Origin of the sequence: Arthrobacter sp. B6 (assembly GCF_001663775.1) — a bacterium.
In the GTDB taxonomy this organism is placed as follows: Bacteria; Actinomycetota; Actinomycetes; order Actinomycetales; family Micrococcaceae; genus Arthrobacter.
The window spans coordinates 635,206-865,891 of record NZ_KV467169.1 but is presented as its reverse complement, the minus strand read 5'-3'; the positions used below and the strand labels follow the sequence as shown (position 1 = coordinate 865,891).

Genomic DNA, 230,686 nt, shown 5'->3' with positions numbered 1-230,686 from the left:
CCGGGATGCCCTGCCCGGCCCGCGACCGTGCACGGAAGGCCGGCGTGAACGTGGCCAGGTCGACGCCGGGCGGGGCCACGTCGATCCGGTCGTACTCGGCGCCGTAGTGCGACACCAGTTCTTCAGCCTCGGCGCTGGTGTTGGCAATCAGGCGGGCGGCGCCGTCGACAATCCGGTGCTCGCCCACCTCCCGGCGCCGCGGCTCCGGCTGTTCACCTGATTCGAGCAGCAGGTTCTTGACCTTGGCCATGGTGTGCATGGTGTGGACCAGCGGCACGCCCCACAGTTCCGAGAGCTCCAGCCCGGCGATGCCCGACACCCAGTAATGCGAGTGGATGACGTCGTACCGGCCGTGCGGCTGGCGCTGGCGGATCTGTTCGATCTCGGCAACCATGCTGTGCAGCAGGCCGGGCAGCTCCTCCTTGGGCACCTTGTGCGGCGGGCCGGCCAGGACGTTGTGGACGCAGACGCCGGGGTCCGGATGCTCGACGGCGGGCTGGCTGGCGGAGGTGGACCGGGTGAAGATTTCCACTTCCACGCCGGCCTCGGCCAGGGCGGAGGCGAGCTCGCGGATGTAAACGTTCATCCCGCCGGCGTCCCCGGAGCCCGGCTGCTCCATGGGCGAGGTGTGGAGGGAGAGCAGGGCGACCCTGCGGATCAGTGCCACGGCAACTCCTTCCAGCACCGGCGCCGCGTGCGCGCCTCAATTGTGCATCGGATAAAACACTACTCCTGACGTTAACGTGCGGCCTCCCGGCAGGTGCCCGGCGGGTGACGTGGCGCGCGTGAGTGCCGCCACGGCGGGCCTTCAGCGCCAGAGCTGCAGCAGCGCCGGGAACGCCCGTTCATAGCCTGCGAGCAATGCCCCCGCCAAGTCCGGTGAGTCCACGAGTGGATGCCTGGCGAAGGCGTCGAGGGCGGCGGCCCGGTCACCGTGGGTGGCTGCCCCGACGGTGAGCTGCTCCACCTCCTTGACCCGGCGCAGCAGGACGAGCTGGTCCCGGCCGGGAGCGGACTGGGGGAGCGGCACCGCGCCGTCGGCCGTCACCGTGCAGGGGACCTCGACGACGGCGTCCGCCGGAAGTCCCGGAATGGCCGGTTTCGGCTGGGTATCCCCGCCAGGACCGGCGGGCAGGGTGTTGCGCGTGTTCAGGATCAGCTGTGTGTCACTCGTGCCGCCCGCCAAGGCGCGCATGACCGTCAGTGCCACGCGTTCGTACCCGCCGCCGGCAAGGTCATCCTCGTCACGCTGCTCACCCTGCGTCCGGGCCTCGGCCAGGTAGCCCTCCTCGCGTGAGCGGCGGGCCGCGTCCCACAGCCGGTAGGCGCGGGCGCCGGCCGTGGCGAGCCGCGGGTAGAGTTCGGCCTGCTGCGTGTGGATGGACTCGCCGCGGGTCTGCGGCATGGTCCGCATGGCCGCCTCGGCGCTGTGCCGCCGGTAGTAGTAATAGAGGTATTCGTTGGGCAGGGCGCCGAGCTCGGCGAGGAACGGCTGCGGAAACAGCCTGCCCTCCTCGAAGGTGTGGAGGGCCGCCGGGTCCGACAGGAGGCCGGGAAGCAGGTCCCGTCCGCCGGACTCCAGCCGGTACAGCCAGCCGAGGTGGTTGAGCCCGTAGTACCCCACGCCGTCGAGCCTTCCGTCCTGCAACGGAATCCCGACGGCCCGCGCGGCCCGGTGCACCAGCCCGCCGGCGGAATCGCAAATGCCGATAGCCTTCGGACCGAGGACCGGGAGCAGGGCCTCGATGACCATCCCGGCGGGGTTGGTGAAGTTGATGAGCCAGGCGTCGGGGCAGTGCTCCCGCATCTGCGCGGCGAGTTCCAGCATCCTCGGAATGGTGCGCAGGGCGTACGAAATCCCGCCCGCTCCCGTGGTTTCCTGCCCCAGCAGGCCCAGGTCCTGGGCAACCCGTTCGTCCGCGATGCGTCCGGCCGTCCCGCCGGGGCGGATCGCGGCGAACACCATGTCTGTGCCCCTGAGCGCGTCCGGCAGCGAGGTGGTGGTGCTGATGGGGAGGGGCCGGCCACGCGCCCCGGCCGGGGAAGGCATGGACGCCAGCACGGCCGCCACGGCACTGAGGCGGGCAGGGTCGACGTCATACAGCACCAGTTCCGTGGCCAGCCCCGCGAAGCCGCCTGAACGCAGCGCCCGGAACACAAGGGGAACCCGGAAGCCGCCGCCGCCGGCAATCATGAGCCGCATAACCAGCAGTCTAGGCCCGACGGCGGGCCGCCCCTATCGCTGGCGGGCGCCAGGGCGTATCGTGCCGGACATGGACGCCATCCCCGCCCGCCGCTTCGACCCGCTCTCTGCCGTCCGCGCGCCGTCGGACGGCGAGTTCGACCTGATACTTGCCGGCACGGTGTTCCAGGACATCATCTTCACCGGGCTGCCCCACGCGCCGGAGCCGGGAACGGAAATCTGGAGCGAGGGCATGGGAAGCTGTCCCGGCGGCGTGGCGAACCAGGCCATCGCAGCTGCCCGGCTAGGCCTGAAAACAGGGCTGGCGGCGGCCTTCGGTGACGACGGCTACGGCGATTACAACTGGAAAATCCTGGCCGGGCAGGAACATGTGGACCTCAGCCTGTCCCGCCGCATCCCCGGGTGGCACTCGCCGGTCACGGTGTCCCTGAGCGTCCAGAAGGACCGCTCGCTGGTGACGCACGGGCACCCGGCCCCGGTGACGTCGTCGGAGCTGATCGGTCCGCCGCCCCCCGCGCTCGCCGGGATCGCCGAACTGGACCTCGAAATTGAACCCTGGGCGGTGGCCGCGCACCAGTCCGGAGTCAAACTGTTCGGGGACGTGGGCTGGGACCCCAGCGGGAAGTGGTCGCCGGTCCGGCTTGAGAACCTGCAGTACTTCCATGCGTTCCTGCCCAACCAGCGCGAGGCCATGGCCTTCACCGGCAAGGATGACCCCTGGGCCGCGCTCTACGCCCTCGCGGACCGCGTGCCCGTGGCCGTGGTGACGCTCGGCGCGCAGGGGGCGATGGCCGTGGACTCGGAGACGGGCGAGGAGGAATGGGTTCCGTCATTGCCGGTTTCGGCGTTCGACCCCACCGGCGCCGGCGACTGCTTCGACGCCGCGTTCATCGTTGGCAGCCTCGCGGGGTGGCCGCTGGGCAACAGGCTGCGTTTCGCCAACCTGTGCGCGTCGCTGGCGGTCCAGGAAGTGGGCGGTTCCCTGGCCGCTCCGGGCTGGGGCGACATCGCCGACTGGTGGCAGCGGGCCAACGCCCGGCGTGAACGCCAGAGCAGCCAGTGGCTCCGCCGCTACGGCTTCCTCGAGGAAATTGTCCGGGACGTTCCGCTGGCCGCCCAGCGCAGGGCGACAGCCACGATCGCCCACCTCTCCGACGCCTGAGGGCGCCCGCCCGGACCTGCGATTTTGCGGCTGTGATTTGCGGCTGCGCCGCCCGCACTAGAATCACTAAGGTGACTTACCCCGTAGCAACAGGTGACTTCAGCGCGGCCCCAGGAGCGGATCCGCTCTACGAACGCTCCGCCGTCATCGACCTCGACGCCATCCGCCACAATGTCCGCAGGCTGGCAGCAGCGGCGTCTCCGGCGAAGATCATGGCGGTCGTGAAAGCCGATGCTTACGGGCACGGCGCGGTTCCAGTGGCCCGGGCCGCCCTTGAAGCGGGGGCCTCCTGGCTGGGCGTCGCCCACATCTCCGAAGCCCTCGCCCTCCGGACTGCGGGCATCGAGGCACCCATGCTGGCCTGGCTTCACACCACTGAGTCCAACTTCGGCGCCGCCGTGGCTGCCGGCATCGACATCGGATGCTCCGGCTGGGAGCTGGACAGGATTGTGGCCGCCGCCCGGGAACAGGAACGCCCCGCAAGGGTCCACCTCAAAGTGGACACGGGCCTGGGCCGGAACGGCGTCACCCTTGCAGGCTGGGACAACCTGGTGGGGGAGGCGCTCGAATACCAGGACCAGGGCCTCCTTCGCGTGGTGGGCATCTTTTCCCACCTGTCCGTTGCCGACGAGCCCGAACGGCCCGAAACCGACCACCAGCTGGCCGCCTTCCGTGAGGTGCTGGCCGTGGCCGAGGATGCGGGCGTCGACCCCGAGGTCCGGCACCTTGCGAACACCCCGGCCACGCTGTCCCGGCCCGACACCCACTTCGACCTCGTCCGCGTGGGACTGGGCATCTACGGCCTTTCCCCGTTCGACGGCCAGACATCCGCCGAACTCGGACTCCGCCCGGCCATGAGCCTGCGGACAATCGTGTCGCAGTGCAAGCAGGTCCCGGAGGGGCAGGGCGTTTCCTACGGCCTCCGCTACCACACCACCAGCCCCAGCACCCTGGCCCTGATCCCCGTGGGCTACGCGGACGGCGTTCCCCGCGTGGCCACGGGCGGCCCCGTCCGGGTGGCCGGCCACACTTATCCCGTCGTGGGACGGATCGCCATGGACCAGATGGTGATCGATCTCGGCGGGACGGGCCCGGCCGGTGCGGGGCTGCTGGGTGCGGAGGCGGAAGTTTTCGGCAGCGGGGCCGACGGCGGACCCACCGCTGACGACTGGGCACGCGCCGCCGGAACCAACAACTACGAGATCGTGAGTCGGATCAGTCCGCGGGTTCCGCGCCAATTCATCAACGAGGCCGCCGCTGTGCCCGGATCCGGGAAGCAGTCCGCATCATGAGCCTTCCGGATACTGACGCCGCTGCAGGAGCCGGCCCCCGGGCCAACTGGGAGCTGACGCTTAAGGTGTCGACGGCGGACCAGACCCATGAGCTCGCCGCAGCTCTGGCGCCCATGCTGGATGCCGGTGACCTGCTGGTGCTGACCGGCGAACTGGGTGCCGGAAAGACCACGTTCACCCAGGGCCTCGGGGAAGGCCTGGGGGTGCGGTCGGGCGTTATCTCTCCCACATTCGTGCTGGTCCGCATCCACCCCAACCTGCCCGACGGTCCCCGCCCCGGCGGCCCCGACCTGGTGCACGTGGACGCCTACCGGCTTGGATCGGCGTCGGAGATTGACGATATCGACCTGGAGAACACCATGGACTCAGCCGTGACGGTGGTGGAATGGGGCCGCGGCCGCGTGGAACACCTGAGCGAGAGCCGGCTCGAAATTGACTTGCACCGCTCCATCGGCCTGCCGGCAACAGAACCGCGCTCCAAGGCCGAAGCCGGCGAGGGCGAACCCGAGGTCCTGGACTTTGATACGGACGACAACGACGACGAACCGCGAACCATCGTGATGCGCGGCTTCGGTCCGCGCTGGGCGTCCCGGCCTGCCCTCGGCGGAAACATCGAAGGGACAGCCTGATGCTCATTCTTGCCATCGATACTTCCGCCGTGGCCAGCGCCGCACTGGTGTCCGATGACGCACTGGAAGGCGTGGTGGCCAGCTTCGCCACCGAAGACACCCGCAGCCACGCCGAGGTGCTGGCCCCGGGCATCGAGGACCTCCTCGCCTCGGCAGGGGTCGCGGGCCGCGACATCGACGCCATCGTCGCCGGCGTCGGCCCGGGTCCGTTCACCGGTCTGAGGTCCGGAATCGCCACGGCCCGGACATTGGCCTTCGTCTGGAACAAACCCCTCTACGGCATGATGAGCCTGGACGCCGTCGCACTGGAAGTCGCCGAATCCACTGACGCCGTGCGCGAATTCCTGGTGGTCACCGACGCACGCCGCAAAGAGGTCTACTGGGCCCGGTACAGCCTCGCGGAGGGGCAGCTGCCGCTCCTGGAAGACGGCCCGCACGTGGGCTTCGCCGCAGACCTCCCGGACCTGCCCGCCTACGGCGCCGGCGCAGGCTTGTACTCCGACGTCTTGAAAGCCAACCCCGCGTTCAGCGCCGAACAGCCCGACGCCCTGTTCCTGGGCCAGTTCGCGCTGGCCCGGCTTGCCGGCGGCGGGCAACTGCCTGACACAACGCCCCTGTACCTGCGCGAATCCGACGCCCAGGTCCCCGGACCGCGAAAGCGGGCGCTGTGAGCACCCCGGCCGTGCCCGGCGCTGACGGGGTGGTCCTGCGCGACATGACCCTGGAGGATGTGCCCACGGTCAACGCCCTGGAACAGCGGCTCTTCCCCGCCGATGCCTGGCCCCTCCACATGTTCCTCGACGAACTGTCGCAGACCGACACCCGCCGGTACCTCGTGGCCGAAGCAGCGTCCGGGATCGTGGGCTACGCCGGCCTGATGTGCATCGAGCCCATCGCGGATGTGCAAACCATCGCCGTCGTTCCCGAATTCGAAGGCCGGGGGATCGGCTCTGCCCTGCTCACCCAGCTCATCGGGGAGGCCGGACGGCGCGGTGCCCAGGACGTGCTGCTTGAGGTCCGCGCGGACAATCCGCGGGCGCAGCAGCTGTACTCACGGTTCGGGTTTGTGCAGATCCACGTCCGCCGCCGGTATTACCGCGACGGCGTGGACGCCCTGATTATGCGGCTTCAGCTCGCACCCGACGACAACCCCACGACGGAAGCAGACCAGCCATGAACCGCTCGCAGCCCCTGGTGCTGGGCATCGAATCGTCCTGCGACGAGACCGGCGTCGGAATAGTCCGCGGCACCACGCTCCTGACCAACACTGTTTCCTCGTCCATGGATGAACACGTGCGTTTCGGCGGCGTGATCCCCGAGATCGCGTCCCGGGCGCACCTGGATGCCTTTGTCCCCACGCTGCGGCAGGCCCTTGACGACGCCGGGGCGGAGCTGGCGGACGTCGACGCCATCGCCGTCACGTCGGGGCCCGGCCTCGCCGGTGCCCTGATGGTGGGCGTCTGCGCGGCGAAAGCCCTGGCCGTGGCCACTGGCAAGCCCCTGTACGCGATCAACCACCTGGTGGCCCATGTGGGCGTGGGGCTCCTCGATGGCCAGGCGGGCAGTGCCCCGCGGCTGCCGGACAACCTCGGAGCCCTGCTGGTGTCCGGCGGGCACACCGAGATCCTCAAGATCAACAGCATCACCGACGACGTCGGGCTGCTGGGCTCCACGATCGACGACGCCGCCGGCGAAGCGTACGACAAAGTGGCCCGCATCCTGGGCCTCGGCTATCCGGGCGGTCCCGTCATCGACCGGCTGGCCAAGACCGGAAACGCCAAGGCCATCCGCTTTCCCCGCGGCCTCACCCAGCCCAAATACATGGGGACCGCCGAAGAACCTGGCCCGCACCGCTATGACTGGTCATTCAGCGGCCTGAAAACCGCGGTGGCCCGGTGCGTTGAGCAGTTCGAGGCCCGCGGCGAGGACGTGCCGGTGGCAGACATCGCTGCCGGCTTCCAGGAAGCCGCTGTGGATGTCATCACCTCGAAGGCCGTGCTGGCCTGCCGTGAGAATGGAATCAAGGACCTCCTGCTGGGCGGAGGCGTGGCGGCCAATTCCAGGTTGCGGGAGCTGACCGGCCAGCGCTGCGCGTCAGCCGGCATCACCCTCCACGTTCCGCCGCTGGACCTCTGCACGGACAACGGTGCGATGGTGGCAGCCCTGGGTGCCCGGCTGGTCATGGCCGGAGTGGCGCCCAGCGGTATCCGCTTCGCGCCGGACTCCTCCATGCCGGTCACGTCGGTCTCGCTCCCCGCCTGATCCCCCCGTTGCTCTTAACTTGTGGTCCCCAACAGGATGTTTGGGGACCACGTCCTTTAGAGCAACCAGCTATGCGGTGGGGCCGTTGCGCATCTGCTTGACGAGGTCCAACACCACTGCCTGCAGGTTCCCGCCGTGCTCGGCGGCCACGCGGCGCTGGCGCTGGTAGCCGGCCCCGCGGCTGATGATCTTTTCGACGTCGGCGAGCTCGTCCGGGCAGCCAAGCTTCGCCGCCACGGGTTCCAGCCGGTTCAGGGTCTCCAGGAGGTGGTCCGTGACCAGCTGCTCCCTGCCTTTGGCGTCGAGGATGATGATGGCCTCCATACCGTAGCGGGCGGCACGCCATTTGTTCTCCTGGACGTGCCACGGCGGCATGGTGGGGATGGTCTCGCCGTTGTCCAGCGTGGTGGAGAACTCGTCCACGAGACACTGGGTGAGGGCGGCGATGGCGCCCACTTCCTCCAGCGTGGCCAGGCCGTCGCAAATGCGCATCTCGATGGTGCCCAGGTTGGGAACCGGGCGGATGTCCCAGCGGATTTCGGAGAGGGTGTCGATCACGCCGGTGGTGAACATGTCCTGAACGTAGGACTCGTATTCCTCCCAGGACGGGAACTGGAACGGCAGGCCGGCCGTGGGCAGCTGCTGGAACATCAGGGCCCGCTGCGACGCGTAGCCGGTGTCCTCCCCGCCCCAGAAAGGGCTCGACGCCGAGAGCGCCTGGAAGTGCGGGAAATAGTTGACCAGGCCGTCCAGCACGGGAAGGGCCTTTTCGCGCCGGTCCAGGCCCACATGGACGTGCACGCCGTAGATGACCATCTGCCGGCCCCACCACTGCGTGCGGTCGATCAGCTTGGCGTAACGGGCCTTGTCCGTGACGGGCTGCAGCTGGGGCGGGCTGAACGGGTGGCTCCCGGCGCAGAAGGCTTCCACGCCCATGGGGTCCGTGACTTCGCGGACGGCGGCGAGGGACCTGCTGAGGTCTTCCTTGGCTTCGGCGGCGGTCTGGCAGATGCCGGTGACAAGTTCCACGGTGTTCAGCAGGAGTTCCTGCTTGATGTGGGGGTGTTCGTCGTCCTCGTTCAGTTCAGGGTGCTTGGCGGCGACGCCCCGGAGGACCTCGTTGGCCACGGAGGCGAGCTCCCCGGTTTGGCCGTCCACGAGCGCCAGCTCCCACTCCACACCAAGAGTTGATTGCCTCGATGAAGCGAAATCAATCTTCATGCGTTCCCCTAACTGTTCCGTTGTCCCTGGCGCGCCGCTCCCGGCAGGCTGCCCTGGCAGGCGGCGGCCGGCAGGCGAACGGGTGGTTCAAGTCTAGTGCAGGGGGAGCATCGTATTGATGGCCATGTTCCCGCGGACCCGTGACAGTTTTCACAAAACCACCCTCGCTTTGGCAGCGGCGGCTACCCTCGCCGCCTGCACTGGAGTCCCGGCTCCGGCGCCCACGCCGTCCGCCCGGACCTCCACTCCCAGCACGCAGCCGTCCGCATCCGAACGGACGACGCCGGCACCGCCGTCGCCCTCTGCCTCACCGGACCACGGGGCCAGGCCGCTTGGCTGGGGACCCCAGCAGCGCGACAGGGACGCGGCCGTGGCAGCGGTGGCCGCCATGACACCGGAGCAGAAAGCCGGCCAGGTCCTGATGCCCTTCTTCACCGGCCCCGACGCTGAGGCGCACGCCGCCACCATCGAGCGCCTCCACCTGGCGGGCTCGATCATCATGGGGGACAACGTTCCCGTGGACGCCGGGAAGCGGGTGGATCCCGCGGCCATGGCAGCCACCACCGCACGCCTTGCCCAGGCAGCCCGCGCGGACGGCCGGACGTGGCCCGGCCTCATCGGCGTGGACCAGGAGGGCGGCATGGTGTCCCGGCTGGGTGCCCCCCTGACTGAATGGCCTGCGCCCATGAGCTACGGCGCCTCGGGCAACGCGGCGCTCACGAAGGACGCCGGCCGTGCCGTGGCCTCCGAGCTCGCGCCGCTGGGCTTCAACGTGGACTTCGCACCGGACACGGACGTCACCATCGGCCCTGCGGATCCCACCATCGGCGCCCGCTCCATGTCCGGAGACCCCGACACGGCAGGATCGCTGGGCGTGGCTTTCTCCCAAGGGATGCAGGAGGCAGGCGTCCTGCCGGCCGTAAAGCACTTCCCTGGGCACGGCTCGGTCACCGTGGACTCCCACCAGGACCTGCCGGTGCAGCCCGCGGGAGTCGCCGAACTTGAGGCCCGCGACTGGAAGCCCTTCCGGGCTGCCATCGCCGCCGGCGTCCCCATGGTCATGACCGGGCACATCGCCGTACCGGCGCTGGAACCCGGCGTGCCGGCGTCGCTGTCCGCACCCACCTACGCTGCGCTGCGGGGCATGGGCTTCAACGGGGTAGCCGTGACGGACGCCCTGAACATGGGTGCGGTCCAGAAGCAGTATCCGGACGGCTCAGCTGCCGTTGCGGCGCTCGCCGCCGGAGCGGACCTGCTGCTGATGCCCACGGACGTGAGGCAGGCCCACGCGGCCATCGTCAGTGCCGTGGCCGGCGGACGCCTGCCGGCCGCACGCCTGGACGAGGCCGCCCAGCGGGTCGCCACGATGATGATCTGGCGCGGCAGGACTCCTGCGCCCCCTGGAGCGGCTCCCGGAAGCGGCGGGGACATCTCGGCCAGGGTCTCAGCTGCCGCGGTCACTGTGCTGTCCGGACCATGCAACGGGACGCTCGTCTCCGGCAGCGTCCAGGTGGCCGGCGGCTCCCCGGAGGACAGGGCGCGGTTCGAGGCTGCCGCCGCAAAGGCCGGGCTGGCTACCGGCGCAGGGCCGGTGGTCAACCTCATCGGCTACGGTGGCGCTCCGGCAGCAGGGGACATCGCTGTGTCGCTTGACGCGCCCTGGCCGCTGCGGGACTCCGCTGCGCCGGTCAGGGTGGCGTTGTACGGGCGGAGCCAGGGCGCCTTCGACGCGCTTGCAGCCGTGCTGGCTGGCCAGGCGACGGCCCCTGGGAAGCTGCCCGCCGCCGTCGGAAGCTTCCCCGCGGGCACCGGCTGCCCGTAACCCCAACCAGGTAGCAGCAGATGTCGTTATGAACGCCCATAACAGCATCTGCTGCGACCTAGTTGGGCGGGAGCGCGTTTAATGGACCGGTGCCCATTCTTAATAAAGACATGACCCTCTGCATCTCGCTGTCGGCGCGGCCCAGCAACAACGGGACCCGCTTCCACAACTACCTCTACGACCAGCTGGGCCTGAACTGGATCTACAAGGCCTTCGCCCCCACCGACCTTGCCCAGGCCATTGCCGGCGTCCGGGGCCTGGGAATCCGCGGCTGCGCGGTGTCCATGCCGTACAAGGAGGACGTGATCGCGCTCGTGGACGAGATGGACTCCTCGGCCAAGGCCATCGACTCCGTCAACACGATCGTCAATACGGACGGCCACCTCAAGGCCTACAACACGGACTACACGGCCATTGAACAGCTGCTCAAAAGCAACGCGGTGCCCGTGGGATATTCGGTCGTGGTGCAGGGTGCCGGCGGGATGGCGAAAGCCACCGTTGCCGCCCTCCGCGACGCCGGCTTCACGGACGTCACCGTCATTGCGCGCAACGAGGATGCCGGACGGTCCCTCGCGGACCAGTACGGGTTCGGTTGGCGGTCAGCGCTCGACGGCGGCACGGCCGACCTGATCGTCAACGTCACCCCGATCGGTATGCAGGGCGGTCCGGAGGCCGATTCCCTGGCCTTCCCGGAAGAGGCCATTGCCGCAGCCAAAACGGTGTTCGACGTTGTGGCACTGCCCGCCGAGACGCCGCTGATCAAGGCGGCACGCGTTGCCGGGAAGCCTGTGATCACGGGCGCCGAAGTGGCCACCATCCAGGCACTGGAGCAGTTTGTGCTGTATACGGGGGTCCGTCCCAGCGACGAGCAGATCAGGGCCGCGGAGGAATTTACGCGAGCCCAGTAGCGTCAGACCGGTTCCACCACGATGGCCACCCGATCCTCCCCGATGCGGGTGAGGACCAGGGTGGCTGTTTTGTTTCCGGCCTTCCTGCCGGCTTTGCCCCCGGCAAGAAGCTGCTTCCGCAGTTCTTCCGGGGTGACGGACGTGCCGCGCTTTTTGATGTCCAGCACGCCGATTCCGTTGTCCTTGACCCAGGCCTTGAGTGCCTTGACGTTGTACGGCATGACGTCCAGGACCCTGTAGGCCCTGGCGTAGGGCGTGTCCACGAGTTCGGGCGCGCAGATGTAGGCGATGTGCTCGTCCACCAGGTGCCCGCCCAGTTGAAGGGCGACGTCGGCCACCAGTCCCGCGCGGATTACGGCGCCGTCAGGTTCGTACAGGTAGCCCTCTGCCGCGCCCACCGGCGCGGCCGGACCGCCGTCGAAATCCTCAGCGCTGGTGATTTCGGCGGCCCCCTGCGGGCCCAGGAGCAGTGCTGCCCTGCGGATCCCTGGCCTGCGCACCGCGTTGAACCACAGCGTCACTTCGGTGACGTCGCCGCCCACGGAGACCCACTGCGCCTCACAGTCCGCCGGCACCGATTCATGTGGCATGCCCGGGCCCATTTTGACGCCTACTGCACGGCCGGACGCCGCAAGCGACTCCACGAAGGACAGGGGCGGCGAGAAGGCTTCAGGATCCCAGATCCGCTTCGTCCCGGAAGTCGAGGTGACGCGGCGTGCCGGATCCAGCCAGACGCCGTCGATTCCGTCCAGGGGGACTGACATCGCATCGGAGTGCACCACGGTGGCGTTGGGAAACGGGATGAGGTTCACCGTGGCGCAGGCGGCGGTGGTCTCGTCCATCTCCACCGCCGTGACCGTGATGTCCATCGAGGCAAGTGCCAGGGAATCCGCGGCCAGCCCGCAGCCCAGGTCGGCAACGTGGCTGATGCCGGCCTGCGCAAAACGTTCGGCGTGCCGGGCGGCAACGTTCAGGCGGGTGGCCTGCTCCAGCCCGGCCTGCGTGAAGAGCATGCTCCGGGCAAATTCGCCGAACTTCAGTTCGGCCTTGGTCCGGAGCCGGGACTGGGTGAGGACCGCGGACACCAGGGCGGGGGAGTGGCCGGCCTTGCGGAGCGTTGAATTCAGTTCGAACGAGGTGTCCTCGCGGTAGGGGCCAAGGGACGCCAGCAGGTCCCAGCCTTCGCTCGTGAGCAATGGGGCGATCTGGTCCTGCGGTGCTTGAGCCATGGGTTCAAGCGTAGTGGAGGAGCGCCACGGCGGGATGCCGATAGGGTTGATGGCATGGAAGACAGCGCAGGCCTACAGCCGTCCGAACAGCCACATCCAAGCGACCCGGGCCTGGTGAAATTCGCCCGCCCCGCTCTGATAGCGGGAGTTGCTGTGGCGGTGGTCTGCACCGCGCTGCTGGTGATCATCTTCTTCCTGGATACCTTCAACGCGACGGTGTACTCAGTGGGCGGCAACGACATCCAGGACGCCACCGACGAGGCACGCGAGATCAGGGACCTCTATTCCGGTGCCAGGCTTGGCGGCGTTATCCTCCTGGTGATCTCCCTGCTGGCCGCAGTAGCCGGCGCCGTCGTCCTGTACCTTCGGCGGGGCAACGGCGGCGATGCGGGCAATGAGGGCGACGAAGACGTCGATTTCGACGACCTCGCCGGGCGCTGAGCCTGTTCACCCGAGGCAAAATTCTGGCACTCGCCTTGACCGAGTGCTAACCCCTTACATAGAGTCATCATTAGCACTCTCCCTAGGAGGGTGCTAATACATGAAGAGCTGCCAGCCAGGCTGCTGCCGGCACCGCGACGACGGTTTGCCAGCCACGGCGAAGCAGCTCTCCAGTCCATGAATTTGCTGACGTAGAAGGAGAGGTCCGAGTGTCGGTCTCTATTAAGCCTCTTGAGGATCGTATTGTTGTCCGCCCGCTCGAAGCCGAGCAGACCACGGCTTCCGGCCTGGTTATCCCGGACTCCGCGCAGGAGAAGCCGCAGGAAGGCGAAGTTGTCGCAGTAGGCCCCGGCCGCTTTGACGACAACGGCAACCGCGTTCCCCTGGACGTTACTGAAGGCGATGTCGTTATCTACTCGAAGTACGGCGGAACCGAAGTCAAGCACAGCGGCACCGAGTACCTCGTGCTGTCCGCCCGCGACGTCCTGGCGATCGTCGTAAAGTAACTCTTTGGATCCCCGTGCCGCTGATCATGCATTCCGCTGGTCAGCTGCGCGGGGTTCTGTCTTGAAAGGACACAACCATGGCAAAGCAGCTTGCGTTTAACGACGCTGCGCGCCGGTCTCTTGAAGCCGGCATCGACAAGCTCGCCAACACTGTCAAGGTGACGCTCGGCCCCCGCGGCCGCAACGTTGTCCTCGACAAAAAGTGGGGAGCACCCACCATCACCAACGACGGCGTCACCATTGCCCGCGAAGTTGAGCTGGATGACCCGTACGAGAACCTTGGCGCCCAACTGGCCAAGGAAGTAGCCACCAAGACCAACGATGTTGCCGGCGACGGCACCACCACCGCCACGGTGCTGGCACAGGCCCTGGTCAAGGAGGGCCTGCGCAACGTTGCTGCCGGCGCTGCTCCCGGCCAGATCAAGCGTGGCATCGAAGTTTCCGTCGAAGCCGTTGCAGCCCGCCTGCTGGAGAACGCCCGCCCCGTTGAAGGCACCCAGGTTGCCAGCGTTGCAGCCATCTCGGCGCAGAGCGATGAGATCGGCGAGCTCCTGGCCGAGGCCTTCGGCAAGGTCGGCAAGGATGGTGTCATCACCATCGAAGAATCCTCCACCACCCAGACCGAGCTGGTCCTCACCGAGGGCATGCAGTTCGACAAGGGCTACCTGTCCCCGTACTTCGTCACCGACGCAGAACGCCAGGAAGCCGTCCTCGAAGACGCCCTCATCCTGATCAACCAGGGCAAGATTTCCTCGGTCCAGGACTTCCTGCCGCTGCTGGAAAAGGCGCTGCAGAGCTCCAAGCCGCTGTTCATCATTGCTGAAGACGTTGAAGGCGAAGCACTCTCCACGCTGATCGTCAACCGTATCCGCGGCACCCTGAACGTGGTTGCCGTCAAGGCCCCGGGTTTCGGCGACCGCCGCAAGGCCATGCTGCAGGACATCGCCACCCTCACCGGTGCGCAGGTTGTTTCCCCGGAGCTGGGCCTCAGCCTGGACACCGTTGGCCTTGAGGTGCTGGGCACTGCCCGCCGCATCACGGTCACCAAGGACAACACCACCATCGTTGACGGCGCCGGTTCCGCAGAAGACGTCGCAGCCCGGGTTTCCCAGCTGCGCGCCGAGCTGACCCGCACTGACTCCGACTGGGACAAGGAAAAGCTCCAGGAGCGCCTGGCCAAGCTGGCCGGCGGCATCGGCGTGATCAAGGTTGGCGCAGCCACCGAGGTTGAGCTGAAGGAAAAGAAGCACCGCATCGAGGACGCAGTGTCCTCCACCCGCGCCGCCCTCGAAGAAGGCATCGTGGCCGGTGGCGGTTCCGCGCTGATCCACGCCCTGAAGGCACTCGACGAGGACCCCGCAGTCAAGGCCCTCGACGGCGACGCCGCAGCCGCGGTGGGCATCGTCCGGCGCGCCCTGGTCCAGCCGCTGCGCTGGATCGCCCAGAACGCGGGCTTCGACGGTTACGTTGTCACGGCCAAGGTTGCAGAGCTCGAAACCAACAACGGTTTCAACGCCAAGTCAGGCGTGTACGAGGACCTGATCGGCGCCGGTGTCATCGACCCCGTCAAGGTCACCCGTGCAGCACTGCGCAACGCAGCGTCCATCGCCGCGCTGGTCCTCACCACCGAGACCCTCGTGGTGGAGAAGCCCGCTGAAGAGGACGAGCACGCAGGGCACAGCCACTAGCCTGCAAGTCACCGCACAAAAACCGGCCCAGCATCCGCTGGGCCGGTTTTTTGTACTTCCTTGGACGAGGCGGACGGGCCGGTTCTTGCCCTACGTCGTCATCTCCTGCGTCTCGACATCGCCCGCACGCTCGTAGACCAGCGACACCGCTCCCTTCGGAAACGTTCGCGCCGGCTCGGCGAGCCGGAAGGAAACGGGGACAGTCCCGGCGTCGAAGAGGCGCTTGCCCTGCCCGAGGGTGATCGGATAGAGCCAGAAGTGGAGGCGGTCGATCACATCTGCCGCCAGCAGTGAACGGATCAGGACGCCGCTGCCGAACATGTGGACCTGGTCGTACTCTTCCCGGAGCCGGCCCGCGGCCGCGGCATCCGGCAGCACCGTGGTGCCTTCCCAGCTCGGCGCAGTCAAGGTGCTGGAAACGACGAACTTGGGCACGCGGTTGAGCCTGCCACCGATGTCGTCAGACTGGTGGGGCCAGTAAGCGGCGAAGATGTCGTAGGTTTTCCGGCCGAGGAGCAGGGCGTCGATGCGTTCGATCTCGGCGCCGATGGCCGCGCCGGCCTCGTCATCGGACACTGGCGCCTGCCAGCCACCGTAAGCGAATCCGCCCTCGGGGTCCTCCTCGCGGCCGCCCGGCGCCTGATAGACGCCATCAAGGGTAAGGAAAAGGTTCGCGACGATGATTCCCATGCGTACAGTCTGGAACTGCGTTCCGGTGCTGTCCAGAGCCCGCATGGCAGACTGGTGCCATGCTGCTCGACGAGCTCGTGAGGACCTCGGATGCCGTCGCGTCGACCCGTTCACGGCTCGCGAAGGTCGATGCCCTGGCAGACCTGCTGCGCAGGCTCGAGCCTGCGGAGATTGCGACGGCGGTGGGCCTTCTCATCGCCAAGCCGCGGCAGGGCCGGGTAGGGATCGGCTGGCGCGGCATGTCAGCGGCCATGGGCGAGCCGGCCGCCGAGCCGAGCCTTACCGTCGCCGACCTCGATGCTGCGCTGGACCGGCTGCTCGTCACGGCAGGGGCTGGATCGGCCGCCCAACGCGGGGCAACACTCCGGACGCTCACGGCGGCAGCCACCGAGCACGAACAGGCGTTTATCGCAGGCGTGCTGCTCGGTGAACTGCGCACCGGTGCCCTTGAGGGGGTACTGACGGACGCGGTCGCCCGCGCAGCCGATCGGCCCGTCGATGCCGTACGCCGCGCGGCGATGCTTTCCGGTGACCTCGGCGGGACCGCGCTGCTGGCCATCACAGGTACGGCAGCCGAGCTTGACGCCGTCGGCCTCGTCGTCGGCCGTCCCGTGCAGCCGATGCTCGCCGCCACCGCCGCCAGCGCTGCCGCGGCGCTGGAAGTCACGGGGGAGGCCTCCGTGGAATACAAGCTCGACGGCGCGCGCATCCAGGTGCACCGCGCCGGCGGCGAGGTGCGCATCTATACACGCAATCTCGCCGAAGTGACCCACCGGTTGCCCGAGGTGGTGGACGTGGTGCGCGGACTGCCGGTGCACGATGTGATCCTCGACGGCGAAACCCTCGCCCTCGACGAGGACGGCGGCCCGCGGCCGTTCCAGCAGACCATGTCGCGCTTCGGAGCGGACGCCGCGCGCAGCACGGTGCTGCATCCGTGGTTTTTCGACGTGCTGCACATCGACGGACGCGACCTGCTCGAGGAGCCGCTGTCCACGCGCATCGCGGTGCTTGAGAGAATCGCGCCGGGCTACCGGATCCCGGGGGAAGTCACGGCAGATGCTGCTGTTGCTGAGAGAGTGTCCCGTGAAGCGCTCGCTGCGGGCCATGAGGGCGTGGTGGTAAAGGCCGTCGGATCCGCCTATGCGGCCGGCCGGCGCGGTTCAAACTGGATCAAGGTGAAGCCTGTGCTCACTTACGACCTGGTGGTCCTCGCCTGCGAATGGGGTTCGGGACGGCGCACCGGGCTGCTCTCGAACCTGCACCTCGGAGCCCTGGACACCACCGGCGAGTTCGGCGAACCCGGCGGCTACGTGATGGTGGGAAAGACATTCAAAGGCCTTACTGACGAGCTGCTGCGCTGGCAGACCGAAAGGTTCCAGGAGCTGGAGGTGCGGCGCACGGCGGGTACCGTATGGGTGGAGCCCGTGACCGTCGTCGAAATCGCCATCGACGGCGTGCAGCAGTCCTCGCGTTATCCGGGCGGAATCGCGCTGCGGTTCGCACGGGTCAAGCGCTACCGCAACGACAAGACGGCTTTGGAAGCCGATACCATCCAGACGCTGCGTACGCTGCTGCGTTCCTAGCACCTTCGGCCCGCTTGTGCCGGTTCTCCAGCGGGCGTACCGTGGCGCTTAACTGCCGCCGGGCCCAGCATGCGGCGGACAGGCAGGGTGGGGGTTGGTATCCGAACGGAGGCCAGATGACAGCTGAGACGGGAATTGACCAAGGCCGGTCGGCGTTCCGCGAGCACCGCTGGACCGATGCCTTCGAGAGCTTCCGTGATGCCGACCAGAAGGGCGGACTGCCGGCGCCGGACCTTGACCGGCTCGCCATCGCCGAAATCCTGACCGGCAACACGACGGCCGGCCTGGACACCCTCACCCGCGCCCACGAGGAGTACCTGGTTGTAGGCGACGTCGCCGGCGCCGCCCGGTGTGCCGGCTGGATGGGGATGCAGCTGATGAACCTGGGCGAGGCGGCACGGGCAGGGGGGTGGTTCGCCCGCGGCCAGAGGCTGGTGGATGAATTGGCCGAGCCTGACGCAGTGCAAGGCCTGCTGCTCCTCCCCACCGGCCTGGGCAAGCTCTACGGCGGTGATCCGGCAGGGGCCCTGCAGGTCTTCTCCCGGGCTGCGGAGTTCGGCCGAAGATTCCAGGACAAAGACGTGTCCGCCCTGGCCCTCCTCGGCACGGGCCAGGCGACCCTGATGCTCGGGCACCCCGACGAGGGACTGCGGATGTTCGACGAGGTCATGGTGGCCGTGACGGCGGGAGAACTATCCCCGATCCCTTCTGGAATCATCTACTGCGCAGTTATTGGCAACTGCCACTTGGCCTTTGACCTGGAGCGCGCGCTGCAATGGACGACGGCACTGGACCGTTGGTGCAACGCCCGCCCTGACATGGTGGCCTTCAGCGGGCAGTGCCAGTCACACCGCGCCGAGATCTTCCGGCTGCACGGAGCCTGGGCCGAAGCGATGGAGGCTGCGGCCGCGGCGCAAGGACGTACCACCCGGGGCGACCCCCAGGCGCTGTATGGCGGCTACTACCAGCAGGGCGAAGTGCAGCGGCTCACCGGAAAGCTCGATGCCGCCGAAGCTTCCTACCGTCAGGCAGCACGCAGCGGGTATGAGCCACAGCCCGGACTTGCCCTCCTCCTGTTGGCACGCGGAGACGGGCAGCAGGCGCAGTCAATGATCCGCAGGGCCGCCGGAGTAGCGGACGTCGCTACCCGCCGGAATCTTTTGCCGGCACTCGTGGAGATCGAACTTGCAGTGTCTGACCTGGCGGCGGCGCGGCAGGGCGCCGACGAGCTGGAGGCCTTTGCCCGCGAATGCCCCATGCCCATGGTCCGTGCGGTTGCCGGGCAGGCCGACGGCGCGGTCCGGCTCGCTGAGGGAGACCCGGCGGGTGCCTCCCAAGCCGTGCGGCAGGCCTGCAACCTGTGGCTGGAACTAGGTGTGCCCTACGAGGCCGCGCGCTGCCGGGTCCTGATCGGGCGGGCGTGCCGCGCCCTGGGCGATGAACCTTCGGCGCTGATGGACTTCGAGGCCGCACAGGCGGAGTTCCTGGAACTGGGCGCAGCGCCGGCCGCCGCCTGGGCGGCGTCGCTCATGCGGGAAGGCTCCGACGACGGTGCCAAGGGTCCGCTGTCCCCACGGGAAACGGAAGTGCTTCGGCTCGTTGCCTCCGGAAAGGGCAACCGGGCGATAGCCGCTGAGCTCTATCTCAGTGAAAAAACGGTTGCCCGGCACATCAGCAACATCTTCCTGAAGCTTGGCCTTTCCTCCCGCGCGGCAGCCACGAGGTATGCGTTCGAGCACGGGCTCGCAGGATAAGGGTCGGACTGCACAAAACTACCCATACCGCCCCTGGGCAGAGTTGCATGTTTTGGCCGACGCGGACCGGTTGGCCCCGACCGTAGCCTCAAAGCATGAACCTTCCAGTCCTTGCCGGCACCCTCTCCACGGTGCTGTTTGCCTTGGGAATGCTGCCGATGCTCGTGAAAGCGGCACGCACGCGGGACCTGGCCTCCTACAGCCTGGGGAACCTGGTGCTGAGCAACGTGGCCAATGCCGTTCACTCCATCTACGTCTTCAACCTGCCTGCAGGCCCCATCTGGGCGCTTCACCTGGCCTACGTCCTGGCGTCCGCCCTGATGCTGGCCTGGTGGCTGCGGTACAGGGAAACGGGACGGGAAATGACTGGCGGCAGTGTGGCAGGCCGGCCGGAAGGATCAGCCATGGGTATTTCCGTAAGCGAAAAGGGAGAACAGTCATGAACAACAACGACGTGACCGGCACGCTGGACACGATGATCATCGGCGGCGGGCAAGCCGGCCTTGCCCTGGGCTATTACCTGAAAGAACAAAACCGGAAGTTCCTGATCCTGGATGAGAACCCCAGGACGGGCGACGCCTGGCGGCAGCGCTGGGATTCGCTCCGGGTATTTACCCCCGCCAAATATGACGGACTGCCAGGCGCACCCTTCCCGGCAGATCCGCTGGCCTTTCCTACCAAGGACGACGTGGCCGGATACCTGGAAGGCTACGCCGCACGGTTCGGCCTGCCCGTCCTCCACGGTGCCCGCATCGAACGTTTGTGGCGGGATGGCGACCACTTCGTCGCCACCGCCAACGGCCGCCGCTGGGAGGCGCGCAGCGCCGTCGTCGCCACCGGATGCAGCCAGGCACCCAAGGTGCCAGGCTTTGCCACGGACCTGGCGCCTTCCATTGTCCAGCTCCATTCCAGTGACTACCGGAACCCCGGGCAGCTGCAGGAAGGTCCGGTCCTGGTGGTCGGGCTGGGGAACTCGGGCGCGGAGATCGGCTTCGAGGTGTGCCGGACACATCCCACGATCGTGGCGGGCAAGCCCGGAGGGGAGATCCCGGTGAAGCATGGCCGGACCGCGGCACGCTACTTCCTGCCCATAGTGCGGTTCGTTGGCCTGCACGTCCTTACGCTGAACACACCGATCGGACGCAAAGCGGCGCCGACCTTCAAAGCGCACGCCGCCCCGCTCATCCGGACAAAGTCCAAGGACCTTGCCGCAGCAGGCGTCCGCCTCGTGCCTCGTGTCGCCGGCGTGGAGAACGGGCTGCCTGTCCTCGCGGACGGGACCCGGCTGGAGGTGTCGAACGTGATCTGGTGCACCGGCTTCAAGGATGACTTCGGCTGGATCGATCCGGACCTCCTCGACGACGGCGGGCTGCCCCGGCAGGAACGCGGAGTTGCACTTGATTCGCCCGGACTGTTCTTCCTGGGGCAGGAATTTATGTTCGCGGCAGCATCGGCCACGCTGCCGGGTGCCAGCCGCGATGCCCGCTACCTTGCCCGGCGCATCCCCGTTTCCGTCAGCCGCGAATCCGCCGCATCTTCGACCTGAGCCGCAGGGACAGGCCGCGGGCAGCAGCGGGAATCCCGCCGCCGGCAACGGCGGCGGACCCGCCCTGATTCGTCATCGAAACTGCGGATCGGTAAGATTGACGCTTTGGTTGCCCGCTGCGAGAGGTCTTTTGTGTCGATTGCGAGTACCGCGCCCGCTCCCGGTGGTGCCGGCGAACCCGCACCTCAGGGTCGGACTGCAACCTTCCGGCCCGAAGTCCAGGGTCTTCGGGCGCTCGCAGTCCTCATGGTGGTGACCTACCACGTCTGGCTGGGCCGGGTCTCCGGTGGAGTGGATATCTTCCTGCTGATCTCCGCATTCCTGCTGACGCTCTCCTTCGTGCGCAAGGTCGAAGCGGGTAAGCCGCTGAACCTCATCCGGCACTGGCTGCACCTCTTCAAGCGGCTGCTGCCCGCCGCCGTCGTGGTTCTTCTCGGCATCCTGGCCTGCACCTGGCTCATCCTGCCGCAAAGCCGCTGGCCCGACGTCCTCGACCAGGCCTGGGCCAGCCTGCTCTACCGGCAGAACTGGCTCCTGGCCGATACCGCCGTCGACTACTACGCCCAGGACCACGCCGGTGCCAGCCCGCTGCAGCACTTCTGGTCGCTGTCCATCCAGGGCCAGGTCTTCATCCTCTGGCCGCTGGTGTTCGCCGGCTCCGCACTGGTGTGGCAGTGGCTTCGGCGCCGGGGCAAGGCCAGTTACCGCCTTGTCCTGATGGCAGCTTTCTCCGCGATTTTCCTGGCATCACTGGCCTTCTCGATCGAGCAGACAGCCACCAACCAGGCCTACGCCTACTTCGACACCCGGACCCGGCTGTGGGAATTTGCCCTGGGGTCGCTCCTGGCACTGGTGTTGCCGTACGTGAAGCCCGGCAAAGCGCTTCGCCTTGTGCTGGGCTGGGCCGGCCTTACCGCGATGGTGTCCTGCGGCCTGGTGCTCACCGTGGACCGTTCGTTCCCGGGCTTCATCGCCCTGTGGCCGACCCTCGCCGCAGCAGCCATCGTCATTGCGGGCCAGAGCGGAAGCCGGTTCGGCGTGGACCGGCTCCTGAGCTGGAAACCGCTCGTTGCCCTGGGCGATAATTCCTATGCCCTGTACCTGTGGCACTGGCCGGTGCTGGTCCTGGCGCTGGCTGCCACCGGGATCGAGGCGCCCGGGCTCGGCCAGGGCCTCGCCGTTGTGGCGGCGTCCACCATCCTTGCCGTGCTGACCACCCGTTTTGTGGAGAAGCCGCTGCGCGAGTGGCACTGGCCGCAGAAACGGTCCTGGCGCACCGCCGTCGTCATTGCCGCCTGCTGCGGGGTGCTCGCAGGACCTGTCGCCGTGTGGCAGACCACGCTCACGGCGGAAGAGGCCGCCGCGGCCGCGCAGCCGCGGGAACTGACGCCGGGAGCCGCCTCGCTCGCGCCGGAGAACGCAGGCAAGCCCACACCGGAAGCCCGGATCATCCCGGCACCGGCTGCGATGAAGGACGAGTGGGCGGACATCGACGGCCTCTGCACCGATGCCAACGTGCCCTCTGACCCCCTGCTGGCCGGATGCCTCCAGAACACGAAGCCGGAGACGGTGACCAAGCGGATCGTGGTGCTGGGCGATTCCCATGCGCAGCAGTACATGGCTGCACTGGGCCCGATCGCCAAGGAGCACGGCTGGGAAGTCGTGACGCTGCTCAAGGGCAGCTGCCGCTTCGGCGCTGAATCGCCCGACCGGAACGCGGAATGCAACGCGTTCAACAAGGCCAGCGCAGCCTACGTTATGGAGCACCGGCCGGACGCGGTGTTCACCGTCGCCTCGCTGACGCACGCAGAGGCACCGTTCGAAACCGAAGTACCCGGCTACCTCGACGGCATCCGTCCCTTCACGGAGGCGGGGATGGACGTGGTGGGGGTCCGGGACAACCCGCGGTTCAGCATCAACATGCCGGAGTGCGTCCAGAAACACGGCCCGGACGCTCCGGAATGCAACGCGCCGCTCAACGAGTCCCTCGCCGAGTCGTCGCCGCTGGACAGCTACCGCGGCCAGGTGGACGGGCTCCACCTGATGGACCTGAGCGATTTTATCTGCGCCGGCGGCACCTGCCCGGCCGTGGTGGGGAACATCTATGTCTACAAAGACGACAACCACCTCACCAAAACCTACGTTCAGAGCATGATCCCCATGTTTGAGGAACGGCTCCTGGCGGCCACCGGCTGGACCTGACAATTCCTCCGGCCCAGCGCGGATGCCGGGTGCCTTTGCTCACATTGCCGTCCCGGAATAGGGGGATCGGCGCCGAGGTTCTAATATTTAGTCAACACTTTCTGCACTGAACCCGTGTACCAAGTACCCCGCACCGCAACCCATGCACGGACCAGTCCCGTAATGACGGGCTGGTCATCAGCTGCAACCCCTACCCGTGAACCCCGCAACCAAGGTAAGAGGCGCACTCATGACCCAGCCCGCACACGATCCCTTCGGCTTTGTCGGCCTGACCTACGACGACGTCCTGCTGCTCCCCGGGCACACCGACGTCATCCCGTCCGACGCTGACACGTCCTCCCGGATCTCCAAGCGGATCACCGTGCAGACCCCGCTGCTGTCCGCCGCGATGGACACGGTGACCGAGTCCCGGATGGCCATCGCGATGGCACGCCAGGGCGGCCTGGGCGTCATCCACCGCAACCTGTCCATCCAGGACCAGGCAGACCAGGTGGACCGCGTCAAGCGCAGCGAATCCGGCATGATCACCAATCCGCTCACCATCCGGCCCGAGGCCACCCTGCAGGAACTCGACGAGCTTTGCGCCCAGTACCGGGTCTCCGGGCTTCCCGTCGTGGACGAAGGCAACCGCCTCCTCGGCATCGTCACCAACCGCGACACCCGCTTTGTGCCTGAATCCGACTTCCCGCTCCGCCTGGTCAGCGACGTCATGACCAAGATGCCGCTGGTCACCGGCCACGTGGGCATCAGCCGTGAAGAAGCCTCCCACAAGCTGGCGACCAACAAGATCGAAAAGCTCCCGCTCGTGGATGAGCAGGGCCGCCTCAAGGGCCTGATCACCACCAAGGACTTCACCAAGGCCGAGCAGTACCCCCTCGCCACGAAGGACGAAGAAGGCCGCCTCCGCGTCGGTGCGGCCATCGGCTTCTTCGGCGACGGCTGGGAGCGCGCCATGGCACTTGTGGACGCCGGTGTGGACGCCCTCTTTGTGGACACCGCCAATGGCCATTCCCAGGGCGTCCTGGACATGATCCGCCGCCTGAAGTCCGATCCCGTTGCCGGGCACGTGGACATCATCGGCGGCCAAGCCGCCACCCGGGAAGGTGCGCAGGCACTGATCGACGCCGGCGCCGACGGCATCAAGGTGGGTGTGGGCCCGGGCTCCATCTGCACCACCCGCGTGGTGGCCGGTGTGGGTGTCCCGCAGATCACCGCCATCTACGAATCCTCGAAGGCAGCCATCCCGGCCGGCGTTCCCCTGATCGCCGACGGCGGCCTGCAGTACTCCGGCGACATCGGCAAGGCGCTGGTTGCCGGCGCCGACACCGTGATGCTCGGTTCCCTGCTGGCCGGGTGCGACGAGTCACCGGGCGAGCTCATCTTCGTCAACGGCAAGCAGTTCAAGAGCTACCGCGGCATGGGCTCGCTGGGTGCCATGCAGTCCCGCGGCAAGAACACGTCCTACTCGAAGGACCGCTACTTCCAGGCCGACGTCTCCGGTGACGACAAGCTGATCCCTGAGGGCATCGAGGGCCGCGTCGCGTACCGCGGGCCGCTGGCATCGGTGGCTTACCAGCTGGTGGGCGGCCTGCGCCAGACCATGTTCTACGTCGGTTCCCCGAGCATTCCGGAACTGAAGGCACGAGGCAAGTTTGTCCGCATCACCTCGGCAGGTCTCAAGGAATCACACCCGCACGACATCCAGATGACCGTGGAGGCACCGAACTACGGTTCGCGCTGATTCAGCGCCCCGGCCTGGCCTCGCTTCGCTGCGGCCAGGGAACCCCGGCCGCGGGCCCGCCGCACGCTTAATCAATGAGGCCACGTGGATCCGTCCACGTGGCTTCATTGTGTCTGTGCCTGGTGTACCCGGACGGAATTAGGCTGTTGTCATGCCCGAAACCCGCCATCCCGCCGAGCTGAACCCCAAGCGGGATCCCAAACGGAAGCTCGCCGTCCGGCCGTATGCCCGGGCGGTGGCCCAGGTACTGCGCGTCAGCTTTCGTGCCTCACCCGCCGCCGTGATCATGAAGGTGGTCGGATCGCTGGTCTCGGCACTGCTTCCGCTGGTCACCACGTATTTCGCGGCGCTGACCACCACGGCCCTGGCGGCTGCCTACTCCGGAGACCCGGCCGCCGGCCGGCAGGCGATCGTGTACGTCATCATTACCGCGGCACTGGGCCTTTTCTGGGGTGCCTTCAGCAGCGTGGACCGCTACATCCAGCAGCTCATGAGCTTCAAGGTCGGCGCCATCGTGGGGGACCTTATGTACGAGCGGTTCCTGGCGCTCGAGTTCTGGCGGTACGACGACAAAGAGACCGTGGACCTCTATGACCGTGCCAAGAGGTTTTCGGATTCCTACGCCCGCGTCCTGGACCGCATCGCCGCGATCTTCACCCAGCTCGCGTCGGTGATTCTCGCGGTCGGCGCCCTGCTGCTGGTGAGCTGGTGGATCGCCGTCATCGTCCTGGTCGCGATCGTCCCGAGTGTCTACCTGCAGTTCAAACTTTCCCGTGAGCAGATCGCCCACTGGAACACCCAAGTGGACTCACGCCGCCAACGCCGGATGATCGAGACCAACCTGCTCCGCCCGCAGCACATCGCCGAAATGCGGCTGTACGGGATCGTGGGCTACCTGATGGACTTCCGGTCCCGGCTGCGGGACGCGGACGAGCGGCGGCGCCTTGACTTCCAGAAGCGTTACATCCCGAAGCAGCTGGCCGCCGACGCCCTGCAGTACGGCGCCGAAGTGGTGTCGCTGATCTGGGTGGTTGGGCAGATCATCGCCCGCGCCCAGCCGGTGGGCCAATTCCTGTATGTCCAGCAGATCGTCAGCCGCGCCCTGTCCACCGCCAACAGCTTGGTGTCGTCCCTGAGCTCCATCGATGAGGACCTCGCGAACCTCAAGGACTACGAACTGTTCATGGCGATGCCCGTCCACTCCCGGCATGCGCCGCCGCTGCTTCAGGCTCCCAAGACGGTGGAGCTCCGGGACATCCACTTCACGTACACGGGCAGCGACATCGAGGTGATCCGCGGCATCAGCATGACCATCCGGGAAGGCCAGCACATCGCCATTGTGGGGGAGAACGGGGCCGGAAAGTCCACCCTGATCAGGATCCTGGCCGGGCTCTACGCCCCGGACTCCGGGCAGGTCATGCTCGACGGCGTTGACCTCGCCGCCGTCGATGTCACCTCCTGGCACCGCCACCTTGCGGTGCTGAGCCAGGAATTCCTGAAATATGAGTTCGCCACCGCGGCGGAGAACATCTATTTCGGCGACGTCGCTTCAGCCAAGGACGACGGCCGGATCCGGCGATCGGCGGAGGACGCTGAAGCACTGGAGTTCATCAATAAACTTCCCAACGGCCTGGACAACCACGTCAGCAACTGGATGGAGGATCCGCGCGGCAGGAAGGGCAGCGGGCTATCCGGAGGGCAGTGGCAGCGGCTCGCCATGGCCCGGAACTTCTACCGCGACGCCTCCTTTATGGTGATGGACGAGCCCACCTCGGCCATTGACGCGCTGGCGGAGCACCGCATCTTCCCCCGCCTGTTCGCGGACCGCAGCAGCACGATCATCGCCATCAGCCACCGACTGGCCACCATCGAGAAGGCGGACATTGTCTACATGCTCGAAGACGGCCGCATCGTGGAGCAAGGCACCCACAAGGAACTGGTGGCGCTGCGGGGCCGCTACTTCCGGATGTTCGAATCCCAGCTCAGCCTCGATGTTTAGAGCGGGCCATAACCGGCGTTGCCGTAAGGGTCGCGCCACGTGGCCAGATCGGCTTCCACCGCCGTGCGGAGAACAGGGTCCGCCTGGACCCTTCGCCGGAAGGACTGCCGGGCCCGGCCCATCACCACCGACGGGACGAGGATGCAGGCCACCAGGAACAGCACTGTGAGGAGGTAGGCGCCGATCATCGCGACGACCGTAGCGGCTCCCCTGGAGGCAGTCTCGGGCAAGGCCGTGGCCAGGATCCCGGCCAGGATGGTGGCCAGTAGGGACACCATCATGATGCCGCCACGGGCCGAGCCGGGGCCACGGATGATGAGGAGGCGGTCCGTGTTCGGCAGCGTGGCACGGACCCGCTTCCAGGAAACTACGCCCAGCACGGCGAGCGCGGCGCCCATCATGCCGAGGACCAGCGCCCCGGCAGGGTTGCCTGACATGACTGAGACGAACCCGCCAACGAGGATCAGGACAGGTCCGCAGCCGATCGCGCTGCTCCAGGCCGCCGCCAACGCGCCTTGGGCGTCGGCCAATTGCCGCAAACGCGAAGGGGCACTGGGTGGACTGATCCGGGCCAGTTCCGGGGAGAGCCAGTAGTCGAGAGGGTGCGTGGACTCGTCGGCGGGGAAGGGAATTGGAATTGTCATGCCGGCCTGGCCACGCGGGCATAGAAAGCCCCCGATGGGGTCTGAAAGCCCGGCTGGGAAACGTTCAGCGCCGTTCCAGCCAGGCGGAGTACAGCCGGTCCCGGTTCAGGTGAAGGTGCCTGGAGTAGAGCATCCCGGCGCCGACGGGGACCGGAAAAGCAGCCAGGAACGCCATGATTGGCAGGACGTCCGGGGATGTTCCCCGAGGGGTTACGGCCATAAAAATCACGACGATCGCCAGCATGGCGGCCACCACACCAATGAACACGCCAGGGGCCAACCGGACGTAGCGTGCCGTGCGGGCGACGTCGTCTGCGGGGCTTGGAACCGTGCGGGTAAACCTTGGTGCTATGGCTGCCAGCCAGCCGACCGCGGACATCACCAGCCCAAGTCCTGTCAGCACCAGGCCATCCTCAGGGCTCTGATCCGTCGCCGCCAAGGTGGCTGCCTGGGCCGCCCCGGGGATGGCGAAGATCATGCCCATCCACCAGAACCAGAAAACACGTGCCCTGCGATGTGCGTGGCCCAGGGCAAGGCGGGGGAAACCAGCGGAGCTGTGTCCCTTCTCAGCCGTCACGATGCGGCAGCCAACACGGTACGGACTATCAGGCCCGGTTGCTCAGCGGCCGCCAGGTCGCGCACACCCAGTTGTCCGTCATCATCCAACGGGGCGGACGCAAGCTGCAGGGAGCCGGCGTCAAGGACCTTGATGTTGGCGACCACAGGCTTGTCCGCCTCGACACGGTAGCGCCGGGAGCTGACAATCCCCCCGCCTTCGGTGCCCAGGGCCGCCACCGCCTCATCCACGGTGAGCTGTACAAAATCGAGCAGGTCCACGTCATCCCGGAGTGGGAGGCATACATATTCGCTCAGGGGCCTGAGGAAGATCGCAGCCCGTCCGGCGGGGGAGTCCACCAAATAGCTGGGTGAGACGGCCTCGGCGCCAATCCGGGTGATGTCGTACCACTCCGAAGAGGTGCTGAAAATGCGGGCGAGTATCCTCGCCTGGGCCAACAGGGTTACTTCTTCGCCGTTGATTTCCACAGTGTCACGAATGTTCAATGTGCCGACGCCGGCCCGCACCAGATCGTGGTCGTCCGGGAGTTCAGCGAGACCCAGCACTCGGCGCGTCAGGGCGGTTCCGGCCCCCGGCTGGAACGCCAGCAGTGCCAGGATCTCGTGGCTCGTCATCCGGTAGGCCGCGGCAGGCATGGCTGCGTCGTGTTCATTGCCGGCCGGAGTGGTGGCTTCAGTCATCGTTTCCTTCAGTAATTCAGTAGCATTCATCGGGCGCCGCACGTCGGTCCTCAGCCGAATCCGAGCTTACCGCCCACCCAGTCCAAGGCATCTCCGGCACCGTCTGCAAGATCCCTGACGCCGCCCACAACACCTGCCCCGAAGTCCCAGATTCTCTTCGTGACGGGGACGTCACCTGACATCATGCCCAGCAGTCCCCAGCCGAGGGCAAGCCCACCCAGTACGACGCCGGCAGGCGCTCCTACGATGGTTCCTGTGGCTAACACTGCTGCCAGGGACAGGCCGCCGCCAATGACGCCGTCGGCCATTCTGAAGGGGTCCTTGTTATCAATTCCTGAGAGCACATCCAGGACGCCGATGGCGCCTCCCAGCACGCCAAGGACCTTGCCGGCATGATCCATAAAACCAAAGAACTTGCTGACGCCGGCCTCTACCTGGGCGAGTTCGAGGTTCCAGCTGAATTTGTCGGCTACGAACTTGAGCGCATTGGCGATGCTTGATGCCCCGCTGCCATCGGTGACACCGGCCTTCTCAAGGAGCCACTCAATGCCGCCAGGCGCGTGCTGGTAGTCCGGATCAGTAAAGGAATCTCCCCATCCCCGCCCAGGGTCGGAGCCGCCGCCGGAACCGCCACTGCCTGACGGCGCAGGGGAGGAGTTGGTGCCGTCGCCTGAGGTGCTCGCCTTTTCCTGCTCGTCCGCGTGCTTCAACAGGGATTTGGACTGATTCTGGAGAGACTCCGAGGTCCTGTTCAGCATCGGGCGCAGTGCCGAGGTCCATTCATCGCGGAACCTGTTCCCGTCCTCGCCCTTCCAGACCGCCGACTGCACCAGCGAATTCACGGTGGTTTCCACGCTCTTAAGACGTGATCCGGACCTTCCAAGTGATTGAGACAGCGTCCGGAGCTGTTCAATGTCAGCACCGTAAATGCCTGGCGCCATGATGTCCCCCAATAGATATGTCCGGCTGTGGCATTTTTGCCGTTCCGCTTTGGTACCAAACTATTTCGTTCCGTGGTCCGTCGCGATGGGGACATGTCCCCGTCGGCTGTCCCGCGCCCGCGTGAACTGCGGTCCCTGGCGGGGTGCCCGGCTGGGATAACCTAGAGCAGTGACTTACGAGATTGAGATCGGCCGTGGCAAGCGTGGGCGTCGTGCCTACTCCCTGGATGATATTGCGATTATCCCTAACCGTCGTACCCGCGATCCCAAGGACGTTTCTGTCGCGTGGCAGATCGATGCCTACAAGTTCGACATGCCCGTCATTGCCGCCCCGATGGATTCGGCAATGTCCCCCCAGACAGCCATTGCCCTCGGACGCCTGGGCGGCCTGGGCGTGCTGGACCTCGAAGGTCTGTGGACGCGTTATGAGGACCCGCAGTCCATCCTGGATGAGATCGGTGCCCTGGAGGATGAGACCAACAGTCCTGCAGTGACCGGACGGATGCAGGAGCTGTACCGCGCCCCCATCCAGCCCGAGCTGATCACCTCGCGCCTGGCGGAGATCCGCGCTGCAGGCGTCACAGTGGCCGGATCGCTGACTCCGCAGCGCACCCAGGAACACTACAAGACCGTGGTGGCCGCCGGCGTCGATATCTTCGTCATCCGCGGTACCACCGTCTCCGCCGAGCACGTCTCCAAGGACCACGAGCCGCTGAACCTCAAGCAGTTCATCTACGAGCTGGACGTTCCCGTGATCGTGGGCGGCGCCGCCGGCTACACGCCCGCCCTGCACCTCATGCGCACCGGAGCCGCAGGGGTGCTGGTGGGCTTTGGCGGGGGAGCGACCACCACCACCCGGCGCGCGCTGGGCATCCACTCGCCGATGGCCTCCGCGATTTCCGACGTCGCCGCGGCCCGCCGGGACTACATGGACGAGTCCGGCGGGCGGTATGTCCATGTGATTGCCGACGGCGGGATGGGCAATTCCGGCGCCATTATCAAGGCAATCGCGATGGGCGCCGACGCTGTGATGCTCGGCAGCGCACTCGCCCGCGCGGAAGAGGCACCGGGTAAGGGCTGGCACTGGGGCCAGGAGGCCCACCACCTGGAACTTCCCCGCGGGGACCGGGCAAACGTTGGGACTGTCGGACCCCTGGAGGAAGTTCTCTTTGGCCCGGGCCACCACACCAACGGCACCTCCAACCTGGTCGGCGCGCTGCGCCGCTCCATGGCCACCACCGGCTACTCGGACCTCAAGGAGTTCCAGCGGGTCGACGTCGTCGTCTCGCCTTACGCCGGAAACTGACCCTGCGCGGGCCAGCCGCCGGCGCCCCGGCCCCGCCTGCCCAACCGTACGGCTAGCAAGTAGTGTGGTTTATTACCTGCACAAGCGGCAACGGAGGCGTTCCATGAAGAGTGTTCCAAACACCAGCGGCACCCTGGGCCCGGCAGCCCGCGAAGAATCAATCGCGCGGCTCCGGGCCACCTCGGAACCCGGCAAGGAACTGGACATCCTGATTGTCGGGGGCGGCATCGTGGGTACGGGAGCGGCCCTGGACGCGGTAACCCGCGGACTCAGCGTGGGCATCGTGGAGGCCAGTGACTGGGCGGCGGGAACATCGTCCCGGTCCTCCAAGCTGATCCACGGCGGCCTGCGATATCTGGAGATGCTGGACTTCGGCCTCGTCAAGGAGGCCCTGCACGAGCGCGGCCTGATCCTGTCCGTGCTCGCGCCGCACCTCGCCCGGCCCGTGCCGTTCCTCTACCCGCTGACAAAACCGTTCCTGGAACGGCCCTATGTCGGCGCAGGCATTGCGCTTTACGACGCCATGTCCATCACCGGCGGGCATAGCCGAGGCGTCCCTTTCCACAAGCACCTGACCCGGCGCGGAACCCTGCGCGCCGCGCCCAGCCTGAAGGACAACGCCTTCGTCGGCTCCATCCGGTACTACGACGGCCAGGTGGATGACGCCAAATACGCTGCCAACCTGGTCCGCACGGCCGCCCACTACGGTGCCCACGCCGTCAACCAGATGGCAGTGGTGGACTTCCTGCGCGAGGGCGAGCGCGTCGTCGGGGCCAAGGTGGTCAACCATGAGGACGGCACGGAATTCAGGATCCGCGCCAAGCAGGTCATCAACGCCACCGGTGTATGGACGGACGAGACCCAGGCCATGGTGACCGACCGGGGCCAGCTGAAGGTCCGCGTTTCCAAGGGAATCCACCTGGTGGTGCCACGGGACCGGTTCCAGTCCACCGTGGGCCTGATCCTGCGTACGGAGAAGTCGGTGCTGTTCGTCATCCCGTGGGGGCGGCACTGGATCATTGGCACCACAGATACCGCCTGGAACCTGGACAAAGCCCACCCGGCAGCCTCGAGCAAGGACATCGACTACATCCTGGACCACGTCAACGAAGTCCTCAAGCGGCCGCTGACGAGGGAGGACGTGGAGGGGGTGTACGCCGGGCTGCGGCCCCTTCTGGCCGGCGAAAACGACTCCACTGCCAAGTTGTCACGGGAACACGTTGTGGCGCACCCGGTGCCTGGCCTCGTGGTGGTGGCCGGCGGAAAATGGACCACGTACCGCATCATGGCCAAGGACGCCGTTGACGAAGCCACCCGCACCATGGATGAACGCGTGCCGCCCAGCTGCACGGAGACCATTCCGCTGCTCGGTGCCAGCGGGTTCAAGGCAGCCTGGAACCGGAGGAACCGGACTGCTGAGGAATCAGGCGTCCACGTGGCTCGCGTGGAACACCTGCTCAACCGCTACGGGTCCATGACGCCGGAAGTGCTCGCCCTGATCCAGGAGCGGCCCGAGCTGGCGGAGCCGCTGCCCGGCGCCGACGACTACCTTCAGGCAGAGGCCGTCTACGCTGCTACGCACGAGGGCGCCCGGCACGTCCACGATGTCCTGACCCGCAGGACCCGGATCTCCATCGAGGCGTGGGACCGTGGTGTCTCCGCCGTTCCAGTGGTCGCTAAACTGATGGGTGAAGTCCTTGGCTGGAGCGATGTGCAGCGTGAAAGCGAAATCAAGCACTACATTGCACGCGTAGAAGCCGAGCGACTGAGCCAGCAGCAACCTGATGATGAGTCCGCCGATGCCGCACGAATGGGTGTCGACGACATCGTTCCCTTGCGCTGAGGGGCTCCACCCACCAGCTTTCTCGCCTCACTGAAGGGACACGCCTTGGCGGAACCACTTGACCGGTACGATGCCGAACTCACCACCCCCGAAATGGTGATCCTGGAGCTTGAGGCGTCGGACAAGGTGGACGCGGCATCTCAGCTCGCGGAGCGTCTTTTCGCCGCCGGCAGGGTCACGGACCTGCCGGGCTTCCTTGAGCACGTCCATGCCCGTGAGCACCAGTTGGCCACTGGCCTGCCGGGCGGCATCGGCCTGCCGCACGCCCGCAGCGAATTCGTCTCCCGGACCTCCATCGCCGTCGGCATCACCAAGTACGGCCATGCCCTGGACTTCGGCGCCACGGACGGTCCCGCGACGGTCATTCTGCTGATCGCCACGCCGGCGAGTTCTTTCTCGGATCATCTGGAAGTCCTCGCAACCCTGGCCCGCTCACTGTCCAAGGAATCGTTCCGCGAGTCGCTGCGGCGTGCCTACGACCCCGAAGTGATCGCCGAACTCATCAATTCCAGCCTGGTCTTCTTCGACCACTAAGCGGTCCGGGACCCGGCTGACCCACTCTCCGTTTAGTTGTTCTACGCCGGAACGAAGTACGGTTAAGGGGTGTGGAAAACAGCCCTCAAGCCCCGCTGGATCGCAGGCCTGGTGTTTGCGATTGCAGTCTCCGGGGTCTTCGTCCTGCTCAGCCAATGGCAGTTCGGCAGGTCCACACAACCCGAGATCCCTGCCAACCCCGCCACCGAGACCGCACAGTCGCTGACCAGCACGCTCCAGCCCGGCGACTTTTTCCACGGTTCAGTGGCTGACCAGATGGTCACGGCTGTGGGCACGTACGACGCCGGCAAGCAGGTCCTGATACCCGGGCGGCTGAACAACGGAGAGTCCGGCTACTGGGTGGTCACGGCCTTTGCCGTCGACGGAGCCCCCGTCCTCAGCGGGGTCGGAGCGTCGCCTGACACGTGGATTCCCGTGGCCCGGGGCTGGGTGGCCGATCCCTCCCAAGCCCCCGAACCGCCGTCGGGCACGGTTGAACTGACGGGACGGCTCCTGCCGTCCGAGGCCCCGGTACCCGAAACGGCACCCGGGCCGGGACGCGCGACGGCCGTCTCGGTGGCAGAACTCATCAACTACTGGGACGTCAGCAGCTATCCCGGCTTCATCACCGCCACAGCCGAAGTCTCCGCAGGAACGGACGTCAGCGCCGAGGCCATCGAAAGCGACCTCAAGCCGCTGCGGATCGGACCCCAGCCGCCGGCCCAGCAGATCAACTGGCTCAACCTCTTCTACTCCCTGGAATGGGTGGTCTTCGCCGGCTTTGCCCTGTTTATCTGGTGGCGGCTGGTCAAGGACGACTACCGCCGGGACCTCGAGGACCGGTTCGACGGCGGCGAGGGCACCGACGGCGACCACCATCACCTTCCAGCCCATACACCTTCTGGACAGACACAACAAAAGGTACAGCCATGATTGAACCCAAACCGGCCATGCAGGCACAGCCGTCCGATGAAAGCGGCCAGCCCGGCGGAGCCACCAGCGCAGGCGCCAAGAAGGGCAAGAAGCGCCGTTTCGGTGGCACCGAGCCGCAGATCCGCTCAGCCCTGAAGTTCTACAAGGTGCTGGCTTACCTTACCGGCGCCATGTTGCTGCTGCTTTGCGCCGAACTCATCGCGCGTTATGCCTTCGGCCAGTACCTGTTCGCCGGCGGAACCAACGCTGTCACGGGAGAGCCGTTCGGCCTTGGGTTCGCCGACGCCGAACCCAAAGGCGTGCTGGGCGGCGTGAACATTTCGGTCACGGTGCTGATCGTCCACGGCTGGATGTACGTCGTATACCTGATGTCCAATTTCCGCCTCTGGGCACTGATGCGCTGGCCGTTCGCCAAACTCATCCTGCTGGCCCTCGGCGGCGTGATTCCCTTCCTGTCCTTCATCGTGGAGAAGAAGTTCCACGCCGAGGTCGAAGCGGAGCTCGCCGACAACCCGCAGGCACCCCAGCGGTACTAGGCGCGTCCGGAGCGGCCGTCCCGCCGTCGGACGTTCACTCCGTCACACCGGCGGCCCTGAATGTGCGGCGGGGCAACCGCGCAAAGTAGGCTAGTACGGTGACTACTCCCACTGCATCCCAGACTTCCCAGAAGCCGGTGCTGGTTGTTGACTACGGTGCCCAGTACGCGCAGCTGATTGCCCGCCGCGTCCGGGAAGCGAATGTGTATTCGGAAGTGGTTCCGCATACCTACAGCACCGAGCAGCTCCTGGCCAGGAACCCCGCCGCCATCATCCTCTCCGGCGGCCCGTCCAGCGTTTATGCCGACGGTGCACCGTCGGTCGGTTCGGACCTCTTTGAAGCCGGAATCCCGGTCTTCGGCATCTGCTACGGCTTCCAGGCCATGGCCAATGCCCTGGGCGGCAAAGTCGACAAGACCGGCCTGCGTGAGTACGGCTCCACCCAGACCACCATCCTCGGCGAAGGCCGGTCAGTGCTGGAGGGGATGCCGCAGCACCAGAACACCTGGATGAGCCACGGCGACTCCGTGCACGAGGCGCCGGAAGGCTTCGAAGTGCTGGCCACCACCGCCGGCGCTGAAGTGGCAGCCTTCGCCAATGAAGAGAAGTGCCTGTACGGCGTGCAGTGGCACCCGGAGGTGAAGCATTCGGCCTACGGCCAGCAGGTGCTGGAGAACTTCCTGTTCAAGGGCGCCAAGCTGGAACCCAACTGGACCACCGGCAACATCCTCGAGGAACAGGTGGAGCGCATCCGCCAGCAGATCGGCGACGCGAAGGTCATCTGCGGCCTGTCCGGCGGCGTTGATTCCGCGGTGGCGGCCGCCCTCGTCCAGCGCGCCGTTGGCGACCAGCTGACGTGTGTGTTCGTGGATCACGGGCTGCTGCGTGAAGGGGAAGCCGAGCAGGTGGAACGCGACTTCGTCGCCGCCACCGGCGTCAAGCTCTACGTCGCCAACGAGCAGGAACGGTTCCAGGCCGCCCTGGCCGGCGTCAGCGATCCGGAAACGAAGCGCAAGATTATCGGCCGCGAGTTCATCCGCGCGTTCGAAGAAGCCGAGCTGGCCATCATCGCCGAGGCAGCCGCGCACGGCGAGAAAATCAAGTTCCTGGTCCAGGGCACGCTGTACCCCGACGTCGTTGAATCCGGCGGCGGCGAAGGTGCAGCCAACATCAAGAGCCACCACAACGTGGGCGGTCTTCCCGAGGACCTGCAGTTTGAGCTCGTGGAACCGTTGCGCGCACTCTTCAAGGACGAAGTCCGTGCCGTGGGCGCCCAGCTGGGGCTGCCGCAGGAAATCGTCGGACGCCAGCCCTTCCCCGGGCCCGGACTCGGAATCCGCATTGTCGGTGAGGTCACCAAGGAACGCCTGGACCTGCTGCGCAAGGCGGACGCCATTGCCCGCGCCGAACTGACCGCCGCCGGGCTGGACAACGACGTGTGGCAGATGCCGGTTGTCCTGCTCGCCGACGTCCGCAGCGTTGGCGTCATGGGCGACGGCCGCACTTACGGCCACCCGATCGTCCTCCGTCCGGTCTCCTCCGAGGACGCCATGACCGCGGACTGGTCACGGCTGCCCTACGATCTCCTGGCCCGGATCTCCAACCGGATCACCAACGAGGTGGAAGGCGTTAACCGTGTGGTGCTGGATGTGACCAGCAAGCCGCCGGGAACCATTGAATGGGAATAGTGGCATAACAGTGGCCGGTCTCCGTATGCGGGGCCGGCCACTGGTCGCTTTTGCGTGAATTACTCCGCAATTTGGCATCATCAGTGTTGCGGTCTCTCACTACGGCATCTTTCCGGCTACGCTCGAAACTATGCCGGTATGGTCCAGGGCGTCCCGTGAAAACGCAGAAAAGAAGGCAGTAGTGTCAGTTGGTCAAGGCCACCCGGAGGGCTCCGAGGAGTTCAGGAAATGGCTGTCCGGTCTCAAGCCCGTCACCGGGGCAGACACCATGCTGCGTTTCACCAAGACCCCTGAAGGTTCCATCGACCTCACGCACGCGCACCCGTCAGGCCTTGCCCAGCTGATGGCGGGCCGCCGCACGCGGCTTTCCACCCTGATCCGGGACCACCAGCAGTATGTCGTCGCGGCCAGGGCATCACGGAACATCCGTTCAAAAATCTTCGAACTGGGCAACGACCGCGGCATTGACGCCGGCTACCTGTCCGCCGGCACGGTGGTCTGGACTTCCGCCGTCGGGGGCAAACCGCAGCGGATTTCCGCCCCGGTAATGCTCACCGCGATTGCCCTGACGGTGCGCCCCGGGGAAGATGACTACGAACTGCAGCTCACCGAACAGGCGCACATCAATCCGGCCCTGGTCCGTCACCTGAAAAACATTCATGGCATCGTCTTCGACGTCAACGCTGTGACCCGCCTGGCGTACAGCACCGCGCGCTTTGATCCGCAGCCGGTGCTGGACCGGCTGGCTACTCTGATCAGGCCAATTCACGGCGCGGAGGCGCAGCACAACCTGCTGGTCTCCACTTTCGCTGACCTGTCCGGAAACCTCGATGACCCCTGGATCAACGAAGGAAACCCGCTGGTGGCCGCCCTGGCCACCGCAGCCAGCGGTGTAGTGCTGGATGTGGACGAACCGGACCCCTCCCGTTTCCCGGGTGTGGACGAGCGGCACCCCCAGGACGAGCTGCTCCTGCTCGACGCCGACGCCGACCAGCAGTACGTGCTGGACGCGGCCAGGGCAGGGGATTCCCTGGTGGTCAGCAGCCCGCCCGGGACGGGCCAGACGCAGACCGCCATCAACACCATCGGCGCGCTGGTGGACGCCGGGAAGACGGTGCTCGTTGTCGGCGACCGCCGTGCCAGCCTCAACGAAGTATCGGCCCAGCTGGAGACCCTCGGCCTTGAATCCATCCTGTTCCAGCTCTCCGGCACGGCCACTCCGCAGCAGCTCAAGGCGCAGCTGGTCCGCGCCATCGTGCGGAACGAAAAATCGCTCCAGCCCCAGCTGGGGAACCTGCACAAGACCCTCACCGAACACCGGCATGCCCTGACGGACCACGTGGCGTCCCTGCACAACGTACGGCAGCGCTGGGGGTGCTCGCCTTACCAGGCCATGCAGTCACTTGCGGAGCTGACCTCCATCCACCCTGCTCCGGCCACCACCGTCCGGCTCAAGCGCAGCGTCCTGGACAACATCCGGGACCGCGACGAGCTCGCCGGCCGGCTCCGCCGTGCCGCTGAACTGGGCAGTTTCAGCCGGGCGTCCACCACCAGCCCCTGGCACGGTGCACGGCTGCTGACCCGCAAGGAAACGGAAGAGGCCCAGCAGCTGGCCCGCTCCGTGGCGGAAAACCTGCCGGTCCTGCGGGACCGGATGAACGCGGTGGCGGAGCACGCTGAAATCCGCCTGGGCCTTTCGTTTGCCGAATGGGGCGAGCAGCTTGAGCTCCTGATGGCAGTGCGGGAAAGCCTGGACAAGTTCACCCCGGACATCTTCGACCGGCCCGTCCATGACCTGATCTCGGCTACGGCGTCCTCCGCCTGGCGACGGGAGCGGAACATCGACATGGCGTCCATGCAGCGATCCCGGCTGCGCCGCGTTGCGAAGGAGTACGTCCGTCCCGGCGTGCACATCGCGGACCTGCACAGCTCCCTGGTGCTGGTGCAGGAACAGCGCGCCCTGTGGTCGGGCTACGCCACAACGCAGCGCCACCCCGCCGTGCCGTCAGGCCTCGCGGAAATGAACATGCTGTACCGTTCGCTGGACCGGGAGCTCACGGAGCTGGGGGAGGCCCTGCGTCATACGGAGGCCGGCGGCTCCCTGGCAACCACGCCGTACCCGGAACTGATGGAACGCCTTGAGCGGCTCGTCGCGGACACGGAGACGCTCAAGACTCTGCCGGAGCGCACGCTGCTGGTGGAGAACATGCGTGAACACGGGCTGGGGGAGCTGCTCACGGACCTCGCCGAGCGGGAAGTCCCGGCCGGATCCGTGGCGGCGGAGCTTGAACTCGCCTGGTGGCAGTCCGCCCTGGAAGCCATGATCAGCGGCGACGATTACCTCGCCATGTCCGACGGTGACGCCCTGCGCCAGCTGGAGGCTGAATACCGGCTCGCCGACAACGCGCATGTTGCCAGCGGCGCTGCCCGGCTCCGGTGGGACCTGTCCGAGCGGTGGCGGGCAGCCATCGCCGAACACCCGCGCCAGGCCGCCCTGCTGCGGAGCCTGCTCAAGGACGGCAGGGTGACTCTTTCCGCCCTGACCGCCCAGGCTCCGGCGCTGGTGCCGATGCTGGTGCCTGTCTGGTCCGTGAGTCCGTACCTGATGACAGGCCTTCTTCCGGCTGAGCAGCGCTTTGACGCCGTGGTTGTCCTGGACGCTGAAGCTACGTCCCTGCAGGCAGTCCTGCCGTCCATTGCCCGGGCCAAGCAGGTCATTGCCTTCGGTGACTCCCGGATTGCCAGCCCGCGCACGTTCACCGTTGGAGTGGAAAGACTCGCAGTCGGCGAAACGGCCCACCAGCGCGTGGAGAGCGCCTTTTCCGCGCTTTCGGCGGTGCTCCCCGTCTGGCGGCTGAACTTTGTGTACCGCGCCGTGGACGAGGACCTGGTCCTCCAGCTCAGCAAAAACTTCTACGACGGCGGCCTCCGCAGGCTGCCGGAGGGCCAGTCCGCCACGGGCTTGGACAGGGCCCTGCTGGTTGAGTACCTCCCGGACGGTACCGGGCTGCCCAGCGCTGACCACGAAGGGGTTGAATCCGTCGTGGCAGAGGTCAACCGCGTGGTGCACCTTGTTTTTGAACACGCACGGCTCCGCCCGCGTACATCACTGGCAGTGGTGACTGCCAGCCTCCGGCACGCCGCCCGGATCGGCGAGTCCATCCGGCTGCAGTTGCCCAACCATCCCGGCCTCGCCGGGTTCTTCGGAGCAGGTCCCGAGTCCTTCCGCGTCGTGGACCTGGAGCGCGCGCAGGGCCTGGTCAGGGACCACGTGATCTTTTCGCCTGGCTTCGGACGCACACCACACGGCCGGGCCCTGCACAACTTCGGTCCCTTGTCCGCCGAGGGCGGCCGGGAAAAGTTCGCACTGGCAATGACCCGGGCCCGTAGGTCCCTGCACGTGTTGACCTGCTTCCGGCCGGAGGACCTGGACCACACCCGGCTGGCGCACGGCGCCGTTGACCTCTACGAGCTGCTGGACCGCGAGATCGCCGGCAACACCAACCTTGGCACCCCGGCGTCCCGGGCCGCCGCCAGTGAGCAGGCCCTCGGAGCGGATCCGCTGGTGGCCGATCTCGGTGACCGCCTGCGCGCCCGCGGCGCCCGTGTGTGGCACCAGTACGACGGCGTCATTGATGTGGTGGCGGCCGCTGACCCGCTCAGCACCATGGGCCAGGAGGACCCCGAGACCCCGTGGCCGGTGGCCATCGAGTCAGACGGCACCGAGCAGTACCGGACCATGAGCGTCCGTGAGCGGAGCAGGCTCAGGCCCCAGCTGCTGGAGCGCCTGGGGTGGCGGTACATGCCATTGTGGACCATCGAGGTCTTCACCGACCCGTCGGCCTGCGCTGACCGCATTGCGGGCTACCTCGGCCTGGAGAAAGTAGTCCTGCCCGGCAGGACCACTGCTTCGGCCAATTTCTTCGACGACGATGTTGACCCGCTCTCACTCGAGGCCTATGGGAATGTTGGCCACGAGCCTGACCGTCCCACCCGGGCTGACCGCAGGCAACAGGCGCAGCGTGGTGAGCTGGACTACGAACAGGACCGGGCCGCGCGCCCGAATGAGGAGGAGGCTGTCCAGGTGACGCCAACACATACTGCCGGCCCCGTTGGCGGCATGGCTGCTGACGGCGAGCAGCCCGGCGGGGGCACCGCGCAGGGGAACGCAGCCGAGGAAAGCACTGACCAGGAAAACACTGACCGGGAAAACACTGACCAGGAGGGCGGCATGTCGGCACCTGCGTCACGCCAGGCTGCCACCGGAACTGAGGGCGTTCTCCCCAACAAGGCCGCGGAGGACGACCCCCGGCGCTGGGGAGACGGACCGGATGACGATCACGACGCATGGCTGCGGGAGCAGAAACCGCCCCACTGGGGATAATACCCTGCACTGGGGAAACTGACCCCCGGCTGTGTCACCGCCTCGCCCGGGCCTGGCTTCCGCAGCTGGCTCAGGCCGCCGGCGGCCCCACGAGGACGAAAAACAGTTTGCCCTGTGTGGAGGCGCCCGCCAGCCGGGCAGCCTGTGCGGGGTCGGCCGCCACGACCATGAGTCCGTCCGTCTCGCCTGTTCCGAGCCATTCTCCGGTCTTCCCGCCCTGGCCCGAGGTCCACAGCACCGGCACTGCCGTCGCCAGGACTTGTGAAGGGGCCTGCTGGTCATAGCCGTTGGCCCCGGTCAGCACCACGTTGACCAACTGGCCCGGTGACACAAGCTGTATGGAGGACGGATCCGCCATCCGCAGCGGTACGGCTGCTGATCCCGGGGGAGTCCCGGCGAGCAGGCCGGGGCCCAGCAGCTGGGCGTCGGTCAGAAGCTGCCCCTTGCGGAGCGGGGCAGCCAGCTGCTTTCCCTCCGCGTCGGCATTGCTTCTAAGGGATCCGGCAGCGATCATGCCCGGCGGCACCTGTACTTGAGCCAAGTCTGAGGGGGCCAGCGAGGAACCGGCCGGGAGATCCCGGGAGGCGGCGAGTGCCGTCACGGAATCGGCAGGTGCCGGAGTGAGCTGGTGGACTGCGACGGCGGCCGCGATACACAGGAGGAGTGCTATGGCCAGACGGCGGTTCCGGGCCAGCCACGGGCCAAGCCTTCGGCCGGGCGGACGACCGGCCAACAGTGGACGGGTACCGCGGGATGGACGCCGGGACGCTGTGGCTTTTCGGCTGGGACGGGTTCTTCGGTGGGGGCGGAAGAGTGTGACGGACATGGACCCACGCTAGTTCCGGGCTGCAAACGAAGGCAGTCTGGTTGAAGGCTATGTGGACAACCGGAACACAGGGTGGCCCAGTCGCTCTTTGGAAGGCGCGTTGAAGGCCAGTCAGTCAGCAGGTTAAGGCAGCGCAGACTGGAACAGTCACTGCACGCGTAGTGCGGCGCAGCCTTTCAGCTGGCGGCAGCGGCAGCGGCAGCGGCGGGTGCAGGTGCAGGCGCCGGAGCGGCGGCGGCTGCCGGGGCAGCCGATACGGTGCTTCCCTTGGCATCCCGTGAGTCCGTGCGGTAGAAACCGGAGCCCTTGAAGACTACGCCCACGCTGTTGAACTTCTTGCGTAAGGTCCCCTGGCATTCGGGGCAGGACGTCAGTGTGCTGTCCGTGAACGACTGGACGATGTCGAAGGCATGGCTGCAATCCTTGCAGGCGTACGCATACGTTGGCACTGGTGCTCCTCCTCTTGGACAAACGAGAGGTCCCGTGCTGCCGGGACGATCATCGCCGTCCATTAGCAGTCGCAGGGCCTGAGTGCCAATTCTATCATCCCTGCCGGAGAGGCCAACCGCTGCCGGCCGGCTGTTCTCAAACTGCGCTCAGCTGGACGAGGCCGGAGGGAGTCAGGGCGGCCGGTACCTTCCTGTCGAATTCCTCGGCGGGGATGCTGCCGGCAGGCAGTACCTCCTGGTCATACACGATTGCCGCTGAGGGAAGCCCGGGCCGGAGGCCGTCCAGCGCATTGAGGAAGACGTCGTAATAGCCCCCGCCCTGTCCGATCCGGTTACCGTCGCGGTCCACGGCAGTGGCGGGCATAAAGAGCGCCGAGACGCCGGCCATCACTTCGGGCCCGTGGCGTGTCCCGGCCGGTTCGAGGATCGGGGCATACCGGCTGCGGACCAGCTCCCCGCCGGGTGCCCAGTAGACCCAGCTGAGCTGGCGCCCGGGTTCACAGACCGGCAGCAGGACCTTATGCCCCTGGCTGTGGAGGGCGCTGATGAGCGGGCTGGTGGGTGGCTCGACGCCGACGCCCAGGTAGACGCAAAAGGTGGACGGCGTTCCGTTTGACATCTGTCTGGCCCAGTCGAGTCCGTGGTGCGCAATGCCGGCACCGGCCGCTTCGCGGAGGGCGGCATCCATGGCGGCGCGGGCAGACCGGTGCAGCGCCCGGATGTGTTCCTTGGCCGAGCTGCTTCCAACACGCATAGTGGCTGCTCCTCAGGTTGTCCGGGCCGGATTTCGCCGGCCCGGTAATTATTGTCTGTTTGCTCCCTCCGCTAGATTAGTCCAGTGACTACCACCAACCAGACAGTACGCAAGGCCGTGATTCCCGCTGCGGGACTCGGCACCAGGTTTCTGCCTGCCACCAAGGCCATGCCGAAGGAAATGCTTCCGGTAGTCGACAAACCTGCCATCCAATATGTCGTCGAAGAAGCCGTCAAAGTAGGACTCAACGACATCCTGATGATCACCGGCCGCAACAAGCGGGCCCTTGAAGACCACTTCGACAGGGTGCCGGCGCTTGAGGCCACCTTGGCGGACAAGGGCGAGACCGCAAAGCTTTCCTCCGTCCAGGCCGCGAGCAACCTCGGAGACATCCACTACGTCCGCCAAGGCGACCCCAGTGGCCTGGGCCACGCCGTGCTTCGTGCAAAGCAGCACGTTGGTACCGAACCGTTCGCCGTCCTGCTGGGCGATGACCTGATCGACGCCCGCGACGAACTGCTGAGCACCATGATCGAGGTCCAGGCAAGAACCGGCGGATCGGTCGTTGCCCTGATCGAGGTGGAGCCGTCCCAGATCAGTGCCTACGGCTGCGCGGACATCCAGGACATCGACGGCGAAAGCTACGTCCGGATCAACGAGTTAGTGGAAAAGCCAAGTGTGGATGAGGCACCGTCCAATCTCGCCGTGATCGGCCGCTATGTCCTTCACCCGGCGGTTTTTGAGGTGCTGGAACGCACGGGGCCGGGGCGTGGCGGCGAGATTCAGCTCACCGATGCCCTGCAGGAGCTGGCCGCTGGTGACGGTGAGGGCCACGGCGTCTACGGCGTGGTCTTCCGGGGGCGCCGTTACGACACGGGTGACAAGCTCAGCTACCTCAAGGCCTGCGTACAGCTGGCCATCGACAGCGATGACCTGGGACCCGGTCTGCGCGAGTGGCTTCCCGGCTTCACCGCCGGCCTTTCCAAGTAACGCACGATGCACGCAGGCCCCATCTGGCCCGTCACGCTGGAGTGCGGCGACCTGGTGCTGCGTCCCATCCGGTACCGGGACAAGAAGGAATGGACCGAGGTCCGCGGCCGGAACAACGAATGGCTCGCGCCATGGGAAGCATCCAACCCGGCGCCAGGAGGCCGCCTGCCTGACTACCGGCAGATGGTGCGGTCCCTCAAGATCCAGGCCGCGCAGTCCACCGCGCTGCCGTTCCTCATCACCGAACGGCGTCCCGGCAAGGCCACGCCGGCAATCGTTGGCCAGCTGACGGTGTCATCCATTGTGTGGGGTTCGGCCCTGATGGCAACGCTGGGGTACTGGGTGGATCAGGCGAGGGCCGGACACGGCATTGCGCCGACGGCTGTGGCCATGGCCACGGACCACTGTTTCCAGGTTCTCGGTCTGCACCGCATGGAGATCAACATCCGTCCGGAGAACGGCCCAAGCCTGCGCGTCGTTGAAAAGCTCGGCTTCCGCGATGAAGGCTATAGACCCCGCTTCCTGCACATCAACGGCGAGTGGGCTGACCACCGGTCCTTCGCCCTGACCTCGGAAGAAGTCCCGGATGGACTGCTTCCACGGTGGCTGGCATCCCGCCCCTCCTAGGTCAGGCGCTGTCATAAATCCATTGATTTGCCACCTTGCCGGCGACACACCGTGGCTAATGCCGCTGGGCGTGACGTAATGCTCATACGGTTTTGATTGTGGACTTCCCCCTTAGCAGCTCAGTGATCCTTGTGGTTGCCGTTGTGCTCTGGATCGTCTGGGTTGCCCCGTATGTCCTCCGAAACCGCCGGCACCAGTTTCAGGCCGCAGGCGAGATCGCGGCGGATGCACCAGCTACTGAATCATCGGACCCGAGAGCCGGGACGGTCATGAACATCACCGCCCAGCAGGAGAAAGCCATGGACATCAGGAAGAGCCCCGGAGCCGCCCAGGACACCGCACCAACGGAGCCCGGCACCAGGGCGGCGTCCGGCGGATTCCGGATCCGGTACGGTCGCACGGCAATCGCCCTCGTGGCATTGATCGCGCTCCTGACAGCCTTCCTTGCCGCCGTCCTTCTTCCGTTCGGACTGGGCACCCCGCTGCTGCCGGTGTCTGCCTTCCTGGTAACCATTGCATCGTTGGCAATGCTCCGCGGCCTTGCTGTCCGTGACCGCAAGAAAAAGGTCGATGCCGCGTTCAGGGCTGCGATGAGTGCCCCAGCCCGCCGGGAGGGTCAGCCGGAGCGGGCTCCCTTCGAGGCCCCGCTGCCTGCATCCCAGCAGGAAAGTCCGCTGTTCGACGCCGAGGCCAACCAGCCGAAGGCCAAGCCGCTCACGGCCGCGGAACTCCGGGAAGCAGCCCTCGCCGTTGCCCTCGAGGCCGGCGACACCTCCGTCAGGACCGCGCAGGACGCCGGAACCTCTGGGGAAACCTGGGAACCCGTTGACGTGCCCAAGCCGGTCTACGTCGAGGCTGCGAAAGCCGAACGTCCCGCACCTGAACCCCTGGACCTCCCCGAAGCGCCCAAGGCCGTGGGGAAGCCATCACTGAAGCAGGGCACTCCGGCCGCACCGGCTGCCGCTCCGGCGGCGAAGCCGTTGACCAAAGCGCAGAGTGCACTCAGCAACCTCGACGACGTCCTGCAGCGCCGGCGCGCCTGATCCCGGCGGGTCTGCCGGGGTCACACGCCGCAAGGGTTTCCGTGCCCGGTTGGTAAAGTGACCGGAAAATTTGTAGCCTAGGGTCACCGGCCCCGCGGCTCCCACCGGAGAGCGGGCTGTTCCGGGGCTATAGCTCAGTTGGTAGAGCGCTTCGTTCGCATCGAAGAGGTCAGGAGTTCGAATCTCCTTAGCTCCACTCAATGGCTGTCCGATCCCGGCGGTACCCAACGCACAAGACTTCCCTGGATTGGACAGAATCAATGAGTTTGATCCGGCTGAACGACGTCAGTGTCGGTTTCGAAAAGACACCCGTGCTCCGTGAAGCATTCTTCCGGCTCGAACCGGGCGACCGGGTGGGCCTCATCGGCAGGAACGGGTCCGGCAAGTCCACCATCCTCAAGCTCATCCTCGGGCAGGTGGCACCGGACCTCGGGACCGTCAGCCTGGACCCCGGCGTCACCACTGCCTATTTCTCCCAGTTCTCGGAACTGAACGGGGAGTCGAGCATCCTTGAGGTCCTGGACGGACTGTTCGCCCACATTAAGGACATCGAGGCCGAACTGGCTGCCATCGACGCCGCGATCGCTGCAGACCCGGCGGACAGCCCCCGGCTGGACACGCTCATCCACCGCCAGTCGGAGCTGTTCGAAGACATGGACCGGCTGGACGGTTGGGACTACCAGCGCAGCATCGACAAAGTGCTCACCACGCTGGGCTTCAGCGACGCCCACCGGGCCTGCTCCATCGATGAATTGTCGGGTGGCTGGCGGAACCGTGCCGCGCTGGCCAAGATCCTGCTTGAGGCCCCTGACGTGCTCCTGCTGGATGAGCCCACCAACTATCTGGACGTGGCCGGCGTCGAATGGCTGGAAGGCTGGTTCCGGACCTTCAAGGGCGCCACGATCATCGTCTCGCACGACCGGACATTCCTGGACTCCGTGGTCACCCGGATCGTCGAGGTGGAGAACTTCCACCTGCACGAATACCCGGGCAATTTCGCCGAGTACGTTGTGGCAAAGCAGTTCCGGCTCAAGAGCCTGGAAAGCCAGTTTCAGCACGAGTCCGAGCTGCTGGCATTCGAGGCCGAGGGCATCTCGGACCGCCGGGAAGCTGCCAAGGCGGCCAGCAAGGGGCTCGCCAACCAGCTGGCCAGGATCAAGAAGTCACGCGCGCCACGGCCGGTGGACCAGATCATCACGGAAATCTACGCCGGCCTCTACGTCAAGGACGTGCTGTGCAGGGTGGATTCGCTGGGCAAGTCCTATGATGGCCGGACGCTGTTCCGGGACCTCAGCTTCGAGATCGGCCGCGGGCACCGCATCGCCGTCATCGGCGCCAACGGCAGCGGCAAGTCCACGCTTCTGCGGGCTCTTACCGGCGAGGAGCCTGCCGATTCCGGTTCGGTCTCCTGGGCGAAGGGTGCCGGCATGGTTTCGTACAACCAGGTGCTTGAAGAGCTTAACGACGACGACACGGTCACCCATGCGGTCAATGCAATGCCGGACAGCCTGGCGCTGACTGCGACGAAAAAATCCGTCCACCGGTTTCTGGCGATGTTCCAGTTTTCGGACGCCGACCTCAAGCAGCGGATCGGCAACCTGTCGGGTGGCCAGCGTGCCCGCGTGGCCATGGCGCAATGCCTGCTCTCCGGAGCCTCGGTCCTCCTGCTGGATGAGCCCACCAACCACCTGGACCTCTCCAGCACCCAGGTCATGGAGCGGGCTCTGCAGCATTTCCCCGGCGCAGTGGTAGTGGTGAGCCACGACCGGTTCTTCACCGAAAAAGTAGCCAACCGCCGTCTTGTGTTCGGCGACGCCGCAGAGATCAGCGTTCACGCCGCCTAACTTCCGGAGACACCCTCCGGAACCGCATCGGACGCCGAGTCCACCCGCACCAGGACCGCCAGGCGCCGGGCAATACGCGCCATCGCCGCCGGCACGTCCGTCCCGCCCGGGATGTCGGCGTTCTGCCAAGCGCGTGTGGCGCGGTCCCAGTCAAGGGGGACAGGCCCGATCAGGAACAGCGTCCTGCCCCGCTCCCTGAGGGCTTCCACGGCCTCGCCGAAGCGAATCCAGCGAGCGGCCATTTCCGCCGACACGGCGTCAGGGGCCGGAACACCGTCAACGACCCACGTGGTGTGCTGGTCCGCCAATGCCGCGTAGTCGGCATGCGTGGCGGCTCCGCCGCAGAGCTCGGCGAATCCGATCCACAGCAGCTCCGGTTCAGCGTTCTTGGCTGTGAGCGGCACAGTGGCGGGAGTCAGGGTGCGCTGCTGGGCAGCCGACGGCGGAAACAGGCCGTACGTGCCCAGCTGGTGCTCGGTGCCGGGGGTGATAATGCGCCCATGTGCCAGCTCCGCTGCTGGCCCGCCGTCGCTCCCGTGGCCTGGCATCAGAGCCAGCCCTTCTTCTTGAAGATCCCGTACATCAGGGCGGCTGTGCCGGCCATCAGCGCAATGGACAGCGGGTAGCCCAGGGTCCAGTGGAGCTCCGGCATGTGGTCAAAGTTCATGCCATAGACGCCCGCCACGATGGATGGCGCAAAGAAGATCGCAGCCCAGGACGAGATTTTCTTGACCTGTTCGTTCTGTTCGGCGCTGGCCTCGTTCTGGCGGTTCGCGGTCAACGTCCCGTCCAAAGTGAGGGCGTTCTGCAGGAGGTCCCGGAAGGAGTCGGCGCGCGAGATCACCCGCTCCACGTGGTCTTCGACGTCGCGGAGGCTGTGCTGCAGCTCCGTTTCCACCCCGTATTTTTCGAAGCCGCGCTTGAGCTGCTGCATCATGCCCGGCAGCGGATGGATCGCACGCTGGAACTGGATGACCTCCCGGGCAAGTTCGTAGATCCGGCGTGAGACCGTGCTGTCACCGCTGAACAGTTGGTCTTCAATCTCGTCAATGTCGTTCTCGAGCCCGGCCACTACGGGGGCGTAGTCGTCCACCACCTTGTCCAGCAGGGCGTACAGCACAGCCTCCGGGCCGTGCCGGAGCAGGTCGGGCCGGGACTCCAGCCGGCGCCGCACCGCGGCGACGCCCGCCATTTCGGCATGCCTAACGGTGACCACAAAATTCCTGCCGGTAAAGATGTGGAGCTCGCCGAATTCCACGGTTTCCGTAGCGTCGAGGTAGCGGGCAGGCCGGAGCACAGTGAAGAGAATGTCCTCGTACCGCTCCAGCTTGGGACGCTGGTGCGCGGAGATGGCGTCTTCCACGGCCAGCGCGTGGAGGCCGAACTCGGTGGCGACGGCCGCCATCTCCCATTGCGTCGGCCGGTACAGCCCGATCCACGCCATGCCGCCGTGGTGGGCGAGCGTTTCGAACGTCTGTTCCAGGGACTCCGGCTCAGCGCTGCGTACACCGTCCACGTAGACGGCGTTGTCGATGATCGTCAACGGACTGGGTGGCCCGTCGGTACGGAAACGCGCAGGCGGTTCAGGACATGGCCCCGATGATCGCGCCGGCAACGGTCATCGCCACCACGTCGTGGCCGGAATCGATGAGCGTGACGGCGGCTGGACGGCCCGCGAAGCCATTATGGATTACATGGCCTCCTGCGCGGAACACGAGGGCCAGGACCAGGGCGAAGAAGCCTCCGGCCAGCGCGTTGTCCAGGTCCAGTTTGCTGATCAGGACAGCCAGCAGAACGGCAGTGAGGGCGGCCGCGACCATCATGGGAACCCAGATTCCGGCGCCGCCGCTGATGTTCTTCAGGTCCTCTTCAGTCTTGCCAATGGCGGCCATCCACCTGTTGCCCACCACGGCGGGCAGGTACCAGACGAAGCCGATGGCCATGGTCGCAACGAAGGCAAGCAGCACGGCCAGCCAGTTGATCTGCGAAATATATGAGAGCCAATCCATGCTCGAATCCTAGTCGCTCGACTGCCCGCGGGAAGCGCTGGGGGCCCTGGCCGGCCGTGTTGCCTGGCCCGGGCCGCCCTGCGCCAGGCGGCTGATCAGCGGCTCGGTGCGGTACGGGATGTGGGTGTGGAGCGCCAACACCGTCTCCGTCCGGATGACGCCCTTGATTCTCAGGATCTGGCGGAGGGCGGCCTGCAGGTTGTGGGTGTCGGTGGCCACCACACGGCACCAGACATCTCCCCGGCCGGATATCTCGTGGACTTCCAGGACCTGGGGGAGGAGCCGCAGTGCCGCCACGACGCCGTCTAGTTCCCGGTGCGTCACCTCAATCGTTACGAAGGCGACGACGTCGTAGCCCACCGCTTCGAGGTCGATCTCACGTCCGCCGTCGTTCAGGACGCCGGCGCGGAGCAGGCGCCGTACACGCGACTGCGCGGTATTGCGCGCAATGCCCAGCGAATCGCTGAGCTCGCCGATCTGCACGCGGGGATCGCGGATCAGTTCCAGCAGGATCTTCAAGTCGGTGGGGTCAAGGTTGTTCAAACTGTCACTTTCGGCTATGCCTACGCCTAGGAATTGATGATTTTGACCAATTCTTCCATGAATCACAGCCCAATCGGGCAGAAGTGGCGCAATCTGTACGTATCCATTCTTACCCGGCTGCCGGATCCCACAAGGACACCCGAACCGGTCGAAGCAAGCAAAGGCACGCGAATGACCGTCTTCAGCGAACTCCGCATGCGTCCCGCCACCGCAGGCCGGTCGGGTTGGGACGCCTCCACGACTGCACGGCTGGCCATGGCGGGAACCGTCATCTTTACCCTGCTGGTGGGCGCGAACCTGGCAACGCCCCTCTATCCGCTGCTTCAGGAAAGCCTGGGGCTCTCATCGTTCGGGATCACGGTTGCGTTCGCGAGCTACGTCCTCGCCCTGGTATCCACCCTGATGCTTGCCGGGCACTGGTCGGACCACATCGGCCGGCGGGCGGCCCTGATCCTCGCCGTCGTGGTGGGGCTTGCGGGCGGCTGGATTTTCGCACATGCGGAGGGCCTGGCAGCGCTTTCCGCGGGCCGCTCCCTGCAGGGAGTGGCTGTGGCGCTGGCCACCGGAGCGAGTGCCGCCGCCCTGCGCGAACTGCTGCCCTCCCGGCCGGAATGGGCCTCGCGCTTTACCCTGCTGGCCTCCGCCGGCGGCGTGGCGGCAGGCCCGGTCATCGGCGGGGTCCTGTCAATGCTGCCCGGGCCCACTACGGCCCCCTACTACGTGCATTCCGCAGTGCTTGGGGGCCTGCTGGTCCCCCTCTGCCTGCTCCGGGCCAGGCCGGCAATCATGCCCGGCGACGGCGTCAGGCCACTCAGGGCACTGGCGCCGCGCAGGCCGTCCGTGTCCACAGAGGCGAGGGGTGCTTTCTGGCTCGCGGCCGCCGTCGGATTCCTCAGCTTTTCCGTTTTTGGGTTTTGCCTGTCCTTGGCGCCGGGCTATTTTGCCCAGATCGTGCAGGCAGAGTCACGCCCTGTCATCGGTGCCCTTGCAGGGGTCACGCTGGGCGCGTCCGCCCTGAGCCAGCTCCTCAGGGTGCGTGGCCGGTATGCGGTCCCGGCGGGCCTCGGTGTCCTGGGTGTTTCGGTGCTGCTGCTGGCCGCCTCCGCTGCGTGGAGCAGCCCGCTGTTGCTGGTCGCGGCCAGCATCGGTGCGGGACTGGGCCAGGGGGTGGCGTTCCGCACGGTCTTCAACGATGTGGCCGGCAAAGTGGAGCCGGCCCGTCATGCTCAGGTCATCAGCACGGTGTACGTCATCACCTACCTGGGCAGCGCGGTGCCCGTGCTGGGACTGGGATGGGCGACGGCGGCCTTCGGGCTGGCTGCGTCCGTCACCGGCTTTGTGGCGCTGTGCGGCATCGCGGCTTTTGGGCTCGCGGTCATGACATGGCGGGCGGCCACGCTGCAGGATGCCCGCCGGGGCGGTCCTCACCAAGCACGCCGGCCCGCCTAATCGGGCAGCGGCCCGTGGTTTCCCTGGATGTGGTCGAAAACGAGGGTTGTCTCGGTGTGGCCCACCACAGGGTCGGTCGCCAGGTTGTCCAGGACCCAGTCCCTCAGGTCCTCGGTGCTGGCCACGGCGATGTGCAGCAGGTAGTCAACGGAGCCTGACGTGTGGAACGTGGAGAGCACGGCCGGAAGATGCGGAACGCGCGCCGTAAAGCGGTCGATCTGGTCCCGGTCATGGGCCCGGAGCCTGACGGCCACGAGTGCCTGCACGGACCGTCCAATGGCGGACAGGCTGAGTTTGGCTTCAAAGCCCTGGACGATGCCCCGTTCGGTCAGCGCCCGCGTGCGCATCAGGGCTGTCGAGGGGGCGATGCCCACGAGTTCAGCGAGCTGCTTGTTGGAGATCCGGGCATCCTCGACCAAGGCAGCGAGCAGCCGTTCGTCAATGGCATCCAGGGGTTCGGAATGGTGCCCGGGCCGGACGTTCTTGGCGTTGCTGCTCATGGAATCTCCTCAACGTGATCTGAGTTCATCCTAGACGCCGATTCCGGCCGTTCACCCCCTGGCCCGTCCCGTCTCCCGAATAATCACCAGGGGTTTGAGGCATGTCCGGCGGATAGTTCGCACCTAGGCGGTGCCTGCCCGGGATTCGGCGGCTGGAGCCGCGGCGGTGGCGGTATCCCGCTGAGGATGGACGACGGCGACAGTCACCGCAGTGAGGCAGGCCAGTACCATGACGGTCGCGGCGAGTGCCGGCCAGCCCCAGGACTGGAAGACCAGCCCGCCGGCCCAGCCGATGACGCTGGAGCCCAGGTAGTAGGAGAGGTTGTACAGCGATGCGGCCTGGGCCCGGCCTGTGGAGGCGATGGTGCCCGTCCAGCCGGCGCCAATGCTGTGCGCGGCAAAAAAGCCGCCCGTGAATACCACGAGGCCCAGCAGGATGATCGCCAGCAGCTGGGTCAGTGTCAGGGCCAGGCCCGCCACCATCAGGACCACCCCTGCCAGCAGGACGTTCCGCCGTCCGAACCGCAGGGTCAGCGCCGCCGCCCAGCGTGACGAGACCGTTCCGGACAGGTATGCGAGGAAAATAAGGCTGATCAGCGTGGCCGGCAGGCTGAAGGGTGCGCCGGCCAGCCGGAAGCCGAGGTAGTTGTAGACAGCCACAAAGCCCCCCATCAGCAGAAACGCCTGGACGTACAGGGCAAGCAGCTTGCGGTTGCGGACATGCCCGGCGAGGGTCGTCCAGGCGCCCGGCCAGCCGGCCGCCTTGGTCGGCGTGAACCCCCGGGCTTTGGGGACGAGCAACAGGAAGAGTACCGCTGCCACGGTGGCCAGCAGCGAAACGGCAAAAACGGCCGCCCGCCATCCCCAGAGTTCGCCGACGGGTCCGGCAACCAGCCGGCCGGCGAGTCCGCCCAGGGTGGTTCCCGCGACATAACTGCCGGCGGCCAGGGCCGCATGGGCCTTGTTCACTTCCTCATTGAGGTACGCGATGGCGATGGCAGGTATCCCTCCCAGGGCCATGCCTTCCAGCAGCCGCAGCCCCAGGAGCATCTCGAAGCTGCAGGCCAGCGGCACGAGCAGGCCAAAGACCGTGGCCGCCGTGATGCCCATGGCCATCGCTTTGACCCGCCCGATCCTGTCCGCGAGGAAGGACCAGGGAATGACTGTCACAGCAAGTCCCGCAGTGGCGAGGGAAATGGTCAGCCCGGCTTCGGCGGCCGTGATCCGCAGGTCCGTCGCCATGATCGGCAACACGGCCTGCGTTGAGTAGAGCTGGGCAAACGTCGCCACGCCGGCAAAGGCCAGGCCAGCCAGTACCTTGCCGTACCCGGCGGACCCCCTCGGGTGGCCGTCCCACGCTTTGGCGCTGGCGCCTCCTGGCCGGCAGTTCGCGGATGTATGCCCATTTCCCCACCCTAGACCGCCGGAGATATATGCTTCCAATGCATGTTTGCCTCGAAATTCATACCAATTACGGAACAGAAAACCCGGCCTGGAAGGGGCTCATGGACGCTGACCACAAACAAATGACCCAGCTGCTGCCACTGTTGCCCCTGCTCGCGGAGCTGGGCCGGACCCAGCACGTGACCGAAACGGCGGAGTTGCTCGGCGTGCCGCAGTCCACGGTGAGCCGGGCACTGAGCCGCGCCAGCGCCGCCGTCGGAACCGAACTGCTGATCCGGGACGGCAGGGGAGTGCGCCTGACACCGGCCGCACGGACACTGCTGCCGTTCATCGAGGCGGCACTGTCCGAATTCCAGGCCGGGCTGGATTTGGTCAGGCACGAATCGGACGTGGTCAGGGGACGGATTTCCATCTCGTTCCAGCACACCTTCGGTGAGGCCACCCTGCCGCTGTTGATCAGCGCCTTCCGCAGCCGCCACCCCGAGGCAGGTTTCACGTTCAGCCAGGGTGCCAGGGACAGCTGCCTCGCGGAGCTCGCTTCCGGCAAGGCGGACCTGGCCCTCACAGCCCCCGTGGCGCCCGCCGGCCGCACCATTTCGTCGGCAGCGCTCTACCGCGAACCGCTGCGGCTGGTGGTCCATCACTCGCACCCACTGGCATCCCGGCGCAGCGCCCGGATCCAGGACATCAGGACCGATCCGTTTGTGGCGCTGGGGTCAGGCTACGGCCTGCGGTCCCTGACGGATGCACTGTTCCGCGAAGCAGGCTTGCGGCCGCGCATCGCCTTTGAGAGCCAGGACTCGCACACGGTGCGGGGGTTGGTCTCGGCCGGGCTTGGCGTGGGCATCCTGCCGCCAGGCGGTGAGGGCCCGGGACGCGAGGTCACCCCCGGGACGGGCAACCTGGGCTGGGTCGAAGTGGCGATTGAGTCGGACCTGGCCTACCGGGAGATCGGACTGGCGTGGAGGCTGCGGAAGCCCGGCCCAGACGCGGAACCCGACGCTGTCCGGCTTTTCCGGGAGATGGTCCTCCAGGAGGGTCCGCAACTGCTGGCCGGCCTGGTTTGCTCACGGTCCCGGAGTCTGTAGATCCCGGCGGGCCTCAGTAGGCTGGTGCCGTGACTTACACCGGAAACCCACAGACCTCCCCTCCTGAAGAACACGGCACCGCGGGGCATGGCCCGCTCTCAGGAGTCATCATCGGATTGGATATTGGGGGCACCAAGACCCGGGGAGTCCGCTTCGAGGACGGGAAGGCAGTGGCGGATGGGTCCGCCGGCAGCTCCAACGTCCAGAACGTCAGCCGCGAGGACGCGGCTGCCAACCTTGCAGACCTTTTCGCCAGGATCGGCGGGGGCAAGGTCTCCCGGGTCTACGCCGGCGCCGGCGGGATCGACACGGACGATGACGCCGCCGCGCTCGCCGCCCTGATCGGCCCCCACGTTCCCGGAGCCAGAATCACTGTGGTCCACGACTCCCGCCTGCTGCTGGCGGCCGGGCGGGCAAGCGCCGGCGTTGCGGTGATTGCCGGAACAGGTTCAGCCGCCTGGGGCAGGAACGCCGAAGGCGAGGAGGCCCGGGCCGGCGGCTGGGGCTACCTCCTCGGCGATGAAGGCAGCGGCTACTGGCTGGGGCGGGAAGCCGTCCGCTACAGCCTGCGCAGGATGAACCAGGGCCTGCCCGTCGATCAGCTGACCGCGGCGCTCCTGGAATCCTGCGGAGTGGACGACCCCAACCGGCTGATCTCCCTGTTCCATTCCCCGGACACCGGCCGCCGCTTCTGGGCCCAGCAGGCACGACCCGTGGTGGAGGCGGCTGCTGCCGGCCACGTCGCAAGCCAGGCGCTCTTGGACCAGGCCGGCAGCGACCTCGCCGCCTTGGCCGCACAGGCCCTTGGAAAGCTGAAAATTGATGGTCCAGTCATCCTGGGCGGCGGCCTGGGCATGAACGTCGCCCCGCTCCAGGATGCTTTCCGCAAGCACCTGGCTGCCGCCGGCGTCACGGACGTGCGTGTGCTGGACCAGGAACCCGTGTTCGGTGTCCTGCAACTGGTCTCCGAGCAGGAGTAGCAGGCGCCGATCCAGCGATAAGCCGGCCGTCCGGCGGCAGCCGTCAGGGCATGCTTCGCTTCCGCGGCGCCAGCCTCACCGTGGGCAGCGCTGGCGCGGGGATCCGGCCGGCTTCAGCGCCCGCGTCACGCCCGTGCCCTTCCACCAGCCCGTAGCGGGCTGCCTGGCCCTCGGAACCGGTCAGGCCGGCCTGCGCTTCCCAGGCCTCACGCGCTTCCTCCACTTCCTCGTGGGTGCGGGCCACAAAGTTCCACCACATCAGCAGCTCCTCCTGGAACGGCTCGCCGCCGATGAGCACAAACCGGGTGTCCGGGAGCGCGTGAACGGCCAATAGCGTGCGGCCCGCACCCAGGTAGCCCAGCGGCCCCGGCGGAACTTCCTGCCCGTCCACCACCAGCCCGCCGTCGAGCACCAGGACGGCGTGTTCGAAGTGTTTATTGAGCGGGAGCACCGCGGGTCCGGCACAGGAGATGTCTGCTCCGACGATGGGGGAGTACATGGTGGCAGGCGACGTCGCGCCGGCAAATTCCCCCACCATCACCGTCGCGGTGAAGCCTTCACCGGTCACAGCCGGAAGTTCGCGGTGCTGCTCGAAGGCAGGCGCGGCGTGGCGGTGGCTGTCCGGGAGCGCCACCCACAGCTGAAGGCCACGCTGCAGCGGCAGCCGTTCGCCGCCGTCGTACGGCGGGAGTGACGGGAGTACAGCGAACTCTGAGTGCGAGACGCCGCGTCCGGCCGTCATGATGTTCAGCTCGCCGGGACGGACCACCACGTCGCTGCCCACACTGTCCCGGTGGCGGATGTGCCCCGCCAGCGGCCAGGTCACGGTCTGCAGTCCGATGTGCGGATGGGGGAGCACAGACATGGCCGTGCGGTCAGGTCCGAAGCTGTCCAGGAAGCACCATGCGCCGATGGTGGGCAGGCCCCGCTGGGGAAGCGTGCGCCGGACATTCATGGCCCGCACTCCGCCAAGCGGGACTTCCCTTTCGGGCCAGAGCTGAAGGCAAGGGCCCGAACTCTCTTCGGGGGCCGCCGGTGGACAAACTTCCTGCTCGGGAGTCACTTCGAGATTGGTCACAGTCCAACTCTAGGCCGCCCATCCGCCCCGGCGGAGTCTCCGAATCATTACAGTAGGGATTCCTTCGCCCATTTTCGGTGCGGCACTGGTTAAGCTGAGGTCGGATGAGGGTTACCGTGATTATCAGTGTGCTTATTGACCGAGTCGATCCACAGTCCGATGCCGTCCAACAGAACAGGTAAGTCCCGCAATGGACCAGCCATGATTGAATTCCAGAGCGTCACCAAGCAGTACCAGGGCGGGCACCCGGCCGTGGACCAGCTGACCATGTCCATCGGCAGGGGCGCGATCACTGTTTTTGTGGGCCCTTCCGGCTGCGGCAAGACCACGTCCCTTCGGATGATCAACCGCATGGTCGAGCCGACGTCCGGTGTCATCACAGTGGACGGCAAGGACGTCACGTCCATTCCTGCGGCTGAACTGCGGCGGTCCATGGGCTACGTGATGCAGTCGTCTGGGCTGATGCCGCACCGTTCGGTGCTGGACAACATCGCCACGGTTCCCCGGCTCAACGGCGTTCCCAAGGCTGAGGCGCGCAAACGCGCTGAAGAGCTGCTCGACGTCGTCGGCCTGGCGTCCGCACTGGGAAAACGCTACCCTTCCCAGCTGTCCGGCGGGCAGCAGCAGCGTGTTGGCGTGGCCCGCGCGCTTGCCGCCGACCCGCCCGTGCTCCTGATGGACGAGCCATTCAGCGCTGTGGACCCCGTAGTGAGGGACGAGCTGCAGCAGGAACTCCTGCGTCTGCAGAAAGACCTCGCCAAGACCATCGTTTTTGTTACCCACGACATCGACGAAGCCACTGTCCTGGGGGACAAGGTGGCGGTGTTTGCCGTGGGCGGCAAGCTCGCCCAGTACGCCACGCCCGAGGAGATCCTGCGGGCCCCGGCCAACGACTTCGTCGCGGCTTTCGTCGGCCGTGACAGGGGGTTCCGCCACCTGGGGTTCACGGCGTCCGACGGCGTGAGCATCCACCCGGTGCCCACGCTCGTCCAGGGGGACTCGGGCTTCGCCGGGGACCCTTCCGGCGTGTCGGGCTGGCAGCTCGTGGTGGACGCCGGCATGCGCCCGCTGGGCTGGGCGGGCCCGGGAACGGACACCGAACTCATTCCCGGGGGCTCCCTGTTCCGCCCCGGCGAGACCCTCCGCCGGGCCCTGGACTCGGCGCTTTCCTCGCCGTCGGGCCTGGGCGTGGCCGTTGACGGCGAGGGCCGCGTCCTGGGCACCATCAGGGCCCAGGAAGTCCTGGCCGTCATTGAGGACGCCCGCCAGGTCCGGCAGGCTGCGCTCTGATGGACTGGTTCCTGTCAAACAGCGGCATGGTCATGGAACGGGCCGGCCAGCATCTGGTGCTTGCCCTGATCCCCATGGTCCTGGGGCTGGTCATCTCCATCCCGCTGGCCCAGCTGGCCCGGATGAATGCCGCGTTGAGGTCCGTTGTGCTGACGGCAAGTTCACTGCTGTACACCATCCCGTCACTGGCCCTGTTCATCATCCTGCCTCCGCTGCTGGGGACCCGGATCCTCGATCCGCTGAACGTTATTGTTGCCCTCACCCTGTACGCGGTCGCCCTCCTGGTGCGGGCCGCCCTGGACGCCTTCGACTCCGTGGACGAAGACCTGCGCCAGGCCGCGGTGGCCATGGGCTATAAGCCGTGGCTGCGTTTCCTCCAGATTGACCTGCCCCTGTCCCTCCCCGTGATGTTCGCCGGACTCCGGGTGGTCTCGGTCAGCAACATCTCCCTCGTCAGTGTCGCCGCGCTGCTGGGGGTGGGGAACCTCGGCATGCTGTTCACTGATGGCCTGCAACGGAACTTCGTCACTGAGGTGGTAGTGGGCATTGTGGCCATCCTGGTGCTTGCCCTGCTGATGGACGGTTTGCTGGTGCTGCTGGAGCGGCTGCTGACGCCATGGACGCGGGCGGCCAAAGCGCCGGCAGCGGAGCCAGGCCGCAATGAGGCCCCGGCCCTGCCCATGACAGCCCAGGCGGCCGGATGAGCAACCTCTTCCTGGACACCTTCGCCTGGCTGGCTGATCCCGCACACTGGTCCGGGAGCTCCGGCATCGGCGTCCGTTTGCTGGAGCATCTGCAGTACAGCGGCCTGGTGCTGGTGATAGCCGGCGCCATCGCCGTCCCGGCGGGCTTGTACATCGGGCATACCGGACGTGGCCGCGTGGTTGCCGTTGCCGTGGCGGGCGCGCTCCGTGCCCTGCCCACGCTGGGGCTGCTCGTCCTGTTCGCCCTGCTCGCAGGCAGCAGCCTCATGCCGCCGGTGTGGGCGCTGGTCATCCTCACGGTCCCGCCCCTGCTCGCCGGAACGTATGCCGGAATCTCCAGCGTTGACAGGACGGTGGTTGATGCCGCCCGGGCCATGGGGATGACCGAGCTGCAGATCCTCTTCCTGGTGGAGGTGCCCAACGGACTGCAGGTGATCTTCGGTGGCATCCGCACGGCCGTGCTCCAGGTCATCGCCACCGTGTCGGTCGTGGCCTACCTGCCGCTGGGCGGGCTCGGCCGCTATCTTTTCGACGGCCTGGTCCTGCAGGACTTTCCCCGCATGCTGGCCGGCTCGCTGCTCATCGCCGGCCTGGCCATCGCCGTCGACCTTATCCTCGCCGCGCTGCAGAGAATGCTCCTGCCGCCCGGCCTGTCCACCGATCCCCACGGCGGCCACACGGCCACCGCCGATCTCACAGTTGCCGCGCGTGCGTCAGCTTCAGTTCAAGGAGGCACCCCATGAAGAAACCAGCCCGGACAACCATCACCCGCCGGGGCCTGGCCGGCCTCGCGGCGGGCGTCGGCATCGCCGTCGCGCTCTCCGCCTGCGGCGGCGGCGACCCCCTGGCAACGCCCACCACCACCGGAACCGGCGGGTCAACCGGCGGCTCGCTGGTGGTGGGATCCGCGGACTTCCCGGAAAGCCAGATCGTGGCCGAGATCTACGCCGGCGCCCTGACGGCTGCCGGGGTCACCGCGACCACCAAGCCCAACATCGGTTCACGCGAGATCTACTTCAAGGCTGTGCAGGACGGCTCCGTCGACCTGGTCCCTGATTACTCCGGCAACCTGCTCTCGCACGTGGACCCGGAGGCCCCCGAGGTCTCGGCCGAAGACATCTACAAGGCCTTGCCGGAAAAGCTCCCGGAAGGCCTGGCAGTCCTGGAGCCATCAAAGGCTGAGTCCAAGGACGCCATGGTGGTCACCAAGGCCACCGCGGAAAAGTACCAGCTGAAGTCCATCGAGGATCTCGCCAAGGTCTGCGAGGACCTGACCATGGCCGCGCCTGCGACGTTTGAAACCCGTGCCTACGGGTTCCCGGGGCTCAAGGCGAACTACGGCTGCGAACTCAAGGCGCTGAAGCCGTTCAACGACGGCGGCGGCAACCTGACACTGCAGGCACTGCTGACCGATGACGTCCAGGTCGCCGACATCTACACCACGACACCGTCCATCGCGGACAACGACCTCGTGGTGCTGGAGGATCCGAAGAACAACTTCAAGGCCCAGCAGGTCCTGCCGCTGTACAACGAGGCAAACATGACCGACCAGGCCAAGGAAGCGCTCAACGCCGTTTCGCGGGTCCTGACCACCGAAGACCTCGTCAACCTCAACCGCGCGGTCAGCGGCAGCCAGAAGCAAGACGCCAAGGACGCCGCTGCCGCCTGGCTCAAGGACAAAGGCATCGTCAAGTAGCGGCTGACCCACTTGGATGATCACTAGGGCATCACGACGGCGGGTGCCGGACTCTCCCAGGTCCGGCGGCCGCCGTCGCTCTGCTGTGGGCGCATCCCTGCGTGCGGTACGGGGTGCGCTCGCGTGTGGCCGAGGTCTCAACGGAAGTACATCCTTCCTGTGGCATATTTGATGGATGGCAGAATTCAGGCAGTCCACCAAGCTCCATAACGTCCTCTATGACATCCGTGGACCGATTCTTCAGGCCGCCCAGCAGATGGAGGCGGAGGGTCACCGGATCCTCAAACTGAACATCGGAAACCCCGCGCCGTTTGGATTTGAAGCGCCGGACGCCATCCTGGTGGACATGATCCGCCATCTGCCCCACGCCCAGGGGTACAGCGACTCCCGCGGCATTTTTTCGGCCCGCACCGCTGTGTCGCAGTACTACCAGACCCGCGGCATCCAGAACATCCACGTGGACGATATCTACCTGGGCAACGGCGTCAGCGAGCTGATCACCATGTCCCTCATGGCGTTGCTGGACGACGGCGACGAGGTCCTGATTCCTACGCCGGACTACCCGCTCTGGACGGCCTCCGTGGCACTGGCCAGCGGCAAGCCGGTGCACTACCTGTGCGATGAGGAGTCCGGCTGGCAGCCGGACCTTGAGGACATGGAAGCCAAGATCACGCCCCGCACCAAGGGCATTGTGGTGATCAACCCGAACAATCCCACAGGCGCCGTCTATCCCGAAGAGACGCTCAAGAAGATCGTGGCCCTGGCCGAGAAGCACGGGCTTGTCCTTTTCGCGGATGAAATCTACGAAAAGATCCTGTACGAGGACGCTGTCCACGTAAACCTGGCCGGCCTGACCGGCGACGACGTCCTCTGCCTCACCTTCAGCGGACTCTCCAAGGCGTACCGTGTCTGCGGTTACCGCGCCGGCTGGATGGCCATATCGGGACCCAAGAAGGAGGCTTCGGATTATCTGGAGGGCATCAACCTGCTCGCCAACATGCGGCTCTGCGCCAACGTGCCCGCCCAGCACGCCATCCAGACGGCGCTCGGCGGCTACCAGAGCATCAACGACCTCATTCTTCCCGGCGGAAGGCTGCTTGAGCAGCGAAACAAGGCGTACGACATGCTCAACGCCATTCCCGGAGTCAGCACCCAGCAGGCCAGGGGCGCGCTTTACCTGTTCCCGCGGCTGGACCCTGAGGTTTACCACATCCGGGATGACGAGAAATTTGTCCTGGACCTCCTGAAGGAGCAAAAGATCCTGGTTTCGCATGGCCGTGCCTTCAACTGGGTGCGTCCGGACCACTTCCGGATGGTTACGCTGCCCAACGTCAAGGACATCGAAGAGGCAGTGGGGCGCATGGGGGACTTCCTAAGCAGGTATCAGGGGAACTAGCCTGTCCTCACGCGTCCATCCCACGCGTGTACCGCGGACAAAGGATCCCCATGGCCGGCTTGGTTGAGTTCGATCAGCACCCCCTGCAGACGCTGAAGGTCGGGGACGGCTTCGTCCTGGCGGATATCGACCCCGAGTCCACGCCCGGGTTCACCGGCAACAAGGCTGACGGCAAAGCACTGCTGGCTGAGCTGGACGGGAAGCTGGCTGAGCTGCAGGAGAAGCTGTTCGCGGAATCCCGTTTCGGCGGGACGAAGCGGATCCTGCTGATCCTGCAGGCGATGGATACTGCCGGCAAGGGCGGCATCGTCAACCACGTCATGGCCGCCATGGATCCGCAGGGGGTCCAGTTCAAGGCGTTCAAGGCACCCACGGAGGAAGAAAAGTCCTATGACTTCCTCTGGAGGATCGAGAAGGAAGTCCCGGCGGCAGGGATGGTGGGCGTTTTTGACCGCTCCCACTATGAGGACGTCCTGATCCACAGGGTCCATGGCTGGGCGTCTCCGGAGGAACTGAAACGCCGGTATGTGGCCATCAATGAGTTCGAGGCACGGCTGACGGATTCCGGGACCAAGGTCGTCAAGGTGATGCTGTACATCAGCAAGGATGAACAGAAAGCGCGCCTCCTGGCACGCCTGGACGACCCGGCCAAACACTGGAAGTACAGCCGGGGTGACCTGACTGAGCGTGCCTTCTGGGAGGACTACATGTCCGCGTATCAGGCGGCCATCGACAACACCAACAGTGATGCTGCACCGTGGCACGTGGTTCCGGCCAACAAAAAGTGGTTTGCCAGGATCGCCGTGCAGCAGCTGCTCCTCGGCGCGATGACTGACCTGCAGCTGGAGTGGCCCAAAGCCGACTTCGACGTCGGCGTGGAACGGCAGCTCGTCGAAAGGTCCTGAGCGGAAAGGGTTTCGGGCCCGCGACTAGAGGGGCTGGTCCCTGGAAGCGGCCAACCGCTTTCGGGCGCCCTCGAGCCATTCCTCGCAGCGCTTGGCCAAGGCCTCGCCACGTTCCCAAAGGGCCAGTGACTCTTCGAGGCTTGCACCTCCGGCCTCGAGCTTGCCCACGACACCGATGAGCTGTTCACGCGCCTCCTCGTAGCTCAGCGCTTCGATTTCCGGATCGGGCTTTGTCTCAGGCATATGCTTCTCCTTGTTGAAGTTTCCCGGTGGATGTGGCACCAAAGAGGCCATGTGCCACCCGGACAGACAACTCTGTTCCGGACGGTGCCTCTGACGGGTCACGGACCACAGCGTGGCCGGAAGCTTCCGTGGCCCGGGCGGCCCGGCCGTTGGCGAGCTCCACCACCGCGTAGCCGCGGTCGAGGGTTTTTTGTGGTGAGAGGGCCCGTACCTGGGCCTGCAGGTGGACCAGCTGGTCCGCGGCCCGCACCACCAGCGAGCTGACCGCCGCGGACGACCGGCGCAGCAGGCGCTCAATCTCTTCCGAGCGGCCCGTCACCATGGCCTCGGGCGCGGACAGTACCGGGCGGGACTGCAGCGCGTGCAGGCGGTCGGTCTCCCGGTCCACGAGCCGGCTGATGCAACGGCGGAGCTGTTCCCTGGCCTGGCGGACGCCGGCCAGTTCCTCTGCTACGTCCGGGACGATCCGCTTCGCAGCGTCGGTGGGCGTTGAAGCCCTCAGATCGGCGACATCGTCAAGCAGCGGACGGTCCGCCTCGTGGCCGATAGCGCTGACCACCGGTGTCACCGCGGCGGCGACGGCCCGGATCAGTTCTTCGCTGTTGAACGGAAGGAGGTCCTCCAGGGCTCCGCCGCCCCTGGCGATGACGATGACGTCAACGTCGGGACGGGAATCAAGCTCGCGCAATGCCCGGACGATCTGCGACACGGCAGTGTTGCCCTGGACAGCAACCTCGCGGATTTCAAACTCCACGGCCGGCCACCGGAGCGCCGAATTCTGGAGCACGTCCTTCTTGGCATCGGACTCACGCCCTGTAATGAGGCCGATGCGGTGAGGCAGCAGGGGCAGGGCTTTTTTACGGGAGTCCGCAAAAAGGCCTTCGGCCGAGAGGGCCTGTCGCAGGCGTTCGATCCGCGCCAACAGATCGCCCAGTCCGACCGGCCGGATATCCCTGACCTGCATATTGAGTCGGCCGGTCTTCAGCCAGAACTCCGGCTTCAGCAGTGCGACGACGCGGGAGCCCCGTTCCAGGGGCATGTTCTGGCGGTCCAGTATCTTCGTCCAGACTGACGCCGGCAGCGAAACCTCCGCGTCCACGTCGCGCAGGGTCAAGTAGGCATTGCCGCCCCGGCGGTTCATTTCTATGACCTGGCCCTCTACCCATGCCGACGGTGTCCGGTCGATATGAGCCTTGAGCTTTTGGGACAGAAGCTGCAGCGGCCAGGGATTGTCCGGGCTGGTTTCAGCGGCCGTGGCAGGCAGCGTGCTGGCAGCGGTGCCCGGCAGGGCAGCCTGTTCAGACATGCGCGCTGCCCCGGGAAGCTGTGGCTTGCGGCATGGCGGTCCTTTGTTCGGCAGTTGGCGGTTCGTGTTTGAATGGCGGCTGTTCATTCAACCTTATCCATAAGCCTTACCACCCGAGGCGGACATTCCTTATCCAGGCTTCATGCATAGGATGGCCCCGCAACCAGTTAGGAGCACCTTTGCGCACCTTCGTTTCAGCCGTAGCCGTCATTCTCGGCGTCCTGCTGTCAGCCGTGGCGGTCCCCGCGGTCTGGGTTGACCTCAACGTGGTGCAGGAGGATGGCTTTGTGGCACTGTCTGCTCCGCTCGGGCAGGACGCCGACTTCCAGGAGCGGCTCGCCGTCGCTGCTGTGGGAACCATCGACACAAGCTCCGTCCCGGACGCCCTCGCGGGCCTCGTCCAACCCGTGGTCGAAGCTGCGGCGGGCTCCCTGACCGGGCTGCCCGGTTACCCGGCGGCCTGGGAAGAGACGCTCCGGAAGAGCCATCGCCTGAACTTTGCCGACCCCGCCTCGCTCCCGGCGGAAGCGGACTCCTCCGCCTCGATCAGGCTGGACGTGGCCCCTCTCGTTGCCCTTGCCGCAGAGGAGCTTTCACGGACAGCGGGACTGACGCTGGAAGCGCCGGAGCAGGCCCTGATCAACGTTGGAGAGCCGGAGCAGCGCCAGTGGATCGAGCGCCTGTCCGCTTACGCCCCGCTGGGTTATTCGCTGGCGATCGGCGCAGGAATCGCTTTTGTCCTTGCCCTTGTAGCGGCACGCCGGCGCTGGACTGTCATTTTCGGGGTCGGCCTCGGAGGGCTGCTGCTGGCCGCCTTCTGGACCTTCGGCTCACAACTGGCACGTGACACCGTGCTGGGAACGGCCAGCGGCAACGAGGTGGCCGACATGTTCAAGGACGAATTCGTGGCCTCGGCGTCAAGCAGCTTCCAGTCCTGGACCACGGGAACCGCGGTTGCCGGCGGCGTGCTTCTGGCGGCCGGCCTGGTGATCGGGATGGCCTCGCGGAGGCGGCGGGCCCACACCCGGTAGCATGGAGCAATGACTTCCACCGCAGTTTCCCTCTCGATGCCAACTGTCCCGCGAAGGCGGCGCTCGCCCGAGGAAGTGGCTGCGGCGGCACCGGTAACCGGCCCCAAGAAGGTCCTGCTCGCCGCTCCCCGCGGCTATTGCGCCGGCGTGGACCGGGCCGTCATCGCGGTGGAAAAGGCCCTGGAGCACTACGGGCCGCCGGTATATGTGCGCAAGCAGATTGTGCACAACGTCCACGTGGTGAGTTCTCTTGAAGAACAAGGCGCTATCTTCGTGGATGAAACCGACGAAGTACCCGAAGGTGCCCTGGTCATCTTCCCCGCCCATGGCGTATCCCCCGCCGTTGTCCAGTCCGCCGAGGACCGCGGGCTGCGCACCATCGATGCCACCTGCCCCCTGGTGACAAAGGTGCACAAGGAAGCCGTCCGCTTCGCCAAGGACGACTTCGACATCCTCCTCATCGGCCACGACGGTCACGAGGAAGTTGAGGGAACCGCCGGTGAAGCCCCGGAGCACATCCAGATCATCAACGGCCCGCATGAAGTTGACAACGTTACGGTCCGCGATCCGGAAAAGGTCATCTGGCTGTCCCAGACCACCCTCAGCGTTGACGAAACCATGGAGACCGTCCGGCTTCTCAAGGAACGGTTCCCCACCCTCCAGGATCCGCCCAGCGATGACATCTGCTACGCCACGACCAACCGGCAGGTAGCCATCAAGAAGATCTCGCCCCAGGCGGACCTCGTCATTGTGGTGGGGTCAGCCAACTCCTCGAACTCGGTGCGGCTGGGGGAGGTTGCCCTGGAATATGGTGCCAAGGCCTCCTATCGCGTTGACTTTGCCAACGAAGTGGACGAGGCATGGTTTGAAGGCGTGGCGACTGTGGGAGTCACCTCTGGGGCTTCCGTGCCCGAGGTCCTGGTCAAGGACGTCCTGCGGCTGCTCGCCGACTATGGCTACGGTGCAGTGGAGGAAGTTGTCACGGCAGAGGAAGACCTGCTCTTCTCGTTGCCCAAGGAGCTTCGCGCAACACTCAAGGAAGCCGGAGACGTCAGCCGGGCGCTCGGCGGACGCCGGTCCCGCAGCTGACCACTCCCCGGCAACGTCAGGCCGCTTTCCCGTCCTGCTGAAGCTCCGGGGCGGCCAGTGACCGCGGCGTTGCTTCCAGCGAGGGCGGGGTGAGCAATCCGGTTTCGTCCATGGCGTTGAGTTTCCGCGCGGTCGGCAGGATCCGGGCCTCGAGGGTACCGACCATAGAGTTATACCGGTCCACTGAGGACTTCAGGGACGAGCCCAGCTTGCCGACGTTCTCGCCCAGGGTTCCCATGCGTTCATACAGCTGACGGGCCAATTCGAACAGTTCACGCGCGCTGTCCGTCAGCACATCCTGGCGCCAGGTGAAAGCCACCGATTTCAGCACAGCCAGCAGGGTGCTGGGCGACGCCAGGACCACGTTCCTCGACAATGCATGGTCCAGGAGGGTCGCGTCCGCCATGAGCGCGGCCGCCAGGATCGATTCGGCCGGCAGGAAGCAGATCACCAGCTCCGGCGTGTTCCCTGGAATGTCCCAATACTTCTTGTTGCTCAGGGCATCCACGTGGGCGCGGAGGGCTTTTGCGTGGGCGGCGAGCAAGGCCTGCTGCGAGCTGTTGCCGCCGTCCGCGTGATGATGGTGGTGTTCTGCACCCGAACCGGAACCGAGCTCCTGGGCAGCAAGATAGGAGGACAAGGGCACCTTGGCGTCCACCACCAGCTGCTTCTCCCCGGGCAGCTGGACCACGAGGTCCGGCCGGACCGTTGAGTCTGCTCCGGAGCTGTGGACCTGCTCCAGGAAGTCCACGTGCTTCAGCATCCCCGATGCTTCGACGACCCGGCGCAGCTGCACCTCGCCCCATTGTCCGCGGGCGCTGTTGGAACGGAGGGCCGCTTCGAGTGCGTGTGTGGAGCGGATCAGCTGGGCGTCGGACAGGCGGGCCTCCTGGAGCTGCTGTGCGAGCTGGCCATACTGTTCGAGGCGGTCACGCTCCAGCAGTGATACCTGCTGCTGCACGGCTGTCAGTTTTTCCGCCACCGGCGCAAGCGCACGCAGAACGTTCCCGTCCTGGCTGCGTGACTCGCCCAGCTCCCGGTTCTGGATGCTCAGAAGGCGGCGTTCGGCGTCGGCTGCCGCAAACTGCGCACTGACCTCGGAAAGGCGGGACGAGACGGCGTCGAAATCTTCCTCAAGCGCATGGGCGCGGCGGCGGAAGGAAAAGTAGGTGGCGGCGGCACCGGCAAAAGCGCCGACCAGCAGCATCAACAGGGCAAGAATCACGGCGAAAGCATCCATATCCTCACTTTGGCATGCCCCTGTGACAATTCCCGGCAGCTGCAATCCGGCAGGCAGGATGTCCACCCGGTCCGGACGGCCACCACGGACGGTCCGCTGGAAGGTTCCTGGCCTGCTGCGGGTAGAATCAATGCTCGTGGCTCTTACTATTGGCATCGTCGGACTGCCCAACGTCGGCAAATCAACTCTTTTCAACGCACTGACCCGCAACCAGGTGCTCGCAGCGAACTACCCGTTCGCCACGATCGAGCCGAATGTCGGCGTCGTGAACCTGCCGGATCCGCGGCTGAAGCAGCTCGCCGAGATCTTTGGCTCGCAGAGGCTCCTGCCTGCTCCGGTGTCCTTCGTGGACATCGCCGGAATCGTCAAGGGCGCGTCGGAGGGCGAAGGCCTGGGCAACAAGTTCCTTGCCAACATCCGTGAGGCCGAGGCCATTGCCCAGGTGGTCCGGGTGTTCGATGATCCTGACGTGATCCACGTTGACGGCAAGGTGGATCCCCGCTCGGACATGGAAACCATCAACACCGAGCTGATCCTGGCTGACCTGCAGACCATTGAAAATGCCATTCCCCGGATCGAAAAAGAAGTCAAGATCAAGAAGCGGGAAGCGGCTGAACTGGCGGCCATTAAGGCCGCGCAGGCGGTCCTGGAACGTGGCGACACGATCTTCGCGTCCATCAAGAGCGACAAGCTGGAAATGGAGCACCTCAAGGAGCTCAGCCTCCTGACGGCCAAGCCGTTCATCTACGTCTTCAACGCGGACGAAGGCATCCTGGGCAGCCCGGAAAAGCAGGAGGAGCTGCGGGCCATGGTGGCCCCCGCAGACGCCGTCTTCCTCGATGCCAAGCTCGAATCCGACCTCGTGGAACTGGACGAGGAAGAAGCCCGGGAAATGCTGGAAATGAACGGCCAGGACGAGTCCGGCCTGGACCAGTTGGCCCGCGTGGGCTTCCACACGCTGGGGCTGCAGACTTACCTGACCGCCGGACCCAAGGAAACACGCGCCTGGACCATCCACCAGGGCGATACCGCTCCGCAGGCGGCCGGCGTCATCCACACGGACTTCCAACGTGGCTTCATCAAAGCCGAAGTGGTTTCCTTCAAGGACCTGATCGAGGCCGGTTCCATGGCCGAGGCCAAGTCCCGCGGAAAGGTCCGCATTGAAGGCAAGGAATACGTGATGGCCGACGGCGACGTGGTGGAGTTCCGCTTCAACGTGTAGTACGGAGGGTGCCGGTATTACGGAACCGGGCAGCTTTTTGGTGCTGGCCCCGCACCATACGAAGTATCCTTACTGAAGGATATTGGACGTGATCCTGGGGAAGCCACGGGCCCCCTCGAGCAGAGGGAACACATAAGGAGAGACGGCATGCCTCTCAGGCGTCTGATCGGGCTCATCAGCAGTGCAGCGGCGGCGGCGGTGATTCTTGCCGGCTGTTCCGGCGGCGGGGGAGCCGTGCCCGTGGCAGTGGGCGAGGCAAAACGCGGTGGCAGCGCCACGGTGGCTGAAGTCAATGCACTCTCCTCCTTCAACCCGTTCAGCACGGACGGCAACACCGACATCAATTCCAAGCTCTGGCATGCCACCCACTCCGGTTTCTACTACATTGACGACTCCGCAACAGTGGTTCGGAATGAGAAATTCGGCCGGTATGAGAAGGTCTCCGACCAGCCGCTGAAGGTACGGTACACGGTCAATGAAGGCGTGAAATGGTCTGATGGTGAAGCCGTGGACGCCGGTGATCTTGTGCTGGCGTGGGCGGCGGGGTCAGGCTACTTCGACGACGCAGACCCCGCTGCCGGCACAGGAACCAAGTACTTCTCTGCAGCGTCGGACACCAGCGGCCTGGCAACCACGGCCTTTCCCGAAATCGGGGCGGACGGCCGTTCCATCACTTTGGAATACGGATCTCCCTACGCTGACTGGGAAGTGGCCTTCGACGTCGGTCTTCCGGCCCATGTTGTGGCTGCCAAAAGCGGACTGAACGACGAGGATGACCTCGTGGAACTGTTGCGGGATTCGCCCCGGGGTGACGCGAGGAAAGCGGCGCTGAACACAGGCCTGCAGGCGGTCAGCAACTTCTGGAACACCGGATTTGACGCCAAGACGCTGCCTGGTGATCCTGCGGTGTACCTCTCCAATGGTCCCTACATTGTGCGGGATATCGTGCCCGAGACTTCTGTGACGCTGGTGCGGAACAAGGACTATGTCTGGGGTCCGGAACCCTACCTGGACGATGTCACCATCCAGTTCACCGGTGCTGTGACGGCGGCTGTGGACGCACTCAAGAATGGCCGGGCGGACATCATCTCGCCCCAGCCCTCCGCAGGGTCCGAGGACCTGTTCAGCGGGCTCGAGGGTCAGGGAATCGCTGTGCAGCGCTATGGCCAGTCGGGATATGACCACCTCGACCTGAACTTTTCCGGTCCGTTCGCCGAGGACAACGTCCGTGAGGCGTTCCTCAAGACGGTCCCGCGGCAGGAGATCGTGGAAGAGATTGTCGGGGACCTGGTGTCAGACGCCAAACCGCTTGACTCCCACGTCTTCCTGCCATCCCACCCCAAGTACGCCGACACCGTGAAGGACAACGGGTCGTCGAAGTACGCGGAAACGGACATCGACGGGGCTGTGTCGCTTCTGGACGGGAAGACCCCTGCAGTCCGGATCCTGTACAACCGGGACAACCCCAACCGCGTGCAGGCCTTTGAGCTGATCCGCGACTCGGCGGCCCTCGCCGGATTCCGTGTCATCGACGCCGGGCAGGGCAGCGCCGATTGGGCAAGGACCCTCGGCAGCGGCACCTACGACGCGGCCATTCTCGGCTGGATCAGTACCGGGGTGGGCGTTGGCCGGGTCCCACAGATTTTCCGGACCGGTGCGGGGAGCAACTTCAACGGATATTCCGACGGCGACGCGGACAGGGTGATGGAACAGCTGTCCACCACCACGGACCTGGCCAAGCAGGCCGAGCTGATGGCTGAAATAGATAAACGGGTTTGGGAAAGCGACTATGGCCTGCCGCTGTATCAGACCGCCGGGACCACCGCTGTTGCCGGACGCATTACCGGCGTGAAGCCCAGCGGCGGCCCCCTGGGCGTGTGGTGGAACGTGTGGGAGTGGCGCCTGAAAGAGTAGGGCGCTGAATATTCGTCGGGAGGGGGCGCGCCTGCCGGACCTTCTGACGGGTGATTCAGGGCAGCGCGCTGCCCGCGGCGGCGGATCGCATGGAAGGTAGCTGCTGGCCCGGATGATCTCGACCGGCCCGGCCCCCGGTATGCGCACAGGACCCGGGGGGATCGCCGGGCCGAATTGTGCCGTTCACGAACGATGACCCGGCTGCGATCAGCAGGCCCGGGAAGCGGCGAGCCCCAGGGCTGCCGTGACCCTCCACCGACTCCTCAACCTCGAATGCGCCCAACGGACCGGCCGGTTGTCATCGCGTGAGAGCTGGCAATAACCGGCAAACGCCCGGAGTGACGGGAAGAGTCCTTCACAGCCACAACACTTGGATGAGCGCACCACTACGCGCAGCGCGCGCCTGTGCAGCGCTGTTTGCGGGGGTAGCCGGGCCGATTCGGCGCTGAGTCTACTTGCGAGTAACATGTGACCTGCACAACTCCTGCGCTTCCGTCAGCTAATGCCGATTAACTGGTTACGGTTTGGCAACGGAGTTCCAGTATTTGGACTAGTGCGGTTAGGCTACTCGTTTATGTAGCCTGCGTCACACTGCAAGACCGTGGCCAGGCTGCGGGGAAGCAAAAGATTTCCCCTCAACATCTCCCACAACTCATAGGAGGCGGAATGCGTTTCACGCGCACTTCCAAAGCACTGGGCATCGTGGCAATCGCCGCACTCGCCCTGACCGGCTGCGGCGCTGGAGGCGGCAGCAATGACGGCGCCGGCCAATCCGCCGGCGACCCCAATAAGGTCATCACCGCGTACAGCAATGAACCGCAGAACCCGCTGCTGCCAGCCAACACCAACGAGGTGTACGGCGGCCGCGTGGTCGAACTGCTGTTCGAAGGCCTGACCAGCTACGACCCCAGTGGTAAGTCTGTCAATGCGCTTGCTGAGTCCATCGAATCCCCTGACGGCCAGAACTACACCATCAAGGTCAAGACCGGCACCAAGTTCACCAACGGCGAGGAAGTCACCGCCAAGAGCTTTGTGGATGCCTGGAACTTCGCCGCTCTGAGCACCAACGCCCAGGCAAACAGCAGCTTCTTCCAGTCCATCGAGGGCTACGAGGCCGTCAGCGCCACCGCCAAGGAGGGTGATACCGAGGTCCCTGCCCCGACCTCAGAGACGCTTTCAGGCCTGGTCCTCAAAGACGATTCGACCATCGAGGTCAGGCTCGCACAGCCTGAGGCCGACTGGCCGCTGCGCCTTGGTTACGTCGCCTTTATGCCGCTTCCCTCAGCGGCGCTTGCTGACCCCAAGGCCTACGGCGAGAACCCCGTGGGCAACGGCCCCTACAAGATGGCCAAGGAAGGTGCCTGGCAGCATGACAGCCAGATCGAACTCGTCAAGAACGAGGACTACTCGGGCTCCCGCGAAGCCAAGAACGGTGGCGTGACCTTCAGGTTCTACACGGACCCGGCTCCCGCCTACACGGACATCCAGGCCAACAACCTGGACGTCACGGACGTCCTTCCGACGAACGCCCTGCAGACTTACACCACGGACTTCCCGGAGAACCACCTGAACAAGCCGTACGCCGGCAACGCAACCCTGAACATTCCGGGGTACCTGCCCGAGTTCCAGGGCGAGGCAGGCAAGCTGCGCCGTCAGGCCATTTCCAAGGCCATCAACCGCGACGAGATTACCAAGGTCATCTTCAGCGGCACGCGAATTCCCGCCAAGGACTTCACCTCCCCGGCAGTGGATGGCTACAACGAAAACGTTGAAGGCTCCGACGTCCTGAAGTTCGACGCCGCTAAAGCGAAAGAGCTCTGGGAGCAGGCCGATGCCATCAGCCCGTGGCCTGCAGGCAAGACCCTGCAGCTCGCTTACAACACTGATGGTGGAAACAAGGAATGGATCGACGCCGTCGCCAACAACCTCAAGAACAACCTTGGCATCCAGGCCGAGGGGCAGGCCTTCGCCAAGTTTGCCGAGCTCCTTGACCTGCGCAAGTCCAAGACCCTCCCAGGCTTCGCCCGGGCAGGGTGGCAGGCTGATTACCCGTCGCTGTACAACTTCCTTGGCCCGCTCCTGAGGACCGGTGCCAGCGCCAACTACGAGGGCTACTCGAACCCCGAGTTCGACAAGCTCCTCAATGAGGGCCTGGCCGCCAAGTCCACGGATGACGCCAACGCCAAGTTCACCGAGGCCCAGGAGATCTTGTTCCAGGACCTGCCTAACCTTCCGCTGTGGTACCAGGCACGCCAGGTCGTGTGGAGCCAGAACGTCACCAACGTGGACAGCGGCTGGAAGGGCGTCATCCTCTACCACAACATCACCGCCAAGTAAGTCCTCTGAACCCGTCCTACTCAAAAAGCCAGTGGGGGTCCGGCCATTGAGCTGGGCCCCCATGGCGTTGACACCGGCAGGAAGCTGTACCGAATGATTCCGTTACATCACCCATCCGCCGCGGAGGTACTGCTGTGATCCAGTACATACTCCGCCGCCTGCTGCAGGTCATCCCCGTTTTTCTGGGGACCACCCTGCTCGTCTACTTCATGGTGTTCGCCCTTCCCGGGGACCCCGTGCGGGCTCTCTTTGGAGAGCGCCCCCCAAGCGAGGCTGTGATTGTGGCCATCCGCCAGCAGTACAACCTCGACCAGCCGTTTTTTGTGCAGTATGGGCTGTTCCTGAAAAACATCTTCACGCTCAATCTGGGTGTGGATTTCACGGGACAGCCTATTTCTGCCAGCCTCGCACGCGTTTTCCCTGTTACGGCCATGCTTGCCGTCGAGGCCCTGGCCATTCAGGCAGTTTTCGGAATCGCCTTTGGTTTGGTCGCCGGGCTCCGCAAGGGCAAGCTCTTTGACTCCACCGTCCTCCTGGCCTCGCTGGTAGTCATCGCTGTTCCCGTGTTTGTGTTTGGCTTCGTTCTTCAGCTCGTCGTCGGTGTGCAGCTGGGCTGGGCCAAGCCGACTGTCGGGTCGGATGCGGAATGGAGCACCCTCGTGCTACCTGCCACGTCCCTGGCGCTCGGGTCATTTGCCTACGTCTTGCGCCTCACGCGGGCTTCCGTCATTGAAAACATGAATGCGGATTACGTCCGTACTGCCACAGCCAAGGGTTTGTCCCGGCCTCGCGTAGTGGTCACGCATATCCTGCGCAACTCGTTGATCCCCGTCGTGACCTATTTGGGGGCGAGCCTCGGCGGTCTGATGGGAGGTGCCATCGTGACCGAAGGTATCTTCAACGTCCCCGGTGTGGGCCAAAAGCTCTACCAGTCGATTCTTCGAAGCGAGGGACCCACCATCGTTGCCATCGTGAGTGTATTGGTACTCGTTTTTGTCATCGCCAACCTGTTGGTCGATTTGCTCTACGCCTGGCTTGACCCAAGGATTCGTTATGAAAAGTAACCGTCAAATGGAGCACTACGTGGCGCCGTTGGAGGACACCCCTCTGCTGGCAACGGACGCGCTCAAAGAGGACCAGGCTCCGCTGAGCCTTTGGCAAGACGCGTGGCGGCAATTGCGGAAACGTCCGTTGTTTATTGTGGCGGCACTCCTGATCACGCTGATTGTGATTGTCGCGTTGTTCCCCGGCCTGTTTACGCAGACGGCGCCTGACAATAACTGTCAGTTGGCTGACTCTCAAGGTGGACCGCGTGCCGGCCACCCGCTGGGGTTCACGTTCCAAGGCTGCGACGTTTATGCGCGTGTGATTTACGGCACGCGCGCGTCGGTGATGGTCGGTGTCTTTTCAGTCATCTGCGTTCTGATCATCGGAGTGACTTTGGGCGCACTGGCAGGCTTCTTTGGCGGGTGGGTTGATGTGATCATTGCGCGACTGGGTGATATCTTCTTCGCCTTGCCGATCGTTCTTGGTGCCCTGGTGGTCACGCAGCTGCCATTCTTCCGGGACAACAAGAGTGTCTGGACCGTCATTATCGTCATTCTCTTACTCGGGTGGCCGTCGATGGCTCGCATCACCCGGGCTGCAGTTATCGAAGTGCGGGGTGCTGACTTCATTACGGCCGCCCGGTCGTTGGGCGTATCAAACATTCAGACGCTCATCCGCCATGTGCTCCCCAATGCTTTGGCCCCGATCATTGTCTTGGCCACTATGGAGCTGGGTGTCTTCATTGTGCTCGAAGCGACACTGTCGTTCCTCGGCATTGGTCTGCCGGGCAGCATCATGTCCTGGGGTAACGACATCGCTGCGGCCCAACAACAAATACGCACCAACCCGTCGGTTCTGTTCTACCCGGCGGCGGCCCTGACGCTCACGGTCCTGAGCTTCATCATGCTTGGCGATGCCTTGCGAGATGCCCTTGACCCGAAGAGTCGCCAGCGATGAAGGAGGCACACGTGAGCGCTTTAGATGTTAGTTTCAATGAGGTTGGAATGCCGGCGGAGCGGCCCCTGCTGGAGATCAGAGACCTCGCCATAACGTTCAAGACCAGCGGAGGTGAGGTCCAGGCCGTCCGCAATTCCCACCTGACCATCATGCCGGGAGAAACTGTTGCCATCGTGGGCGAGTCGGGCTCCGGCAAGTCCACCACCGCCCTCGCTGCGATTGGCCTACTTCCCGGCAACGGCTGGATATCCGGCGGGCAGATCCTCCTTGACGGCGAGGACATCTCACACGCCTCCGAAAAAAGGATGATCGAGCTGCGGGGAAACACCATCGGCATGGTCCCGCAAGACCCAATGTCCAACCTGAACCCCGTGTGGAAGATCGGGTACCAGGTTAAGGAAACGCTGCGGGCAAACGGACGCCCCAGTGCGCCGGAAGATATCGCCAAAGTCCTTGCCGAAGCCGGACTGCCGGACGCGCACCGCCGTGCCAAGCAGTACCCGCACGAGTTCTCTGGTGGCATGCGCCAGCGTGCCCTGATCGCCATCGGCCTGTCCTGCCAGCCCAGGCTGCTGATCGCCGACGAGCCTACGTCGGCGCTGGACGTGACGGTCCAGCGGCAGATCCTGGACCACCTGGAGGGTATGACTTCCGAGCTGGGGACTGCAGTCCTCCTGATCACCCACGACCTCGGCCTTGCTGCGGAACGGGCGGACAAGGTGGTGGTGATGTATCGCGGACAGGTGGTGGAAGCAGGCCCGTCCCTTGAACTGCTCGAAAACCCACAGCATCCGTATACCCAGCGGCTGGTGGCCTCGGCGCCGTCGCTGGCATCCCGGCGTATCCAGGTCGCCAAGGATCTCGGCCTCAAAAGCGATGAGCTCCTGGCACCGACCGAGGCGCTTGTCGAGCCGAGTATGACGGAGAATGTCCTCCAGATCCAAGATCTGACCAAGGTCTTCAAGCTCAGGTCCGGTTTGGGGCGGTCCACGGATTTCACCGCGGTGGACAACGTCTCCTTCAGTGTCAAGCGCGGAACCACCACGGCAATCGTGGGAGAGTCTGGCTCCGGTAAGTCCACAGTTGCGCAGATGGTCCTGAACCTGCTGCCGCCCACCTCCGGAAAGATCATCTTCGACGGCGTGGATACGTCTACCCTCAACAGCAAGCAGATCTTTGCTTTCCGTCGCCGGGTACAGCCGATCTTCCAGGATCCCTACGGTTCCTTGGATCCGATGTACAACATTTACCGGACCATTGAGGAGCCGCTCCGGACCCATAAGGTGGGCAACAAGGTGAGCCGGGAGAAGAAGGTCCGCGAACTGCTGGACCAGGTGGCACTGCCGCAGTCCACCATGCAGCGGTATCCCAACGAACTCTCGGGCGGCCAGCGCCAGCGGGTAGCTATTGCGCGGGCACTAGCCTTGGACCCCGAAGTCATCATCTGCGATGAAGCCGTGTCCGCGCTGGACGTTCTGGTCCAGGCGCAGGTACTGAACCTGCTGGCCGACCTGCAGTCCAACCTGGGCCTCACGTACCTCTTTATTACCCATGACCTGGCCGTAGTGCGGCAGATCGCTGACCACGTCTGCGTTATGGAAAAGGGCAAGCTGGTGGAGACTGGTTCCACGGACGAAGTCTTCGATTCCCCACAGCAGGACTACACCAAGGCACTGCTCAACGCCATCCCCGGAGCCAAGCTGATGCTTCCGCCCGAGGTGGCCTGATGTCGGTTGCCCCATGACGGCAGCCCGGCCGTAGGAAGCTGATGGAGCCGGTGCCCGGTTGGGCGCCGGCTCCATCAGGGCTAAGGACTATTCGGGAACGGACACAATCTGTTTGGCGACTGCCAGGGTAGCGGCCCCCTCATCGGGGGGTGCCGTGATGCCGAGTTCGCGCAGCCGGCCTTCGAGAACTGTGCCCAGTGAGCGGTGGCCGGAGGCGTTCATGTGGACGGCGTCCATCAGGTTCTGGGTGAGGCCGTACCTGGTCAGCCAGTCGCCAACCCCCACGAACGGCATGCCGTGCCTGGCCGCCACGGTGCCCAGGAGGGCGTCCACCTCGCTGCGGCGGCCTCCGCCGTAGTCGACGCCGCGCCCGAGCGTGCCGATCAGGATCTTCCGGACCCCCGGATACCGCTTGTTGAGGGCCGCGATAAGGCGGTCCGCGTTGGCCACGATCTGGGTGTCCGTGGCGCCCTTGCCGGCGTCGTTGCCGCCGCCCTGGATGACGATCAGAGGCGGAGTCCCGTACGGCAGCTTCCAGTCGCCGCGCTGCAGGGCGTCAATGTAGTTCCCTGTCGCGCCGTTCGAGGCGACAAAGCCGGTACCGCCCAGCCCACAGAAGTGAACCTTATATCCGACCGCTGCCAGCCCAAGCCGGGGCCAACCAATCACGGGTTCGGACTGGGAATCGCCGATCAGCAGCGCTGTCCGGCTGATGTCGGGGATCACCACTTCATCCCTTCCACTGGCCGGATTCCGGTAAACGGTGCCGGCAACCAGTTGCGGCGGAGCATCGCCGCGGGCCACATACCGTTTGGATGCGGTTGCCTGCACTGTGGGCGTAGTTGCCGACGAAGGGGGCGGCTGCCCGCAACCGCACAGGAGGACGCCTGCGGCGACCCCGGATGCGACGAAGCGGGAGAGGGCCGAGGCTTTTCGCATCAGTGGTTCTCCGGACATGCTTGTAGTGTCACAGCAATAATGTGCCATCAAGTCAATAAAATCCAGTGACTTTAGTCACCAGATATTTGTGTCCGCGGGAAGTTCCTGGCGGCCCCTGCCTGCATCAATCTTTGGGTTTTTAGGCCAATAAATGGCTCAGCGGCTAGAATAGGGGAAGGTGCCCTGTGTGAAGGGACGAATCCGTCGTGCGTTCCAGTTGGAAATGTTGCGATACCTTACAGCTGACCCACTGAATCGAGCCATTACGCATGTCTGAAACCACCACCAACACCGCCGTAGCCACTGCATCGCGCAGTGACCTGCGCAACGTCGCGATCGTGGCCCACGTTGACCACGGCAAGACCACCCTGGTCGATGCCATGCTCAAGCAGACCAACTCCTTTGCCGAGCACAACCACCTCGAAGACCGCGTGATGGACTCAGGTGACCTGGAGCGCGAAAAAGGCATCACCATCCTGGCCAAGAACACCACGGTGGCCTACAACGGACCTTCCTCCAAGGGCGAGACCATCACCATCAATGTGATTGACACCCCGGGCCACGCCGACTTCGGTGGCGAGGTGGAGCGCGGACTGTCCATGGTGGACGGTGTCGTTCTGCTCGTTGACGCGTCCGAGGGCCCGCTGCCCCAGACCCGGTTCGTGCTGCGCAAGGCCCTGGCCGCGCACCTGCCCGTCATCCTGCTGGTCAATAAGACCGACCGTCCCGATGCCCGCATCGAGGAAGTCGTCCACGAGTCCATGGACCTGCTCCTGGGACTCGCCTCAGACCTCGCCGACGAAGTGCCGGACCTGGACCTGGACAAGATCCTCAACGTTCCCGTTGTCTACGCAGCCGCCAAGGTGGGCCGTGCCTCCCTCGAGCAGCCGGCTGACGGAACCGCTCCTGAGAACGAAGACCTGGAACCGCTGTTCCAGACCATCGTCGAGCACATTCCCGCCCCGACCTACAACCCGAACGGCGTCCTCCAGGCCCACGTCACCAACCTGGATGCCTCCCCGTTCCTGGGCCGCCTCGCGCTGCTGCGCATCTACAACGGCACCCTGCGCAAGGGCCAGACGGTCGCCTGGGCACGTGCCAACGGCGAACTCAAGAACGTCAAGATCACCGAGCTCCTGGCCACCAAGGCGCTGGACCGCGTCCCGGCCGAGTCCGCCGGACCGGGCGAAATTGTCGCCGTCGCCGGCATCGAGGAGATCACGATCGGTGAGACCCTGACCGATGCCGAGAACCCGCAGCCGCTGCCGCTGATCACCGTGGACGATCCCGCGATCTCCATGACCATCGGTATCAACACCTCGCCGCTGGCCGGCAAGGTCAAGGGCGCCAAGGTCACCGCCCGCCAGGTGAAGGACCGCCTGGACAAGGAACTGATCGGTAACGTCTCCATCAAGGTTCTGCCCACCGAGCGTCCCGACGCCTGGGAAGTCCAGGGCCGTGGCGAGCTGGCGCTGGCCATCCTCGTGGAGCAGATGCGCCGTGAAGGCTTCGAACTGACTGTGGGCAAGCCGCAGGTTGTTACCAGGACCATCGACGGCAAGATCCACGAGCCGATGGAGCACATGACCATCGACGTGCCCGAAGAATACCTCGGTGCCGTCACGCAGCTGATGGCCGCCCGCAAGGGCCGTATGACCAACATGGCCAACCACGGTACCGGCTGGTGCCGCATGGAGTTCATCGTCCCCGCCCGTGGCCTGATCGGCTTCCGCACCAAGTTCCTCACGGACACCCGCGGCGCCGGCATTGCAGCCTCCATCTCCGAGGGTTACGAGCCCTGGGCCGGTCCGATCGAGTACCGCACCAACGGTTCCATGATCGCGGACCGCGCGGGTGTTGTGACGCCGTTCGCCATGATCAACCTGCAGGAGCGCGGTTCCTTCTTCGTGAAGCCCACCTCGGAGGTTTACGAAGGCATGATCGTCGGCGAAAACTCCCGCGCAGATGACATGGACGTGAACATCACCAAGGAGAAGAAGCTCACCAACATGCGTGCAGCTTCCTCCGACACCTTCGAGAACCTGACGCCGCCGCGCGACCTCACCCTCGAAGAGTCCCTTGAATTCGCCCGCGAGGATGAGTGCGTCGAGGTGACCCCGGAGTCCATCCGCATCCGCAAGGTCATCCTGGACACTAACGAGCGCGCCAAGGCCAACCGCGCCCGCGCGAAGGTCTAGAGAGTTTTTGTCCAGATAAAGGGACTTTATGGCGGTTCAACCCGCTAGATCTGGACAAAAACTCCAAGAAGCTGCCGGTACGGCAGGCGGGATCCCCGCCGTCGTGCCGGCAGTTTCGTTTTCCGGTGTTTGGAGAGGTTTCAGTCCCGGCCGCGCGCTGGGCGGGGCCGCGGGGCCGGGGGCACTTCCTTGGCAGCCACAACGAGCTCCAGGGGGATCACGACGTCGGCCTGCCGCGTCCTCACGGTGCAGCCGTCGTCGTCAGTGCCCACGAGGTAACCCAGTGCGTCCGTGAGGCCCCCGCCGTCGATCCGGTAGCGGACCACCACCCTTGTCCCGGGTGCGGCGGCAGCCAGAAACTCTCGGGGCGTAGGCTGGGCGGGTCTCACCAGTTCATACTAGGTGGCTGGCTAGGTTCGCAGGAACGCGCTGGGAGATAATAGGCTCAGAAGTCAACAGTCCGGACCCAGCGCCGGATGCAACTGCCGGCGGTCGCCGGAAACAACGTGGAGAGGCAAGGGACGTGACGTACGTAATCGCGCAGCCGTGTGTAGATGTCAAGGACAAGGCATGCATTGAGGAGTGCCCGGTCGACTGCATCTATGAGGGCGAGCGTTCGCTGTACATCCATCCGGATGAGTGCGTCGACTGTGGTGCCTGCGAACCGGTATGCCCGGTGGAGGCCATCTATTACGAGGATGACACCCCCGATGAATGGGCAGACTACTACAAGGCCAACGTGGAGTTCTTCGACGACCTCGGCTCGCCCGGTGGTGCCGCAAAGATCGGCAACACGGGCAAGGACCACCCGATGATCGCCGCCCTGCCGCCGCAGAACCAAGACCACTGAACCGGAGGCCCCGGTGACAGCAGCGGTGAACAGTTTTGGCCTGAGCCTTCCCGACTACCCGTGGGAGGCCATGGCGCCGTACCTGGCCAGAGCTTCTGAGCACCCCGGCGGGGCGGTCAACCTCTCCATCGGAACTCCCGTTGACCCGACGCCCAGGCTGATCCAGGAGGCGCTCAAGGCCGCTGCAGACGCTGCCGGGTACCCGACCGTGCATGGCACCCTCCCGCTGCGGGAAGCCGTCGCGGCATGGTTTGACCGCCGCCGAGGCGTTCCGGGCCTGGATCCCAAGAACATTATGCCCACTGTGGGTTCCAAGGAACTCGTGGCGTGGCTGCCGCTGTTGCTCGGACTCCAGCCGGGCGACGTCGTCGTCCGTCCCAAGGTGGCCTATCCCACCTACGACATCGGTGCCACGCTCGCAGGCGCCACAGCGGTTGCCACGGACAACCTTGACGAACTCGATGATGTCACCCGCTCCAGGGTGCGGCTGATCTGGGTGAACTCTCCGGGCAACCCCACCGGGGCCGTGAGGACCGCTGATTCGCTGAAGGCGCTCGTGGCGCAGGCCCGGGAACTGGGTGCCGTCGTCGCATCTGACGAGTGCTACGCGGAGCTCGGCTGGGGCGCTTGGGACGTCCAGCGCGGTGGCGAACCGGTGCCCAGCATCCTGGATCCACGCGTTGCCGGCGGGTCCCACGAAGGCCTCCTTGCGGTGTACTCGCTGAGCAAGCAGTCCAATGTGGCCGGCTACCGGGCAGCCTTTGTGGCTGGCGATCCGGACATCATGGCCAACCTGGTCAACAGCCGCAAACACGCCGGGATGATCGTTCCCTACCCGGTCCAGGAAGCCATGCGCGTGGCACTCGGGGACGACACCCATGTCCTGGCCCAGAAGGACTTGTACCGCGGACGTCGGGAACGGCTCGTGCCGGCCCTGCAACAGTTCGGCCTGGAAATCAAGGAATCCGAAGCCGGACTGTACCTGTGGTCCACTGCCGGCGAGAGCACCTGGGAAACCGTGGGCCGCCTTGCGGACCGTGGCATCGTGGTGGGGCCGGGCGTCTTTTACGGGGACGCAGGCAACGGGTTTGTGCGCGTTGCACTTACGGGCAGCGATGAACGGATCGACGCGGCGGTGTCGCGGCTCGCCGCAGCGCCGTAACAATCATGTGACTCGCACCACAAGATGGGCATTTTAGGGCATTTCCGCACATCGCCGATTAGTGACACCCGCCAAGGGGCGGTACTTTTTAAGTGACTATCAATGGTGGCTTTCTACAAGAAGGCAGCCCGGGTGTTGGAATCCTGACGTAACAGGGACAGTGCGCGGCTCACCGGATGTTGGATCAAGCTTTCGACAGAGGCCCAGACGCCTCATGAAGGGGACTCCATGACTGAGACCAACAGCGCAACCCTGCTCCACGCAGGGGGCGAGCTAAAGCTCCCGCGCATCCAGGTTATTGAAGGAAACGAAGGATACGACGTTTCCAAACTGCTGAAGCAGACGGGCGCAGTCACCTTTGACCCCGGCTTCATGAACACCGCGGCAACCACCTCGGCGATCACGTACATCGACGGCGATGCGGGCATCCTGCGTTACCGCGGATACCCCATCGAGCAGCTGGCGCAGCACTCCAGCTTCCTCGAGGTTTCCTACCTGCTGATCTACGGCAACCTGCCCAGCGCCACGGAACTGGAAGAGTTTGACCAGAAGATCCGGCGCCACACCCTGCTGCACGAAGAGCTCAAGGGCTTCTTCAGCGGTTTCCCACGCGACGCGCATCCGATGCCTGTCCTGTCATCGGCCGTGTCGGCGCTGTCCACGTTCTACCAGGACTCCCTGGACCCGTTCAACGCCGAGCAGGTGGAAGTGTCCACCATCCGCCTCATGGCCAAGATGCCGGTCATCGCCGCCTACGCGCACAAGAAGTCCATCGGGCAGCCCATGCTCTACCCGGACAACTCCATGAACCTGGTGGAGAACTTCATGCGCCTGAGCTTCGGCCTTCCCGCCGAACAGTACGAGGTGGACCCGGTCATCGCCAAGGCGCTGGATCTCCTGCTGATCCTGCACGCTGACCACGAACAGAACTGTTCCACCTCAACGGTGCGCCTGGTCGGTTCCTCCAATGCCAACCTCTTCGCCTCAGTATCCGCGGGCATCAACGCCCTCTTCGGCCCGGCCCACGGCGGCGCCAACGAAGCTGTGCTCAAGATGCTCCGCCAGATCCAGGCCGACGGCACCAAGCCCGAGGACTACATGGAGAAGGTCAAGAACAAGGAAGACGGCGTCCGCCTTATGGGCTTCGGACACCGCGTTTACAAGAACTACGATCCGCGCGCCAAGATCGTGAAGGCAACGGCCCACGAGATCCTCAGCAAGCTCGGCGGCAACGACGAACTGCTGGACATCGCCATGCGCCTGGAAGAGAAGGCGCTGAATGATGACTACTTCATCCAGCGCAAGCTCTACCCGAATGTGGATTTCTACACCGGCCTCATCTACAAGGCCATGGGCTTCCCGGAGAAGATGTTCACCGTGCTCTTCGCGATCGGCCGCCTCCCGGGCTGGATCGCGCAGTGGCGTGAAATGATCAGCGACCCCAATACCAAGATCGGCCGCCCGCGCCAGCTGTACATCGGCGAGCCCGAGCGCAACTACCCGGCACGCTAGATCCCCACCGGCTCCCAAACCTCGCAGGGCCACTCCGGCTCCCGACCCTCGCAAGCTCGGGGCGGGTCCCTCGCCAGAGCGGATCCACGGTTCGGGTCCCTCGCCGGTGTGGGCCCTGGTAATGAACGACGGCGGCCGCCCCCCTCGCAAGGTGGGCGGCCGCTGCTTTTAAGTCCATCGATTGCTCCGCAAACGCCCTTATGAACCTCCTAAAGGGCGGTTACGGAGCAGTCGAGGGGTCAGGACGCGTAGCCCTGGGGGTTGTTTTTTTGCCAGCGCCAGTGGTCCTCACACATCTGGTCCACCGTTTTGGTGGTGGACCAGCTGAGGTCGGCCAGGGCTGAGGTGGCGTCGGCCCAGAACGCGGGGAGGTCGCCGGCGCGGCGGGCGGTGATTTCGTAGGGGATGGGCTTGCCGACGGCTTTTTCGAACGAGCGCAGGACCTCCAGGACGGAGGATCCCTTGCCGGAGCCGAGATTCCAGCGGAAGACTCCCGTGCGGTCCGCGACGTGGTTCAGGGCCGCGACGTGGCCTTCGGCGAGGTCGACGACGTGGATGTAGTCGCGCAGGCAGGTGCCGTCGGGGGTGTCATAGTCACCGCCGAAGACCATGAGTTTTTCGCGGCGGCCCACGGCGACCTGGGCGATGAACGGGACGAGGTTGTTGGGGATGCCCTGAGGGTCCTCGCCGATGCGGCCGGAGGGGTGCGCGCCGACCGGGTTGAAGTAGCGCAGCAGGGCGATGTGCCAGCGGGGATCGGCGTCTCCGAGGTCGGAGAGGATGTCCTCGATCTGCTCCTTGGTGCGGCCGTAGGGGTTGTTGGCGCCGATTTCCATCTTCTCGACATAGGGGATGGGGTTGTGCTCGCCGTACACGGTGGCGGAGGAGCTGAAGACGAGGGAACGGACGTTATGCCGGTCCATCACGCGGATGAGGTTCAGGGTGCCGACAAGGTTGTTGTAGTAGTACTTCAGCGGTTCCTGCACGGATTCGCCGACGGCCTTGAGCCCGGCGAAGTGGATGACGGCGTCGATCCCGCCGGCTGCGAAGACCTTTTCGACGGCGGCCTCGTCCACCAGGTCCACGTTGTGGAATTCGGCGGTCTTCCCGCTGAGCTGGGCGACCCGGCGCAGGGATTCCTCGCTGGAGTTGACCAGGTTGTCGATCACCACCACGTCATGGCCGGCTTCCTGCAGGGACAAAACAGTGTGGGAGCCGATGTACCCGGTGCCACCCGTGACCAAAATTTTCATGCCTCAAAACTATCCCACTTAGTGTCCAGGATGCCCGGCCCTCCCGGATGCCGGGCATGGCAGGCCCGGACCCGGAAACACCGTGGCCTGGCAGCTTTTCCAGCACAGGTGTGTTAAAAAGTAGGAGTGCCAAAAATCGTAGATGCCGAAGCCCGGCGCGGGGAAGTTGTCGACGCCGTCTTCCGGATCATTGCGGCAGACGGCCTCGAGCGGGCCTCACTCCGTGAAGTAGCCGACGAGGCAGGGCTTGCAGTCGGGTCCGTCAGGCACTACTTCGCAAGCAGCGAGGAGCTCCTGACCTACTCTTTCGCCACCGTGGTTGACAGGATTACGCTCCGCCTGGCCGATGCGCTGGCAGAGTTGAAACTGCTCACCCCCGGCACAGCGGGACACCACGAGGCTGTTTTAACACTGTTGGGTGAACTGTTGCCACTGGATGAACAACGGGCGGTGGACGCGTGCGTGTGGATGGCCTTCAAGAACGCTGCCCGCATCAGGCCCTTCCTCGCTGTTGAGGCTGACCGTAGCCACCGCGGCGTGGCCGCCGTCGTCGGCCAGCTGGTCACGGAGCTCGTGCCGGACGACGGCAGCGGGCAGCACTCACTGGTCATCGAAGCCGAGAGGCTCCTGGCCACCATCGACGGCCTGTGCATGCACGCGCTGCTGCAGCCTGAGTGGATGACCGCCCAGATGTGCCGTGACGTCCTGGAGCGCCAAATCGTCGGCATGTCCGCTGGTCAGTCCGTTAACGTCCGGCAGCTTCGGGAATAGACTGGGAGCCGGGGAAGCAGAACCGGAAACAAGCCGGTACTGCGCACGCCACGGAAGGATGAGGGATGCATCGCACAGGCGGTTCCGGCTGGCAGATCACCATGGACACGTCGGGGCCGATGATGATTGCCCTGTATGTGCGTGATGCCGCCGGACTGGACGGTGCCGGCCGTCCGGCGCTCTCCCATGCCGCTCCGAAAATCCGCCATGCCGACCACTCGCATCTCACTGCCGAAGTAGGCGGCCTCAGCGCCCTCAAAACGGAGTGGGAAGCCTGGTGGGACCAGCTGCTCAAGTCCTACCCCCAGATGTCGCCGGACCTGACGCCGCCCACGTTTGAGGCCTTCGGAAACTCGCCTGCATTGCAGCGGGTCCTGCAGGCGCACTTTGGGGCGGCCCTGACGTGGGCGCGGGAGCGCCGTAGTGAGTACGCCGAGCTGGAGGCAGAGAGGGTCGCCAGCGGTTCCGACCAGTTGCTCGACGACATGGTTGATGACCGCCTTATGGAGGTGGGCCGTGGTTCCCGGGACTTCAACCTGACCATCATCGAACTGCCCCTGAACGAGCAACGGGCGTGGTACCTCGAACCGGACAAGATCATCATGAGCCATGAGCTGATGTCCCAGCCCGAGCTTTTTCGCAGCTATGTCCAGCCAGTGGTGGAGATGCTCGTCTGAGCGCGTCCTGCAAATGAAGCAGCCCTGCCGCCGGGGGTCAGCTGTCGGAAGTCGCCGGCGATACGGTTATCCGGACCTGGCTGCCGGTCGTATCTGAAACCTGCCATCCTTTCCCTCCTGCCCGGTTCCAGCTTCGTCCCGCTACGTCCACGTTGGTCACCGCAAGGCCCTTGGCATTCGCGACGGCCCACTGTGCCAGGGACCACGCCTGTGCACCGTTCGCTTCGATGGTCAGCGTCTGACCGTCGGCCGTCGCAGCCAGCGGGCCGTAGGCCTGGGACAGTTCGGCTGCAACCTGGGCGGTATCGCCTGGACCGTCAGGTGAGCGTAGCGTGCAGTGCACCGCTCCAGGGGACTGGCCTGTCAAACCGGACGCGAAGAACCGGCCCATGTCCTCGTGCTGGGCGTACGCGTCGGGGTAGGCGGAGCGCTGCACGCGCTGGGCCGCATCGGTGATTTCCATCGATTGATAGTCAGGGATTTTGACCAGCGCGTTGTAAAAGGCGTTGGCAGCGTAGTACGGATCCATGACCTGCGCCTCGGTGCCCCACCCCTGTGAGGGCCTCTGCTGGAACAAACCCCGCGAATCCGGTCCGGCCTGGTCGCCGTGGTCGATATTGCGCAGCTTGGATTCCTGCATGGCAGTGGCAAGGGCGATGCTCGCCGCCCGCGGCGGCAGCCCCCGCTGGACAGCCACAGCCGTAATCAGGGAGGCGTTGACCGCCTGGTCCGTTGCCAGCTCCGCCGTCTGGGAGTCAATCACGGCGGTGCAGCGCTCCGAGACGAAGGTCTCGGAGCGCTGCAGAAACGAAACCGCCGTATAAATGCCGCCTCCTACGAGCGCCAGGGTGAGGAGCAACACCACGGGTCGCCGGAGGCCACGTCCACTTGCCACTGCTGAATGAGCTGGGCGGATCAGTTGGCGTGCAGGGCGTGGTTGAGTTCCACGGTCTGGCCCTTGCGCGGAAGGACCTCCACGGCGCCGGTGGTGGAGTTGCGCCGGAACAGGAGGTTCGGAACACCGGAAAGCTCCACGGCCTTTACTACCTTGGTGGTGTCCTCGCCGTCGGCGTCCTTCGGGCCGATCACGCGAACGCGGGTGCCGGCGGTCACGTAGAGTCCGGCCTCCACCACCGAGTCATCACCAATGCTGATCCCGACGCCGGAGTTGGCGCCCAGCAGGACCCGCTCGCCGATGGCAATCTTTTCCTTTCCGCCTCCGGAGAGTGTGCCCATGATGGACGCGCCGCCACCGACGTCGCTGCCGTCTCCGGTCACTACTCCGGCGGAGATTCGGCCTTCCACCATGGAGGTCCCCAAAGTGCCGGCGTTGAAGTTCACGAAGCCCTCGTGCATCACAGTGGTGCCCTCGGCGAGGTGGGCACCGAGGCGGACGCGGTCGGCGTCGGCGATCCGAACGCCGGCGGGTACCACGTAGTCCACCATGCGAGGGAACTTGTCGACGCCGTACACAGTGACAGCACCGCGGCGGCGAAGCCTGGCACGTGTCAACTCGAAGCCTTCCACGGCGGCGGGGCCAAAGTTGGTCCAGACGACGTTGGGAAGTTTGCCGAAGACGCCATCGAGGTTGATGGTGTTCGGCCGCACCAGGCGGTGCGACAGCAGGTGCAGCCGCAGGTACGCGTCCGCAGTGTCTGCCGGCGCCTCATCCAGGTCGATCTGGACGAATACCACTTTCTGCTCGGTTCCGCGGTCCTTGTCGGCACCGTTTTCCGCGATCTCGGCCAGGGCCGGGTCCGCGCTATCAACGGCCCGCAGGTTTTCGGCGGCAACGCCAAGGGCGGGTGCCGGGAACCAGACATCCAGGACAGTGGCCTCGCCGTTCACGGTGGCGATGGTGGCAAGCCCGAAGCCGTAGGCGGAACGGGCGTCAGCGGTTTCGTTCTGGTTTTCGGGCACGGCAGAAGTAGCGGTCTCAGTCATGGGCCCAGTCTATCGAGAGCCGGGCCCCGGGTTCGAACTAGACTGGCATCGTGACTGCCGAAACCGAACCTGTTGCTTCCATCCTGCCGCTCGACGTCCGCCAGGATGTTGCCCTCCTGACTGCCGCCATCATGGACTTCAACAGCGTGTCCGGAAATGAGACGGACCTTGCCAACGCCATCGAGGCCGCCCTCAGCGCCATTCCGGCACTGCACATCGTGCGCGACGGCGATGCCCTGATCGCCCGGACAGAACTGGGACGGCCGGAGCGCGTCATCCTGGCAGGGCATCTTGATACGGTCCCGCTGCCGGTCACCGAGGGCGCACGGGGCACCGTCCCCTCGAGCTGGGAGTCAGGGATCCCGGGCGAAGGCGTCCTGTACGGACGCGGAGCCACGGACATGAAGGGCGGTGTTGCGGTCCAGCTGGCGCTGGCAGCCACCATGTTCGACGGCGGGGCGGAACCGAAGCGCGACGTCACCTTCGTCTTTTACGACCACGAGGAAGTGGAAGAGTTCAAGAGTGGGCTGGGCCGCCTGGTCCGCAATTACGGCGGGCTCCTGGAGGGAGATTTCGCCATCCTCCTGGAGCCTACCAACGGGACCGTGGAGGGCGGCTGCAACGGAACAAGCCGCTTCGAGGCCACCACCGTGGGGGAGGCAGCGCACTCCGCCCGCGCCTGGATGGGCAGCAACGCCATCCATGCCGCGGCCCCGATCCTCGCCCGCCTGGCCGCCTACGAACCGCAGACCATCAATGTAGACGGACTCGACTACCGCGAGAGCCTCAACGCGGTGAAGATCCACGGCGGCACAGCGGGCAATGTCATCCCCGACCGCTGCGTGGTGGAAATCAACTACCGCTTCGCCCCCGACAAGTCACCCGACCAGGCGGAGGCGCATGTCCGGGAACTGCTGCAAGGGTTCGACGTCGTCCGGACGGACGCTGCTGCAGGCGCACGCCCGGGCCTGAATCACCCCGCTGCCGCGTCCTTCGTGGCCGCCGTCGGAGCTGAACCGAAACCCAAATACGGCTGGACCGACGTCGCTCGTTTCAGTGAACTCGGCATCCCTGCAGTGAACTTCGGCCCTGGCGACCCGTTGCTGGCGCACAAGGACAACGAACACGTGGACGCCGACGCCATCCGCGAATGCCTGCGTGTTTTGCGGAAGTGGCTTTCGGCCTAGGCTGCGGACGTTGAACGCAGGAAGGGCCGGATCCTTGATGAATCCGGCCCTTCCCGCCTTGGTTGCTAAGGAACGCTGCTAAGGCACGGCGGCTTCGATGGGCTCCGGCTCAGCCTTTGCGACCCCGCCGGCGGCCTTTTTGGTGCCACGCCGTTCGATCCACACGGCGATACGTGAGACACAGATGTTGATCGCGATGTAGATGGCTGCAGCCACAAAGAAAATGGGGAACAGGAATGCTGGTCCCAGGAAGTCCGCCATGACCTGCACCGCGCGCAGCAACTCACCGTACGCCACGATGTAACCCAGCGAGGTGTCCTTCAGGAGCACCACGAGCTGGGCCACCAAAGAGGGCATCATGCGGCGGACGGCCTGGGGAAGTTCGATGATCATGCGTGACTGGAAGCTCGTCAGGCCAACCGTGAGGCCGGCTTCGCGCTGGCCCTTGGGCAGGGACTGGATGCCGGCACGGATGATCTCTGAGAAGACGGCCGCGTTGTACAGAACAAGGCCGGCCACGACAGCGATGAAGGCGTTGGTGCCAAAGACCAGCAAAACGAAAAACATCATCAGGACAACGGGCATGCCGCGGAGGAACTCCAGCACCACACGTATGGGAATCCGGATGACGGCAAGGTCCGAGATCCGCAAGAGGCAAAGCATCAGCCCCAGCGGGAAGGCAATGACCGCTGCCAAGGCGGCTGCGCTGAGCGTGGCGCCGATACCATTACCGAGGAGCGACCAGACATCGGCCCGGGTGAAAATGGCCCAGCGGCGGCCTTCGAAGATCCCTTGCTGTGCAAGGGTCATAATGATCCACGCGAGCAACCCCAGGATCAGCAGTGAGCCCACCACTGACCCGATGAGGGAAACTCTGCGTGCCTTGGGCCCCGGGACGTCGTAGAGAACTGAGCTCATCGGGAAATCGCCACCTTTCGTTCGACTGTGCTGGCCAGAATGCCGAGCGGAACGGTGAGCAGGAGGTAGAAGAAGGCAACGCCGAGCAGCACGGCCAGGACCTGGTCACCGTAGGCGTTGGCAAGCTGCCTGCCGTAGCCGAAGAGTTCAAGCACAAAGAAGGCGCCCGCGACGGACGAGTTCTTCACGAGCGCTATCAGGATGTTGATCAGTGGAGGAATAACAGTGCGGAGGGCCTGCGGCAGGATGATGAGGGACAGCACCTGGCTGAACTTCATTCCTATGCTGCGGGCGGCCTCGGCCTGCCCTACGGGAACGCTGTTGACACCGGAGCGGACAGCTTCAGCGATGAAGGCTGCGGTGTAAGCGCTCAGTGCGATGATCGCCGCCACTTCGAACTGGTCGAAGGTCACTCCCAGGCGGGGCAGCACAATCGCGGCAAAGAAGAAAGCAATGGTAAGGGGGGTGTTCCGGAGGACTTCGACATAGGTCATGCTGAAGCCGCGCAGGGCTGCGACAGGAGAAACCCTGGCTGCGGCCAGCAACGTCCCCAACACGAGGGCGATCACTCCGGACACAGTAGACAGGAACAGGGTCCGGAGCAGACCCTCCCAGTACAGTGGCAGGTTTTCGAGAATAGCGTCCATGGGATCCTTCGGCGGTGTGTCGTGGACGGAGCGAAGATGGCAGCGGCGGTCGCCGGAGCCGCAGCGAGCGGACTCCGGCAACCGCCGGCGTTACTTTAGTAGCGATCGAGCTCAGGGAGCTCCGGAACAGTCTTGATGACGGTGCCGGCGGTTGCTTCCCAGGCCTTCTGGTAAGACCCGTTCTCTTCGAACTTTTCGAGCTGGTCGTTGATCCAGTTGCGGAACTCGGTGTCATCCTTCTTCAGGCCGATGCCGTAGGGCTCCTTCGTGAAGGTTTCGTCGGAGGCCAGCTTGAAGGCGTCCGGCTCCTTGTCCACAAAGCCGGCAAGGATGACGTTGTCGGTGGTGATGGCTTCAACCTGCTTGTTGCGCAGCGGTTCCAGGCACGCCGAGTAAGTAGCAGCCGGGACCAGCTCTGCGCCGTACTTGTCCACGATCGTGGCAGCAGGAGTTGAGCCCGTCACGGAGCAAACCTTCTTGCCCCTTACGTCCTCGGGCGTCTTGATGGAGTCGTTGTCCTTGTTAACCATCAGCGCCTGGCCGGCCTCGTAGTACGGGCCTGCGAAGCTGACAACTTCCTTGCGCCTGTCATTGATGGTGTACGTGGCGATCACAAGGTCAACGCGGCCCTGCTCAATGAAGGGTTCGCGGTTGGCCGAAACGGTCTCGGACCATTCGATCTTGTCCGCCGGGATACCGAGCTCGGCGGCGATCAGCTTGCCGATTTCGACGTCGAACCCGACGGGCTTTCCATCCAGGCCCACCTGGCCGAAGAGTGGCTGGTCGTACTTGGTGCCGATTTTGATGGTGCCGGCGGAGGCCAGCTTCTCCATGGTGGTGCCAGCAGCGAACGTCGGCGTCTCGGCAACGGTGGGATCGCCGGTGGTGCCAGGGGTGGTGCCGCCACATGCGCTCAGGGACAGCGCCAGGGCAGCGGTGGCCGCCACGAAGAACGACTTCCGCCGGGTCATAAATGCCTTCATGACATTCCTTTCATTGGTCGGCCGTGGGTTACGGCCTGAGTGCGAACTGGTGTGTGTGCGTTCGTAGGTGTGATTCAGTGGGTGAGGAGCTTGGACAGGAAGTCCTTTGCGCGGTCGCTCTGGGGGTTGGTAAAGAATTCCTCCGGCTTGGCGTCCTCCACGATCTGGCCGTCTGCCATGAAGACCACACGGTCTGCAGCCTTGCGGGCAAAGCCCATTTCGTGAGTCACCACGATCATGGTCATTCCCTCTTTAGCCAGTTGGATCATGACATCCAGGACCTCGTTGATCATCTCGGGGTCGAGGGCCGAGGTGGGCTCGTCAAAGAGCATGACCTTCGGTTTCATGGCCAGGGCGCGGGCGATGGCCACACGCTGTTGCTGACCGCCGGAGAGCTGGGCAGGAAGCTTGGGAGCCTGATGCCCTACACCCACACGCTCCAGCAGCGCCATGGCTTCCTTGTCTGCCTGGGCCTTGGGAACACCCTTGACCTTGATGGGGCCGAGGGTCACGTTCTCGAGGATTGTCTTGTGGGCAAACAGATTGAAGGACTGAAAGACCATTCCGACGTCGGCGCGCAGACGGGCGAGTTCCTTCCCTTCCTCAGGCAACACCTTCCCATCGATGCTGATCGTGCCGCCCTCGATGGTTTCCAGGCGGTTGATGGCACGGCATAGTGTCGACTTGCCGGAGCCTGACGGCCCGATGACAACAACTACCTCGCCCTTGCGGACATTGAGGTTGATGTCCTTGAGAACGTGAAGCTGACCATAATGCTTATTCACACCATTCAGGGAGACGAGCGCATCGCCGGGCACATGAGTAGTCATAGGAAGAATCTAGCGAACAAAGACCTCTTATGACGGGAATCACGCCAAGTTCGTGCGGATCGTGATTCAAGAGATACCTGCCGCCTGTGCGTTCGCCATGGCGTTAGCCTTGGGGGATGAGCATCAACGCAGATCCGGCCAAAACTTCCCAGCCGCGCCGTAAGGGGCCCCTTGAACTCCGTCGCAAACAGGCGGCCGTGGAAATGTCTGACCAGCATTTGCTTGACACAAAAGGCGCCGGGCAGTTCGTCCATACCGATCCGTGGCGGGTGCTGAGGATTCAGAGTGAGTTCGTTGAAGGGTTCGGCGCATTGGCCGACCTGGGCCCGGCGGTCAGCGTCTTCGGCTCCGCCCGGACCAAGCCCGGGAGCCCGTACTATGACATGGGCGTGGAAGTGGGCCGGAAACTGGCGGAGGCCGGCGTTGCTGTGATCACGGGCGGCGGCCCCGGATCCATGGAAGCAGCCAACCGCGGAACCGTTGAGGGAAACGGTGTATCTGTGGGTTTGGGCATTGAACTTCCCTTTGAACAGGGCCTCAACCAGTGGGTGGATCTTGGCATTAACTTCCGGTACTTCTTCGCGCGGAAGACGATGTTCGTGAAGTATGCCCAAGGCTTCATTGTCCTTCCCGGCGGGCTTGGCACGCTGGACGAATTGTTTGAAGCGATGGTGCTGGTCCAGACGCGTAAAGTCACGTCGTTCCCCATCGTCCTGCTTGGTGTTGATTTCTGGGGCCCAATGATCGAATGGATCAAAGGCACACTGGTGGCCGAGGGCATGGTTTCCGAAAAGGACCTGGACCTGATCCAGGTGGTTGATGATCCTGCCGACGCTGTGCGTCGTGTGCTCAGCGGCACCGTGCCTGCCCCGTCCAACGGTGAGCAGCGGCCCGAATAGCGGGATGTCCCTGATCTGGCACGATTGATGCTGTGAGCTTCTTTCTGGTTTTCCTTGCCATCGTGCTGGTGGGCGCCGTCGTCTGGGCCGGTGCAGGCGGCCGGGCAGCCATGTTCCGGCGTGGCCGCCCGGGCGGCGCCCGGGAAGGTGGACTCCTCGAAAGCGGACTCCTTGACGGCGGCTTCGAGCAACCCGTTGCGAACCTCCCTCCGGTCCTGCTCCCGGCCGATGCGCTGCCGGCCGACGTCGACCGTGTCCGTTTCTCCCTTGGCCTGCGGGGTTACCGCATGGACCAGGTGGACCAGGTGCTTGATGATCTCCGCGACCAGCTCGCCGCCAAGCGCGAGGAAGTGGAACGGCTGAAGGCGCGGCTCCTTGAGGCGCAGCGCGTGGCTCAGGATCCTCCGGACCCGGAACAGGCACCGCCCGGCCCGGGCCGGAGCACGGCGGAGGACGGGGCTTGAGTACGGACACCGGAAGCAGGGCCGGCCTGGCCGGATCGATGAGCGTACTGGCAGCCCGGGTGGGCGATGCCGTGCGGCGCTGGCCGTGGTGGCTCCAGGTTTCAGCACTCTTTGTGGCGGCAAGGCTGATCAGTGCCTGCATTTTCATGGCCGCAGCACTGCATCAGGACACCAATCCCTGGTTCCCGGCCAAGCCGGACTACTGGAACTTCATCAACATCTGGGACGCTCGGTGGTACGGCGAGGTCATCAGCAACGGCTACCCGGCCGTCCTCCCGGTTGACGCTGCCGGCAAGGTCCAGGAAAACGCATGGGCGTTCTATCCGCTTTTCCCCTTTTTGGGTGGGTCCCTTTCAGCCCTGACCGGCATCGCCCCGGCAGCTGCCCTGGCGTTCATCGCCATGGTTTCAGGGCTGGGGGCGGCGCTGGTGATATACAGCCTGTTCCGCCACAGGGCGCCGCACGGCACGGCCATGTGGGCGGTCGCGTTCTTCGCGACGTTCCCCGTTTCCGGGATACTCCAGGTGCCCTACGCCGAGCCCCTGACCATCCTCCTCCTGGGGGCAGCGCTGCTCCTGGTCGTCCGGCGGCAGTATTACCTCGCAATGCCCGTGGCGCTGCTGATGTGCCTTTCCCGGCCGGTGGGGGTCCCGTTTGCCGCCATGATGGGGCTGCTGTTTGTCTACCGGCTGGTGCAACGCGGCCGCGGGCGGGGCCCTGGAGCCCACAGCCCGGGGGAGCTCGGCGGCCTGGCAGGACTTGCAGCCCTGAGCGGAGCTGCTGCGCTGATCTGGCCGGCCGCAGCCTGGGCCACTACCGGTGATATCGAGGCGTACACCAAGACGGAGACGGTGTGGCGGGGGCACGACCTTGTGCCGTTCAAGCCGTGGTTCGACACCGGCATCCATCTCTTTGGCCCCGTACTGGGGGTACTGGCTCCATTTGTCTTTGCCGGGCTGTTCGCCCTGATGCTGTTCAGTCCTCCCGTGGTGAAGCTCGGGGTTGAATTGCGCTTGTGGTGCGCCTGTTACATGGCATACCTGCTCGTGTTCCTGCATCCCCAGACCAGTACCTTCAGGATGCTTCTCCCGCTGTTCCCGCTGGCTCTCGGTGCCGCGATGTTGTCCCGCTCCAGGGCCTACCGCGGGACAGTCGTCGTGATGTTCATCCTTCTGCAGATCGTCTGGATCGTCTGGCTGTGGGCCTGGGCGCAACTGCCTGGCGGAGGGGACTATCCGCCGTGATTACCGGCGCTGCCGGGCAGCGAAGCGCAGGAATGCGACGCGGCCGGAAATGTCCATCGATTAGCTACGTGCGGGTAATTACGGGATAATAGTAAGTAAGCAAGGACAAAAGCATTCAGAATATGTTCAGCCATGGTGGCACCGGCACGTGCCGCCATTGCGGCTTGATTGACCATGCGGACACAGCCCGTCCGGGCTGGTAAGTCCTGGGACTAAATGGAGGGGAAATTCCTCATGGCGGCTATGAAACCACGCACCGGCGACGGCCCTATGGAAGTCACCAAAGAGGGCCGCAGCCTTATCATGCGTGTGCCGCTCGAAGGCGGCGGACGGCTTGTTGTTGAACTCAACGCTGCGGAAGCGGCAAACCTGAAGGAATGCCTCGTAGGAGTTACCGAATAATCTCGCTGGGCCAGGGTCCGCGGCCTGGGGCTGCGGGCCCTGACCCATTTTTGGCGCTAAGTTGTGCCGATCCCGGGTTTTCCGAACGCAGGTCCTATTTCTTGACTGCGACCAGCAGTCCGTCACCCGTGGGAAGCATGGTGGAGGACAGCCGATCGTCGTCACGGATGGTTTTGCCCACCTGGCGCAGCACAACGGTGGTGGCGTCCCGGTTCGCGGGGTTGGCTACCCGGTCTTTGTCCAAAGCGTCATTCACGATCAGCAGTCCACGGGACTTCAGCAGGCGGATGGCCTGTTCCACGTAGCCCGGCAAGCCCGGCTTGTCGGCGTCGATGAAGACGAGGTCATAAGCGGCGTCGGTCAGCCGCGGCAGGACGTCACCGGCGCGTCCGGAGATAGTGCGTGTCCGGTTCGCGGGGCTGCCTGCTTCGGAAAACGCCTCCCGGGCTGCTTTCAGGTGTTCAACATCCACATCGATCGTGGTCAGCACAGACTGTGGTCCCAGGCCGCGCAGGAGGCAGACGCCGGAAACGCCGGCGCCAGTCCCAATTTCGACGGCGGTCTGCGCCTTGGAGGACGCTGCCAGCACTGTCAGCACAGCCCCAACGCCTCGCCCGATCGGGGTGACTCCGAGCTCAAAGGAGCGTTCGCGTGCACGAAGCATGACTTCATCCTCTGCGGGCAGATCTTCTGCATAGGACCAGCTCGTGGACTTGTCGGCGCTCATGGGTGATTTCGCTTTCTGGGCGGCAGGGGAGTGTTGAATACAGCCTACTGTGTCCGGGGGGACCACCGACGGATGCAGGGTGTTGCGCCTTTGGCAGAAGTGGCCGGCCAATCAGGAAATTCCCAGCCAACTTTGAAATGATAGAGATCCGCTCATCCATACGGTGATCGGCGCCGAACCAGAGATGTCAGCAGTATCCGGGCGTTAGCTTATCCACGAGGGGAGTGGGCGATGTCAGCATCAGTTGTGGCACCTGTCCCTGCATCACAAGATTCCGCAGTCGAATGGATCATGCCCACTTGGGAAGAAGTGGTTGCAAACCATTCCGCGAAAGTCTACCGGCTGGCCTACCGCCTCACCGGAAACAAATTCGACGCCGAGGACCTGACCCAGGAGGTCTTTGTCCGGGTCTTTAGGTCATTGGAGAACTTCAAGCCTGGAACGTTGGATGGCTGGCTCCACCGCATCACCACCAACCTCTTCCTGGACCAGGCGCGGCGAAAGAGCCGGATCCGTTTTGACGCGCTGGCGGAGGACGCCGAGTCCCGGATCCCGGGCCGTGAACCAGGCCCGGAGCAGAGCTTCGAACTGAACAACCTCGACCTTGATGTGCAGGCCGCACTGGAGGAACTTCCGCCGGACTTCCGCGCGGCAGTAGTCCTCTGCGACCTCGAGGGCTTGTCGTACGACGAGGTGGCAGCGGCGCTCGGCGTCAAGCTGGGCACCGTGCGTTCGCGCATCCACCGCGGGCGGACCATGCTGCGGGAGAAATTGGCGCACCGGGATCCCCGACCCCAGCACTCACGCAAGCCGAAGCTTTCGATGCCACGCATCGCCAGCATTCTCTGATCGGCCCCATGACTTCCGATAACCCGCTATTCCGCAGGCATCACCGGACCGACAGCCATCTCAGGGCCTGCCCCGAGTGCGCGTCGGCGGTGCACCGAGAGCGCCAGTACCTGGAGCGGCTCCGTGAAGCGGCCATCCCGCCTGCCAGCCAGGACCTCACTGCCCGACTGCTGCAGCAGACCCACGTGCTGGCCATGGCCCCCTGCGAGCCGTCACGAAGCCCACATCGTGGTGCAAAGATCTTCGCCCTGGCAGCCGGTGGAACGGCGGCAGCTGCCGGCGTCCTCGCAGCAAGCGCGTTCGCTTTGGCCGGTGACCCGCTGCCGATGGCGGCGAATACCGTAGCGGGCAGTTTCGTGCAGCAGCCCACGCAAGTGCCTGCTGACGGCCGCGAACTGAGCGCCGAGCAGCTGGCAGGACTGCGCACGGAAGGCTGGGTGTGTCCTGAACTGGAGTCCATGGGCTTCCATGTCCTCTCAGCCAGGGCAATTATGCGGGACGGCCGCCCCGCCGTCGAGATGAAGCTGTCCGACGGCCAGTACTATGCCAATGTCCTCGAGCAGCACGGCGAAGGCACGGCCAACGCAGACGGTGGCCTGTCGATCAGGAGCTCAGCCCCCTGGACTGCCGTCTTCGAAACCGCCGAAAGCACGCTCACCTACGAATCCGACCTGCCGGCAGACCGGGCGGACGACGCCCTTCCTGTCCTGCAGCGGCTCAGCGCCCTCGCTGCCACCGGTGTCAGTGCGGGCATTGCACCGAAGCAGCCGGCGGCACTCAACGGCATAGCCGCGGAACCGTTTGGTGAACGGTTGCAGCGGGGCCTGCACAGAATTGTCCAGATTCTGACGCCTTAAGCCTGGCTGTTCCTGCCGCCTGAGAGCGGGAATCGTCAGCACGGCCCCGGAGAGGGTAATCTTCCTAAAGTGTTTGGAATCAACGGCCCGGAGTTCTTCCTTCTCCTGATCATCGGCATTTTGGTGATCGGTCCCAAGCGGCTGCCCGAATACACCCAGAAACTTGCGAACCTGGTCAAGGAAGTCCGCCGCATGGCCTCCGGTGCCCGCGAACAGATCAAGGAGGAGGTGGGGATCGACATCGACGACGTCGACTGGAAGAAATACGATCCACGCCAATACGATCCCCGGCGGATCATCAAGGAAGCGCTCCTCGACGACGATCCCAAACCGGTCAGCGCCGGGGCACCAGCGGTGGCAGCCGTGGCCGGCACCGCAGCAGTTGCCGCCACTGCCACCACAACTTCCTCCCGCCCGGCGCGGATTGTCCAGCAGCTTCCAGCCGGCGAAGCGGCGCCTTTCGACACCGAAGCCACGTAGGGAACTGCCCACGCAGCGAACTGCGGCCGGCGTTGGCGGGCCGCAACCTCAGGCGGTTAACGCGGCTGCAGCCCCAGCTTCATCCCGGTCAGCCCCCGCGGCCTTGCCGCCAGCTTGCCGGCAATTTCAGCAAGTGCCGCAGCCGCCGGCGTGTCCGGCTGCGCCAGTACGATCGGCGAACCGGCGTCGCCGCCCTCCCGCAGGAGGATGTCCAGCGGAATCTGGCCCAGCAGCGGCACGTCCGAACCCACTGTCGCCGTCAGCCGCTCGGCGAGCACCGCCCCTCCGCCACTTCCGAACAGGTCCATCCTGCCGCCGTCGGGCATTTCCAGGTACGACATATTCTCGATCACGCCAGCCAGGGACTGCCCGGTCTGGGTGGCGATGGCGCCGGCGCGCTCGGCGACGTCGGCCGCGGCAGCCTGTGGCGTGGTGACCACCAGGATTTCCGCCTTCGGCAGCAGCTGGGCTACTGAGATGGCGATGTCGCCCGTTCCCGGCGGCAGGTCAAGGAAGAGCGCATCCAGGTCACCGAAGTAGACGTCGGTGAGAAACTGCTCCAGCGCACGGTGGAGCATCGGACCGCGCCACGCAACCGGCTGATTCGCCGTGACAAACATCCCTATGGAGATGACTTTGACTCCGTACGCCACCGGGGGCAGGATCATATCGTCCACCCGCGTGGGAGCCTGGGTGATGCCCATCAGCGCCGGAACCGAGAAGCCGTACACGTCTGCATCGACGATCCCTACCCGGAGCCCCTGGGCTGCCAGGGCACAGGCCAGATTGACGGTAACGGATGACTTTCCCACGCCACCCTTTCCGCTGGCCACGGCGAAAACCTTGGTCAGCGAACCGGGATCGTTGAAGGGGATGCCGCGCTGGCCTCCGGCGCCGCGCAGCTGTTCCTTCAGGGCGTCGCGCTGGGCCTGGTTCATGACTTTCAGTTCAACGTCGACGGCGGTGACGCCGGGAACCGAGGACAGCGCCTTTTCCGCGTCGGACGTAATGGTGTCCCGCAGGGGACAACCGGCAATGGTGAGCAGGACCGCCAGGCGGACAAGGCCGTCGTCGGAGATTTCCACCGAATCCACCATGCCAAGCTCCGTGATGGGGCGGCGGAGTTCAGGGTCGATGACGGTAGCCAAGGCAGCATTTACCGCGCGTTGGAGGGTTTCAGTCATGCAGGCGTTACTCGGCTTCCGGGGTTGTATGGGTTTCGGGGGATGGCGGTTGCGGCGGCACGTTGGTTTGCCGGGCGGCGTGGCTGGGCTTGACCCGGGGGATTTGCTGGGTGCGGGGGTTCCGCTGCCGGTCCCGTTTCTCCTTCAGCTTCTCCTTGACCTTGTCACGTGGTGTTTCGTGGCTGCCGGCCCCTGAGGGATCGTGCGTCCGCAGTTCCTCCTGGGCCTCAAGCATGTCCTCCAGCAACGAACGCAGCTCGGTGCGGACGTAGTCGCGCGTGGCCACCTCGCGGAGCGCGATCCGCAGCGAGGCGAGCTCACGGGTCAGATATTCGGTATCGGACAGATTGCGTTCCGCGCGCTGGCGGTCCTGTTGCAGCGAGACGCGGTCGCGGTCATCCTGTCGGTTCTGGGCCAGCAGCAGCAGCGGGGCAGCATAGGACGCCTGAAGCGACAGCATGAGGGTCAGCAAGGTGTAGCCGAGGGCGCGGGAGTCGAATTGCCACTCCAGCGGTGCCCACGTGTTCCAGACCAGCCAGATGACGACAAAGACAGTCATGTAGACCAGGAACTGGGGCGTGCCCATGAAACGCGCGAAACCCTCGGTGGCATGGCCAAATGCATCCGGATCCGGGGAGAACTTGGGCAGGATCCGCTGTCGCCCGCTCAGGGGCGTGTCGAGGCTTCCTTTGGAGGCAGCCTTGCCCGTGCCGCGCTGGCCGGGATTCTTTGGAGCACTGTTGTCAGCCAATGCGGCCACCGAGCCTTCTTATCGGGGCTTCGCCATCATGGGCGCGCCAATCATCCGGTAACAGATGATCCAAAACGTCATCAACAGTCACCGCCCCCACAAGCCGGCCGTCGTCGTTGACCACGGGCAGGGAGTTCAGGTTGTAGGTTGCCAGGGTCCTGGCCACTTCGCTGATATGGGCCTGGTCCGACAAAGGCTCCAGGTTCTTGTCCACCAGGTTGCCCAGGGGCTCATAGGGCGGGAAGCGCAGGAGCTGCTGGATGTGCACGACGCCCAGGAAACGGCCAGTGGGTGTCTCGAGCGGGGGCCTGGCGATGAAGATGGACGACGCAAGGGCGGGCGAGAGTTCCTCGCGCCGGACATGGGCCAGGGCTTCGGCAACTGTTGCCTCGGGGGGCAGGATCACGGGCACCGGCGTCATCAGGCCGCCGGCGGTGTCCTCGTCGTATTCGAGCAAGCGCCGGACGTCTTCGGCGCCCTCAGGCTCCATGAGCTGCAGCAGTTCTTCGGCCTGGGCGGTGGGCAGTTCACCGAGGAGGTCGGCGGCGTCGTCCGGGTCCATCTCTTCGAGGACGTCCGCGGCGCGCTGGAGGTCCAGGGCCGAGAGGATTTCCACCTGGTCATCTTCCGGGAGCTCCTGCAGGACGTCGGCAAGCCGTTCATCCTGGAGTTCGCTGGCCACCTCGAAGCGGCGCTTGTCGCTCATTTCCTGCAGTGCCTCGGCGAAGTCCGCGGGCTTCAGGTCCTCATGGTTGGCAACGAACTGCGTTGCGGCCTGCGGCTCGGTGCGGGCCCCCTGCAGGGCGTCGGCCCAGTCAATGATCATGGTCTCGTTGCGGCGCAGTCGGCTGAGCGGCGAGAGGGAATGGCCCCGGCGGACAAACAGCTTGCTGACAAACCAGTCCCCGGAACGGTGCTGGTCCATGGCGATGTCCTCGATGGTTGCATCGCCGCTGCCATCCCGGAGCGTCACCCGGCGGTCAAACATTTCCGCCACCACCAGTGTCTCGGCGCCGCGCTGCTCGAAGCGACGGAGGTTGACCAGGCCGGTGCAGATGATCTGGGTCTGGTCGATCGAGGTGATGCGGGTCATCGGCACAAATACGCGTTTCTTTCCCGGAACCTCGACGACGATACCCACCACGTGGGGGGCACCCCGGCTGCCGCGTGAGAGCACCACAACATCGCGCAACCGGCCCAGACGGTCGCCCAGCGGGTCGAAGACGTCAAGACCCAGAAGGCGCGCCACGAAGACGCGCGAAAGATTTGTGCTCACGTCTACAGGCTACCGAGTCTGCTCTCTTTTAGCTGAATTTACAGGCGGCACACATGCTGATAGGCAAGAATGGAGTTATGTCAAACATTTTTGGTGCTCCCAAGGCCGGCGGGCCCAACGGCGTGGACGAGTCCCGCACCGTCCCCACTGGTGACACCGTCGGTTCCTACACGTCGTATCTGGATGCCCAGAAGGCTGTGGACTACCTCGCTGACCAGCAGTTCCCGGTCCAGATGGTGTCCATCGTGGGCAACGAGCTCAAGATGGTGGAGCGCGTGACGGGACGACTCAGCTACCCCCGAGTTGCATTGTCGGGGGCGCTCAGCGGCATGTGGTTCGGTCTGTTTGTCGGAGTGATGCTGTCCTTCTTCGCACCCGCCGCGGGATACTTCTCCATCCTGACATCCGTTCTGATGGGTGCCGCTTTCTTTATGCTGTTCGGCATCGTTACCTACGCCATGCAGCGCGGAAAGCGTGACTTCACCTCCACCAGCCAGGTGGTGGCCACCAGCTACGACGTCGTGGTCTCACCTGAGGCAGCCTTCGAAGCCCGGCGCCTGCTCCAGCAGTTGCCGATGACGCGGTCTGACGCGGCGGCAGGCCCGCGGCCCCATACGCAGGGCGACTACTACAACCAGCCTTACCAGCAGCCAGGCCAGCAGCAAGGGCAGGCTCCGGTGAGGCCGGCCAGCTGGAACGATCCGTACGGACAGCAAGGCCCAGGCACGCAGGGCGCCCCGGCGTCGGCGGCACAGCCCGGCCAGCCGGCTGACGGCCAGGCACAGCCTGCTCCGGCTCCTGTTGCAGCGGTCCGTTATCCTGACCTGCCGGACGGACGGCCCCAGTACGGCGTGCGCGTCAGCAACCCTGCGCCCGCCCCCACCGGCAACAGTGCAGCACCCGGAAACGAACGCCAGGGTGCCGGGCAGCCTGCACGCCAGCCGGAAACAGCGCCCGAGCGGGACCGGGACGGGGACCAGGCGGGCTCCTAGCCAATACGCCCCAACCCTGCCGGGTTAAGCGCGAACGGACACTTAAGCCCCGGGGCTCAAGTGTCCGTTCGCGCCTAACCCGGCCCGCGTCTACGCGGTGGCCTGCTGGCTGCCTTCGCCGTTGGCTTCCCGGTAGATGCCCGCCATCCACGACTCGACGTCGCCGGCTTTTCGGGGCAGCGCTGCGCTGAGGTTAATGGGACCGTCGGCCGTCATCAGGACGTCGTCCTCGATCCTGACGCCAATGCCGCGGTATTCCTCGGGGATGCCCAGGTCCTCGTTCTTGAAATAGAGGCCCGGTTCGATGGTGAAGACCATGCCCTCCGTGAGGATGCCGTCGAGGTACAGCTCCCGCTTGGCCTGGGCGCAGTCGTGCACGTCCAGGCCAAGGTGGTGGCTGGTGCCGTGCGGCATCCAGCGACGGTGCTGCTGCCCTTCGGGGCTGACCGCTTCCTCCACGCTGACGGGGAGCAGGCCCCACTCCGCGAGGCGTTCGGCGAGCACCGTGGTGGCGGCGGTGTGGATGTCCCGGAACTTGGTTCCGGGCCGGGCGGCGGCGAATCCTGCGTCGGCGGCGTCGAGGACCGCGTCGTAGACCTTGCGCTGGATGTCGGTGAACCTGCCGTTGGCCGGCAACGTGCGGGTGACATCGGCCGTGTAGAGGGAGTCGGCCTCCACACCGGCGTCGAGGAGCAGCAGCTCTCCGGCGCTGATGCTTCCGGTGTTGCGGGTCCAGTGCAGCACGGTGGCGTTGTTTCCGGAGGCGGCGATGGTGTCGTAACCGAGTTCGTTGCCGATCTCGCGGGCACGAGCAAAGAAGGCGCCCTCCACAACCCGCTCACCACGTGCATGGGTCAGGGCGCGCGGAAGGGACTTGACCACCTCGACAAAACCTTCGACCGTCGCGGCCACGGCGGTCTTCATCTGTTCGATCTCCCACTCATCCTTCAGGAGGCGGAGTTCGGACAGGGCCTCGGAGAGTTTTTCATCCAGCGCGTCCAGGACCGCGAGGTCCAGGTTGTCCGGATCCTTGGCCGTGTTGTAGCGTGCCGTGTCCACCAGGGCGTCAATGTTCTCATCCACCTTGCGGACGAGGCGGATGGAGATGCCGCCGATCTCGGGGGCTCCCACGTTCTTGGTGACGGCTGTTTCGAGTCCATCGATGTGAGCGGTGGGCAGGCCGAGGCGGGCTTCAAACTCCGCGAGGGTGGGGCGGGCACCGATCCAGAACTCGCCGGACCGTGAGTCGGCGTAGAACTGTTCCGTGTCCCGGCCGGCCAGCGGACGGAAGTACAGGGTTGCGCGGTGGTGGCCGCCGTCGTCGCCCTTTCCTTCGCCAACGGGTTCCAGGATGAGTACGGCGTCCGGCTCATGGTCCAGGCCCAGACCGGTGAGGTGTGCGAAGGCGGAGTGCGGACGGAAGCGGTAGTCGCAGTCGTTGGAGCGGACCTTCAGCGGCCCTGCAGGAATGACCAGGCGTTCGCCTTTGAACTGGTCGGAGATGGCCTTACGCCGGGTCGCGGCGTAACTGGCCACGGCGTCGCGCGCCGGCAGTTCCTGGCTGGCAGGTGCCCAGTTGCTGGCCATAAAGGCCTTGAAGGCATCGGAACTGGGCCGCTGCGAGCGGTTGTTGACACGCTCTTCGAAGGGCTGGGAAGCAGAGTTCAGGGTGTTTTCGGCATCGTTCACGGCACCATCGTCTCACCAGCACTGAGACTACGGCGAATACCAGGGCGAACGCCGTCAACTAGGCTGTGCAGGTGAGGATTGACCTGCATGCCCACTCCAACGTTTCCGACGGCACGGAAACCCCCGCCGATGTGATGGCTTCCGCTGCCCGGGCGGGACTGGATGTCGTGGCGTTGACCGATCACGACTCCACGGACGGCTGGGCTGAGGCGTCGCTGGCCGCCGTCCAATCCGGGTTGTCGCTCGTTCCGGGCATGGAGGTCTCCTGCCGCACGGACCAGGGAATCAGCGTGCACCTTCTGAGCTACCTGCACGACCCGGAGCATCCGGGGCTGCTGGAGGAGATCACGAAGGCCAAAGACGCCCGCCTCACCCGGGCCGAGCGCATGGTTACACTGCTCGCGGAGGACTACCCGCTAACGTGGGACGACGTGATCCACCAGGTGGCGCCGGGCGCAACGCTGGGCCGCCCGCACATCGCGGATGCGCTGGTGGCGGCGGGCGTCGTGGCTGACCGCTCGGAGGCGTTCACATCCATCCTGACGTCCCGTTCACGCTACTTTGTCCAGCACTACGCGCCCGACCCGGCCTCCGCCGTCGAGCTGGTCCGTGCCGCCGGCGGAGTGCCGGTCTTTGCGCACCCGGTGGCCTCGGCACGCGGACGGATCGTGGGGGAGCGGACCTACCGGGAGATGATCGACGCCGGCCTGGCCGGCCTGGAGGTCGATCACCGGGACAATCCCGAGGAGGGCCGGGAGTTCCTCCGCGGTCTCGCGGCGAAGCACGGATTGCTGATTACGGGGTCTTCCGACTACCACGGCACGGGCAAGCCCAACCTGTTCGGGGAGAACCTGACGGCCCCGGAAGTGCTGGCGCGGATCGAGGAGCTGGGCACGGGAACCGCCATCGTCCGCCCCTGAGCAAGGCGCCTCTCCCAACTAGGTAGCAGCACATGTCGTTTTGAAGGCTCAAAACGACATCTGCTGCTACCTAGGTGGGCGGGAAGGAGGTGAAAGTCGCGCGCGCACCCAGACGCTTGGCCATCACGTCGATGGCCGGCCGGTTCTGGTCCACGCACACGAACTTCCGGTCCAGCTTGGCCGCCACGGCGCCGAGGGTTCCCGATCCGGCGAAGAAGTCCAGGCACCAGTCCCCGGGCCGGCTTGAAGCGGCCACCACGCGGCGGACGAGCCCCTCGGGCTTCTGCGTGGGGTAGCCGGTCTTTTCCTTGCCCGTGGGCGAGACAATCGTGTGCCACCAGACGTCGGTGGGCAGCTTGCCGAGCTCACGCTTGGCAGGAGTTACCAGGCCGGGGGCCATGTACGGCTCCCGGTCAACCTCGGCGCTGTCGAAATGGTACTTCGCCGGGTTCTTCACATACACGAGGATGTTGTCGTGTTTGGTGGGCCAACGGAACTTGGCCCTGGCCCCGTAGTCGTAGGCCCAGATAATCTCATTCAGGAAGCATTCCCGGCCGAAGATGGCGTCCAGCATCACCTTGGCGTAGTGCACCTCACGGTAGTCCAGGTGAAGGTACAGCGTGCCGTCGTCCGCCAGGAGCCGCCAGGCCTCCACCAGCCGGGGCTCCAGGAACGACCAGTAATCGCTGAAGGCGTCGTCGTACCGGTGCAGGGCGCCCTTGATGGTGTCGTAGGAGCGTCCTTTGAAGCCCACCCGGTCCCCGGAACCTTCAGCGTTGACAACCATCCGCGTTTCCTGGCGCCGCTGGGCCCGCCCGGTGTTGAACGGCGGGTCCACGTAAATGAGTGTGAAGGCGCCGTCCGGCAGCGAGGGGAGGAACTCCGCGTTATCCGCGTGTACCACCAGGTTGCTGCCGTCCGGCGCCCAGACAGATTCAGTCATTGAGGCTTTTAGGCCTCGGCGCTGCCCGGCTGTGCGCCGTTGTCGCCACCGGCCACCACTTCGCCGTTGCGGCGGCGGGTGCGGGTCCGGCTGCGGCGCGTGCGTGACTGGTCGCCGTCGGCCGGGGCCGAAGCCGCCGGTTCCGCGGCGGGACCTGTGCCGGCCGTCGCCGCGTCTGACGTACGACGGCGGCGCTCACCTGAGCGGCCGGCCGTTTCAGTGCCGCTGCGGCGGCTGGATGAGCGTGCGCGGTCACGGCTGCTGTCACGCCCGGCGTCGCGGCCGCTGTCCTTCGCATTGTCCCGTCCACTGCGCGAGTTCTTCTTGCCGGTCTCGCCCAGGTCCTCGAGGACTTCGGCGTCAACACCGGCGAGCGTCCGCTTGTTGCGGGGCAGGCGGCCCTTGGTCCCCTCCGGAATGTCCAGCTCTTCGAAGAGGTGCGGCGAGGAGGAGTATGTTTCAACGGGCTCGGGGACACTGAGGCCCAAAGCCTTGTTGATGAGGCCCCAGCGGGGCATGTCGTCCCAGTCCACAAACGTGACGGCCGTGCCCTTGTTGCCGGCGCGGCCGGTGCGGCCCACCCGGTGCAGGTAGATCTTTTCGTCCTCAACGCACTGGTAGTTGATGACGTGCGTGACGTCGTCGACGTCGATACCGCGGGCGGCGACGTCCGTTGCAACGAGGACGTCCACCTTGTTGTTGCGGAAGGCACGCAGTGCCTGCTCGCGGGCGCCCTGGCCCAGGTCACCGTGGATGGCGGCAGCCGCGAATCCGCGGTCCACCAGCTCCTCGGCCACCTTTGCGGCAGTCCGCTTGGTCTTCGTGAAGATGATGGTCCGGCCACGGCCGCGGGCCTGCAGGATGCGCGCCACAACCTCAATCTTGTCCATGCTGTGGGCACGGTAAATGAGCTGGCGGATGTCGCGCTTGGTGAGCCCTTCGTCTTCCGGATCAGCTGCCCGGATGTGGGTGGGCTGCGTCATGTAGCGACGGGCCATGGCGATGACAGGGCCGGGCATGGTGGCGGAGAACAGCAGCGTCTGGCGCACCGCGGGGGTACCTGCAATGAGGGTCTCGACGTCCGGCAGGAAGCCAAGGTCCAGCATTTCGTCGGCTTCGTCGAGGATGACGATCTTGACGTTCTTCAGGCTCAGGTGCTTCTGCTTGTAGAGGTCGATCAGGCGGCCGGGGGTGCCGACGACCACTTCGACGCCGTTCTGCAGGGCCTCCACCTGGGGCTCGTACGCGCGGCCGCCGTAGATGGTGGCGATGCGGGCATTGCGCTTGCGGGAGGCGGTCTGGAGGTCGTTGGCTACCTGCACGGCGAGCTCGCGGGTGGGCACGATCACGAGCGCCTGCGGGGCGCCCGGGACGGCAAGCTTGTCGAAGCCGGCGTCGTCCCGGCCCACAACGCGCTGCAGCGCGGGGATGCCGAAGCCCAACGTCTTGCCGGTACCGGTCTTGGCCTGTCCGATGATGTCGTGGCCTGAAAGGGCCACCGGCAGGGTCATGGCCTGGATGGGGAACGGGTGGGTGATCCCGGCGTCGGCCAGGGACTCCACGATATCGGCGCGGACGTTGAAGTCGGCGAAGGATTTCTCCTCGATCTCGTGCGGCTTTTCGTCCGAGATGATGGTCTCTTCCGGCTCGAGGACCTCAAGGCCGGAATCGTCAATCAGAAGCTGGTGCGTATGCAATTCACTCACAGGTGAGTTTCCTTATTCATTTGGGCATTGGCGCTGCCTGCTCAACGGGCCGGCCAACAAGGCCGTTCCGGAGCACGCTCGAAGCGCGCAAGCAAATCCAGTGGAAGCCGATCGCGGGCTATCTAATTGCTGGCACTGGTGACCAGCGGGCGTATCTCAAGATCGCGTAGGGGCGGGCTTGTTGAGTTCAAAATCAAGGAAATCAACGACCGGGCATCCATATCTACTCCTTCAGTCTACCGGCAAGCAGTCCTAAACCCGGCTTTGGGCCCTTTCGGCCGCCCCGCGGCTACTCCACCAGCTCGAAATGGACTTCCCGCGTGGCGATGTCCGAGGAGAGAAGCCGGACACGGACCTTGGTGCCGGATTCGAGGTCGCCCGCGCAGCGCGCCGTGACCGCGGGCTCCGCAATCTGGATGATGCCCGACGGTCCGTTCCCGTTCCTGCCGTTGCCGTTGGAGCCGTTGCCGCCCTTTCCGTTGCCGTTATCCTTCTGCGGCTTCGACCCCGAAATGACGATCGCGTCAAACTCCTGCCCCACATGGTTGACCAACAGGGCTGCCTCCACGGTGTCCAGGGCCAGCCGCTCCATCCGGGAAGCCAGCTGATCGGAACCGGCCATGATCATCGGCAGGGAGGGCAGCGCCTCGCGCGCCCACGCCGGAACTTCGCTGCCATTGCTGAGTGCCTCGCAGATCACCAGCACAAAGCGGTCAACCAGCCGCCGCAGCGGAGCGGTAGTGTGCGCATACGCCGCGCCGATCGCGGACTGGCGGGCGTCTTCAGGAATCTCACCATCGAACGCCGTGTAACTGGCCCCACGGAAGAGCATTCCGGCCGAGTGCAGGATGGCCAACTGCCGCGGGTCGGTAGGGTCAAGCGTCCGGAGGTATTCGCCATAGCCGGCTTCCCCGTCCCAGGGTTTGCCCAGTACCTCGGTCTGGAGCCGGAAGTGCCCCAAGGACCGTTCGTCAGGTGCAGGCATGGTTCGCAGGATGCCGACTTTGCCCTCAAGCATCAGCTTCGCCGCAGCCATTCCGGTCATCAGGGAGATCTGGGCGTTCCAGTCCTCCACCGGGAGTTGTGGAGCCGCGGCAATCCGGTAGCCGCCGTCGGGAAGCTGCACGATCTCCTGCTCGGGCATGTTCAGGCTCGCGCCGTCGCGTTCCCGTTCCAGCTCAACGCGCTTAAGGCCTACTTCCTTCAGGAGCTGCAACACCGGCGAGGCAGTTCCGGCATCGAGTTCCGCCTGGGCCCCCTTGTAGCTGAGCTTGGCCCGGCTGCGGACCCGGGCCCTTTGGACGGACACGGACGTGGCCCGGGCCGCCTGGTCCAGCTGGAAGTCCCACACAAAGGCAGAGCAAAGCTGGCCTGCCAGAAGGCTTCCGGCACCCTCGCTGATGACCTCCGGATGAAGCGGGATGCGGCCGTCTGGCGCGTAGAATGTCTGCCCCCGGCGGCGCGTCTCGGCGTCCAGAGGGCCGCCGGGCACCACGAAAGCGGGGACATCGGCGATGGCGTAGAGAACCCGGTAGCCGCTGCCGGCGCGCTCAATGAACAGGGCCTGGTCAAGATCGGTTGACGACTCCGGATCAATGGTGAGGAAGTCAACACCTGTCAGATCGGCCTCGGGGAGCTGCCGGGCGGCGACTGCGGCCTCAGCGTCACGGACGGCCTCTGCAGGATAGTCACCCGGCAATTCCAGCTCGGTCCGCAGCGCACTCAGTGCTTCCTCGAGCGCATTGGTGTGCTCGTGGACGTTTGGGGTCAGCCGATGATGTGACACGAAATTCAGCGTAGCCCGATTTCCGGTGATAGTGCACGCCATTGTGCCCCCCCGGTGCTGAGTGCTAGGAGCTGGCCGCGTCCAGGGCCTGCAGCAGCGCCGCGGCGGCTTCGGCGGGATCGGAGGCTTCGGTGATGGCCCGGACCACCACGACGCGGCTGGCGCCCGCTTCAACCACTTGCTCCACATTCCCCAGGTCAATGCCCCCGATGGCGAACCAGGGTACCGCCGCCACGCCGGGAACGGCGGCAGCCTGCTTGACCGCTCCCGCCGCATATTTGACGAGGTCAAGGCCGACGGCGGCCCGGCCGGGTTTGGTGGGCGTGGCCCAGACAGGACCGACGCAGAAATAGTCCAGTCCTGTGGGCGCTGCAGTCACTGCAGCGGACGCCCGGATGGCGTCGTCGATCTGTGCCGTGGTGTGGGTGGACAGCCCAATCGCTGCGTTTCCGTTCAACAGGGTGCGTGCTGCCTCCAAAGGCAGGTCCTTTTGGCCGACATGGAAGACCGGTGCGCCGGACAGCACCGCGACGTCGGCGCGGTCGTTGACGGCCCAGAGCCGTCCGTGGCGCTGTGCGGCCTCCTTCACAGCCGCAAGCAGGTCCAGCTCCTCGGCAGCCTCAATGGTCTTGTCACGGAGCTGGATGATGTCCACACCGCCGGTAAATGCCGCATCAACAAACCGGGCAAAGTCGCCGCGCTCCTTGCGTGCATCCGTGCACAGGTACAGCCGGGCACCGCTGAGGGCTGCAGGGCTGGGGGGCTGGAGTGCGCCGGTGGAAAGGGCACTGCTGTCAGAAAGGGCGGCGTTCATGGAAACCAGAGTAGTTCCTCTAAACTGGGCAGGTACTGCGGGAGCCTGCGGCAGCTGTCATAAAGCGCCGGGCTGAGAGGGCGTCAGAGCCGACCGCTTGACCTGATCCGGCTAATACCGGCGTAGGGAAGGAACCCATGATCCGGTCCTCCGGCAGTTTGTCCGCTGCCGCTCCAGCTGACCTCCATGCTGACGTCGCCGTTATCGGCGGTGGTGTGATTGGCCACGGCATAGCCTGGGAAGCCAGGCGCTCTGGCCGTTCGGCGGTGGTCATTGATGACGCACCGGGCTCCGGTGCGAGCTGGGCTGCGGCCGGCATGCTCGCCCCGGTGAGTGAATTGCACTACCAGGAGGAAGACCTCCTGGGGCTGATGCTTGAATCATCGGGGCTGTGGCCGGCGTTCGCGGCGGACCTGGCCCGGGACGCCCCCGGCGACGCCGGGTACCTTCCCACTCCCACGCTGGCGATTGGTGCCGACTCCGCCGACCGCCGTGCCCTGATGGACCTGCGTATAGTACAAATGGCACACGGGCTGGACGTTGAACCGCTGACGGTGAGGGAGGCGAGGAACCGCGAAGCCCTCCTCAGCCCCGCGATCTCCTGCGCCCTGGACATTCCCGCTGACCACCAGGTGGATCCGCGGAAGCTGGTGGCATGCCTGCGGGAAGCGCTGGCCGGCCACGGGGAAGGATCGGGATCCGGGGTGCCGGGCGCCCACGACGGATTCGCCGTTGCCGAACGTGCGTCGTCGCTGATCTGGAAGGACGGCGCTGTCACGGGTGCCAGGCTGGCCGGTGGGGGATCGGTCACCGCAGGGGAAACCGTCGTGGCGAACGGGCTTCACGCAGCAACTTTAGGCGGACTGCCCGAGGGCCTCCGGTTGCCGCTGCGTCCGGTGCACGGCGATATCCTCCGGCTGCGCGTCCCGGAGCATCTGCGCCCGCTGGTGACGGCCACCGTCCGCGGCCTGGTGCGGGGAGTCCCTGTCTACATCGTCCCCAGGCGCGACGGCACAGTGGTCATCGGTGCCACCCAACGCGAGGACGCATTGGCTTCCCCAAGCCTGGAGCAAAGCCGGGACGGCACAGGAGCGTCGGCAGCCGGAGTGTCAGCGGGCGGCGTCTACCAGCTGCTCCGGGACGCCCAGGTCCTGGTGCCGGCTGTCTCCGAGCTTGAGCTGCTCGAATGCACGGCGAGGGCGCGTCCTGCTACGCCGGACAATGCTCCGCTGCTGGGCCGCGTCCAGCTCCCGGAGAGCGAGGGACACGTGGCCGGCCTTATTGTTGCCACCGGATTCTTTCGCCACGGGGTGTTGCTCATGCCTGCAGCGGCAGCCATCTGCCGGGAGCTGATGGACGGACGCGGGGACCCGCGCTGGCTCCCGTTCGGCCCGGCCAGGTTCTCCGGGCAGCACACCGCCACATTTCAACCCACCAAGGAATCCGCATGAACATCACCCTTAACGGTCTTCAGCACGACGTGTCCGACGGTGCGTCGATCACCACCCTGGTCAGCCAGGTCACCGGCCGTTCCCTGGCCGCGAACGGTCAAGCGACGGACGGGCAGAAACTGGGTGTGGCCGTGGCGCACAACTCCGAAGTAGTACCCCGCAGCCAGTGGTACGTCACGGCGCTCGCCGAGGGTGACGACGTCGAGCTGGTCACAGCAGTCCAAGGAGGCTGAAGCATGGAAACACGCACCATCAACACCCTAAACCAGACCGGACACCAGGATCCCCTGCTGATCGACGGCGTCGAACTCGGATCGCGCCTGATCATGGGCACCGGCGGGGCTCCGAGCCTGGACGGGCTGGGTACGGCCCTTCTGGCATCTGGAACAGAGCTGACCACGGTGGCCATGCGGCGATACTCGCCGGCCGAAACCGGCTCCCTTTTCCAGCTCCTGGTGGACCACGGAATCCGGGTCCTGCCCAATACCGCAGGCTGCTTCACGGCGCGGGACGCCGTCATGACAGCCGAACTGGCCCGCGAAGCGCTCGAAACGGACTGGGTCAAGCTTGAGGTAATCGCCGACGAGCAGACTCTCCTCCCTGACGCCGTGGAGCTGGTTGACGCCACCGAACAGCTCGTGAACCGGGGCTTCAAAGTGTTTGCCTACACCAACGACGACCCCGTCCTGGCGCTGCGGCTCGAAAACCTCGGCGCGACGGCGGTGATGCCGCTGGGATCGCCCATTGGTACCGGGCTGGGCATCCTCAACCCGCATAACATCGAGCTCATCGTGTCCAGGGCGTCCGTTCCCGTCGTGCTGGACGCCGGCATCGGGACCGCCTCGGACGCTGCGCTCGCCATGGAACTGGGTTGCGACGCCGTCCTGCTGGCCACGGCGGTCACCCGTGCCCAGAACCCGGCGCTCATGGGAGAGGCCTTCAAACACGCTGTGATCGCCGGTAGGCTGGCGAAAGCGGCCGGGCGGATACCGCGCCGCGAGCACGCCCTGGCGTCGTCGGCCATGGAAGGCCGGGCAGAGTTCCTCTGACCCCCTGTTGACGACCCCCGGTGCCGTACTTCCAAGGACGACGCGAGGAGCCAGCGGTGGCCGGTCAGCAAGAGGCACTCACCAGGTCCGGCATCGAGGAGGCACTGGGCAGCCTCCCGGACTGGCGGTACCGCCTCGGTGGACTCGTGACTGTGTACAAAACGCCGACGGCGGCCGCCGCGCTGATGCTGATCGCCGCCGTCGGACGACTCGCCGAAGAACAAAACCACCACCCGGACCTCGACTGGCGGTACAACCGCGTGTTCCTGCGCTACACCTCCCATGACGCCGGCGGCGTGGTCACCTCACGGGACGTCACGGCGGCGGTTTCGGCGAGTTCCGCCGCAGCGGACGTCGGAGCAACTGCGGAGCCCGGCCTGCACCGGACCGTTGAAATAGGCATCGGCACCCCTGACGCCACTGAAATCGCAGAGGTGTGGCGCGTTGCCCTGGGATACAAACAAGGCCCCGGCACAGACCTGGTGGATCCCTACGGACGGGGCCCGTCCGTGCGGTTCCACGCGCCACCCAAACCCAACAGCAGCCGGATCCATCTGGACATCCATAGAAGCCTGGCTGAGTCTGCGGCCGTCCTCGAGAAGACCGGGGCTACCGGCGCTTTAATGAACCGTGACCACGCACCCGACTGGGTGGTGGTCACGGATTCACAAGGCAACAGGCTGCGCCTCTGCACGGAGGCAGAAAATCAGCCGCCGGGGTGAGCCTGGTCAGAGCTTGAGCGCCGCCGTCAGCCGGCGGGTGTCATAGCGCGACCTGGTGCGTCCTAGGTATACCGCAGCACCCAAGGCAGCTGCGGCCCCCAGCACCATGGGCAGGACCCAGGGAATCCAGGTCAGGCCCGGCAAGTAGCCAAAGCCGGCAGCCATGAAGATGATCCAGCTCAACGCGCCGACCGCGGTGGCAACTCCCGCGGGCAGCCCCATGCCGTACTTGGCATGCCGTTTGTCATTGGCCCAGACAATAAAGCCCGCGGCAACGGTCACCAGTACAACAATCGTCAGCGAAAGCATTGAATCTCCTCAAAAGGCAACGGATGTCCGCCCATGGCGTTCGGGTGGCCGGCGGCCCGCTAGAACTGGCCGAAGCCGACCTTGCGGGCCTCTTCTGCGCCGATTTCAACGTATCCCAGGGCATTTCCCGGAACGATGATGATGCGTCCCTTGTCATCTTTCAGCCGGAGCTCGGTGCCCTTGGTGATCGCTTCTTCAACGACCGTAGCCACGGAATCGGCATCCTGCGCCGATTCAAGTACGATTTCGCGGCCAATGTTCTGAATGCCGATCTTAATTTCCAAAAGGGGCCTCCCAGCCAATCAAAGTTTCTTGGGTTCTCTTATTTGTAGTCTAGGTCTCTTTGGGGAAGCGAGAGATTCCGCGCCAAGCTAAACGATAGATGAGGTCGCTGGCCACATCGAGGTCGAGATTTCCGTCCGTTTCCAGCCAGTACCGCGCGCTGACCTGGGCCATTCCTGCCAGGCCCCGCCCCAGGAGCTGTGCTTCCAGATGGGGCAGCTTGGTGTCTTCGGCAATAACCCGGGCGACGGCGTCGGCGAACGTTTTATTGAAGGTTTCCAGGCGGGAACTGACATCAGGATCGTTGATCAGGTCAGATTCGAATACCAGGCGGTGGGCCTGGTCGTCGCTGGCGATAAAGCGGTAGTACGCCCGCATCACGGCCTGGACGCGTTCTTTGTTGTCAATCGTGGAGCTGAGGGCGCCGAGCATGAGGTCGGTCAGGGAGCTCAAATGACTGTCCAGCAGGGCAAGGTACAGCTCGCGCTTCGAGGGAAAGTGTTGGTAAAGGACCGGCTTGCTCACATGGGCCGTTTCGGCGATCTCGTCCATCGCTGCGCCGTGGTAACCATTGGCGACAAAGACCTCCTGGGCCGCCGCGAGGAGCTGCGCCCGGCGTTCGTCCCGGGGAAGTCGGGCGGACCGCTGGCTTACGGTGCGTTGAGGTGAAGGCGGTTCGCCACCGGACGCCGGGTCAGCCCGTGCTTCATGGACCACAGTTGTCCTACTTTCCATTGCAGTTACCTCCACTTTACTGCGGGGTAATATGACCTCGCGGTATCTCGGGGCATACATTGAAGTATGGCTTCGACATTCACCGCAAATGTTTCCCCTATTTCGCTTGAACCGCTGGTGGAGCCGGCGGGGGATTTGACCCCCGCGGAGGTGGAACGTTATTCGCGGCACCTCATCATTCCCGAAATCGGGGCCGTGGGTCAGCGGCGGCTGAAGAACGCGAAAGTGCTGGTCATTGGCGCCGGCGGGTTGGGTTCGCCGGCCCTGCTCTACCTCGCCGCGGCGGGCGTGGGAACTCTGGGGATCATCGACGACGACGCCGTTGACCTCAGCAACCTGCAGCGACAGGTGATCCACGGTGTGGCCGACGTGGGAAGGCCCAAGATCGAATCGGCACGCGACGCCATCGCCGGGCTGAATCCGCTGGTGGACGTCCGGCTGCACAACGTCAGGCTGGACGCCACCAACGCCCTGGAGCTGTTTGCGGATTATGACCTGATCCTGGACGGGGCGGACAATTTTGCCACCCGCTACCTCGTGAACGACGCCGCTGCCATCCTGGGCAAGCCCTACGTGTGGGGGTCGATATTCCGCTTCGACGGCCAAGTGAGCGTGTTCTGGGAAAAGTACGGCCCCACCTACCGGGATCTTTACCCTGAAGCGCCGCCGGCGGGGTCCGTGCCGTCCTGCGGCGAGGGCGGGGTGTTCGGCATGCTCTGTGCCGCCGTCGGCTCGCTCATGGTCACCGAGGCAGTAAAGCTGATTACCGGCGTCGGGCGTTCACTCCTGGGCCGGGTGGCCCTGTTCGATGCGCTCGGCGGCAGCTGGCGAGAGATCCGCGTCTCCAAGGATCCGGCCGCGGAACCCATTACGGAGCTGACGGACTATGACGCGTTCTGCGGAATTACCCCGGCCGCATCCGCCGATACCGAGCACACCATCACTGCAACACAGTTGGCCACCATGCTGGCATCCCGCAAAGCGGGCCTGAAGGACTTCGACCTGGTGGATGTCCGCGAAACCGGCGAGCACGACATCGTCAGGATCGACGGATCCGTGCTGATTCCGCAGGGACGGATCCTCGCCGGGGAGGCCTGGGCGGAGCTGCCCCAGGACAAGGACATCGTGTTCCACTGCAAGGCAGGGACCCGTTCGGCGAATGTTCTGGAGGCGGCGAGGAAAGCGGGTTATCAGCGGGTCAGCCATCTCGACGGCGGGATCCTGGCCTGGGTGCGCGACGTGGAACCGCAGAAACCCGTCTACTGACGGGAGTCCGCCGACGACGCTCTCTCACTTTTCGCCCCAATTTCAATGACGCTCTCTCACTTCCGTGCCGGAAGTGAGAGAGCGTCATGAAGAAACGTGAAGGAAGTGAGAGAGCGTCGCCGAGGGGTTAGGCGCTTTCCAGCCCTTGGTGGTCCACCGGGCATTCGGCCTGGGCAGCGGCCGCGGGCTGCTCCACGGTGATGCCGTAAAGGGTTTCGAGCGCCGCCACATAATCTTCCTGCTGGCCATTCGCCGCGAGCTCGCGGGCGCGGACAGTTGGGACGTGCAGCAGCTGCTTGACCATCCTGCGGAGGGCGAACTCCACTTCCTCTGCCGCCGCGGTGCAGCCGTGGCGGGCGCGGACCTTCTCCATTTCGGCGTCCAGGACGTTCATGGTGTGTCGGCGGAGGGCCACGATTGCGGTATCCACCGAGCGGGCCTCGCGCTCCTGCTCGAAGGCCTTCGCCGCGCTGGACACAATGCCGCTGGCCTGGGTGAGGGACTCGGCCTGTTCCTGGGGTGCTGCCAGGCGCACGGATTCCAGCGTCAGCAGCTCGACGCCGTCGAGCCCTCCTACTTCGGGATCAAAGTCATGGGTGAGGGCGAGGTCGATGGCGATCAGCGGCTGGGTGGCTCCGGCGCGGACCTCGGCAAGTTCATCTGCTTCAACGCGCGTGTCCGAACCGCTGCAACCGATCATGACGTCAGCCACTGCCACGGCTGCCGGCAGGGAGTCGCTGTCCAGCGCCGTTCCGCCGCGGGTGGCGACGAAGCCTTCGGCCCGGCCGGACGAGGAGAACACCGAGATGTCGGTGCAACCCCGCTCCCGGAGCAGTGCCATGGTGGCCCCGGCGTAGGCGCCGGTGCCGAACACCACAACTTTCTTGGCGGACCAGTCGGGGTTTTCGGACAGGTCGGTGGCCAGATCCAGGGCCACAGAGACAATCGACAGCCCCCGGGAGCCGAGGGCGGTCTGTGCTCCGACGTCCTTGGCCGTTTTGGACGCGGCCTGGAACAGCCGGACGAGGCCCGGGCTTGCCGTACCCTCGTGCTGGGCGGTGATCAGCGCGCGGCGGACCTGCCCGGCGATTTCACGCTCGCCGACCACGGCTGAATCCAGCCCGGCGCTGACAGCGAAAAGATGCTGGGTGACATCGGGACCGGTGCGGGTGCTGAAGGAGCGGGACACGAGCTGTTCGTTGAGGCCGCTGAGGCCGCTGATCTCGGCCACCAGAGCCGCGCGTGCTGCCTCCACGTCATCTGCGTGGGGCGCTTCGCCATAGATTTCGTAGCGGTTGCAGGTGGCAAGCACCACCGCACCCGTCACTGCCGGCGATCCGGAGAGTGCGGATGTGGCAACCCCGGAAGCACCGTTGCTCAGTTGAGCAACGGTCTCAAGGTCGATGTCGGCGTGTGTAGCCACCAATGAAAAAAGAACCACAACAGATCAATCATAGCTTTTTCGTGCCGTGGTAGAACAACCCGCCGGTGCCGGCAGGGGCGGCGAAGGCTGTGATTCCCGCCACGGAGCCAACAGGGCCATTGGCGGTGACAGGCTGTCGTTATCTTTTGGAGTCATTTTTGGGGACAATCTATGGCATGACTCCCAGCCCTGCCGTGTCCAATGCCGTATCCAGTGACAGTGTCCTCGCTGCCGGCCATCCACTGATCGACGGCCGCACCGCAGATTCCCCGCTCATCACCGCTTACCGGGGCGGCAAACCGTCCCGCAGGCCCGTCTGGTTCATGCGGCAGGCCGGCAGGTCGCTGCCGGAGTACCTGAAGGTCCGTGAAGGCGTGGCAATGCTTGACTCGTGCCTCCGCCCGGAGCTTGCGTCCGAGATCACGCTGCAGCCCGTGCGCCGGCACGACGTTGACGCAGCGATCTTCTTTTCCGACATTGTGATTCCGCTCAAGCTTGCCGGTGTCGGCGTGGACATCGTGCCCGGCGTGGGTCCCGTCCTGGACAAGCCGGTGCGGACTGCCGAAGACGTAGCCGCCCTGCCGCAGCTGACATGGGAAGCCCTGGAGCCCATCCGGGAAGCTGTACGCCTGACCGTCGCCGAGCTGGGCAAGACCCCGCTGATCGGCTTCGCCGGCGCGCCGTTCACCCTCGCCGCCTACATGGTGGAGGGCAAACCGTCCCGCGACCACCTCGGCCCCCGCACCATGATGCACGCCGATCCTGAGACTTGGACTGCCCTGGCCAACTGGGCCGCGGATGCCTCCGGGATGTTCCTCCGCGCCCAGCTTGAAGCCGGAGCCTCGGCCGGGCAGCTCTTTGATTCGTGGGCAGGGTCCCTGGGCCTGGCGGACTACACCAAGTACGTAGCGCCCGCATCTGCCCGGGCGCTGGACCACGTCCGCCACCTCGGCGCGCCGCTGATCCACTTCGGCACCGGCACCTCCGAACTGCTTGTTGCCATGCGCGACGTCGGCGTGGACGTGGTGGGCGTCGACTACCGCCTTCCGCTCGATGAGGCCAACCGCAGGCTGGGCGGCACCGTGCCGCTGCAGGGAAATATCGATCCCGCCCTCCTGTCAGCGCCCTGGGAGGTGCTGGAGGCCCACGTGCGCGAAGTCATCCGGGCCGGCTCTGCCGCGCCCGGCCACGTACTCAACCTTGGCCATGGGGTGCCTCCGGAGACTGATCCTGCCGTCCTGACCCGGGTTGTTGAGCTCATCCACTCCATTTCCCCGGAGTAGTCCCATGGGCAAGGCGCCGGAATCCGGGCATCACACAGAGGTATCCCGGGCACCGGCTGTCGTAGTGGGCGGGGGGATCTCCGGCCTCCTGGCCGCCCGGGAACTCGCCGCCGCCGGCCATACAGTCACTGTGCTGGAGGCCACCGACCGCTGGGGCGGCTGCGTGGGAAGCCACACCGTGGCGGGCCTGTTGCTGGACAGCGGCGCCGAGTCCTTTGCCACCCGATCCACTGCCGTGGCCGACCTCGCCGCTGAGCTGGGGCTGGCCGCAAAAATTGTCACCCCGCAACCTGGCGGCGCGTGGGTTCAGTTGCCCGACGGGCCGCGGGAACTCCCCAAGACAGGCGTCCTGGGCATCCCCGCCAACCCCTGGGACCCGGAGGTCCGGCGCTCGCTGGGCTTCCTGGGCTCGCTGCGTGCCTCGCTGGACAGGATCCTGCCCGTATCGGTCGGGACCTCGGCCGAGGTGACAAGTGTGTCCTCCCTGGTGCGCGCCCGGATGGGCCGCCGCGTTCTTGACCGCCTGGTCGCCCCGGTGGTGGGAGGAGTGCATTCCGCCGATCCGGGGCTGCTGGACGTGGATATGGTGGCGCCCGGACTTCGCGCAGGCCTCCGTCGGCACGGTTCCCTTGCGGCTGCCGTCTCCGCCCAGCGGCGTGCCCCGGGCAGCCCGGCGGCAGGTGCCGCGCCGGCGCACGTGGCCAAGGCTGGATCCGCCGTCGCCGGCCTGGAAGGGGGCATGCACACCCTAGTTGCCGCCCTGGTATCGGATCTGCACGCCCGCGGCGTGGAACTGGTGCGCGGAACCCGTGCGGACCGCGCCATCCGGTCTCCGGATGGCTGGAGGGTCACTGCCGGGCAGACCGCTTACGACGCCGGTGTCCTGGTCGTTGCCCTCGACGGCCCGGCTGCCGTCGGGCTGCTGGCGGCGGCGGTCCCGGACCTGGCCGGGAAACAGCCCGGCAGCGGTCCCGATGTCAGGCTGGTCACGCTGGTGGTGGACCTGCCGGAACTTGACCGGCGGCCCCGGGGGACCGGCATCCTGGTGGCGCCGCAGACCCCGGGCATTGAAGCGAAGGCACTGACGCATGCCACGGCGAAATGGGGCTGGCTGGCGGCGGCGGCCGGTCCCGGAACCCATGTTCTCCGGCTCTCCTACGGGCGGATTGATGGCTTGGCGTCCGGCGCGGGCGGCCCCGCAACCGACAATGCCCTCCTGGCCTCGTCCCTGCGTGATGCCTCGGCCCTGCTTGATGTCCCGATCCGGCAGGAAGACATCATCGGCTGGGACGTCGTCCGGTGGCAGGGGGCCCTGCCGTTCGCTGCCGTTGGCCACAAGGCACGCGTGGCAGGCATCAGGAGGGTCTGTTCCGGGGAGGAAGGCCTGGCGATCGTGGGTGGCTGGGTTGCAGGCAACGGACTGGCCGCCGTCGTGGCCGACACCAGGGTGCAAATTCACAGCCTGTTGAGTTGAGTATCGCCGCAGTTCAGCGCGGTATCAGCCGCTCAACAAGGCTCGTCAAAGCCTTTAACCGACTTTCAATTCACCCGCCAGCGTGGCTAGGGTTGTTCACTATGGTTAAGCACAGGTCCGAAACTTCACGTTCCCGGACCGGTATCCATGGGGGAGTCCGACGTGGCGGTGCTGCTGCCGCAATCGGGGCGGTACTGGTCCTCACGGCGGGTGTTCCCGCGTCCCAGGCGGACGGCAGGTCCGAAGAGCCGGACGTGAGGGTCACGGGAGAAGCCTTGGTTCCCCGCGTCGGCGGCCTGCTGCAGGGCCTGCTCGGCGAGACGGCCACTGCCCCCGCCTCGCCGCAACCCACCCCGGTTCCCGAGACGACCACCCTGTCCCCGACCGCCGTCTCCCCGACATCCGCCTCTCCCGCGCCGACCACACTTTCACCGTCGCCCGCCGGCAGCGCGGCGACTGCAGGGACGGCGGCGCCGGCGCCTGCCTCTGCGCCGGTACCGGCCACCGCGGCGGCAGCGCCGCCCCAGCAGCCCGCAACCGGGCAGCCGGAAGCAGCGACCGGGGTGTCCGGGTCCGGCGCAGCGGATGCGCCAGCGTCCGAGCAGCCTGCAGCCGGGACTGATGGTTCAGCGCCTGCTGGTTCGCGGCCAACTGCCGGCGCAGCGGATCCGGCCGCCACAACCCGTACGGGGGTTCCCCAGTCGGTCGGTGGAGCCGCCCGGAGCCGGCAGGCAATGACGGCCCAGGCGGAACCGTCGGCCGAGGCCGCCAAGGTCTGGCTCGGCGTCGGCCTTGTAGGGTCTGCGGGAGCCGCCGGACTGATTTTCACAAGGATCCGGCGGCTCTGAAGCCATTCCCGGCAGATGTGGCCGCTCGAGGCCCGCAGTGTGACGTTCAACACTTCTACGTCTTGTAGAACTTTTCGGTTTCGACTTGACGAAGAGGAAGGGGCAAACTGGTAACCATGAGCCACACTTCTGCCGAATCTGTCACTAAAACCGAAGAATCAGCCGAGCAGTTTTTTACCCTCTGGACTGTCTTCAAGCGGTCAGCGGACGTCCTGCGCAGCGCCGATGCTGCCGATGACTTCGATGCCCTGCTTTCCCGCCTGGACGAGGCCGGGGTGACCCACCGCGGAAGCTACGATGTCTCCGCCATGCGCGCCGATGCCGACGTCATGGTGTGGCTCCACGGACCGAAGCCCGAGGCCCTGCAGCAGGCGATGCGTGATATCCGCCGCAGCAAACTCTTCGCGGGAACGGAAATCGTCTGGTCGGCCATGGGTGTGCACCGCGAGGCCGAATTCGCCAAGAACCACACGCCTGCCTACTCGCGGGGCGTGGAACCTGCAGAGTGGCTCTGCGTCTACCCGTTCGTGCGCTCTTACGAGTGGTACATCCTGCCCGAGGCCGAACGCGGCAAGATGCTGCGGGACCACGGCATGCTGGGCCGCGACTTCCCGCAGGTCATCTCCAATACCGTCTCATCGTTCGCTTTGGGCGACTGGGAATGGATTCTTGGGCTGGAAGCACCGGAGCTCGTGGACCTAGTGGACCTGATGCGGCATCTCCGCGCAACCGAGGCACGCAACCACGTCCGGGAAGAGATCCCGTTCTACACAGGCCGCCGCATCACTGCAGCGGAGATCGCTGAGGTCCTCGCATGAGCCCAACGGACTCCGAGACGGGTTCCACAGTGACAGCGCTCAACCCCGTCACCGAAGCAGGCAGGATGCCGCCCAAGGACTACGACGCCGTCCTGCTCGCCTCCTTCGGTGGCCCCGAGGGCCAGGACGACGTCATCCCGTTCCTTCGCAACGTCACCCGCGGCCGCGGCATCCCCGACGAGCGGCTCGAGGAGGTCTCCCACCACTACCGGGCCAACGGCGGCATCAGCCCTATTAACCAGCAGAACCGCGAACTCAAGGCAGCACTGGAAGCCGAGCTGGCTTCCCGCGGCATCGGTCTCCCTGTGCTGTGGGGCAACCGCAACTGGGCCCCGTACATCCCGCAAACCCTGCAGGACGCCTACGACGCCGGCCACCGCAAGGTGCTCATGGTGACCACGAGTGCCTACTCCTGCTACTCCAGCTGCCGCCAGTACCGCGAGGACATCGGCATGGCACTGACCGAGACCGGCCTGGACGGCCGGCTCGAGGTGGACAAGGTCCGCCAGTACTTCGACCACCCGGGCTTTGTGGAGCCCTTTGTTGAAGGCACCGCCGCCGGCCTCGCCGACGTCCGCGCCCAGCTCGCCGCCGCGGGCACACCCGACGCCCCCGTCCACATCCTCTTCGCCACGCACTCCATTCCCACGCGTGACGCCGAAGCAGCAGGACGGTCCGACGCCGAGCCGCGCGAGTTTGAAGAAGGATCCGCGTACGTGGCACAGCACCTCGCCACCGGGGCTGCCATCATCAGCAGTGTCGAGGCCGAGTCCGGCCTCACCGCCCCGTGGTCCCTCGTCTATCAGTCGCGCTCCGGCGCCCCGCACGTGCCGTGGCTGGAGCCGGACATCAACGACGCCATAGAGGAACTGGCCGGCCAGGGCATCAAGGGCATCGTGATCGTTCCGCTCGGCTTCGTCAGCGACCACATGGAGGTTGTCTGGGACCTGGACACGGAAGCCTTGGAAACCTGCCGCAACCTGGGCCTGGCCGCCACCCGGGTGCCCACTCCCGGCACGCACCGCAAATTCGTGAACGGACTGGTGGACCTCATCTCGGAGCGGACCAGGTCCAACAACATCGTCGACCGTCCTGCGGTGACCGGCCTCGGGCCGTGGTACGACGTCTGCCGTCCGGGCTGCTGCGCCAACTTCCGCGGCGAGAAGCCCACCATCGCCGGCGCGGACACAACTGTCGGCTCCGGGCACGACCCTTACCCGGACGCGTCTGGCGTGCCCGTCGGGGGAGAAGGCGCCCAATGACTGTCCGGATCGGAACCAGGGCCAGCAAGCTCGCCCTGACCCAGACCCAGCAAACCGCGGACCAGCTGGCCGCTGTCGGCGGATTCCCCGTGGAACTGGTGCACATCAGGACCGACGGCGACGTCCTCACCGGTTCGTTGTCGCAAATGGGCGGCACCGGCGTTTTTGTCGCTGCCCTCCGCGACGCCCTCCTGCGCAACGAGTGCGACGTCGCCGTGCATTCGCTCAAGGACCTGCCGACAGGCGCGGCCGTGGGCCTGACCCTGGCGGCAACGCCGCGCCGCGTTGACGTGCGCGATGTCCTCTGTGCCCGCGACGGCCTGAAACTGGCCGATCTGCCGCAGGGTGCCACGGTGGGCACTGGCTCACCGCGGCGCGCTGCCCAGCTTCGCGCTGCACGGCCGGACCTGCAGATTTTGGACATTCGCGGCAACGTGGATACCCGCCTTGGCCGGGTTCCCGGATTGCCGGGCAACGCCACGGACCAGGTTGTGCCAGGCAAGTCCTGCGACCTCGACGCCGTGGTCCTGGCTGCGGCAGGGCTGGAGCGGATCAGCAGGCTCGACGCCGTCACCGAATTCCTCGAAACCGACATAATGCTTCCAGCTGCCGGACAGGGGTCCCTGGCGATTGAATGCCGCACTGCCGACGCACCCCGCAAGGCCGGCTCAACGGAAGGTTCCCAGGGCGTCCTGGCCCAGGCCCTCGCGGCACTGGACGATCCCGACACCAGGCTCGCCGTTACAGCCGAACGAGCGCTTCTGGCCAGGCTCGAGGCAGGCTGCGCGGCCCCGGTCGGCGCCTACGCCTACCGCAAGGGCAGCATGCTGCACCTCGAAGCAGTGGTCTGTGCCGTGGACGGGACAGCGTCTGTTCGGGACAAACGGGCCACCGACGGGCTGACCGAGGTAGGGGCCACGTTGCTTGGTATCGAACTGGCCGAGGTCCTCCTTGCCGGCGGGGCCGCCGACATCGCTGACCTCCAAGCCTCCTGACCGCCCGTGGACACGCGTCACGGGGCGGCCTGACATGGCGGGTCAGGAGAGCAGTTTCCCGCAGGACCGGCGCCCGCTGTCGCACGCCCGTGTCCTGATCACCCGCAGCCCGGAGCGGTCGCTGACCCTGATTGCCGCGCTGGAGCAGGCCGGCGCCGAAGCCCTGCTGCTGCCGCTGATTGATTTTGAGCGGGCAGCCGACCAGCATTCCCTGGACGTGGCCTGCGATGCCCTGGCGGCGGGGGCCTTCGACTGGCTGGTGGTCAGCAGCGCCACCACAGTCCACGTGCTTGCCGACAAGGCTGCCGAACGCGGCATGCGCCTTAGCGACTGGCTGCCCGCCAGCACCAGGGTGGCTGCCATCGGCCAGGCCTCACGCGGGCTGCTCGAGTCCGCAGGAGTTCCCGTCGCGCTGACGCCCGCAGCCGCACAGTCCGCCGCGGGTTTGTTGGAGGTCTGGCCCGCCGGCGCCGGCCGCGTGCTTCTCCCGCAGGCCGACATCGCCGCACCGCGCCTCGCCGACGGGCTGGCCGCATCCGGGGCCGCTGTCACCGTCGTCACGGCCTATCGGACCGTGGACTACCCCGCAGATGCGGAGCGCAGGCTCGCCGTCGAACCCCTGGGCCAGGACACGGCGGAGAATGGACCGGCCCGCCCGGCGGGCGCTCCGCCGTCGTACGCTCTGCTGACCGCGGAAGGCGCCCGGGACGACATCGCAGCCGGCCGGCTGCACGCCGTAGTGGCGGCCTCACCCAGCGCCGTACGGCGCATCGGTTCCGACCTTTCCCCGCTGCATGACTGCAGGCTTATCGCGATCGGACGCTCGACGGCGGATGAAGCCGCCGCGCTGGGACTCGAAGTGGCTGCCGTCGCGGCTGAGCCCACCCCCGCCGGGATCGTGGCGGCAGTCCGCGAGGCCCTGGATTCCCCGACCCAACCCGGACCACCTGTGAAGGACACCCGATGAGCTTTCCCAACCAACGTCCCCGCCGACTCCGCACCACGCCGGCGATGCGCAGGCTCACCGCCGAAACCCGGCTGGCGCCGGCGGAGCTGATCCTTCCGGCGTTCATCAGGGAAGGCCTCACCGGGCCCAACCCCATCACCTCCATGCCCGGTGTGGTCCAGCACACCACGGACACTCTTAAGCGGGCTGCCGCCGAAGCCGTCGAGCTGGGGATCGGCGGCATCATGCTCTTTGGCATCCCGGCCGTCAGGGATGCCGAGGGTACCGCGTCGCTGGATCCGGACGGTGTGCTGAACAAGGCCATCCGGGACGTCCGCGCTGAGGTGGGCGACGACCTGGTCATCATGAGCGATGTCTGCCTCGACGAGTTCACCGACCATGGGCACTGCGGCGTGCTCGACGCCGACGGGTACGTTGACAACGACCGCACCGTGGAGATCTACGCCAGGATGGCCGTGGCGCAGGCCGACGCCGGCGCCCACATGCTGGGTCCGTCCGGGATGATGGACGGCCAGGTCGCCGCCATCCGCAAGGCGCTGGACGAAGCCGGGCACACTGCCACCTCCGTGGTGGCCTACGCGGCGAAGTACGCCTCGGCGTTCTACGGTCCGTTCCGCGAGGCGGTGGATTCGCAGCTGAAAGGTGACCGGCGCACCTACCAGATGGACGCAGGGAATCGCCGCGAGGCCATCCGCGAAGTGGAACTGGACCTCGCCGAGGGTGCCGACATCGTGATGGTGAAGCCGGCCATGAGCTACCTGGATATCGTGGCCGACGTCGCCGCCATGAGCCCGGTCCCCGTCGCCGCCTACCAGATCTCAGGTGAGTACGCGATGATCGAAGCCGCCGCGGCCAACGGCTGGATCGACCGGCGTGCCGCCGTCACCGAATCCGTGCTGGGCATCCGGCGTGCCGGCGCAGACATGGTGCTGACGTATTGGGCGGCCGAGCTCGCCGGCTGGCTGAAGGAATCCCGGTGACTTCCCAGCCGGCGGCTGTCCCGGCGTCGGATCCCACCGCGCCGGTGGCCGCTGACCGGATCCTGCTGGGACTGAACACCTTTGGCGACGTCGGGGAGAATGCGGACGGCAGCCCGCAGCCGCATGCCCAGGTGCTGCGCCAGCTGCTCGAACAGGCGGAACTGGCGGACGCCGTCGGGCTCCACGCTTTTGCCGTGGGGGAACACCACCGCAAGGACTTCGCAGTCTCCGCACCGGAAGTTTTCCTGGCCGCTGCCGCGGCCCGCACGCACCAGATCCGGCTCGGGTCTGCGGTCACGGTCCTCAGCTCGGACGATCCCATCAGGGTGTTCCAACGGTTTTCCACCGTGGACGCCCTCTCCAACGGCCGGGCAGAAGTGATGCTGGGCCGCGGATCCTTCGTCGAGTCGTTCCCGCTGTTCGGGCTGGACCTCGCCGACTACGACGTCCTGTTCGAGGAGAAGCTTGAGCTGTTCGATAAAGTGCGGTCGCAGCAGCCCGTGCACTGGGAAGGCCGAACCCGGCCCGCACTGCATGGCCTGAGCGTCTACCCGCCGCTTGAACACCATCTGCTTCCCGCCTGGATCGGTGTCGGCGGGACCACCGAATCGGTCCTCCGCTGCGCCCAGTACGGCTATCCCATCATCTTTGCCATCATCGGCGGCCAGCCGCGCGCCTTCGGCCCGCTGGCGGACCTGTACCGGGAGGCGATGTCCCAATACGGGCACCCCCTCCAGCAGGTCGCAACCCACTCGCCCGGCCACGTCGCACCGACCGATGAGCAGGCCCGGGAGGAGTTCTTCCCGCACTGGCTCACACTGCGGAACAAGCTGGGCGCCGAGCGCGGCTGGGGACGTGCCGGCCGGCCGGAGTTTGACGCCCTCTGCGCCCCGGAGGGTGCGCTGTACGTGGGGTCCCCGGACACAGTGGCGCGGAAGATCGCCCGGCTCAAGGCGGACCTGGGAGTGGACCGCTTTGACCTCAAGTACAGCAGCGGCCCGTTGCCGCACTCGGCCATGATGCGCTCCATCGAGTTGATGGGCACGGCGGTAGCGCCCCGGGTGTCTGAGTTGCTCGGCAACTCAGCGGCCGGCTAACTGAAAGAATAGGAACCATGACTTCCAGCAACCCTCGCAACGAGGACCTCTTCGACCGCGCCCGCCAGCTGATGCCCGGAGGCGTGAACTCTCCCGTCCGGGCCTTCGGCTCCGTGGGCGGAACCCCGCGCTTCATGGTGTCCGCCAGCGGTCCGTACCTCACGGATGCCGACGGGAAAGAATACGTTGACCTGGTCTGCTCCTGGGGCCCCGCACTGCTGGGCCACGCGCACCCCGCCGTGCTGGACGCGGTCCACGCGGCTGTAGACCGCGGCCTTTCATTCGGGGCGTCCACTCCGGACGAGGCCAACCTTGCAGCCATCGTGCAGGAACGTGTCCCGGCCGCGGAGCGCGTCCGGATGGTGTCCACCGGCACCGAGGCCACTATGACGGCCGTCCGCCTGGCCCGTGGATTCACCGGACGGAACCTGATCATCAAGTTCGCCGGCTGCTACCACGGCCACCTGGACGGACTCCTGGCGGCAGCCGGTTCTGGCGTCGCCACGCTGGCGCTTCCCGGTTCAGCCGGTGTCACCGAAGCCACCGCCGCTGAAACGCTGGTGCTGCCGTACAACGACCTCACCGCCGTCAAGGAAGCCTTCGCCGCCCATGGGCCCAACATCGCAGCCGTGATCACCGAAGCGGCCCCGGCCAACATGGGCGTGGTGACTCCCGCCGAGGGGTTCAACCTGGGGCTGTCCCGCATCACCCGCGAGCATGGCGCCCTGCTGATCCTCGATGAGGTGCTGACGGGATTCCGCACGGGATACTCGGGCTACTGGGGCCTCACCGGCGGCGCCCCGGAGGCGGTGGACCCGTGGACCCCTGACCTGCTCACCTTCGGAAAAGTGATTGGTGGCGGAATGCCGACGGCGGCACTCGGCGGGCGTGCCGACGTCATGGACTACCTCGCTCCCGTTGGCCCGGTCTACCAGGCCGGAACCCTGTCCGGGAACCCCGTGGCCATGGCCGCCGGCGTGGCCACGCTCACGCACGCCACCCGGGACGTTTACTCGTTCATCGATGCCCGTTCGCTGGAGCTTTCCTCCGCGCTGTCCTCCGAGCTTGAGGCCGCCGGCGTTGACCACTCCATCCAGTTCGCCGGGAACCTGTTCTCGGTAGCGTTCGGAACGTCGGCCACCGGCGTCCACAACTACGCGGATGCCCAGGGCCAGGAGACCTTCCGCTATGCACCGTTCTTCCACTCCATGCTGGAATCCGGGGTCTACCTGCCGCCGTCCGTCTTTGAGGCCTGGTTCCTCTCGGCCGCGCACGACGACGTCGCCATGAACCGGATCTTCGACGCCCTGCCGGCAGCAGCGAAGGCGGCCGCAGCCGCGCAAGGCTAATAGCCGGCGTCGAGCCCGTTCCCGGGCTTGTCCGCAAGTCCTGGCCTTGTAGGTTCGGTCTTGCGGACAGGGCGAGGATTACTGCCCGTCCGGACGGCAAAAAGAGCAAATCCCCGGTTGCGAAGGCAGCCGGGGATTTACTTTTTTTCCTGCGACGGGGCTAGAGGACGTCCGAGAGGAAGCCCTTAAGCCGGTCCGTGCCGGGGGAGGTAAAGATCTGCTCGGGCGGACCCGATTCAACCACCACTCCGGCGTCCATGAATGTCACGGTGTCCGAGACGTTGCGGGAGAAGCCCATCTCATGGGTCACCACCACCATGGTCATGCCGCCCTTGGCGAGGTCCGCCATCAGGGCCAGGACGCCCTTGACGAGCTCGGGGTCCAGAGCGGACGTGGCCTCGTCGAAGAACATCACCTCGGGCTTCATGGCGAGGGCACGGGCAATCGCCACACGCTGCTGCTGGCCGCCGGACAGGTTCGCGGGGCGCGCGTCTGCCTTATGCTTCAGCCCCACGAGGTCCAGCTGCTCCAGGGCCTCGGCGTGCGCCTGGTCCTTGGGCAGCTTCCTGAGTTTGCGCAGCGCCAGTGAAACGTTGTCCACCACGGTCTTGTGCGGGAACAGGTTGAACTGCTGGAACACCATGCCAATCCGCTGGCGCAGCTCGTCCGGGTTGTCCTTCAGGACTGACCGGCCGTCCAGGAGGATGTCGCCCTGGTCGGGTTCGATCAGCCGGTTCATGACCCGAAGCAACGTGGACTTACCGGAGCCGGAAGGACCGATGACCGAAGCCGTGGTGCCCTTCTCCACGTGCAAATCAATGCCGCGGAGCACATGGTTGTGGCCGAATGAGAGGTGCAGGTTCTTGCCGGTCAGGGTACCGGAGGTGAATTCCGTCATGCCTGTGCCCCCTTGCCGATAGGTGCTGCCAACTCGTCCGGTTCCTTCTTCTCGGGCCTGCCAGTACGGAGCCGGTTGTCGATGAAGTTCACGAAGTGGGTCAGCGGAACGGTCAAAATGAGGTACATGATGCCGGCCGCCACCAACGGAGACAGGTTTCCTGTGTTGGCCATGGCGTCGTTTCCGATCCGGAATATTTCCCGGTCGGAGGCCGCCAGCCCCAGCATGAAGACCAGCGAGGAATCCTTCAACAGCGAAATGAACTGGTTCACAAGCGCGGGAAGTACCCGACGGATGCCTTGCGGGACCACTACCAGGCGCATGGAACTGCCGTAGCTGAATCCGAGCGCCCTGGACGCCTCCAGTTGGCCCTTCTCGACACTCTGAATGCCTGACCGGAAGATCTCGCCGATGTAGGCGGCCGCGATCAGCGTCAGGGCCAGGATGCCCAGGGGGTAGGGGTTCCTGTTGCCTGTGATTTCCCGGGCTATTGGGCTCAAACCGATGCCGATGACCAGGATCACCAGGATAGCGGGGAGGCCCCGGAAAATGTCGGTGTAGACGCGGGCTGCCCAGCGCGCTCCCGCGTTGCGGGAAATAGCCATCATGGCCAGCAGCAGCCCCAGCAGGGAACCAAGGATGCCTGACGTTACTGCCAGAATCAGCGTGTTGGGCAGGCCCACCATGAGCAGGGCAGGAATGACTTTGGCCATTTCCTCCCAGTTGAAGAAGGTGTCAGCCAACTGGTCCAGGAGATCCATAGAGGCCCCGGCTCAATCAGCTTTGGGGAACCGTGGCGGCTTTGCTGCCCGGCTTCCAGTCACTCGGCATTTCGCGTGTCGGGTACCACTCCTTGGTCAGCTTGGACCAGGTCCCGTCTTCGATGACAGCGTCAAGGCCCGCGTTCAGGGCGTCAATCAGTGGCTGGTTGTCCTTGGCCACAGCGTATGCGGTGAAGTTCTCCGTGTTGACCTTGGACTCGACGATGGCGGTGCCGTCGCCTTCCTTGACCTGGCCCTCCGCCTGCTGGGACGGGGCCACCCAAGCATCCACCTGGCCGTTGCGTACGTTGGCGTAAACGGTGGCGTAGTCCGGGAAGCGGATCGGCTCCATCTTCAAGGTATTGGTGACGTAATCGTCCTGGACCGTGCCCTGGACTACGCCGATGCGCAGGTCGGTCGTCAGGTCATCGAAGCCCTTGACGTCGCCGTCGGTCTTGGCCACAACAGCCATGAAACCGAAGTCGTAGCCATTGGTGAAGCCCACATTTTGGCGGCGGGCCTCCGTGGTGGAAATGGAGGAGGACCCGAGATCGAACTGCTTGGTCTGGACCTGTGAGAGCAGGGCGGAGAAGTCGGTGGCAACAAACTCGACCTCAAGGCCGAGCTTGCCGGCAATGGCTCGCAGCAGTTCGTTGTCGTAACCGGTGAATTTGCCGGAGGGATCGATGAAGATGTTGGGCGGGGCATCGGAGAGCGTGCCCACCTCAAGCTTGCCTTCGGTGTTCAGGCCAAGCTTGGTCTTGTCGATCTGGTCGATCGGGGTGACATCAGCGGTTGTGTACTTGTCCAGCGTTTGCTGATCGCTGCCGGCCAGGGCGTCCGTGGGGGTGCCGGCGGGCTGTGACGAAGCCCCGCCGCAGGCCGCTAGGGAGGCAGCCAGGGCAATAGCCACAGGTACGCTGGTGAGCCACTTCATGGCTTTCGATTTCATCAGGTAGTCACTTTCATGTGAGTCATAAGTTCATCCGGCCGCAATGTGCACACGTGGCGCCGGGGGCCTGCCGTACCACGGGAACTGATGATCAGGGCAGGGGACCGCAAAACTTAATCATCTCACTAACGAGTTGGCCCACGGATAGGTGAAGATGGTGACGGTCAAGTTCAGTTTGTGCCGAATATTGTTCGGCTCAGGGCTGCAACGCTTCTAGGCCAAGCGCGACTCTGCTACTACTCCCGAATCGAAGACAGGAAAACTGATGCCCATGCGGAGAACGGAATAAATGTGAGTTAGCTCGCAGCTAGAAGTCGCCCCGGCTTGCGTCTTCCGGCGGCAGGACCGGCCAGTCGCCCTCGATCACCGCAGCTGGCTTTGTTTTCCGCAGGTAGTCCTGAAAATCCGCTGCCTGGCTGACTGCCCAGTCCACTTGTAGCTGGTGAAGCTGGCTTGCCGGCATCCTGAGTTTGGGAAACTTGCCCGCCATGGCGTCCAACACCCTGAGCGTGGCCAGCGCGTCCGCGGCGGACGTGTGGGCGTTGTCCAGGCTGACGCCGTACTCCTCGCACAGAGCGGTCAGCGTTCGTTTGCCTTTCCGGTACCGGTCCACCTGCTTGTTCATGATGTAGGGATCCAACACGGGGAACCTGGTTAACTGCTTCACGCCGTACCGCGCGGATTCGGCCGCCAGCACGGTGAAATCGTAGCTGGCATTGAACGCAATCACAGGGACGCCGGCGTCAAAAAGCTCCTGCAGGACCGTTGCGAGCTCACTTGTCACTTCGTGGGCCGGCCTACCCTCTCGCCTTGCCTGCTCCGTGGTGACACCATGTACATCGCTGGCCTCAGTGGGGATTTCCACGCCTGGGTCGGCCAGCCATTCGTGTTCCTTGATGACATCACCCTGCTGGTCAACCACGGTCACGGAGGCTGTGACGATGCGTGCCGCACGGGAGTTGCGGCCAGTGGTTTCGAGGTCGAACGCTGCGCGGGGGAGGGTGTTCCAAGTGCTCATGCTTTCACGCTACCGGCCAACACTGACAGTCTCCGTGAGGGCCGTCGGCGGGTCAGGATTCTTCGTATTCGTATCCTGAGGGCACCGTGTGAACCAGGCGGCACGATGCCACCGGTTACGCTGGAACCATGCGCACGGAGTATGTCGAGGCGGTGCTGGCCGTCGTGGTGCTAGTGCCCCGGGGCGCCGCCGTTGCCTATGGCGACGTCGCCGAGCTGCTGCGAGCCGGCGGACCGCGGCAGGTGGGCGCTGTCATGAGCCACTACGGCAGCGGTGTGCCATGGTGGCGGGTCCTCAAAGCCAGCGGGGAAGCGCCTGAAGGCCACGAAGCCGCGGCGTTGCGCCGCTATCTGGACGAAGGAACGCCGCTTCTGGGCAGCCACGATGGATTCCTTCGCACCGGCGAAGGCCGCTGGCGGGTCAACCTGGCTGCGGCCCGGTGGGCACCCACTGACGCTGAATTCGACCAGCTGGACGCGATTGCGGACCGGCTGGAGCGTGGGCTTCATAAATTGTCTGCGGCCGATGATGAAATGTCCGTGTGACGCTAACAAGCCTGCAGACGGACCTCCTGCCCGACCCGCCTTTCCCCTACGTTGATGACGCGCACCCTGCCGCGGACCACGCCGGTGCACCCGCTCTGCGCGGCCACGGGACCGGTCTCCGGCTGCTTCCGCCCCGCCGGCTGCAGGGCTCCGTCCCCACGCTCTCAGCTGATCAGCAGGCCGCTGTGGAGGTCCCGCAGGGCTCCGGACCTGTCCTGGTTGCGGGCGCCCCCGGGACCGGCAAGTCCACCGTCCTGATCGAGGCCGCCGTTCGCCGGGCCTTCCACGAGGGCGTGGATCCTGAACGGATCCTGATCCTTGCCCCTGGCCGGCTGGCAGCAGACTCGCTTCGCGACCGTTTCACGGCCAGGCTGGACAGGAGCCTGAGCACTACTCCGGCAAGGACCTGGGCCTCGTACGCCTTCGACCTGATCCGGCGGGCCAAGGCTGAAGGCATACTGCCGCTTCCTCGGCCCCCGCGCCTTCTGTCCGGGCCGGAGCAGGACCTCATCATCAAGGAGCTGCTGGAAGGCCATGCACTTCCCGGGCTGCAGCTGCCGTGGCCGGCCGAACTGGGCGCTGCGCTCGAAACGAGGGGATTCCGGCATGAAGTCCGTCAGTTGTTTGACCGGATCATTGAATCCGGCAGGACGGCCCAGGACCTCGAGGACCTTGGCCGCCGTTGTGGCAGGGCGGACTGGATCGCCGCCGCAGCGCTTTATGCCGAATACAGGGACGTGCTGGACCTCCGCATGCCTGAGGCCTTCGATCCAGCGGGAATCATCACTGCGGCGCGGCAGATCTTCCAGGACGCACCGGACTTCCTGGCCGCCGAACGGGAGCGCCTCCAGCTGCTGTTGGTGGATGACGTCCAGGAAGCAAACCCTGCCGTCTTTGAACTGCTTGCGGACATTGCGGCGGGCAAGGACTGCTACGTGACCTCCTCCCCGGATACCGTTGTCCAGGGTTTCCGCGGTGCCAGGCCGGATCTCGTTGCCGAACTTCCCAAGCTTCTTTCCACTGGCACGGCCGTCCTGGAGCGCCCCCTGTGGCACACCCACCGCCACGCACCCGCAGTCGCGGAGGCCTGGCTGGGCGTAGCCGGCCGAATCTCGCAGCGCGCCGGCGGACAGCTGGCCCGGCGCCTGGAGCAGGATCCCGAATGCCAGCCAGCCAGGCCCCACGGCGTCGTCGAAGCCCACCTCGTGCCCTCGCCGGTCCATGAGCTGCGCTATGTTGCCCAGCGGATCCTGGACCAGCACATCAACCACGGACGTGACCTCGCCGAAATGGCCGTCATTGTCCGAAACGGCGGCCAGCTCAGCGAACTCCAGCGCTACCTGTCCGGCCAGGGAATCCCCGTCCGGGTTCCCGTGGCCGAGTCCGCCGTCCGTGACGAAGTTGCCGTACGCCCGCTTCTCGACGCCTATGCGATTGCGCTGGATCCTGCGCTCCTGACACCTGAGTCGGCTGTTTCACTGCTCACCTCGCGGATCGGCGGAGCAACGTCGATTGAACTGCGCAGGCTCAGGCAATCACTGCGGCGTGAAGAACTCCTGGGCGGCGGCGGACGGACCAGTGACGCGCTGCTGGTCGAAGCGATCCTGGAGCCCGGTGCCCTCGCCACGCTGGGGATCGAAGGCAGGTCGGCCCGGCGCACCGCCCGCATGATCCAGGCGGGACGCCTCGCCGCCGTCCAACCGGGAGCCAACGCTGAGTCAGTGCTGTGGGCCCTTTGGCACTCCACCGGGCTGGCGAACGCCTGGACAGAGACTGCCTTGGCGGGTGGTCCCCACGGTGCCCGGGCTGACCGGGACCTTGACGCCATGATGGCCTTCTTTCACACAGCCGAACGGTATGTGGACCAGATGCCCGGTGCCGGTCCGGAGCAGTTCCTGGAATACCTCCTGAACCAGGAGCTTCCCATGGACACACTGGCTGCAAGGGCGCAGGTGGACGACGCCGTTGAGCTGATGACCCCCGCCAGCGCCGCCGGCCGGGAATGGCCCGTGGTGATCGTTGCGGGACTCCAGGAGGGGGTATGGCCCAACACCCGGCTTCGCGGAGAGCTGCTGGGCAGCACGCTGTATGCAGATGCCGTGGAGCATGGCGTGGAATACGCGCTGCAGCTTGACCCGCTGAGCCGCCTGCGGGACATCCGGTACGACGAACTCAGAAGCTTCTCCACTGCCGTCTCCCGGGCTCAGGACCTCCTGATCTGCACGGCCGTCTCCTCCGAGGATGACCAGCCCTCCTCGTTCCTCGACTATGTGGCGCCGTTGCTGCCCGGCCAGGAAAGCCGCGGCTTCACCCCCGTGGAGCGGCCCATGACGCTTCGGGCCCTCGTCGCGGAACTCCGGCAGTACGCCCAGCTGGACGGACGCTACGCCGCGGAAGCCGCGGAAGCCGTCAGGGTACTCGCCCGCCTGGCTTCGGCCGAGCCACCGGTGCCCGGAGCTCATCCGGACAGCTGGTGGGGCCTGGCCGCACTGACAACCACGGAGGCCGTTGTGCCACCCGGAGGAACGGTTTATGTTTCACCGTCCAAGGTCGAAGCCGTCCAGAAGTCTCCCCTGGACTGGTTTGTGCAGGCGGCGGGCGGTGAGGCTGCCACTGATTTCGCCCGAAGCCTGGGCACACTGGTCCATGCCATCGCGCAGGATCTGCCCGAGGCCTCCGGCAGCGAATACGTCGCAGAACTCGTCAGGCGGTGGCCGGTGCTCGGCATGAAGGACAACTGGGAGGGCAGGATTGATTTCCAGCGGGCCGAGGCCATGGTGCGCAAACTTGCCCAGTACGTGCTGGTAATGCGGAGCGAAGGGCGCAGCCTGGTGGGGGTGGAGCAGGACTTTGCTGTTCAACTCCCGGACGTGGTTCCCGGTGCGGACATTGCAGGCGACGGCGCGCCGGAACCGGGACCGGCCGGTGACGGCCCGGATAGCCCTGCCCGGCAGGCAGTCCTTCGCGGCCAGGTTGACCGGCTTGAGATCGATTCCGAGGGCAGGCTGGTGGTCGTGGACCTGAAGACCGGAAAAAGGCAGCCCGGCAAGGCGGAACTTTCGCGCCATCCCCAGCTTGGGGCGTACCAGGCCGCGGTCCTCGCGGGCGGCTTCGGCGATGCTGTCGGCGTACCTGCGAAGGCCGTGCCCGGCGGTGCCGTACTCGCCCAACTGGGGACGGGAACCAAGGGGCCGGGCGTTCAGCAGCAGGACTCACTCGACCCGCAGGACAACTGGGCCCTTGATATGGTGAACGGCGCTGCGGCGGTCATGGCGGGAAGCGTCTTCGAAGCCAGGCACGACCCCGCCAAGGGTGGGCACGGCGGGCACGGCTGCAGGCTTCCAGAAGTCTGCCCCCTTTGTGCACGCGGAAAGCAGGTCACAGAATGACCCAGCCAACAGTCCTTCCCGAGCCCAGGTTCAGTCCGGAACAGCTGTCCGGGCTGCTGGGTGAGAAGAACTCACCCACGGCCGAGCAATCCGCCATCATCTCCTCGCCCCTGACGCCGCGGCTGGTCATTGCCGGTGCTGGATCCGGCAAAACGGCCACCATGGCCGACCGCGTGGTCTGGCTGGTCGCGAACGGATGGGTCAGGCCTGAAGAAGTCCTCGGGGTCACGTTCACCAGGAAGGCTGCCGGTGAACTCGCCACGCGGATCAGGGCCAAGCTGGCGGTCCTGCAGCGCATCGCTGCCCAGGACACAGGGCACAACGTCTTCCCTGAGGGACTGCTCAGCAGTGACGCGCTTGAGCCGAAAGTGTCCACTTACCACTCTTTTGCCAGCGGCATCGTGTCCGACTACGGCCTGAGGCTGGGAGTGGAACGTGACGTCGTACTGCTGGGCGGCGCCCAGGCTTGGCAGCTCGCCAGCGAGGTGGTGGAGGCGTTCGACGGCGAGTACCGCCACTTCAGTGCGGCGAAGTCCACACTCGTGAAGGCCGTCATCCAGCTTGCCGGGGAATGCGCGGAACACCTTCAGGAGCCCGCGGATGTAGAGTCCTGGCTCATGGCACGGATCTCAGAGTTCGAAGGCCTGCCCTACGTTGCTGACGGCAAAAAGAACCCGACCCAGTCAGCTGTGGAACTCGCCGCCATGCTGAGGACCAGGGCCAGCGTTGCGGACATGGTGGGCCGCTACTCAGCAGCCAAACGCGCCCGCGGAGCCCTCGATTTCGGCGACCTGGTAGCCCTCGCCGCCCGCGTGGCCCGGGAGGTCCCGCTTGCTACGGAGATGGAGCGGCAACGCTACAAGGTGGTCCTCCTCGACGAATTCCAGGACACCTCCTACGCCCAGCTGGTCCTCTTCTCGCGGCTGTTCGGCGGCGGGCACGCCGTCACCGCAGTGGGGGACCCCAACCAGTCCATCTACGGCTTCCGCGGCGCTTCAGCGGGGCAGCTGTTCCACTTCGTACGGGAGTTCCCCGTCCGGATGCCCGGCCCGTACGCGGAGGATACCTTCACGCCGGCGCCCACTTCCTACCTGACCACGGCGTGGCGCAACGGCCGGTCGATCCTCGAGGCAGCCAACGTCATGTCGGAGTCATTGGGCAGGGCAGCTGCGCACCTGGAACCCGCCGGAGCCCCAGGGCCTGGGGTTAACGGGGCGCCCGCCGTGAAAGTGCCGCCGCTCCAGCCGAGCCCGTACGCCATTGACGGCCGCGTGGTGCTTGGACGGTTCGGAACCGACGTCGAGGAAGCCTCAGCCCTCGCGGAGGACGTGTTGAAGTACCGGGTCACCGACTTTGAGCTCAAGCCTGATGGCACCCGGGTGCCTCCCGCGCTCGCTGTGCTGTGCCGCCGCCGCGCCCAGATGGAGACCATCAGCCGTCAGCTGGAGGCGCGCGGAATCCCTTACGAGATCGTGGGCCTCGGCGGCCTGCTGGACACCCCCGAAATCGTCGACCTCGTCTCAACCCTGAGGGTGCTGGCAGATCCGGGGCGGTCCGATTCCCTGATGCGCCTGCTGGCCGGGGCCCGATGGCGGATCGGGCCGGCAGACCTGATGGCCTTCCACGACTGGTCCAGCCAGCTGGCCCGCAGGCGCGCGAGGCCCGCCGCGGGGCATGAGCCGGAACCCGGGGCCGGGGACGCTGGCTCAACCCCGGACGACGCACCGGTGGTTGAGAGCGACCTGACCGATGGTTCCAGTCTCGTAGAGGCACTGGACTGGCTTCCCCGGGAGGGCTGGACATCGTCACACGGAAGATCCCTGAGCACGGAAGCACGGGAGAGGCTCGGCCGGCTGTCGGCGGAGCTCAGGCAGCTTCGCGGCTACCTGGGGGATGACCTGACCACACTCCTTGGAGAAGTGGAACGTGCCATGCTGCTGGACATCGAGGTGGCAGCGCGCCCGGGCATCAGCATCCATCAAGCCCGCCGAAACCTTGATGCCTTCCAGGACGCTGCGGCCGGCTTCCTGAGAACCTCCCAGCGGGTGGACATCCTCGCTTTCCTGGCCTGGCTGGAGGCAGCCGCAGCTGAGGAAAACGGCCTCGATGCACCGGCGACGGATGTCAACCGCGAAGCCGTACAGCTCCTCACCGTCCACGCGTCCAAGGGACTGGAATGGGACGTGGTTTTTGTGCCCGGCCTGAACGCAGGCGCCTTTCCGAGCAGCCGAGATTCACGGTGGAGCAGCGGAACGGCGGCCCTGCCCTGGCCGCTGCGGGGTGACCGCGCTGACCTGCCACAGTGGGACCTTGACCAGCCCGACCAGAAGGGGTGGCTGGATGCGGAAAAGGACTTCAAGTCTGCCGTTCAGGCCCACGGCGAGTCGGAGGAACGGCGCCTCGCCTACGTTGCGTACACGCGCGCCAAACACGTTTTGTGGGTGTCGAGTGCCGCCTGGGTGGGCTCGCGGGCCGGCCGGTCCGAGATGTCCCCATTCCTGGCCGAACTGGAGCCCCTGGCAGCCCGGCCCGCCGCCGGCGCGGATACCACCGCTGCCGTGATCCACCCTGCCTCGGTGGACGAGGCCTCTCTTCCGGAGAAGAGTCCACTGACCCTGGATACGGAAATCGCCGAGTGGCCTTACGACCCCCTGGAGGGTCCGGTGGACCCCCGGACCGGACAGCGTCTTCGCATCGTCCCGGGCCGGCGGGCGGCAATGGAAATGGCCGCCGCGCGGCTGCTCGCCGCCCTGGACCACCAAACGAGCGACACTGCGACTGCCGGCGTCGCCGTTCCCGCCCGTGACACCCTCCCCGACGCGGGACTGGAGTCTGCCGCCTCGGGCAGAGACGGCCATGAGCTCCGCGGCCCCGCCGCGGGGTGGGCTGCGGAAGCTTCCCTGCTGCTTGAACGGCGCTCCAGCAGGGCGCGCGGACAGGACGTGCACCTGCCCAGCCACATTTCGGCGTCAACACTAGTTGACCTTGGCGAAGATCCGGCGGCTGTGCTGGCACGGCTCAGGCGACCGGTTCCCCGGGAACCGGGCATGTCCGCGCGGAAAGGTACGGCCTTCCACTCCTGGGTGGAGGAATACTTTGGTGCCGCCGGAATGCTGGACTTCGACGAAGCGCAGGGAGCGGACGGCCACATCGATGCCGCCTACGACCTCGACGCCATGGTGGCGACCTTCCGGGCGTCCGAATGGGCCAACCGCTCCCCGGCATTCGTTGAAGTGCCCGTGGAGACCCGCGTGGGTGACGTAGTGGTCCGCGGCCGGATCGACGCCGTATTCCGCGACGCGGACGGCGGCTGGGACCTGGTGGACTGGAAAACGGGCCGCCGTCCCGCTGCCGCCCAGCTTAGAGCCAGATCGGTTCAGCTGGCCGCTTACCGGCTGGCCTGGGCACGGCTGAAGGGGATCGCCGTGGATGAGGTGCGGGCGGCGTTCTTCTATGTGGCCGACAACCAGGTGGTCCGCCCGCACGACCTCGCGTCGGCAGCAGAGCTGGAGGAAATGGTGTCAGAGTCCTACTCGGTCAGTGCTTATTGACGTCGATGACGGTGATGGCGGCCGTGGACGTATCTTCCGCCGTTGGAACTTTCTCCGGAGTTTCGGCCGGGGCAGGCTTCTCCGCCGGGGCAGGTTCGTCATCCGGAATCGGGGTGACCTGGACTGCCGGCAGTACGGGTGCCGGAATCGGGAGAACCGTCACGGGCTGAACGGCCACTGGCGTCACGCCGGCGATCCCGCCCGCCGGACCGTCTGCGCTGCCGGGAGCCTCGGCACCCTGCCCGGCACCGCCGTCGGCCATGTCTGTTCCCGTGGGAGGGGTACCGCTGGGAGCCGCGGGGGAAGGGAGGGGTTCGACGCTGATTGCCTGCCCGCCGTGCTCGGCGATGTCGCTGGCCAGCGTTTCAAGCATGCCCTCCGCCTCGGAGATCATTGCGGCATCGCCGGCCGCGATGCCTTTGACGAGGTACTGGGCCAGGGCGAACTCGGCGGACAACGCGGCCCGGCGGAGCAGGTGCTTGTCCGGGGCGTCCCGGCGGCTCTCGGTGTAGCTGCTCAGGACGGTGTCCACAAAGTCCTGCTCGTTGGAGGCCACCAGCCACGCCAAGTCGTCCGCCGGGTCACCGATCCGCAGGTCTGTCCAGCCGGTGACGGCTGTTACACGGCTGCCCTCCACCAGGAGATTGTCTTCGTGCAGGTCGCCGTGGACCACGCAGGGGTTGAACCGCCACAGTGACACGTCTTCGAGCGCGTGTTCCCAGCGGCGCAGGAGGGACGGCGGGATCTTGCCCGTTGTGGCGGCCTGGTCCAATTCGTTGAGCCTGCGCTGGCGGAACTCGTTGGGCGTATAGCTGGGGAGGTCAGCGTTGCTGACCAAAGCATGGGGCAGATCGTGGATCGCGGCCAGGGCCACACCGATTTCCCGGGCAAGCTGGTCCGGTCCGGCGGTCAGTTCCTCCACGCTCCGGGTGGAACCGGCCAAGTGGGAATAAACGAAGGTGCTCAGCGCGCCCAGGCGTACGCTGCCGGCCACCGTGGGCATGAGGAAGGGCAACTCGGCCCTGATGCCGGGGGCGAATGCGCGCAGGACCAGGAATTCTGTCTCCAGCCGGGCGCTGGCTTCTGCGTGCCGGGGCGACCGGACCCTCCAGCGCTTCCCCTCCGAATCGAGGAGCAGCGCGGTGTCGAAGTCGGCGGCGTCATCCGGAGCGGAGCTGACAGCGGTTGGGGTCAGCCCGGGGACTGCCGCGGTTGCTACGGCTGCCAGTTCGATCGGTTTTCTTCTCACCGTTCCACGGTAGTTTGACTGGCGTCCAAGACACCGGTGCGGCGGCGGCGAGTCTCCAGATATACGGCAAATCTCGGCCTGGAGCCACAGCGCCCTGTCCCTGGCTGCCAAAATGTTCTTTGTCGGCCCGAGTCAGTACGGTGGACACATGAGTCATGCGGAGCCCGTTACACCGGCCTACCGGACGCAGGCAGTCCGGCTGCCCGCCAACCACCTGTTTGATACAGTGCTTCCCGTGCCTCCCGCCATGGTGGACCGGGGCTGCGCTGCCCGGACCCGCCCGGGCATGGTGGATGAGCTGCTGGGCCGCGACGGCACGGCGGCAGTGGTCCTGTCCGGCCGGCAGGCACTCGTGGCCGGAAGCAGCCTTTTCCTCGCTGACGCCCCCAGACTGGTGGAGAGCCTTCAGCACGTTGGATCCGCGCCGGAGGATGTGATCTATCTGGGGACCGCTCTGGACGGTTCGGACCTCCCTGCCGGCACCGAGCTGCTGTTGGTGGTGCTGCCGGAGGCCGTGGAACCCGGCACGGCGGGCATCCCTGTTGATGCTTCCTGGACAGGCTTCCGTGACATTGCCGCCGAGCTTAACCCCACGCACACCGCGCTGTTTGTCGAGGCCAGCGCCATTGCCAACTGGCACGCAGGGCACACGCACTGTCCCCGGTGCGGCGCCCCCACGGTGGTGGAATCCGGGGGTTGGGTGCGCCGCTGCCCCGAGGACAACTCCGAACATTATCCTCGTACGGATCCAGCAATCATCGTCACCGTTGTGGGGCCGGACGGGAGGCTGCTGCTGGGCGGCGGTGGCCCGCTCGATGCCAAAAACTATTCCACGCTCGCCGGGTTCGTCGAACCGGGGGAGTCACTTGAGCAGGCCGTGGTCAGGGAAATCCATGAGGAAGTCGGCGTGCGTGTTTCCGGATGCCAGTACCTGGGCTCACAGCCCTGGCCGTTCCCTGCCTCCCTTATGCTTGGATTCACGGCCATCACCGCGGACAGCGAAGCAACGCCCGACGGCGTGGAGGTCACCAGGGCGCGCTGGTTCAGCCGGGAGGAACTCCAGCAGGCAGTGCTCACCGGGGAGGTCACCATTTCCAGCCGTTTGTCCATTGCCCGATCGCTGATTGAGCACTGGTACGGAGGACGAATCCTGGACCGCACCGACCCCTGACGCCATGGGCATCATCCACCGACCAGACTCCAGCACCAGGTAGTCGAGACAACAGAGCAGCAGAGTGACTACAGAGAATTTTGACAGTGCAGTTGACAGTGCGGCGTCCCTTGAGGAGCGCATTCTTGGCGGCCTGGACGCCGAGCAGCGGGAAGTGGCGAGCACGTTGAACGGCCCGCTGTGTGTGCTGGCCGGCGCCGGCACCGGCAAGACCCGTGCCATCACCCACCGCATAGCCTATGGCGTGCATTCCGGCGTCTACAGCCCGCAACGGCTCCTTGCAGTAACGTTCACTGCCCGGGCCGCCGCGGAAATGCGAAGCAGGCTGCGTGATCTCGGCGTGGGCAACGTCCAGGCCCGCACTTTCCACGCGGCCGCGCTCAGGCAGTTGCAGTTTTTCTGGCCCCAGGCCGTAGGCGGTACGCTTCCAAACCTCCTGGACCACAAAGCCCAGATGATCGCCGAGGCCGCCCGCCGGCTGCGGCTCAGTACGGACAGGGCTTCCATCCGGGACCTTGCCTCGGAAATCGAGTGGGCGAAGGTCTCCATGCTGACTCCTGCCAACTACTTGGAAAACGCCAAGGACCGGGGTACGCCCGGCGGGTTCGACCTCACCGCCGTGGCCCGGGTCTTCCAGTCCTATGAAGACGTCAAAACCGACCGCAACGTCATCGACTTCGAGGACGTCCTGCTGATCACGGTTGGCATCCTGCAGGAGGACCAGAAAGTCGCAGCCACGGTACGGGAGCAGTACCGCCACTTTGTGGTCGACGAATACCAGGACGTTTCACCGCTGCAGCAGCGACTCCTTGAGCTGTGGCTCGGCGGCCGCGACGAACTGTGCGTCGTGGGTGACGCGAGCCAGACCATCTATTCGTTTACCGGTGCGTCCCCCAAACACCTGTTGGGTTTCAAGGCCAGGTATCCCGAAGCCAATGTGGTCAAGCTGATCCGGGACTATCGCTCCACGCCGCAGGTGGTCAAACTTGCCAACGACCTCCTGGCCGGGCGTCGAAGCGGCGGACCTGTGGCGGACGCCGCGTGGGCAGCGCCGCTGCAGCTTGTGGCCCAGCGCCCGGCTGGGCCCGTTCCCCAGTTCACGGAATGTTCCGACGACGAGGCGGAGGCGGCCACCGTGGCGCTCAAGATCCAGGGCCTGCTCGACGCCGGCACACCGGCAAGTCAGGTAGCCGTCCTCTTCCGCACCAACGGCCAGTCGGAAGCGTACGAGCAAGCCCTGGCAGCCGCGGGAATCGGGTACCAGCTTCGGGGCGGTGAGCGGTTTTTCGCCCGCAAGGAAGTCAGGGACGCCATTCTTCAGCTGCGGGCGGCAACAAGGGCCGTCGCCGAAACTGCCGCGCCGGAACCCCTGGGGCAGCTGGTCCGCGATATCGTGGCCTCCCTGGGCTATACCGACTCTCCGCCGCACAACGGAGGTGCACTGCGGGAGCGCTGGGAATCGCTGGCGGCGCTGGTCGCACTCGCCGACGAACTGGTCCAGGTACGCGGCGATCAGTTTGGCCTCGCGGATTTCGTCAACGAACTTCAGGAACGCTCACTGGCACAGCATGCCCCAACTGTCCAAGGCGTCACCCTGGCTTCGTTGCACGCGGCCAAAGGCCTTGAGTGGGACGCCGTGTTCCTGGTTGGCCTCAGCGAAGGGCTGATGCCGATCTCCTTCGCTGATACCCCGGAGGCGGTCGATGAGGAACGGCGGCTCCTGTACGTCGGGATCACCCGCGCCCGGGAGCAGCTTTCCCTGTCGTGGTCCACAGCCCGGACCCCAGGCGGCCGGGCAAACCGGAAGCCGTCCCGTTTCCTTGACGGTCTGCGGCCGGACTCGGTGGCCAGCTCCACTGCCCGGGGCAAGGGGCCCGCGCCCCGCCGGAAAGCTGCCAAGCCTGCTACGTGCCGGGTGTGCGGCAGCATGCTGGCCAGCGGCGCTGAACGCAAAGTGGGCCGCTGCAACGACTGCCCGCCCAGCTACGAGGAACAGACGTTCGAGGCTCTCCGGCACTGGCGCAAGGAAGTGGCGCTCTCGGCGGAGGTCCCGGCCTTTGTGGTGTTCACGGATGCCACACTGACCGCCATTGCCGAAGCCCGGCCATCGTCGCTGGAGGAACTGGCCACACTCGCCGGCGTCGGACCTTCCAAGCTCGAACGCTACGGTGAGGACGTCCTGAAGGTCCTCGTCGAAAGCACCACGCTGTGACCGCGCGGGCGCAAGGGCGTAAAGGCCAGCAGCTGACTACGTCCGACGGCGCGCCGGTCGAGGTGCGCCGGTCCGCGCGCCGCACACGTACTGTGTCGGCTTTCTGGGAGAACGGCACGGCCGTGGTGGCGATCCCGGACCGTTTCACGGCCGCCCAGGAATCCGAGTGGGTGCACCGCATGCTGGAGAAGCTGCACCGCCAAGGGACCCGCCGTGCACAAAAACGCCGGCAACAGCCGGCAACGGACGCCGGGCTCGCAGCCCACGCCGCTGACCTGTCCACCCTCTACTTGGGGGGCCGTGCAGTGCCAACGTCCGTTCGCTGGGTCAGCAACCAGAACTCCCGGTGGGGATCAGCGACGCCGTCTGAGGGCACGATCCGGCTTTCCGACAAGCTCAGGTCCATGCCACAGTGGGTGATTGACTACGTCCTGCTTCACGAACTGGCACACCTGCTGGTGGCCGGGCACAACGCTGCGTTCTGGAAACTGCTGGAAGCCTATCCGGACACGGCGCGGGCCAAGGCATTCCTGGAAGGCGTCTCCTTCGCCACCTCCCGCGGCCTGGCGGCCGGGGCTGACAGCAAACACGGCATGCCTGAGGGCAGAACACCAGGCCAGCCCGCTCTCTGGCCGGGAGACGCCGACTAGGCTCGTCCCCTAAGTGCAGGTGGCCTAGCCCTTTGGCTGGTCGCCGCGGTCGGAACCGCCCGCAGCGTTCCCGTCACTGTTTCCGCCACCGGAGTCGTCGGTGTCCTCGTTGGTGTTTCCGTCACCGGAGTGGTCGGTGTCCGTGCCGCTTGCGGACTGGTCTTCGCCGTGTTCCGGTGCACTGTCGAAGCCGCCGCTGAGCAGCTTCTGCAGGGCATCGTCCACTTCACTGTCGCTGGCCTCGGCCAGCTTGCGGCGGCCGCTGAATCCCAAGGGATCGTCGAGGTCCTCGGCGGTGGGCAGGAGATCGGGGTGGTGCCAGATGGCGTCCCGGCCTTCGATGCCGCGTTCCTTCTTAAGGGCCGCCCACAGCGTGGCAGCCTCGCGCAGCCGCCGGGGACGCAGCTCCAGACCCACCAGGGACGCGAATGCATGTTCGGCGGGACCACCCGTGGCGCGGCGCCGGCGGACGGTTTCACGGAGGGCGCCTGCTGAGGGCAGGAGCTTCTCCGTGGCTGCGGCAGTGAGCTCATCCACCCAGCCCTCAACCAGGGCAAGGGCCGTCTCAAGTTTTTCCAGGGCCTGTTCCTGCGCAGGCGTCCGCTGCGGCATAAAGACGCCCTGGGACAGGGCCTCCTGGATGCCTTCCGGGTTGCTGGGGTCCAGGTCCCGGGCCAGCTCTTCAATCCTGGATGTGTCGATGTGGATGCCGCGGGCGTAGGCTTCGATTGCTCCGAGCAGGTGGCCGCGCAGCCAGGGAACCTGTACAAAGAGGCGCGCGTGGGCTGCTTCGCGGACCGCAAGGAACAGCCGGATGTCGTTCTCCGGCAGGCTGAGGCCTTCGCCGAACTTGGCCACGTTCGCCGGAAGCAGGGCCATTTCCAGGTCTGCCAGCGGGACGCCGATGTCCGTGGAGCTCACCACGTCCGCTGACAGGGCGCCGATGGCCTGCCCCAGCTGCATGCCGAAGATCGCTCCGCCCATGTTCTGCAGCATGGACGAGGCGCCGCCCATCATCGACTTCATTTCCTCAGGCATCTGCTCAGTCATGGCGTTGGACAATGCATTAGCGATGCTGTTGGCGACAGGTTCCGTAAGCCGCTTCCACGTTCCGAGGGTTGCCTCCACCCATTCCGCACGGGACCAGGCCCTGCCTATCAGGCCCGTGGCCGGCAGGTCGGTCACCGGATCAAGCCACAGCTCGGCGAGACGGAGGGCCTCGTCCACCTCGCGGGACTGCAGCGAGCTAACGGACGGGTCCGCGCTGCTCGCAGCAACCCGCCGGGCGTTCTCATGGGCGAGCTGCCAGTTGACGGGGCCCTCGGAGGGCGCACTCATCATGGCCTGGACCTGAGAGAACATCTGGGCAAGCAGGTTGGGGTCGTCAGGCAGGCCTGCAGCCTTTGCGAGTTCGGCGGGGTCGATGTTTTCCAAGCCCTTGCCGCCCATGAGGTTCTGGAGCATTTCTGTCAGCGGGTCCTTGGGCGTGTCATCGCCGTTGGACGGGTTGAGTGGGTTGGAAGTCATGATTACGCCGATCGTCGGTGTGTCTGCTGATCAACTTCACGGTACCCCGGGCAGAGGCGGCTGTCTGCGGGACAGCGCTGACGTTCGCTGTAGGCAAAGAGCTTGCTGGCTGCCGGGACGCGTAATGTTGGATGGGTGACTACGACCCGTGGCGACCATCCCCCTGAGGACCGCGCAATCGAGCCCGCCCCCGGCACAGGGCATAGCGGTAAGGCATCCGGCACCTGGCCGGTGGACGGCGCAATCTCCGTTGGCCCGGCACTATTCGCCGACAAGGCCCCAATCCGTCCGCGTCGCCGTGCCAACAAAGTTTCGCTGATGATGGTCTCCGGGGTGGCGGCGCTGGGGCTTGGCCTCGCAGTCGGAACACTGCCCGTACCGTACGTTGTCGAAAAACCAGGCCCCACCTTCAATACGCTGGGCGAGGCCCGAGGAGGGCCGGTCATCAGCGTCACCGGACGCGAAGCCTATCCGGCGGCCGGGAACCTGGACCTGACCACCGTTGACGTCGACGGCGGTCCCAACGGTCCAGTCAGCATCCTCGGTGTCTTTGCTGCCTGGCTGGACCCGTCCAAATCGGTGCACCCCGAGGAACTCAAATACCCCAAGGGAACCACAAGGGAGCAGGCCGAGGAACAGGGTTCCGTTGCCATGGCCACGTCCCAGGAGAACGCTGTTGCATCGGCGCTGAATGAGCTGGATATCCCTTTCAGCCAACAGCTTCAGGCCGCCGGATTCTCCACTGGATCGCCGTCCGCGGGAAAGATCGAGCAGGGCGACGTGTTTGCGTCCATCAACGGAAAGCCCATCACCTCGCTCTCGGTCATCCAGGACGAACTTGCCGCCGGGAAGGGCGCACCGGCCACCGTGGTGGTACAGCGGGCAGGAGAGTCCGTAACGCAGACCATTACCCCCATGGATAACGGTGCTGGCCGCTACATTTTAGGCGTCCAACTGAAATACCTGTTCGAGTTTCCCTTTGACGTGGAGATTTCCTTGGACAGGGTGGGCGGCCCCAGCGCCGGACTGATGTTTTCGCTGGGCGTCATCGACACCGTAACGCCCGGTGACCTGACCGGCGGCAAACACATTGCCGGAACCGGCACCATAACTCCCGACGGCGTGGTCGGTCCCATCGGGGGCATCAGACAGAAAATGCTGGGCGCGCGGGCTGCGGGCGCCACTTTGTTCCTGGCCCCCGCCGGAAACTGCAACAGCGTTGTGGGCCATGTGCCGGGCGGACTGCAGGTAGTCAAAGTGGAGAATCTCGCCCAGGCGCGGGACGCCGTCGAACTCGCCGGGTCGGGGCAGGACACCTCCGGACTTGCGGCCTGCACCAGCAACTAGACTGAGTTTGGAACTAAGCCTTACCGCCACTCGTGGCAAATATGACGGACGTTGCCATTCGCTTGACCGGTACCGGACGTCGCACGCACGCACGCTTCGAATGTTAATCTGACGACCAGCTATGAGGTACCGAGTTTGTCCCGTCCTGCCAGCCCCATCCCGCCCGGAAGACCTCCCTCAACACGAGGCGCCCTGACGCCTACCCTCGTTGTCGTCGCCCTCGTGGTGGTAGGTTTCATTTTCTTCGCCAATGTGTGGACTGACGTTTTGTGGTACCGGCAACTTGGCTTCTTCGAAGTCTTCCTGACGGAGAACCTGGCACGGATAAGTATCTTCGTGGCCGGTTTCGCCATCATGTTTGCCGCGGTATTTTTTGCGATCCGGATTGCCTACCACGCGCGGCCCGTCTACGCGCCGGACTCCGAGATCAGGGATAACCTGAATCGCTACCAGGCCCAGCTTGAGCCGGTCCGCCGCGTGGTTATGCTCGGATTGCCCATCGTCTTTGGCCTCTTTGCCGGCAGTGCGGCGGCCAGCCAGTGGCAGAAGGTATTGCTGTTTTTCAACCAGGAATCCTTCGGGCAGACGGATCCGGAATTCGGGATGGACCTGAGTTTCTACATGATGACCCTCCCGTTCCTGGGATTCATCACCGGCTACCTCATCAGCGTGGTAGTGATCGCCGGCATCGCCGGCATCCTCACCCATTACCTGTACGGCAGCATCCGCCTGATGGAGCGCGGCGTATTCACCAGCCGCGCCGCGCAGATCCATCTGGCCGTTACAGGCGCCGCCTTCCTGCTGCTGCTGGGCATCAATTTCTGGCTCGACAGGTTCTCGGCGCTGCAGAGCAACGGCGGGCGATGGGCCGGCGCCCTGTACACCGATGTCAACGCAGTCATCCCCACCAAGGCCATTCTGGCCGTGGCGGCCGCGCTGGTAGCCATCCTCTTTATCGTCGCCGCGGTGATTGGCCGCTGGCGCCTGCCGGTAATCGGCACGGCAATGCTGATCATCACCTCCATCCTGGCCGGCGGGGTATACCCGTGGGTGATCCAGCAGTTCCAGGTCCGTCCGTCGGAAGAGACGCTGGAAAAGGAGTACATTGAGCGCAATATCCAGATGACCCGTGCCGCCTACGGCCTGGACCAGATCCAGGTGGACCGGTACGACGCCACCAACACCGCCACCACCGGTGCACTCGCCCCGGACGCTCAGACCACCGCCAACATCAGGCTCCTTGATCCGAACCTGATTTCAGACGCCTTCTCGCAGCTGGAACAATACCGCCCGTACTACCAGTTCCCCGAAGCCCTGAACGTGGACCGCTACGAGGTGGACGGCGAGATCCAGGACACTGTCATCGCGGTCCGTGAACTCAATCCGGAGAACGTGGCCCAGAACCAGCAGAGCTGGCTGAACCAGCACGTCGTCTACACCCACGGCTACGGCGTCGTGGCGGCGAAGGGAAACAAGTTCACGGTTGACGGCAAGCCGGAATTCCTTCAGTCGGGTATTCCGTCCACCGGCGTCCTCGGAGACGACTCCGACTACGAGCCGCGTATCTACTTCGGCGAAACCTCTCCTGAGTACTCCATAGTCGGCGCCCCGGACGGCTTCCCGAACCGTGAACAGGACAGGCCCTCCGGCGAAGGAGAGACGCAGTACACGTTCCAGGGCAATGGCGGCCCCAACGTGGGCAGCTTCTTCAACAAAGTGCTGTACTCCATCAAGTTCCAGTCCTCGGACCTCCTGCTCTCGGACGGCGTAAATGCGGAGTCCCAGATCCTCTACGACCGCAATCCGCGCGAGCGGGTTGAGAAGGTGGCGCCCTACCTTACTGTCGATGGAAACTCGTATCCTGCCGTTGTGGATGGCCGCGTCAAGTGGATCGTTGACGGCTACACCACGAGCCAGTACTACCCGTACTCGCAGCAGGAACAGCTCTCCGACGCCACCGCTGACACGCAGACCACGTCCGGACGCGCCGTCGCACTGCCCAACAGCACCGTGAACTACATCCGGAACTCCGTAAAAGCCACAGTGGACGCCTATGACGGCTCGGTCACCCTGTACGCCTGGGACGAAGAGGATCCGCTGCTGAAGTCCTGGCAGAAGGTCTTCCCGACGTCGCTGAAGCCGTACTCCGAGATGTCCGGGGACGTAATGAGCCATGTCCGTTACCCCGAGGACCTCTTCAAGGTCCAGCGCCAGCTGCTGGGGGAGTATCACGTGACGGACCCGTCCAGCTTCTACAAGACCAACGATGCCTGGAGCGTGCCTGCCGATCCGACGGTGGACACGGACGTCAAGCAGCCGCCGTTCTACATGTCGCTCCAGATGCCGGACCAGGATGAGCCGGCATTCCAGCTGACGTCTTCGTTTATCCCCCAGATTGTCAACGGAAACGCGCGCAACGTGCTGTATGGCTTCCTGGCGGCGGATTCCGACGCCGGCAACGAGGCGGGAGTAAGGGCTGACAGCTATGGAAAGCTGCGGCTCCTCCAGATCCCGCCGGAGATCCAGGTTCCCGGCCCCGGCCAGGCCCAGAACAAGTTCAACTCGGACCCCACGGTGTCCCAGGCCCTGAACCTGCTCCGCCAGGGTGCCTCGGACGTGCTGAACGGCAACCTTCTGACGCTTCCTGTGGGCGGCGGAATCCTGTACGTCCAGCCGGTCTACCTGAAGTCCACGGGTGAAACGTCCTATCCCACGCTGCAACGCGTGCTGGTGGCCTTCGGGGACAAGGTGGGCTTCGCACCGACGCTTGATGCCGCGCTCAAGCAGCTGTTCGGCGGAGACTCCGGTGCAGCTGCCGGCGACTCCGACAACAACGGCCAGACTCCGCCGACCCCTGGCGCTCCGCCTGTAGCCGGTGCTGACGCCAAGGCCGAGCTCAAGGCGGCATTGGAAGAGGCACGGGCAGCCATGCAGGCTGGCCAGAATGCCCTCGCCGCCGGTGACTTCGCTGCCTACGGCGAGGAGCAGAAGAAGGTCGCGGCAGCCCTGCAAAAGGCGGTCGATGCGGAGGCCAAGATCCCCGTTACCGCCCCCGAAGCGGCGCCAGCAGCCAGCCCGGAAGAGGATGCCACGCCAACAGAGACCGCTACGCCGTCGCCCGCAGCGAGCAACTGACGGCCATCAGCAACTGATTGGATCCGCCGGCCCGGCCGCACTCCGCCAGGAGCGTGGCCGGGCCGGCGGCGTTAAACGGCACTTAGCGCCCACACTGGCGTCTGGATACGGCGCCGGACCGCTACCGAGACGCACATCACGCCACCTCGATTTGGCCTCTTGTTCACCCAACGGTAGAGTTGTTCTTGCGACGCGGGGTGGAGCAGTTCGGTAGCTCGCTGGGCTCATAACCCAGAGGTCACAGGTTCAAATCCTGTCCCCGCAACTGACGGAAGGTCCGGAACTGGAAACAGTTCCGGACCTTCTGGTTTAAGCGGCCATCGGCTGTCTTGGGTCTGGGGGTGGTCACTGGCCCTGTCCAGGCCGTGGATTTTATGCCGGCGAAAGTAGGGTAGTGTTGATCAAGCGACGCGGGGTGGAGCAGTTCGGTAGCTCGCTGGGCTCATAACCCAGAGGTCACAGGTTCAAATCCTGTCCCCGCAACCATGTGAAGACCCCGACCGGCAGATATGCCGGCCGGGGTCTTCTTTTTTCTTTGATTGCTAGTAGTTCCTAGTATTCTCTTTCGCAGAGCCTTCAGATTTTTTTGAGCTACAGGTCAGTCATTCTCGAGAGGAATGTTGTTCGATGTCCACACCCACCAAAAAGTCCGGTACTGCGACGGGCAAGCGGAACAGGCTCTACTGGGGTGTTCCCGCTGCCTTGGTGGCGCTGGTGCTGGTGGTGTTGCTCGCAAGGTGGCTGAGGGAGTTGCCTGCGGTCTCGTCATTCCTGGCGGACTATCCGGGCCATTCCGAGCTACCCGACAACGCTCCCGTGGGTTTCCCGGCATGGCTCGCGTGGCAGCATTTCCTCAACGGGTTCTTCCTGCTGCTGATCATCCGGACCGGCTGGCAGGTGCGGACCACCACCCGGCCGAGCGGTCACTGGACCCGCAACAACAAGGGCCTGATAAAAACCAAGACACCGCCGACCAAGATCACCCTGGAGCTTTGGTTCCACCTGACCCTTGACGCCTTGTGGATTCTCAATGGAGTGGTGTTCGCCGTCCTCCTGTTCGCGACCGGGCAGTGGATGAGGATCGTGCCCACAAGCTGGGATGTCTTCCCGAACGCGCTGTCCGCAGCGTTGCAGTACGCATCCCTGAACTGGCCCACGGAAAATGGCTGGGTGAACTACAACGCCCTGCAGCTGCTGACCTACTTCATCACCGTGTTCATCGCGGCGCCGTTGGCCTTCATCTCCGGCATCCGGACGTCCTCCGCCTGGCCGAAGAAGGCCGTGGCCTTGAACAAGGCGTACCCGATTGAGCTGGCGCGGGCCATCCATTTCCCCGTCATGATCTACTTCGTGGCATTTATTGTTGTGCACGTCTTCCTGGTGCTGGCTACGGGCGCCCTGCGGAACCTGAACCACATGTACGCCGTGTCCGACGGCGACGGCTGGCTGGGGTTCTGGATTTTCCTCGTGTCCGTGGCCGTCATGGTGGCGGCTTGGTTCCTCGCCAGGCCCATCTTCCTGCGCCCCATTGCTTCCCTCATGGGCAAGGTCAGCCGCTAAGGGACCGGCGCCTGCCGCGGCGCTATCGGCCGTCCTTGAGTCTCTGGTAGGTCTCCAGCGCCCGTTCACGGGATTCCGGCAGGGATACCAGCGGGGGTGGGTAGCCGCCTGCCGCCTCACCGCTTTTCCATGGTTCATGGATGGCTTTGTCGCTCAGGGCCGCGATCTCCGGAACATACTGCCTCAGGTAACGTCCGTCCGGGTCGAACTTCTTGCTTTGTGTGACCGGATTGAAGATCCGGAAGTAGGGCGACGCATCGGCTCCTGAACCGGCCACCCATTGCCAGTTGGCCGGATTGCTGGCGGCGTCGGCGTCCACCAGGGTGTCCCAGAACCATTGCTCCCCCAGGCGCCAGTCTGCCAGCATGTTTTTCACCAGGAACGACGCCGCGGCCATCCGGACCCGGTTGTGCATCCAGCCCGTCCTCCACAACTGGCGCATGCCGGCGTCCACCAAGGGGTAGCCCGTTCTCCCTTGCTGCCAGGCGCCCAGCTCGGCCTTGGAAGGTTCCTCCCACGCAAAACGGTCGAATTCCGGGCGGTAGTTGCGGGTTGCCAGCTGCGGGTTCACAAAGAGCAGCTGCCAGCAGAATTCCCGCCAACCAATCTCGGACCGGAAGATACCGACGTCGGCAGGCGCCTGGCCCGGAAAGCGCTGTCGGAGCGCATGCCACACGCGGAACGGGCTGACCTCGCCGAAGCGGAGATGAGGGGACAGCCTGCTTGTTCCGTCGATGCCGGGCACGTCCCTGCCGGTTCCGTATTCCTCCGCAGGGCCGTCCAGGAAGTCCTTGAGGCGGCCGTGGGCACCGGCTTCGCCCGGTTCCCAGGTTTCCGCCAGTCCCTTGCTCCAGTCGGGTGAAACCGGCAGCAGGGACCAGGACTCGAGTGCGTCACTGTGTGGATGCTTTCTCCGGCCCACGGCGGGGGATGGCAGCGCAGCTGGCGCGTCAAAAGGCAGGCGTGGTTCGCCTGCGGCGAGGCAGGCGCGCCAGAAGGGCGTAAAGACTCTGTAGGGGCCACCGCCGCCGGTAGTGATGCTCAACGGCTCGAAGAGCAGGCTCCCTTGGAAGCTGGCGGCTTCGATGCCCGCAGCTTCGGCCCATTCCTTGATGCTGGCATCCACAGCCCGCTCCGGACCGCCATAGCGGCGGTTCCAAAGGATATGACCAGCGCCGGTTTCATGGACCAGGTCGCGGATGATCCTCGCCGCCGGGCCCCGCCGCAGGACCAAAGAGGATCCGGCCAGCTCCAGTTCGGCGGCAAGGGCTGACAGGGAGTGGTGCAGCCACCAGCGGGCTGCGCCGCCGAGAGGGCGGATTCCCTCTGATTCCTCGTCGAGGATGTACACCACAGTTACTGGCAGGCCGAGTTCGACGGCCCGCACCAGCGCAGGATTATCGTCGAGGCGGAGGTCGTCCCGGAACCAGACGATTGACGTTGCGGCGGGGGAGGACATGGCGTCCACGGTACACACATCCACGGGCGGCCGCATTGCCCGGTGCGTCAGCTGTTGCTGGTGCTGTAGCTGTGTGTGGGAGCCATAGCTGTTCGGGGAGCCGCACCCCCTGGGGACGCCGAAGGCCGGGGTTCAGGATGAACCCCGGCCTTGCCATGCCCGACCGGTGCGGGCACGTGCTGACTACAGTTTGTCGAAGTCGGCTTCGTCCACCGTGGACTCAGCACCGGATCCGGCAGCCGAGGCGCCGATGGCGGGCTTGGCCGAGTTGCCGGACTTCAGCGCGGCGAGGCGCGCTTCGATCTCCACCTGTTCTCCGAGGTCCTCCAGCTGGTTGAACTGGGCGTCCAGGCTGGACTCTGAGAGTTCCTGCTGGCCTCTGACCTTGGCCTCTTCGCGGCGGATCTTTTCCTCGAACCGGCCCACCTCGGACGTGGGGTCCATGAAGTCGATGCTCTTGATGGCATCGTGGACCTGCGACTGGGCCGCCGCCGTCTTGGAACGGGCAACGAGTTCATTGCGCTTGCTGGTGAGTTCGTTGAGCTTGCCCTTCATCTGGTCAAGGCCGGTCTTGAGCTTGTCTACGACTTCGCGCTGGGAAGAGATGCTGGGCTCTGCGCCCTTGGCTTCGTTCTCGGCTGACATCTGGCGCTGCAGTGCCACCTTCGCCAGGTTGTCGAACTTTTCGGCGTCGGCAGCGTGCCCGCTGGCGCGGTACTCGTCTGCCTTGCGTGAAGCGGCGAGGGCCTTGTTGCCCCAATCGCGGGCGTTCTTCACGTCTTCGTTGTAGTCGTCCTCAAGCATGCGAAGGTTGCCGATGGTCTGGGCCACGGCCGATTCAGCCTCGGCGATGTTGTTGGTGTAGTCCCGGACCATCTGGTCCAGCATCTTCTGCGGATCCTCAGCATTGTCCAGCAAGGAGTTGATGTTTGCCTTTGCAAGCTGCGCGATGCGGCCGAAAATGGACTGCTTAACCATGGTGTTACCTTTCGTCCTGCTCAGTGGTGGCCACTGAAATCAGTGAACAGTTGTTGTACCGCTATCTATACACCGGGTGGTTCGTTCCACCCTGCGCCTAGTCTCCAGGGTCAGAAACTTCCCGAGTCGCCGCCGCCAAAATCGCCCCCGCCGAAGTCGCCTCCGCCAAAGCCGCCGCCGTCACCGCCCCAGCCGCCGCCGTCGCTGTGTCCGCCGCCCCAACCGCCGCCGCTTCCGCCGTTGAGGATGGAGTTGATGAGGATGCCGCCGAGGATGGCACCGCCCAGGCCGCCTCCGCCGCCGCCGCCAAACATGCCTCCGCCGCCGTAGCCCTGGTTGGCGTAGCCGCCGAAGTTGTCGACGTCGGCCTGCGCCAGCTGGGCCGCCTGGGCTGCGAGGGCGTGCGCCTGCTGGGCGTACGTGAGGGCAGTGACCGGATCGTTGCGGGAGATGGAGAGGGCGTAGTCCAGGTTCCGCTGGGACTCAGCCAGCCGCGTACGTGCTTCGGTACCTACACCTCCACGGCGGGCCGTGATGTAGTCCGACGTGGCGCTGATCTGGGCCTGGGCGGACATGATTGTCTGCTGCAGCGAGGCCTGGGCCCGGCGTGCCTGTTCCTGCTGGTCCCGGATCCCGGTAAGCGCCTGGTCCAATGCCTGATGCGCAGCTTCCACCCGCTGAAGCGTGGCGATGGGATCGATCTTCCCGCCCTGGATCTCGGCCTTGACCTGGCCAAGGGCCGACTCGACGCCTGCTACCGGTCCGGCGAGTTCCGGATGGGCGCCGGACTGGATCATCGCCCGTGCCTGCGCAAGGTCCTGGGAAGTATCCACAACTGCGGCTTCGAGGCCGGTGCGCGCCTCATCCAGGCTGGTCGAGACCTTGGAAATAGCGCCGAGGAGTACGTTGGTCTGGTGCAGGCTCTCTTCTGAGGCGCGGACGGCCACTGCTGCGAGGCTGGCCTCGCCTTCCGCCAGCTTCTGCTCCGCAGTTGCCGCGGCGTTCTGGACAAAGGCCAGCCGCTCCTTGGCCTGCGTGATGTTGTCGGCGACCTGGACCAGGGCGCTGTCGGCATACTTGGACCGGAGGGTGCTCAGCGAATGCTCAGCATTGGCGATCTTTGCATCGGCTTCCTGCGCGCCGGCTTTGACCGCGGCGAGGGCCTGTGGTGCGTTCTTTTCCAGTTCGCGCAGTGAATCGAAGTCGGCCTTCTGTTCCTGCAGGGAAGCGAGGGCCGCCTCGGAGCGGCGGATGATCTCGCCAAGCCAGCTGCGCTGCTGCTCTTCGGTATCGGGAATGTGGTCGTCCAGTTGCTGTTGGAGTTTGAAGGACTCGGACATGTGTCCTTTGGCTTCCTGCAGCGCCTTGGTGAAGTTGCCGACGGCAGAATCGCCGTACTGGGCCTGGGCGAACATCAGTTCCTGCTCGCTGGACTTGATCGCGTCGTCGGCTTCGATGAGCAGCGATCCGCTCTTGCGGCGGAGATCCTCAACACTGAGCGAGGCCAGCGGATCCAGTTCAGCGCCTTGCGGGCCGTAGCTGGCGCTAGAGGCCTGGGCCGCTTTCTTCCGCTTGTTGCGGAAGTAGAGGTAGGTTCCGGCACCTCCGGCGGCAACCACGCCAGTACCTACGAGGATTGCCGTACCTGCGCCGCTCTCGGATGGGACATTTCCGCTCCCGCCTCCCGCTGCATCGCCGATGGCAGCTGCGGTGTCAATGGCTGCCTGCGCGTAGTCCTTCTGGCCGCCAGCAAGATTGGCCGTGACGGCATTCTGGCTGATGTTCGACTGCTTGGACCTGATAGGGCTCGAAGCGTCAGTGGCAAAGTAAAACTGACCAGCTGTCGAAATGGCCAATAGTACGTCCGCTCTGCCCATGGATTTCTGTTCCGCGACGGCCTTGCCCCAGTCTTCGGGCCTGGATGGGTTCTCAAAAGAGTTAACGGTGACCACGTAGAGGTTGTATTTGTGGTCTTCCAGGAGCTTGGAGATGGCCTCTTGGACTTCCGCTTTGCGTCCACCCAGGACATTGGCGTTATCCACAATGTTCGTTCCAGAAGGTATGGTCACCGGATCTTCGGCCCAGGCCGCGCCGGCGGGAACCGCGAGCAGCCCGGTCAGGCCAACCACGGCGAGAATACGCTTGAACTTTGACCGCATGTGCAACCCTTCAGCACGCCTGACGCCGATTCGGGACGAATCAGTCGTCTCAGAATGCACAGCGCCCCCACGCGTGGTGTAAAGCCGCAGGTCGCTGTGGCAATTCCTTTTGATTCTATGGTGCACCTATTGGTGCGTCCACAAGGCCGAATATGCCACCAGCGAAACGAAACCCGAGGCCTCCCAAGGGCGGCGCCCGGGCGTTCAGGAAGCTCCCAGCGAACGTCCGCACTTGTTCCAGCCAAGAGGTTCATAGTTAATGTCAGACGAGCACGAAAGGAAGTCACCATGACTGAGAACCCAACGCCAGGTGCAGAGCCCGAACCCCGGGATCGGCAGTCCGACGCGCCGCCGGCCGTTCGCCACCCGGCACCGCTGCACGGTCACGTGTCCGCGGCGGAGGGGGACCAGCAGGCAGCCGAAGCCAGGGGTGCCGGCGGCTCCGATGCCGCGGAGAACCCCACCCAGAGACTTGACAGTCCCCAGGACCCCGCACAGTCCGCGCAGCAGATTCCGGGGGCCCCGCGACCGGTCTACCCGGCACGTGAACCTTTTTACGGACAACAGAACCACCAAGGCGGCCAACACTCCGGCGGTTACGGCCAGCCCGGCCACAACCAGGGCGGTCCCTATGGCCAGGGGCAGCAGCACTACGGCCAGCACGGAGCGCACTCGGCGCCACGGGGCAACGTGGCAATGGCTCCGAACCCTGCCGACGCGCCCCGCCGCAAGGCAAGCTTCGGCGTAGGAACCCTGGTAGCGAGCATCCTGGCGGCCGGGCTGGTGGGCGGCGGAGTAGCCACCGTGGGCTCGGGCAACATCTTCGACGACGGGAATTCCTCCGCCATCGGCAGCAGCAAGACGGAAACGGTCATCGTCAACAACAAGGACGACGTCAATGCCATCACTGCGGCAGCACTGAAAGCTTCCCCGAGCGTGGTGACCATCAGCGCCTCCAGCGGCGGCGCTGGAGGCACCGGCTCCGGCATCATCCTGGATGATGAAGGACACATCCTTACCAACACCCACGTAGTCACCTTGGACGGAGCGACGGCCAACGCGGCACTTGAGGTCCGCACCAGCGACGGCCGCGTGATCGCGGCCAAGCTTGTGGGCACCGACCCGCTCTCGGACCTTGCAGTCATCAAAGCTGACGACGCATCCGGCCTCACTCCGGCCACCCTTGGGGACTCCGGCAAGCTCAACGTAGGGGACACGGCCATCGCCATCGGCTCACCCTTGGGGCTCACCGGGACAGTGACCGACGGCATCGTCTCCACCCTGAACCGGACCATCAGCGTTGCGTCGTCCGCTGCGCCCAAGGACGGCGACGCCTCCGAAGGGGACGACGAAGGCGGCTTCAAGTTTGCGCCACCGGACGGGGGCCAGAGCCAGCAGAAGGGGGACCAGGGGTCCATTTCCATCAACGTCATCCAGACCGACGCGGCCATCAATCCCGGCAACTCCGGTGGTGCCTTGGTCAACAGCAAGGGCGAGATCATCGGCGTCAACGTTGCCATCGCCTCCGCAGGATCCGACTCCACGTCGTCTTCGAGCGGCAACATCGGCGTGGGCTTCAGCATTCCCATCAACCACGCCAAGCGGGTGGCCCAGGAGATCATCGACACCGGCAAGGCCTCCCATGGTCAACTGGGCGTCAGCGTCAGGGACAAGTCATCCAACAGTTCCTCCTCGGGATTCTCCGTGGGTGCCGACGTCGCTACGGTCGAATCAGGTTCGGCGGCAGCAAACGCCGGCATCAAAGTTGGCGATGTGATTACGCGCTTCAACGACCTGGCGATCAGCGAACCCAACCAGCTGACTGCGGCGGTCCGCGAGCAGGCAGCCGGAGCCAAGGTCAAGATCACGGTCCAGCGCAACGGCCAGGAACAGACCCTGGACGTCACGCTCGGCGCCGCAGCCGAGCAGTAGGCATCACCCGCGGGGCAAGCGGGCACAGCTAACTGAAGTTCCGACGACGGCGGGCCTCCCTTTAACGGGGGTCCCGCCGTCGTCATTCCCGCGCCGCAGGCAACCGGTCTGACATAGGCGTTAACGCGGCGTCGCCGGGGTACTTCTATATGGTTAGCTAGGATCTACCCGTACCCCGGGCGTTCCGCGGCCATGACCTCACCCGGCTGGCTATCCACAAGCATGGAAGGCTGCTGTAAATACAGTGGAAGAGACATTGAAGATCATCGTCCTGGTCAAGCATGTACCGGACACGCAGTTCGACCGTCACCTCAACGGGGAGGGCTACACCACGGACCGCGGCGAAAGCATTCTGTCCGAGCTGGACGAATATGCGCTGGAGGCGGCACTGCAGCTGGCTGAAGCCCGAGGCGGCGGCAAGGCCGGAAACCAGGTCATTGCGCTCAGCATGGGTCCTTCCGGTGCGGTGAATGCCGTCAAGAAGTCTTTGCAGATGGGCGCCACCGAAGGCGTGCACCTCACCGACGACGCCCTCCCCGGCTCGGACGCCGCTGCCACCTCGCTGGCCCTGGCTGCCGCCATCCGCCACCTCGGCGCAGGCGCCCCCGTGGACCTCGTGCTCACCGGCATGGCCTCCACTGACGGCGAAACTTCCCTGGTGCCGGCGCAGCTGGCAGAACGGCTGGGCCTGCCGCAGGTCACCTTTGCGTCGTCACTGGAGGTCGACGGCGGCCGGCTCACCGCGCGCCGGGACGCCGACACGTATTCCGAGACAGTGGAAGCATCGCTGCCGGCCGTGGTGTCGGTAACGGACCAGATCAACGAGCCCCGCTACCCCAATTTCAAGGGCATCATCGCCGCCAAGCGCAAGAGCATCACCACGCTGTCGCTGTCAGACATCGGAGTTGATCCGTCGCAGGTGGGCCACGCAGGCTCCTGGACCACGGTGACGTCGGCGGAGGAACGCCCGCCCCGCACCGCCGGCACCATCATCACCGACGAAGGCGACGCCGGCATCAAGCTGGTGGACTTCCTGGCCGCCCAGAAGCTGCTCTAAGAGGGATCACAGACATGGCAAACGTACTTATCTTCATTGACAACCCTGGCGCCGCCCTGAAGAAGAGCAGCCTTGAATTGCTGACCCTGGGGCGTTCCCTGGGCGAGACAGCGGTAGCTGTGAACGGCGACCTTGGCAGCGGCGTGTCGGCAGCCTTCGCCGACTACGGTGTCAGCAGCGTCTACCGCCCCTCCGTGCAGGACCTGGACGACTACCTGGTGGCAGCGAAGGCCGCCTACCTTGCGGCGGCAGTCCAGGCAGCCGGGGCCACCACGGTGCTCCTGGACAACTCCCCTGAGGGCAAGGAAATCGCCGCGCGCCTGGGCATCCGGCTTTCGGCCGGCGTCATCACCGATGTGGTGGCCGTGGACCAGGACGGTACGGCGCACAAGTCCGTCCTCGCCGGTTCGTACACCACCGCGGCGAAGACCACTACGCCTGTCTCAGTGCTGACCGTCAAGGCCAACAACGTCGCGCCCGAGCCTGCGGCCGGTCCAAGCGCTCCGGAGACCACCACGATTGACGTGCCCGCTGACAGCACCTCCGCAGCCGCACGCATCACAAGCCGTGAGCAGAAGGTGGCCAGTGGCCGCCCCGATCTCACCGACGCGCGCATCGTTGTGGCCGGCGGCCGCGGCTTGGACGGCGACTTCGGTCCCGTTGAACAGCTGGCGGACGCCCTTGGTGCCGCCGTGGGCGCCTCCCGGGCAGCCACGGACGCCGGCTGGATCAGCCATGACGCCCAGGTGGGCCAGACCGGCAAGACGGTATCACCGCAGCTGTACATTTCGGCGGGAATCTCCGGCGCCATCCAGCAGAAGGCCGGGATGCAGACGGCCAAGGTTATCGTGGCCGTAAACAAGGACGCGGAGTCCCCGGTCTTCGAGATCGCCGATTTTGGCATCATCGGGGACCTCTTCGACGTCCTGCCCCAGGCCACGGAAGAAATCAAGAAGCGAAAAGGCTGATCCTTGTCCCACCCCGCTGTTCCAGCACAGAGCCCGTTCAACCCGGCAACGCACCGGATTGGGCGGGTGCTCTGTTTCGCGGCCCATCCTGACGACATCGACTTCGGTGCGGCCGGCACCATCGCCGCCTGGACCGCCGCAGGCGTGCAGGTCAGCTACTGCATTATGACCGACGGCGACGCCGGCGGCTTCGATCCCGCGCACCGGCCGGAGATCGTTGCGTTGCGGGCGGCGGAACAGCGGCGGGCGGCGGAGTACGTGGGCGTTTCCGACATCCATTACCTTCATCAGCGTGACGGCTACCTGGAGCCATCCCACGAAGTGTTGAAGGGCGTCGTGAGGCTCATCAGGCAACTCCGGCCCGATGTTGTGCTCGCCATGCACCCGGAGCGCAACTGGCAACGGATCCAGAAGAGCCACCCCGACCACCTTGCTGTCGGCGAGGCCGTGACGCGCGCCGTCTATCCTGCCGTGGAGAACCCCTTTGCGTACCCGGAGCTTGCCGAGGCCGGCCTGGAAGCCTACAAGCTCCCGTGGCTCTGGCTGTACGCCGGCCCGGAAGAACGGGAGAACCACTTTGTGGATGTCACTGACCACGTGGACAGCAAGCTGAAGGCCATACACGTCCATGTCAGCCAGCACCCCGATGTCGCGGCAATGGAAGCGGCCGTCCGGAACGGGATGCAGGCAAATGCCGGGCGTGCAGGCCTGCCGGCGGGCAGCAGCGCCGAGGCGTTCCACGTCGTTGCAGTCAACGGCCCCGGAACCATCGCAGGCTTTTAGCTGCTGCGGACTAAGCACCCGTCCAGCCCAGGTAGGTCGCAGTTGATGTCGTTATGAGAGCTCAGAACGACATCAACTGCGACCTACCTGGGTAAAGCGGCGGGCCTAACCACCGGGCCGCGCTCCGCTCAGGTGGTGAGCGGAGCGGCAGCCACCGTGGGGGAGGTGGGCGAGGCCGAGCCGCCCACCGGTTCCACCGTGATGCCGAGGGCTGCGGCTGAAGAGATACCCCTTACAACGGCGGGCTTGGACAGTGCTGCTTCGTCCATCAGGCCCTGCGAAACAGGTGCCGAACCGTCCTTCGGGATCAACCACATCTGATAGACCTTGCCGGCCGGCGGTGCGGGAACTCCGTTCATCTGGACCACGGCGGCGTCCCGGGAGGACGAAATCAGGACTGTCGCGGTTCCACCGGCGGAAACCGGCACTGACGCTTCGCGGACATCGTCCGCCCGGACCACCTGGTTCAGAGGGTCATTCTGGTCCGCGAGATAGGCGCCCAGGCCCACTCCGCCAAGAGCTATCACAGCCGCCGCGGCGACGCCGGCGAGCCACCGGCGCGCACTGGCCGGCCGGCGTCGTTCGTCTCTTCGCTGCCGGGCGGCGGCAAGCTGGTCGCCGCCCGCCGCGGGGGCGGGCTGATCTAGCGCTGTGGCCGGAGCGTCTGCGGGGGGCTTTTCGGCACCCTGTGCCGGAAGCTGTGCCACGATACGGGCAAAGAGGTCCGACGGCGGCTCTTCCTCGGCAGTGAACGTCTCGGCCAGCGTTTCCCTCGCTTGGCGCACACGATGCTGGAATGAATTCCGCTCAGCCTCCGAAGCGGCGGAGATGTACTGATCTATGGCCGAGCGCTCGGCGTCGGTCACCGCATCAAGGGCGTACAGTTCCGCCAGGTCCACTGCACGGCCCGACTCGAGGTCGGCCGAAACTGTCTCGCCGAAGGTGCCCCGGCGGCTGCTTCCCTGATTGTTCATTTCTGTCATCTCAACTCACCCCCAGACATGTCTTCAAGCGGATCAGTCCATCGCGGATACGGGACTTGATGGTTGGCACTGCCGCATTCAGGCGTTCCGCGACTTCCCTGTAGGTGAGCCCGCCGTAGTAGGCGAGCCGAACAGACTCCTGCTGCGTGTCCGTCAGTGAATCCAGGCAACGGACCACGGCCTCGGCCTCGAGCTTGCTGCCCACCTCATCGGACACGGAATCGTGGTCGATGTCCTGGCTGCTCGCCCCGTAGCGCGCTTCGCGGTCCGTTGACGACTGCGAAGAGCGTACTTTGTCCACCGCGCGCCTGTGCGAAATGGTCATGAGCCAGGACAAAGGACTCCCGGCGTCAGGGTTGAACTTGGCAGCGTTCTGCCAGACCTGGATGAACACCTCCTGGGTGGTGTCCTCACTGAGTTCCGGGTCGATCAGGACCCTCCGGGCCATGCCAAACACCCGGCGGGACGTCAACTGGTAAAACTCCGCGAACGCATCCTGGTCGCCTTGGGCGATGCGGCCAAGCAGATTGGAAAGGCGTTGGCTGACGTCCGACGGTGGGTCTGTGACGGCTGCGGGTGCCTCGAAGTTCGGCGCATTGGGAGTTTCCATCACTACCAAGCATAGGTGTCCGGGGATGGATTCAGGAGCAGCCCGGTCCAGATGACCGCAGGCACGCGGCGGGCCAGGCCGGTCCGTGGGCCTTGCGGCCTCTACTGCTTTCACCTGCCGCTCCTTGTCCACCGTGGAATGTCCTCAGGAGTGATTCGTCACTGGAAGGTGGACGGATTGGCCGCTGTGGGAAAACCCTGGCAGCCGTGCCTGGACACCCCTGTCCGGGCACCAGCATGGAGGTCAGGTTTTGGCCCCGGCGAACCCTTGCTGCCGCCACGCCTCATAAACTGCGATGGAGGCAGCGTTGGCGAGGTTCAGGGACCGCAGCGCCGGGAGCATGGGCAGCCGAACCGTTGAGGTGACGTGGGGATCGTGCTTGACGTGCTCAGGCAGCCCAACGGATTCCTGGCCGAACATCAGGACATCACCGGGCTTGTAGGCGATGTCCGTGTAGCTGGCAGTGCCGTCGGAAGTGAACGCGTACACGCGCTCTGGCTGGAGCGCGGCCCAGGCGTCCTCGATGCTCTTGTGCACCGTCACGACTGCGAGGTCGTGATAGTCGAGGCCTGCACGGCGGAGCTTTGCATCGGAAAAATCGAACCCCAGGGGTTCCACCAAGTGCAGTTCGGCGCCGGTAATGGCTGCCAGCCGGATGGCGTTGCCGGTGTTGCCGGGAATTTCGGGGGAGTGGAAGAGGATGCGGAACACCATCCCATCCTAGTCATTTGCGGTCAGTGCATGCCCCGCAGGAGCCTGGCGAGCACTGAAACATTGACGGTGTTGGGAGCAGGGCCTGAGGAGAGGAACTGTTTGAGGCCGCGGACCAGCCCCGCAGCGTTCACCACCTGGACGGCCTCGTGGGGGCCAGCGGACCTTCGGTGGCGGTCGATCACGGGTTCATGCAGGTTCCCGTCAGGGCTGTGCACAACGGTCCAGCCGGTGACATTCAGTTCAGGGAAGATGTCCTGCATTGCGCGGACCACGTGCGCCAGTTGCGGCGGTGGAATGGAGCGTCCTCCGTGGTTGAGGGTGCGGCCGTCCCAGGCGTAGGCGCCCTTGGGTAGGAGCATGGACCCGATGATCGCCAGCCGGTAGCCGGACAGCAGTGCGTGGTCGATGTGGGTGTTGTCTGCCGGGGACTGCAACCCGTTGATCAGCCGTGCGGCCGGTATGGCGGGCAGGACCTGCCGGCTGATCAGCTGCACAGTGCGCATTTCACGCTGGATGCGCGCCTCAGCTCCGAAGATGCCGCGCTTCCTCGGCATGCCGTGGACCTGTTGGCTGGCCTGGTGGAGCGGGATCAGCGGCACCGCGCCGGTCCCCTCGAACGCGGCCTGGTCATAGGGCGGGATGTAGACCGGGGCGTCGCTGGCGGTATTGCGCGGCACGTTGGGACGATGCACCGTGGCGGAGGCGTGGCTTCCGGCAGCCGGCGCATCAAAGTGCGGGCCGGAATCGCCGTCGCCGGAACCGCCCCCGGTTCCGGCCGCGTAGGAGCGGTCGTACGCGCTCCTGCGCTTGGGATCGATGAGCGTCTCGTAGGCCGCTGTTACGCGACGGAAGGCTGCAGCGTCGCCGCCGTGATCGGGGTGGGCCTGACGTGCAGCGCGGCGGTAAGCAACTTTGATCTCCTTCTCGGTGGCTGTCACGGCGACACGGAGCACCTGGTAATGGGAGTTGCTGCTCTCGGTCAAGCACTTGTCCTTTGTTGGTGGCGGCCAGCCCGCGGCGGCAGGAAGGGGCGATTGTCAGGCAGGCCCAGTTTAACGGCCCATTCTGTCAACGTCCGCGCCGGCAGCCGGGGTTCCCGCGGCTGGCATAATTCAGCCCATCAGGATCGCGGTCGCCAGCAGCCCCCGGGGCGTCCTTCGGATCGCGGGCGGCATGGCGGCTTAGGCGTTTAGACTCTTTGATGGGCCGGGCGGAATCCGGCCGGGGGCGCCGGTCAGCCGGCCAGGTATTGGGGTGGAATGAAATCACGGGAGACCACGGCACCTTCCGCGGCGGCGCTGCTCGCCGCATCACTGCTCGGTGCCGGATTGCTGGCCGGCTGCAGCATTGATGTCCCGGACCCGTCCGCCCCCACGGTGGAGCAGTCGGCTCCAGGGCTGGCCACCCCCACCATCATGCCAGGCCATGACGCTGAGGCGGTGGCAGCCAAGGACCTTCCCTTCACCGCAGGCGGCGCACTCGCGCCCGGGGCTCCGGTGGGGATTTCCGACGGGTTGAAGGATGCGCCGGGCTGGAAACCCGTCAAGGAAAATGTGGCGGGTGAAAACCAGTATGCGAAGACCGACGGCTGCCTGGTGGCCGCCAAGGTGCGAACCAACCAGGTGCCCCTGTCCCTTGGCGAAGACCGGGCCTCCACCGTCGGCCTTTTCGCCTACCTCGATCCGAGCATCCTTCCCGATTACCTCAGAACTGAAACCCTGCGTTGGGGCGGAGACCCCGAGAAGCCCGGCCCCCGCGTTGAGGTGCTGGTGCTTGAGCCGCCTGCCCAGCCGGGGGCGAGGGCGACCGCCGTTATGGCCCGCCTGTTCAGCACTCCCGCCTCATCGGTCTACATCTCGGTATCGTGCCCGGATGCGTCCACCCTCGCCGCCGCGCGGCAGGACGTGGCCGCGCGGCTGATCATTGTTCCCCCAGCTGCCTGAGCCCCTGGCCCTGCGCCTTTGCCGCCACGTCAGGGGAATCTCCGGACGGGTGCACGCTGGTGAGCAGAACGCCGCCGATCACCAGCAGGCCGCCCAGTATCTGCGGCACGCTGATCGTCATGCCCAGCATCAGTGTTATGGCGGCGGTGAAGACCACCATCAGGTTCAGGTAATTCCCTGCCGTGCCAGGTGCAGTGGTTTTGAGGGCCAGGTTCCATAGTAGGTAGGCGCAGAGGGACGGGAAGATCGCGATGTAGGCCAGCGACCAGCCGCCCGCTGCCGTCTCAGGCAGGTGCGCTCCGGTGGCCACCGCAACCGGAATCAGAATGACGGTGGCCATGGCAACCTGGACTGCCGTGGCGGTGATCGCGGGGATGGCCAGGCGGCGCGCGACGACGGTGTAGAAACCCCACACCGTAATGGCCCCGAGCATCAGCAGCTCAACCCAGGTTGAAGGAGATCCCCAGCAGCCGCCCAAAGTCCCCCCCGGTCAGGACCAGCAGAACCCCGGCAAGTCCCAGCCCGATGCCGGCCCAGCCCAGGGCGCCCGGCCGGTCACCGAGCATGAATACGGCCAGGACCACAATCAGTGCCGGATTGGCTGCCGTAATGAGCGAGGCGTTCAATGCGGACGTGTGCTGGAGCGCGGCATACAGGAGCAGCGTGTAGCCACTCATGCCGAGGACGCTGAGAAGCAGCAGCGTGGGCCAGCGGCGGAGAACGGCCCGCCAGTCGGGCCGGTCCACCAGCTGGGCCAGGGCCAACAACGGCAGGGCCGCGATCGTCCAGCGCCAGAACGTCAGCTCGACGGGGGTCATGGAGGTCAGGGCTGCCTGTCCCACCACAAAATTTCCGGACCAGAAGAGGGTGGCCAGCACCAGGTAGAGCGAGGCTTTCACCGCTCGAATCTATCCCAGGGCGGACGGCTAGAATTGATGGGTGCCCGTCTACCTGGATCATGCAGCAACCACGCCCCTTTCTCCAGAGGCGCTGGCTGCCCTGACCCGCGAGCTGGCGCGCACGGGGAACCCGTCTTCCTTGCACGGCTCCGGCCGGCGGGCGCGGCGCTCAGTTGAAGACGCGCGGGAATCCATTGCGGCAGCGGCCGGGGCGCATCCGTCCGAAGTCATTTTCACGTCGGGGGGAACCGAGGCTGACAATCTGGCCGTCAAAGGCCTGTTCTGGTCCCGATCCAGTGAGGACCCGGCCCGACGGCGCATCCTCTGTTCCGCCGTCGAGCATCATGCCGTGCTGGATACGGTCGAATGGCTGGAACGGCACGAGGGTGCCGAAGTCACGTGGCTCGCGGTGGACCACGACGGCGTCGTTGACCTCATGGCACTGAAAGCCGAACTGGCGCGGGAACCGGAAACCATCGCCCTGGCCACTGTGATGTGGGCCAACAACGAGGTGGGCAGCATCCAGCCCATCCCGGAAATAGTCGAGCTGGCCCACGCCGTTGGCGTGCCGGTCCATTCAGACGCCGTCCAGGCCTTTGGCTCGCTGCCCGTGGATTTCAAGGCCTCGGGACTGGATGCCATGTCCATTTCCGGACATAAAATCGGCGGGCCGGTAGGGGTCGGGGCACTGCTGCTGGGACGTTCTGTAAAACTGACTCCCGTGCAGCACGGCGGCGGCCAGGAACGGGACGTCCGCTCCGGAACCCTGGACACAGCTTCGATTGCCGGCTTCGCCGCGGCGGCCGAGGCAGTGACGGCCGTCCTTCCTGCGGAATCGGCCAGGATCTCGGCCCTCCGCGACCGGCTGATTGACGGTGTTCGGCGGGCAATTCCGGAGGCCGTCCTTCGCGGTGCACCCGATGAGGGGCGGCTCCCCGGCAACGCGCACTTCACCTTTCCCGGCTGCGAGGGTGATTCCCTGCTGTTCCTGTTGGACCTGGCCGGAGTGGAATCATCCACCGGGTCTGCCTGCACCGCCGGAGTCCCACGTCCCTCGCACGTCCTTCTCGCCATGGGCCTTGACGAGGAGGCCGCCCGCGGCGCGCAGCGCTTCAGCCTCGGTCACACTTCAACCGAAGCAGACGTTGACGCTCTGCTTGCCGCCCTCCCTGATGCATATTCCAGGGCACGGGCGGCCGGGATGGCAGGGCACGAATCCTCCATCCAGACCGCAGGCACGGTGGCGCGTCAGGCCTCCGGCAGGAGCATCTGATCCAGGCCCGCTGAGGCGGTTGCAAGCCGGTCCGGACCCACCAGGTGGCGGCCCGAGATGAGGGCCTTGATTACCTTCTGCGCGCTCGGGCCCGGCGTGCGGGGCCAGTTGACGCTCATGCCGGCCACCACCCGGGAGTCACGCTGCCAGAACGCGATGAATTCCTTGTCCTCCAGCGAACCCCGGATTACCGGTTCCGTTCCGGCTGCAAGATCGGGGAATCCCGAGTACTCCATGCTGACGTCGAACTGGTCCGTATAGAAGTACGGTATGGCGCTGTGCGTGGCCTCCATGCCCAGCATCGCACGCGCTGCTACCTTGCCGCCGTTCAGGGCATTGGACCAATGCTCGCTGCGGTAATGCTCGCCGGTGAAGGGATGCAGCGCGTTGGCAACGTCGCCTGCCGCGAAAATGCCGTGCACGCTGGTCCGCAGGGACTCATCGGTGAGTATGCCGTTCTCCACTTTCAGTCCCGCGGTGTGTGCGAGGCCGACGTCGGGTACAACCCCCACTGCAATCACCACAACATCGGCGGGGAGGACTTCCCCTCTGTCGGTGACCACTGCCGAGACGGTACCGTCAGTGCCCCTGAGTTCATGGGCTGATGCCGGAAGCCTGAAGTTCACGCCATGGGCTTCATGCAGCGAGCGGAAGAAGAGGCCCAGTTCCGGGCCGATCGCGGCGGCCAGCGGAACGTCTTCCAGGCCGAGCAGCGTGACGTTGTTGCCATACGTCGCCGCGGCCGCTGCCAGTTCCATGCCTATCCAGCCGGAGCCGACCATCACCACGTTCTTTCCGCCCTGGTCCAAGGTCTTCCGCAGCCGGCGGCTGTCATCGAGGGTGCGGAACGTGGTGACCCCTGACAACTCGCTCCCCGGCAGGGGAATGGTGCGGGGGACCGCACCTGTGGCCAGGAGCAGCGAATGGTAAGGCAGTGACGTTCCGTCGTTCAGCAGCACCGTGCCTGCGTCCGGCCGTATGCCGGTGACTGACACGCCAAGGCGGAGGTCGACGTCGTTCTCCGCGTACCAGCCCGCCGGCACCACCGCCGCTTTGTCTTCGCCTTCCTTGCCCAGCAGGTAGTCCTTCGACAGCGGCGGGCGGATGTAGGGGTTGTGACGCTCGCTGCCAACAAGGATGACGGGACCGCTGTGGCCCTCGGACCGCAGCGTCTGAGCGGCCGTGGCACCGGCCAAACCTGCCCCAATTATCACGATGTTTCCTGCGTCCTGTGCTGCAGCCATGGTGCGTGCCCTCCTGGAGATCCGTCTCTCAACTATGGCCGAACGCAGCAGGCATTAGAATAGACAGGCGTGCATCGTGTTTCTTCAGCGATGCAGCCCGGCTCCCAAGGCCCAAACAACCCCACAATCACACTTTCACCTACGGAAAGCCAGCATGCGAGTTCTAGCAGCCATGAGCGGCGGAGTTGACTCCGCCGTTGCCGCAGCACGTGCCGTCGAGGCGGGCCACGACGTCGTCGGCGTCCACCTGGCGCTGTCCCGGATGCCCGGCACGCTGCGGACAGGCAGCCGCGGCTGCTGCACCATCGAGGACTCCCGGGACGCCTGGAGGGCGTGCGACGTGCTCGGCATTCCGTACTACGTGTGGGACTTCTCCGAGCGCTTCAAGGAGGACGTGGTCCAGGACTTCATCGACGAGTACGCGGCGGGCCGCACACCGAATCCCTGCATGCGCTGCAATGAGCGGATCAAGTTCGCTGCATTGCTGGAGAAAGCAATCGCGCTGGGTTTCGATGCCGTCTGCACCGGCCACTACGCCAAGGTCATCGAAGACGCCGACGGAAATCCGGAACTGCACCGCGCGGCCGACTGGGCGAAGGACCAGAGCTACGTTCTGGGTGTGCTCACCCACGAGCAGCTCAAGCACTCCATGTTCCCGCTGGCCGACACTCCGTCGAAGGCGGAAGTCCGTGCGGAAGCCGAACGCCGGGGCCTGTCCGTAGCCAACAAGCCGGACAGCCACGACATTTGCTTCATTCCCGACGGCGATACCGCTGGCTGGCTGGCCGAAAAGATCGACATGACCACCGGGGACATTGTGGACGAAACGGGCACCAAGGTAGGCGAGCATCCCGGTGCCAATGCCTTCACTGTGGGACAGCGCAGGGGCCTGAAGCTTGGCACCCCGGCCGCCGACGGAAAGCCACGCTTTGTGCTGGAGATCCGGCCGAAGGAAAACAAGGTCGTCGTAGGGCCGGAAGCCCTGCTGGCCATCGACGAAATCCGTGGCATCAAGGTCTCCTGGGCCGGCCTTCCCATCGCCGAGATAGCCACGGGCGCGGACTTTGACTGCTTTGCCCAGGTCCGTGCGCACGGCGACCCCGTTCCAGCGACGGCCCGGATGGAGACTCCGGCGGAGGCCAACGGTGTTTCAGGGCAGCTGGTGGTGACGCTGACGGATCCGCTGCGCGGCGTGGCCCCGGGGCAGACGGTGGTCCTGTACCAGGGAAGCCGGGTGCTGGGCCAGGCAACCATCGACGCCGCGCGTTCCCTGCAGCGCGCGGAACTCTAGCCTCGCAACAGCGCGAACGTACACTTCAGCCCCAATATGGGCGGCGAACCGGGCCTCAACTGTACGTTCGCGCCAGCTCTGTGCCCATAGACTTGGTCCATGACGCAGCACAACCACGACGTTCCTGACTCCGAAACCTACGATGCCGCCGCCAGTTCGCTGGCCGGACAGGTGGACAACTCGGTGATGGCGGAACTGCTGTCCATCCGCTCCAGCATCGACAACATCGATGCCACCCTGGTCTACCTCCTCGCGGAGCGGTTCAAGGCGACCCAGAAAGTCGGTTTCCTGAAGGCAGCCCACCGCCTCCCGGCGGGCGATCCCGGCCGTGAAACAGCCCAGATTGCCCGGTTGCGGCGCCTGGCCGAGGACGCCCACCTCGATCCCGCCTTCGCAGAGAAGTTCCTGAATTTCATCATCGGGGAAGTTATCCGCCACCACGAAGCCATCGCCGAGGACCACGAGGCCGCCGCCGGAGACCACGATGCCAGCGGAAACCAGAACCCCGGCGAGGGGACGCTGCGGGCTTCGGGAATGCCGTCCGGACCGCAGGCTTCCGTCGTAGCGTGAGGGACACAGGACGGCAGGAACCAGGCCGGAATCCGCAGGGGCAGAACAGCCAGGCCCCAGACCAGCCGGAGACTGTAGCTGCCGGGCCGCAGGAGGTCACCGCCACCGGCCTGGGTTCGTGGCCGGGGGAGGACCCTGTGGAGGCCGCTCGCATTATCCGTGGGGAACTCGGCAGTCCCCACGTGCCGTTCCTCGCCGAACTTCCGGACCGCGGTGTGGGTTCCGATGCCCTGGGCCGGACGGCGTCGCTTCTGGTGGAGATGGCGGTGGATGTCCAGCCCTTCGGCTGGCGGCTGGTGGACCGGCCAGGCAAGGACGTGCGCCGTGCCGCCTCCGCGTTGTCGACGGATATCAACGTCCTCGCGGACGTCGCCGGAGCTGAAGACACCCCGGCAACTGAGCTGAAGGTACAGCTCGTGGGGCCAATGACTCTCGCAGCGGGCCTGCACCTGCATAACGGCGAACGGGCCCTTCTTGACTACGGTGCCCGCCGCGATGTGGCAGCTTCCCTGGCCGCCGGCGTGGGCGGCTATCTCTCACGGGTTTCCGCGGCCGTTCCCGGGGCCCGGCTGGTGGTCCAGCTCGATGAGCCGGATGTCGCTGCCGTGCTGGCGGGCACCATCCCGACATCCAGCGGTTACCGCACCCTGCGTGCGGTGGCCGGGCAGGAGGCCACTGACTCGTGGGGCATGGTGGTCACCGCCCTTCGGGAAGCGGGGGCCGCGGAGATCATTGTTGCCGTCCCGGAGATTGAGGCACCATTTGACCGCATCCTCGCCGCCGGCGCAGACGGCGTCGCTGTGCCCCTGAAGGCCCTGACATCGCGCCAATGGGAGCAGCTGGCGGGCGCCGTCGAGGACGGCAAACGGGTTTGGGCCGGCGCGCTGGACGTCAGCACGGGCAGCCTGCCCAAAGTGCCCGACGTCGTCGAAGCCGTCTGGCGGCCGTGGCACCAGCTTGGCCTGCCGGCGTCGTCCCTGCGCACGTTGCGGGTCACACCGTCCGCTGGCCTCGCCGGCCAGTCCCCGGCGGCTGCCACCGCGGTGCTCACCCGGCTCACCCAGGTGGCTGACGGGCTGAATCAGCTGGCGCTCGGGTAAGGTACACGCGAGCGCCACCGGGCAGCCGCAGTGTCAGGTCCGGTCCTCCCAGCGGTCCGGGTGGGCGTACCGGGGAAGGAAGCTTTGTGCCGAGCTGCCGCCGGCATAGGGGCGCAGCCGGTAGTCAAAACTGCCCGCATACACCAGGACCAGACCGATCTGCGGCTGGATGACCTTCACCTGGATCCGGTGCTTGCCGTGTTCCCCACCGGCGGGGTCCCACCACTGTTCGGCGTAGGCCCTGGCGTCGAGGGCTGGAGGAAGCGGGATCCGGAGCCGGCCAAGGAACAGACGGGACGCATCAGAAACACCCCTGAGCCTGCCCGATTCGGTGACGCTAAGGTTCAAATCGGTGACCAGCCGCCGGAACCGGCCCACATAGTCCACCAGCCCGGGGACCCCGCTTCTTTCGGCGACGCTGGTGGTGTCCTGGAAGATACGGGTCCGGCCAGGGAACCGGATTTCGCGCCGGGCGGTCAGGCTGGAGCGCCCGAATGGATCTTCGTGGGCGTGGTTTTCAATCCGGAAAGGAATGCGCTCGCCGTACTCCGGAAAGAATGCCTCCTCCCCGGACGTCAGCTTCAGCAGCGGCCTCAGCCAGCGCTGCCTGCATCCGACGACGTCGAACACGCCTTCTCCGATACCGTACTGCCCCGAACCGGGCACGAGGGAAAAGTAGTCCTGGAGTTCAGGCTGCAGCCGGTCAAAGTCCGCACCCAGCGCCTGCCGGTAGATGGGAATATTCATCATGACCTCCTGATGGCTGGATGGGCGCCGGCGCGTTTCCCTGACCTCACAATCTACCGGCAGCCTTCAGCCGTATGTACATGTCCGCCAGTCGCGGCGGCAGCTGGTGCGGTTCGGCGTCCACCACTTCCACTCCGTGCTGGCGGAGCTGGGCGGTGACGGCCTCACGTTCCAGCAGGGTACGTTCGGCGGCAGCAGCCCGGAAAACCCCCGCTGCAGTGTCCCGTTCCCCAAGCATCTGCCCCAACAGGGGATCACGCACAGCGGCCACGACCACAACGTGCTGCCCGGCCAGTCGCGTGGCCACGGGGATAAGCCCTTCCTCCGGCGCGCCGCCTTCAAGGGAAGTCAGGAGAACCACCAGCGAACGGTGGGCCGAGACCGCCCTGACCTGCCCAGGGATCCCTTGCCAGTCCATCTCGATCAGTTCGGCTTCCAGGGGCGCCATCGCCTGCACCAGTTGGCCCAGGAGGTTCCCAGACGCCGCCGATCCCGCCCTTGCCCGGGGGCGCCGGTCGTAGGCAAGGAAGTCAACCCTGTCACCGCCGCGTTCCGCCAGGACTGCCAGCAACAGGGCGGCTTCCATCCCGGTGTCAAGGCGTGGCTCGTCGTCGATCCGTGCCGCCGACGTGCGTGATGTGTCAAGCACAATGACCACCCGCCGGTCCCGCTCCGGCCGCCAGGTCCGGACCACGACGGCGGAACGCCGGGCGGTTGCCCGCCAGTCAATCGAGCGGACGTCGTCGCCGCGGACATAGTCCCGCAGCGAATCGAACTCAGTGCCTGCCCCTCGGATCTGCACGGCCGCCTTACCGTCAAGTTCGCGCAGTTTACGCAATTTGGACGGCAGATGCCGCCGGGAGTGGAACGGGGGCAGGACGCGGAGGGAGCCGGGGCAGGGAACGGTACGCTGGCGGGCCGCAAGCTGCATCGGTCCGTAGGAGCGGAGCGTGACGTGGGGGGCCTGCAGGACCCCGCGCCGTACCGGGCGCAGCTTCACCTGCACGCGGCGGCGCTCTCCGGCGGGGATGTCCAGTGGCTGGACCGGGTCCTGCGCGCCGGCTGAGGGCTGCCAGGCGTCCCGGATGAGACCACGGAGCCGGCGCCCGCCCTGGTTGCGGACCGTCAGACCTGAATGGGCCACACCGTTCAGCGTCACTTGGCCAGGATCATGGCGCTGGACCTCGATGCTGCGCAGGGATGCTGCCAGGCCAAGCTCGAGCCCCAGGAGCGCGGAGAGCACCCCTACGACGCCCAATACCGTCCACCATCCGGGCAGCAGCAGCACCGGCAACAGCCCCAGCAGGGCCAGGACCACAAAGCGCCCGGACAATGCCATCCCGGTCAGCGGGGAACGGCCACGGAGGCCAGGATGCCGGTCAGCACGTCATCCACCCGGACCCCGTCCATTTGTGCTTCCGGGTGCAGTGCCACCCGGTGCCGGAGGCAGGGCAGCGCCAGGGCCTTGACGTCGTCAGGGGTGATGAAACTCCTGCCGGACAGCCACGCCCAGGCCCGTGAGGTGTTCAGGAGCGCTGTTGCGCCCCTGGGAGAAACACCCAGCTGGAACGAGGGTGCCGCCCTGGTGGCGCGGACCAGGTCCACGATGTAGCCGATGATTTCGGGTTCGACGGCGACGTTGGCCACGGCTTGGCGGGCGCGCTCAAGGTCCTGCGCGCCGGCGACGGCCCGGACACCGGCGCCAGCCAGGTCCCGAGGGCTGAACCCGGAAGCGTGCCTGCGGATCACCTCCATCTCCTCAGTACGGTTTGGGAGGGGCATGGTGAGCTTGAGCAGGAACCGGTCCAACTGGGCCTCCGGCAGGGGGTATGTTCCTTCGTACTCCACCGGATTCTGTGTCGCCGCCACGAGGAACGGTGCAGGCAACGGGCGGGATACTCCGTCCACCGACACCTGGCGCTCTTCCATGGCTTCCAGCAGGGATGCCTGCGTCTTGGGGGGTGTGCGGTTAATTTCGTCCGCCAGCAGGATGTTGGTGAAGACCGGGCCCTCGCGGAAGCTGAACTCCGAGGTGTGCGAGTCGTAGACCAGGGACCCCGTCACGTCGCCGGGCATCAGGTCCGGCGTGAACTGCACGCGTTTTGTGTCCAGGCTCAACGACGCTGAGAGCGCACGCACCAGCAGGGTCTTGGCCACTCCCGGCACCCCTTCGAGCAGCACATGTCCCTGGGCGAGGAGGGCGATCAGCATGCCTGTGACGGTTGAGTCCTGTCCGACGACGGCCTTGGCCACTTCGTTCCGGACGTCCAGAAGAGCCTGTCGCGCCGGATCGTGCTGCAGGGGGTCCAGCATCTGCGGGCCGCGGAGCTGTTCGTTCATCGGGTCCTTACCTCGTTCTCTAGTTCGTCCAGTTCCTGGGACCATCGCACCAGCCTGGCGTCATTCCCGGGCCGTTCATTGAGTAACGCCTGGATGCCGCCCTCCGGCCGGTCCACGCTTCGGGCCACAGCCCTGGCGACGTCGTCGGCCGAGGCGTCGGGTCCGAGCCGGAGTTCCTTGGCCAGCCTGACCAACGTACCCGCCCGGAGGTTGTCCCGGGCACGGTCCACAGCGTGCGAATCGTGATACAGGCGCGCCCGGCCCTCTGCGGTTTCCGCTGCTTTGACCACGACGGGCAGGGGTTCAAAGACGAGCGGACCAAAGCGCCGGCCACGCCAGACCATGGCCAGGGCAGCGACCAGCACCAGCCACGGACCCAGGAACGCCACCCAGTCAGGTGCCAGTTCGTTGAGCGATTGGGAGGACCCGGCGCCGCTCACGTCGCCCAGTCCGGGAAGGTACCAGACAAGGTCCGTGGAAGCGCCGAGCATCCGGAGCGCAAGGGCAGAATGGCCGCGCTCATCGAGCCCGGCGTTGCTGATCAGTGTGGTGCTTCCCAGCACTGCCAGCGCACCGTCTTCGGTAATCGCGAGCAGGCCGGCGCCCGAACCGGGCGGTCGGTAGCACACCGTGCCGTCGCTGCCATCCTCGCTGCCATACAGGAAACCGGACTCCCCGGAAACGGTTCCGGCCGTCCGGGCATCGTCGTTCCAGCAGCCGGGCTCCAGGGTGGGGGAGCTTTCCGGCACAACGCCTGCCTGGCTGATCCCGGCGTCCAGCGCGGCCAGGGTGTCCAGGCGCGGCGTCACGAGCACCACGCGCGTAGCCTCCATTGCGAGCCGCTCCAGCTGCCGTCCGTCAAGGAAGCCGTTCCGGTCATACAGCAGCAGCGTTGAATCTGTGCTGGACTGGAGGGCAGCCAGTGCGGCGCCGAACGATTCGGCGCTGTCCACGTTCACGCCGTGCCGGCCCAGGATTTCGCTCACTGCCCGTCCGCCGTCTGGCCCTGCGTTGCGGACGGACAGGGGAACCGAGTCACCTTTCGGGGCCAGCGCCGTGACGACTGTGACAACCAGCGCGACGGCGAATACGGCTGCTGCCACTACCGGGCCGCGGTGGCGCCTGGCCCAGCCCAACGGCCTGGCAGGCACTGGCGGCGGGGCGTCACCGGACACGGCTGGGGTGCCGGCACCGCGGTCCGCGGTCATGGGGCAACCGCAGGGTACGCCGGAGCGTCGCCGGGTTTCAGGGACTGCAGGGAAGCGTCGAGTGCTGTCATGGCATCGTAGTCAGCGCGTCCCGCGGCGCCATGGCCGTAGCGGATCCGGTCGAAGGTCCTGGCGGCCCAGTCGAGCCTCCGGGCCTCGGGGACAAAAACGCGGGCGAGTTCGCGTGCCACTTCATCTGCGGTCCTGCCCGGCCTGGCATCCAGGACGTTCCGGTCTTCGGCGGCCCGGACCAGGGCGCGGAAACAATGCACGACGGCGGCGCCCCAGTCTCCCCGGCCTGCAGCGGCTGTTGCGCTGTCCCGGTAGTCCGAGGCACTGACGGACGTATCGTCGTCGAACACCTCCTGCGGGTTCTTCGTGCGGGCATTCAGGCGCGGGCGTGCCACGATGATGGCCGCGGCAATCAGCACTGCGATGACCACTCCCGTCACCGGCGCCGCTATATTTCCTTCCATCCCGGCTGGGCCGTCCAGCGATGCCAGCCAGTCCAGGAAGTCGCGCCACAGTCGATCCAGCCAGCCAGGTTCGGCGCTTTGGTACTCGGGTTTGGCCAGTTCCTCCACAGCCCAGCGGCGCGCTTCGTCGGCGTCGGGCAGGACGGGAGGCTCAGCGGACATCGGGCCAGGCACGGTACAGGGGTCCTGAAGTGTTGGCGGGGCTGCCTTGTCCCGGACCTCCGTGTACGGGGATGCCGCGCCCCGGTACGCCGTCCGGGTCGGCCCCGGACTCCAACAGGCGCAGGAGTGCGATATCCAGGCCATCCTTGCGCATCCGCAGATCCAGGTAGAGCAGTGCCATCACGGCCGTCTGGAAGGCATAGCCGACGGCACCCACGAGGGCGGTGACGATGGCGGTTACGACTGCCATCGCCACAGCGGCCGCTATGGCCTGGTCCGCCCCGCCATGGGGTGAGACCACGGACGTGTAGAACGCCGGAAGCAGGCTCACCGGGATGGTCACCACCTGGGCGATGATGCCCACCATGATGGCTACTACCAACGTGATTCCCAGGACCCGCCACCAGTTTCCCCGGGTCAGCTGCCAGGACCTGCGGAGCCCGTCCACGGCGCCCAGTTCCTCGATGACAACAGCCGCGGGGGCCACCAGGATCTTGATGTAGATCCAGACGGACAGGGCGACGCCGCCGAATCCGACGGGGAGCAGGATGAGCGCACCAATTCCACCAGCCGCAGCCACCACGAAGACGGCCAGGCCGACAAACAGGGCCATGCCCAGCAGCCAGCCAAGTACCATCAGGCAGGCAAGCCTGATAAGGGCGCCGGCCCGTGACCGGGCCAGCATCCACATCTGCCGGACACCCGTGGTGCGGTTAAGGACGGAACGGGCCACCGGCACCACCATGGCGCCTTGGAGAACTGCTGAGAGGAACACCGTCAGGACGCCCACCAGCAGGACTGTGGCCAGGAAGGCAAAACCCACCGAAACCATGTCCTGGTCGTTGAGGCTCTCGATCCAGCTTTCCAGGGAGGCTGCCGAAGCGACGGAACTGGCGGTGAGCACGGCCGTGAGGACTACTACCAGGGACTGCGCCAGCAGCGCCGCCCCCAACATCGCCTTGGCGTTGCGCCTGATGGTCTGGAAGGACCCGTCGATGATTTCCCCGAACATCAGCGGGCGCAGCGGAATGATTCCTGGCTTGGGCGGGGCGACGTATTGCGGCGGCCGGTAGGGCGGCGGGCCGCCGTGAGGGTTGTAGGGCGGCTGTCCCCACTGGGGCGGATGGCCCTGGCCGGGGGGTGGACCCCACGCGGGCTGGCCGCCCCACTGGGGCGGGCCGGAACCCGGCTGCGGCTGCCATGGCGGCCCGCCGCCCCGTGGTGGCTGCTGCATGTTCGGATCCTGCTGTGACAACCTGTTCCTTCCCCCGGGCGGAACCGGACGCTTCAGCCGGACGCCGTTGCCGCAGTTCAGAGGCGAAGGCGTCCGGAGAGGGCCGGCACGATCCCAGCCTATAGTTCCGGCGTCCGGCGTCATAGCGTTGCGCCATGCCGTGGCGGCGATCAACAGGACAAAGGGTGGGCAATAAGGGAATATATAACTATGAAGGCACGCATCCTGGTAGTTGACGATGACGAAGCGCTGGCCGAAATGATCGGAATTGTTCTGCGCAATGACGGCTTCGAGCCGGTCTTCTGCGCTGACGGTGGCCAGGCGCTGGATGTGTTCCGTTCATCGAAGCCGGACCTCGTGCTGCTCGACCTGATGCTTCCCGGCGTGGATGGCATTGAAGTCTGCCGGCAGATCCGTTCCGAATCGGACGTTCCCATCGTGATGCTCACCGCGAAGTCAGACACGTCCGACGTCGTCCGCGGGCTTGAGTCCGGCGCCGACGATTACGTCCCCAAGCCGTTCAAGCCGGCGGAGCTGGTGGCGCGGGTCAGGGCGCGGCTGAGGCCCGGGGACCAGAAGGCTCCGGAAACCCTGCGGATTGCCGATGTCACCATAGACGTGGCCGGACATACCGTCAGCCGCGGAAATGAACGCATCTCGCTGACGCCGCTGGAATTCGATCTGCTCGTCGCCCTCGCCCGGAAACCCTGGCAGGTGTTTACCCGGGAACTGCTGCTGGAGCAGGTCTGGGGCTACCGCCATGCCGCGGACACAAGGCTGGTCAACGTCCATGTGCAGCGCCTCCGGTCAAAGATCGAACGGGACCCGGAGGCCCCCGAAGTAGTATTGACGGTTCGTGGTGTCGGCTACAAAGCAGGTTCCTGACCCCTCAGGAGCAGATCGCGGGCGCGCTCCGGACGTTCCCGCAGCTGAACACGCTGCACGTCCGGAAGAACATCACGCTGCCCCGGAGCACACAGATTCCTGGGCGGCCGGCCTTGAGCGGGTGCCATTCCGGGCACGCATCTGGAAGCGCCGGGCAGTCATTGTCAGCCTCCGGGTCGCCCGGCTCGTCCGCACGGGGATCAGCCGGTTTTTCCCTGCCCTGCGGTACATCGTGCAGTCTCTTCACCGCCGGTGGCGGCGGTCACTGCAGTTCCGCACGGTGCTGACAACGCTGCTGCTTGCGGTGACGTCGTTTGCCGTGGTGGGGGCATACCTCTCGAACCAGATCGCCAATAACCTGTTCCAGGAGCGCCTCACGCAGGCCGAGTCCGAGACCCGCTACAACGTCAAGCAGGTTCAGGACACGTTTGACGGTGCCCAGGTCACTGACCAGTCCAGCGTCATCACCCTCGTCTACGACACCCTTAACGCGGTCGAGGGCAGGGGCTCGGTGATCCAACGGCGGTATGTCTTTGAGGCCATGCCACAGCAGACGAAACCCCGCAACCGCTGGGTGGAATCCCGAGCCTCGGACCAACTGACTGTCAGTGTTATTCCGCCGGACCTGCGCAAAGCGGTGCAGGAATCCGGCAAGGACCAGTACTGGGCCTCAACTGTCATTCCGGTGGGCACCGAAGACCGGCCGGGCATCGCCGTCGGCAACAAGGTGACGTTCAACGGAACCGTGTACGAGCTTTATCTGATCTACGACCTGAACACCGCGCAGCAGACCCTGGACGAAATCCAAAGCGTGCTCTGGGCCGGCGGCGCCGTGCTGGTACTCATGATCGGTGCCATTGCCTGGTATGTCACACGCAACGTCGTCAGCCCGGTCAGCCATGCCGCCGTCGTCTCCGAAAAACTGGCGGCAGGCCAGTTGCAGGAGCGTATGGTGGTCAAGGGCGAGGACGAGGTGGCCCGCCTCGGGGCGTCCTTTAACCATATGGCGGCCAGCCTGCAGGAGCAGATCACCCAACTGGCCACCTTGTCCCAGATGCAGCAACGGTTCGTCTCGGACGTTTCCCACGAACTGCGGACCCCGCTGACCACCGTCCGGATGGCCGCGGAAGTGTTGTTCGACGCGCGCCATGACTTCGATCCCATCAACAAACGCTCTGCTGAACTCCTGTACAACCAGGTGGAGAGGTTCCAGTCCCTGCTGTCCGACCTTTTGGAGATTTCGCGCTTTGATGCCGGGGTCGCGATGCTGGACGCCGAGCCGGAGGACATCCTGCAGGTTGTAGCCCATGTCATCGAAGGCGCCGCGCCGGTGGCGGCTGAATATGGTTCGGAGATCATCCTCCGGGCACCGTCAGGCGGAATTGTGGTGGAGATGGACTCGCGACGGATCGACAGGATTCTGCGGAACCTGATCCTGAATGCAGTGGAACACGGGGAAGGAAAGCCGGTGACCATCACGGTGGCTGCCAACCAGACCGCCGTGGGAGTGGCCGTCCGGGATCATGGCATCGGGATGACGCCGGCGGAAGCCGCACGGGTGTTCGACAGGTTCTGGCGGGCCGATCCCGCCCGCGCACGGACCACCGGCGGCAGCGGGCTGGGATTGTCCATTGCCATGGAGGACACCAAACTCCACAACGGTTGGCTGCAGGCATGGGGGAATAAGGGCAGTGGCGCCAACTTCCGGCTGACCATCCCCCTCCGGCAGGGCGAAGAAATCGACAAGTCTCCGGTGCAGCTTGAACCGGAGGACATCGTGCTGCCGGGTGTGCCGGAATACAGGAATATCCTGGTGCCCGGTCCTGGCCCCGCCCCCCAGCCTCCGGAGGCTGGAAGTCCACGCCGGGAAGCGTCCCCAGCATCGAAGACCTCAGTGCACGTGCCGCCAAAGGAGCCATCATGACGGGACAGCAGCCACGCTGGCACCACCGGGCTGCCGCCCTGGTACTGCTGCTGGTTCTTTTCGTCGTAGCCGGCTGTGCGCGGATCCCTACGGCCGGACCGGTGGGGAAAAGCACCGATGAAAGCGCGGGCAACCTCAACGCGCCAGTCTTCCTGCCGGCCGCGCCCCAGCCCGGAGCAGCCCCTGAGAGCATCATTGAAGACTTTTACCGCGCCGGTAGCGGCTATGAGGACGACTATGCCGTGGCCCGCGAATACCTGACCCAGGCGTCCTCGGTAGCCTGGAAGCCGGACCAGCGCGCCCTGGTGTACCGCGAGGCTCGCGTGGTGCGTACCGCCGTCGAAAACGTCTACAACTATGAGCTGGACGTCGCCTATACCGTCGACGCCGACGGGATCGCAACGCAGACGCCCGCGGGTACGACCGAGAACATCCCGGCCACGGTGACCCAGGTGGACGGAGAGTGGCGGATCTCAGCCATCCCGGACGGAACAGCCATCCCCGAGGAAACCTTCAAGGTGATCTACGGGGCGTATCCGATCTATTTCTACGATCCGAGTTTCACCTACGCCGTTCCCGACGTCCGCTGGTTCATTAAGAACAAAACCGTCAAGGCGATGACCAGCGCCTTGCTGGCCGGCCCCGCCCCCTACCTCCGCGGCGCTGTGGTCAGTGCCTTCCCGTCCGGCATCAAACTTGCCAGGGAATCCGTCCCCGTGGTGTCCGGTGCTGCGCAGGTGGACCTCACCGCGAAGGAGCTCTCGGAAACTTCCACGGAGGACCGGCTGAGAATGCAGACCCAGCTCTCACTGACATTCCGCAGCCAGCCGGATGTGGTGAACGTCGAGCTGCGTGCGAACCAGGACCTGGTCCGCGTGGAGGACAACGGCTCGGTACTGCCGCCTGTCCAGAACAAAGGCGTCCCCGCCCGTCAAATTGCCGTCAGCGGCAACGAGTTAGTGCGCTACGAGAACAACCGGGTTTCTCCGCTGCCTGACATGCAGCCGGTGTCGGCACTGGGTCCACGCTACCCGGCTGAATCACCGGTATCACAGACAGTGGCTTTCCTGAATGAAAGCCGGACCACGCTCTACAGCATGGTTCCCGGGCAGCCCGCGAGGGCGCTCACGACGCGCAGCACACTGACGCATCCGACCTTCAGCCTCCATGACTGGGTGTGGTCTGCCGGCCCGGGAGCTGCCGGGGGCACGGAAGTCGTGGCTTACCGGCCTCTTGGGGTGGCGGAAGGCGCGGCCGTTCCCAACGTCACCCTGGCGCCGTCGTGGCTTGCTGGCAGGACCGTGAAGGACCTGCGGGTTTCGCGCGAAGGCGTTCGCGTACTCGTGATCTCCGAACAGAACGGACAGACCCGCGTGCAGGTAGCCGGCATCATCCGTGCCGCCGACGGAACTCCCAGGGAGTTGACGCCGCCGATCACCCTCGCAACCGGCACGGAACCGGACCAGGGCGTCTGGGTGAGCGACACCGTCGTGGCGGTCATGAAGGGCTCGGCGGCAGCGAATGTGACGCCTGAGCTGCTGTCGCTGACCTCCGGGCAACCCCAGCAGTTGGCGCCCTGGCCCGGTCTGGTGGCGCTCAGCGCCGGTAACGGCGCCGAGGAGATCTACGGACAATCCGCCGACGGCATTTTCCAGCGGCTGGGCAACGGCTGGTCGCCGCAGCTCAAAGGTCCGGTTGACCCGTCCTTTGCCGGCTAACGGCAGCTTTCCACATAGGAGGTCCTGGCCCTACGCAGGCGGTGCCCGGGGCGGGAGGATGAGGGCGTGTCTGGAACACCCGCCCGAGGCCACGGCCGCCCCGTTGATCCCGCCGCTTGCGATCAGGCCCCCGCTGATCCGGACCTGCGGCCGCAGCCGCTGCAGCCTGCAAAGCACAGGGGAGCGCACCGCCGGCGGATGCCGCGTGCGGCCGACCACGTCACAGCTGCGGTCGCGGAGCTGCTGGCTCTGGCCGTGCCCGTTGACTGCGTCTGCTGCGGCGCCGAAGACCTGATCCTGTGCGTAGCCTGCGAACGGCGGGTCAGGCAGTTGACGCGCCACCCGTTCAGGGCTGAAGCGCAAGCGCCTGCCCTCATGGATGTCGACGGCGGCGTGATACTTCCGGTCGTCGCTGCAGGGGTCTACCGCGACGAGCTGGCACAGGCGGTCCTTGCATTCAAGGGCAACGGCCAGCACCAGCTCAAACGTGTCCTGTCGCGGGCCCTGGCCCATGCCGTCGCCGCGGCAGCGCCCCAGGAGGCGGGTCTTGCCCTGGTTCCCGTCCCGAGCAGCACCCCTGCGTTTGTCCGGAGGGGCTTCAGCCCTGTTCACCTGCTGCTGGGTTCATCCGCCAGAGGGAGCCTGCTGAAAGGTACACCGGTGCTGGACGTCCTGCGGAAGTCGCATCGGCGCAGGGGAGCGGAGGGTCTCTCCGGCGGGCAAAAGGGATTGGGCCGCGGTGCCCGTGCCAGCCGGGTCCGGGGATCGATGCTGGTCCCGCGGCGGAAGTTCGACGGCGTGGCTGGCCGCCGGTGCATCATCGTCGACGACGTCCTGACGACCGGTGCGACAGTCGCCGAAGCGGCCCGTGCACTGCACGCCAGCGGGGCTGTTGTGGCGGGTGCGGTGGTCCTCGCGGCGACACGCCCGCCCGATTCAGCCGGGGGCGGAACGGTAACCGCGGAAGCTGGCGGAAAGGGGCCTGACATAGAAAAAAATAAACCAAGAAAGGATGAATAACGTGTGGCTATGAACTAACGTCGGTTGTGGGTACCAAGAACAGATGTACCTGTCGATAGCGGCTCGGAAAGGGGCTCGACTGTCAAGCAGATCGGCCCCCGGAAGTGCCGCCGTCGTGTCACCGAAGTCATTTGGAGGGCACCATGGAGTTTATGATCAGCGGACGAAATCTGACGGTCTCAGACCGCTTCCGCGAATACGCCGGTGAGAAGATCTCGAAGATCGAATCACTTGGCGACAAGGTCCAGCGGGTGGATGCGAAGGTCTCGAAGGAAACCAACGCCCGCCAGGCCGGCGACCAGCTCACCGTTGAAGTGACTGTCCTGGGACGTGGGCCCGTAATCCGTGCCGAAGCCAGCGCCGCAGACAAATTCGCTGCGTTCGATCTCGCCTACAACAAACTGCTCGAACGTCTTCGCCGCGCAAAAGACCGTAAGAAGGTCCATCACGGCCGCCACACTCCCAAAGCGGTCCGCGAAGCCACCGCGTCCTTGGAACCCGCAAGTGCCCATGAGCCCATTTACGTTGAGGCAAGCCACCGGAACGAACCCGTTGCATCGGCAGCCGAAAAATCGCCCTACGACGTCGAGAACGACATCCCGGCCGGGGACTCGCCCGTCCTGATCAGGCGCAAGGTCTTCCCCGCAGCGTCACTCTCCCTTGATGACGCCGTGGACAACATGGAACTGGTGGGCCACGATTTCTACCTCTTTGTGGACAAAGCCACCAACACGCCATCGGTCGTTTACCGCCGCCGGGGCTGGACCTACGGCGTGATCACCCTGGACCACGAGTGCGAACCGGGGGAAACGGTTATTGAAGAAAAGATCCTCGCCTACCGCTCAGACGACGAGGCTGCCAGGATCTAGGGTGGTGCGCACCATCCATCGAAAGGACTGAGGTGGCGGCGACGCTGAGCCTTGAACAGGCACGGCGGATCGCACTGGCAGCCCAAGGTCTGGACAAAGGACGGCCCTCCGGCCCCGTGACTTCACGGACGGTGGGCCGTACCTTTGCCCGTTTGCAGCTGGTCCAGATCGATTCCGTCAATGTGGTCTCGCGGAGCCACTACCTTCCGTTTTTCTCGCGCCTGGGCAACTACGACCGCAGCATTTTGCAGCGCATGTCCAGCACCCACCCGCGGCGGATGATGGAGTACTGGGCACATGAAGCCAGCTACATCCGACCGGAGCATTTCCAGGACCTGGTGCAGTGGCAAAAGCGCAAGTGGGTCGGGGCCGCCGCCATGGATCCTGCGTTGCGGGAAGCTGTGGCCGGAAAGATCCTCGACGTCCTCGCCCGCGGACGGGCAATGACGGCTGCCGAACTGACAGTGGAAATCGGGCACGTGGAAGACCGCCGGGACGATAACTGGGGGTGGAACTGGAACGCCGTCAAAAGGGTTCTTGAGCATCTGTTCGAAGCGGGCCTCATTTCCTCAGCGTCGCGCACTGAACAGTTCGAGCGCAGGTATGCCCTGACCGCGAGGGTCCTGCCGGACCGGAGGGCCTCGGGTGAGGACCCGCGGGACCCGGTGAAGTCCATGCATCGCCTAATTGATGCGGCCGCCCAGGCTCATGGCATCGGGACCGTGAGATGCTTCGCCGACTATTTCCGCATGCCGGCCAAGCCCGCTGCGGATGCGGTGGAACACCTGGTAAGCACCGGGAGGCTGGAACCCGTTACCGTTGCCGGCTGGAACAAGAAGGTGTACCTCCATGCTGATGCCAGGATGCCGCGCCGGGCCGTGGGGCGGGCCCTGCTGAGTCCCTTTGATTCGCTGGTCTTTGAGCGGCGCAGGCTCGAGGAACTGTTCGGCTTCCACTACCGCATCGAGATCTACACCCCCGAGCACCGGCGGCGCTTCGGCTACTACGTGCTGCCGTTCCTGCTGGGCGAAACCATGGTGGCACGGGTTGACCTTAAGGCGGACCGTGCTGCCGGCAAGCTGCTGGTCAGGTCCGCCTATGGCGAGCCGGGCGCCCCGCCGGGAACCGCCGTCGAACTGGCAGACGAGCTGCAACTGATGGCTGAATGGCTGGGGCTGGGGGACATCGTGGTCAGCCCGACAGGAGACCTCGCGGGAGACCTTGCGGCGGCCGTCCGAGCGGGCGGGACCGCTCTCCGCTCTCAGGGAACACAGGCGTCGTGGCCTGTGTCTCTCCCGTAGACTAAAAACGCCAGAATTCGGCGGCAGAGACTGGGAGCATCTTCACGTGGCATCACTTATCGAAAAACTTCTCCGTACGGGTGACAAAAAAACCCTGAGGCAACTCCGGAACTATGCCGACTCCATCAATGCTCTCGAAGACACGTTCAAGACGTTCAGTGACGCCGAACTCCGGGAAGAAACCGACCGTCTCCGGTCACGCCACCAGGACGGCGAAAAACTGGACGACCTCCTGCCGGAGGCATTCGCCGCAGTACGGGAGGCCTCGTCGAGGACCCTGGGCCTGCGCCACTTCGATGTCCAGATGATGGGTGGCGCGGCGCTTCACCTTGGCAACATCGCCGAAATGAAGACCGGTGAAGGCAAAACCCTGGTGGCCACTGCTCCGGCCTACCTCAATGCCCTGACGGGAAACGGTGTCCACGTCATCACCGTGAACGACTACCTGGCCGAATACCAGTCGGACCTGATGGGCCGGGTCTACCGGTTCCTTGGCCTGACCAGCGGATGCATCCTGTCCAATCAGGACCCGTCCGTCCGCCGGGAGCAGTACGCGGCGGACATCACGTACGGCACCAACAACGAATTTGGCTTTGATTACCTCCGCGACAACATGGCGTGGGACAAGTCAGAACTCGTCCAGCGCGGCCACCACTTCGCGATCGTGGATGAGGTCGACTCCATCCTGATCGATGAGGCGCGCACGCCCCTCATCATTTCCGGGCCCGCCCAGGGCGATACGAACCGCTGGTACAGCGAATTCGCCAAAGTGGTTCTTCGCCTTCAGCCCGAACACGACTACGAAGTCGACGAGAAGAAGCGCACCGTCGGCGTCCTCGAAAGCGGAATCGAAAAAGTCGAAGACTACCTCGGCATCCAGAACCTTTACGAGTCCGCCAACACTCCGCTGATCGGCTTCCTGAACAACGCCATCAAGGCTAAGGAACTGTTCAAGCGCGACAAGGACTACGTCATCCTGGACGGCGAAGTCCTCATTGTTGACGAGCATACTGGCCGCATCCTTGCCGGCCGGCGCTACAACGAAGGCATGCACCAGGCGATCGAGGCCAAGGAAGGCGTCGAGATCAAGGCTGAAAACCAGACTCTCGCTACGGTGACACTCCAGAATTACTTCCGCATGTACGGCAAGCTCTCCGGCATGACCGGCACCGCGGAGACGGAAGCCGCCGAGTTTATGGGCACCTATAAGCTCGGCGTGGTCGCCATTCCCACCAACCGGGACATGCAGCGAATCGACCAGTCTGACCTGGTGTTCAAGAACGAAAAAGTGAAGTTCGATGCCGTGGTGAAGGACATCGCCGAACGGCACGAAAAGGGCCAGCCAGTCCTGGTGGGCACCACGAGCGTTGAGAAAAGCGAATACCTTTCCGGGCTGCTCGCCAAGGAGGGCATCAGGCACGAAGTCCTGAACGCCAAGAACCATGCCCGCGAGGCTGCAATCGTCGCGCAGGCCGGCCGCAAGGGCGCCGTCACCGTTGCCACTAACATGGCCGGCCGTGGCACCGACATCATGCTGGGCGGCAACGCTGAATTCACGGCAGTCGCCGAGCTGGCCAAGCGCGGGCTTGACCCGGAGGAGAACTCCGAGGAGTACGAGGCCGCGTGGCCGGCTGCCTTTGACGCGGCCAAGCAGTCAGTCAAGGATGAACACGAGGAAGTGCTGAGCCTCGGCGGGCTCTATGTCCTTGGCACCGAACGGCACGAGTCCCGCCGCATCGACAACCAGCTCAGGGGCCGCTCCGGCCGTCAGGGCGATCCCGGCGAATCGCGGTTCTACCTTTCCCTGACCGATGACCTGATGCGGCTCTTCAATTCAGGGGCCGCAGAGCGCCTGATGAACAGTTCAGTCCCGGACGACGTTGCGCTGGAATCCAAGCTCGTGTCCCGTGCCATCGCTTCAGCCCAAGGGCAGGTAGAGGGCCGCAACGCCGAACAGCGCAAGAACGTCCTGAAGTACGACGACGTCCTGAACCGGCAGCGCGAAGCCATCTACGGCGACCGCCGTCGGATCCTTGAAGGCGACGACCTGCACGAAAAGGTGCAGTTCTTTGTCGAAGACACCATTACGGCCCTCATCGACGCCGCTACGGCCGAGGGCAACGGCGATGACTGGGACTACAACCAGCTGTGGACCAACCTGAAAACCCTGTACCCGGTGAGCGTTACCGCGGAGGACATCATCGAAGAGGCGGGTGGAAAATCACGGCTCACGGTGGAGTTCCTCAAGGAAGAGCTCCTTTCCGATGCAAGGCTGGTGTACCAGGCACGTGAAGACGCCATCGGCTCCGACAGCATGCGGGAGCTGGAACGGCGCGTTGTGTTGTCCGTTATAGGGCGCAAATGGCAGGAACATCTTTACGAGATGGACTACCTGAAGGAAGGCATTGGCCTGCGCGCCATGGCCCAGCGTGACCCGCTCGTGGAGTACCAGCGCGAAGGGTACACGATGTTCCAAAGCATGATGGAAGCCATCCGCGAGGAAAGCGTGGGTTTCCTGTTCAACCTCGAGGTGGAGGTGACCCCGGCGCAGGACGTTGTGGTTGCCGACGCCGCAGGTGGACACACCGAGCACGTTGAACCGCAGATCCATGCCGCGGGCCTGGAGGCGCCGGAGAAACCCGCGCAGCTGCAGTACACCGCTCCGGGTGAAGACGGCGCGAGCCAGACACGGGTTGAAAGCCGCTCTTCCGGACGCTCGGGCAACCCTGCGAAGGCTGCGGCCCAGGACGGCGCGAAGAGGTCTGCCAAGAAGAAGCGCCGCTGACAGGCAGGCACAGAAAACAACGTAACTGAACATCACGGGAAAGGGCCCGGAACCGCCAGGTTCCGGGCCCTTTCCCGTGATGTCGGCTGGACGGGGGATCAGCCGATCACGAGCTCAGTGACACGCCATACCTCCTTGCTTCGTTCCAGCCGGACGGCCACGGCCCGTGCCCGCACGTCGTCAATCACTACGGCGCTGGCCTCGTAGATGCCTGGGGCGACCTCACACAGGCGGACTGACCTCACCACGGAATTCTTGTGCAGCCTCGCCAACGACGGCGACGATGAGCGGGCAAGCTCGCGGCGGATCAGCGAGGCCCGGTGCTGCAGTGTTGCCAGGCAGCGCGGATCCAGCCTGCGGGCCAGCTGATGGACCGGCCGGATACCTGCCAAGACCTCCATCGAGGCCTGGACGGTGCTCCGAATGATGGCGAGGACCTCTGCCTTTTCATCGACGGCCCTGAGCGGGCGGGTAGCAGGTTCCGCTCGGTCCGGCGCCTGGCGGGCAGTGGCAGACCGCGCAGTGGCAGACCGGTTCGCGACGGCCGCCGCCGGGCGGATAGGTGTTACCGCACTCATGGTTTCCCCTTAGTTGTTAGTGCTGCGCGTTCCGTCAGCTAGGCCGCGGTTGGTGGTTTTAGGATCTGGCCCGGGAGCAGGACGTCCGGGTTTTCGCCAATTTCGGCAATATTGGCCTGGTACCAGCGAGGCCAGTGCAGCGCCACTTCGACATCCGAGGCGGCAGGTCCCAGGGCACGGGCGGCGATGTCCCAAAGGGTGTCACCGGCCAGCACTGTGACGTCTGCCTGCGATGGCAGCGGCCCTTGCCGCACTGGCCAGGCAACAGTGAGGCCAGGATCGCTGATGGGGGAACTTGGCCGCCAGCTTGGTTCCACACTGGACAGCGGAGCCTGATGGTCCAGGGCCGAAGCGGCGGAGTCAATGGATATTTGCGTGGACCTGCTGGTCGTGGGTCCCCAGCCAGCCGGCGCCGCGACCGGTTGCGTGGGCCCCCAAGCGGGTCCGGAGGCCGGTTCATCGGCATGGGCCAGTGGAGCGGAAACTAGTTGAACAGACAGAACAGCCAACGCCAACCGGCGCATGAATCCAGGACAGAACCTGCCCGCCGTCGCAGCCGCCCGGCGCCGGCCGGTCCGTTCCAGGACTGCGGCGAGAAAGGCGAAAAACATGGAAAGTGCCCACCAGCCTGCTACGGTGACGCCCGCCGCAGTTGTGGCAGCACCCAGAAGCTGGTCCAGATCAGGGGCTTGCCGGCCAGGGACAGTTTGGCCCCAGGATTTCGCGAGGCCAAGCCCCGTGATGGCCAGGTAGCCGCCCAATAGCAGGACCGCTGCGGCCATGGCTGCGTCAGCGCCGACTTTCCCCGGGCCTTTTGCCATTGTTATCTCCATGAGTTTGAAGTCATTTGATGTTGTTTAATGCAATTAAAACCATTTTGCACCCAACTCTCGATTTTTGTCCATACGTTGGAGAGAAACCAGATGTGAATTGACCCGACGGCGGTGTCGCCCTACGCTGGCCGAATGCGGTGGGAAGCACTCTTCAATGACATGGAGGCCCAGTTTGCCGAAGGCGACAGGCTCTCGATGGAAGGCGAGATTTCAGAACGTGCTCGGGCGGACGCGGCCGGACTGGGCCTGGCGGATCGCCTGCGCGGATCCCTGGGAACCCACGTGAAGGTGCACTTGGTGTCCGGTGCGGTTTTCGAAGGAAACCTGACTTATGCGGGGGCCGATGCGGTTGTCCTGAACGACAAGCGCCACCAGGTGCTGATTCCCCACGATGCTGTTTCGAGGTACGCCGGGTTGGGGCTGTTTTCCGTCAGCGAGACCTCAGCTGTGCGGAGCAGGATTGGGCTGTCGAATGCCCTTCGTGCCCTGGGCCGGGATCGGTCCGAGGTGGCAGTCACCCTTAGGGGCGGGGATGCGGAGGACCCGGGCGTGACCGGGGTGATCGACAAAGTAGGGCGCGACTACGTCGACCTGGCTGCAGTCCGGCCTGGGCAAGCGAGACGTGCCTTGCACGTGGGCCAGGTGTCCACGATTCCGTTCTCCGCCCTCGCCGCAATCAGGTCACCATTCATGGGAGAGCTGTAGCCCGTACTCTTAGGGCCGGCGGGCCTGGGTCAGACTGATTTGGACTTGGATTCCTGGATCATCCGGCTCGCTTCTGCGTAGCGCTCCTCGATGTACTGCTCCAGCATTTTCTCCTCGACGCGCCATTGGCCGCGGCCGCCAACCTGGATGGCCTTGAGTTCTCCGCTGCGTACCAGCGCATAGGCCGCCGGCGAATTGATCTGTAACTGCTCTGCGACGTCTGCAAGGGTGAGGAATCGGGGCATGGTCCTATTTTGCCACTTCAGAGCCCATCTGATGCGGTTATCCACAATTTGATGCCGTTGGGCAATATGACTTCCGGTTCAGGCTTCCATGGCGTAACAATGAGGTTGTCCGGGTGCTGCCAACCGCCCCGGTGCGGAGCGAGGGGGAGACTGCGCGTGAGTATTGACGGAGCATCGGCAGCGGCGAGACTGAAGCGGCCGTCCTGGAAGGATCCTCGGCTGCTCGTTGGCATACTGCTGGTTCTTGCGTCGGTGGCGGGGGTTATCTCGCTTGTTGGCAGCGCCGACAGGACCACCGAGGTCTATGCAGCCCGGGATTCCATCGGAGTCGGTGAAATGCTGACCGTAGACAACATGGTCCGCGCCAAAGTGCGGCTCGGTGATATAGAGCAGCACTACATTCCTGTTGAGGGCGGCTTGCCTGAAGGGGCGGTGGCCGTTCAAAGGATCGGCAAGGACCAGTTGGTCCCGCGGGAAAGTCTTGGCACGGTGGATGCCCTGAATCGGAAGCCTGTCGCAGTCACCGTCCAGGAAGCACTCCCGACCCAGGCGGTAGCCGGGACTCGGGTGGATGTCTGGGTTGCACTGCCGGATGCGAAGAACGGATTCAGCGAGCCGAAGCTCCTCCTGCCCGGCGCTGAAATTGCGGAGATCACTTCCGGATCCACAGCATTGGGTTCGTCGCGAAGCACCGTGCTGATGGTCCTGGTGTCGGACAGCCAAATGCCAGGGCTACTGGGCGCACAGGCCAACCAGGCCAAGATCTCCGTGGTTTGGAACCCCGGCGGGGCACCTTCATGAACATCCCTGTAGTTACAGTCGGCCAGGCCCAGGAAGATATTGTGGGCGGCCTCGAACGGTTGCACGGCCCTGTCACAGTGGTCCGGAGGTGCAGCGAACTCACGGAGTTGCTGGCAGCCTGCCAGAGCGGACTGGCCCGTGCAGCCGTGGTCGCAGACGGGTGCGAGGGATTGACGGCTTCCCTTGTCGACAGGCTGGGCGCCGTCGGTGTGGCCATCATTGCCCTCACCGATAATCCTGACGAAGCATCCCGGCTCCGTGGGATTGGCGTTTCGTCGGCCTTGTCGGGTGTTGAATCTGCCGCCCTGGCCGCAAGGATATCCGAGGCCGTTGGCCAATTGGTGGGTGCTGGCCGGGACAATCCGGCAGCCGGCCTGGCCGATCCCTCCGCCGCGCTAAGGCCCGTGCCCGCGGTGCCGGAAGACGTCCCGGCGGCTTCCGGCAACGGGAGCATCATCGCTGTCTGGGGCCCCGCAGGATCTCCCGGAAGGACCTTCGTCGCGGCGAATATGGCCGGGGAGTTGGCAGCGGAGGGGAAATCGGTCCTGCTGGTGGATGCCGACAGCTACGGGGCCAGCGTCGCGGCCGTCCTTGGCTTGCTGGACGAATCGGCCGGGCTGGCGCAGGCATGCCGGCTTGCGGATCAGGGCCTGCTCGACACCGACGCACTGCTCCGGATAGCCGCTCCGGTGGCGACCAAACTCGGCACCTTCCGGGTCCTGACCGGCATCACCCGGGCCGACAGATGGACCGAACTGCGTGCAGCGGCCCTGTCCCTGGTTTTGGAGCGCGCCCGGGATATCGCCGACGTGGTGGTCATCGATACCGGCTTCTGCCTTGAGGCAGATGAGGAGCTCAGCTTCGACACCATGGCCCCGAGGCGCAACGCGGCCACCCTGCGGAGCCTCGAGTTGGCGGACACCGTTTATGCCATTGGTTCGGCAGATCCTGTCGGCGTCCCACGGCTGGTCCGTGGCCTGGCGGAACTGGAGCTTGCGGTCCCGCACGCCACCCCGATTGTAGTGATGAACAAGGTCCGTGCCGGCGCTGTGGGCAGAGCACCCGAACGCCAGCTGCGCGACGCGTGGGACAGATACGGCCCGGTCGCAGGCATCAACGCCTTCCTGCCAGCGGATGCTCCGGCTGCGGATTCGGCCCTGCTCGCAGGCTCGTTGCTTTTGGAATGTTCCCCCGAATCGAAGTTGCGGGCCGCGATTGCCCACTTGGTCTGTGCACCCGTCCAGCAAAATCCCCGATCCTCTGTATTTTCTTCCACAGCATGGCGCCGCCTAAAGGGTTAGGCTCACCATAAGAGCTGCAAAGGTGCAGCAATAATCTTGTGATGGAGGCGTTTGTCGATGTCGTCTGGATCCAGCGTGGAGGATCAACCCCTTGCCATTGGTGACCGTGAAGGCTTCCTGGGGGACTACTACCAGCATTTGGCCGAAGAGGATGCCCGCAGTTATTCGGATGATGTGCTGGCCTCCCGGGCCGAGACGCACCGCGAGGTAGCCGCCGTCCGACTGCCCGGCCAGGCCAAGATCTCCGTCGTTACGGAGGCGGACAGCAGTGTCGTTTATGTCGTCACGGATGACATGCCGTTCCTCGTCGACTCGGTCAACGCCGAGCTGGTCCGCCAGAATTGTGCCATCCGCCTTGTAATCCATCCTCTTTTCGTGGTCACCCGCCACCGCCAATCGGGACAGTTGGTCAAAGTAGACCGCGTCCCGTCCCAGTTCGGAATTTCCAGTGGTGACACCGCTGCGATGCCCAGCGTGTCGCACCTCATCGCGACGGGGGACAATGCCTCCCACATGGAGTCCTGGATCGCTGTGGAAATCGATCGCACCACTGATGACGCCCGGGCGGCGCTGCTGGCCGGCCTGGAACGCGTCCTGGGTGATGTGCGGGCTGCCGTTGAGGACTGGCCAAAGATGCGCAACAAGGCCCTGCAAATCGCGGAAAGCCTGGACAAAGTGGCCAACCCTGCCCAGATCGCGGAGCTCCGCCAGGCCCAGGACCTGCTCCGCTGGCTCGATGAAGGAAATTTCACCTTCCTGGGCTACCGCGAATACGACCTCATAAACGAAGATGGCGAAGATGTCCTCGAACTAAGGGAAAACAGTGGCCTGGGACTCCTGAGGGCGGCCGCGGATTCCCACCATGTACAGCACCTTACCGACGCCGGCCGGAAGAAAGCGCGTGAAAAGCGAGCACTCGTGATTACCAAGGCCAATTCGCGGTCCACCGTGCACCGGCCCGCGTACCTCGACTACATCGGCGTGAAGAGCTTCGATGCCGCAGGGAATGTCAACGGAGAGCGGCGTTTCATCGGACTGTTCGCAACCAGCGCCTACGCCGGCTCGGTCCGGAACATCCCCATCGTCCGGGAAAAAGTGGATGCAGTCCTAAGGAATGCCGGCTTCCCACCTGATTCACACTCCGGCAAGGACCTGCTGGGAATTCTGGAAACCTATCCGCGCGACGAACTGTTCCAGATTGAGATCCCCGATCTTGCGGCCACGGCCATGGGAATCCAACGGCTGCAAGAGCGCCGGCGTACACGGCTGTTCCTCCGACCGGACATCTACGGCAGGTTTATGTCCGCCGTCGTATATCTTCCGCGTGACAGGTACACCACCAATGTCCGGCTCCGCATTGAGGACGAGTTGCGGGAGACCTTCCACGCGGTCTCCATTGACTACGAGGCCCGGATGACTGAGTCTGCCCTGGCCCGGCTGTTCTTCCGGATCCGCCTCCCCAAAGGCGCCGATGTCAGCCACGTTGACGCCGAAGAACTGGAGAAGCGGCTGGTCCGGGCTGCGCGGTCCTGGAGCGAAGGGATCGCAGAGGTCCTGCGGGGAAGCGACGATGAACATGCCGAGGAACTTGCGGCCATCTGGTCCGAGGCATTCCCCGCGAGTTACCGCGTGGACTATGAAGTCGAGGAGGCCCTGGAGGATATCTCCCGCTTCGAAAAGTACGGTGCAGAAGCAGAGCGGCTAGCCGGGGCGAAGCAGGAGCGTCCCGGGGTTCATGTGTACCTCCCGGAAGGCGCAGGCGCCACGCTCGAGGAAGACGCACGCGTCAAGCTCTACATGCTTGAGCCCAAGAGCCTCAGCCAGATCCTGCCCTACTTCCACAATATGGGGCTTGAGGTGCTGGATGAACGGCCCTTCGAAATCGAGACGGCCGACCGGCGCGACTTCTTCCTCTACGACCTGGGCCTTAAGTACCCGGCGGGTGTGGATCCGGTGGCCACCGGCCAACTGCTCGCGGACTCCTTCGGGGCTGCGGTGTCCGGTGCGATTGAATCCGACAGTTTCGACCGCCTTGTGCTCCGTGAGGGAATGCACTGGCGCCAGATCACCGTTTTGCGGGCTTACGCGCGCTACATGCGGCAGATGGGAAACACCAACTCGTTCGGCTTCATCGCCGACACCCTGCTTGCCAATCCTGAAGTCACCAAGGGGCTGAGTGCGCTCTTCGCAGCCCGGTTCGATCCCTCAGTTGAAGAGGCCCAGCGGAGCCAGACCCAGGATTTCGTCCGGGCTGCCCTGAACGAAGCGATCGAGCAGGTCGCAACCCTTGACGCGGACCGTATCCTCCGCACCTTCGTGAATTTGATCGAAGCCACGCTGCGCACCAACTTCTACCAGTACAAAAAGCACCTGAGCTTCAAGCTGGACCCGACCCGCATCGATGGGCTGCCGTTCCCGCGGCCGATGTTTGAGATCTGGGTGTATTCTCCGCGGGTGGAGGGCGTGCACCTGCGGTTTGGCAAGGTTGCACGCGGCGGACTTCGCTGGTCCGACCGCCGTGAAGACTTCCGGACCGAGATACTGGGCCTCGTGAAGGCCCAGACGGTCAAGAATGCGGTGATCGTCCCCACCGGTGCCAAGGGCGGGTTCTTCGCCAAGCAGCTGCCTGACCCGGCAGCAGACCGCGCGGCGTGGATGGCCGAGGGCATTGAAAGCTACAAGACGTTCATCCGCGGGCTGCTGGACCTTACGGATAACCTGGTCACCAGCCCGGACGGCGAAAACCTTGTGCCGCCGTCGGACGTTGTACGGCACGACGACGACGATTCCTACCTTGTGGTGGCCGCGGACAAGGGAACGGCCACGTTCTCCGATATCGCCAATGGCCTGGCCGCCGAGTACGGTTTCTGGCTAGGAGATGCCTTCGCCTCAGGCGGTTCGGTGGGCTACGACCACAAGGCCATGGGCATCACCGCCCGCGGCGCCTGGGAATCGGTCAAGCGCCACTTCAGCGAACTGGACCTGGACACCCAGACCCAGCCCTTCACCGTCGTTGGCGTCGGCGACATGTCAGGTGACGTGTTCGGCAACGGCATGCTCCTTTCCCGCCACATCCGCCTGCTCGCGGCCTTTGACCATCGCCATATTTTCCTCGACCCCACTCCAGACGAGGAATCGTCCTACGCTGAGCGCCAGCGGCTGTTCGAACTGCCCCGCTCCTCGTGGGATGACTACGACAAAACCCTTATCAGTGAGGGCGGTGGCGTCTTCGCCCGCCAGGCCAAAACGGTTCCCGTTTCGGAGCAAGTGCGTACGGCGCTGGGGCTCCCGGAGTCCACAACCCAGCTGAGCCCCCCGGAACTTCTCCGGGCGATCCTCCTGGCGCCTGCCGATCTGCTGTACAACGGCGGGATCGGAACGTACGTCAAGGCAAGCACCGAGTCGAATGCCTCGGTGGGGGACAAAGCCAATGATGCCATTCGGGTGGACGGCCGTGACCTGCGCGTGAAGGTGGTCGGTGAAGGCGGCAACCTCGGCATGACCCAGCGCGGACGCATCGAGGCAGCATTGCAGGGAGTCATCCTCAACACCGACGCCATCGACAATTCGGCGGGCGTGGACTGCTCCGACCACGAGGTCAACATCAAGATCTTCGTTGACCGGATGGTGGCTGCCGGCAAACTCTCGGCAGAAGAACGCGCTGGGTTCCTCGCCTCAATGACCGACGAGGTGGGACGGCTGGTGCTCCAGGACAACGTTGACCAGAACATCCTGCTCCTGAACGACCGGATGCGTGTGGCCGAGTGGAGCCCCAGCTATGAGCGGCTGATGGATTGGCTGGAAAGATCGGCTGACCTCAAGCGCGATCTTGAAGCCTTGCCTACCACGGAGACCCTGCGGGAAAGGCTGGGCCAAGGACAGGGCCTGACTTCCCCGGAACTGTCGGTGCTGGCCGCGTACGCCAAGATTGAGCTGACCTCAGCCCTGCTGGAAAGCGACCTCGCCGACGATCCTTGGTTCCGCGGCACTTTGCGTGCGTATTTCCCCCAACAGTTGCGCGAACGGTTTGATGCGGAGCTGGATACGCATCCGCTGCGGCGTGAGATCATTGCCACCATAGTGGCGAACGACATGATCAATATGGGCGGCATCACCTTCGCCTTCCGGACCATCGAGGAAACGTCCGCCACCGAAGCAGCTGTGGCCAAGGCGTTCGTCGCGCTACGGGAGATTTACGAGCTTGACGTCATGGTGCATGAGCTGAACAGCCTCCCGGCGTCGTTTCCCACGGAGCACTGGAGCACTGTCCACCTGGACATCCGGCGGCTGTTGGACCGCGCCGTGCGCTGGCTTGTTGGGCAAGGCGGAGCCAGCCGGCCGATCGCCGACGTCGTCGCCGAATTCAAACCGGTCATGGATCCCATGCGTGCCCGCCTCCTCGACTACGTGCGGGGTGACGACCGTGATCGCGTTTCCGCGTGGCTTCAGGAAGCACGGGAATGGGAGTTGCCGGAAGGCCTGGCGCTGCGCTGGGCTGAACTCTTTGAAAGCTTCGTGCTGCTGGACATCGCCAAGATTGCCAAGGTCCGCAAAGACCCGGTTGAGGAGATTGCGGCGGTTTACTACACCGTATTCAACCGGTTCCACGCCGATTCCCTGCTAGAACGGATCAGCAGCCTGCCGCGGCAGGACAGGTGGCAGGCGCTGGCGCGGGCGGCGTTGCGCGACGATCTGTACTCCACGGTCTCGGATATGACGACGGCGGTGCTTGAGTCCACGGGTTCCGGTCTCTCTCCGGAAGATCGACTGAAGGAATGGGAACGGCAGAACGCCGAACAGCTGGGCAGGGCCAAGAGCATGTTCGACGAGGTCAATTCCCTCGAAGCCGACGACATGGCATCACTGTCGGTAGCATTGAGGCTCTTGAGGTCAATCGTCCGACGCTAGGGATACTGGTGTCGCAACTGGAGGTGCAGTGGCAATCTTTACGGACCCCATCAGGGAGCATGCTGATTTTGGGCCGGGGGATGCTGAATGGCTGCACCTCCTGGTGGGGGACTGGCAGATGGTTGCCGACCTCGCGTTTGCGGACCTCGCCCTGTGGTTTCCCCATCCGGAATACGGCTACGTGGCGTTGGCGCACGTGCGGCCCTCCACCACGCACACCGTTTTCCACGGGGACTTCGTAGGCGAGGGCATCCGGTCCGACCTGCAACCGCTGGTGGATAAGGCATGGACCAGCCGTGCCATCGAACGATCCAGTGAAACGAATTGGAGCAGCGACATGGCCCTGCGGGTCGAGGCCGTGCCGATGGTCCGGAACGGGCGGACCCTGGCTGTGGTCACGACCCATATGGATCTGTCCAGCTCCCGTATGCCGTCCAGGCTGGAACTCACGTACCGTCAGTGTGCCTATGACTTGTTGCGCATGGGCACGCTGGGGCTGTGGCCTGACTTTGCTTCACCCACGGGCTCCCGTCGAGGTGCTCCCCGGGTTGGGGACGGCCTTATCAGGCTGGACGCCGAAGGCATTGTGCAGTACGCGAGCCCTAATGGCGTATCCGCGTTCCGCAGGCTGGGCGACGGCGAATCCCTTGAGGGACGTTCGCTGGCCGAAGTAACAGCCAGCTTGCTTAAGGACAGGCGCATGGTCGACGAGACGTTGCCGCTGGTGGTAACCGGCCGGATGCCATGGCGCAGTGAAATTGAGTCCCGGGGCGTGAGCCTGTCACTGCGGGCAATTCCGCTTCGTGATGAGCAGCACCGCTTCGGGGCCCTGGTGCTGTGCCGCGACGTTTCCGAGCTGCGGCGGCGCGAAATGGAGTTGGTGACCAAAGACGCGACCATCCGCGAGATCCACCACCGGGTAAAGAACAACCTGCAGACTGTGGCGGCGCTGCTGCGCATGCAGTCGCGCCGCATGGTCAGCGATGAGGCCAAACAGGGCCTGGAACAGGCGATGCGCCGCGTGGCAACCATCGCCCTTGTGCACGAAACACTCTCACAGGGGCTGGCGCAAAGCGTGGACTTCGACGAACTGATTGGCCGGCAGTTCAGGCTGTCCGCAGAGGTTGCGTCACCGTCCCAGCAGGTCAAGACCGAACGGGCAGGATTGTTCGGTGAACTGCCCAGCGACTTCGCCACCCCGCTGGCGCTGGTTATTAACGAACTGGTGACCAACGCCGTCGAGCACGGCCTTGAGGGACGTGCCGGCACGGTCTGGCTCCTGGCTGACCGGTCTGAAGGGGACGACGGCGAAGAGCTTCTGACCGTTACCGTGGCCGATGACGGGGTGGGTCTGCCGGACACGCCCCACGTGGAGGGATTGGGCCTCCAAATTGTCCGCACTTTGGTAACCAGCGAGCTCGGCGGCACCATCCAGTGGCAGCCTCGGGAGGGCGGCGGAACGGCGGTCCGGATCCGATTGAGCCTTCTGGCCAAGTAATCGCCAGGACCTCGGCGGCACCGGACTCATCCGGGCTTCGTCAAAGCAGAATGGCCGCTACCCCGTTCGGGTTGCGGCCATTCTTGATTCTGTTTGCCTATGTTCTAGCTTACGTTTACGAAGCCCGGCGGGCGCGCGCTGCCCGGCGCTTCAATGCACGCCGCTCATCCTCGCTCATGCCGCCCCAGACTCCGGCATCCTGGCCGGACTCGAGCGCCCACTGGAGGCACGTGTCAACAACGGGGCAGCGGCGGCAAACGCTTTTGGCTTCCTCGATCTGGAGGAGGGCAGGGCCCGTGTTTCCGACCGGGAAAAATAGTTCCGGGTCTTTTTCTAGGCACGCTGCGCGGTTACGCCAATCCATGCTGATCAGTTGCTCCATTTCTGGGAAAGAGCCTTTGTGAAATTATTCACTAGAGGCTACAAAGGAAAGGGGCCCTGCGGGCCCCCTTGGTCATCTGAATTAAGCCTGTCATGTTAACGCCATGTAAACAAGGGGTAATAAGGCTGGAAATCCCCGGAAAGCTGAGCGATACATCACATCGGCGCTGGTGGCCCTCACCACTGTCCGACTATGTCCGGTAGGGTGCCAGTGTGTCAAGACCCCCAGTACCCCCCTCGAACGCTTCCCCTGACCCCGCGCCGGAGGGATCCGGAGAGCCCAGCGGTCAGGAATATCAGCACGGCGGCCAGGAACCTGGACAGACCTCCGGACGGCCGCGTGCCATTGGGGTGATTGCTGCGATCGTCACCGCTGAAGCCACCGCTTTGCTTGCCGCTGCAGCCTGGTATGGATACGAGCTTGCGACGGGTGCGCCTGTCCTGTCGTTCTGGGGAGCAGTGTTCACCATGGCCCTGCTCCTCGCCTTCGCCGCGTGGCTGTATGCAGTGGGCCATTTCCTATTCCGCGGATACCGCTGGACACGGGCGGCGTCCCTGGTGGCGCAGCTGTTCGTCCTGACGATCGGATTCCCCACCCTGACCGGTGGCCTCGTCTGGGCTGGGCTTGCCATGCTCGTCCCGGCAGTGCTTGTGATTGTCCTCCTGTTCGACAAGCGGGTTGTCACCTATGCATCGATGACGGGTGGTTCCCCGCCGGCCGTTTGAAGCCCGGTGTTTCTCCTTTCGATGCGTCCGGCAACCAGGCCAGCTGGATCGGCATGGGCTTGCCGTTCGTTATCAGGATGCTTCGGCCCGGGGGCGGACTTGGTTCAACCTCAAACCTCACGCCAAAAAGGTCGCCGTCCATGATGCTCCGGGGCGAGATCAGCACCCCGCTCCCGGAGCCCCGGGCGCTGAGCGCCAAGGGCACACGCTGGACCAGCAGCGGACTGAATCCGGCGGTGAAAACCACGGTGACTCCGCTGCCGTTAAGGTCTGCAAGATCCTGGTGTGCAGACTGGGGCAGCAGGTCTGCATCGTCAACCAGTGCGATGGAGTGGCGGTCCATGGTGCCGGCAGCAAACCTACGAAGCACAACGGACCAGTACTCGCACGGGTCGACACCCGCGTCCGGCGCCAGCCACTGGGCAGTCCCAGGGTTCAGCTCCGGCAGCATCCGCAGAAAATTGGATTTGCCGCCGCCGTGCCCACCGAGCACGGCGAGAACTCCACCGGCCGGAATCCGGAGTGAAACCGGCATGAGCTCGTCGCCACCCAATCCAATGAATAAGGTGCGTGGGCCGGTCGGCGCCGAATCCTTCCCGTCCAGTACTGCTCGTGCCATGACTTCCACTGCCGGTACTTGCGTAGGCAGCGGATCCACCCGGAAGGGCCGCCTGATGACCGGATGGCCACCATCTTTCCCCGCGGCTGTCCACAGGGATTCTTTGTCGCCGGGCTGGGCGTAGAGCTGGCATACGGCAGGTTTGCCTGCCGAAACCGGTCCGAAGGCCACGGCCCTGCCAGGGATGGGAGCCGTGGCAGGCATTTTCGGCCACGCAAGGCGGCTCTCCTCATTCGATCCACACGGAAAAAAGAGACGGTTAGGCACCGAGGCATAGAACCTGGCAGTCACCAGCTCGCGTTGTCCGGAAATGGCGACAGTGATTCCCGCGCGGCCACCGTCCCGGAGAAGGTCGTGGACCAGGTCTTCGGCCCAGGCCAGCGGCCCCGACCGGAACGATGAGGCCCATGTGCCCCAGCCCGCGATGACCAGCAGCAGGGGACTTCGGTGACCGTCCGCGGAGCGCATCAGACGCTCTGACAGCTCCAGCCTGAGGCGTTCAAGTATCCGGACAGCGCGGCGCAGGTCGTGCGGACCGGCCTTCGCGCCGAGGCGGCCGCTGGATTCGATGCCGTCCAGGGAGCCGTCTGCGTCGAGGATGTAGAAATGCGCTTCAGATGAATGCGACGCCAGCCCGCTGACCATTACCGCGAGCGCCTCAGGCACCCCTGCCTCTGGCGCCCCTACGAGTCCCATGTGCCCGTGTTCGGCGGGAAGCCAGTCCAGCGGTGCTGTCCGTTGCTCGTCGGGAAGGTCCATCATCCCCAGGCGTATGACCCAGTCCAGTGGCTTGCTGTTCAAGGGTAGTTCGGCGGGAAAGGCAGCGGGGGCGGCTGGTGCAGCAGACCGTTTCAGGACACACGGGAGCGGCGCAGCGACCGGTGTCCGTGGCGCATGTCCACCCAAAGAGTCCCACAGGCTGGACATCATGCCAACCAAAGGCCCGGCAGCCATGGCCGGCGTCAGTTCCTCGTGCACAGCGGCCAGGGCGTCTCTATCGGCGGGGCTCCGGAGCGATTCAGAGGCAAGACGCACGCGGACGCCGGCCGGAAGACCTCCGTGTGCGGATTCCGTCAGGGAGGCGGCCTGGAACTCTTGGGGTTTTTCTGTGCCCCGCACTAGAAATGCCCTTCCTGGTGTATCCAGGCTAATGCTCGACGCGGCCTTGGAGCCGATGATGTCCATCGACTCCATATCGGACTGGACGCGGAGCGCAATGCTGCTTGTAACGTTGGCGCGAATATCCGCTGTCAAGGCGCCCTGTGGCCGCTGTGTCGCCATAATCAGGTGAATACCCAGGGAGCGCCCAATAGCTGCGATCCTCAGGAGTTCCGTCAGCGCCGCGGGCGCCTGGTCAACCAGCATCCGGAATTCATCAATGACCACAACAAGGTGGGCAAGCGGCGGATCCCCATCTGTGCGGGAGGAACGATATGAAGCCAAATCGGGTGCCATAACGGATGCAAGCAACTCCTCACGGAACCGGATTTCCGCCCGAAGGGACACCAGCGAGCGCTCGAGCTCATGACTGGTCAGGTCAGTGAGCATCCCCACACAATGTGGAAGGCCCTGCAAGGGACCCAGCCCTGAGCCGCCTTTGAAGTCGACGAACAGGAAATTAAGGCGGTCCGGCGGGTAGCAGAGGGCCAGAGCGGTGGTCATGCTGCGCAGGAGTTCCGATTTTCCAGACCCGGTGGTCCCGGCGACCAGCACATGGGGTCCGTCGTTTTGGAGGTCGAGGACGCGTTCATTCTCTGCCGCCTGGCCGATTGGCACGGGGAGGCCGGGCTGGTGGGGGGACCTCGCCCACCGGGCGGAAGTCTCTGAACTGCCGGGGTTCAGAAGGTCGCTGAGCAGGCATGAGTCCGGCACAGACCTAGCACTGTTGCCCGGTGGCGCAGCGTCCCGGGGCAGGCGACAGAAGTGACTGAATACGTCAACCGGAGCAAGGTCCGCCACGAAGTGAACAGGGTTGCCGGGCGCCTGCATCACGGCCACACGATCGCCCAGTTCGATGTCGGCAGGCGCCATCGCACCGGAGCCGCAGCGGAACCGGATGACCTGCCAGTGGTTTTCGACCGCAAGCGCGATGATTTCGTCGTCGTCCGTCGGGTCCCCGGTGTCGAGGACCAGAAGCACGCCGTGCGGGGTTTGCGGACCGCATTCCCTTGCCACCATGGCCGTTACTGCGGAAGTTGTGGCCGTGAGCGTGACATCGGACAGAAAGCGGGCGCTGAGTGGAAGCTGTCCGGCCGGACCATGCACCACCACGCACGTGTGGACGGCCCTCGGATAGCCAGCAAGTTGCATGATGAGCGACCTCAGTAAGCCTTGGAGGAACTCGGGTGGGCCGCTGACGGTGGTTAAGGAACGGGCGGGGTCGAGGGTCAGCGGAACCACTCCAGCCGACGGGTTTTCCAAGTCCGGAGCGCCCGGTTCGAACCGGATATTTGCCAGTTGGGCCGCCAACCCCAGACGTAACCAGATTGGACGTTTGCCGGGGTGTGGTTCATTCGACGACGGGCCGGACGGCAGGCTGCAGGCGATGACCAGCCCGGAGAGAGGAGGTGCGGCACGTAGGCGGCGATCAAGGTCCTGGCGCAGTGCGCTTGCTACTGCAGCGGCCAGGTCTTTGCGCTGACGCCTGCCGGAGAGAACTGGTACCAGAACGGAGACGGCAGAGACCGCTGTGAAAGCAAGGAACATCCACATGCCCGTGATGACCGCCAGCCCCACTCCGATCACCAGTGGCAGGAGGGCCGTCAGGAGAAGAGCGGCTCGGTTTCCAGGTTCCACCCGGCGGTTAATCACCAGCGGCTCCTGCACATCTGCCCCTGCTTCTTCCAATGATTGGCCTGGCGGATCCATGAAGGTCAGCGACATCACGGAGTTGCCGCACCGGATGACGGAGCCTGTGGCAATCACCGCATTTCGCACAAACACGCCGTCCACCTCCATACCGTTGGCACTGTCAAGATCTTCGATGGTGATGGCGGTGTCGGAAACCAGCAGCCGGGCATGTTGCCTGGAAAGGTCAGGATCGGGGATAACAACATCCGCGTTGCTTCGGCCGATGACGTAGGTTCCGCGCCTGAGGGGAATTACAGTCCCGGCCGCCGCGCCGCTATGAACTGCCAGGGCGAGCGGTGCGGGCAGATCGTCGGGCCGCTGTGGCCTGCGGCCAAAGCTCCTTGTACCGCCGTCGACGATCACCGCCCCGTTAACGAGCGGCGGTTCGCCGATGGTCAGGGAAGCGAGCTGCACACCGTCGACTGACAGGGTGCCGGTGCCGAAACCGGTTTCGAGCTCAGCCTGGAGTTCGGCGCCGCTTGTTCCCACGGACGCGTCCACGGTGAGTTCCAAGGGTAGCTGGACCAGCCCCGCGCCGGGGCTCCGAACCAGCGTGCACTCCAGGGGCATGATGTGTTCCTAACGGTGGGCCGGTCTACACACGTCCACGCTAGTAACAGTGCCGGCGGACTGTCCCGTCTGAGCTGTCCCATGTGGATAACCACCGCGGGTATTGGGGAAACGGCTACTGTCGGACGGACTCAGCCTGGATTAGGATCAGTGACACCTGCCGCTCAGATCGTCCGAGCCGCGCCAGCAGAAGGAGCGATCCCCGTGATTTCAGTGGAAACGACCGCCGACGTTTCAGCCAGCGCAGCCATCGGTGAGGGGTCAAAAATCTGGCATCTGGCCCAGGTCCGCGAAAAGGCCACGCTGGGGGAGAACTGCATCGTCGGCCGCGGCGCCTACATCGGTCCCGGCGTGCAGGTGGGCAACAACTGCAAAGTCCAGAACTACGCCCTGGTCTACGAGCCCGCGGTCCTGGGCGACGGGGTCTTTATCGGGCCAGCGGTCGTGTTGACCAATGATGTCTTCCCCCGGGCAATAAACGCAGACGGCTCGCTCAAGACGGAGGATGACTGGGACAAAGTCGGGGTCACCATTAAGGAAGGTGCCGCGATCGGTGCCCGTACCGTCTGCATAGCACCGCTGACCATCGGCACGTGGGCAACCATCGCGGCTGGTGCGGTTGTAACACGTGACGTCCCGGACTATGCCCTGATGGCCGGTGTGCCGGCCCGGCGCATCGGCTGGGTGGGGAAGGCCGGGCTCCCCCTGGTGGAGGACGACGGGGTATGGGTGTGTCCGCGGACAGGCTCCCGCTACTCGGAGCAGAACGGAGCCCTGAGCGAGGCGGCGGACTGAATGGTTCGGAGCCGGCCGCCCATAGGGATTGGCCAGCCGCTCCAGCGTCTCGGGTAGGCTAGAACAGCAGACTTTGCACAACATCGCGCTGCCCGTATTCGAAACTGGAGATTTTGTGACTGCTGACCTCGTCATTGTAGGGTCGGGCTTTTTTGGCCTGACAATCGCAGAACAGGCCGCGACTGAGCTCGGCTTGAAGGTGGTTGTCATCGACCGCCGACACCACATCGGTGGGAACGCCTACAGCGAAAAAGAAGAGCAGACAGGGATCGAGGTACACCGCTACGGTGCCCACCTTTTCCACACGTCCAATGAGAGGGTGTGGGAGTACGTCAACCGGTTCACGAGTTTCACGAACTACGTCCACAAGGTCTATGGCGTGCACAGGGGCGAGGTTTATTCGCTGCCCATCAACCTGGCGACCATTAACCAGTTCTTCCGTGCGAATCTGACACCGGGCCAGGCACAAACACTGATCCAGGAGCAGGCCGGAGAGCTCGCAGGGACTGACCCCCAGAACCTGAACGACAAGGGCATCCAGCTCATTGGCCGGCCGCTCTATGAGGCCTTCATCAAGCATTACACCGGCAAGCAGTGGCAGACGGATCCGAAGGACCTGCCCGCTGGCATCATCTCCCGGCTCCCGGTGCGGTACAACTACGACAACCGATACTTCAACGACACGTACGAGGGCCTGCCCACGAATGGTTACACCGCCTGGATTGAGAAGATGGCGGAGCATCCGAACATCGAGGTGCGGCTCAACACCGACTTCTTCGATGAAACGCACGAGTACAGCAAAGGCAAGGTCGTCGGCGAAATTCCGGTGATCTACACCGGCCCGGTGGACCGGTACTTCGACTACGCAGAAGGCGACTTGTCCTGGCGAACCATCGACTTCGAGGAAGAAGTGCTGGACGTCGGGGACTTCCAGGGTACGTCCGTGATGAACTACAACGACGCCGACGTGGCGTTTACCAGGATCATCGAACCCCGCCATTTCCACCCGGAGCGTGATTACCGGACAGACAAAACCGTCATCATGCGAGAGTTTTCCCGTGCGGCCGAAAAGGGTGATGAGCCGTACTACCCGATCAACACGGCCGCGGACAGGGAGAGGCTTCTCAAATACCGCGACCTCGCCGCCGCTGAGCAGAACGTGCTTTTCGGCGGGCGGCTGGGCACGTACAAGTACCTTGACATGCACATGGCCATCGGCTCGGCCCTGACAATGTTTGACAACAAGATCCGGCCGCACTTCAACGGCGGCGCAAAGCTTGAAAGTGGAGGAGTGGACGCATGAGCGGGACGACAGCGTCAAAGACATGGTCAACTGTGCAGAGGGTGATCCTTCCATCCGCAGACCAAATGGACACTGTGTCACTTTACGTTGACGCCGGCACGGCCAGCGGTATACGGCTTCGGGAGAATGACGAGCTGGCGCGGACGCCCAAGCTGCCGGAGCAGAAGCTGCAGATGTTCAGCTCTGGCAGCCGTGAGGCGCATTTCGAGGACCTGCTGACGAGGCAGTCCATGCGCGTGCGCTCGGGTGAGCAGATGTCATTTGGCACGTACTTCAACGCGTTTCCGGCAAGTTATTGGAAGCGCTGGACCACGGTCCGGGACGTTCGCTTGGAGGTCAAAACGAGCGGCACCGGAACTGTCACCGTCTATAAGTCGAACGCGCGCGGGTCGGTACAGCGAGTTGATGGCAAACACGTCGACGGCGCTGCCACGTCTGTCTTTGATCTCACGCTGAAGCCGTTTGGCGACGGCGGCTGGTACTGGTTTGACCTGGCGGCAAGTTCGGGCGAGCTTCTGTTGGAGAACGCAGAGTGGCAGGCCGAGAGCAGCCGTGACTCCAAGGGCCAGGTCACCCTTGAGATCACCACAATGAACAAGCCCGATTTCTGCCTGAATAACGCCCGCATCCTGGCAGACAATCCTGGGGTCCTCGAGAACGTCAAAGAGATCCTGATCGTTGACCAGGGGACACAAAAGGTCGAGGCAGAGGACGGCTTTGCCGCCGTCAAGGAATCGCTGGGCGGAAAGCTCAGGGTCATCAACCAGGCGAACCTGGGCGGGTCCGGCGGGTTCGCGCGCGGGATGTACGAGTCGGTGGAGAACGGCAGCGACTACGTGCTGCTCCTAGACGACGACATTGTGGTCGAACCGGAAAGCATCGTACGGCTGCTGACCTTCGCTGACCACTGCAAAAAGCCGACCATCGTGGGCGGCCACATGTTCGACCTTTACAACCGCAGCGTGCTCCACACCTTCGGCGAGGTCGTTGACCCGTTCCGGATCGTGCCGGCCCTGCCGCACGCGGACATGGAAGTACGGCATGACTTCAGCATCGCGAACCTCCGCCAGACCGCGTGGCTGCATCGGCGCGTGGACGTGGACTACAACGGCTGGTGGATGTGCCTGATTCCCACCGAAGTCATCAGGGAGATCGGTCTTTCCCTGCCACTGTTCATTAAATGGGATGACGCCGAATACGGCCTTCGTGCGCGGGAAGCCGGATTCGCCACTGTGTCCCTCCCCGGCGCTGCCGTCTGGCATGTTTCATGGATCGATAAGGACGACCTCGTCGGATGGCAGGCGTACTTCCACGAACGCAACCGATTGATCACCACCTTGATCCACAGCCCATATCCCAAGGGCGGTCGTGTGCTGCGGGAGTCCGTGCAGTCCGACGTCAAGCACTTGGTATCCATGCAGTATTTCACCGAACACGGCCGCATCGAGGCTTTGAAGGACCTTTTCAAGGGGCCAGAGGACCTCCATCGGGTGCTCGGCACCAAGTTGCCTGAAATCAATGCACTGAAGGCTTCCTACCCGGACGCCCAGCTGAAGGACGACGTCGATGACTTCCCCGCACCGAAACTGGGCCGAGGTCCGATGGGGGGCACCGTCGTCGGAATGCCCAACAAGAAGGAACTCATTCCCTGGGGCATCAAGACTGTAGCCCGGCAGCTGATCAAGGCACCGGGTCCAGAGAGCGCCGAGCGCCCCCAGGGGTATCTTGCCCACCGGGACAACCGCTGGTTCCGGGTAGCCCACTACGACAGCGTGGTGGTTTCCAACGCCGAAGGTACGGGCGCATCCTGGTACCAGCGCGACCCCAAGAAGCTGAAGTCTATGCTGACGGAGGCAACCCGCCTGCACGTCCGGCTTTTCCGTGAGTGGGACCGCCTGGCCGAGCAGTACCGCAACGCTGTGGCCGAGGTCAGCTCGATGGAGTCGTGGAAGAAAACCTTTGATGCTTCGGAGGATTCGAAGTAGATGGCAGGCACCACGGAAGAACTGATCCGCCCGGGCCAGGGGCGCGGCCTGCTTGACGTCTATGACCACAGATTCCTTCTCAAGCTGTTGGTGCGGAAAGAGATCAAGGTCCGTTACCGGGGGTCCGTTCTTGGCCTCCTGTGGTCTTACGTCAAGCCATTGATGCAGTTCCTCATTTACTTTGTCGCGTTGGGGATCTTCCTGAACCTCCAGCGGGGGACCCCCAACTACGCCATCTACCTGTTCGCGGGCATAGTGCTGGTGAACTTCTTTACGGAGTCGCTGGGCAACGCCACAAGGTCCATCGTGGACAACCGCGACCTCATCCGAAAAATCTACTTGCCCCGTGAGCTGTTTCCCGTGGCAACAGTGTGGGTATCGGCGGCACATTTCCTGCCCCAACTGGTGGTGCTCATCGGTGCCTGCCTCATAGCGGGGTGGACGCCCACAGCCCTTCAGTTGGCCGCCGCAGTCCTGGCTTTTGTACTGGTTTCAGTCCTGGCAACCGGACTTGGCCTCCTGTTCAGTGCCGCAAACGTCTACTTCCGTGATTCGGAAAACATCGTCGACATGATCCTCATGGTGGTGACCTGGGCTTCGCCGGTGCTCTACGTGTGGACAATGGTGAAGGACGTGATGGGGCCCTGGTACTGGCTGTATCAGCTCAATCCCATGACCGTCGCCGTGGAAATCTTCCACTGGGCATTCTGGTTCCCCACGCTGAACGAGGACCAACTGGAGCTCGCCTCGATGCCACCGGATCTCATGACGGTCTGGCTTCCGGTCGCCTTCCTTATATCCATCGCTGTGCTGTTTGTGGGCCAACTGGCCTTCCGGCGCTCGGCCGTCCACTTTGCACAGGAGCTTTAACGTGACTGCGAGAGGCCACGTGGCCATCAGCTGCAAGAAGCTGCGCAAGCAGTTCGTCCTGCGCCACACCCGGTCCATGAAGGAGGCTGTGGTCTGGCTGGTCAAGGGACGCAAGGGCGATCTGTCCAAGAAGTTCATGGCACTGACAGACGTGTCCCTCGAGGTGCAGCAGGGTGAGACTGTTGCCCTGCTGGGCCTCAACGGCTCCGGAAAATCGACGCTCTTGAAACTGATTTCAGGCGTTCTGCAGCCCGACGGCGGGACGGTCCACACACGCGGGCGCGTTGCGGGCCTGATCGAGGTAGGCGCGGGATTCCACCACGACCTGAGCGGACGCGACAACGTCTACCTCAATGGCGCGATCCTCGGCATGACCGAGAAACAGATCGACGACATGTTCGATTCAATCGTTGAATTCTCGGAGATCGGGGAGTTCATCGATACCGAGGTCAAGTTCTACTCGTCCGGGATGTACCTGCGGCTGGCATTCTCCATTGCCGTGCACACAGACCCTGAGGTTTTCCTCATCGATGAGATCCTCGCGGTGGGGGATGAGCCGTTCCAGCGCAAGTGCATCGCCAAGATCAAGGAACTGTCGGACAAGGGTAAAACCCTCTTTGTGGTCAGCCACGACCTGGATCTGGTGTCCACGGTCTGTGAGCGGGGCATTCTCCTCGAACACGGCGAAGTCATCATGGACGGGGAAGTGCATGAGGTTGTGGCCGAACTTCGGAGCCGCACGGCCGCCTGAGGCCGGGGTCTCCCCACCAGCTGACCGGGGTGTCAACCCCGGTCAGCTGCCACAGGCGGTGATGCGGTAAAGCGTGGCCTCGCCCTGGCTGTCCACCAGCTGCACACCCGGATTCCGGTCCAGGTGCCTGAGCCCGGCCGGAGTGTGGCTTCCGCCATGGACTTCCTTGGAGCCGAAGTCGAGGACGTAGAAGGCGTTTGCACTCCTGACCGCGCTGCAAACGTCAGGGTCAGTGTCTACGGCGCCGAGGTCGTTGTAGATCTCCTGCAGTTCAGGGGACACGTAACTGAGGATGTGCATCTGCGCGGCCTTCCGGTCACCGATCGCGTAGGAAAGTGCTGCTCCGGTGTAGGGATTTCCCAGCAGGACAGCATCGGCCGGCACTGTCTCCGGTAGCCGCTCCATGAGTTCCAGTTCGTCCTTCGACACAAGCGGTGAATCGTCGTTGATGGCGTAGCGCGTCGACGCCAGGGCAACCTCGTGCTGCACGCCACCCTGTTGTCCCAACGCAACGGCAGCCACGGAGAGGACGCCAATGCCGGCGATCCGGAGCAAACGCAGTCTGCCCGCGGGGTCAGGAAGCCGCTGGAAGACTCTCCTGACCGGGCGCGGCGACAGGCCTGTCCGTAGTTTGGCGTCCGCCCAGTTCACGCCGATGGCCACCAGGAGCACGGCAGCCACGGGAAGCAGGGCGGCGACGCGGTAACTGTCGTTGTACCAGACACCAGCGAGGAAGTTTCTGATCGGCGAGATCGGAAACCCTGAAACAACCACGAAGATCGCAGAGAAAATGAGGAAGGCAGTTCCGGCCCAGGCGAAGCTTTGGTTCCTCCTGAAGCAGGACCAGAGACCGAGGAGTGCCAAAGGTGCCACAAGCCACGCAGGGGCGAGTCCCATGGGTGCGAGAAAGAGGGCCTCACCCAGAGCCTGGGGGACCGTGTGATAGGGACCCCAGAATGAGGCCTCCTCGGGTGGCCTCAGGAAGAGCCACAGGGCCAGGAAAACAAGGCAGTATCCAACAACCCCGGCCGCGTAGAGGTTGAACTGCCGCCTGTTGGCGCTCCGGTCATTCCAGAGCCGCGGGGCCGACTTATAAACGCAGAAGCCGACCATCGGAAGCGTCCACACAAGCCAGGCCATAAAGGTCGTCGGATGGGACACAACGAGGCCTGCGAGGCTCAGGAGCAGAGCCAGGACTGCCGGCATGCCCCATCCCTGCGTCGTTGCGGCTCCTGTGATCCGGGCGGCAAGGGCGATGCTTGCCGGGAGGATGCTGATCGCGAGCAGGTTCGGATAAAGCACACCGAAGTCCATCATCAACAGCGGGAAGGCGCCCAACGAGGCGCAGGCGATGCCGGCGGCAATTGTTGCGGCCGACCGGCGTCCCGCGATCCAGGTTGTCATCAGGAGGCAGCTCAGGGGCCAAAAGACCGATGCCAGGACGATGCTGGTGACGTTCACGGCGACGGGCACGTCCGCACCCGTGGTTGAGGCTACAAAAGTCGCTACCGCGTTCCACCCTGCCGGATAAAAACCTCCTCCGGTCATGGCGCCGATGGTCAAGGATGACGCCTGGCCCGTGTCCAGCGCGAACCGGACGGAGTTGAGATGGAATACGGCGTCGTAGGTCTGCGAGATGGATCCCGGAGCCCCGATGACCTGCGCGGTCCTCCACGCCAGCAGCACGGCGGCGATTGTCACCGCCGCGAAGGGTGCCGACCGAGCTGTGGCCGAGGAGCTTGTACGCGTCGGCTCCTGCTCCGGCTGGAGCCGGCCAAGGAAGAATCCTGCGGCGGCAAACAAAGCCGTCGCGACGCCGACAGGCAGGACGCCGAATGGCACTCCTAGGAACGGGGCGCCGGTTGCAGTGATGACCAGGATGCCGACGGACAGCGCGGGTGCGAGGGCTATGGCGTCAAAGGACCTGAAACGCAGTGCAAGGGCGACGACGAGGCCAGGAACCAGCAGCAGGAGTGCAGCGAGGAGGATTTGCGGAAGGACGGGCAACCACATCTGGCTTGCTACGGCTCGAGCAAGCCGAGGAGGTACGCTCCGTAGCCGCTCTTGACCAACGGCTCAGCCCTTTCGCGGAGCTCATTGTCGGTCAGGAAGCCCTGCCGCCACGCTATCTCCTCGGGGGCACCGATCTTCAGCCCTTGCCGGTTTTCCACAGTCCGGATGAAGTTGGAAGCGTCGTTGAGGTCGTTGAAGGTTCCGGTGTCCAGCCACGCTGTGCCGCGGGGGAGGATCTCGACGCGCAGCTTCCCCGACTCCAGGTAGGTGCGGTTCACGTCGGTGATTTCGAGTTCGCCCCTGGGCGAAGGCTTGAGGTTCTTGGAAATTTCCACGACGTCGTTGTCGTAGAAGTAAAGACCAGGCACGGCATAATGGGATTTCGGCTTGGCCGGCTTCTCTTCCAGCGAGATGGCCTTCCCATCGCCGTCGAATTCCACAACGCCATAGGCCTTGGGGTCTTTGACCCAGTAACCGAACACGGCGCCGCCTTCGATGTCGGCGTGCTTGCGAAGCTGTGTTCCCATGCCCTGGCCGTAGAAGATGTTGTCTCCCAGGACAAGGGCAACCGTTTCACCACCGATGTGCTCTTCACCGAGAATAAATGCCTGAGCGAGTCCGTCCGGAGACGGCTGCTGGACATAGGTCAGGCTGATGCCGAACTGGGACCCGTCACCGAGCAGGCGCTGAAACTGCTCTGCGTCGTGGGGAGTGGTGATAACCAGGATGTCCCGGATGCCCGCAAGGATAAGCGTTGACAGCGGGTAGTAAATCATCGGCTTGTCGTACACAGGGACGAGCTGTTTGCTGATGCCGTGCGTGATGGGGTGAAGACGTGAGCCGGTTCCGCCGGCAAGGATTATTCCGCGCATGGACTATATCCTTCCCTACGGTCTTCACTCAGCAAAACCGGCACAGCGGCTGTCGGAGCGTCATGCTTCGGGTTTTTTGCCCGTACGTCCGCGGAGACCATCGTTGAGCCCGGCCAGGACCGCCGTCAGCCTGGCGAGCCGTCCTGGGGCCAGCGCCGTAACGACAGCAAGATGCCGCAAATCTGCCCAGTAGCCGGCCGCAACCCACACGGGATGTCGCCGAGCGTAACGGCGCGAGACCAATATTCTGTTCCTGAAAATGTAGTAATAGCGCCAGGTGGCCGCGATCCGGACCTTCAGGGCACCGCCTGGCAGCGGGATCGGTCGGCCGAAAATCCGGGCCTCGACGAAGGTCCCCAGCGAATGGTCGAACTCAGCGTCGGCAAGAATTGTCGGAAGGCCGGCATCCAGCGCGCGGAGATAGAACTCCGTGTCTACTAGGTCAATGAACAACTCTGCCCGGAAATCGCCGAGGCGATCCAGGGCCGCCATGCTGACCAATAGCCCGGACTGGATCGGCTCCTTGCCCAACACAATGCCGTGTCGGGTCCCGCCGGACATGACGGGGTTGCCGTGGATCCTGGCAGGGCCGACAAGCCCCGGAACTATACCTTTCGCCAGCGCAGCGGCTTCCGCCTCGAGAAGCGACGCCACGTAACCCGCCGGAAGCACAGAATCCTGATCCACCGTAAGCACATGCGTGATTCCACTGATTTTCCGCGCCCGGTGAACCCCTGCGTTCAGGGCTGCGCCGATCCCGGAGTTATCAGTCAAGGTGACGAGGTCGGCACCGGTTGCGGCTACATCCGAAAAGATACTTTCAAAACCGGGCCCGCTGCCGTCGTCGACCACGATGACTGTCCGGGCCTGCGCCAATAGCGCTTTAACGTTGCCTACAAGCTGGGGTGACGGGCGGAACGCCGTCACCACGCAGGCGACGGCGGAACGGCGTCCTGGCGTGCCCGGCTCCAGAGGTCTTTGCGCTTTATTTTCCGATGGCATGGCTCACCAAAGTCTTTAGTGTGTCGACGCGCCGGTGACGGACCGCCAACGGTATGAACAGCAAGGCGTGCGCCCGGGATGTCAGCCGGAGCCGGGCGGCTCGACTTGCTTTGCGCCAGCCTTTCCGGTCACAAAGCCGCGATGCGAGTTCGAAGTAGTCCCGTTCGCCGTCGAAGCGTGATCCATCAAGGAGCTTGGCAGATGATGCACTGCTGGTGTGCCGTCGGTAAGCAAAACTGACCTCAGGTTCGATGAGCAGCACTGCCCCGGCCAGAACCATGTCCATCACCAGGGCCAGATCCTGGATGACAGGGAAACCATCCCGGAAGTCAAAGTCGCGGATCCTCTCGCGCCGGAACGCCAGGGAGGGCCAATAGAGCCAGTCACCATGGAGGAGGCTGACTGCCAGAGGCTCGCCGGCGACCATTCGGGGACCGCAACCTTGGGGCTTAACGACGTGCTGCTTTACGAAGTCGGTCAGTGGTTTCGCTGGTTGGTCAGTCTCGTCTATGACCTGGACGCCGGGTTGGATGATCCAGGCTTCTGGATGCTCGGCGGCAGCCCGCAGGACTACGTCGACGAAGTTGGGCAGGAGTAGATCATCGCACCCCATGATGACAAGGGTTTCCTGTGTTGCCAGCGAAACGCACGTCCGGAAATTCTCCGTGATGCCCTGGTTGACTTCCTTGCGGATATAGGTGATGCGCCGGTCGTCGAATGCTTCGACGTAGCGCCGCACTTCATCGCCCGGGTAGGCATCATCAACAACGGTCAGCAGCCAGTCTCCGCTGTCCTGAGCGAGGACGCTGTCTACCGCCTTTTTCATGTAGTCAACGTCACCCCAGTATGGAATGAAAATGTCCAATGCCATTCGCTGAGCTTCCTTACTGGGAGCTGGGCGAATTTGCGTGATCGCCGTTGTGCGCTGCTGCTGCGGGCCGCTCTTCGATAAGGGCCCGCAGGATTGCGACCTCTTCGGCCAGTGCTCTGGTTTCGTCCTCGACGACAGAAATCTCCCACGACAGGTGCAGGCAGACCCCAAGCAGAAGAAGGATGCTGATGATGAAAAGCAGGTTGGACGGAAGCTGCACACCGGCCAGCTCTGTGACGATCGTCAGGAGCCGGGGAAAAGCGGCCAGCACTAAGGTCCCGACGCCCACAATCAGCCAGAGGGCAGCGTACTTTTCGCGGAGTTTCTTCCGCCGCAGCATCTCGAAGACCACGCCGACTATAGCTAGGGAAAGAATAAACGCAGCCACATTTAGCATGCCGCCGGCTCCTGACTGCTCACACTGCTGGCTTGAATGGTGGATCTCTTTCGTGTCAGCGCAAAAAGGAGGGCGAATACGGAGCGGCCGAGATAGATCGCAGCCTTGAGCGGGTTGTGGCTGGGGGTTCCACCCTGGCGAGGCCGCATCGCGACCGGAATCTGCGTTACTGTGCAGCCGGACCGGACGGCTACAACGAGGGAATCGATGGTGTCACCCAGATACTCTGCCGGGTAATGGTCAAGGTACTGATTGATAGCGCGCTCATTGGCGGCCCTGAAGCCCGACGTCACGTCCGTCAAACGTGTTTTGGCAAGTCCGGAGATCACGCGGGCGAGGAACTGCATGGCCCACTTGCGGGGACCTTTCACTGCATAATCACCGCGGTCGGCGAAGCGTGCACCAATTGAAATGTCGGCATGCTCCAAACCTGCCAGAACCTCTTCGATGTTGCGGGGGTCATGCTGTCCGTCCGCATCAACTTGGATGACCCGGCGGTAGCCACGGCGCTGCGCGTATTTGAACCCGGCGCGCATGGCGCCGCCCACGCCAAGATTAAAGGGCAGATTGAGAACGGTCGCTCCGGCGTTGGCAGCCAGCACGGCGGTGTCGTCTTTGGAGCCGTCGTTAACCACGAGGACGTCATAGGGTCGTTCTACGGCCAGAACCTCGCGGACTGTATTTCCCACAGACTCGGCTTCGTTCCACGCGGGCATGATGATGAGGACCCGGGTGGACTTATCGTTATTCATAGGTCTCCAATATATCAACGGGCCGAAACCCGGTTGACTAGCTCTTGGCTGATGCGGCCTTGCTTCCCCCTGCAGGAGTCCAGGAAACCCTCCCACGCGGCGATGGCCAGGTATTTCCGGTCCGGGCTGAACGAGAATCGCAGAAGCTGCGCCTTGGACTCCTCCACCGAGCGGCGGAGTATCCACGCGGGGCTCGTGCGCCAGTACCTCCGCACCAGCGTGGTGCCGTTCCGCATGATGTAGTACATCCTGAATGGCGAATAATAGTTGAACGACACTTCGAAGCCCCGCAAACGAACCGGCCTTCCCCATACCTTCGCCGGGATGCGTGCGCCCAGGTGGTGCCCTACTTCGCAGCCTTTGCCGACCAACACGTGGTAACCGGCCGCCCTCGCCCGGGCCGTGAACTCCGAGTCTACGCAGTCGATGAAGAATCCGGCATCGAAGTTGCCGATCGCCGCGAGTGTGGAGGACGGAATAACGAATCCGGACTGCATCGGATCAAATGCTTCCGGAAAGCCATTACTAAGCCCCTGGGTTGGCACCAGATGGCCACTGAAGGATTCGGGGCAGACAAAACCCACCTTCAGGCCCGACTTTGATGCCTGGTCGTAAGTGGTAAGCGCGCGTGAAACGTAATCTTTGACGGGCAGGGAATCCTGATCGAAGGTGAGGACGAAGTCCGGTGCCACGGACAGCTCCACTATGCCGCGGTTAAGGGCGGCGGCGATGCCTGAGTTGCCGGGCTGGTGGAACACCGGGATCCCCTGCTCCCGCAGTTTCTCGAAGATTTCCGGAGCGGTGGAGGAGGTACTTGCATCGTCCACGACGACGAGCTCGTCCACCTGCTGGCTGATGGCCGTTGCATTACCGAGGAGGTCATCGTCGGGATTAAATGCAGCTATGACGGCTGCAACGCGCCGGTTTTCTCGTTCAGTCACGGTGAAGATCCTACCCTTCGCCGTTTGCGGGCTGTGCCCGAGCGGGCAGGAGCGCCATTGCGGGCATCAGCAGGCCGGCCATGAGGATGGCCTCGCTGACGGCCATGCCAAGGGCGACTCCCGGGACATTGCCCGCCAGGCCGGCCGACACCATCATCACGATTCCGCACACGGCCGACAGCCCTGTCCAGATCAGGACAGTGCGTTGGCGTCCTGCGGGAATGAGGATGTTGCGGATGAACGGGGTCGATGCAGACAGGAAGAAAAAGGAAACACCATAGAAGAACGACGTAATCGTGTCCGCCCTCAAAGCCTCACCAAAGATCAGGCCGGATACCCATGGACCGAAGATAGTGAGGAATGCTGCCCCAAGTACACCGAGCAGAAGGTGAGCGTATACGGCCGTGAGGTGTCGGCGGCGAGGATCGGCTGCGCCGGGCTCGAGCGTCCAGCCTTGGAAGGTGTTTCCGACGGCGACGATGCTGAAGAGTCCAAGCCTGTAAATGTTGTCAGCGGAGGAGAACCCTGCCGTGGCCGTCGCGGATGGTACCGTGGCGGTCGCGATCGGGACAGGAGATGACGCATAGGCACTGCCGGAAAAGCTGATGGCCGCCACGCCGGTGCTTGGCAGTATCTCGCGGATGACTTTCACGGGGTTTCGGGGAATCCATGAGGCTGCCTCTCCGAACCGCCGGTGGAAGGCTGCCAGGGCCGCGCCGGTGGTGACGATTGAAACGGCTCCATACAGCCAGACGTCACCTGTGACGATGATCAGCGGGGCGCTCACGACCGCCGCCAGGAACCGGGGGACTGTGTCATAGATTGCCAGGATGCGGGGTTTGCCGGCCCCGATCCCGTACCAGGCCGGAGAAAAGCCTGTCAGGGCGGTCGCCCACGCCATCGTTACCGCGTCGAGTCGGAAGCCCTCATGGGCGATGACTGATACAAGGAGCGTCATCAGTGGGAAGACCGCCGCCGCGATGACGAGGCGGGTACGCATGCTCCTGGAGTAGATGGCTGCCCGGTCATGTTCGCCCGCACTCCGCGCAATATCCACAGGGCCCGAAATGTTCCAGCTCCAGAGGATCATGGTCGCTGCAAAAACCCCGACCGCCTGGCCCGCGGTAATGCTTGACCAGCCGGGAGGACCAACCACCCGCGACACCACCGGGAGGAGGAGGAACGGCAACACCAAGGCCAAAAGGGGAAGCAGGGTGAAGCCGGCCAGCCGGAGCACTACTGATTTCATTCGCAGTTCGGTCCTAGGGCTGGAGGGCTTGACTGTTCGATGATACGTGATCGTTTGACCCCGACCCGCGTCACCTAGAGTGGTCATCATGAACGATTCGACGCCGCCGGGAGGGCGGAAGATCCGCGTCAGTGTATGCATGGCCACTTATAAAGGTGAGCCATTTGTCCAGGAGCAACTTGAGTCCATCCTCGCGCAGCTCGGCCCGGACGACGAAGTGGTAGTCGTTGACGATTCCTCCCCGGACGGAACGGCGTCGGTTGTGGAAGGCATCGGCGATGCGCGCGTCAGGTTGGTCAAAGCTACCAGCAACAAGGGCTACGTCCGTACGTTCGAACACGCCGTCGGACTAAGCAGGGGGGAGTTCATTTTCCTGTCCGACCAGGATGACGTCTGGATTCCTGGCCGAGTGGAGCTGATGCTCAAGGCACTCTCGACCCACCTCGTGGTAGCAAGCAACTTCGATATGCACGGGTCGGCGCCGCGTCCGTGGATTCCACGGCTCCGGTCCTCCGACTCCGGACGGCACCTGGCCAACCTGGCTGCCATCCTCGTGGGTTACCGCGCCTACTACGGCTGCGGCATGGCTTTTCGGCGGGAAGCCCTGGGCTACTTCGTTCCGGTACCTGCCTATGTGCGCGAATCGCACGACCTCTGGCTGGCCATTTGCGGCAACGTGGCAGGATCCATCGCACATCTTGATGAGTCGACCATTTACCGGCGGATCCACGCTGAAAACCAAACTCCGGCCGGATTCCGTTCCCTGCCGAAAATCTTCACCGCGCGTGTCATGTTACTTCGCCTTATGGCTGTGGCCGCTGTCCGAAAGCGCAATCTCGCCAAGGCTTGATGCCCGCATTCGGTAGGCTGGGAACATGCAAAAATTCCTGGTTACCGGCGGTGCCGGCTTTATTGGTTCGAATTTTGTCCACTACGTGCTGGAGAATACGGACAACCACGTCACGGTGCTGGACAAGCTGACCTACGCTGGCAACGTCGCATCCCTGGAGGGGCTGCCGGAGGACCGTTTCACGCTTGTCCAGGGTGATATTGCCGACGCTTCCGTGGTGGACGGGCTCGTGGCTGACACCAATGTGGTGGTCCACTACGCGGCCGAGTCGCACAACGACAACTCGCTGCATGACCCCCGGCCGTTCCTGGATACGAACATCATCGGCACGTACACGCTGATTGAGGCGGCCCGGAAGCACAACAAGCGCTTCCACCACATCTCCACCGACGAGGTGTACGGCGATTTGGAGCTCGATGACCCGGAGCGCTTCACGGAGCAGACCCCGTACAACCCGTCCAGCCCGTACTCGTCCACGAAGGCCGGCTCGGACCTGCTGGTCCGTGCCTGGGTGCGTTCCTTCGGGCTGCAGGCGACCATCAGCAACTGCTCGAACAACTACGGCCCGTACCAGCACGTGGAGAAGTTCATCCCGCGCCAGATCACCAACGTGATCGACGGGATCCGCCCCAAGCTGTACGGCAAGGGCGAGAACGTCCGGGACTGGATCCACGCGAACGACCATTCCTCGGCGGTGCTGGCCATCATTGCCAAGGGCAGGATCGGCGAGACTTACCTGATCGGCGCCGACGGGGAGAAGAACAACAAGGACGTCGTGGAGCTCATCCTCAAGCACATGGGCCAGGCCCCGGACGCCTACGACCACGTCGTGGACCGGCCCGGCCACGACCTGCGGTACGCCATCGACTCCACGAAGCTCCGCGACGAACTCGGCTGGCAGCCGCAGTTCTCCAACTTCGACGCCGGCATCGAGGACACCATCGCCTGGTACCGGGACAACGAGGACTGGTGGCGGCCGCAGAAGGCCCAGACCGAGGCCAAATACAAAGAACAGGGCCAGTAAAAACGATGACCATCGAGTTCTCGAAGAAGCTGACCGCGCACGCAACGCCGATCCCCGGCGTCGTCCTGTACGACCTGCCTGTCCACGGTGACAACCGCGGATGGTTCAAGGAAAACTGGCAACGGGAAAAGATGGTGGCTTTGGGGCTGCCTGATTTCCGCCCCGTGCAGAACAACATCTCGTTCAATGAAAAAGCCGGAACGACCCGTGGAATCCACGCAGAACCCTGGGACAAGTTCATCTCCGTAGCCACGGGCAAGATCTTCGGCGCCTGGGTGGACCTCCGCGAAGGCGCGTCCTTTGGCGCCGTCTTCACTGCCGAACTCGATCCAAGCCAGGCCATTTTCATTCCGAGGGGGGTGGGCAACGCCTTCCAGACGCTGGAGGACAATACGGCCTACACGTACCTTGTCAACGACCATTGGTCAGCCGACGCGCAGGGCCAGTACACGTTCCTGAACCTCGCCGACGAAACAGCGGCGGTTGCGTGGCCGATTCCGCTGGAGCAGGCGGAGCTGTCGGATAAGGACAGGGCCCATCCCCGGCTTGGGGACGTGGTGCCGATGCCAGCGAAAAAAATTCTCGTTTTGGGCGCGGACGGCCAGTTGGGCAAGGCACTGCGCGAGCAGTACGACGGCGACACATCGGTTGAGTTCGCCGCCCGCGGGGACTTCGATCTCACCAATGTCGACGCATACTCTCAGAAGAATTGGAAGAACTACTCAACCGTTATCAATGCTGCCGCATACACCGCTGTGGACCAGGCGGAGACGGCGGAGGGGAGGGCAGCGGCCTGGGCCATAAACGTGACCGCGGTGGCGCAACTGGCACGGGTCGCCGTCGAACATGATCTGACCCTGGTCCACATTTCGTCGGACTATGTCTTTGATGGTGAACAGGACATCCACGACGAAAGCGAGCCTTTGTCTCCCCTGGGGGTTTACGGCCAAAGCAAAGCTGCGGGAGACGCCGTCGTCAGCGTTGTACCCAAGCACTACATCGTGCGGACCAGTTGGGTCATCGGTGAGGGCAACAATTTCGTGCGGACCATGGCGTCCCTGGCTGCCCGTGGCATCAAACCGTCTGTCGTGAACGACCAAACAGGGCGGTTGACCTTTACACAGGACATTGCCGCGGGCATCAACCATCTCCTTGACAGCGCGGCCCCTTACGGGACGTACAATCTCAGCAACGATGGCGAACCTCAGACCTGGGCAGACATTGCTGCCGACGTCTACGAACTGACCGGTGCGGAACGGGACGCTGTGACGGGCGTAAGCACTGCCGAGTATTTCAACGGGAAAAGCGCTGCCCCACGGCCGCTCAACAGTCTCCTGGACCTCAGCAGGCTGAAGGCTTCCGGTTTCCATCCGCAACCTGCCGAAAAGAGGCTCCGCGAGTACTTGTCCTAAGGGCTCGGCGAGGCGTTCCTGAACTGCCGCCGGGTGTGGTCCCTCTGATCGGGGACTGCACCCGGCATTTTCGTGCTGTAGCGCGAGTGTCTGGCAGCGCTAGGGCCTGGGAGCCATGTCCCTTACCGCGGCTTGACGCTTCCGGACAGGCACTTTCACCAGCCGGTGCCCCGGATAGAGGTATCCATACAGCCCCTGAGCCGCCACAGCCAGCACGAGGGTGTACAGAACTGTGATGCCCAGCCAGCCCAGTGGAGGCTGCCAGCTCGGATGCGTAAGCATCGTCTGCCACGTGCTGATGTCGATGATTCCGACGACGTAGCGGCGCAGGACGTACAGGAAAGAAAGCACGTGGGCGGCCACACCTGAAATGACCAGCACCCGCGTAATTGCCCGGCCCTTGCTGCCTACAGGAAATGAGTGGGTCCGCAGAGCAAGGCCGGCTGAAACCAACACGATCAGCAGCAGTGGCAGGTTGTACCGCCCCTGCCAGAAGAAGCCCACCGTGGCTACCAGCGACGCCTGGAGAGCGGCGGGGACCATTGCGAGTGACCCGAGCGCAAACACGACACCCCAGAGCACCTTTCGCGGCCGGGACAATGCCGCCAGCAGGAGAATGCCGATGAAGAGCATGCTCCAGAACGCAATGGCGGCCTGCGGGACCGGGGTGTCCAGCCAGCCAACGACGCCTACATACTGTGGGATGAAGTCGAAGGTTCGGTCCAGCATGGTGAGAAAGGCCCGGTACGGCGCCACGCCTGGATCCGGATTGGCTATGCCCTCGGGTGCAGTGCCGCTGGACGGCGGCGCGTTCATGCCAACCAAAGTCCATACCAGGCCGAGCGCCACACCGCCGGCACCGACACCCATCGCCACCAGGACGTAGCGGTTCCGGATCAGCCGTTTGACGTCGCTCCACCTGTAGAACAGGCAGGCGGTTACGACGGCGATGAGAAGCCAGACCAAGGACACGGACCGGGTATTGGCCAGGACGGCTGTGGCAACACCGACGGTGGCAATAGCCGGAAGCATGCGTCCCAGCCGGGCCGAATTGTCCAGGGCGGCCAGGAGGCCGCAAAACGCGGCCAGCGTTGCGGCGATTTCTATTGAGTTCGGATTTATGCCGGACGAAAGAAAGAGAACCATTGGTGTGACTCCAAGGGCCGCTGCGACGGTCGGCCATTTCGGCTTGCGGAGCCGCCTGAGTGACATGAACGCTGCGGCGTAGAACAACGCCGACGCGATGACACTGACAATCCGCATGGCGTAGATGTTGGCGGCACCAGTCATGAACAGGCTCGGCAACCCCACTATCCAGTAGTACAGGGGGTTATAAGTACCAGCCGACGTGACGCCGATCGCGTCAAACGTGTCTTCGGCGGGGATCTCAGGAGCGCAGTCGGCTGTGCGGTCCCGGTAGAACGCAAAGCATTTCTGTGCCTCCAAATTGGCGATCTGCGACGGAACCTGGACATGTACGCCGTTTCCGAAGGACTGCCCGGGCTCGACCCCGACCTGACCCCGTACCACAGCGGCCGCCCGGATCGTGTGCGACGGCTCGTCGGGGTAGGCCATGAGGGGAGTGGCGAGCGCCCAGATAGCACCCAAGGCAGCAAACAGAAGGAAGTACCCGAGGTAATTACCCTGAAAGGCCGGACGCAGCACCTTCGGAAGGCCTTTGCCCAGCCGCGGAGTCCCTACCGCAGGTGAAAAATCCAACATGCTGCTCCGTTTGTTTGATCCGTGGGTGGACGGCTCCGCGTTCCTGAGACTCATCCGCTAGGAAACCGATCCAATGGTGGCAGCGAGTTCCCGTGATGCTTCGAGTGCTGCTTCGTTCGGAGAATGGATTCCGGCATAGATCCGTGCCTTTGTCTGCCCGGGTTCGCTGACGACGAATTCGGCCCACGACCTCACCAACGTGGCGAGTGTGTCGTTCTTATAGTCTGAACAAAAGACCTGATAGTTGACAGTGGCGAGCTGGTAGCCGTTACCGGAGCCCATGGTGACAGTCACCCCGTGCGGATCCGCGACAACCACACTTTGGGCAATTGCCTGACTTATTGGATCTGCGCTGAGCGACGCGTATTCGCCGCTGAATTTTAGCGACATGGTGTTGAAGCGGGTGCCTATGTCGCCCATCTTCATAAAGGCAATGGTCCCGAAGTTATCGTCGACTTCCTGGCCGATGTCGCCTTCCGTTTCCACTTTGGCACCCGGTATATCAAGGGGCCATTCACGGGACGGCGGGCTGGTCCAGGACCCCTCGCCGTCTTTCGAGAGGTAACTGCTCGCGGCGAAAGCCAGCGGGGTAGGTTCCTCCGGAGTCACCGGGATAATTTCGTCGTCCGGTAATTCCGCAGCGGGGTTTAGGGACTGGATCCGTGTGTCGTTCCACTTCCGGATGCTGCCGGAGAATATTCCCGCGAGAGCAGGTGCGTCCAGTTTCAGGCCCCGCGTCGCCCCCAGGTTGTACGCGACTCCGATCGGAGTGATTGAGGTCGGAATCGAGAAGGCGCCCTGTGCGCCGCATGCCTTCTTCGACTCTGCTGCCTGATGTTCCGTTAACGGCGTGTCACTTGTTGCCACATAGGTATTCCCCTTGAGGAGGGCCTGGATGCCAACGTCCTGCCCATCCGGCGAGAAGTTCACTGAAGCACCATTGTATTGAGCAGACCACTCGTTGCCCCAAGTGTTGATCGCTGTGTGCTGGGCCCCGCTGCCGACGATGATCAGTGCACCGCGAACGGTGTCAGGTCGTGACGGGGAGGAGCATCCGGCCAGCAGGATAAGGCAGCAAAGGATTGCTAGTAAGGGGCACCGTCCCGACCGGCGAGAATTCACAGAGCATTTCCTTCATCTGGTTCTTGGGCGCAGACCAATATCGTCGATCCGTCCTCACTAGACTAGCGTTGCTGACGCACCCAGCCGGAATCGTGCCAGGCGGCAGCCGCATGCCGGCGCCGGACGCATTCCCCACAATTTTTAGGAGAACTTTGAAGTTCCAGTTGAGCGGCTTGTTTTCAAAGCTCTCGATCAAGGCCTTGCCCGGGCGGACTGCGGCAGGTGTCCTCGGGGTTCTGGCCGTCGCAGTCCTCGCCTTCATGCGGATGCCGCCTTCTGCCCGCGACGTCGTGTGGGCGGAGGACGGAGGCATTTTTCTTCGGGACGCTATGGCGCGCAAGGGCCTCTTGGATATCTTCGCCCCGTACGACGGTTACCTGCACGTTGTGCCGCGACTGGCAGCCAAGACGGTGGTCCGCTTTTTCGCTGTTGACGATTACGCGCTCGCCATGAATTTTCTCAGCTGCGTTGTGGTCGCCATGGTTGCACTGCTGGTGTTCTACTGCTCGAAGGCCGTGACCTCCAACGTCTACGCCAGGCTGGGATGGGCCTCGATCACGGTACTGGTGGCTCCGGCACCACTTGAGACGCTTGCAAATTTTGCCAACATTCATTCCTATTTTCTTTGGCTCATGCCTTGGCTTCTCCTAAAGCCGGCCACGTCACGGCTGTCGGGAGTGGTGCTCTTTTCAGCGGCGCTGCTTGGAGCCTTGACGGAAATAGTCACCGCACTCTTCATTCCTCTTTTTGCCCTCAGGTTCAGGGACAAGGCCATGTGGCCGGCTCGGAGCGGGCTCGTAATTGGCCTTGTTTTCCAGGCCGTCGCGACCATGTCGAACCCGCGGTCCCACCCGGAGGGTCACCCGCTGAGCTTTCCTTCGATGGTTGTGGGTTGGTTTCTGAACAGCTCCTCTGCAGTTGTGTACGGGAATTCAACGCAGATTATTGCCAACATACAAAACTTTGCGGCCTGGCCGGCGATTCTTGCCGCCGTGCCTTTCGCGCTTGCCGCGGTCCTTGTTGCCTGGAAGGGAACTACGGAGCAACGGCAGCTTGCTGCTGTTTTCCTGCTGTCGTCCATCGCAGTGTGGAGCGCTACCCAGGTCGTGAACTTCCAGGAATACTTCGACTATGCGGCCTTCGACGACGAAAGGTGGGAGAAGTTCTTCCTTTCCCGTTACTCAACGGTGCCGTCCATGTTCGTCCTGGCCCTGCTGCCGTTGGCGGCGCTGTGTGACCGAAGTAAAACCCGGCATCTCGCCGCCGCGGCCTTCTCTGTGTTCCTGGTGCTTCAGTGCATCTACTTCTTTCCCCAGAACACGGCCCGGAACGAAGGCCCTGAATGGCGGACGGGCGTAAGCGCCGCACGCGAGGCGTGCCGCAGCGATCCGGCCCTTGCTGCTGCGGCAGTTGACGTCGCCCCGAATCAGTGGTTGGCCGGAGGGCTGAGGGTCGAGTGTGCCCTTCTGCGGTAGGCGGGTGCGTGTCGCCCCTTAGCGGTGATGGCGGACGGAACTTTGCGGTTATGACACTTTGTAGACGAACATCTCTTGTCCGGACCAAGTGAGCGTGCGCTCGGGCTGCAGGCATTCGGCGTTGAGGGGATGTGTTGAGGCTATTCCCTGCAGGTTGGGTATGCGCTCTTTGAGATCGCAGGGATCCGCGCGGACGATGGCTGAGTCCGATCCGTTATTGCCGAAGAACATCGGCAGTCCTGTCGCCCACTGGAAGTAGATGAAGCCGCCGCCCCGATTCCACTCGTTGACGTGGGTGGCTTCCGGGTCGAGCTTCATCCATTCTTCCCTGTTCGGTCCCGAACGCTGCAAGCCGCTCAACGAAGGAACGCCGTTGGCCAGCATGACGGTGTCAAATGCGGGGAGGTCTGACGCCCATACGCCGTCGGTTGCAGCTGCCGATGTAGCTTCAGCGCGCAAGTAGGAAGCGGTTTCAGACGCCCTGAGGTCGCCCAGGCCGAAGAGGAGGGGGTTGGTGCCGATGACCGGGAGTGCCGCCAGCAGCGAAATCAGGACCAGAGGCCAGATCTTGCCGGGAAAATTCGTCACGCAGAAAATGCTTACGGTGACTGCAACGGCGACAACAGCAATGAACGGTTCATTGATGATTGGAAGGTATGACTGCTGAAGCGCGGAGGCCGCGTAGGCGGTGACGAGACCGCAGGACATTCCTGCGACGGCTGAAAGCCGCCAATTGGGTTTGGCCGGCAGCCGGGACAACAGAAGGCACACGAGGACGGCCCCCAGGATTCCGCAGACCTGTGCAGCCCGTGCAGGCTGGACGTAATTCAGAAGGGGAATGGCCGCGCCCCGGTCACCGAAATTAATGGTGCACCAGGCCAGCCACACAAGCCCGAATGCCGAAACGACCAAGATGACGACATTGTCACGCAGCGGTCCAAACTTCTTGATGGCTACCAGCAGCAAAGCTGCCCAGACGAAAGTGATCGTGAAGGCTGTAGACAGTTCGCTTTCGTTGCTGCCCACCGGAGTCATGTCGCGAAGCGGGCCAAGGGCAGGCGCACCGAACAGCATGGCCAGTGCCTGTGCTGCACCCGTTGACCGGCGGGATCCTGGGTACACAGTTTCCAGCAGTGCCGAAATGCCACTCCGGTTTTCCCACAATGTTCCTGCTGCGAAAATCAGCGCCACTGATCCGGCCCCTCCCAGGGCCAGGATCTTTGGCCGCCATTGCCCCCTGTAGGCCAGAATCCAGGCTGCGCTGGCTGCCAGCATCGGGAGGCCAAGAACGATGGACCAGGGGATGTAGAAGCTCGGAAGGCCTGCAAGCAGAAGCCCCGACGCCACGCACAGCGCAACAGGGACTAGGCGCTGTTGGAGCATGAAGCGGCGGTGGGCGGATAGGAGCAGACTGCATCCGACGATGGTGTATGCGATGAGCTGGATGGGCATCATGGTCCACCAGGATGCTGCAGGTGACAGGGCGATAAGGAACGCCGCCAGCCACCCCCACCGGCGTTCTGCCCCTACCTGGGCGAACCACTTCGGCAGAAACAGGAAAAGGAGGAGGGCCGGGAGCCACCAGTGCGCGGCGAACACCATGGTGTCCGGGAGGAAGGACGCTGTCCGCAGCAGGGTGGAGTCGAAGAACACGAATGTTTCAAAGAATCCCCCCGACGGATAACGGTGTACCAGATTGGCGGCTGCGGACAGGATACTGGTGGTAGGCGCACCGCCGGTGGCCATGATCGACAGCACGATTGGTGAGAAGGCGTTATATTCGTCCGCCCGAATTGATGACGCTTCGCCGAGCTGCAGGCCTAAAGGATTGCCTGGATCCTGGCGCAGGGTGGGCATCCCGATAGAGGAAGTGGTGGCTCCGCAAACCACGACAATCAAATAGGCGACGATAACTGCCAACTTAAGAGAATTATCGTGGAGCCACGCCCACGCAATAGCCTTCCTCCAATATCGGGTGAGATATGAAGAAGGTGCCGATATCGTTGTCAATCTTTAGTCCTAAGTGAATTGTCGCAGGGCGTGCGTGGTGTGGGCGGCCCGCTGGCTGATCCATTTCGTGGACCCCCGAGACAGGAGCCTCTGTATGCTAGCGTATACTGGAGGTTCGGCATGCCATGACGGTGGCTGGCCTGGCGGGACGGTGCGTGTGTGTTTGACTGCCATGCAGCCGCCACAGCAACGTGTTAGAGTCCGCTCTTGTTCTCCTTGAGCCGCAAAATTGAGTGGTCACGCCTTATTGGGCCAGCATTTAGAGGCCGGCACATAAAGCCAAATACCCATTGGAAGCTAAGAGGATAAGTGCTTAGAAGGCATTCGAAGATCGTACTGAACAATGAGATTGCCAGATTCATAATCGTCGGCGGCATTTCTTTTGCCATAGATCTCGGTCTTCTGATGCTCCTCCATGAGGTTTTTGGAGTTGAGCTTTGGCTGGCGACGCCAATCGCGTTCCTTACCAGCCTGGCATTCAACTTTGCCCTCCAGCGCATTTTTACCTTCAGGGCGAAAAACGGCACAAGCGTCAGCTTCCTCAAATATTGCCTGCTGGTGGTTTTCAATACTTTTGCCGTTGACGTAATCGTTAATCTTATTGATTGGCTGGGTGCGGGCTACCAAATCGGGAAAGTTGTTTCCACGATCATGATTACGGCTTGGAACTTCCTGCTATACAAGCATTGGATCTTCCGTGGCACTCCGGCCGAGAAAAGTGACAGCGAAGAAGTAACTGCCTGATTCTGTACACGCCTGCCCTGTTCGTGTCCCGGTGAACGCGTTTCAGATGCGCCAAGTTCCCCAGCCGTAACGACTGAAGCAGTGGCACGATGCAGTCGCCGCCCTGCAGGCTTACTCCGACCACGCGGCACCGGCAGACGACCCTGGACTCGAACACTTCCGCGGGACTCCTCTCGGCTTCCGCAGCCCCGCCACGCATGCCATGCACGACTCCGGCGTTGCCCCCCGAATGCGCTCATCGTGAAGAGCCGGTACGGTTCCCGTCTCCAGTTGACCGTGCCCGCGATGCGCTGACCTAGAGACTTCCCGCGGCTCTGGCGCCGAGGTATCCGTCGGTGCGCATGCCGTCTCCGGCGTAGAACCAGAGGCTTCCGTCGGCCTTTCGGCCTACGAGGTCGGCCTTTCCGTCGCTGTTGTTGTCTCCCGCGCCGACGATCTGGTCATAGATGGTCCAGCCGGTGCCGATCTGGCGTGCGGTTCGGTAGGTTCCGTTGCCCTCTCCGGCGTAGAACCAGAGGCTGCCGTGGGGGTGCCGTGCCAGGAGGTCGGGTTTGCCGTCGGAGTCGAAGTCACCGGTGCTGACGAACTGGTCGTAGATTTGCCAGCCTGTACCTATTTTTTGTCCCGTCTTGTAGCCGCCGGTTCCATCGCCGGCGTAGGACCACAGGCCGCCGTCGGGGTGGCGTGTCACCAGGTCCGGGACGCCGTCGCTGTTGGAGTCTCCGGCGCTGACGATGTGGTCGAAGATCTGCCATCCGCTGCCGACCTGGCGTGCGGATTCGTAGTTGCCTCTTCCGTCGCCGGCATAGAACCACAGGGTGCCGTCGGTGCGCCGGGCGAGGAGGTCCCTGCGTCCGTCGCGGTTGGAGTCGCCCCCCCCGACGATCCTGTCGTAGATGTTCCAGCCGGTGCCGATGACGCGGCCTGTTTGGTAGCCGCCCGCACCGTTTCCGGCGTAGAACCACAAGGAACCGTCCGAATGGCGGGTCACCAGATCCGGCTTCCCCTCACTGTCAGAATCCCCGACCTGCGTTAGGGTGTTGAAAATATTCCACCCGGAACCTACCTGCTGAGCGTGCAGGTATCCGTCGGTGCGCATGCCTTCTCCGGCGTAAACA

At 64.9% G+C, this 230,686-nt stretch carries 202 protein-coding genes, 3 tRNA genes and 1 riboswitch (1 of these 206 cut by a window edge); of the genes, 121 read left to right on the top strand and 84 right to left on the bottom strand.

Annotated elements, in window-relative coordinates; genetic code table 11:
* Together mshA and AU175_RS18620 are read right to left on the bottom strand one after the other, a co-directional pair.
* A protein-coding gene (gene mshA, locus AU175_RS18625) for a D-inositol-3-phosphate glycosyltransferase (protein WP_066293118.1) crosses the window boundary here: on the bottom strand, positions 1 to 667 show its 5' portion. Its footprint begins 599 nt before the window's first position; only the first 667 of its 1,266 coding nucleotides appear in the window; it begins with the start codon at positions 665 to 667; its stop codon lies beyond the left edge, outside the window.
* A 141-nt stretch (positions 668 to 808) separates the two neighbouring features.
* On the bottom strand, positions 809 to 2,203 hold the full coding sequence (locus AU175_RS18620; protein ID WP_066293115.1) for a family 4 glycosyl hydrolase: 1,395 nt from the start codon (positions 2,201 to 2,203) through the stop codon (positions 809 to 811).
* Positions 2,204 to 2,273: 70 nt separating this feature from the next.
* On the opposite strand from AU175_RS18620, the gene AU175_RS18615 reads away from it, so the two are divergent.
* From AU175_RS18615 to tsaD, 6 genes are all read left to right on the top strand, one after another.
* Positions 2,274 to 3,365, top strand: a complete 1,092-nt coding sequence (locus AU175_RS18615; RefSeq protein WP_066294474.1) for a PfkB family carbohydrate kinase — start codon at positions 2,274 to 2,276, stop codon at positions 3,363 to 3,365.
* Positions 3,366 to 3,436: 71 nt separating this feature from the next.
* On the top strand, positions 3,437 to 4,657 hold the full coding sequence (gene alr, locus AU175_RS18610; protein ID WP_066293113.1) for an alanine racemase: 1,221 nt from the start codon (positions 3,437 to 3,439) through the stop codon (positions 4,655 to 4,657).
* A complete protein-coding gene (tsaE, locus tag AU175_RS18605; protein WP_066293111.1) occupies positions 4,654 to 5,286 on the top strand; it encodes a tRNA (adenosine(37)-N6)-threonylcarbamoyltransferase complex ATPase subunit type 1 TsaE in 633 nt (210 codons plus the stop codon). Before alr ends, tsaE begins: the two co-directional genes overlap by 4 nt.
* Positions 5,286 to 5,957 carry a tRNA (adenosine(37)-N6)-threonylcarbamoyltransferase complex dimerization subunit type 1 TsaB gene (gene tsaB / locus AU175_RS18600; protein ID WP_066293109.1) on the top strand — a complete coding sequence of 224 codons (672 nt, stop codon included), beginning with the start codon at positions 5,286 to 5,288 and terminating at the stop codon, positions 5,955 to 5,957. The genes tsaE and tsaB overlap by 1 nt, the downstream gene beginning before the upstream one ends.
* A 44-nt stretch (positions 5,958 to 6,001) precedes the next feature.
* Positions 6,002 to 6,463, top strand: coding sequence for a ribosomal protein S18-alanine N-acetyltransferase (gene rimI, locus AU175_RS18595; protein WP_066294476.1), 462 nt, complete (start codon positions 6,002 to 6,004; stop codon positions 6,461 to 6,463).
* The gene (tsaD, locus tag AU175_RS18590; protein ID WP_066293105.1) at positions 6,460 to 7,548 is read left to right on the top strand and encodes a tRNA (adenosine(37)-N6)-threonylcarbamoyltransferase complex transferase subunit TsaD; all 1,089 of its coding nucleotides are present in this window, start codon (positions 6,460 to 6,462) and stop codon (positions 7,546 to 7,548) included. Before rimI ends, tsaD begins: the two co-directional genes overlap by 4 nt.
* A 69-nt stretch (positions 7,549 to 7,617) precedes the next feature.
* Here the strand turns inward: tsaD and AU175_RS18585 are convergent, their stop codons facing one another.
* Together AU175_RS18585 and AU175_RS18580 are read right to left on the bottom strand one after the other, a co-directional pair.
* Positions 7,618 to 8,769, bottom strand: a complete 1,152-nt coding sequence (locus tag AU175_RS18585) for a glutamate--cysteine ligase (protein WP_066293103.1) — start codon at positions 8,767 to 8,769, stop codon at positions 7,618 to 7,620.
* A gap of 150 nt (positions 8,770 to 8,919) precedes the next feature.
* Positions 8,920 to 9,159 carry a hypothetical protein gene (locus tag AU175_RS18580; protein WP_066293101.1) on the bottom strand — a complete coding sequence of 80 codons (240 nt, stop codon included), beginning with the start codon at positions 9,157 to 9,159 and terminating at the stop codon, positions 8,920 to 8,922.
* On the opposite strand from AU175_RS18580, the gene AU175_RS18575 reads away from it, so the two are divergent.
* Positions 9,158 to 10,591: a glycoside hydrolase family 3 protein gene (locus tag AU175_RS18575; RefSeq protein ID WP_066293099.1), complete on the top strand. Its 1,434-nt coding sequence runs from the start codon at positions 9,158 to 9,160 to the stop codon at positions 10,589 to 10,591. The genes AU175_RS18580 and AU175_RS18575 overlap by 2 nt on opposite strands.
* A gap of 89 nt (positions 10,592 to 10,680) precedes the next feature.
* Positions 10,681 to 11,499: a shikimate 5-dehydrogenase gene (locus tag AU175_RS18570; RefSeq protein WP_269449496.1), complete on the top strand. Its 819-nt coding sequence runs from the start codon at positions 10,681 to 10,683 to the stop codon at positions 11,497 to 11,499.
* Between the two features lie 2 nt (positions 11,500 to 11,501).
* Here AU175_RS18570 and AU175_RS18565 read toward each other — a convergent pair whose 3' ends face one another.
* On the bottom strand, positions 11,502 to 12,728 hold the full coding sequence (locus AU175_RS18565) for a class I SAM-dependent methyltransferase (protein ID WP_066293091.1): 1,227 nt from the start codon (positions 12,726 to 12,728) through the stop codon (positions 11,502 to 11,504).
* Positions 12,729 to 12,782: 54 nt separating this feature from the next.
* On the opposite strand from AU175_RS18565, the gene AU175_RS18560 reads away from it, so the two are divergent.
* From AU175_RS18560 to groL, 3 genes are all read left to right on the top strand, one after another.
* Positions 12,783 to 13,169, top strand: a complete 387-nt coding sequence (locus tag AU175_RS18560) for a hypothetical protein (protein ID WP_066293090.1) — start codon at positions 12,783 to 12,785, stop codon at positions 13,167 to 13,169.
* Between the two features lie 209 nt (positions 13,170 to 13,378).
* Positions 13,379 to 13,675, top strand: coding sequence for a co-chaperone GroES (groES, locus tag AU175_RS18555; RefSeq protein WP_066293089.1), 297 nt, complete (start codon positions 13,379 to 13,381; stop codon positions 13,673 to 13,675).
* 77 nt (positions 13,676 to 13,752) lie between these two features.
* The gene (gene groL / locus AU175_RS18550; protein WP_066293087.1) at positions 13,753 to 15,363 is read left to right on the top strand and encodes a chaperonin GroEL; all 1,611 of its coding nucleotides are present in this window, start codon (positions 13,753 to 13,755) and stop codon (positions 15,361 to 15,363) included.
* Positions 15,364 to 15,453: 90 nt separating this feature from the next.
* Here the strand turns inward: groL and AU175_RS18545 are convergent, their stop codons facing one another.
* Positions 15,454 to 16,053, bottom strand: coding sequence for a dihydrofolate reductase family protein (locus AU175_RS18545; protein WP_066294473.1), 600 nt, complete (start codon positions 16,051 to 16,053; stop codon positions 15,454 to 15,456).
* A gap of 59 nt (positions 16,054 to 16,112) precedes the next feature.
* Here AU175_RS18545 and AU175_RS18540 point away from each other — a divergent pair, with 59 nt between their 5' ends.
* The 7 genes from AU175_RS18540 (at position 16,113) to AU175_RS18510 (ending at position 26,878) form a co-directional block, all read left to right on the top strand.
* Positions 16,113 to 17,636 carry an ATP-dependent DNA ligase gene (locus AU175_RS18540; protein WP_066293084.1) on the top strand — a complete coding sequence of 508 codons (1,524 nt, stop codon included), beginning with the start codon at positions 16,113 to 16,115 and terminating at the stop codon, positions 17,634 to 17,636.
* Positions 17,637 to 17,752: 116 nt separating this feature from the next.
* Positions 17,753 to 19,390, top strand: a complete 1,638-nt coding sequence (locus AU175_RS18535; RefSeq protein ID WP_066293082.1) for a LuxR C-terminal-related transcriptional regulator — start codon at positions 17,753 to 17,755, stop codon at positions 19,388 to 19,390.
* Between the two features lie 95 nt (positions 19,391 to 19,485).
* Positions 19,486 to 19,833 (top strand): hypothetical protein, encoded by a 348-nt coding sequence (locus AU175_RS18530; RefSeq protein WP_231938652.1) that lies wholly within the window; start codon positions 19,486 to 19,488, stop codon positions 19,831 to 19,833.
* Positions 19,830 to 20,936 carry a flavin-containing monooxygenase gene (locus tag AU175_RS18525; protein ID WP_066293081.1) on the top strand — a complete coding sequence of 369 codons (1,107 nt, stop codon included), beginning with the start codon at positions 19,830 to 19,832 and terminating at the stop codon, positions 20,934 to 20,936. Before AU175_RS18530 ends, AU175_RS18525 begins: the two co-directional genes overlap by 4 nt.
* A 132-nt stretch (positions 20,937 to 21,068) precedes the next feature.
* A complete protein-coding gene (locus AU175_RS18520) occupies positions 21,069 to 23,138 on the top strand; it encodes an acyltransferase family protein (protein ID WP_066293076.1) in 2,070 nt (689 codons plus the stop codon).
* Between the two features lie 229 nt (positions 23,139 to 23,367).
* Positions 23,368 to 24,879: an IMP dehydrogenase gene (gene guaB, locus AU175_RS18515; RefSeq protein ID WP_066293074.1), complete on the top strand. Its 1,512-nt coding sequence runs from the start codon at positions 23,368 to 23,370 to the stop codon at positions 24,877 to 24,879.
* Positions 24,880 to 25,030: 151 nt separating this feature from the next.
* Positions 25,031 to 26,878, top strand: coding sequence for an ABC transporter ATP-binding protein (locus AU175_RS18510; RefSeq protein WP_066293072.1), 1,848 nt, complete (start codon positions 25,031 to 25,033; stop codon positions 26,876 to 26,878).
* Here AU175_RS18510 and AU175_RS18505 read toward each other — a convergent pair.
* From AU175_RS18505 to AU175_RS18490, 4 genes are all read right to left on the bottom strand, one after another.
* Entirely contained in the window at positions 26,875 to 27,522 is a 648-nt protein-coding gene (locus tag AU175_RS18505) for a hypothetical protein (RefSeq protein ID WP_066293070.1), read from the bottom strand. The genes AU175_RS18510 and AU175_RS18505 overlap by 4 nt on opposite strands.
* A 64-nt stretch (positions 27,523 to 27,586) precedes the next feature.
* A complete protein-coding gene (locus AU175_RS18500; protein WP_156642468.1) occupies positions 27,587 to 28,099 on the bottom strand; it encodes a hypothetical protein in 513 nt (170 codons plus the stop codon).
* Complete coding sequence (locus AU175_RS18495) at positions 28,096 to 28,779, bottom strand: hypothetical protein (protein WP_066293063.1); 684 nt, start codon at positions 28,777 to 28,779, stop codon at positions 28,096 to 28,098. Before AU175_RS18495 ends, AU175_RS18500 begins: the two co-directional genes overlap by 4 nt.
* A gap of 50 nt (positions 28,780 to 28,829) precedes the next feature.
* Positions 28,830 to 29,633 carry a hypothetical protein gene (locus tag AU175_RS18490; protein WP_066293059.1) on the bottom strand — a complete coding sequence of 268 codons (804 nt, stop codon included), beginning with the start codon at positions 29,631 to 29,633 and terminating at the stop codon, positions 28,830 to 28,832.
* Between the two features lie 256 nt (positions 29,634 to 29,889).
* Between AU175_RS18490 and AU175_RS18485 the strand changes: the two genes are divergently transcribed.
* The 7 genes from AU175_RS18485 (at position 29,890) to AU175_RS18455 (ending at position 40,944) form a co-directional block, all read left to right on the top strand.
* A complete protein-coding gene (locus AU175_RS18485; protein WP_066293057.1) occupies positions 29,890 to 31,026 on the top strand; it encodes a GuaB3 family IMP dehydrogenase-related protein in 1,137 nt (378 codons plus the stop codon).
* Between the two features lie 103 nt (positions 31,027 to 31,129).
* Positions 31,130 to 32,869: a glycerol-3-phosphate dehydrogenase/oxidase gene (locus AU175_RS18480; protein ID WP_066293055.1), complete on the top strand. Its 1,740-nt coding sequence runs from the start codon at positions 31,130 to 31,132 to the stop codon at positions 32,867 to 32,869.
* 45 nt (positions 32,870 to 32,914) lie between these two features.
* The gene (locus AU175_RS18475; RefSeq protein ID WP_066293053.1) at positions 32,915 to 33,403 is read left to right on the top strand and encodes a PTS sugar transporter subunit IIA; all 489 of its coding nucleotides are present in this window, start codon (positions 32,915 to 32,917) and stop codon (positions 33,401 to 33,403) included.
* A gap of 69 nt (positions 33,404 to 33,472) precedes the next feature.
* Positions 33,473 to 34,336, top strand: a complete 864-nt coding sequence (locus AU175_RS18470) for an SURF1 family protein (protein WP_066293051.1) — start codon at positions 33,473 to 33,475, stop codon at positions 34,334 to 34,336.
* Positions 34,333 to 34,872: a DUF3817 domain-containing protein gene (locus tag AU175_RS18465; protein WP_066293050.1), complete on the top strand. Its 540-nt coding sequence runs from the start codon at positions 34,333 to 34,335 to the stop codon at positions 34,870 to 34,872. Before AU175_RS18470 ends, AU175_RS18465 begins: the two co-directional genes overlap by 4 nt.
* Positions 34,873 to 34,970: 98 nt before the next feature.
* The gene (gene guaA, locus AU175_RS18460) at positions 34,971 to 36,560 is read left to right on the top strand and encodes a glutamine-hydrolyzing GMP synthase (RefSeq protein ID WP_066293042.1); all 1,590 of its coding nucleotides are present in this window, start codon (positions 34,971 to 34,973) and stop codon (positions 36,558 to 36,560) included.
* 130 nt (positions 36,561 to 36,690) lie between these two features.
* Positions 36,691 to 40,944, top strand: coding sequence for an AAA family ATPase (locus AU175_RS18455; protein WP_066293040.1), 4,254 nt, complete (start codon positions 36,691 to 36,693; stop codon positions 40,942 to 40,944).
* 70 nt (positions 40,945 to 41,014) lie between these two features.
* On the opposite strand, the gene cpaB is transcribed toward AU175_RS18455, so the two are convergent.
* From cpaB to AU175_RS18440, 3 genes are all read right to left on the bottom strand, one after another.
* The gene (gene cpaB, locus AU175_RS18450) at positions 41,015 to 41,770 is read right to left on the bottom strand and encodes a Flp pilus assembly protein CpaB (protein ID WP_082979283.1); all 756 of its coding nucleotides are present in this window, start codon (positions 41,768 to 41,770) and stop codon (positions 41,015 to 41,017) included.
* A gap of 176 nt (positions 41,771 to 41,946) precedes the next feature.
* Entirely contained in the window at positions 41,947 to 42,219 is a 273-nt protein-coding gene (locus AU175_RS18445; RefSeq protein WP_066293038.1) for an FmdB family zinc ribbon protein, read from the bottom strand.
* Between the two features lie 136 nt (positions 42,220 to 42,355).
* Entirely contained in the window at positions 42,356 to 42,973 is a 618-nt protein-coding gene (locus tag AU175_RS18440; protein WP_066293036.1) for a 5-formyltetrahydrofolate cyclo-ligase, read from the bottom strand.
* A gap of 84 nt (positions 42,974 to 43,057) precedes the next feature.
* Here AU175_RS18440 and galU point away from each other — a divergent pair, with 84 nt between their 5' ends.
* The 5 genes from galU to AU175_RS18415 all read left to right on the top strand — a co-directional run bounded on the left by galU (position 43,058) and on the right by AU175_RS18415 (position 47,477).
* Positions 43,058 to 43,963: a UTP--glucose-1-phosphate uridylyltransferase GalU gene (gene galU / locus AU175_RS18435; protein WP_066293032.1), complete on the top strand. Its 906-nt coding sequence runs from the start codon at positions 43,058 to 43,060 to the stop codon at positions 43,961 to 43,963.
* A 6-nt stretch (positions 43,964 to 43,969) separates the two neighbouring features.
* Positions 43,970 to 44,590 carry a GNAT family N-acetyltransferase gene (locus AU175_RS18430; RefSeq protein WP_066293029.1) on the top strand — a complete coding sequence of 207 codons (621 nt, stop codon included), beginning with the start codon at positions 43,970 to 43,972 and terminating at the stop codon, positions 44,588 to 44,590.
* A gap of 98 nt (positions 44,591 to 44,688) precedes the next feature.
* Entirely contained in the window at positions 44,689 to 45,633 is a 945-nt protein-coding gene (locus tag AU175_RS18425) for a hypothetical protein (protein WP_231938651.1), read from the top strand.
* A 123-nt stretch (positions 45,634 to 45,756) separates the two neighbouring features.
* Positions 45,757 to 45,829: transfer RNA gene (locus AU175_RS18420), tRNA-Ala, on the top strand.
* Positions 45,830 to 45,893: 64 nt separating this feature from the next.
* Complete coding sequence (locus AU175_RS18415; RefSeq protein WP_066293025.1) at positions 45,894 to 47,477, top strand: ABC-F family ATP-binding cassette domain-containing protein; 1,584 nt, start codon at positions 45,894 to 45,896, stop codon at positions 47,475 to 47,477.
* Here the strand turns inward: AU175_RS18415 and zapE are convergent.
* From zapE to AU175_RS18395, 4 genes are read right to left on the bottom strand one after another with little or no spacing between them, the layout of a single operon-like run.
* Entirely contained in the window at positions 47,474 to 48,025 is a 552-nt protein-coding gene (zapE, locus tag AU175_RS18410) for an AFG1/ZapE family ATPase (protein ID WP_066293022.1), read from the bottom strand. The two genes, AU175_RS18415 and zapE, sit on opposite strands and share 4 nt — an antisense overlap.
* Entirely contained in the window at positions 48,025 to 49,020 is a 996-nt protein-coding gene (gene corA, locus AU175_RS18405; protein WP_066293019.1) for a magnesium/cobalt transporter CorA, read from the bottom strand. Before corA ends, zapE begins: the two co-directional genes overlap by 1 nt.
* A 40-nt stretch (positions 49,021 to 49,060) precedes the next feature.
* On the bottom strand, positions 49,061 to 49,486 hold the full coding sequence (locus tag AU175_RS18400) for a DUF1761 domain-containing protein (protein WP_066293017.1): 426 nt from the start codon (positions 49,484 to 49,486) through the stop codon (positions 49,061 to 49,063).
* A 9-nt stretch (positions 49,487 to 49,495) separates the two neighbouring features.
* Entirely contained in the window at positions 49,496 to 50,029 is a 534-nt protein-coding gene (locus AU175_RS18395; protein WP_066293015.1) for an Lrp/AsnC family transcriptional regulator, read from the bottom strand.
* 171 nt (positions 50,030 to 50,200) lie between these two features.
* On the opposite strand from AU175_RS18395, the gene AU175_RS18390 reads away from it, so the two are divergent.
* Complete coding sequence (locus tag AU175_RS18390) at positions 50,201 to 51,478, top strand: MFS transporter (RefSeq protein ID WP_066294470.1); 1,278 nt, start codon at positions 50,201 to 50,203, stop codon at positions 51,476 to 51,478.
* Here the strand turns inward: AU175_RS18390 and AU175_RS18385 are convergent.
* Together AU175_RS18385 and AU175_RS18380 are read right to left on the bottom strand one after the other, a co-directional pair.
* The gene (locus AU175_RS18385) at positions 51,475 to 51,978 is read right to left on the bottom strand and encodes an Lrp/AsnC family transcriptional regulator (RefSeq protein ID WP_066293012.1); all 504 of its coding nucleotides are present in this window, start codon (positions 51,976 to 51,978) and stop codon (positions 51,475 to 51,477) included. The two genes, AU175_RS18390 and AU175_RS18385, sit on opposite strands and share 4 nt — an antisense overlap.
* A gap of 123 nt (positions 51,979 to 52,101) precedes the next feature.
* On the bottom strand, positions 52,102 to 53,409 hold the full coding sequence (locus AU175_RS18380; protein WP_066294467.1) for an MFS transporter: 1,308 nt from the start codon (positions 53,407 to 53,409) through the stop codon (positions 52,102 to 52,104).
* A gap of 74 nt (positions 53,410 to 53,483) precedes the next feature.
* Between AU175_RS18380 and AU175_RS18375 the strand changes: the two genes are divergently transcribed.
* Complete coding sequence (locus AU175_RS18375) at positions 53,484 to 54,470, top strand: LysR family transcriptional regulator (RefSeq protein ID WP_066294461.1); 987 nt, start codon at positions 53,484 to 53,486, stop codon at positions 54,468 to 54,470.
* Positions 54,471 to 54,499: 29 nt separating this feature from the next.
* Positions 54,500 to 55,450, top strand: a complete 951-nt coding sequence (locus AU175_RS18370) for a BadF/BadG/BcrA/BcrD ATPase family protein (protein ID WP_082979282.1) — start codon at positions 54,500 to 54,502, stop codon at positions 55,448 to 55,450.
* 43 nt (positions 55,451 to 55,493) lie between these two features.
* Here AU175_RS18370 and AU175_RS18365 read toward each other — a convergent pair whose 3' ends face one another.
* Positions 55,494 to 56,528: a pirin family protein gene (locus tag AU175_RS18365; protein WP_066293009.1), complete on the bottom strand. Its 1,035-nt coding sequence runs from the start codon at positions 56,526 to 56,528 to the stop codon at positions 55,494 to 55,496.
* Positions 56,529 to 56,729: 201 nt separating this feature from the next.
* Between AU175_RS18365 and AU175_RS18360 the strand changes: the two genes are divergently transcribed.
* The 6 genes from AU175_RS18360 to AU175_RS18335 all read left to right on the top strand — a co-directional run bounded on the left by AU175_RS18360 (position 56,730) and on the right by AU175_RS18335 (position 62,519).
* The gene (locus tag AU175_RS18360; RefSeq protein WP_066293006.1) at positions 56,730 to 57,818 is read left to right on the top strand and encodes an ABC transporter ATP-binding protein; all 1,089 of its coding nucleotides are present in this window, start codon (positions 56,730 to 56,732) and stop codon (positions 57,816 to 57,818) included.
* The gene (locus tag AU175_RS18355) at positions 57,818 to 58,522 is read left to right on the top strand and encodes an ABC transporter permease (RefSeq protein ID WP_066293004.1); all 705 of its coding nucleotides are present in this window, start codon (positions 57,818 to 57,820) and stop codon (positions 58,520 to 58,522) included. The genes AU175_RS18360 and AU175_RS18355 overlap by 1 nt, the downstream gene beginning before the upstream one ends.
* Positions 58,519 to 59,265, top strand: coding sequence for an ABC transporter permease (locus AU175_RS18350; RefSeq protein WP_066293002.1), 747 nt, complete (start codon positions 58,519 to 58,521; stop codon positions 59,263 to 59,265). Before AU175_RS18355 ends, AU175_RS18350 begins: the two co-directional genes overlap by 4 nt.
* Positions 59,262 to 60,218 carry an ABC transporter substrate-binding protein gene (locus AU175_RS18345; RefSeq protein WP_066293000.1) on the top strand — a complete coding sequence of 319 codons (957 nt, stop codon included), beginning with the start codon at positions 59,262 to 59,264 and terminating at the stop codon, positions 60,216 to 60,218. Before AU175_RS18350 ends, AU175_RS18345 begins: the two co-directional genes overlap by 4 nt.
* A gap of 175 nt (positions 60,219 to 60,393) precedes the next feature.
* Positions 60,394 to 61,614, top strand: a complete 1,221-nt coding sequence (locus AU175_RS18340) for a pyridoxal phosphate-dependent aminotransferase (RefSeq protein ID WP_066292998.1) — start codon at positions 60,394 to 60,396, stop codon at positions 61,612 to 61,614.
* 50 nt (positions 61,615 to 61,664) lie between these two features.
* Complete coding sequence (locus AU175_RS18335) at positions 61,665 to 62,519, top strand: polyphosphate kinase 2 family protein (protein WP_066292997.1); 855 nt, start codon at positions 61,665 to 61,667, stop codon at positions 62,517 to 62,519.
* A gap of 24 nt (positions 62,520 to 62,543) precedes the next feature.
* Here the strand turns inward: AU175_RS18335 and AU175_RS18330 are convergent, their stop codons facing one another.
* The gene (locus AU175_RS18330; protein ID WP_066292993.1) at positions 62,544 to 62,762 is read right to left on the bottom strand and encodes an exodeoxyribonuclease VII small subunit; all 219 of its coding nucleotides are present in this window, start codon (positions 62,760 to 62,762) and stop codon (positions 62,544 to 62,546) included.
* Positions 62,755 to 64,068 (bottom strand): exodeoxyribonuclease VII large subunit, encoded by a 1,314-nt coding sequence (gene xseA / locus AU175_RS18325; protein WP_066294457.1) that lies wholly within the window; start codon positions 64,066 to 64,068, stop codon positions 62,755 to 62,757. Before xseA ends, AU175_RS18330 begins: the two co-directional genes overlap by 8 nt.
* Before the next feature lie 179 nt (positions 64,069 to 64,247).
* On the opposite strand from xseA, the gene AU175_RS18320 reads away from it, so the two are divergent.
* On the top strand, positions 64,248 to 65,099 hold the full coding sequence (locus AU175_RS18320; protein WP_066292991.1) for a hypothetical protein: 852 nt from the start codon (positions 64,248 to 64,250) through the stop codon (positions 65,097 to 65,099).
* Positions 65,100 to 65,108: 9 nt separating this feature from the next.
* The gene (locus AU175_RS18315) at positions 65,109 to 66,188 is read left to right on the top strand and encodes a 4-hydroxy-3-methylbut-2-enyl diphosphate reductase (RefSeq protein ID WP_066292990.1); all 1,080 of its coding nucleotides are present in this window, start codon (positions 65,109 to 65,111) and stop codon (positions 66,186 to 66,188) included.
* Between the two features lie 16 nt (positions 66,189 to 66,204).
* Here the strand turns inward: AU175_RS18315 and AU175_RS18310 are convergent, their stop codons facing one another.
* Positions 66,205 to 67,428, bottom strand: coding sequence for a DNA recombination protein RmuC (locus tag AU175_RS18310; RefSeq protein ID WP_066294455.1), 1,224 nt, complete (start codon positions 67,426 to 67,428; stop codon positions 66,205 to 66,207).
* Between the two features lie 136 nt (positions 67,429 to 67,564).
* On the opposite strand from AU175_RS18310, the gene ychF reads away from it, so the two are divergent.
* The 6 genes from ychF to AU175_RS18280 all read left to right on the top strand — a co-directional run bounded on the left by ychF (position 67,565) and on the right by AU175_RS18280 (position 76,632).
* Positions 67,565 to 68,650 (top strand): redox-regulated ATPase YchF, encoded by a 1,086-nt coding sequence (ychF, locus tag AU175_RS18305; protein ID WP_066294453.1) that lies wholly within the window; start codon positions 67,565 to 67,567, stop codon positions 68,648 to 68,650.
* A 147-nt stretch (positions 68,651 to 68,797) separates the two neighbouring features.
* Positions 68,798 to 70,564, top strand: a complete 1,767-nt coding sequence (locus tag AU175_RS18300) for an ABC transporter family substrate-binding protein (RefSeq protein ID WP_066292988.1) — start codon at positions 68,798 to 68,800, stop codon at positions 70,562 to 70,564.
* 666 nt (positions 70,565 to 71,230) lie between these two features.
* Complete coding sequence (locus AU175_RS18295; RefSeq protein WP_066292985.1) at positions 71,231 to 72,901, top strand: peptide ABC transporter substrate-binding protein; 1,671 nt, start codon at positions 71,231 to 71,233, stop codon at positions 72,899 to 72,901.
* Positions 72,902 to 73,035: 134 nt separating this feature from the next.
* The gene (locus AU175_RS18290; RefSeq protein WP_066292981.1) at positions 73,036 to 73,965 is read left to right on the top strand and encodes an ABC transporter permease; all 930 of its coding nucleotides are present in this window, start codon (positions 73,036 to 73,038) and stop codon (positions 73,963 to 73,965) included.
* A complete protein-coding gene (locus AU175_RS18285) occupies positions 73,955 to 74,905 on the top strand; it encodes an ABC transporter permease (protein WP_066292979.1) in 951 nt (316 codons plus the stop codon). The genes AU175_RS18290 and AU175_RS18285 overlap by 11 nt, the downstream gene beginning before the upstream one ends.
* 47 nt (positions 74,906 to 74,952) lie before the next feature.
* Positions 74,953 to 76,632 (top strand): dipeptide ABC transporter ATP-binding protein, encoded by a 1,680-nt coding sequence (locus AU175_RS18280; protein ID WP_066292977.1) that lies wholly within the window; start codon positions 74,953 to 74,955, stop codon positions 76,630 to 76,632.
* Between the two features lie 87 nt (positions 76,633 to 76,719).
* Here the strand turns inward: AU175_RS18280 and AU175_RS18275 are convergent, their stop codons facing one another.
* Positions 76,720 to 77,589, bottom strand: coding sequence for an SGNH/GDSL hydrolase family protein (locus AU175_RS18275; protein WP_231938650.1), 870 nt, complete (start codon positions 77,587 to 77,589; stop codon positions 76,720 to 76,722).
* Positions 77,590 to 77,840: 251 nt separating this feature from the next.
* Here AU175_RS18275 and typA point away from each other — a divergent pair, with 251 nt between their 5' ends.
* Positions 77,841 to 79,769 (top strand): translational GTPase TypA, encoded by a 1,929-nt coding sequence (gene typA / locus AU175_RS18270; protein ID WP_066292973.1) that lies wholly within the window; start codon positions 77,841 to 77,843, stop codon positions 79,767 to 79,769.
* Between the two features lie 140 nt (positions 79,770 to 79,909).
* On the opposite strand, the gene AU175_RS18265 is transcribed toward typA, so the two are convergent.
* Positions 79,910 to 80,158 carry a putative acetyltransferase gene (locus AU175_RS18265; protein ID WP_082979280.1) on the bottom strand — a complete coding sequence of 83 codons (249 nt, stop codon included), beginning with the start codon at positions 80,156 to 80,158 and terminating at the stop codon, positions 79,910 to 79,912.
* Positions 80,159 to 80,292: 134 nt separating this feature from the next.
* On the opposite strand from AU175_RS18265, the gene fdxA reads away from it, so the two are divergent.
* From fdxA to AU175_RS18250, 3 genes are all read left to right on the top strand, one after another.
* Entirely contained in the window at positions 80,293 to 80,619 is a 327-nt protein-coding gene (gene fdxA, locus AU175_RS18260) for a ferredoxin (protein WP_009356972.1), read from the top strand.
* Positions 80,620 to 80,632: 13 nt separating this feature from the next.
* The gene (gene dapC / locus AU175_RS18255) at positions 80,633 to 81,781 is read left to right on the top strand and encodes a succinyldiaminopimelate transaminase (protein ID WP_066292965.1); all 1,149 of its coding nucleotides are present in this window, start codon (positions 80,633 to 80,635) and stop codon (positions 81,779 to 81,781) included.
* Between the two features lie 228 nt (positions 81,782 to 82,009).
* On the top strand, positions 82,010 to 83,293 hold the full coding sequence (locus AU175_RS18250; protein ID WP_066292961.1) for a citrate synthase: 1,284 nt from the start codon (positions 82,010 to 82,012) through the stop codon (positions 83,291 to 83,293).
* Between the two features lie 239 nt (positions 83,294 to 83,532).
* Here the strand turns inward: AU175_RS18250 and galE are convergent, their stop codons facing one another.
* On the bottom strand, positions 83,533 to 84,546 hold the full coding sequence (galE, locus tag AU175_RS18245) for a UDP-glucose 4-epimerase GalE (protein WP_066292959.1): 1,014 nt from the start codon (positions 84,544 to 84,546) through the stop codon (positions 83,533 to 83,535).
* 126 nt (positions 84,547 to 84,672) lie between these two features.
* Here galE and AU175_RS18240 point away from each other — a divergent pair, with 126 nt between their 5' ends.
* On the top strand, positions 84,673 to 85,317 hold the full coding sequence (locus AU175_RS18240; RefSeq protein ID WP_066292957.1) for a TetR/AcrR family transcriptional regulator: 645 nt from the start codon (positions 84,673 to 84,675) through the stop codon (positions 85,315 to 85,317).
* A 65-nt stretch (positions 85,318 to 85,382) separates the two neighbouring features.
* Complete coding sequence (locus AU175_RS18235) at positions 85,383 to 85,994, top strand: hypothetical protein (RefSeq protein WP_066292955.1); 612 nt, start codon at positions 85,383 to 85,385, stop codon at positions 85,992 to 85,994.
* A 37-nt stretch (positions 85,995 to 86,031) separates the two neighbouring features.
* On the opposite strand, the gene AU175_RS18230 is transcribed toward AU175_RS18235, so the two are convergent.
* Positions 86,032 to 86,889: a hypothetical protein gene (locus AU175_RS18230; RefSeq protein WP_066292952.1), complete on the bottom strand. Its 858-nt coding sequence runs from the start codon at positions 86,887 to 86,889 to the stop codon at positions 86,032 to 86,034.
* Between the two features lie 20 nt (positions 86,890 to 86,909).
* Entirely contained in the window at positions 86,910 to 87,938 is a 1,029-nt protein-coding gene (dapD, locus tag AU175_RS18225) for a 2,3,4,5-tetrahydropyridine-2,6-dicarboxylate N-succinyltransferase (RefSeq protein WP_066292946.1), read from the bottom strand.
* A gap of 50 nt (positions 87,939 to 87,988) precedes the next feature.
* Here dapD and dapE point away from each other — a divergent pair, with 50 nt between their 5' ends.
* A complete protein-coding gene (gene dapE, locus AU175_RS18220) occupies positions 87,989 to 89,125 on the top strand; it encodes a succinyl-diaminopimelate desuccinylase (RefSeq protein ID WP_066292944.1) in 1,137 nt (378 codons plus the stop codon).
* Between the two features lie 78 nt (positions 89,126 to 89,203).
* Here the strand turns inward: dapE and AU175_RS18215 are convergent, their stop codons facing one another.
* The 4 genes from AU175_RS18215 to AU175_RS18200 all read right to left on the bottom strand — a co-directional run bounded on the left by AU175_RS18215 (position 89,204) and on the right by AU175_RS18200 (position 92,503).
* Positions 89,204 to 90,043, bottom strand: a complete 840-nt coding sequence (locus tag AU175_RS18215) for an amino acid ABC transporter permease (RefSeq protein WP_066292941.1) — start codon at positions 90,041 to 90,043, stop codon at positions 89,204 to 89,206.
* A complete protein-coding gene (locus tag AU175_RS18210; RefSeq protein WP_066292939.1) occupies positions 90,040 to 90,690 on the bottom strand; it encodes an amino acid ABC transporter permease in 651 nt (216 codons plus the stop codon). The genes AU175_RS18215 and AU175_RS18210 overlap by 4 nt, the downstream gene beginning before the upstream one ends.
* A gap of 95 nt (positions 90,691 to 90,785) precedes the next feature.
* On the bottom strand, positions 90,786 to 91,673 hold the full coding sequence (locus AU175_RS18205) for a glutamate ABC transporter substrate-binding protein (RefSeq protein WP_066292936.1): 888 nt from the start codon (positions 91,671 to 91,673) through the stop codon (positions 90,786 to 90,788).
* A 74-nt stretch (positions 91,674 to 91,747) separates the two neighbouring features.
* Positions 91,748 to 92,503, bottom strand: a complete 756-nt coding sequence (locus AU175_RS18200) for an amino acid ABC transporter ATP-binding protein (protein WP_066292935.1) — start codon at positions 92,501 to 92,503, stop codon at positions 91,748 to 91,750.
* 116 nt (positions 92,504 to 92,619) lie between these two features.
* On the opposite strand from AU175_RS18200, the gene AU175_RS18195 reads away from it, so the two are divergent.
* The 4 genes from AU175_RS18195 to AU175_RS18180 all read left to right on the top strand — a co-directional run bounded on the left by AU175_RS18195 (position 92,620) and on the right by AU175_RS18180 (position 95,512).
* Positions 92,620 to 93,402 (top strand): TIGR00730 family Rossman fold protein, encoded by a 783-nt coding sequence (locus tag AU175_RS18195; protein ID WP_066292933.1) that lies wholly within the window; start codon positions 92,620 to 92,622, stop codon positions 93,400 to 93,402.
* A 32-nt stretch (positions 93,403 to 93,434) separates the two neighbouring features.
* The gene (locus tag AU175_RS18190) at positions 93,435 to 93,866 is read left to right on the top strand and encodes a DivIVA domain-containing protein (protein ID WP_066292932.1); all 432 of its coding nucleotides are present in this window, start codon (positions 93,435 to 93,437) and stop codon (positions 93,864 to 93,866) included.
* A 38-nt stretch (positions 93,867 to 93,904) separates the two neighbouring features.
* Positions 93,905 to 95,110 carry a hypothetical protein gene (locus AU175_RS18185; RefSeq protein ID WP_066294450.1) on the top strand — a complete coding sequence of 402 codons (1,206 nt, stop codon included), beginning with the start codon at positions 93,905 to 93,907 and terminating at the stop codon, positions 95,108 to 95,110.
* 234 nt (positions 95,111 to 95,344) lie between these two features.
* Complete coding sequence (locus AU175_RS18180; RefSeq protein ID WP_009357720.1) at positions 95,345 to 95,512, top strand: DUF3117 domain-containing protein; 168 nt, start codon at positions 95,345 to 95,347, stop codon at positions 95,510 to 95,512.
* Between the two features lie 94 nt (positions 95,513 to 95,606).
* On the opposite strand, the gene AU175_RS18175 is transcribed toward AU175_RS18180, so the two are convergent.
* Positions 95,607 to 96,239 carry an O-methyltransferase gene (locus tag AU175_RS18175; RefSeq protein WP_066292931.1) on the bottom strand — a complete coding sequence of 211 codons (633 nt, stop codon included), beginning with the start codon at positions 96,237 to 96,239 and terminating at the stop codon, positions 95,607 to 95,609.
* A gap of 231 nt (positions 96,240 to 96,470) precedes the next feature.
* Here AU175_RS18175 and sigE point away from each other — a divergent pair, with 231 nt between their 5' ends.
* From sigE to AU175_RS18160, 3 genes are all read left to right on the top strand, one after another.
* Entirely contained in the window at positions 96,471 to 97,088 is a 618-nt protein-coding gene (gene sigE / locus AU175_RS18170; protein ID WP_066292930.1) for an RNA polymerase sigma factor SigE, read from the top strand.
* 8 nt (positions 97,089 to 97,096) lie between these two features.
* A complete protein-coding gene (locus AU175_RS18165; RefSeq protein WP_066292928.1) occupies positions 97,097 to 97,945 on the top strand; it encodes a hypothetical protein in 849 nt (282 codons plus the stop codon).
* 69 nt (positions 97,946 to 98,014) lie between these two features.
* Entirely contained in the window at positions 98,015 to 98,425 is a 411-nt protein-coding gene (locus tag AU175_RS18160) for a preprotein translocase subunit TatA (RefSeq protein ID WP_066292926.1), read from the top strand.
* Between the two features lie 56 nt (positions 98,426 to 98,481).
* Here the strand turns inward: AU175_RS18160 and AU175_RS18155 are convergent, their stop codons facing one another.
* The 3 genes from AU175_RS18155 to AU175_RS18145 are packed head-to-tail and all read right to left on the bottom strand — an operon-like array spanning position 98,482 to position 101,636.
* Positions 98,482 to 99,609 (bottom strand): Mrp/NBP35 family ATP-binding protein, encoded by a 1,128-nt coding sequence (locus AU175_RS18155; RefSeq protein WP_066292923.1) that lies wholly within the window; start codon positions 99,607 to 99,609, stop codon positions 98,482 to 98,484.
* A 7-nt stretch (positions 99,610 to 99,616) separates the two neighbouring features.
* Complete coding sequence (locus tag AU175_RS18150; RefSeq protein WP_066292921.1) at positions 99,617 to 100,369, bottom strand: DUF1003 domain-containing protein; 753 nt, start codon at positions 100,367 to 100,369, stop codon at positions 99,617 to 99,619.
* Entirely contained in the window at positions 100,353 to 101,636 is a 1,284-nt protein-coding gene (locus AU175_RS18145) for a magnesium transporter MgtE N-terminal domain-containing protein (RefSeq protein ID WP_066292919.1), read from the bottom strand. Before AU175_RS18145 ends, AU175_RS18150 begins: the two co-directional genes overlap by 17 nt.
* 77 nt (positions 101,637 to 101,713) lie before the next feature.
* On the opposite strand from AU175_RS18145, the gene AU175_RS18140 reads away from it, so the two are divergent.
* Positions 101,714 to 102,628 (top strand): general stress protein, encoded by a 915-nt coding sequence (locus tag AU175_RS18140; RefSeq protein WP_066292916.1) that lies wholly within the window; start codon positions 101,714 to 101,716, stop codon positions 102,626 to 102,628.
* A 90-nt stretch (positions 102,629 to 102,718) separates the two neighbouring features.
* On the opposite strand, the gene AU175_RS18135 is transcribed toward AU175_RS18140, so the two are convergent.
* Positions 102,719 to 104,317 carry an aminopeptidase P family protein gene (locus tag AU175_RS18135; RefSeq protein WP_066292913.1) on the bottom strand — a complete coding sequence of 533 codons (1,599 nt, stop codon included), beginning with the start codon at positions 104,315 to 104,317 and terminating at the stop codon, positions 102,719 to 102,721.
* A 71-nt stretch (positions 104,318 to 104,388) separates the two neighbouring features.
* Here AU175_RS18135 and AU175_RS18130 point away from each other — a divergent pair, with 71 nt between their 5' ends.
* Positions 104,389 to 105,237 carry a PHP domain-containing protein gene (locus AU175_RS18130; RefSeq protein WP_066292910.1) on the top strand — a complete coding sequence of 283 codons (849 nt, stop codon included), beginning with the start codon at positions 104,389 to 104,391 and terminating at the stop codon, positions 105,235 to 105,237.
* Positions 105,238 to 105,307: 70 nt separating this feature from the next.
* Here AU175_RS18130 and AU175_RS18125 read toward each other — a convergent pair whose 3' ends face one another.
* From AU175_RS18125 to thiE, 4 genes are all read right to left on the bottom strand, one after another.
* A complete protein-coding gene (locus tag AU175_RS18125) occupies positions 105,308 to 106,180 on the bottom strand; it encodes a DNA-methyltransferase (RefSeq protein ID WP_066292908.1) in 873 nt (290 codons plus the stop codon).
* 8 nt (positions 106,181 to 106,188) lie between these two features.
* The gene (locus AU175_RS18120; protein WP_066292906.1) at positions 106,189 to 107,886 is read right to left on the bottom strand and encodes a DEAD/DEAH box helicase; all 1,698 of its coding nucleotides are present in this window, start codon (positions 107,884 to 107,886) and stop codon (positions 106,189 to 106,191) included.
* A gap of 289 nt (positions 107,887 to 108,175) precedes the next feature.
* Entirely contained in the window at positions 108,176 to 109,672 is a 1,497-nt protein-coding gene (locus tag AU175_RS18115; protein ID WP_066292903.1) for an RNB domain-containing ribonuclease, read from the bottom strand.
* Between the two features lie 64 nt (positions 109,673 to 109,736).
* Positions 109,737 to 110,486 (bottom strand): thiamine phosphate synthase, encoded by a 750-nt coding sequence (thiE, locus tag AU175_RS18110; protein ID WP_066292898.1) that lies wholly within the window; start codon positions 110,484 to 110,486, stop codon positions 109,737 to 109,739.
* Between the two features lie 27 nt (positions 110,487 to 110,513).
* Positions 110,514 to 110,633: riboswitch (TPP riboswitch) on the top strand.
* Here thiE and thiO point away from each other — a divergent pair.
* From thiO to AU175_RS18090, 4 genes are all read left to right on the top strand, one after another.
* Positions 110,624 to 111,937, top strand: a complete 1,314-nt coding sequence (gene thiO / locus AU175_RS18105) for a glycine oxidase ThiO (protein ID WP_066292895.1) — start codon at positions 110,624 to 110,626, stop codon at positions 111,935 to 111,937. (Overlaps the previous riboswitch by 10 nt.)
* Positions 111,934 to 112,170 carry a sulfur carrier protein ThiS gene (gene thiS / locus AU175_RS18100; protein WP_066292892.1) on the top strand — a complete coding sequence of 79 codons (237 nt, stop codon included), beginning with the start codon at positions 111,934 to 111,936 and terminating at the stop codon, positions 112,168 to 112,170. Before thiO ends, thiS begins: the two co-directional genes overlap by 4 nt.
* 3 nt (positions 112,171 to 112,173) lie before the next feature.
* Positions 112,174 to 112,986: a thiazole synthase gene (locus AU175_RS18095; RefSeq protein ID WP_066292890.1), complete on the top strand. Its 813-nt coding sequence runs from the start codon at positions 112,174 to 112,176 to the stop codon at positions 112,984 to 112,986.
* 56 nt (positions 112,987 to 113,042) lie between these two features.
* Positions 113,043 to 113,708 (top strand): 4a-hydroxytetrahydrobiopterin dehydratase, encoded by a 666-nt coding sequence (locus tag AU175_RS18090; RefSeq protein WP_066292887.1) that lies wholly within the window; start codon positions 113,043 to 113,045, stop codon positions 113,706 to 113,708.
* A 6-nt stretch (positions 113,709 to 113,714) separates the two neighbouring features.
* Here AU175_RS18090 and AU175_RS18085 read toward each other — a convergent pair whose 3' ends face one another.
* The 3 genes from AU175_RS18085 to AU175_RS18075 are packed head-to-tail and all read right to left on the bottom strand — an operon-like array spanning position 113,715 to position 115,016.
* Complete coding sequence (locus AU175_RS18085; RefSeq protein ID WP_066292885.1) at positions 113,715 to 114,017, bottom strand: hypothetical protein; 303 nt, start codon at positions 114,015 to 114,017, stop codon at positions 113,715 to 113,717.
* Positions 114,018 to 114,076: 59 nt separating this feature from the next.
* Positions 114,077 to 114,301, bottom strand: a complete 225-nt coding sequence (locus AU175_RS18080) for a DUF3107 domain-containing protein (RefSeq protein ID WP_066292882.1) — start codon at positions 114,299 to 114,301, stop codon at positions 114,077 to 114,079.
* 49 nt (positions 114,302 to 114,350) lie between these two features.
* A complete protein-coding gene (locus AU175_RS18075) occupies positions 114,351 to 115,016 on the bottom strand; it encodes a TetR/AcrR family transcriptional regulator (protein ID WP_066292879.1) in 666 nt (221 codons plus the stop codon).
* 84 nt (positions 115,017 to 115,100) lie between these two features.
* On the opposite strand from AU175_RS18075, the gene moeB reads away from it, so the two are divergent.
* Positions 115,101 to 116,300, top strand: coding sequence for a molybdopterin-synthase adenylyltransferase MoeB (gene moeB, locus AU175_RS18070; RefSeq protein WP_066292876.1), 1,200 nt, complete (start codon positions 115,101 to 115,103; stop codon positions 116,298 to 116,300).
* 127 nt (positions 116,301 to 116,427) lie between these two features.
* On the opposite strand, the gene AU175_RS18065 is transcribed toward moeB, so the two are convergent.
* Positions 116,428 to 117,741, bottom strand: a complete 1,314-nt coding sequence (locus AU175_RS18065) for a glutamyl-tRNA reductase (RefSeq protein ID WP_066292873.1) — start codon at positions 117,739 to 117,741, stop codon at positions 116,428 to 116,430.
* Positions 117,742 to 117,899: 158 nt separating this feature from the next.
* On the opposite strand from AU175_RS18065, the gene hemE reads away from it, so the two are divergent.
* The 10 genes from hemE to hemL all read left to right on the top strand — a co-directional run bounded on the left by hemE (position 117,900) and on the right by hemL (position 128,796).
* Entirely contained in the window at positions 117,900 to 119,006 is a 1,107-nt protein-coding gene (gene hemE, locus AU175_RS18060; RefSeq protein ID WP_066292870.1) for a uroporphyrinogen decarboxylase, read from the top strand.
* 4 nt (positions 119,007 to 119,010) lie between these two features.
* The gene (hemG, locus tag AU175_RS18055) at positions 119,011 to 120,480 is read left to right on the top strand and encodes a protoporphyrinogen oxidase (RefSeq protein ID WP_066292867.1); all 1,470 of its coding nucleotides are present in this window, start codon (positions 119,011 to 119,013) and stop codon (positions 120,478 to 120,480) included.
* Positions 120,481 to 120,581: 101 nt separating this feature from the next.
* Complete coding sequence (locus AU175_RS18050) at positions 120,582 to 121,328, top strand: hypothetical protein (protein WP_066292865.1); 747 nt, start codon at positions 120,582 to 120,584, stop codon at positions 121,326 to 121,328.
* A gap of 116 nt (positions 121,329 to 121,444) precedes the next feature.
* Complete coding sequence (gene hemQ / locus AU175_RS18045) at positions 121,445 to 122,146, top strand: hydrogen peroxide-dependent heme synthase (protein WP_066292863.1); 702 nt, start codon at positions 121,445 to 121,447, stop codon at positions 122,144 to 122,146.
* Entirely contained in the window at positions 122,143 to 123,408 is a 1,266-nt protein-coding gene (locus AU175_RS18040) for a ferrochelatase (RefSeq protein WP_066292861.1), read from the top strand. Before hemQ ends, AU175_RS18040 begins: the two co-directional genes overlap by 4 nt.
* Positions 123,405 to 124,403: a hydroxymethylbilane synthase gene (gene hemC / locus AU175_RS18035; protein ID WP_066292860.1), complete on the top strand. Its 999-nt coding sequence runs from the start codon at positions 123,405 to 123,407 to the stop codon at positions 124,401 to 124,403. The genes AU175_RS18040 and hemC overlap by 4 nt, the downstream gene beginning before the upstream one ends.
* A 34-nt stretch (positions 124,404 to 124,437) precedes the next feature.
* Positions 124,438 to 125,370 carry a uroporphyrinogen-III synthase gene (locus AU175_RS18030; protein ID WP_066292856.1) on the top strand — a complete coding sequence of 311 codons (933 nt, stop codon included), beginning with the start codon at positions 124,438 to 124,440 and terminating at the stop codon, positions 125,368 to 125,370.
* Positions 125,367 to 126,350 carry a porphobilinogen synthase gene (gene hemB, locus AU175_RS18025; RefSeq protein ID WP_066292854.1) on the top strand — a complete coding sequence of 328 codons (984 nt, stop codon included), beginning with the start codon at positions 125,367 to 125,369 and terminating at the stop codon, positions 126,348 to 126,350. Before AU175_RS18030 ends, hemB begins: the two co-directional genes overlap by 4 nt.
* A complete protein-coding gene (locus AU175_RS18020) occupies positions 126,347 to 127,447 on the top strand; it encodes an LLM class flavin-dependent oxidoreductase (RefSeq protein WP_066292848.1) in 1,101 nt (366 codons plus the stop codon). Before hemB ends, AU175_RS18020 begins: the two co-directional genes overlap by 4 nt.
* 17 nt (positions 127,448 to 127,464) lie before the next feature.
* Positions 127,465 to 128,796 (top strand): glutamate-1-semialdehyde 2,1-aminomutase, encoded by a 1,332-nt coding sequence (gene hemL / locus AU175_RS18015; protein ID WP_066292845.1) that lies wholly within the window; start codon positions 127,465 to 127,467, stop codon positions 128,794 to 128,796.
* Between the two features lie 160 nt (positions 128,797 to 128,956).
* On the opposite strand, the gene AU175_RS18010 is transcribed toward hemL, so the two are convergent.
* The 4 genes from AU175_RS18010 to AU175_RS17995 form a co-directional block, all read right to left on the bottom strand.
* Complete coding sequence (locus tag AU175_RS18010) at positions 128,957 to 129,694, bottom strand: amino acid ABC transporter ATP-binding protein (protein ID WP_066292842.1); 738 nt, start codon at positions 129,692 to 129,694, stop codon at positions 128,957 to 128,959.
* Positions 129,691 to 130,455, bottom strand: coding sequence for an amino acid ABC transporter permease (locus AU175_RS18005; protein ID WP_066292839.1), 765 nt, complete (start codon positions 130,453 to 130,455; stop codon positions 129,691 to 129,693). Before AU175_RS18005 ends, AU175_RS18010 begins: the two co-directional genes overlap by 4 nt.
* A 16-nt stretch (positions 130,456 to 130,471) precedes the next feature.
* Positions 130,472 to 131,407, bottom strand: coding sequence for a substrate-binding periplasmic protein (locus tag AU175_RS18000; protein ID WP_066292836.1), 936 nt, complete (start codon positions 131,405 to 131,407; stop codon positions 130,472 to 130,474).
* Positions 131,408 to 131,714: 307 nt separating this feature from the next.
* Positions 131,715 to 132,425 carry a 3'-5' exonuclease gene (locus AU175_RS17995; RefSeq protein WP_066292833.1) on the bottom strand — a complete coding sequence of 237 codons (711 nt, stop codon included), beginning with the start codon at positions 132,423 to 132,425 and terminating at the stop codon, positions 131,715 to 131,717.
* A gap of 128 nt (positions 132,426 to 132,553) precedes the next feature.
* Between AU175_RS17995 and AU175_RS17990 the strand changes: the two genes are divergently transcribed.
* The 3 genes from AU175_RS17990 (at position 132,554) to AU175_RS17980 (ending at position 139,910) form a co-directional block, all read left to right on the top strand.
* Entirely contained in the window at positions 132,554 to 132,970 is a 417-nt protein-coding gene (locus AU175_RS17990; protein ID WP_066292831.1) for an MGMT family protein, read from the top strand.
* Between the two features lie 95 nt (positions 132,971 to 133,065).
* A complete protein-coding gene (locus tag AU175_RS17985) occupies positions 133,066 to 136,359 on the top strand; it encodes an ATP-dependent helicase (protein ID WP_066294448.1) in 3,294 nt (1,097 codons plus the stop codon).
* On the top strand, positions 136,356 to 139,910 hold the full coding sequence (locus AU175_RS17980) for an ATP-dependent helicase (protein ID WP_066292828.1): 3,555 nt from the start codon (positions 136,356 to 136,358) through the stop codon (positions 139,908 to 139,910). The genes AU175_RS17985 and AU175_RS17980 overlap by 4 nt, the downstream gene beginning before the upstream one ends.
* Here AU175_RS17980 and AU175_RS17975 read toward each other — a convergent pair.
* A complete protein-coding gene (locus AU175_RS17975) occupies positions 139,897 to 141,159 on the bottom strand; it encodes a macrolide 2'-phosphotransferase (protein ID WP_066292825.1) in 1,263 nt (420 codons plus the stop codon). The genes AU175_RS17980 and AU175_RS17975 overlap by 14 nt on opposite strands.
* Before the next feature lie 148 nt (positions 141,160 to 141,307).
* On the opposite strand from AU175_RS17975, the gene nudC reads away from it, so the two are divergent.
* The 3 genes from nudC (at position 141,308) to AU175_RS22640 (ending at position 145,192) form a co-directional block, all read left to right on the top strand.
* A complete protein-coding gene (gene nudC, locus AU175_RS17970; RefSeq protein WP_066292822.1) occupies positions 141,308 to 142,330 on the top strand; it encodes an NAD(+) diphosphatase in 1,023 nt (340 codons plus the stop codon).
* Between the two features lie 64 nt (positions 142,331 to 142,394).
* Positions 142,395 to 144,542 (top strand): ATP-dependent DNA helicase UvrD2, encoded by a 2,148-nt coding sequence (locus tag AU175_RS17965; protein WP_066292819.1) that lies wholly within the window; start codon positions 142,395 to 142,397, stop codon positions 144,540 to 144,542.
* On the top strand, positions 144,539 to 145,192 hold the full coding sequence (locus AU175_RS22640; RefSeq protein WP_066292815.1) for a M48 family metallopeptidase: 654 nt from the start codon (positions 144,539 to 144,541) through the stop codon (positions 145,190 to 145,192). Before AU175_RS17965 ends, AU175_RS22640 begins: the two co-directional genes overlap by 4 nt.
* A 24-nt stretch (positions 145,193 to 145,216) precedes the next feature.
* Here AU175_RS22640 and AU175_RS17955 read toward each other — a convergent pair whose 3' ends face one another.
* Entirely contained in the window at positions 145,217 to 146,719 is a 1,503-nt protein-coding gene (locus AU175_RS17955; protein ID WP_066292813.1) for a zinc-dependent metalloprotease, read from the bottom strand.
* Between the two features lie 135 nt (positions 146,720 to 146,854).
* Here AU175_RS17955 and AU175_RS17950 point away from each other — a divergent pair, with 135 nt between their 5' ends.
* The 5 genes from AU175_RS17950 to AU175_RS17930 all read left to right on the top strand — a co-directional run bounded on the left by AU175_RS17950 (position 146,855) and on the right by AU175_RS17930 (position 152,761).
* Positions 146,855 to 148,066, top strand: coding sequence for a YlbL family protein (locus tag AU175_RS17950; protein ID WP_442855344.1), 1,212 nt, complete (start codon positions 146,855 to 146,857; stop codon positions 148,064 to 148,066).
* Positions 148,067 to 148,201: 135 nt separating this feature from the next.
* Complete coding sequence (locus tag AU175_RS17945; RefSeq protein ID WP_231938649.1) at positions 148,202 to 151,201, top strand: UPF0182 family membrane protein; 3,000 nt, start codon at positions 148,202 to 148,204, stop codon at positions 151,199 to 151,201.
* Positions 151,202 to 151,392: 191 nt separating this feature from the next.
* Positions 151,393 to 151,466 (top strand) — tRNA-Met (locus tag AU175_RS17940).
* 144 nt (positions 151,467 to 151,610) lie between these two features.
* Positions 151,611 to 151,687, top strand: a tRNA-Met gene (locus AU175_RS17935).
* Positions 151,688 to 151,828: 141 nt separating this feature from the next.
* A complete protein-coding gene (locus AU175_RS17930; protein ID WP_066292808.1) occupies positions 151,829 to 152,761 on the top strand; it encodes a cytochrome b/b6 domain-containing protein in 933 nt (310 codons plus the stop codon).
* A gap of 22 nt (positions 152,762 to 152,783) precedes the next feature.
* On the opposite strand, the gene AU175_RS17925 is transcribed toward AU175_RS17930, so the two are convergent.
* The 3 genes from AU175_RS17925 to AU175_RS17915 all read right to left on the bottom strand — a co-directional run bounded on the left by AU175_RS17925 (position 152,784) and on the right by AU175_RS17915 (position 157,357).
* The gene (locus AU175_RS17925; protein WP_066294442.1) at positions 152,784 to 154,220 is read right to left on the bottom strand and encodes a cryptochrome/photolyase family protein; all 1,437 of its coding nucleotides are present in this window, start codon (positions 154,218 to 154,220) and stop codon (positions 152,784 to 152,786) included.
* Between the two features lie 183 nt (positions 154,221 to 154,403).
* Positions 154,404 to 155,198 (bottom strand): PspA/IM30 family protein, encoded by a 795-nt coding sequence (locus tag AU175_RS17920; protein WP_066292806.1) that lies wholly within the window; start codon positions 155,196 to 155,198, stop codon positions 154,404 to 154,406.
* A 110-nt stretch (positions 155,199 to 155,308) separates the two neighbouring features.
* The gene (locus AU175_RS17915) at positions 155,309 to 157,357 is read right to left on the bottom strand and encodes a TPM domain-containing protein (RefSeq protein ID WP_066292803.1); all 2,049 of its coding nucleotides are present in this window, start codon (positions 157,355 to 157,357) and stop codon (positions 155,309 to 155,311) included.
* A 288-nt stretch (positions 157,358 to 157,645) separates the two neighbouring features.
* Between AU175_RS17915 and AU175_RS17910 the strand changes: the two genes are divergently transcribed.
* From AU175_RS17910 to AU175_RS17895, 4 genes are all read left to right on the top strand, one after another.
* Positions 157,646 to 159,289 (top strand): S1C family serine protease, encoded by a 1,644-nt coding sequence (locus AU175_RS17910; protein WP_066292801.1) that lies wholly within the window; start codon positions 157,646 to 157,648, stop codon positions 159,287 to 159,289.
* 256 nt (positions 159,290 to 159,545) lie between these two features.
* Positions 159,546 to 160,346 (top strand): electron transfer flavoprotein subunit beta/FixA family protein, encoded by an 801-nt coding sequence (locus tag AU175_RS17905; protein ID WP_066292799.1) that lies wholly within the window; start codon positions 159,546 to 159,548, stop codon positions 160,344 to 160,346.
* A 14-nt stretch (positions 160,347 to 160,360) separates the two neighbouring features.
* Complete coding sequence (locus tag AU175_RS17900; protein ID WP_066292797.1) at positions 160,361 to 161,314, top strand: electron transfer flavoprotein subunit alpha/FixB family protein; 954 nt, start codon at positions 160,361 to 160,363, stop codon at positions 161,312 to 161,314.
* A gap of 3 nt (positions 161,315 to 161,317) precedes the next feature.
* Complete coding sequence (locus AU175_RS17895) at positions 161,318 to 162,097, top strand: PIG-L deacetylase family protein (protein ID WP_066292796.1); 780 nt, start codon at positions 161,318 to 161,320, stop codon at positions 162,095 to 162,097.
* A gap of 128 nt (positions 162,098 to 162,225) precedes the next feature.
* On the opposite strand, the gene AU175_RS17890 is transcribed toward AU175_RS17895, so the two are convergent.
* The 4 genes from AU175_RS17890 to AU175_RS17875 form a co-directional block, all read right to left on the bottom strand.
* A complete protein-coding gene (locus AU175_RS17890; RefSeq protein ID WP_066292795.1) occupies positions 162,226 to 163,080 on the bottom strand; it encodes an anti-sigma factor in 855 nt (284 codons plus the stop codon).
* A 1-nt stretch (position 163,081) separates the two neighbouring features.
* Positions 163,082 to 163,690 (bottom strand): sigma-70 family RNA polymerase sigma factor, encoded by a 609-nt coding sequence (locus tag AU175_RS17885; RefSeq protein WP_066292791.1) that lies wholly within the window; start codon positions 163,688 to 163,690, stop codon positions 163,082 to 163,084.
* Positions 163,691 to 163,933: 243 nt separating this feature from the next.
* Entirely contained in the window at positions 163,934 to 164,401 is a 468-nt protein-coding gene (locus AU175_RS17880) for a tRNA (cytidine(34)-2'-O)-methyltransferase (RefSeq protein ID WP_066294437.1), read from the bottom strand.
* Positions 164,402 to 164,424: 23 nt separating this feature from the next.
* Positions 164,425 to 165,387: a J domain-containing protein gene (locus tag AU175_RS17875; RefSeq protein WP_066292789.1), complete on the bottom strand. Its 963-nt coding sequence runs from the start codon at positions 165,385 to 165,387 to the stop codon at positions 164,425 to 164,427.
* Between the two features lie 276 nt (positions 165,388 to 165,663).
* Here AU175_RS17875 and AU175_RS17870 point away from each other — a divergent pair, with 276 nt between their 5' ends.
* Positions 165,664 to 166,347, top strand: coding sequence for a hypothetical protein (locus AU175_RS17870; RefSeq protein ID WP_066292787.1), 684 nt, complete (start codon positions 165,664 to 165,666; stop codon positions 166,345 to 166,347).
* On the opposite strand, the gene AU175_RS22635 is transcribed toward AU175_RS17870, so the two are convergent.
* Together AU175_RS22635 and AU175_RS22630 are read right to left on the bottom strand one after the other, a co-directional pair.
* A complete protein-coding gene (locus AU175_RS22635) occupies positions 166,325 to 166,780 on the bottom strand; it encodes a DMT family transporter (protein WP_331711961.1) in 456 nt (151 codons plus the stop codon). The genes AU175_RS17870 and AU175_RS22635 overlap by 23 nt on opposite strands.
* 7 nt (positions 166,781 to 166,787) lie before the next feature.
* A complete protein-coding gene (locus tag AU175_RS22630) occupies positions 166,788 to 167,246 on the bottom strand; it encodes a DMT family transporter (RefSeq protein WP_331711960.1) in 459 nt (152 codons plus the stop codon).
* A 40-nt stretch (positions 167,247 to 167,286) separates the two neighbouring features.
* Here AU175_RS22630 and AU175_RS17860 point away from each other — a divergent pair, with 40 nt between their 5' ends.
* Positions 167,287 to 168,519, top strand: coding sequence for a cysteine desulfurase family protein (locus tag AU175_RS17860; RefSeq protein WP_066292785.1), 1,233 nt, complete (start codon positions 167,287 to 167,289; stop codon positions 168,517 to 168,519).
* Here the strand turns inward: AU175_RS17860 and AU175_RS17855 are convergent.
* Positions 168,495 to 169,763 (bottom strand): NAD(P)/FAD-dependent oxidoreductase, encoded by a 1,269-nt coding sequence (locus AU175_RS17855; protein ID WP_066292782.1) that lies wholly within the window; start codon positions 169,761 to 169,763, stop codon positions 168,495 to 168,497. The two genes, AU175_RS17860 and AU175_RS17855, sit on opposite strands and share 25 nt — an antisense overlap.
* Positions 169,764 to 169,917: 154 nt before the next feature.
* Between AU175_RS17855 and mnmA the strand changes: the two genes are divergently transcribed.
* The 3 genes from mnmA (at position 169,918) to AU175_RS17840 (ending at position 172,724) form a co-directional block, all read left to right on the top strand.
* Positions 169,918 to 171,054, top strand: a complete 1,137-nt coding sequence (mnmA, locus tag AU175_RS17850) for a tRNA 2-thiouridine(34) synthase MnmA (protein WP_066292780.1) — start codon at positions 169,918 to 169,920, stop codon at positions 171,052 to 171,054.
* 99 nt (positions 171,055 to 171,153) lie between these two features.
* Positions 171,154 to 171,624 (top strand): chorismate mutase, encoded by a 471-nt coding sequence (locus tag AU175_RS17845; RefSeq protein ID WP_066292779.1) that lies wholly within the window; start codon positions 171,154 to 171,156, stop codon positions 171,622 to 171,624.
* A 110-nt stretch (positions 171,625 to 171,734) separates the two neighbouring features.
* The gene (locus tag AU175_RS17840; RefSeq protein WP_066294434.1) at positions 171,735 to 172,724 is read left to right on the top strand and encodes a hypothetical protein; all 990 of its coding nucleotides are present in this window, start codon (positions 171,735 to 171,737) and stop codon (positions 172,722 to 172,724) included.
* A 33-nt stretch (positions 172,725 to 172,757) separates the two neighbouring features.
* On the opposite strand, the gene AU175_RS17835 is transcribed toward AU175_RS17840, so the two are convergent.
* The 6 genes from AU175_RS17835 to AU175_RS17810 are packed head-to-tail and all read right to left on the bottom strand — an operon-like array spanning position 172,758 to position 178,891.
* Positions 172,758 to 173,471, bottom strand: coding sequence for a DUF4166 domain-containing protein (locus tag AU175_RS17835; RefSeq protein WP_066294433.1), 714 nt, complete (start codon positions 173,469 to 173,471; stop codon positions 172,758 to 172,760).
* A gap of 46 nt (positions 173,472 to 173,517) precedes the next feature.
* Positions 173,518 to 174,810: a DUF58 domain-containing protein gene (locus AU175_RS17830; protein ID WP_066292778.1), complete on the bottom strand. Its 1,293-nt coding sequence runs from the start codon at positions 174,808 to 174,810 to the stop codon at positions 173,518 to 173,520.
* 5 nt (positions 174,811 to 174,815) lie between these two features.
* Positions 174,816 to 175,811: an AAA family ATPase gene (locus tag AU175_RS17825; RefSeq protein WP_066292776.1), complete on the bottom strand. Its 996-nt coding sequence runs from the start codon at positions 175,809 to 175,811 to the stop codon at positions 174,816 to 174,818.
* Complete coding sequence (locus AU175_RS17820) at positions 175,808 to 177,019, bottom strand: DUF4350 domain-containing protein (protein WP_231938648.1); 1,212 nt, start codon at positions 177,017 to 177,019, stop codon at positions 175,808 to 175,810. The genes AU175_RS17825 and AU175_RS17820 overlap by 4 nt, the downstream gene beginning before the upstream one ends.
* Positions 177,016 to 177,657 (bottom strand): DUF4129 domain-containing protein, encoded by a 642-nt coding sequence (locus tag AU175_RS17815; RefSeq protein ID WP_066292773.1) that lies wholly within the window; start codon positions 177,655 to 177,657, stop codon positions 177,016 to 177,018. The genes AU175_RS17820 and AU175_RS17815 overlap by 4 nt, the downstream gene beginning before the upstream one ends.
* On the bottom strand, positions 177,647 to 178,891 hold the full coding sequence (locus AU175_RS17810) for a DUF3824 domain-containing protein (RefSeq protein WP_197497175.1): 1,245 nt from the start codon (positions 178,889 to 178,891) through the stop codon (positions 177,647 to 177,649). The genes AU175_RS17815 and AU175_RS17810 overlap by 11 nt, the downstream gene beginning before the upstream one ends.
* Before the next feature lie 210 nt (positions 178,892 to 179,101).
* Between AU175_RS17810 and mtrA the strand changes: the two genes are divergently transcribed.
* From mtrA to secA, 7 genes are all read left to right on the top strand, one after another.
* Positions 179,102 to 179,776: an MtrAB system response regulator MtrA gene (gene mtrA / locus AU175_RS17805; RefSeq protein WP_066292768.1), complete on the top strand. Its 675-nt coding sequence runs from the start codon at positions 179,102 to 179,104 to the stop codon at positions 179,774 to 179,776.
* Between the two features lie 121 nt (positions 179,777 to 179,897).
* Complete coding sequence (gene mtrB, locus AU175_RS17800; RefSeq protein ID WP_156642525.1) at positions 179,898 to 181,700, top strand: MtrAB system histidine kinase MtrB; 1,803 nt, start codon at positions 179,898 to 179,900, stop codon at positions 181,698 to 181,700.
* Positions 181,697 to 183,418 carry an LpqB family beta-propeller domain-containing protein gene (locus AU175_RS17795; RefSeq protein ID WP_066292748.1) on the top strand — a complete coding sequence of 574 codons (1,722 nt, stop codon included), beginning with the start codon at positions 181,697 to 181,699 and terminating at the stop codon, positions 183,416 to 183,418. The genes mtrB and AU175_RS17795 overlap by 4 nt, the downstream gene beginning before the upstream one ends.
* Before the next feature lie 66 nt (positions 183,419 to 183,484).
* Entirely contained in the window at positions 183,485 to 184,438 is a 954-nt protein-coding gene (locus AU175_RS17790; protein ID WP_231938647.1) for a ComF family protein, read from the top strand.
* 143 nt (positions 184,439 to 184,581) lie between these two features.
* Positions 184,582 to 185,307, top strand: coding sequence for a ribosome hibernation-promoting factor, HPF/YfiA family (gene hpf, locus AU175_RS17785; RefSeq protein WP_066292745.1), 726 nt, complete (start codon positions 184,582 to 184,584; stop codon positions 185,305 to 185,307).
* Positions 185,308 to 185,339: 32 nt separating this feature from the next.
* On the top strand, positions 185,340 to 186,608 hold the full coding sequence (locus AU175_RS17780; protein WP_082979276.1) for a winged helix-turn-helix domain-containing protein: 1,269 nt from the start codon (positions 185,340 to 185,342) through the stop codon (positions 186,606 to 186,608).
* A 46-nt stretch (positions 186,609 to 186,654) separates the two neighbouring features.
* Positions 186,655 to 189,393, top strand: a complete 2,739-nt coding sequence (secA, locus tag AU175_RS17775; RefSeq protein WP_066292742.1) for a preprotein translocase subunit SecA — start codon at positions 186,655 to 186,657, stop codon at positions 189,391 to 189,393.
* A gap of 98 nt (positions 189,394 to 189,491) precedes the next feature.
* Here the strand turns inward: secA and AU175_RS17770 are convergent, their stop codons facing one another.
* Positions 189,492 to 189,971 (bottom strand): Rv3235 family protein, encoded by a 480-nt coding sequence (locus AU175_RS17770; protein WP_066292739.1) that lies wholly within the window; start codon positions 189,969 to 189,971, stop codon positions 189,492 to 189,494.
* Between the two features lie 38 nt (positions 189,972 to 190,009).
* A complete protein-coding gene (locus AU175_RS17765) occupies positions 190,010 to 190,792 on the bottom strand; it encodes a LysM peptidoglycan-binding domain-containing protein (protein ID WP_066292737.1) in 783 nt (260 codons plus the stop codon).
* 144 nt (positions 190,793 to 190,936) lie between these two features.
* Between AU175_RS17765 and AU175_RS17760 the strand changes: the two genes are divergently transcribed.
* On the top strand, positions 190,937 to 191,509 hold the full coding sequence (locus AU175_RS17760; protein ID WP_066292735.1) for a hypothetical protein: 573 nt from the start codon (positions 190,937 to 190,939) through the stop codon (positions 191,507 to 191,509).
* Positions 191,510 to 191,538: 29 nt separating this feature from the next.
* Here AU175_RS17760 and AU175_RS17755 read toward each other — a convergent pair whose 3' ends face one another.
* On the bottom strand, positions 191,539 to 191,754 hold the full coding sequence (locus AU175_RS17755) for a helix-turn-helix domain-containing protein (protein ID WP_045729765.1): 216 nt from the start codon (positions 191,752 to 191,754) through the stop codon (positions 191,539 to 191,541).
* A gap of 162 nt (positions 191,755 to 191,916) precedes the next feature.
* Here AU175_RS17755 and AU175_RS17750 point away from each other — a divergent pair, with 162 nt between their 5' ends.
* The 4 genes from AU175_RS17750 to AU175_RS17735 are packed head-to-tail and all read left to right on the top strand — an operon-like array spanning position 191,917 to position 200,262.
* A complete protein-coding gene (locus AU175_RS17750) occupies positions 191,917 to 192,555 on the top strand; it encodes a hypothetical protein (RefSeq protein ID WP_442855364.1) in 639 nt (212 codons plus the stop codon).
* Positions 192,552 to 193,856, top strand: a complete 1,305-nt coding sequence (locus AU175_RS17745; RefSeq protein WP_066292731.1) for an AAA family ATPase — start codon at positions 192,552 to 192,554, stop codon at positions 193,854 to 193,856. Before AU175_RS17750 ends, AU175_RS17745 begins: the two co-directional genes overlap by 4 nt.
* A 57-nt stretch (positions 193,857 to 193,913) precedes the next feature.
* Positions 193,914 to 198,764: an NAD-glutamate dehydrogenase gene (locus AU175_RS17740; RefSeq protein ID WP_066292728.1), complete on the top strand. Its 4,851-nt coding sequence runs from the start codon at positions 193,914 to 193,916 to the stop codon at positions 198,762 to 198,764.
* 28 nt (positions 198,765 to 198,792) lie between these two features.
* Entirely contained in the window at positions 198,793 to 200,262 is a 1,470-nt protein-coding gene (locus AU175_RS17735; protein WP_066292726.1) for a sensor histidine kinase, read from the top strand.
* 115 nt (positions 200,263 to 200,377) lie between these two features.
* Here the strand turns inward: AU175_RS17735 and AU175_RS17730 are convergent, their stop codons facing one another.
* Complete coding sequence (locus AU175_RS17730; RefSeq protein ID WP_015937605.1) at positions 200,378 to 200,626, bottom strand: WhiB family transcriptional regulator; 249 nt, start codon at positions 200,624 to 200,626, stop codon at positions 200,378 to 200,380.
* Between the two features lie 230 nt (positions 200,627 to 200,856).
* Here AU175_RS17730 and AU175_RS17725 point away from each other — a divergent pair, with 230 nt between their 5' ends.
* Positions 200,857 to 201,369, top strand: a complete 513-nt coding sequence (locus AU175_RS17725) for a hypothetical protein (protein ID WP_066292723.1) — start codon at positions 200,857 to 200,859, stop codon at positions 201,367 to 201,369.
* Here AU175_RS17725 and AU175_RS17720 read toward each other — a convergent pair.
* Positions 201,326 to 205,408, bottom strand: a complete 4,083-nt coding sequence (locus AU175_RS17720) for an FtsK/SpoIIIE domain-containing protein (protein WP_066292722.1) — start codon at positions 205,406 to 205,408, stop codon at positions 201,326 to 201,328. The two genes, AU175_RS17725 and AU175_RS17720, sit on opposite strands and share 44 nt — an antisense overlap.
* Before the next feature lie 204 nt (positions 205,409 to 205,612).
* Between AU175_RS17720 and AU175_RS17715 the strand changes: the two genes are divergently transcribed.
* The 5 genes from AU175_RS17715 to AU175_RS17695 all read left to right on the top strand — a co-directional run bounded on the left by AU175_RS17715 (position 205,613) and on the right by AU175_RS17695 (position 211,112).
* Complete coding sequence (locus AU175_RS17715; RefSeq protein ID WP_066292720.1) at positions 205,613 to 206,203, top strand: acyltransferase; 591 nt, start codon at positions 205,613 to 205,615, stop codon at positions 206,201 to 206,203.
* A gap of 115 nt (positions 206,204 to 206,318) precedes the next feature.
* Entirely contained in the window at positions 206,319 to 207,506 is a 1,188-nt protein-coding gene (glf, locus tag AU175_RS17710) for a UDP-galactopyranose mutase (RefSeq protein WP_066294424.1), read from the top strand.
* Positions 207,507 to 207,571: 65 nt separating this feature from the next.
* Positions 207,572 to 209,491, top strand: coding sequence for a glycosyltransferase (locus AU175_RS17705; RefSeq protein ID WP_331711959.1), 1,920 nt, complete (start codon positions 207,572 to 207,574; stop codon positions 209,489 to 209,491).
* On the top strand, positions 209,492 to 210,361 hold the full coding sequence (locus AU175_RS21865; protein ID WP_066292713.1) for an ABC transporter permease: 870 nt from the start codon (positions 209,492 to 209,494) through the stop codon (positions 210,359 to 210,361).
* Position 210,362: 1 nt separating this feature from the next.
* Positions 210,363 to 211,112, top strand: coding sequence for an ABC transporter ATP-binding protein (locus AU175_RS17695; protein ID WP_231938646.1), 750 nt, complete (start codon positions 210,363 to 210,365; stop codon positions 211,110 to 211,112).
* A 42-nt stretch (positions 211,113 to 211,154) separates the two neighbouring features.
* Here the strand turns inward: AU175_RS17695 and AU175_RS17690 are convergent, their stop codons facing one another.
* Genes AU175_RS17690 through AU175_RS17655 form a run of 8 tightly spaced genes read right to left on the bottom strand, consistent with a single transcriptional unit; the run spans position 211,155 to position 219,209 of the window.
* Entirely contained in the window at positions 211,155 to 213,125 is a 1,971-nt protein-coding gene (locus tag AU175_RS17690) for a DUF6541 family protein (protein ID WP_066292710.1), read from the bottom strand.
* An 8-nt stretch (positions 213,126 to 213,133) separates the two neighbouring features.
* Positions 213,134 to 213,997, bottom strand: a complete 864-nt coding sequence (gene rfbA, locus AU175_RS17685; RefSeq protein ID WP_066292707.1) for a glucose-1-phosphate thymidylyltransferase RfbA — start codon at positions 213,995 to 213,997, stop codon at positions 213,134 to 213,136.
* 60 nt (positions 213,998 to 214,057) lie between these two features.
* Positions 214,058 to 214,999: a glycosyltransferase gene (locus AU175_RS17680; protein ID WP_066292704.1), complete on the bottom strand. Its 942-nt coding sequence runs from the start codon at positions 214,997 to 214,999 to the stop codon at positions 214,058 to 214,060.
* On the bottom strand, positions 214,983 to 215,870 hold the full coding sequence (locus AU175_RS17675) for a glycosyltransferase family 2 protein (protein WP_066292702.1): 888 nt from the start codon (positions 215,868 to 215,870) through the stop codon (positions 214,983 to 214,985). Before AU175_RS17675 ends, AU175_RS17680 begins: the two co-directional genes overlap by 17 nt.
* A 13-nt stretch (positions 215,871 to 215,883) precedes the next feature.
* Entirely contained in the window at positions 215,884 to 216,267 is a 384-nt protein-coding gene (locus AU175_RS17670; protein WP_066292700.1) for a DUF2304 domain-containing protein, read from the bottom strand.
* A complete protein-coding gene (locus tag AU175_RS17665) occupies positions 216,261 to 217,019 on the bottom strand; it encodes a glycosyltransferase family 2 protein (protein WP_066292698.1) in 759 nt (252 codons plus the stop codon). Before AU175_RS17665 ends, AU175_RS17670 begins: the two co-directional genes overlap by 7 nt.
* Positions 217,020 to 217,033: 14 nt before the next feature.
* Complete coding sequence (locus AU175_RS17660) at positions 217,034 to 217,960, bottom strand: glycosyltransferase (protein ID WP_066292697.1); 927 nt, start codon at positions 217,958 to 217,960, stop codon at positions 217,034 to 217,036.
* Positions 217,961 to 217,970: 10 nt separating this feature from the next.
* A complete protein-coding gene (locus AU175_RS17655) occupies positions 217,971 to 219,209 on the bottom strand; it encodes a polysaccharide biosynthesis protein (RefSeq protein WP_066292695.1) in 1,239 nt (412 codons plus the stop codon).
* 88 nt (positions 219,210 to 219,297) lie between these two features.
* On the opposite strand from AU175_RS17655, the gene AU175_RS17650 reads away from it, so the two are divergent.
* The 3 genes from AU175_RS17650 to AU175_RS17640 are packed head-to-tail and all read left to right on the top strand — an operon-like array spanning position 219,298 to position 222,495.
* A complete protein-coding gene (locus AU175_RS17650) occupies positions 219,298 to 220,059 on the top strand; it encodes a glycosyltransferase (protein WP_066294415.1) in 762 nt (253 codons plus the stop codon).
* 25 nt (positions 220,060 to 220,084) lie between these two features.
* Positions 220,085 to 221,083, top strand: coding sequence for a dTDP-glucose 4,6-dehydratase (gene rfbB / locus AU175_RS17645; protein ID WP_066292692.1), 999 nt, complete (start codon positions 220,085 to 220,087; stop codon positions 221,081 to 221,083).
* Positions 221,084 to 221,088: 5 nt separating this feature from the next.
* A complete protein-coding gene (locus AU175_RS17640; RefSeq protein WP_066292690.1) occupies positions 221,089 to 222,495 on the top strand; it encodes a sugar nucleotide-binding protein in 1,407 nt (468 codons plus the stop codon).
* A 99-nt stretch (positions 222,496 to 222,594) separates the two neighbouring features.
* Here AU175_RS17640 and AU175_RS17635 read toward each other — a convergent pair whose 3' ends face one another.
* Positions 222,595 to 224,217 (bottom strand): DUF2142 domain-containing protein, encoded by a 1,623-nt coding sequence (locus tag AU175_RS17635; RefSeq protein ID WP_197497174.1) that lies wholly within the window; start codon positions 224,215 to 224,217, stop codon positions 222,595 to 222,597.
* 57 nt (positions 224,218 to 224,274) lie between these two features.
* Complete coding sequence (locus AU175_RS17630; RefSeq protein ID WP_082979273.1) at positions 224,275 to 225,339, bottom strand: substrate-binding domain-containing protein; 1,065 nt, start codon at positions 225,337 to 225,339, stop codon at positions 224,275 to 224,277.
* A 152-nt stretch (positions 225,340 to 225,491) separates the two neighbouring features.
* On the opposite strand from AU175_RS17630, the gene AU175_RS17625 reads away from it, so the two are divergent.
* The gene (locus tag AU175_RS17625; RefSeq protein WP_066292685.1) at positions 225,492 to 226,814 is read left to right on the top strand and encodes a hypothetical protein; all 1,323 of its coding nucleotides are present in this window, start codon (positions 225,492 to 225,494) and stop codon (positions 226,812 to 226,814) included.
* Positions 226,815 to 226,862: 48 nt separating this feature from the next.
* Here the strand turns inward: AU175_RS17625 and AU175_RS17620 are convergent, their stop codons facing one another.
* Positions 226,863 to 228,734: a DUF7657 domain-containing protein gene (locus tag AU175_RS17620; protein ID WP_156642463.1), complete on the bottom strand. Its 1,872-nt coding sequence runs from the start codon at positions 228,732 to 228,734 to the stop codon at positions 226,863 to 226,865.
* Positions 228,735 to 229,133: 399 nt separating this feature from the next.
* On the opposite strand from AU175_RS17620, the gene AU175_RS17615 reads away from it, so the two are divergent.
* Complete coding sequence (locus AU175_RS17615) at positions 229,134 to 229,568, top strand: GtrA family protein (RefSeq protein ID WP_231938645.1); 435 nt, start codon at positions 229,134 to 229,136, stop codon at positions 229,566 to 229,568.
* A gap of 295 nt (positions 229,569 to 229,863) precedes the next feature.
* Here AU175_RS17615 and AU175_RS17610 read toward each other — a convergent pair.
* Positions 229,864 to 230,686: FG-GAP repeat domain-containing protein (locus tag AU175_RS17610; RefSeq protein WP_231938644.1), on the bottom strand; the 823-nt coding region annotated here is incomplete at its 5' end.

Excerpts from the sequence above, each read along its gene's own strand:
- AU175_RS18310 (WP_066294455.1), bottom strand. The coding sequence starts at position 67,428 with ATGGATGCTTTCGCCGTGATTCTTGCCCTGTTGATGCTGCTGGTCGGC.
- AU175_RS18580 (WP_066293101.1), bottom strand. The coding sequence starts at position 9,159 with ATGGCGGCCACCGCTGCCACGGCCGCGTCCCTGTCGCGCTGCTGGGGT.
- AU175_RS18400 (WP_066293017.1), bottom strand. The coding sequence starts at position 49,486 with ATGGATTGGCTCTCATATATTTCGCAGATCAACTGGCTGGCCGTGCTG.
- mtrA (WP_066292768.1), top strand. The coding sequence starts at position 179,102 with ATGAAGGCACGCATCCTGGTAGTTGACGATGACGAAGCGCTGGCCGAA.
- AU175_RS17755 (WP_045729765.1), bottom strand. The coding sequence starts at position 191,754 with ATGCCCCGATTCCTCACCCTTGCAGACGTCGCAGAGCAGTTACAGATC.
- AU175_RS17995 (WP_066292833.1), bottom strand. The coding sequence starts at position 132,425 with ATGAGCACTTGGAACACCCTCCCCCGCGCAGCGTTCGACCTCGAAACC.
- hemE (WP_066292870.1), top strand. The coding sequence starts at position 117,900 with ATGACTCCCAGCCCTGCCGTGTCCAATGCCGTATCCAGTGACAGTGTC.
- AU175_RS18565 (WP_066293091.1), bottom strand. The coding sequence starts at position 12,728 with ATGGCTCAAGCACCGCAGGACCAGATCGCCCCATTGCTCACGAGCGAA.
- AU175_RS17670 (WP_066292700.1), bottom strand. The coding sequence starts at position 216,267 with ATGCTAAATGTGGCTGCGTTTATTCTTTCCCTAGCTATAGTCGGCGTG.
- moeB (WP_066292876.1), top strand. The coding sequence starts at position 115,101 with ATGGCTTCGACATTCACCGCAAATGTTTCCCCTATTTCGCTTGAACCG.
- AU175_RS17640 (WP_066292690.1), top strand. The coding sequence starts at position 221,089 with ATGACCATCGAGTTCTCGAAGAAGCTGACCGCGCACGCAACGCCGATC.
- AU175_RS18390 (WP_066294470.1), top strand. The coding sequence starts at position 50,201 with ATGACCGTCTTCAGCGAACTCCGCATGCGTCCCGCCACCGCAGGCCGG.
- AU175_RS18620 (WP_066293115.1), bottom strand. The coding sequence starts at position 2,203 with ATGCGGCTCATGATTGCCGGCGGCGGCGGCTTCCGGGTTCCCCTTGTG.
- zapE (WP_066293022.1), bottom strand. The coding sequence starts at position 48,025 with ATGCCAGGCCACGGGAGCGACGGCGGGCCAGCAGCGGAGCTGGCACAT.
- AU175_RS18215 (WP_066292941.1), bottom strand. The coding sequence starts at position 90,043 with ATGAGCTCAGTTCTCTACGACGTCCCGGGGCCCAAGGCACGCAGAGTT.
- AU175_RS18180 (WP_009357720.1), top strand. The coding sequence starts at position 95,345 with ATGGCGGCTATGAAACCACGCACCGGCGACGGCCCTATGGAAGTCACC.
- AU175_RS18250 (WP_066292961.1), top strand. The coding sequence starts at position 82,010 with ATGACTGAGACCAACAGCGCAACCCTGCTCCACGCAGGGGGCGAGCTA.
- AU175_RS18000 (WP_066292836.1), bottom strand. The coding sequence starts at position 131,407 with ATGAAATCGAAAGCCATGAAGTGGCTCACCAGCGTACCTGTGGCTATT.
- AU175_RS17740 (WP_066292728.1), top strand. The coding sequence starts at position 193,914 with ATGTCGTCTGGATCCAGCGTGGAGGATCAACCCCTTGCCATTGGTGAC.
- AU175_RS18350 (WP_066293002.1), top strand. The coding sequence starts at position 58,519 with ATGAGCAACCTCTTCCTGGACACCTTCGCCTGGCTGGCTGATCCCGCA.
- tsaD (WP_066293105.1), top strand. The coding sequence starts at position 6,460 with ATGAACCGCTCGCAGCCCCTGGTGCTGGGCATCGAATCGTCCTGCGAC.
- AU175_RS18195 (WP_066292933.1), top strand. The coding sequence starts at position 92,620 with ATGAGCATCAACGCAGATCCGGCCAAAACTTCCCAGCCGCGCCGTAAG.
- hemC (WP_066292860.1), top strand. The coding sequence starts at position 123,405 with ATGACTGTCCGGATCGGAACCAGGGCCAGCAAGCTCGCCCTGACCCAG.
- AU175_RS18300 (WP_066292988.1), top strand. The coding sequence starts at position 68,798 with ATGCCTCTCAGGCGTCTGATCGGGCTCATCAGCAGTGCAGCGGCGGCG.
- AU175_RS18480 (WP_066293055.1), top strand. The coding sequence starts at position 31,130 with ATGAAGAGTGTTCCAAACACCAGCGGCACCCTGGGCCCGGCAGCCCGC.
- AU175_RS17745 (WP_066292731.1), top strand. The coding sequence starts at position 192,552 with ATGAACATCCCTGTAGTTACAGTCGGCCAGGCCCAGGAAGATATTGTG.
- AU175_RS18495 (WP_066293063.1), bottom strand. The coding sequence starts at position 28,779 with ATGACTGAAGCCACCACTCCGGCCGGCAATGAACACGACGCAGCCATG.
- AU175_RS17820 (WP_231938648.1), bottom strand. The coding sequence starts at position 177,019 with ATGACCGCGGACCGCGGTGCCGGCACCCCAGCCGTGTCCGGTGACGCC.
- AU175_RS18560 (WP_066293090.1), top strand. The coding sequence starts at position 12,783 with ATGGAAGACAGCGCAGGCCTACAGCCGTCCGAACAGCCACATCCAAGC.
- rimI (WP_066294476.1), top strand. The coding sequence starts at position 6,002 with ATGACCCTGGAGGATGTGCCCACGGTCAACGCCCTGGAACAGCGGCTC.
- AU175_RS18340 (WP_066292998.1), top strand. The coding sequence starts at position 60,394 with ATGGCAGAATTCAGGCAGTCCACCAAGCTCCATAACGTCCTCTATGAC.
- AU175_RS18040 (WP_066292861.1), top strand. The coding sequence starts at position 122,143 with ATGAGCCCAACGGACTCCGAGACGGGTTCCACAGTGACAGCGCTCAAC.
- AU175_RS17665 (WP_066292698.1), bottom strand. The coding sequence starts at position 217,019 with ATGAATAACGATAAGTCCACCCGGGTCCTCATCATCATGCCCGCGTGG.
- nudC (WP_066292822.1), top strand. The coding sequence starts at position 141,308 with ATGAGTCATGCGGAGCCCGTTACACCGGCCTACCGGACGCAGGCAGTC.
- typA (WP_066292973.1), top strand. The coding sequence starts at position 77,841 with ATGTCTGAAACCACCACCAACACCGCCGTAGCCACTGCATCGCGCAGT.
- cpaB (WP_082979283.1), bottom strand. The coding sequence starts at position 41,770 with ATGTCCGTCACACTCTTCCGCCCCCACCGAAGAACCCGTCCCAGCCGA.
- AU175_RS17980 (WP_066292828.1), top strand. The coding sequence starts at position 136,356 with ATGACCCAGCCAACAGTCCTTCCCGAGCCCAGGTTCAGTCCGGAACAG.
- AU175_RS18530 (WP_231938652.1), top strand. The coding sequence starts at position 19,486 with ATGAACCTTCCAGTCCTTGCCGGCACCCTCTCCACGGTGCTGTTTGCC.
- AU175_RS17720 (WP_066292722.1), bottom strand. The coding sequence starts at position 205,408 with ATGCCCCTGGAGTGCACGCTGGTTCGGAGCCCCGGCGCGGGGCTGGTC.
- AU175_RS17900 (WP_066292797.1), top strand. The coding sequence starts at position 160,361 with ATGGCAAACGTACTTATCTTCATTGACAACCCTGGCGCCGCCCTGAAG.
- rfbA (WP_066292707.1), bottom strand. The coding sequence starts at position 213,997 with ATGCGCGGAATAATCCTTGCCGGCGGAACCGGCTCACGTCTTCACCCC.
- AU175_RS17915 (WP_066292803.1), bottom strand. The coding sequence starts at position 157,357 with ATGCGGTCAAAGTTCAAGCGTATTCTCGCCGTGGTTGGCCTGACCGGG.
- AU175_RS18030 (WP_066292856.1), top strand. The coding sequence starts at position 124,438 with ATGGCGGGTCAGGAGAGCAGTTTCCCGCAGGACCGGCGCCCGCTGTCG.
- AU175_RS18085 (WP_066292885.1), bottom strand. The coding sequence starts at position 114,017 with ATGCTTTCGCTGACGATTGTTGTACTGGTGACCGTTGCCGCGGGCTTT.
- AU175_RS17890 (WP_066292795.1), bottom strand. The coding sequence starts at position 163,080 with ATGACAGAAATGAACAATCAGGGAAGCAGCCGCCGGGGCACCTTCGGC.
- AU175_RS17705 (WP_331711959.1), top strand. The coding sequence starts at position 207,572 with ATGGACACTGTGTCACTTTACGTTGACGCCGGCACGGCCAGCGGTATA.
- AU175_RS18535 (WP_066293082.1), top strand. The coding sequence starts at position 17,753 with ATGACAGCTGAGACGGGAATTGACCAAGGCCGGTCGGCGTTCCGCGAG.
- AU175_RS18615 (WP_066294474.1), top strand. The coding sequence starts at position 2,274 with ATGGACGCCATCCCCGCCCGCCGCTTCGACCCGCTCTCTGCCGTCCGC.
- AU175_RS18355 (WP_066293004.1), top strand. The coding sequence starts at position 57,818 with ATGGACTGGTTCCTGTCAAACAGCGGCATGGTCATGGAACGGGCCGGC.
- AU175_RS18545 (WP_066294473.1), bottom strand. The coding sequence starts at position 16,053 with ATGGGAATCATCGTCGCGAACCTTTTCCTTACCCTTGATGGCGTCTAT.
- AU175_RS17930 (WP_066292808.1), top strand. The coding sequence starts at position 151,829 with ATGTCCACACCCACCAAAAAGTCCGGTACTGCGACGGGCAAGCGGAAC.
- AU175_RS18525 (WP_066293081.1), top strand. The coding sequence starts at position 19,830 with ATGAACAACAACGACGTGACCGGCACGCTGGACACGATGATCATCGGC.
- AU175_RS18125 (WP_066292908.1), bottom strand. The coding sequence starts at position 106,180 with ATGACTGAATCTGTCTGGGCGCCGGACGGCAGCAACCTGGTGGTACAC.
- dapD (WP_066292946.1), bottom strand. The coding sequence starts at position 87,938 with ATGACTGAGACCGCTACTTCTGCCGTGCCCGAAAACCAGAACGAAACC.
- thiS (WP_066292892.1), top strand. The coding sequence starts at position 111,934 with ATGAACATCACCCTTAACGGTCTTCAGCACGACGTGTCCGACGGTGCG.
- hemQ (WP_066292863.1), top strand. The coding sequence starts at position 121,445 with ATGAGCCACACTTCTGCCGAATCTGTCACTAAAACCGAAGAATCAGCC.
- AU175_RS18575 (WP_066293099.1), top strand. The coding sequence starts at position 9,158 with ATGACACCGGAGCAGAAAGCCGGCCAGGTCCTGATGCCCTTCTTCACC.
- AU175_RS17730 (WP_015937605.1), bottom strand. The coding sequence starts at position 200,626 with ATGGATTGGCGTAACCGCGCAGCGTGCCTAGAAAAAGACCCGGAACTA.
- AU175_RS18375 (WP_066294461.1), top strand. The coding sequence starts at position 53,484 with ATGGACGCTGACCACAAACAAATGACCCAGCTGCTGCCACTGTTGCCC.
- AU175_RS17810 (WP_197497175.1), bottom strand. The coding sequence starts at position 178,891 with ATGCAGCAGCCACCACGGGGCGGCGGGCCGCCATGGCAGCCGCAGCCG.
- hemB (WP_066292854.1), top strand. The coding sequence starts at position 125,367 with ATGAGCTTTCCCAACCAACGTCCCCGCCGACTCCGCACCACGCCGGCG.
- AU175_RS17920 (WP_066292806.1), bottom strand. The coding sequence starts at position 155,198 with ATGGTTAAGCAGTCCATTTTCGGCCGCATCGCGCAGCTTGCAAAGGCA.
- AU175_RS17885 (WP_066292791.1), bottom strand. The coding sequence starts at position 163,690 with ATGGAAACTCCCAATGCGCCGAACTTCGAGGCACCCGCAGCCGTCACA.
- AU175_RS18210 (WP_066292939.1), bottom strand. The coding sequence starts at position 90,690 with ATGGACGCTATTCTCGAAAACCTGCCACTGTACTGGGAGGGTCTGCTC.
- AU175_RS18335 (WP_066292997.1), top strand. The coding sequence starts at position 61,665 with ATGGCCGGCTTGGTTGAGTTCGATCAGCACCCCCTGCAGACGCTGAAG.
- AU175_RS17675 (WP_066292702.1), bottom strand. The coding sequence starts at position 215,870 with ATGGCATTGGACATTTTCATTCCATACTGGGGTGACGTTGACTACATG.
- AU175_RS18295 (WP_066292985.1), top strand. The coding sequence starts at position 71,231 with ATGCGTTTCACGCGCACTTCCAAAGCACTGGGCATCGTGGCAATCGCC.
- AU175_RS22635 (WP_331711961.1), bottom strand. The coding sequence starts at position 166,780 with ATGCTCGGGGCCATTACGGTGTGGGGTTTCTACACCGTCGTCGCGCGC.
- AU175_RS18205 (WP_066292936.1), bottom strand. The coding sequence starts at position 91,673 with ATGAAGGCATTTATGACCCGGCGGAAGTCGTTCTTCGTGGCGGCCACC.
- AU175_RS17855 (WP_066292782.1), bottom strand. The coding sequence starts at position 169,763 with ATGGCTGCAGCACAGGACGCAGGAAACATCGTGATAATTGGGGCAGGT.
- hpf (WP_066292745.1), top strand. The coding sequence starts at position 184,582 with ATGGAGTTTATGATCAGCGGACGAAATCTGACGGTCTCAGACCGCTTC.
- AU175_RS18200 (WP_066292935.1), bottom strand. The coding sequence starts at position 92,503 with ATGACTACTCATGTGCCCGGCGATGCGCTCGTCTCCCTGAATGGTGTG.
- AU175_RS17795 (WP_066292748.1), top strand. The coding sequence starts at position 181,697 with ATGACGGGACAGCAGCCACGCTGGCACCACCGGGCTGCCGCCCTGGTA.
- AU175_RS17655 (WP_066292695.1), bottom strand. The coding sequence starts at position 219,209 with ATGAAATCAGTAGTGCTCCGGCTGGCCGGCTTCACCCTGCTTCCCCTT.
- AU175_RS17835 (WP_066294433.1), bottom strand. The coding sequence starts at position 173,471 with ATGAATATTCCCATCTACCGGCAGGCGCTGGGTGCGGACTTTGACCGG.
- AU175_RS18440 (WP_066293036.1), bottom strand. The coding sequence starts at position 42,973 with ATGCGTGTTGGAAGCAGCTCGGCCAAGGAACACATCCGGGCGCTGCAC.
- guaB (WP_066293074.1), top strand. The coding sequence starts at position 23,368 with ATGACCCAGCCCGCACACGATCCCTTCGGCTTTGTCGGCCTGACCTAC.
- AU175_RS18140 (WP_066292916.1), top strand. The coding sequence starts at position 101,714 with ATGTCAAACATTTTTGGTGCTCCCAAGGCCGGCGGGCCCAACGGCGTG.
- AU175_RS18185 (WP_066294450.1), top strand. The coding sequence starts at position 93,905 with ATGAGCGTACTGGCAGCCCGGGTGGGCGATGCCGTGCGGCGCTGGCCG.
- AU175_RS18275 (WP_231938650.1), bottom strand. The coding sequence starts at position 77,589 with ATGTCCGGAGAACCACTGATGCGAAAAGCCTCGGCCCTCTCCCGCTTC.
- sigE (WP_066292930.1), top strand. The coding sequence starts at position 96,471 with ATGTCAGCATCAGTTGTGGCACCTGTCCCTGCATCACAAGATTCCGCA.
- hemG (WP_066292867.1), top strand. The coding sequence starts at position 119,011 with ATGGGCAAGGCGCCGGAATCCGGGCATCACACAGAGGTATCCCGGGCA.
- AU175_RS17760 (WP_066292735.1), top strand. The coding sequence starts at position 190,937 with ATGCGGTGGGAAGCACTCTTCAATGACATGGAGGCCCAGTTTGCCGAA.
- AU175_RS17690 (WP_066292710.1), bottom strand. The coding sequence starts at position 213,125 with ATGTGGTTGCCCGTCCTTCCGCAAATCCTCCTCGCTGCACTCCTGCTG.
- AU175_RS18005 (WP_066292839.1), bottom strand. The coding sequence starts at position 130,455 with ATGGATCTCCTGGACCAGTTGGCTGACACCTTCTTCAACTGGGAGGAA.
- AU175_RS18385 (WP_066293012.1), bottom strand. The coding sequence starts at position 51,978 with ATGAGCAGCAACGCCAAGAACGTCCGGCCCGGGCACCATTCCGAACCC.
- AU175_RS17815 (WP_066292773.1), bottom strand. The coding sequence starts at position 177,657 with ATGTCCGCTGAGCCTCCCGTCCTGCCCGACGCCGACGAAGCGCGCCGC.
- AU175_RS18540 (WP_066293084.1), top strand. The coding sequence starts at position 16,113 with ATGCTGCTCGACGAGCTCGTGAGGACCTCGGATGCCGTCGCGTCGACC.
- AU175_RS17650 (WP_066294415.1), top strand. The coding sequence starts at position 219,298 with ATGAACGATTCGACGCCGCCGGGAGGGCGGAAGATCCGCGTCAGTGTA.
- AU175_RS18360 (WP_066293006.1), top strand. The coding sequence starts at position 56,730 with ATGATTGAATTCCAGAGCGTCACCAAGCAGTACCAGGGCGGGCACCCG.
- tsaB (WP_066293109.1), top strand. The coding sequence starts at position 5,286 with ATGCTCATTCTTGCCATCGATACTTCCGCCGTGGCCAGCGCCGCACTG.
- thiO (WP_066292895.1), top strand. The coding sequence starts at position 110,624 with ATGATCCGGTCCTCCGGCAGTTTGTCCGCTGCCGCTCCAGCTGACCTC.
- AU175_RS18315 (WP_066292990.1), top strand. The coding sequence starts at position 65,109 with ATGACTTCCACCGCAGTTTCCCTCTCGATGCCAACTGTCCCGCGAAGG.
- AU175_RS17680 (WP_066292704.1), bottom strand. The coding sequence starts at position 214,999 with ATGCCATCGGAAAATAAAGCGCAAAGACCTCTGGAGCCGGGCACGCCA.
- AU175_RS17870 (WP_066292787.1), top strand. The coding sequence starts at position 165,664 with ATGAAATCACGGGAGACCACGGCACCTTCCGCGGCGGCGCTGCTCGCC.
- AU175_RS18285 (WP_066292979.1), top strand. The coding sequence starts at position 73,955 with ATGAAAAGTAACCGTCAAATGGAGCACTACGTGGCGCCGTTGGAGGAC.
- AU175_RS18415 (WP_066293025.1), top strand. The coding sequence starts at position 45,894 with ATGAGTTTGATCCGGCTGAACGACGTCAGTGTCGGTTTCGAAAAGACA.
- AU175_RS18585 (WP_066293103.1), bottom strand. The coding sequence starts at position 8,769 with ATGAAGATTGATTTCGCTTCATCGAGGCAATCAACTCTTGGTGTGGAG.
- AU175_RS17770 (WP_066292739.1), bottom strand. The coding sequence starts at position 189,971 with ATGAGTGCGGTAACACCTATCCGCCCGGCGGCGGCCGTCGCGAACCGG.
- AU175_RS17910 (WP_066292801.1), top strand. The coding sequence starts at position 157,646 with ATGACTGAGAACCCAACGCCAGGTGCAGAGCCCGAACCCCGGGATCGG.
- mnmA (WP_066292780.1), top strand. The coding sequence starts at position 169,918 with ATGCGAGTTCTAGCAGCCATGAGCGGCGGAGTTGACTCCGCCGTTGCC.
- AU175_RS18330 (WP_066292993.1), bottom strand. The coding sequence starts at position 62,762 with ATGCCTGAGACAAAGCCCGATCCGGAAATCGAAGCGCTGAGCTACGAG.
- hemL (WP_066292845.1), top strand. The coding sequence starts at position 127,465 with ATGACTTCCAGCAACCCTCGCAACGAGGACCTCTTCGACCGCGCCCGC.
- AU175_RS18465 (WP_066293050.1), top strand. The coding sequence starts at position 34,333 with ATGATTGAACCCAAACCGGCCATGCAGGCACAGCCGTCCGATGAAAGC.
- AU175_RS18155 (WP_066292923.1), bottom strand. The coding sequence starts at position 99,609 with ATGACTGAAACCCTCCAACGCGCGGTAAATGCTGCCTTGGCTACCGTC.
- AU175_RS18050 (WP_066292865.1), top strand. The coding sequence starts at position 120,582 with ATGGTTAAGCACAGGTCCGAAACTTCACGTTCCCGGACCGGTATCCAT.
- rfbB (WP_066292692.1), top strand. The coding sequence starts at position 220,085 with ATGCAAAAATTCCTGGTTACCGGCGGTGCCGGCTTTATTGGTTCGAAT.
- AU175_RS18165 (WP_066292928.1), top strand. The coding sequence starts at position 97,097 with ATGACTTCCGATAACCCGCTATTCCGCAGGCATCACCGGACCGACAGC.
- groL (WP_066293087.1), top strand. The coding sequence starts at position 13,753 with ATGGCAAAGCAGCTTGCGTTTAACGACGCTGCGCGCCGGTCTCTTGAA.
- AU175_RS17845 (WP_066292779.1), top strand. The coding sequence starts at position 171,154 with ATGACGCAGCACAACCACGACGTTCCTGACTCCGAAACCTACGATGCC.
- AU175_RS18175 (WP_066292931.1), bottom strand. The coding sequence starts at position 96,239 with ATGAGCGCCGACAAGTCCACGAGCTGGTCCTATGCAGAAGATCTGCCC.
- AU175_RS18010 (WP_066292842.1), bottom strand. The coding sequence starts at position 129,694 with ATGACGGAATTCACCTCCGGTACCCTGACCGGCAAGAACCTGCACCTC.
- xseA (WP_066294457.1), bottom strand. The coding sequence starts at position 64,068 with ATGTCTGAACAGGCTGCCCTGCCGGGCACCGCTGCCAGCACGCTGCCT.
- AU175_RS18430 (WP_066293029.1), top strand. The coding sequence starts at position 43,970 with ATGCACGCAGGCCCCATCTGGCCCGTCACGCTGGAGTGCGGCGACCTG.
- AU175_RS18455 (WP_066293040.1), top strand. The coding sequence starts at position 36,691 with ATGCCGGTATGGTCCAGGGCGTCCCGTGAAAACGCAGAAAAGAAGGCA.
- AU175_RS18280 (WP_066292977.1), top strand. The coding sequence starts at position 74,953 with ATGCCGGCGGAGCGGCCCCTGCTGGAGATCAGAGACCTCGCCATAACG.
- AU175_RS18505 (WP_066293070.1), bottom strand. The coding sequence starts at position 27,522 with ATGACAATTCCAATTCCCTTCCCCGCCGACGAGTCCACGCACCCTCTC.
- AU175_RS17925 (WP_066294442.1), bottom strand. The coding sequence starts at position 154,220 with ATGTCCTCCCCCGCCGCAACGTCAATCGTCTGGTTCCGGGACGACCTC.
- AU175_RS17955 (WP_066292813.1), bottom strand. The coding sequence starts at position 146,719 with ATGACTTCCAACCCACTCAACCCGTCCAACGGCGATGACACGCCCAAG.
- AU175_RS18510 (WP_066293072.1), top strand. The coding sequence starts at position 25,031 with ATGCCCGAAACCCGCCATCCCGCCGAGCTGAACCCCAAGCGGGATCCC.
- AU175_RS17830 (WP_066292778.1), bottom strand. The coding sequence starts at position 174,810 with ATGGCATTGTCCGGGCGCTTTGTGGTCCTGGCCCTGCTGGGGCTGTTG.
- AU175_RS18095 (WP_066292890.1), top strand. The coding sequence starts at position 112,174 with ATGGAAACACGCACCATCAACACCCTAAACCAGACCGGACACCAGGAT.
- AU175_RS17765 (WP_066292737.1), bottom strand. The coding sequence starts at position 190,792 with ATGGCAAAAGGCCCGGGGAAAGTCGGCGCTGACGCAGCCATGGCCGCA.
- thiE (WP_066292898.1), bottom strand. The coding sequence starts at position 110,486 with ATGAACGCCGCCCTTTCTGACAGCAGTGCCCTTTCCACCGGCGCACTC.
- AU175_RS17990 (WP_066292831.1), top strand. The coding sequence starts at position 132,554 with ATGCGCACGGAGTATGTCGAGGCGGTGCTGGCCGTCGTGGTGCTAGTG.
- AU175_RS21865 (WP_066292713.1), top strand. The coding sequence starts at position 209,492 with ATGGCAGGCACCACGGAAGAACTGATCCGCCCGGGCCAGGGGCGCGGC.
- tsaE (WP_066293111.1), top strand. The coding sequence starts at position 4,654 with ATGAGCCTTCCGGATACTGACGCCGCTGCAGGAGCCGGCCCCCGGGCC.
- galE (WP_066292959.1), bottom strand. The coding sequence starts at position 84,546 with ATGAAAATTTTGGTCACGGGTGGCACCGGGTACATCGGCTCCCACACT.
- AU175_RS18235 (WP_066292955.1), top strand. The coding sequence starts at position 85,383 with ATGCATCGCACAGGCGGTTCCGGCTGGCAGATCACCATGGACACGTCG.
- AU175_RS17825 (WP_066292776.1), bottom strand. The coding sequence starts at position 175,811 with ATGAACGAACAGCTCCGCGGCCCGCAGATGCTGGACCCCCTGCAGCAC.
- AU175_RS17635 (WP_197497174.1), bottom strand. The coding sequence starts at position 224,217 with ATGTTGGATTTTTCACCTGCGGTAGGGACTCCGCGGCTGGGCAAAGGC.
- AU175_RS18345 (WP_066293000.1), top strand. The coding sequence starts at position 59,262 with ATGAAGAAACCAGCCCGGACAACCATCACCCGCCGGGGCCTGGCCGGC.